The following is a 229,537-nucleotide window of genomic DNA, read 5'->3' as shown; positions in this document are numbered from 1 at the left end:
GGCGAGGGGCACGGCGAGGGGCACGGCGGTGCGGCGATGCATGCGCCGCTGGACTGGGCCGGCGTCACGGACCGCCGCGTCGCCTCGGGCATCGCCGTGCCGGGCGCCGGCCGTGGGTACGGCCGGGCCGGCCGTCGCCGCCTCACCGGGGCCGTACGCCCGCAGGTGATCGTTGGCACGCCGACGGCCCACGATGCGCACGTAGCGGCGCCCGGCCCCGTGAACCGGAGGAGCGTTTTCCTGGACGGGGCCCGGCCATGTGCGGCGGGTGGCGTGCCGTTGGCTGTGCCGTAAGGGATGAAGCTACGAAAGGGGGTCAGCCACCGATGGCGTGGGCGCCGCCGTCCACGTGGACGATGTCGCCGGTGGTGGCGGGGAACCAGTCGGACATCAGGGCCACGCAGGCGCGGGCCGCCGGCAACATGTCGGTCAGGTCCCACCCCAGCGGCGCCCGGTCCGGCCAGCTGTCCTCGAACTCCTTGAAGCCCGGGATGGACTTGGCCGCCATCGTGCGCAGCGGGCCCGCCGCCACGAGGTTGACGCGGATGTTGTGCTTGCCCAGGTCGCGTGCCAGGTAGCGGTTGCAGGACTCCAGGCCGGCCTTGGCGACGCCCATCCAGTCGTAGACCGGCCACGCCTTGGAGGCGTCGAAGTCGAGGCCGACCACCGCGCCGCCCTCCTTCATGAGCGGCAGGCAGGCCACGGCCAGGGACTTGTACGAGAACGTCGACACCTGCAGCGCCGTGGCGACGTCCTCCCAGGAGGTGTTGAGGAAGTTTCCGCCCAGGGCGCTCTGCGGGGCGAAGCCGATCGAGTGCACGACGCCGTCGAGGCCGTCGACGTGCTCGCCCACGCGGGCGGCGAGGGTGTCGAGGTGCTCGTTGTTCTGGACGTCGAGCTCCAGGACGGGCGCCGGGGAGGGCAGGCGCTTGGCGATGCGCTCCACGAGGCTGAGGCGGCCGAAGCCGGTCAGGACGACGGTGGCGCCCTCCTGCTGGGCCAGCTTGGCCACCGAGAACGCGATGGAGGCGTCGGTCAGGACACCGGTCACCAGGATGCGCTTGCCTTCGAGAATGCCCATGTCAGTGCCCCATTCCGAGTCCGCCGTCGACGGGGATCACGGCCCCGGTGATGTAGGAGGCGTCGTCGCTCGACAGGAAGCGGACGACGCGCGCGATCTCCTCGGGGGCAGCCTGCCGCCCGAGGGGGATGTTGGCCAGGATCGCCTCCTGGTCGAGCTCGGCCGTCATGTCGGTGGCGACGAAGCCGGGCGAGACGACGTTGACCGTGATGTTGCGCGAGCCGTACTCGCGGGCCAGGGAGCGGGCGAAGCCGACGAGGCCGGCCTTGGAGGCGGCGTAGTTGGCCTGGCCCGCCTGACCGGACAGGCCGACGACGGAGGAGATGAGGATGATCCGGCCGCGCTTGAGCCGCATCATGGGCCTGATGGCCCGCTTGGCGACGCGGTAGGCGCCGGTGAGGTTGGCGTCGATGACGTCGGTGAAGGTCTCCTCCTTCATCATCGCCAGCAGGGTGTCCTTGGTGATGCCGGCGTTGGAGACCAGGACCTCGACCGGGCCGTGCTCGGCCTCGGCCTTGTCGAAGGCGGCCTCGACGTCGGCGGTGCTGGTGACGTCGCAGCGCACGCCGAACAGGCCCTCGGGCGGCTCCCCCGATCGGTAGGTGACCGCGACGGCGTCGCCTGCCGCGGCGAGTTCACGGGCGATCGCGAGGCCTATGCCGCGATTGCCCCCGGTGACGAGTACAGAGCGTGCCATGAGACCTGACGCTATCTCGTACCGGCGAGTTTCGGCTTGTCCGGGTGGTACAAGATCACAGGGTTAGGATCGTGGACATGCGCCAGATCGACCCCGATTTCCTGGAGCTGCCTCTGCGGCAGCTGGCGGACGCCGCCCTGCAACGTGCTCGCGAGCTCGGCGCGCAGCACGCCGACTTCCGGCTCGAACGCGTCAGAGCGGAGACGCTGAGCCTCTACGACACCCGGCTCGAAGGCGCCATGGACGCCGACGATCTGGGCTACGCCGTCCGGGTCGTCAAGGACGGCACCTGGGGGTTCGCCGCCGGCATCCACCTGACGCCCGAGGCCGCCGCCGTGGTGGCCGAGCAGGCGGTGCGGGTGGCGGAGGTGAGCGCCCCGATCAACCGGGAGCCCATCGAGCTGGCCGCGGAGCCGGTGCACGCCGACGCCGTGTGGGTGTCGGCCTACGACGTGGACCCGTTCGAGGTGCCCGCGGCCGACAAGGTGAGCCTGCTGGCAGAGTGGTCGGCCGGGCTGCTGAAGGGCGCCGACCACGTGTCGGCGCGGCTGCTGCAGGTCAAGGAGCAGAAGTTCTACGCCGACACGGCCGGCTCGGTGACCACGCAGCAGCGGGTGCGCGTGTATCCGAAGCTCAACGCCATGAAGGCGACCGGGAGCGGCTTCGACGACATGTCGACGATCGCGCCGCCGGTCGGCCGCGGCTACGAGTACCTGACCGGCACGGGCTGGGACTGGCAGGGCGAGCTGGCCAGGCTGCCGGAGCTGCTGGCGGAGAAGCTGGCCGCGCCGTCGGTCGAGGCGGGCGACTACGACCTGGTGATCGACCCGTCCAATCTGTGGCTGACGATCCACGAGTCGATCGGCCACGCCACGGAGCTGGACCGGGCGCTCGGCTACGAGGCGGCCTACGCGGGCACCAGCTTCGCCACGTTCGACCAGCTCGGAGAGCTGGTCTACGGCTCGCCGGCGATGAACGTGACGGGCGACCGCACCGTCACCCACGGCCTGGCCACGATCGGGTACGACGACGAGGGCGTGCAGGGCCAGAGCTTCGACATCGTCAGGGACGGCATCCTGGTCGGCTACCAGCTCGACCGGCGGATGGCGCTGATGAAGGACCTCGGCCGCTCCAACGGGTGCGCCTTCGCCGACTCGCCCGGCCACATGCCGATCCAGCGCATGGCGAACGTGTCGCTGGCGGCGGCGCCCGGCGGGCCCTCGACGGAGGAGCTGATCGCGGGCGTGGAACGCGGCATCTACATCGTCGGCGACAAGAGCTGGTCGATCGACATGCAGCGCTACAACTTCCAGTTCACCGGGCAGCGGGCGTACCGGATCTCGCACGGGAAGCTGGACGGGCAGGTCAGGGACTTCGCCTACCAGGCGACCACGACGGACTTCTGGCAGTCGATGGAGGCGGTCGGCGGGCCCGGGACGTACGTGCTGGGCGGGGCGTTCAACTGCGGCAAGGGGCAGCCGGGGCAGGTCGCGCCGGTCAGCCACGGGTGCCCGTCGGCGCTGTTCAGGGGCGTGCGGATCCTCAACACCGTGCAGGAGGGCGGGAAGTGACAACTCCTCAGGAGATGGTGGAGAGGACTCTGGAGCTCTCCGGCAACGACGGCTGCGTGGTGCTCGTGGACGAGGGCTCCACGGCGAACCTGCGGTTCGCGGGCAACACGCTGACCACGAACGGCGTCGCCCGCTCCGCCCGGCTGACCGTGATCTCGATCGCGGGGCAGGGCGTGGGCGTGGTGTCGCGGGCGGCCGTACGCGACGACCAGCTCGCCGACGTGGTGGCGGCGGCCGACGCGGCGGCCCGCGACGCGCAGCCGGCCGAGGACGCCCGCGCGCTCGTCGAGGCCGGCCCCGCCTCGCCGCACTGGGAGGAGGAGGTGCGGCCGACCGACATCGGGGTGTTCGAGGGGTTCGCGCCGGCGCTGGGCGAGGCGTTCGCGGCGGCCGAGGCGGGCGGCAGGAGGCTGTACGGGTTCGCGGAGCACTCGCTGACCTCGACGTTCCTCGGCACCTCCACGGGCGTGCGGCTGCGGCACGACCAGCCGACCGGACGGCTGGAGCTGAACGCCAAGTCGGGCGACCTGAAGCGGTCGGCGTGGACGGGCGTGTCCACGGAGAACTTCGCGGACGTCGACGTGGCGGCGCTCGGCTCCTCGCTGGCGCAGCGGCTGGAGTGGGCCAAGACGCGGGTCGACCTGCCGGCCGGCCGGTACGAGACGCTGCTGCCGCCGAGCGCGGTGGCCGACCTGATGATCTACCTGTTCTGGTCGTCGGGGGCGCGGGACGCGCTGGACGGGCGCTCGGTGTTCGCCAAGCCCGGCGGGGGCACGCGCGTGGGCGAGCAGCTCGCCACGCTGCCCGTCTCGCTGTCGAGCGATCCGGGGGCGGCGGGCATCGCCTGCGCGCCGTTCGTGACGGCGCACGCCTCCAGCAGGGAGAGCTCGGTGTTCGACAACGGGCTGCCGCTGGAGCGCACCGACTGGATCAGGGACGGGCGGCTGGAGGCGCTGATGCAGACCCGCTACTCGGCCGAGCTGAGCGGGCTGCCGGTGACGCCCGGCGTCGACAACCTCATCATGTCCGGGCCGGCGGGCGGGCCGGCGCCGTCGCTGGAGGAGATGATCGCCTCCACGCGGCGAGGGCTGCTGGTGACCTGCCTGTGGTACATCCGCGAGGTGGACCCGCAGACGCTGCTGCTGACCGGGCTGACCCGCGACGGGGTGTACCTGGTGGAGCACGGTGAGGTCGTGGGCGAGGTGAACAACTTCCGGTTCAACGAGAGCCCGGTCGACCTGCTGGGGCGGCTGGCGGAGGTGGGCGGGAGCACGCAGACGCTGCCGCGCGAGTGGAACGACTACTTCCAGCGGACCATCATGCCGGCGGTCCGGGTGCCGGACTTCAACATGTCCACGGTGAGCCAGGCGAGCTGATTCCGCCTCGTGCCCGGTCGCCAGGCGGCCGGGCACGCCGGCTGTGCGGCGCGCTCCGGGCTTTTCAGCGCTTGGAGGGCTTCCGTGGCCTCCGGGCCCTCGGGCGGCCTTCCATGGGTCAGCGGGGGCCCAGCAGGGCGGCCAGGGCGTGGCTGAGGGACTCTCCGAGCGTCTTGGCGCACACCTCGTAGCCCTCCGGCGGGCCGCCGTACGGGTCGTACACCTCCAGGGGCCGCCGCTCGGCGCGGCGCTCGGCGGCCGACCGCACGATCGCCCTGGCCCGGTCCACCGTGTCGGAGCGGTAGCGGCGCTGGCCCGCGCCCGCCGCGAGGTGGGCGAACTCGGGCAGCGTGAACGTCTTGGCCGCCGCCCGCGGGTCCAGGCGGACGGCGATCGCGCGGTGCGCGTCCTCCATGGTGAGCAGCAGGTCGGACGAGCTGATCAGGTCGTGGTCCAGCAGCCTGGCCCGGTGGGCCCTGCCGTTCAGGCCCAGGCGGTCGAGGGCGGTGACCGCGTGCGGGGCCATGGGGTGGCCGACCATCGCCCGTACGCCCGCGCTGCCCGTGGTCACGGGCAGGGCCGCGGAGTGGAGCATCGCCTGGGCGATCACCTCGGCCATGGCGGAGCGGCAGATGTTGGCCGTGCAGACGAGCAGGATGCGGAACTCGCCTCGTCCGGGTGCCGCGTCGCTCGCGGCGGGAGGAATGGCCGTCATGTGCGCTCCCCGTGGGTCAAGGCCAATCTAACCGCTCAGGGCCCGCCGGGCGCGGCGGTTCTCACAGCGGCCCCCAGGGCGCCCGGGGCCGGCCGTCGGGGGGCCCGCACGGGGAACTGCTGGGCCGCCGCATGGGAAGGTGCTGGGCGGCGCGTGGAGGAGGCGCTGGGCGTGCGGCGGGCGCGGCCCCCGCCAAGGCCGCCGCACGCCGTGCCCGGCGGCTTCAGGAGTCCTCTAGGCGGAAGCCCACCTTCATGCCGACCTGGTAGTGCGCGATCTCCCCCGCGTCGATGTGCCCCCGGATCTCCGTCACCTCGAACCAGTCGAGGTGACGCAGCGTCTGCGAGGCCCTCATGATGCCGTTGCGGATGGCCTGGTCGAGGCTCTCCCCCGAGGTGCCGACGATCTCCGTGACCCGGTACGTGCGATCCGTCATCTCCACATCCTCCTTACTCGAAGGCCATGATCGCATGACCCCCGCGCCCGCGCCGGGCTGCCGTCGCCACCGGGTCCTCCTGGGGCTACCGTGGAAGGTATGAAGGGGTGGCGCAGGAAACCAGCCGTCCACCAGGTCACCGACGCCCAGCCGTCGCTGACCGCGGACATCCGTAAGCGTGAGATCAGCTACCTCATCAAGATGGGGATCCGCACGATCTGCCTGATCCTGGCGGTCGTGGTGCCGGTGCCGTGGCCGTACCGGCTGCTGTTCATCGCCGCTGCGGTCTTTTTGCCATACATAGCGGTAATCGGGGCCAATGAGAGGTCCAACGGTGCCCCACCGCCTACCTTTCAGTCCCCTGAAGCTAACCAAAGCGAGATACCGCTGCATCGACGCGAGATCGGGTCGTGACTAAGTCTTGACGCATCCCACGGGTTGTAGGTGTACGCTTTAGCCAAGCGCTCCGGTCCCCCGTCGGAGTGCTGGTGCCGGCGTTCCGGGCCCCCGTCGGAACGCCGATGAAGCGACGCCGGGTGGTTTGCCCCCGTAACCACCCGGCGTCGCCCTTTTCCCGGCCAGTTCTGGATCAGTGCGCGCCGGCGCCGCAGTCGGATAGGGCGGCTTTCCCGAAATCGTTTACACGCGCCCTCGCCTCGTTATTCACAGGAAATCTTCAGGCGGGGCGCGCTTGACTTCAAGAGTTCGTTCGAGTGTCAGCCGTCTGTAAGCGTCTCAGTGGTCGCTTGGCCCCAGTTCTTCGCCAATGTGGTCAGGCGGGCCACGGCGTCCTCGGGCGCGGTGCCCGCGCCCTGAGCGAGGCCGAGCAGGTACGCCGTCAGCGGCGCGGCGGGCCTGGCGACGCCGTGGGCGACCTCCTTGGTCAGGTCGAGTATCTGGTCGCGGTCCACGGTGGCCGGGTCGATCCCCAGCTCCTTGCAGGCCAGCGCGGTCCATTCGTTGAGCACGTGCATGCGAGCCTCCTCCAGGTCGTCCATTGTGTCGCAGCCGCGCCACGGATGGCCGGGCTGTGCTGGGAGCGGGCGTGTCCGGGCGCGCCGGATCCGTCCGAAGCGGTCAGCCGCCGATGGCGGACATGGGGCGGGACGGCTGCAGGAACGACGGGTCGTCGATGCCGTGGCCGGCCCGCTTGCGCAACACCGCCGCCATCCACCGCTCGGCCAGCTCCTCGTCGGAGGCGCCGCCGCGCATCGCCGTCTTCAGGTCGGACTCCTCGGTGGCGAACAGGCAGTTGCGGACCTGGCCGTCGGCGGTCAGCCTGACCCGGTCGCACGCTCCGCAGAACGGCCGCGTCACCGAGCCGATCACCCCGACCCTGGCGGGGCCGCCGTCCACGAGGAACCGCTCGGCGGGGGCGCTGCCGCGCTCCTCCAGGTCGTCGGGGGTCAGGTCGAAGGAGGCCGACAGGAGCTTGAGGATCTCGTCGGCGGTGACCATGTCCTCGCGGCTCCAGCCGTGCTGGGCGTCGAGCGGCATCTGCTCGATGAAGCGCAGCTCGTACCCCTGGTCGAGGCACCAGCGCAGCAGCGGGACGGCCTCGTGGTCGTTGATGCCGCGCATCAGCACGGCGTTCACCTTGACGGGGCGCAGGCCCGCGGCGTCGGCGGCGGCCAGCCCGGCGATCACGTCGGCGTGCCTGTCGCGGTGCGCGAGCCGCTTGAACGTGGCGGCGTCGAGGGTGTCGAGGGAGACGTTCACCCGGTCCAGCCCCGCGGCGGCCAGCGGCCCGGCGAGGCGGGCCAGGCCGATGCCGTTCGTGGTCAGGGAGACCTGGGGCCTGGGGGTCAGCGTGGTGGTGCGGCCGACGATGTCCACCAGCTCACGCCGGAGCAGGGGCTCGCCGCCGGTGTAGCGCACCTCGGTGATGCCGAGGCGTTCGACGCCGATCGTCACCAGGCGGACGATCTCGTCGGCCGTCAGGAGCTTGGCGCTCGGAAGCCAGTCGAGACCCTCGGGTGGCATGCAGTACGTGCAGCGCAGGTTGCACTTGTCCGTGAGGGACACCCGCAGATCCGTCGCCACCCGTCCGAACGAGTCTCGCAACATGGGGCGTCACCTCCTGTTCGCTCACCCAGGGGGCCAGACTACGACGGGTGTCGGCCCACCCCCAAAATCCGCCGCTTCACCGCACGACAACACATTCTTCCCTAGATCGATTCCGGCCTCACGCCCGGAGGGGGCGGGGCGGTCCCGGGCGTGCCGCCGGGTCACGAGGCGGCGAACCAGGCGTCGCGGGCGCGCATCAGCTCGGACAGGTGCTTGCGGGACCACTCGCAGCCGGCGTTCATCGGCTCGATGAGGCTGCGGCCGAGCTCCGTGAGCTCGTACTCGACGCGCGGCGGGATCTCGTCGTACGCGGTGCGGGTGAGCAGGCCGTCGCGTTCCATGGCGCGCAGCGACTCGGTGAGCACCTTCGGGGTGATGCCGCGCAGCGGGGCCTGGAGCTCGGTGAAACGGCGCGGCCCCCGCTCCAGGCAGCGGATGATCTTGGCGGTCCATTTGTCGCCGACGCGGATCGGCGCGGCGACCGGCGGGCAGCCGGTGAACATGTCCGGATCGAGTGGCTCTGCCATGGCGCCATCGTAGGTAACTATCGTTGCGGTAAGCGACGTCCCGCCCTCTACCGTCTGCGCATGGGCGGCCGGACGGACCGGCCGCCGGTCAGTGGCGTGGTGGAGGCAGCGGTGAGCAGGATCGTGGTGTTCGGGGCCGGCGGGCGGGCCGGGACGCGGGTGGTCGCGGAGGCGGCCGGGCGCGGGCACGAGGTGACGGCCGTGGTGCGCGATCCCGGCAGGCACCCGGAGCTGGGCGGCGCGGGGGTGAAGGTGGTCACGGGGGACGTCACCGACGGCGGCAGCGTGGCGGCGGTGGCCGCGGGCCACGACGTGGCGCTGCAGGTGGCGGCGCGGCTGGACCTGCCGTCGGAGGAGTTCTACGCCGCCGCCACGCGGGCGCTGGTGGACGGGCTGGGGCGGGCCGGGGTGCCGCGCCTGGTGGCGCTGGGCATCGGGAGCCTGCTGGAGGTCTCCCCCGGCGTGCGGCTCATCGACACTCCCGGTTTCCCGGCCGAGGCGCGGGCGTTCTCGCTGGGGCACGCGGCCGAGCTGGAGCTGCTGGAGGCGTCGGCGCTCGACTGGGTGGTGATCGCGCCGCCGCCCGTCTTCCTGGACGCGGAGGCGGCCAGGACGGGACGGTACCGGTTCGGGGACGGGCGGGTGCCGGAGGCCGGGGAGGGGGATCCGGCGTTCTCGTACGCGGATCTGGCGGTGGCCCTGGTGGACGAGGCGGAGGCCGCCGGGCACCGGAGGGTCCAGGTGGCCGTCTCCTACTGAGGTGCCCTGGCATGGCGAACGCCCGGCCGGTGCGGCCGGGCGTTCGAGGTGGCGGCTCGTCAGTGACGGCCGATGACCTTCACCCAGTCCGTGCCCTCCGAGGGGGCCAGGTGCCCGCTGCCCTCGAAGACCGCGCGCCACGTGCCCGACTCGCGGGCGGGCACCCGCAGGCCGAAGTAGCCCCTGCCGCTGGTGCGGACGGTGTCCACGTGCTCCCAGCGGCCGCCGCGGTCCGCCCGGAAGAGGATCACGACGCGCTTGTGCGCCAGGCGGTGCCAGCGCTCCTGCTTCTTGCAGTGGTCGGCGTGGTGCACCGAGACGAAGCCGCTGATGTAGTCCTCGTCGCACTGCACGGAGAGCTTGCCCTCGATGGAGAGGGGCTTGCCGCGCCAGGCGGGCTCGGGGTTCACGTCGAGCTTGAGGCTGGTGTGGCCGCCGGCGACATCCGGGTCGAGGCCCGGGTCGTCCGCGAGCGCGGGCGAGGCGGCGGTGGCCACCACGGTCGCGCCCAGGGCCGCAGCCGCCAGGCCGGCGGCTAGACGTCGCATCTTCAAAACAGAAATCCTTCCCCGTCCGAATGGACGCACCCGGACGGGCACGTCAAATGCCAATGACGCGTATGGGTAAGGAAAAGTTGCGACAAAGTTGATCACATTTCCGCAACGGCGGACGGCCCGCCCATCCAGAGCGATGACCTTATGTGACCTGTTGCGTTATTTGTCGGGATTTTGAGAGATCGGGCGCGTAGTGCCCGGTTCCGGAGTAGCGCACGCGCCAGTATCCCTCCGTACGGCCGGGCACCGAGCCGACGAACGCGCCCGCCGCGTCCGTCATCACCTGGCCCACCGGCTGCCAGGCCGAGGACTCGTCAGGACGCCACAGGACCTCCAGGCGCTGCTTGGCGAACGGGCCGTAGTCCGTGAGGCCGCGCGGGTCGACGCGGGTCAGCGAGCCGCGCAGCCGGACGCCGTCCGTGCGGGCCGACCTCTCCGCCCGCACGGCGGTCAGCCTGGTCTCGCGCTTGAGCTCGAACGAGGCGTACTGGGTGATCGTCCGCCCGTTCGCACCCCTGGCGGTGGCGGTGATCGTCCAGGTGCCCGCCGGGTAGAAGCGGTTGAGCTTCTTGTCCGGCAGGAAGCGCCAGGTCTGCCAGTCGTCCGTCATGCGCGCCGCTCCCCCGGCGAGGCCGCCCGGAGGGGTTCCCTGCGCCAGGCGCCACACCAGGCGAGGAAGCGGCATCGGGCGGTTCCCGGTGACGCCCTCCTTGGGGGCGGCGGCCGAGCCTGAGTAGTGGTCGATCAGGGGTCGCGTGCCGGGCGGCAGTGCCTGCTCCGCGTCGTCCTGCGGCGCCGCGCCGCCGGCGGGGCCGGGGCTCGCGACGATCGCGGGTGCCGCCGCCGACGCCTTCACGGGGGTGAGCGCCCCGTTCTGGGCCGCGGGGGCCTGGTCGGGCAGCACGGCCGGTCCCAGCACGGGCAGCGCGGCGGTCGCCTTGCCCGGCTGCTGGGCGGGCGCCAGAGCGGACCCACCGCCCTGGACGGATCCGCCGCCCTGGACGGATCCGCCGCCCTGCATGGACCCGCCGCCCTGGGCGGGCGCCTGGACCGGAGCCTGGGCGGGCGTTTCCACCGGCCCCTGAGCAGGCCCCTGAGCAGGCCCCTGAACGGGGGCCTGGGCAGGCGGCTTGGCGGGCGCGTGCGCGGGCGGCCGGGCAGGTGACTGCGCCGGCGGCTGCTCGGGCTGGTAAGGGGGCTGGTGGGCGGGCGGCTGTGCGGGTTGCGGTCCGGGTTGCTGTGCGGGTTGCTGGACAGGCGCGTGGCCGGGGTGCTGGGCGGGCGGGCGGACAGGCGGCCGGACGGGCGAGCCCCCGGGCGGGGCCACCACGACGGGCCGGGGCTCGGGAGCCTGGGCGGGCGGCGCGCCGGGCTCGACCTTGACGGTGACACCGTCCTTGCCGCGCACCACCCCCTTGGCGATCACGTCGATCACCAGGCGGACGGACCCCTGCGCCCCGACCACGGGAGCCGCTGGGCGTACGGTGATGGCACGGATGGCGGGCTCGATCGCGGCGGAGGCAGCCGGTGCGGGCACCGTGAGCGACCCCGCCGCGAGCGAGACGAGAAGAACACTTCTGGTCATGATCGAGACGGTAGGAACCGTCCGGTAATGGACCCGACCACAACACACGCCCCGAATGGCAAAAACCTCACCCGGGCTGGCCGTAGAGCCCTTCGATGATGTCGGCGTACTTGGTGTGGATGATCCGCCGCTTCAGCTTCAGGCTGGGGGTCAGCTCCTCGGTCTCGGCCGTCCACTCCACGCCGAGCAGCGCCCACTTCTTCACCTGCTGCACCCTGGCCAGCCTGGCGTTGGCGGCCCGCACGGCGGAGTCCACCTCCGCCAGCACGTCAGGGTGCTCGGCCAGCTCCGCCAGCGAGCCGAACGTGATGCCGCGCGCCTGTGCCCAGCCCGGCGCCACCTCGGCGTCCAGCGTCAGCACAGCCACCGGGTGCGGCCGGTTGTCGCCGTAGGCGAGAGCCTGGCCGATGAGGCTGTGCTGCTTGAGGTGGTTCTCGATCTCGGCGGGTGAGATGTTCTCGCCGCCCGCGGTGATGATCAGCTCCTTCTTGCGGTCCACGACCCGGTAGAAGCCGTCGTCGTCGACTGTGCCGATGTCGCCGGTGTGCAGCCAGCCGTCGGCGTCGACGAGCTCGGCGGTGGCCTCGGGACGGTTGAGGTAGCCGGCGGTGTTGAGGGGGCTGCGGGTGAGGATCTCACCGTCGCCGGCGATGCGGATCTCGACGCCGGGCTCGGCCCTGCCGACGGTGCCCAGGCGGTAGCAGGCGGGGCTGTTGCCGGTGAAGGCGCCGGTCGTCTCCGTCATGCCGTACACGTCGATGACCTTGAGGCCGAGGCCGGCGTAGAAGTGCTGCACCTCGTCGGGCAGCGGCGCGGCGCCGGTGGCGGTCCATTCCGCGCGGTCGAAGCCGATCATGCCGCGGATGATCGACAGCAGCGAGGCGTCGGCCTTGTCGTAGGCGGCCTGGATCTCGGGGGTGATCGTGTGGCCGTACTGGCCGGCCTCGACGTACGCGGCGCCGGCCGCCATGGCCTCGCGTACGGCGGCCTGCTGCTCCTCGGGCTGGGTGGCGAGGACGGCGAGCAGGCGGGCCATCATCTTCTCCCACACGCGCGGCACGCCGAAGAACATCATCGGCCTGACCTGCCCGAGCGTGGTGCCCAGGTTGGCCAGGTCGGTGCAGAAGTGCACGTGGGAGACCTTGACCAGGGGCAGGTAGAGGCTGAGGATGCGCTCGGCGATGTGCGCGTAGGTGAGGTAGGAGATCTGGGTGCCGCGCGTGGGCAGCGAGGTGAGGCGGTCGGTGGCGGCGACCTCGTAGAAGATGTTCGCGTGGGTGAGGGGCACGCCCTTGGGGGTGCCGGTGGTGCCCGAGGTGTACAGGACGGTGGCGACGTCGCCGGGGGTGACGGCGCGCCAGCGGGCCTCGACCTGGCCGGGGTCGGCGGCCAGGCGCTCGCGGCCGAGGGCGAGGAAGTCGGCCCAGCTCATGAACCGGTCGCCGGCCGGCGCCTCCTCCAGCATGATGATCCTTCGCAGGCCGTCCAGCCGGTCGAGCACCGGCTCCCAGCGGGCCAGGTCGGCGGGGCCGCCGAGCACCGCGTACCTGGCTCCCACGTTGTCGGCCACGAAGGCGATCTGGTCGGGCGCGAACGTCGAGTAGACCGTGCAGCCGACACCGCCCGCGTGCACCGCGCCGAGATCGGCCAGGACGTGCTCACTGCGGTTGATCATCATGAGGGCCACGGCCTCGCCGGGCTCGAGCCCGAGCGCGACGAACGCGGCGGCGATCTCCAGGACCCGCTCGCGCGCCTGCCCGTAACTCAGCGTGCTCCAGCCCTCCCCTTCGGGGTCGGAGTAGGCGGGTGCGTCGTGGTGTTGTTCGGCCGCCAGCCGGAGCTGTTCACACACGGTACGGCCGGAGATCTGCCGCTCGATCTCGGCCCGGACTTCGAGGACTTCGCCCATGGCACCCGCCTCCAGTCAGTAATCACTTGCATGATTGGCATGCATCGCACCACACCCCCGGGACAGCGGCAAGAGCTTGCGCGGAAACACCCTCGTCCGTCACGTAAAGTGATCGTGACAGTGCGCGGAGTATGGGGGCGTGGATGAGCGACAGGACATTCTTCGGGCATCCGTGGGGCCTCGCGACGCTGTTCGGCACCGAGATGTGGGAGCGGTTCTCCTGGTACGGCCTGCGGGCGATCCTGGCCACGTTCATGGCCGCCTCGCCGGCGCACGCGGGTCTCGGGCTGTCGCAGGAGACGTCCCAGGCGGTGGTGGGCGTCTACGGTGCGCTCATCTACCTGGTGGCGCTGCCGGGCGGGTGGATCGCGGACCGCATCCTGGGGGCTCGCAGGTCGGTGTTCTGGGGCGGGTTCGTCATCATGCTCGGGCACATCAGCATGGCGATCCCCGTGACGTCGGCGTTCTTCGTCTGGCTGGGGCTGCTGCTGATCATCGTCGGCACCGGCCTGCTCAAGCCGAACATCTCGGTCATGGTCGGCCGGCTCTACCCCGAGGAGGACGACGGGCGCAGGGACGCCGGGTTCTCGCTGTTCTACCTGGGCATCAACCTCGGCGCCTTCTTCGCGCCCCTGGTGGTGGGCTGGCTGGCCGGGGGCGACCGGTGGCACCTGGGGTTCGGCGCGGCGGCGGTGGGCATGGCGCTGGGCCTCGTCCAGTACGTCCTGGGCGGCCGGAGCCTGCGCGGCGTCGGCGAGCGCCCCGGCATGCGGCTGACCCCGCGCGAGCGCCGCCACTTCGGCCGCCTCGTGGCGCTCGGCGTGGTGCTGACGGCGGTCGCGCTGGGCGCGTGGGCGGCGACCGGCACGCTCACGATCGACCGGTTCACGGTCGCGCTCACGCTGGTCATCCTGATCGTGCCGGTCGCGTACTTCGGTTACATCATGTTCGGCAGCCACGACCTGACCGAGGACGAGCGGATCCGGATGAAGGCCTACATCTGGCTGTTCGTGGCGGCGGCCATCTTCTGGATGATCTACGACCTGGCGCCGAGCAAGCTGCTGTTCTTCGCCCAGGACCACACCGACCTGTCGCTGTTCGGCGTCAGGATCAACCAGGCCACGACGCAGTCGTTCAACCCGCTGTTCATCATGATCTTCGTGCCGGTGTTCGCGGCGCTGTGGGTGAAGCTCGGCACGCGGGTGAGCACGCCGCAGAAGTTCGGGTTCGCGCTGGTCATGGTGGGGCTGAGCTTCGTGGTGATGGCCGTGGCCGCCGGGCTGGCCGGCGCGGGGCGGGTCTCGGTGTGGTGGCTGGTGCTGGTCTACCTGATCCAGGTGTTCGGCGAGCTGTCGCTGAGCCCGGTCGGGCTGTCGGTGACGACGAAGCTGGCGCCGGAGGCGTTCAAGGGGCAGATGCTGGGGATCTGGTTCATCGCGGTGTCGGTGGGCGACGCGGTCGGCGGGCAGACGGGGCGGCTCGGCCGGGTGATGTCCGAGCCGATGTACTACCTGGTGCTGGCGGCGATGGCGATCGTGGCCGGGCTGGCGCTGTTCCTGTTCACACGGAGCCTGCGCGTGATGATGGCGGAGCACCATGAGCCCGCCATGCGGTAGACATTCCGAACGTGTCTGAACTTCTCGATCTCGTCGGCATCTTCGTCTTCGCACTGTCGGGCGCGCTCATGGGGGTGCGCAAGCGGCTCGACGTGGTCGGGATGGCGGTGCTGGCCGAGATCACCGCGCTCGGCGGCGGCGTGGTGCGCGACCTCATCCTGAACGTGCGGCCGATCGCCTTCCAGAGCCTCGGGTACGTGCTGGTGCCGGTGGCGGCCACGGTGATCGTCTTCTTCTGGCATCCGCACGTGGCCCGGGTGATGCCGGCGATCCTGGTGCTGGACGCGGCCGGGCTCGGGCTGTTCTGCGCGGTCGGCACGGAGAAGGCCATGGAGTACGGGCTCAGCCCGCTGCACGCGGCGCTCCTGGGGGTCACGACGGCCGTCGGCGGGGGCATGCTGCGCGACGTGCTGGCCGGGGAGATCCCCACGCTGCTGTACGACCGGCAGCTCTACGCGCTGCCCGCGCTGCTGGGGTCGGCGGTGATGGCGGGGCTGTCGTACCACGGGATGCACGGCTGGCCGGCCACGCTGGCGGCGGCGCTGCTGGCGTTCGGGCTGCGGATCGCGGCGATGCGCTACAAGTGGCGCGCACCCCTGGCCAAGGGCATCGGCGAGTGAGCCTCACACCATCGCGATGAGCTGGTCCGAGGGGCGCGGGGCGCCGGTGGGGCCGTGGTCGCGGGCGGCGCGCAGGCGGGTGACGGCGTCCGCGAGCAGGCAGGGCGGCTGGGTGTAGGGCAGGCGGAGGTAGCCCTCCAGGGTGCCTTCGAGGCCGAACCAGGGGCCGGGCGCCAGGCGTACGCCGTGGGAGAGCGCGGCCTCGGCGAGCGGGGTGGAGCCGGCGCCGTCCAGGCGGACCCAGAGGGCGCCGCCGCCGCGCGGCGGCTCGAAGGACCATTCGGGCAGGTGGGTGCGCAGCTCCGCGGCCAGGGTGTCGCGTGAGGCGCGCAGCGTGCGGCGGCGCTCGGCGCGGGTCTCCTCCAGCCGGTCGAACAGCCGCGCCACGACGAGCTGCTCCAGCACCGGGCTGGCGATGTCCACCGACGAGCGGAACGTGGTGAGCCGCCTGGCCAGGGCGGCCGTGGCGCGGATCCAGCCGATGCGCAGCCCGCCCCACCACAGCTTGGAGGCCGAGCCGATGCTGATGACGCGCTCGTCGGTGTCGAAGGCCGCCATCGGCGAGGTGCGCGGCACCTCGTCCAGGGCCAGCTCCGACCAGGTCTCGTCCACCAGCAGCAGCGTGCCTGCGCGGCGGGCGGCGCCGGCGACGGCCGCGCGGACGGGGTCCTCCATGAGGGCGCCCGTCGGGTTCTGGAAGTCGGGCATGAGGTAGGCCAGGCGCGCGCCCGACTGGAGCATGGCGCCGGCGACGACGTCGGGCTGCCAGCCGTCGTGGGCGACGCCGACCGGCACGATGCGGGCGCCGCGCCGGCGGGCGGCGTCGATGGCGTGCGGGTACGTCGGCGACTCCACGATCACCGGGTCGCCGGGGCCGGTCAGCAGGCCCATGACCAGGTGGATGGCGTTCTGGGCGCCGGTGGTGACGACGATCTGCTCCGGCCTGGTGGCCACGCCCCTGGCGGTGTAGCGGGCGGCGATGCGCTCCCTGAGCGAGGGCAGGCCCATGGGGTCGTAACCGTTGCCCATGCCGTACCTGGGCAGGTCCTCCACGGCCGCCGTCATGGCGGTGAGCAGGGCCCCGGGGGCGGCCGGGGCGGCGGTGTGGAGCTGGATGAGGCCGTCGCGGTCGGTGCCGAGCCACGGGTTGTCGGGCCAGACGGCCGGGTCGGGCAGGGCGGTCCAGCTTCCCGAGCCCTGCCGGCTCTCCAGGTAGCCGCCCTCGCGCAGCAGGTCGTAGGCGGCGGTGACGGTGGTGCGGCTGACCTTGAGGGTCTCGGCGAGGTGGCGCTCGGCGGGCATGCGCACGCGTACCGGGATCTGGCCGTCCATGACCAGCGTGCGGACGCCGTCGGCGAGGGCGCGGTAGTACGGGCGCGCCGCAGGATCGACGTCGAGGAGCCGGGCCACCTGCATGGCTGACATATGCCGCATAAGGCCACTTTTCGTGATTGGCCCTGTTTTGGCAAATCGGAAGATGCCAATCTGGAGGCCATCATGAGCGAATCGACCATCCCGCTGCCGAGTTCACTGCCCGCCCGCCTCGTCCGCCTCTACGGCGGCCTGGCCCTGTACGGGCTCGGCATCGCCCTGCAGGTGAAGTCCGGGCTCGGCAACGGCCCGTGGAACGTCTTCCACGAGGGCGCGGCCCTGCGCACCGGCCTGTCCATCGGCACCGTCATCCTCGCGGTGGGCGCGCTGGTGATGCTGCTGTGGATCCCGATGAAGCAGCGGCCCGGGCTCGGCACGATCAGCAACGTGCTGCTCGTCGGCCCGTTCGCGGACGCGGCGATCTTCCTGCTGCCCAGCACCGAGCACCTGGCGCTCCAGACCTTCTACCTCGTCATGGGCGTCGTCGTCATCGCCCTGTCCACCCTGCTCTACATCGGCGCCGGCCTCGGCCCCGGCCCCCGCGACGGCATCATGACGGGGCTGGTGCGGCTGGGCATGTCGGTCCGGCTGGCCCGCCTGTCCATCGAGGTCGCCGTGCTGATCGCGGGCTGGCTGCTGGGCGGCACCGTGGGTCTGGGGACCGTGGTGTTCGCGCTGGCGATCGGGCCGTTGACGCAGGCGTTCACCCGCTGGTTCCCTCTGACTGATCCCGTGGCCCGGGGCGGGCATGACGCGACATGATCGACCCGGCCACGGGATCACTCTTCTCCGAGTAGCGTCTAGGCATGCGGATCGAGGATTACGCGCTGATCGGAGACATGCAGTCCGCCGCGCTCGTGGGGCGTGACGGCTCGATCGACTGGCTCTGCCTGCCCAGGTTCGACTCGCCGTCGTGTTTCGCGGCCCTGCTCGGCAGCGAGCGCAACGGGCACTGGTGGCTCGGGCCCACCGGCAGGAAACCCGCCACCCGGCGGCGCTACCGCCCCGACACGCTGATCCTGGAGAGCGAGTGGGACACCCCCACGGGCACCGTCCGCGTGACCGACTTCATGCCGCCGCGTGACCGCAACCCCGACGTCGTGCGCATCGTCGAGGGCGTGTCCGGCTCCGTCCAGGTCTCCACGCAGCTGCGCGTGCGCTTCGACTACGGCCGCATCGTGCCGTGGGTGCGCCGCACCAACGGCCACCTGCAGGCCATCGGCGGGCCCGACTCGGTCTGGCTGCACTCCCCCGTGCCGCTCAAGGGCGGCGACTACGCCCACCGGGCCACGTTCACCGTGAACGAGGGCGACCGGCTGCCGTTCGTGTTCACCTGGCATCCCTCGCACGAGCCGATGCCGCCGCAGATCGACTGCCACAGCCAGCTCGACGAGACCGAGGCGTTCTGGGCGGAGTGGGTGGGCAAGTGCACCTACTCGGGCCCGTACCGCGAGGCCGTGGTCCGGTCGCTGATCACGCTGAAGGGCCTGACGTACGCGCCGACGGGCGGCATCGTCGCCGCGCCCACCACGTCCCTGCCGGAGGACCTGGGCGGCGTGCGCAACTGGGACTACCGCTTCTGCTGGCTGCGCGACGCCACGCTGACGCTCGACGCGCTGATCAGCTCCGGCTACCTGGAGGAGGCGGCCGACTGGCGGGCCTGGCTGCTGCGCGCGATCGCCGGCCGCCCGCAGGACCTCCAGATCATGTACGGCGTCGCGGGCGAGCGCCGCCTGCCCGAGCTGCGCCTCGACTGGCTCGACGGCTACGAGGACTCCCGCCCGGTGCGCATCGGCAACGAGGCGGTCAAGCAGCTCCAGCTCGACGTCTACGGCGAGGTGATGAACTGCCTGTACGTCTCGCGCACCCGCGGCCTGTCGGCCGACGACCGGGCGTGGACCATCCAGCGGCAGCTCCTCGACTACGTGGAGGACCACTGGGACGAGCCGGACGAGGGCCTGTGGGAGGTACGCGGCCCGCGCCGGCACTTCGTGCACTCCAAGGTGATGTGCTGGGCGGCACTCGACCGGGCCGTCAAGTACGTCGAGGGCTTCGGCCGCACCGGGCCGGTGGACAAGTGGCGGGCGCTGCGCGACGTCATCCACGCCGAGATCTGCGACAAGGGATTCGACGCCCAGCGCAACACCTTCACCCAGTCGTACGGCTCGTCGGAGCTGGACGCGGCGCTGCTGATGATCCCCATGGTCGGTTTCCTGCCGGTCGACGACCCGCGCGTGGCGGGCACGGTGGCGGCGATCGAGAAGGAGCTCATGGCCGACGGGTTCGTGCTGCGTTACCCGATCGCCGAGGACAACGACGTCGACGGGCTGCAGGGCGGGGAGGGCGCGTTCCTGGCGTGCAGCTTCTGGCTGGTGGAGGTCATGGCGATGCAGGGACGCAAGGACGAGGCCAAGGACCTGTTCGAGCGGCTGCTGACGCTGCGCAACGACGTGGGGCTGCTGGCGGAGGAGTACGACCCCCGCTACGGGCGGCTGGTGGGCAACTTCCCGCAGGCCTTCAGCCACGTTCCCCTGGTGCACGCGGCCCGCGCCCTCTCGTAGCGCGGGGTCGTGATCGAGTCGGCATTTACCGCTCTCTTGGCGTTCATGTCCGATTCATCCGGTTCCGCAACGCTCCCGCCGTAGCCGGCGCACCCTTTCCGGCGGGACGGAGAAACACCCCCATGGGCCACGGGCACCATCACCATGATCACGATCACGACCACGCGCACGAGCGGCCCGGAGACACCGAGGCCGCCGCGGCGCGGGACCTCGCGGTACCCGACGGCGAGCTGTCGCCGGGGCAGCTCTCGCGCCGGCGCATGTTCCGGCGGGCCGGGCTGCTCGGCGCCGGCCTGACCGCCGCCGGCGTGCTGGGCGGCGAGGGGCAGGCCGCCGCCACCGCCACCGCCGCCACCAGGGACGAGGGGCGCGGGCGGGAGCCCAGGGACGGCTACCAGTGGCTGGCCGGCGACCACCACATCCACACCCAGTACAGCTCCGACGGCATCTACCGGGTCATCGACCACGTGCGCCACGCCAACGCCTTCGGGCTGGGCTGGATGGTCATCACCGACCACGGCGGCGCCGCGCACGCCAAGATCGGCGTCGAGAAGGTCAACCCGGACATCGTGGCGGCCCGCGAGGCGGTCAAGGACACGCTGGTCTTCCAGGGCCTGGAGTGGAACATCCCGGCCGCCGAGCACGGCACCGTGTTCGTCGCCCCCGGCCGGGGCGAGGTCGCGACGCTCAAGGAGTTCGAGAGCTCCTTCGACGGGTCGGTGAAGGGCGCGAGCTCCAACACGCCGCAGAACGAGGCGCTGGCCATCGCCGGCCTGAACTTCCTGGCCGACGCGGTCAGGAAGCGCCGCGTGCCGGACGCGCTGTTCCTGGCCAACCACCCCTCCAGGAAGGGCATCGACTCCCCGCACGAGATCCGCGGCTGGCGCGACGCGCAGCCGTCGATCGCGGTCGGCATGGAGGGCGCGCCCGGCCACCAGGCCGCGGGCATCCCCAAGCCGAACGGCCCCGGCGGCGGGCGCGGCTACTACGACGGCGGCCCCGGCGCCGACTCCTTCGCCGGTTACCCGGCCGAGAGCTACAAGACCTTCGGCGGGTTCGACTGGATGACCTCGACCGTGGGCGGCCTGTGGGACAGCCTGCTGGCCGAGGGCAAGCCGTGGTGGATCACCGCCAACTCCGACGCGCACTGGGTGCACGGCGACACCAGCGACCGCGGCCCGGGCAGCGACTTCAACGCCAACGGCCGCTACGAGGACCCCGTCTACAAGGGCGTGGCCAACTTCGGCTCCGGCGACTTCTGGCCCGGCTTCTACAGCAGGACGCACGTCGGCGCCCAGGACTTCTCCTACCGCGCGGTCATGGACGCCCTGCGCGCCGGCCGGATCTGGGTGGACCACGGCGGCCTGATCAGCGGCCTGGTGGTGCGGGCCCGCGCGGCCGGCACCGGCCAGCGTGGCGTGACGCTCGGCGACACCCTGCACGTACGGCAGGGTGCCCGCGTCGAGCTGGCCATCGAGCTCACCCTGGCCGGGCGGCCGAACTGGGCGCAGTTCGTGCCCACGCTGGCCCAGGTGGACGTCATCCAGGGCGACGTCACCGGCCCCGTCTCCGACAAGGACGCCTTCACCACGCCGAACACGAAGGTCGTGCAGTCGTACGAGGTGAACAGGAACAGCGGCACCGTCACCTTCACCTACCAGCTCGGCGCCGTCGACCGCCCCGTGTACGTGCGGCTGCGCGGCACCGACGGCAAGCGCAGCGCGCCCGGCCTGCTGGGCGCGGCCGTGGACCCGCACGGCCCGCAGATCGACGTGTACGGCGACGCCGACCCGTGGAACGACCTGTGGTTCTACAGCAACCCGATCTGGGTGCTGCCGCGCCGATGATCCTCGGATTCGACGCGGGCAGCCGCACGTTGCCCGAGGCCGAGCACCTGCTCCACACCGTGGTGCGGGCGCTCGGCCTGCCGGGCGAGCCGGTCGGGTGCACCCACTTCGTCCCGGCCGGGCAGGCGGGGGACGAGCCGCACGTCGCCTGCTCGCTGGCCGTCCCCGGCACCGTGACGGCCGCGGCCCTTCCTGCGGCCCTTCCTGCGGCCCTTCCTGCGGCGCTGGACGAGCCGCCGGTCGCCGTGTCGTGGGCGCTGGGCGGGGAGCGCGCCGGGCCGCTGGCGGCCGGGGCGGCGCTGGCGGCGGCCGAGCACGAGGCCGGGCGGAGCGGCCGGGTCGTCACCTTCCCCGGCCGTGACCTGCTCACCGGCACCCTCAGCGCGGGTGAGCTGCGCGCCGGCTCGGCGATCGACCTGGTGCTGCTGCTCGCCTCTCCCGGGCCGCCGCCCGACGACGTGGAGATCGTCACGAACGACCACGTCAGGCCCGTCTGGCGGGACGGCCTCATGACCCTGCTCACCATGCCGGCCGCCGGCGGCCGGATCACCCCGGCCGAGGTGCCGAACCCCACGCCCTGCTGCGCCGACCACACCTGACCGGCCGGGAGGGGCGGCGCCCGGCCCGCTCGTCCTACGGGCCGGTCAGGCGGCGCTCCCCCGCCGTGGTGATCACGTACACCTGCCAGTTGTAGTACGCGTAGTAGGCGCGCGGGTCGCGCTTGATCTGGCGGGAGTGCAGCAGGATGGCGTCCACGTACGCCTGGGACGGGTTGTAGGCGTGCAGGGCGCGCTGGTAGTCGCGGGGCGCGCCGCTGGCCTTGAGGTAGTTGGCCGCGCCCATGACCGCGTCGCGCGGGTCGCGCACGTCGCCGCCCATCCCGTACGCCTTCCACGTGGCGGGCATGAACTGCATGGGGCCCTGGGCCCCGACGTGGCTGTCGGCCCGCACCCGGCCGAACTTCGTCTCCGCGAACATCACCGCCGCCAGCACCTCCCACTCCACCCCGAACCTGCGCTCGGCCTTCTTGAAGTGGCCGAGCAGCTCGCCGGCGGGGCGGGGCTGCTGCGTCCTGAAGACGGCGTCCGGCTTGATGGGGTGGGCCAGGGCGAGCAGCTCGCCGATGGCGGCGGTGTTGTCCCTGGCCTGCGCGGCCAGGGCGGCGGGCAGGCGGGCGAAGGCCTTGGCGGCGAGCCGGGGGTGGCGGGCGGCGTGGCGGTAGATCCGCTGCTGGTGCAGGGCCAGCAGCTCGACGTCCTCGGGTGGCCGGCCGGGCGCCGGGGCGCCGCCCTCCGTCCAGGCGTCGATGGACTCGTTGAGCGCCGCCGTGGTCTCCTTCAGGGCCGCGGCCAGCTTCGCGGCGCTGCTGGGGAGCTTCTCGTCGGGGGCGGGGAGCTTCTTCTCGGGCGGCGGCGTCGTGGCCGCCGGTGCCGAGGGCGCGGCCGTGGACGGCGGGCCGGCAGGCTGGCCGTCCGGCGGGCTCGCCGGGGCCGCTCCGCACGCCGCCGCGCAGGCGAGCACGGCCGCGCCCCAGGCGAGCCGTCGTGGCCGGATGTGCTTCGGGCGTGCCTCCATGGAGGGCCAACCTACCCGCCCTCGAACGGCTCCGGCAGCTTGGCCGCCGCCGGCGGTCAGCCACGCTCCTTCGCCGCTCCGTCGAGACGGTCGCGGAGCGTGTCCACGTGGTTCATCGCCGGGGTGGCGGTGACGCCGTGCAGCACGACCGAGGCCAGGACGGTGAAGCCGGTGACCGCCCACAGCTCCCGCGCCGGCACGCCGAAGTCGGCCTCCCCCAGCGCGTACGCCAGGTAGAACAGCGACCCGATCCCCCTGATGCCGAAGAACGAGATCGCCAGCCGTTCCCTCGGCCCCGCCCGGCCGCGCCACTGGACCAGCCAGCCGGCCAGCGGCCGGATGACGAGCAGCAGCAGGAGGCCGACCGCGGCACCGCGCCAGGTGAGCGCCGCCAGGCCGCCGGTGGCGACGAAGCCGCCGAGCAGGAGCAGCAGCCAGGCCGTGAGCAGCCGCTCGATCTGCTCCACGAAGCCGTGCAGCACGTTGTTGTAGCCGTGGCCGTGCTCGGCGCTCCTGATGGCGCACGCGGTGACGAACACCGCGACGAACCCGTAGCCGTGGGCCAGCTCCGTCACCCCGTACGCGAGGAACGTGCAGGCCAGCGCGACGAACCCGTCACGGCGCTCCGACAGGCGCAGCCCGTCGGACCTGGCGCGGAAGAACAGCCGGCCGAGCAGGCGGCCGATCAGCAGCCCGAGTACGGCGCCGGCGGCGGTGCGGTAGAGCACGTCCACCAGGGCCCATTCCCCCCACGTGACGGAACCGGCGGCCACGGCGATGGCGGCGTACACGATGGGGAAGGCCAGCCCGTCGTTGAGGCCCGCCTCGGAGGTCAGCGCGAAGCGGACCTCGTCGTCGGCGTTCTGGGCGTCCACGGGCTCGCCCACGTGCACGTCCGAGGCGAGCACCGGATCGGTGGGCGCGAGCACGGCCCCGAGCAGCAGCGCGGCGGCGAGCGGCCAGCCAGGCAGGGCGAGGGCCGCGGCGGCGACGCCGGCCACGGTCAGCGGCATGCCCAGGGCGAGCAGCCGCCAGGTGGTGGACCAGCCGCGCGGCCCGGTGCGGCGGTTGATCGCCAGGCCCGCGCCCATGAGGGAGATGACCACGCACAGCTCGGTGATGTGCTCCAGGGCCGCGCGATGGGCGATCGGGTCGGGGTCGGGTAAGCCGATGGGCAGGGTGAACAGGAGCACGCCCGCCAGCAGGTAGACCAGGGGCAGGGACAGGGCGCGGCGGGCGAGGAACTCGGGGAGGATCGCGGCGAGCAGCGCGGCGGCGCCGCCGAGGGCCAGGACGAGGTCGAGGGTGGACATCGCCGGAGCACCTGCCCGGAAGATCGCGAAATATCCCTTTTTGGGCGGAGGAGGCGGCGATGCCTGGCGGTCTCACCGCAGGAGGGTGAGACCGCCAGGGCGGGTCAGGCTGAGCGGAGCCGTTCGATCAGCGCGTTCGCGTCGCGGACCAGGGCCGATCTGACCGCCGCGTCCCGCACGTTGCCGCGCTTCTCCGCGACCTTGACGAACCGTTCGAGCGCCGCGACCGCCAGCGCCCGCTTGCCCTTCTTCTCGTGCCGCTCCGCCGACGCCAGGTGCTCCTGCAGGTCCGCGGCGGCCCTCAAGGTGATCGCCCCCGTCTGCCGGAAGCGCGAGACGAGCGCCCGCACGTCGGCGTAGGAGGTGGTGGTCCGGAACGTCACGGAGGCGGTGGCGGTCCTGCCCGCCTGGTCCGTGACGGTGCCGGTGAGCAGGTGCTCGCCGAGCGGCAGCGCCCACAGCGGCACCGGTTCGCCGGACGCGACCGCCTCGCCGTCGAGCGAGGCCGTCACCCCGGCCACGCCGGACACCGCGTCGGCCCCGGTCAGGACGGGGGTGACGGTGGCCGAGTCGCCGTGGGCGCCGGGCTCGACACCGCTGATCGTCAGCGTCGGGTCCGACTTGTCGATCTTCACGGTGCGGGTGCCGACCGGGGAGACGTTGCCGCCGTTGTCGGTGGCCCGGAAGCGGACCTCCTTGGCTCCCTCGGCGCTGAGCGTGACGGGGTTGTTGGCGTTGGACCAGGTGGTGCCGTCCAGGGAGTACTGGCGCGAGGCCACGGTGCCGTTGTCGGTGGCGGTGACGGCGAGCGTGACGTTGCCGGTGTACCAGCCGTTCGTGCCGTCCGGCTGGGCGGGGGTGAGGGTGGCGGTGACGGCCGGCGGGGTGGTGTCGGCGACGCCGCCGCCCTGGAAGGTGAACGCGTCCAGGTCCACGCCGCCCGAGGAGGTGACGTATAGGCGGCCGGTGCCCTCCGGCAGGTCGCCGAGCGGCGTGGTGACCGTCTGCCAGCCGTCGCCCGCGGGGACGGTCACGGTGGCGAACGGCTCGGCCGCCGGCGAGTTCCAGCGCAGCGACAGCGTGCCCGCGCCGGACGCCCTGGTCCGGACCCCGGTGATGCCGGCGAAGTGCACCGGGTCGTAGGCGATCCAGTCACCCGGGTCGAACGAGGTGACCTTGGCCTTGGCCGAGGCCGCGTCGTCGGGGGTCTCCGTGACGCCGCTGCTCTCGTCGGCGTGCTCGGCCTGCGCCAGCTTGGGGTTGAGGGTGAGCGCGGCCTCGCCGAGCGCGCCGGGGATGGAGCCGGCGCCGTTGTCGCGGTAGCTGACGACGACCACGCCGTAGATGTTCTCGGTCTCCCCGTGCTCGGGCGCGCTGGCCGGGGTCGGCCAGGCCCCGGAGCAGCCCGTGCCGAGCGTCTCGGGATGCGCGTGCGTGTCGTGCCCGAGGCCGAACGTCCACTGCACCCGCGAGCACACCGGGTTGTCGCCGTCCTCGGCGTCGGACACCCCGATCTGGTACGGCAGCGCGTTCCCCCAGTCGAAGAACCCGCCGTTCGGCGGCGTCCTGACCGTCACCACGGGCGCGGTGTTGCCCACAGTGATCTCGACGGAGGTGAGCCCGGCCCTGCCGCCGGAGTCGGTGACGCGCAGCCGGGCCGCGTACTGGCCCAGCTCGGTGTAGGTGTGGGTGGCGGTGACGCCGGTGGCGTCGAAGTCTCCGTCGCCGTCGAAGTCCCATTCGTAGGTCAGCGTGCCCGCCTCGGTGTCGCTGGAGGCGCCGGCGTCGAAGGCGACGGTGAGCGGCGCGGCGCTGCTGGAGGTCCGGTCCGCCGCGATCCTGGCCTGCGGGGTCTTGTTGGCCGGGGTGTAGTCGATGCGGTAGAGGCCGGCGTCCGGGTTGGCGCGGAAGAAGCCGTCGCCGTAGTCCAGCACGTACAGGGAGCCGTCGGGGCCGAACTCGATGTCCATCGGGCTGTCGGTGACGGGCTGCGCGGCGGTGCGCAGCGCGCTGTTGGGCAGGAAGTGCTCGATCGCGGTGACCGGCCCGTCGGCGCCGGTGAAGGTGAAGGCCGCCAGGTAGTCCTGGGAGAACTCGGCGAAGAACGCCTTGCCGTCCCAGTGCTCGGGGAGCTTGCCGGGCGCGGGGTTGTCCGGGTCGTAGTGGTAGACCGGCCCGCCCATCGGGCCCTGGCCGCCCTGCGGGTCGAAGTCGGTGAGCCCGGCCCACGCGGCGGGCTGGTGGGTGTTGTTGTCGCCGTAGTACAGGTCGGCGGGCACGGCGGCCGGGAGCCGGGCCAGGCCGGTGTTCCAGCGTGAGGTGTTGGCGGGGCCGGCCGCGCAGTCGAACCACGGGCCGGGCCGGGCGGTCTCGAAGTCCCAGTCGTTGTAGTTGAAGTTGTCGCCCGTGCAGTACGGCCAGCCGCTGTTCATCGGCTTGGTGAGCGGGGTGATGTTCCACTCGACGTACCCCATGGGGCCCCTGGCGGGGTCGCCGGTGCCGGCGTCGGGGCCGTAGTCGGCCCAGGACAGGGTGCCGGTCTCGGCGTCCACGTCCATCCTGAACGGGTTGCGCACGCCGGTCACGAAGATCTCCGGCCTGGCGCCGGCCGTGCCGGGCGCGAACAGGTTGCCCGCGGGAACCGTGTACGTGCCGTCCGCGGCCACCTTGATCCGCAGGATCTTGCCGCGCAGGTCGTTGCTGTTGCCCGCGCCGCGCCGGGCGTCCAGGCCCGGGTTCATGCCGGGCGCGTCGTTGTTGGGCGCCATGCCGTTGGCGCCCGGCGTGCCGGCGGGGGTGTTGTCGCCGGTGGCGAGGTACAGGTTGCCGTCGGCGTCCCAGTCGACGTCGCCGGCGACGTGGCAGCACTGGCCGCGCTGCGCCTCGACCTTGATGATGACCTGCTCGGTGGACAGGTCGAGCGCGCTGCCCGTCCACTTGAAGCGGGAGAGCTGGTTGTAGCCCTTCCACTGGTTCCAGTACGTCTCGTCCGCCCCGGCGGGCAGCGTGTTCGGCGCGGATCCGGCCGGGGTGCCCGGCGGGTAGGGCGCCGTCATCGTCCTCGGCGCGTAGTAGAGGTAGACCCACTTGTTCTGGTCGAACTCCGGGTCGAGGGAGATCGTCTGCAGGCCGTCCTCGGAGTTGGCGTAGACCGGGACGGTGTTGATGACCCTGGTGACGCCGGTGGCGGGGTCGGTCAGCCGGATGTCGCCGTTGCGGGCCGTGTGCAGCACCCGCCGGTCGGGCAGGACGGCCAGGTCGATCGGCTCGCCGACGTTCTTGGTCAGGGTGATCTTCTCGTAGCTGGACCACGTGGTGGCCGGGTCGTGTGCCCGGGCGGGTAAGGACAGGCAGGCGCCGGCCAGCACGAGGCCGCCGAGCACCGCGAGGGTACGCTGCATGGTGATGCCGCTCCTAGGACGAGGAGTGTCAGATGCCGGACCGCCACGCCTGCCGGGCCAACGGCAGGGTGCTTCGTGGCGGTCCGGTTCCGTGTCAGGGCCGCTTCAGGACCGTTTCAGGGCCGCTTCTGGGCCGCTTCTGGGCCGCTTCAGCCGCGCAGGGCGGCCATGTTGCGGTAGCTGAGCTCGGCGAGCTGGAGTGACTGCGCCGGGTCGGCGCCGGGGGCGTTGTCCTGCTCGTACATCGGGTTGTGGTAGCCGGGGTGGCGCAGGCGGGAGAAGAACCGCCGGTAGTCGATGTCGCCGGTGCCGAACGGCACCATGTCGTAGCCGTTGGGGACGGCCGGGTTCGACGCGCCGTCCTTGGCGTGGAAGAGGGGGAAGCGCTTCTCCTGGGCCCTGACGGTGCGCAGCGGGTCGAAGACGTCGGTGCGCGCCGAGCCGTCGGGCGCGGTGTAGGTCCGGTGCTTGTACTGCGCGACGTGCGCCCAGTAGATGTCCATCTCGAAGTGCACGAGCCGGGGGTCGCTGATCCCGAAGAAGTACTCGAGCTTGCGGATGCCGGACGAGCGCGTCGGCCGGCCCTGCTCGTCGGGCGGGCCACTGTCGAGCAGGAACGCGTAGGCCGCGTCGTGGTTGTGCGTGTACAGCTTGATCCCGGCGTCGCGGGCGATCGCGCCGAGCGCGTTCCACTTGTCCGCCGCCACGTCCCAGTCCGCCTTGTACGCGCTGCCGGTCGGGTCGGAGCCGGTGCCCATGTGCTCCAGGCCCAGGATGTTCGCGATCTCCAGCGCCAGCTTGAACCGGTCGAGATCGGCGGTCGTCAGCGGCCAGGAGCCGGGGATGAACCCGTGGTTGCCCTGGGCGCGCAGCCCGTAGGCGTCCAGCCAGCCGCGCAGCAGCCGGGCGCCCTCGACGCTGTCCAGGCTCGCGCCGCCCTCGGCGTTCGCGTGCTGCCGGTAGCCGGCGAACTCGACCTGCCGGTACCCGATGGCCGACAGCGCCTCCAGGACGCGGCGGAAGCCCGTCGGCGAGGTGGTGGAGGCCGGGTCGCGGGTGATCGCGTCACGGACGGTGTAGAGGATGATGCCGCGCTTGCCCGGCGGGACGAGCACCCGGCGGGTGCCTGCCGCGGCGGGCTGGGCGAGGGGGATCGCGGCGGCGGCGGCCAGGCCGGTGGTGGCGGCGAAGAGGCGGCGGCGGCTCAGCCCCAGCCGGTGGCGGAGCGTCTCGGCGCGCTCCCGCTCCTCGTTCACGTGGTCGGGCAAGGCGTCGTCAGGTAAGGCATGGCGAGGGCTCACGCGAGGGTTCCCTTCCTTGAGGGACGCGTGCGCCGACCACGTCGCAGCGGATCCGTGCCCGTTCCCCGCGGGCATGCCACCGCCCCGGTTCCCGGACGATCACCATTGTTACGCCGCCGTCGTGAAAGGGTCAATGGCGCTCATCCCGGCGCCTGCCTCCCGGCGATCCGGTCGATGCTGCCGGGCGCGAGCACGTGCTCGACCGCCATGACGGCGGCGCCGACGACCCCAGCCCGGTCGCCGAGCTCGCCCGCCCTGATGCCGAGATGCTGCGTGGCCAGCGGCAACGACCGGCTGTAGATCGTCTCCCGCACGCCCGCCAGGACCTGCTCGCCCGCCGCGGCGACGTCGCCGCCGATCAGGATGACGGAGGGGTTGAAGAAGTTGACGATGGCGGCCATCACCGTGCCCACCTCGCGCCCGGCCTGCCTGACCAGGCGGGTGGCCCGCGGGTCGCCCGCGCGCATGAGCGCGACCACGTCCCTGCTGCCGCGCGCCTCGACCCCGGCGCCGCGCAGCGCGGCGGCCATCGAGGCGCCGCCCGCGATCGCCTCCAGGCAGCCGGTGTTGCCGCACCGGCACGGCGCGTCCGAGGCGGGCACCCGGATGTGGCCGACGTCGCCGGCGGCGCCCCGCGCGCCGCGGTGCAGCCTGCCGCCCGAGATGATGCCGCAGCCGATGCCAGTGCCGATCTTGATGTAGATCAGGTGGTCCACGGCGGGGCGGGCGGCCCAGTGCTCGCCCAGCGCCATGACGTTCACGTCGTTGTCGACCAGGACGGGCGCCGCCAGCCGCTCCCCCAGCCACTCGGGCACCGCGAAGCCGTCCCAGCCCGGCATGATCGGCGGGTTCACCGGCCGTCCCGTGCGGTGCTCGACCGGGCCCGGCAGCCCCACCCCGACGCCGCACACCTGCTCGGGGCCGCGACCGGTCGCGGCCAGCAGCTCGCCGAACGCCTCGGCCACCCCGCCCAGCACCGCCTCGGGGCCGAGCTCCACCGGCAGCGCCTCGACGCGCTCGGCCAGCACGTCCAGGCCGAGGTCGAGGACGGCCAGGCGGGCCCGGGTGGCGCCCACGTCGGCGGCGAGCACGACGCGCGCGCCGCCGTTGAACGCGAACACCGCCGCCGGCCGGCCCCCGGAGGAGATCGAGCCCTCGCCCTCGACGACCCAGCGGGAGCCGACCAGCCCGTCCAGCCGCTGCGAGACGGTGGATCTGGACAGGCCGGTGAGCCGGGCCAGCTCGCCCCGCGTCCTGGCCCGCCCGTCCCGGAGGATCGCCAACAGCGCCCCCGCCCCCGCCGCGTGCTGGCCGTAGGTTGGCATGGATCTACCTTACTTCGAAAATCGACTGACTTATGTTGACAAGAATTAAAAGTCAGATCTATCGTCCGGAAATATCACGGACATATGCGGTGCTCGGGCGAAATTTCCGAGGATGTCCGGCGTTTTACGAGCTCCTCGCGTTGCGAGGGTCCGGCCCGGTCCACACCCGCCGTCGCGCCGAGACGTGCGGGCCCAGGGAATGCCACCCGGGCCGGATTCGTCATGCGGGGTTCGCCGGGAAATCTGTCGGCCAAGTGCGCTGATGGCTATAGTTGGCGCGAATCCGGCGGCCCGTGAAACGGAGTGGTCCGTGGCTGGTCAGGCGTTCGAACCCCTGCACGGCGACGACCCGCGCACCCTGGGCGGCTACGCGCTGCGCGCCCGGATCGGCGCCGGCGGGATGGGGCGGGTCTTCCTGTCCTTCAGCCCGGGCGGCCGGCCGGTGGCCGTCAAGATGGTGCGGGCCGAGTTCGCCGACGACAGCGAGTTCCGCGCCCGCTTCGCGCAGGAGGTCAGGGCCGCCCAGCAGGTCAACGGCATCCACATCGCCCAGCTCCTCGACGCCGACGCCGGCGCGCCGACGCCCTGGCTGGCCACCGCCTACATCCCGGGCCCCTCGCTCAGCGAGGCCGTGCGCCTGGCGGGGCCGCTGCCGGTGCCGGTGGTCGCGGGCCTGACCGTCGCCGTGGCCAGGGCGCTGCAGGCCGTGCACGCGGCCGGGATCATCCACCGCGACCTCAAGCCGAGCAACGTGGTGCTGGGCGGCGACGGCCCGCGGGTCATCGACTTCGGCGTCGCGCGCGCCACCGACGCCACCAGCCTGACGCTCAGCGGCGTACGCGTGGGCTCCCCACAGTACTCCTCCCCCGAGCAGGTGCTCGGCCAGCCGGCGACCCCGGCGGGCGACGTGTTCGCGCTGGGCTCGCTCATCTACTTCGCGGCCACGAGCCGGCCGGCCTTCGGCGAGGGGCCGGAGTTCGGCATCGTGTTCCGCATCGCCAACGAGCAGCCGCCGCTGACGGGGTGCCCGCCGCCGCTGCGCGAGATCGTCACCGCCTGCCTGGCCAAGGAGCCGGCGGCCCGGCCGACCCTGGACGAGGTGGTCGCGGCCTGCACGATGCCCGGCGGGCCGTTGCCGCCGGCGATCGGCAGGGAGATCCAGATCCGGCAGGCCGCCGTGGCCGAGCTGGCCGCCGCACCCCCGGCCCTGCCCGCCGGCGGACCCAGCGGCGGGCCCTCCCATGGACCCGCCCATGGACCCACCGGCGAGCCCGCGGGCAGGCCTGCCGGGTTCGCGGCCGGGTTCGCGGCCGGGTTCGCGGACGGGGACGAGCCCGACACCCCGGCGTCGCGGACGGTCCGGCCGCGGCGCAGGTGGCGGCTGCCGGTGGCGGCGGCCGTGGTGCTGCTGGCCCTCGGAGGTGCGGGCGGATGGCGGCTGACCACCTGGCTCTCCGGCGATCCCGCCGGGCAGGCGCAGGGCGGGCAGTCCACGCCGCCGGTCGCGCGGCAGGGCTCTTCCACGGGCGCGCCCACCACCGCCGCCGAGCCCACCACTGAGCCCACCACTGAGCCCACCACTGAGCCCACCGATGAGCCCACCACTGACCTCACCACCGAGGCGCCGTCCACGGCCGAGTCCGGCACCGTGCCGAGCGAGAGCCCGGCGGAGAGCGAGACCCAGCCCGGCACCTCGACGGAGGTGCAGTGGAGCGGCAAGGTCCGCTTCGACGGCGAGGGCATCGACCTCGACGCCTCGCCGCCCGCGGTCGCCCCCGCCTCCTCCTCCGACGAGGACGTGCGACAGTACTCCGACCCGCCCAGCTTCGCGCTCGACGCCACCAGCGGCGGCGACGAGGCCCGGTTCTGGTTCTGGACGGAGGCGGGTGAGCCCACCCAGCAGCGGTGCTACGAGCTCGTCCGCACCCAGGGCAGCCAGAAGCTCGCCGTCAAGCAGGGCCAGCGCGTCTGCGCCATCACCAGCGACAGGCGCGTCGCGACGCTGACCCTCAGGAAGATCCACGCCAACGACGGCGTGTTCGCCGACGTCACGGTCTGGGCCGCCCCCGAGTGACCCCACCCGGCCTCACGCCGCGGCCTGCCCTCGTGGTCCCGCGCGACCTCACACCGCGGGCCCGCCCCGTGGCCCCGCGCGGTGTCACGTCGCGGGCCCGCCCCGTACGATCTCGGCGAACGTGACGACCTGCCGCGTCACCTCGTGCTCGGGGCCCAGCCCGGTGCGGGCCCGGACGATCAGCCTGACCAGGCGCATCCCCGCCTCGGCCCCGCGCCCGGTCTGCAGCTTGACCCGGATGCGATCGAGCTCCGCCTGCACCTCGGCCTCCACGTTCGCCCCGGTCTTCGCGGCGCCGGCCATCGCCGTGAGCGCCGCGTGCACCTGCCCGGCGTCCGGCCGGCTCTCCGGCCGCTTGGCCAGCGTGGCGTGCACCAGCTCGGCCAGCTCCGGCCACACGCCGGGGCGGCGCTCCCCGACCGGCGGCGGCGTCCGGCCCACCACCTGCATCGCGTACGCCTGCAGCCCGTTCTCCACCGAGAACGGCAGCCCGCCGGTGAGCAGCTCGTACAGCACCACGCCGAAGGAGTACACGTCGGTCGGCGGCCCCACCTCGAACGCGTTGCACTGCTCGGGCGACATGTAGACGACGGTGCCGAGGCGCGCGCCGGTGCCGGTGTAGCGGGTCAGGTCGAGGGTCGGCAGCCGGGCGATGCCGAAGTCGCACAGCTTGAGCACGCCGCCCAGGTCGAGCACGAGGTTCTGCGGTTTGACGTCGCGGTGCACGACCGGGGCCGCCTCCTGGTGCAGGCGGGCCAGGGCGGCGGCGATCTGCGCGCCGTACTCCACCACCCAGGAGACCGGCAGCGGCTGCTGCTGGCGGACGATCTCGCCCAGGTCGGGGCCGGGCAGCAGCTCCATGACGAGGAACGGGGTGCCGTCGTGCTCGCCCACGTCGTGGACCACCACGATGTTGGGGTGGCGGAGCATCGCCATCACGCGCGCCTCGCGCCTGAACCTGGCCGGCCACTCCTGGTCACCGCCGCCGGCGTCGAGCAGCTTGACCGCCACCTCGCGGCCCAGCTCCTCGTCGCGGCCCGCCCAGACGGTGCCCATGCCGCCCTTGCCGAGCCGGCGCAGCAGCGCGTAGCGGCCGCGCAGGACGTCACCCTCGCCGGGCATCCGGCCTCCTCATCGCCGACGCGTGGCACGAAGGTACCGCAGGCGGGTTGCGTGTGCCCGGTGATGTGTGATGTGGTGCCGCTCCTGGTCCCCTCTCCGGCTCTAGGAGGCTCTGTCATGCCGTTCATTGTGGATTTGACCAGCGGAAACGTGGAGAAGGAGTATCGATCTTCGGAGAAGGGGCACTACGGCGGGTCCCTTCTGGGGCTGCGGCTGATGCGGGAGCGGACGGCGGCGGGGCTGGATCCGTACGATCCGGCGGCGCTGCTGTACGTGGCGGCCGGGATGCTCGGCGGGACGGCGGCTCCCGGGCTGGCCAAGGCGGTGTTCCTGGCCAAGTCGCCGCTGACGGGGGTGGCCGGGGAGGCGCACGCGCTCGGGCCGTTCGCGGCGGGGATGCGCGGGGCGGGCGCCAAGGCGCTGGCCGTGCTGGGCAGGGCGCCGCGGCTGTCGTACCTGCTGGTGGAGGGCGGGCAGGTGAGCCTGCACGACGCCGGCGACCTGCGCGGGCTCGGCACCGCCGCCACGACCGACGCGTTGCGCGCCCGGCACGGCGCCGCGGCCTCGGTCGCGGCGATCGGGCCCGCCGGGGAGAACCTGGTGCGGTACGCGAGCGTGGTGACCGACCGCGCCTTCGCCGCCGGCCGGTACGGGCTCGGCGCGGTCTTCGGCGCCAAGAACCTCAAGGCCGTTGTCTGCGCGGGGGACGCGCCCGCCGAGGTGGCCGACGGGGAGGCGATCGCCGCGCTGGGCGCCTACTACCGCGAGTCCCTGGCCACGAACCCGCTCGCCGCCCTCCAGGCGGGCCTGCCCGGCTTCGCGGGCTGGGCGGACGACCCCATCGCCCCCGGCTACGCGTCGGTCCGCAACTTCTCGGTCCCCGGCGCGCCCGGCCTGCGGGTCCCCTCGGCCCGTGACTACGACGGCCGCGCGGTCTCGGTCACAGGCTCCTGCCCGGGCTGCCCGAACGACTGCCTCAAGGTGTACGGGGATCGGTCCGGCGGGCTCGGGCAGGAGGCGTTCCTGTCGCTGGGGTGGAATCTCGGCATCGACGATCTCGGCACGATCCTGGCCGCCAACGCCCGCTGCAACGACCTCGGCCTCGACGTGGTCTCGCTGGGCGGCACGATCGCGTTCGCCATGGAGTGCGCCGAACACGGCCTGCTTCCGGGCGGGCCGGCGTTCGGCGACGCGGCGGCGCTGCCGGGCCTGATCGAGGACGTGGCCACCCGGTCGGGCGCGCTGGGCGACCTGCTGGCGGAGGGCTCGGCCAGGGCCGCGCGGCGGATCGGGCGGGACGCGCGGGCGTACGCGATGACGGTGAAGGGCGCGGAGCTGCCCTGCTTCGACCCGCGCCCGCAGCCCGGCGTCGGGCTCGGCTACGCGCTGGCCCCCGGCGGCCCCCGGTACGACGCCCTGGAGCACGACCTCGACTTCGACCCGGTCGCCGGGCTGGCCTACTGCTTCCCCGAAGCCGCGCGCGCCGGCGCGCTCCCCGCTCCGGCGCACGAGCTGGACGAGGAGCGGGGCCGGCGCAGCGCGCGGCTGCTGCGGTTGTGGAGCGGCCTGGACGCGCTCAACCTGTGCGTCTTCGCCTCCACCCCGACCCGCCCGCTGACCGTCGACCATCTGACCGCCCTGGTCACGGCCGTCCTGGGCGAGCCGTTCACGCTGGATGACCTGCTGGCGGCCGGCCAGGCGCGCCTGGACGAGCTGCGCGCCTACGCGGTGCGCGAGACCGGCGGCCCGCTCGACGAGGAACTGCCCGCGCGCCTGCACGACGAGCCGATCACCGAGGGCCCGCACCGGGGCGCCGTCCTCGGCCGGGCGGCGTTCGGACGGGCCCGTGCGGCCTTCTACGCCGAGCTCGGCTGGACCCCCGTTAAAGGTGGGGAAATTTCCTAATAAAAACGATTGACCTCCCTCTTGTTCGGTTTGTGAGCCAGTTGCTAGGGTCAGGTCAATCGTTTGACCAGAGCAGAGGGAGGCCATCGAGGATGGCGGTCACGATCGACCTGACGGGCCGCACCGCGCTCGTCACGGGCGGTGCGGGAGGTCTCGGTCTCGCCTGCGCCCGCGCGCTGGCCGACGCCGGAGCGGATGTCGTGCTCTCCGACCTGGAGGGCCCGCGGCTCGACGAGGCGGCGGCCGGGCTGGGCGTGGCGAAGCGCGGAGCCGACCTCACCGACCGGGCCCAGGCCAGGGCCCTGGTGGACGGGCTGGACCGGATCGACGTGCTGGTGAACTGCGCCGGGATCATGCGCACCACTCCCCTGCTCGACATCGAGCCCGAGGAGTGGCTGCGGATCGTGGACGTCAACCTCAACGCCACGTTCTGGCTGACCCAGGCGGCCGGGCGGCGCATGGCCGGGCAGGGCGGGGGCTCGATCGTGACGCTGGCCTCGGTGGCCGCCCGCTCCGGCCGGCCCAACGCCGCCCACTACTCGGCCACCAAGACGGCGCTGCTGTCGCTGACCAAGTCCGCGGCCGAGGCGCTGGCGCCCGTGCGGGTGAACGCGGTCTGCCCCGGCGTCTTCCTCACCGCCATGTGGGACGACATCATCAGCGACCGCGACGCCCGCTTCGGCCCCGAGGCGGGCGCCGGCTACCTCAGGGAGGTCAGCGAGCGCTCGCCGCTCAAGCGCCCCGGGCGGCCCGAGGAGGTCGCCTCGGCGGTGTTGTTCCTGGCCAGCGACCTGGCGTCCTTCGTGACGGGCCAGGCGCTGAACGTCGACGGCGGACTGGAGATGAACTGACCTTGAACAGGCAGACGTTCAAGCTGCTGCCCGAGCTGTTCGGCGACGCCGTGATGGCCGAGATCTTCTCCGCCGAGCGCACGGTGCTGGCGTGGCTGCGTACCGAGGAGGCGCTGGCCAGGGCGCAGGCGCAGGCGGGCGTGATCGAGCCCGGCGACGCCGCGGCCATCGCGGCGGCGTGCGTGCCCGCCAACATCGACCTGCCGCGCCTGTGGTCGGAGGCGGTGAACGTGGGCTACCCGATCCTCCCCCTGGTACGGATGATCTCGGCGGCCCTGCCCGAGGGCCCGAACGGCCGCGTGCACTACGGCGCGACCACGCAGGACATCATGGACACCGGCCTGGCCCTGCAGCTCGGCGAGGCGCTCGACCGGCTGGCCGAGCTGCTCGGCGCGTTCGGCGACGCGGTGGCCGGGCTGGTGGCGGGGCACGCCGGCACGGTCGTCGCCGCCCGTACGCACGCGCAGCAGGCGGTGCCGACGACGTTCGGCGCGAAGATGGCGGTGCTGCTGGCGGAGGTGACGCGGCAGCGCGAGCGGGTGGCCGCCACCGCCCGGGAGGTGCGGGTGGTGTCGCTGTTCGGTGCGGGCGGCACCTCGGCCGCCATGGGCGAGCGCTCCTCGGACGTGCGGGCGGCGATGGCGGTGGCGCTGGGCCTGCGCACGACCCTGGTCCCGTGGCACGTGGCCAGGGACGGCGTGGCGGAGTTCGGCGTGACGTGCGCGTCGCTGGCGGCGACCGCGGCCCGCTTCGCCCGCGAGGTCGTGGACCTGTCCAGGACCGAGGTGGGCGAGGTGCGCGAGGCGGGCGGCCACCACCGCGGCGCCTCCTCGACCATGCCGCAGAAGGCCAACCCGATCGGCTGCGAGGCCGTGATCGGCATGTCCGGCACGGCGGGCGCGCTCAGCTCGGGCCTGTTCCGCGCGATGGAGGCCGGGCACGAGCGGGCGGCCGGCGAGTGGCAGGTGGAGTGGTACGTCGTGCCGCTGCTGGCCGAGCTGGCCGCGGGCGCGCTGGCCACGGCCGCCGACGTCGCGGCCGGCCTGCGGGTCTTCCCGGAGGCCATGCGCGCCAACCTGGACGCGGAGGGCGGCCTGATCATGGCGGAGGCGTACATGATGCGGCTGGCCCCGGCGCTGGGCCGGGAGCGGGCCCACGATCTGGTCTACAAGGCGGCGCACGAGGCCCGCGAGGGCGGGCGGGCGCTGGCCGACGCGCTGCTGGAGGTGGCGGGGCCGGGCGATCTGGAGAGCCTGGGGTCGCTGCCCATCCCGCCGGAGTCCTACGTCGGCGACGCCGAGGCCGTCTGCGCCGCGGCGCTGGAGGCGTGGCGGGCCGGAGCGGGGGCGGCACGAGAGGAAGCGGTACTGGAGGAGTCGGCATGAGTGAGAGACGGCTGGCGGACCTGCTGGCCATGTGGCGGATCCGCGCGTTCGAGGAGAAGGTGCGCGACCTGCGGGCGGAGGGCCCGATCGTCGGCTCGGTGCACCTGTGCGTCGGGCAGGAGGCGATCCCGGCCGGGGCGTGCGGCGAGCTGGAGCCGCAGGACGCGCTGTTCGCCACCTACCGGGGCCACGGGTGGGCGCTGGCCAGGGGCGTTCCGGCGGAGCCGCTGTTCGCCGAGCTGATGGGCCGGGCGAGCGGGGTCAACGGCGGGCGCGGCGGGTCGGCGTACTTCACCGCCGCCGAGTACGGCTTCCACGGCGAGAACTCGATCGTCGGCGCGGGCGCGCCCATCGCGTGCGGCGCGGCGCTGGCGGGCCGGCACGACGGCTCGAACCGGGTCGCGGTGAGCGTGTTCGGCGACGGCGCGATGAACCAGGGCGCGGTGCACGAGGCGATGAACTTCGCCGCCGCGTTCAGCCTGCCGGTGGTGTTCGTGTGCGAGAACAACCGCTACTCCGAGCTGACGCCGATCGCCGACATGGTGCGCAGCCCGCGCCTGGCCGACCGCGCCGCCGCGTACGGCATGCCGGGCCACCGGATCGACGGCAACGACGCCGAGGCGGTGCGCTTCCACGTGCGCGACGCGCTGGAGGTGGCCCGCGAGGGCGGCGGCCCGACGCTGCTGGAGTGCATGACCGAGCGGCTGGTCGGCCACTACATCGGCGACGCCGAGACCTACCGGCAGCCCGGCGAGCTGGAGCGGATCGGGCGCAGGGAGCCGATCGCCCGGCTGCGGGCGGGCCTGCTGGCCGACGGCGTGCCGGAGCAGGAGATCGACGCGGTGGAGCGCCGGGCGCGCACCGAGATGGACGCCGCCGCCGGGGCCGCGCGGCAGGCGCCCCCGGCCGACCCCGCCACAGCGATGGAGCACCTGTATGCGTGAGATGACCTGCCGTGATCTGTCCTACGGGGAGGCCGTGAACGCGGCCCTGCACCGCCTGATGGAGGAGCTGCCGGAGACCCTGGTCTACGGCGAGGACGTGGGCGTGCCCGGCGGCGTGTTCGGGGTGACGCGGGGGCTGCGCAAGCAGTACGGCGAGCGCGCCTTCGACACCCCGATCAGCGAGTCGGCCATCCTGGGCAGCGCGGTGGGCGCGGCGATGTTCGGCCGCCGCCCCATCGTGGAGATCATGTGGGCCGACTTCTCGCTGGTCGCGCTGGACCAGATCGTCAACCAGGCGGCCAACGTGCGTTACGTCTCGGGCGGACGGCTGAAGGCGCCGCTGACGATCCGCACGCAGCAGGGCAACGCGCCGGGAGCGTGCGCGCAGCACTCGCAGTGCCTGGAGGCGCTGTTCCTGCACGTCCCCGGCCTGCGGGTGTGCATGCCGAGCACGCCGCAGGACGCCTACGACCTGCTGGTGACGGCCGTGCACTGCGACGACCCGGTGCTGGTGATCGAGAACCGCACCCTGTACTTCGGCCGCAAGGAGCCCGTCGAGACGGGCGGCCCGGTGCGGCCGATGGGCGGGGCGCGGACCCGCAGGGAGGGCTCCGACGTCACGATCGTGACCTGGGGCGCGATGACGCAGCGCGTGCTGGAGGCGGCGCAGGCGCTGGCCGGCGACGGGATCGAGGCCGAGGTGCTGGAGACGCCGTGGCTCAACCCGTTCGACACCGGCGCGGTCGTCGCGAGCGCGGCCAGGACGGGCAGGCTGGCGGTCGTGCACGAGGCGAACGTCACGGGGGGATTCGGCGCGGAGGTCGTCGCCCGCGTCGCGGGGGCGGGGGTGCCCCTGCTCGCGCCGCCGATCCGGATCGGCACGCCGGACGTGCGGATGCCGGCCGCGCCGGCGCTGGCCCAGGCTCTGGTGCCGGACGCCGCGCGCATCACCGGGGACATACGGGGTTTGGTCAAGGGCTGAGTGCCCATTAGTCAAACGATTGACCTCGCAGGAGAGAGCAATGAAGAAGTCCATCCTCGTCGCCGCCGCCCTCATCGTCGGCGCGACGGCCTGCGGCTCCACGAGCGCGGCCGGCGACGGTAACAAGCAGTACACCATCGGCGTCTCCAACCTGGGCCTGAGCTTCCCCTTCCCCGCCGCCATCGGCAAGGGCATCAAGGAGGAGGCGGACAAGCTCGGCATCAAGATCGTCGAGCTGGACGCCCAGGGCAAGGCCGACAAGCAGAGCAACGACGTCCAGGACCTCATCGCCCAGCAGCCCGACGGCGTGCTCATCCTGCCCGTCGACTCGGGCGTGGCCCAGGGCCTGGCCGACCGGCTCAAGGCCTCGAACATCCCCACCGTGGCCGTCGCCTCGCAGGTCGGCGACCCGAAGCAGCGCCAGCTCAAGGACGTCTACCCCGGCCTGGTCGCCCTGGTCACGCAGGACGAGTACGCCGCCGGCGGCAAGGCCGGCGAGATCGCCGCGAGCGTCGTCCCCGGCGGCGGCAAGATGGCGATCGTCGAGGGTCAGGCCGGTTTCGCCGAGGTGGTCCAGCGCTACCAGGAGTTCCCGAAGTCGGCGGCGGCCAAGGGCGCCACGTACGAGGTCGTGGCCCGCCAGCCCGGCGACTGGGTGCAGGACAAGGCGCAGTCGGCCTGCCAGAACATGCTCTCGTCCAACCCCGACACCCAGCTCTTCTACGCCCAGTCCGACGACATGGCGGCGGGCTGCGCCAAGGCGGTCGCCGCGGCCGGCTCCAAGGCGAAGGTCGTCGGCATCGGCGGCAGCAAGCTCGGCATCGACGCCGTCAAGTCGGGCGCGATCGCCGGCACCGTCTGCTACAAGCCCGAGGACCTCGGCAAGCTCGCCCTCACCACGCTCCACCAGCACCTGACCGGGCAGAAGAAGCAGGACGCGGCGTTCGTCACCTACGACACCCCGGCCATCACCAAGGACAACCTCGCCGATTGCACGCCGCAATGGTGACGCCACTGCTGTCCCTGACGGGCATCGGCAAGGAGTTCCCCAACGGCACGGTCGCGCTCAGCGACGCCCGCCTGACCGTTCAGCCGGGCAGCGTGCACGGCCTGGTCGGCGCGAACGGCGCGGGCAAGTCCACGATGATCAAGGTGATCGCCGGCGCGCACGCGCCGACGTCGGGGGTCATGCGCTGGAAGGGCGAGCAGGTCGTCTGGCGCACGCCGGGTGCCGCCAACAGGGCGGGCGTGGCCACGATCATGCAGCACGTGCCGCTCGCGCCCACGCTCACCGTGCTGGAGAACGTCTTCCTCGGCACCCCCGGCCCCTGGCGGCTGCCGCGGGCCCGCCGCGCCGAGTTCGCCCGGCTGCTGGAGCGGGTCGGCTACGCCATCGACCCCGACGCCGAGGTGGCCGGCCTGGCCATCGGCGAGCGGCAGATGGTGGCGATCCTGCAGGCGCTGGCCACCGGCGCGGAGCTGGTCGTGATGGACGAGCCGACCGCCTCGCTCGCCGAGGGCGAGCGGCAGGTGGTCTTCGACGTCGTGCGCAGGCTCTCCGCCCAGGGCACGGCCTTCCTGTACGTCTCGCACTTCCTGGACGAGGTGCTGTCCCTGACCGACCGGGTCACCGTGCTGCGGGACGGCACGGTCGTGGAGGAGGGCGCCACCGGCGACTACGACGAGGACCGCCTCGTCCAGGTCATCGTGGGCCGCGACCTCCTGGAGGCCGAGCGGCGCCGCGCCGGGCCGGTCCCCGAGGACGCCCCGGTGCTGCTGTCGGTGCGCGGCCTCCGCTCGCCGTCGGGCGTGCGGGACGTGGCGTTCGAGGCCAGGGCGGGCGAGGTGATCGGGCTGGCCGGGCTGCTCGGCTCCGGCCGCTCCGAGATCCTGCACGCCGTCTACGGCGCCGACCCGCGCGCCACCGGCGAGGTGCTGGTCGAGGGCCGCCCGGTCCGCCGCAACCCGCGCGCCGCCGTGGCCGCGGGCATGGCGCTCGTGCCCGAGGACCGCGGCTCCCAGGGCCTGGTGGGCACGTTCCCGATCTGGAAGAACATCTCGCTGCCCGACGTGGCGTCCCTGTCGTCGGGCCGGTCGCTGCCGCGCGAGCCCGCCGAGCACGAGCGCGCCGAACGCGCGATCGCCGACCTCGGCATCGTCTGCCCGGGCCCGGACGCGCTGCCGACCGAGCTGTCCGGCGGCAACGCGCAGAAGGTCGTGTTCGGCAAGTGGCTGTACGGCGGCGCCCGCGTCTTCATGCTCGACGAGCCCACCGCCGGCGTGGACGTCGGCGCCAAGGCCGACATCCTGGAGCTGGTCCGCCGCTTCGCCGCGGGCGGCGGCTCGGGCGGCGGCTCGGGCAGCGGCTCGGGCGGCAACGTCGTGCTCGTGGTGAGCAGCGAGTTCGAGGAGATCCTCGCGGTGGCGACCCGGGTGCTGGTCGTGCGCGAGGGCCGCATCGTCGCCGAACGGGCGGCACACGAGACATCCGAGGAGGAGTTGCTGATGCTGGCGAACGGCTTCGGCGAGGGAGGTGCGAACCATGCCGCGTAAGGATCTGCGCTCACGGCTGGCCGCCGCGCTGCGGCCGGGCAACGCGGGCGTGGTCTACGCCCTGTTGCTGATCGTCGCCGTGCTGACGCTGCTGACGGCGCAGCTCGGCCGCCCGCCGTACCTGTCGGCGACGAACGTCATCAACATCCTGGACCAGTCGTCGCTGATCGCCATCCTCGCCGTGTTCACCACGGTCGTCCTGATCAGCGGGAACTTCGACCTGTCGGTGGCCTCGGTGGCGGCCTTCTCGGCGGCCACCGTGCTCAGCCTGGTGGCGCCGCTCGGGCTGCCGGTCGCGATGGCGATCGCGCTGGGCGCGGGGCTGGTGTGCGGGGCGGTGAACGGGCTGATCGTGCAGCTCGTCGGCATCAACGCGTTCATCGTCACGCTGGGCACGATGACGGCCGTGCGGGGGCTGGTGCTCATCCTCACCGACGGCCGCACGATCACCGCCTCCGACCCGGACGCGCAGAGCTCGCTGATCGCTCTGCAGGCCGGATACTGGACGGTCCCGCACATCCTGGCGATCCTCGGGGCGGCGGCCGCCGCGGCAGGCGTGTTCGTCCTGCTGCGCCGCTCCCGTCCCGCGGGGATCGCGCTGCTCGCCGCCGGGGCGGTGGCAATCGTGCTCAGCCCGGTGCTCGGGTTCGAGCTGCGGCTGAGCAAGCCGACGTACTACCTGATCGTGATCGCCGGGATCACCTGGGCGGTGCTGCGGTACACGGTGATCGGCCGCCGCCTGTACGCGGTGGGCGCGAACGCCGAGGCGGCGCGCCTGTCCGGCATCAACGTCAACCGCTACAGGATCGGCGCGTTCGTGCTGAACGGGCTCGGCTCCGGCTTCGTCGGCATCCTGTTCGCCGCCAAGCTCCTGGCGATCAACCCGACGGGCCTGCAGGGCACCGAGCTGACCGTGCTGGCCGCGGCCATCCTCGGCGGCACCTCGCTCTTCGGCGGCCTGGGCAGCGTGCTGAAGTCGGTGGTGGGGGCGCTCATCCTGTTCACCCTGGACAACGGCTTCAACGTGCTCAACCTCGGCGCGAACTACCAGGGCGTCATCGTCGGCACGGTCGTCGTCGTGGCCGCCGCCATCTACACCGTCGCCGGCCGCCAGCGGCAGGTCAAACGGGTAAGGGAATCGTCGAAACCACAGGTACAGGTCAGACAGGAGGCGCTGCGATGAGAGGCGTCTGGCACTTCTCGTTCACCGTCGCCGATCTCGACAGGTCCGTGGAGTTCTACCGCGACCTGCTCGGCTTCACGCTGGTGCACCGGCAGGAGCAGGACAACGACTACACCCGCAGGCTCGTCGGCTACCCCGACGCGGTGCTGCGCGTGGCGCAGCTCGCCGTGCCCGGCCAGCCGCGCGGCCTGTCCACCCACGACCTGGAGCTGGTCGAGTACGTGCAGCCGCGCGGCGAGGCCCGCGACCCCGCCCGCCACCTGCCGGGCGCCGCGCACCTGGCCCTCACGGTCGAGGACGCCCGCGCCGAGCACGCCCGGCTGGCGGCGGCCGGGGTACGGTTCGTCAACCCGCCAGGGGAGATCACGGCCGGGGTGAACAAGGGCGGTTACGCCTGCTACTTCCTGGACCCGGATGAGATCACGCTGGAACTCGTCCAGCCTCCTGCTATTTTGTTGCGCTCAAACGATTGATCATGGGAGGAGGGGCCGGATGCCCGTCGTCGACGCCCACCAGCACTTCTGGAACCTGGAGACGGGTTCGTACCCCTGGCTGACGCCCGAGGCCGGGCCGATCTTCCGCACGTTCGAGCCGGAGGAGCTCATCCCCCAGCTCGCCGCGGCGGGAGTGGACCGCACCGTCCTGGTGCAGTCGATGGACTCCTACGCCGACACCGACGCCATGCTGGCGCAGGCCGACGCGCACGACTTCGTCGGCGCGGTGGTGGGCTGGGTGCCGCTGCAGCGGCCCGAGGAGGCGGCGCAGGCGCTGGAGCGCTACCTGCGGCACCCGAAGTTCGCCGGGATCAGGCATCTGATCCACGACGAGCCCGACCCCGACTGGGTGCTCCAGGAGCCCGTCATCGAGGGGCTGAAGCTGCTGGCGGCGGCCGGGGTGCCGTTCGACGTGGTGGCGGTGCTGCCCCGGCATCTGGAGCACGTGCCGGTGCTGGCCGAGCGGGTGCCCGGGCTGCGGATGGTGATCGACCACATGGCCAAGCCGCCGATCAGGGACAAGGGCTGGGAGCCGTGGGCGTCGCTGCTGGCCCGCGCGGCCGGGTGCCCCGGCGTGTACGCCAAGGTGTCCGGGCTCAACACCGCCGCCGACGCCGCGACCTGGACCGGCGAGGACCTGCGTCCGTACGTCGAGCACGCGCTGGAGCTGTTCGGGCCCGGGCGGCTGATGTTCGGCAGCGACTGGCCGGTGGCCACGCTGGCCGGCGACTACGCCAGGGTGTGGCGGGAGACGCGGGTGGCGCTGTCGGGGCTGGACGAGGCCGGGCTGGGGATGGTGCTCGGCGGCACCGCCGCCCACTTCTACCGGATGGAGGAGCGTTGATCGACGTGTTCGCGCCCATCGCGGCCGCCGCCGACCTCACGATCCCGGCGGAGCACCGCCGGCCGGTCGCGATCGTCGGCGCCGGGGCGATCGTGGACGTGGCCCACCTGCCCGCCTACCGGCAGGCGGGGCTGGAGGTGACCGGGCTGTTCGACCTCGACGCGGGGCGCGCCGCCGAGGTGGCCGCCCGTCATGGGGTGCCCAGGACGTACGCGTCGCTGGAGGAGCTGCTGGCCGACGAGCGGGTCGCGGTCGTGGACATCGCGGTCGCGCCGCAGGCGCAGCCCGCCGTCGCGCGGCAGGCGCTGGCGGCGGGCAAGCACCTGCTGTGCCAGAAGCCGTTCGCGCCGGACGTGGCCACCGGCCAGGGGATCGTGGACCTGGCGGCGGCCACCGGGCGCAAGGTCGCGGTCAACCAGCAGCTCCGCTTCGACGAGGGCATCGCCGCCGCCCGCGCCATGGTCCGCGCCGGGTGGATCGGGCAGCCGACGGCGATGACGTTCACCGTGAACATCCACACCGACTGGAGCGCCTGGGACTGGCTGGTCGCCACCGACCGGCTGGAGATCATCTACCACTCCATCCACTACCTGGACGCGATCCGCTCGGTCCTCGGGGACCCCGAGCTGGTGTTCTGCACCGGCAGCCGGACGCCCGGCCAGCTCGCCAAGGGCGAGACGCGCACGATGAGCACGCTGGTCTACCCGGGCGACGTGCGGGCGCTGGTGCACGCCACGCACGAGAACCGCACCGGCGACGGGGAGGCGTCCTTCCGCGTCGACGGCACCGAGGGCGCGATCAAGGGCACGCTCGGCCTGCTGTACGACTACCCGCACGGCCGCCCCGACACCCTGGAGGTCAGCAGCCGGGTGCTGCCGACGGACGGCTGGCTGCCGTACCCGGTGACGCGGCGCTGGCTGCCCGACGCGGTGGCCGGGCCGATGGGATCGCTGCTGAGGGCGATCGCCGAGGGCGGCGAGCCGGAGACGTCGGGCCGCGACAACCTCGGCACGCTGCGGCTGCTCGACGCCCTCTACCGGTCGATGGACAGCGGGCAGAGCGTGCGTCCAGGATCGACCGCATGAAGCGTTCCCGCGTGACGCTCGCCGACGTCGCCGCGATGGCCCGGGTGGACCGGGCCGTCGTCTCGCGCGTGGTCAACAAGGACCCGACGCTCAACATCCGCCAGGAGACGCGCGAGCGGGTGCTGGCGGCCATCGACGAGCTGGGTTACCGGCCGAACGTGGCCGCGCGCAGCCTGCGGACGTCGCGGGCGCACATGTTCGGCCTGTTCATCCCCGACTTCGCCAACCCCGTCTACGCCGAGATCATCAAGGGCGCGGAGGCGGAGGCGGCGGCGCAGGGCTACGTGCTGGTCACCGGCAGCGCGACCGGGGCCGGGCTCGGCGAGTACATGGACCGCATCGGGCAGGGCCGCATCGACGGGCTGCTGCTGGCCGGCACCGGCGACGACACCTCGCTCACCCGGCAGCTCGACCAGGCCGCCATCCCCTGGCTGATGCTGAACAACCGCAGCAGGGGCGTCAAGCGGTACGTCATCCTGGACGACCAGCGGGCCGCCGCCCTGGCCGTGGAGCACCTGGTGCGCCTCGGCCACCGCCGCATCGCCCACCTCGCGGGCCCGTCGCGGGCCGACACCGCCGCGCGCCGGTCGGTCGGCTACTCGGCGGCGATGCGCGATGCGGGCCTGCCGGAGGGCCCGATCGTGGCGGCCGACTACACGCCCGCGGGCGGGGCGGCGGCCATGGCGCGGCTGCTGGCCGTGCCCGAGCCGCCGACCGCGGTCTTCGTGGCGAACGTGGCCTCGGCCATCGGGGCGATGGAGGGGGTGCGGGCGGCCGGGCTGGAGATCCCGCGGGACGTGTCGATCGTGGCCGTGCACGACCTCGACCTGGCCAGCTACCTCTTCCCGGCGCTGACCACGGTGCGGATGCCGCTGGCGGAGCTGGGCAGGCGCGGCGTGACGCTGCTGGGCAGCCTGAAGCCGGACGACACGGTGGCCGAGGTGCTGGCCGGGCCGATCGAGCTGATCCAGCGCCGCTCCACCGCTCCTCCTGGACGATGACTTCCGGCGTGCGCGATCGTCTACAGGTCATGAGCAAACTGCTGTACTCGGTGACCATGTCGGCGGACGGCTTCATCGCGGGGCCGGGCGGCGACATGTCGTGGCTGGTCCCGCACCTCGGGCCGAACCCGCTGGCGGACGACCTCGTCGGCCGGATCGGCGCGCTGCTGGTGGGCCACCGCACCTTCCGCGGTGACGACCCGAACGAGGGCACGGAGAAGGAGGGCGCGTTCGAAGGCGCCTGGCAGGGACCGCAGATCGTGCTGACCCACCACATCCCGGACACTCCGGTGCCCGGCGTCGAGTTCGCCGGCAACCTGCCCGACGCCGTCGCGGCGGCGAAGGCCGCGGCGGGCGGCAAGTACGTCAACGTCCTCGGCGCGGACGTCGCCCGGCAGTGCCTGGAAGCGGGCGTGCTGGACGAGGTGCTGACGATGGTGGCGCCGGTGTTCCTCGGCGACGGCGTGCGCCTGTTCGAGCACCCGGGCGGCACGAACGTCAGGCTCGACCGCCTCAGCGTCGGCCACGCGCCGCACGCCGTGAACATCTGGTATCGCGTGCCGGGCTGAACCTCCCGTGCCGGAGAACCGGCCGGGCCGAGCGGTCCGGCCGGGAAGGGTGACGCGGCGCAGCCTCCGGAAGCGATGATGTTAGCGTTAACACCACGAACGAAAGCGGCCTGAACCTACGAACGCTGACACCTCCTGTCAAGAGCGGATCGCCCGCTTCCGCAATCGCCGCAGCTCGGCAGGTCACGGGCATGTAAGTTTCACAGCCGGGTTGACGGCGGCGGAAATCCGCGCCTACATTGCGTGCGACGCACCGGCGCAGCGTCCGGCCCACCCGAGGAGGACTCTTGCGCCGCCTGTTCCGTCTCACCGCCACCGCCGCCTGCGCGCTGGCGCTCATGGGCGCCTCGTTCGCCTATCCCAATCCCGGCCGGGTCACCGGTGACGTCGTCGTGCACGACCCCACCATGATCCGCACCTCGTCGAACTACGTGCTCTACTCCACCCACGGCTACCTGGAGGCCCGCACCTCCACCGACCGGATCAACTTCACCCGGGCCGGCTCGGCCTTCCGCACGCCGCCGTCGTGGTGGCGGACGTACTCCTCCGGCAACGACCCGTGGGCGCCGGACATCTCCCAGCAGGGCGGGAGATACCTGATGTACTACGCGGTCTCCAGCTTCGGCTCCAACAACTCCGCGATCGGCCTGGCCACCAGCTCCACCGGCCAGCCGGGCACGTGGAGCGACCAGGGCGTCGTCTACGCCACCACGACGAGCAACGACCACAACGCCATCGACCCGAACCTCCTGGTGGACGCCTCGGGCCGGTGGTGGCTGAGCTTCGGCTCGTACTGGACGGGCATCCGCATGGTCCGGCTCGACCCCGCGACCGGCAAGCGGCACTCCTCCGACCGCACGCTCCACCACCTGGCCACCCGCCCCGACGCCCCGTACGCGGTCGAGGCCCCGGACATCATCCGGCACGGCAGCCACTACTACCTGTTCGCCTCCTACGACCGGTGCTGCGCGGGCCTCGACAGCACGTACAAGATCAAGGTCGGCCGCTCGACCAGCCCCACGGGGCCCTACACCGACCGCTCGGGCCGGTCGATGCTGAGCGGCGGCGGCACGATGGTGCTGGAGACCCACGGCAGCATCGTCGGGCCCGGCGGGCAGAGCGTCATGTCGGACGTGGACGGCGACCTGCTCGTCTACCACTACTACGACGGCAACGCGAACGGCACGCCCAAGCTGGGGGTCAACCTCATCGGCTGGGACTCGGCCGGCTGGCCGTACGTGTACTAGCGGACGTAGGTGCCGCAGGCCTGCCCGAGCACGAGTTGCTCGGGCGCCCACCGCTTCGCGGCCGGCTTCGCGGCGGGGTTCGTGTGGATGAACGGCGGGGCCGGATCCGGCCACCAGGTGGCGGCGCCATTGTCGGCGTCTGAAGATTTTCGTACATTCCGAGTGCCGCCGCGCCGTTCCGCTCCCCCACGGGAGGTAGCCGTGAGGCCACCGCTGCTCATGCGATTCCCCGCCCTCCGGGCCTCCGGCGGCTCCACGCCGGTGATCCCGCCGCACCGCAGACCGGCCTACCCCGAGCTGGCCGACGACTTCGCCTTCCTCGACCGCGAGCTCGCCCCGGCCTTCTCCGAGTACGACGGCCAGGCCAGGCGGGACCAGAACAGTTACCGCCGCCAGCAGGTCCTGATCCTGCTGGGCTCGGCCCTCATCACCGGCCTGGGCGGGCTCCAGGCGGTGCTGCCCAGCCATCAGTGGCCGGCCATCCTCCTCACGATCATCGGGGTCGCGCTGGCCGCCAGCACCAGGTACGCCAGGGAGAGCGAGACCCTGGACCGCTACATGGCGGCGCGGGCCAAGGCCGAGCGGCTGCGGGCCCTGTACTTCCACTACCTGTCCAGGACCGGCCCCTACGCGGGCCGGGACCGTGATCTCGCGCTGAGCCGCGCGGTCCTGGCGATCAGAGCCGACAAGGAGCCGGAATGAGCGACCGGGAGGCGCAGTTCCGCGCCCTCTACCGGGAGCTGCGCATCGGCGACCAGAGCACGTTCTACGAGGAGCGGCGCCGCGAGTACGACCGCGCGCACCACCAGGCGATCGTGGTGCGCAACGTGCTGCTCCTGCTCTCGGCGCTGCTCGGCGTGGCCGGGCAGCTCACCTCGGGCACGGCACGGGCGGGCTGCGGCGTCGCCGCCGCCGTCATCGCCGCGCTGGCGGGCGCCGTGACGGCGTTCGAGGCGCTGATCGGCTTCGCGCAGCTGCGCAAACTGTACGGCGACACGGCGTTCAACCTCCGCACGGCGGCCCTCGACTGGGACGCCGCCCCCGCCGATCAGAGCGTGGGCGGGCAGATCGAACGGATCGAGCAGATCTTCCGCACGGAGAACGGCCAATGGGGCCAGCTCATGGTCCAGCGGCAGGAGCTGCCGCTGGAGGCCCAGGCGGCCCGCGAGGAACGAGCCTGACCGATGTCCGTGGTCGCCTGGAGGTAGCGATGGACAAACCCGTGGCATTCATGGTGATGCCGTTCAGCAAGAAGCGCACGGGAAGGACCGAGGAGGGCGTGCCGGCGGAGGTGGACTTCGACGCCCTCTGGGAGCGGGTGTACGAGCCGCTGCTGACCGAGCTCGGCTACAACGCCGTCAGGGCCGACGCCGAACTCGGCGCGCTGGTGATCGTGCAGATGATCCAGCGGCTGACCCTGTCGGACGTCGTGGTGGCGGACGTCTCGCTGCCGAACTCGAACGTCTACTACGAGGTGGGCATCCGCCACGCCGCGCAACGGACCGGCTGCGCCCTCGTGGCGGCGAAGTGGGCGAAGCAGGTCTTCGACCTCGACCAGATCCGGCGGCTGGAATACCCGCTGTCGGACGGCGACTGCGGCGAGAGCGCCGCCGCGCAGGCGCGGGACGCCATGCGGCACCGGCTGGACGAGCTGCTGAAGGGGTCGTCACCGGTGTTCGACGCCGTGCCGGGCTATCCGGCCACGGACGGGGTGTCGATGACGCCGTACAGCAGCGCCATCACCACGCTCTCGCAGTTCCAGGAGGAGGTCCGCGCCATCCAGCTGTCCGCGCCCGGGCAGCGCGCGGCCAGGACGCGCGAGCTGGTCACCCGGTTCGGCGACAGGCCCGTCATCCGCGAGTCCGTGGTCCTCGAACTGCTCAAGCTGATCGAGGACCACCTCGAGTGGGAGGACGTGCTCGGCTACATCGACACGCTGCAGCCCAGCCTGCGGGGGCATCCGCTCGTGGTCGAGCGCAAGCAGCTCGCGCTGGCCAGGACCGGCAGGGCCGCCGAGTCCGCCGCCGCGCTGGAGCAGCTCATCGAGCGGGAGGGCGAGTCGTCGGAGCGGCTGGGCCTGCTGGGCGGCAGGTACAAGGACCTCATGCACGAGGCCAGGCAGGCGGGCGCTCCCTTCCAGGGGCACCTGGCCAGGGCGATCGCGGCCTACGAGCGCGGCATGGCGCTCGACCTCAACAACTACTACCCGTCCTCGAACCTGCCCCGGCTCTACCGGCTGCGCGCCCGCAAGGGCGACGAGGAGCGGGCGGTCAGGGTCACGACCGTGGTGGTGGCGGCGTGCGAGGCCAGCCTCGCCCGTAACGGCCTGGACGTCTGGATCCTGCCCACCAGGCTGGGCACAGCGTTCGACCTGGGCGAGGTGGAGCAGGCACGCGAGCTGGTTTCGGAGATGCACGCGGCGGACATCACCGGCAAGCAGCTCGACACCACGATCCGGGATCTGGAGATCAGCGTGGAGGTGCAGCGGGAGTGGGAGATCAAGGCGGGTCTTCGGGAGGTTCTCGACCTCGTCCGGGCGCTGAGGAGGGGCTGAGGCGCGCCCTGCTCGTCAGCGGGCACCTCGTCGACCGGCCCGGCCGGGAGCCGCCGCGCTTCCCGCAGCACCGGGTGGGCGCGGTGACGGCCGCGATCGGCGAGGTGCTCGGCGAGTGGGACGTCGGCCCGGAGACGACCGTGATCTGCGGCGGCGCCCGCGGCGCCGACCTCATCGGCGCCGAGCTGGCGCTGCGCCGCAAGGCCGCGGTGCGCCTGTGCCTGGCGCTGCCCGCCGAGGAGTTCGCCCGCCAGTCCGTCGACCTTCCCGGCACCGACTGGCACGACCGGTTCGAGGAGGTACGCCGCCAGGCGGACGTCCGCCTGCTCCAGAGCGCGGCGGAAGGGGACGAGGTGTTCGCGCGCGCGAACGCGTGGATGGTCGGGGAGGCACTCGCGCTGGACGCCTCCCCGAGGGCGATCGTGGTCTGGAACGGCGAGCGGGGCGACGGGCCGGGCGGGACGGACGATCTCGTCGCCCGCCTCGGCTATGCCCTGGACGACCCCCGGCTGCGCGTCATCCACCCTGCCATCGGGATGGCGGGGACCTGACACCTTCCTAGGGTGATTCCTAGGCCCGGCCCTAGTGGCCCCGCGGCCGGGCCCGCTCTAGTCTCTGAGGTATCGGGGAGGAACGGGGCTCGGTGGCAGGGCACTGCCACGGGCCGGCACATGCGCGCCGCGATCCGCTCGATTCTGAACGGCGAGGACCATGGACCCTCTGCTCGTCTTCATCTCCTTCACGCACGACGGCGAGGCGTTCGCCCACGACCTCAACGAGCGGCTCAACCAGGTGCCCTTCGTGACGTCATGGATCTACACCGAACGCAACCTCGGCTACCCCTTCTACCCCGAGTTGATGAAGCACCTCCAGCCGGCCGAGCTGATCCTCTTCCTCGTGACCAGGCAGAGCCCGCACAGCGACTGGTGCACCAGCGAGCTCCAGTACGCGAAGGACACCGGTAAGCGCATCATTCCGCTGATCGTGCATCCGGGCGTGGACTTCTCGCTCCTCCTGCAGGGGTATCAGCCGCTCCACTGCACGACGGGCGTCGAGGAGATCTGGGACGAGCTGCGCCGGGAGGTCGACAAGCTGATGAGCCCCCAGGCGAAGTTCGAGGTGCTCGACGAGAAGCTGCGCCTGGCGCGGCGCGCCCTGGAGCGGGCGCCGGAGCAGGACCGGCCGCGGCACGAGACCGAGGTGCGGGCGATCGAGGACCGGTGGCGTGAGGCGGAACGACGCGCGCGGGATCCTCAGGGCTCCCTGCTTCGTCAGGAGGCCGAGATCAAGCGCGGTCAGGAGCGGGAGCGCGCGGGCGTGGCCGAGCCCGACGACTCCTCCGGCCTGCGCTGCGTGAACCATCCGCCGCCGATGATGCGCAACCGCTTCAGGAACCGGTCCCCGCAGATCCGCTTCCTGCAGGACCGGCTGCGTGATCCGAAGGTGCGGCTCGTGGCCATCGCGGGCCGCAGCGGCAACGGCAAGACCGCCATGATCTCCCAGTGGCGGGAGAACCTGCGGGGCAGCGAGCTCGAACCGCGCATCGGCGCCTTCGTCTACCTGCCCGCGTACGGGACCCGCCCCATCACCGCGTCGGTCCTGCTGGAGGAGCTCGGCAGGGCGGTGGTGGACCCGGCGGCCCGCGCCCGGCTGGAGAGTCCGGAGACAGGGCTGAGCAACCCTTCACGTACCGTCTACGACAAGCTGGAAGAGGTCCTGGCGGCGCTGGCCGGGCTGACCGTCGTGGTGATCGACGATGCCGGGGCGCTGCTCGACGCCGCCGGCCGGATCCGCGATCCGGAGCTGGCCGAGATCGTCGACACGCTGCTGCGCCGGAGCAACCACCGCGTGAAGCTGATCCTGGTCGCCCAGGACCTGCCGGAGCTGCTGCTGGCCGCCAATCCGACCTCCGCGGTCGGGCTCCAGCTCGACAAGGGGCTCCCCCTGGAGGACAGCCGCAGCTTCCTGCGCGCGCTCGACGAGGACGGCGCCTGCGGGCTGAGCTCGGCGCCGGAAGAGCATCTGACGCGCGTCTGGCGGCTCACCGGCGGCAGCCCGCGCGCGCTGGAGGCCATCGCGACGATCCTGCGCGAGGGCCGGACGCCGTCCCTGCTGAAGCTGCTGGACGACCTGACGGGGGCCCAGGATGTCCTGGAGGTGCTGATCGGGCTCGTGTTCAACGGGCTCGAAGCCGCCGACCAGCGGATCCTGCAGGTGCTCGCCGCCTACGAGCACCCCGTCCTGCCCTCGGCGGTGGACTTCGTGCTGGAGGACTACCTCCCGGGCTTCGTCAGCGAGCCGGCGTTGCGGCGGCTGGCGGGCAGACAGCTCATCCGCCAGTACGGCGAGCGCTTCTACCTGCCGCCGTCGCCGGACGGCGAGTTCATCCTGGCCGGCATCCCGCCGGGCGGCCCCGGGGAGGGCGAGGAGAGCGGCACCCCGAAGGTGACCAGGCTGGCCCTGTGCCGGCGGGCGGCGCAGTACTTCGTCGGAACCCGCAAGCGCGTCGTGGGCTCCATCGACGACCTGCACGCCGAGTTCGCCGAGATCCGCCTGCTGATGCGGGCGGGCGACCTGCAGGCCGCCAACAAGCTGATCGACGCGGTGGACGAGGAGCGGCTGAGCCGCTGGGGCTACAGCAGCGTGCTGAGCAACTGGCGGCAGGAGCTGGAGGGCAGGCTCGGCGCGCCGCGCCTGGAGATGAACAACTATCTCGGGCTCGCGGACGCCCACACGCAGCAGGGCCGCGCGCGGCAGGCGCTCGCCGCGCTGGAGTCGGCGCAGGAACTGGCCGCGGCCTCGCCGCAGCCGGAGGCGCGGATCATCGTGGGCATCAACCTCGGCACCGTCCGTCAGGAGCTGGGGCTGACGGAGGCGGCCATCGGCGACTACACGCGCGCGCAGCAGGAGGCGCGCGAGCGGCGGCTCTTCCCCCAGGAGGTGATGGCCGCCCTCGGCCACGCTCGCTGCCTGTCCAGGAAGGGCCTGCTCGACGAGGCCGTCAAACAGTACGAAGAGCTCCTCGCCCGCATGCCGCAGGAGGGTCCGGACCGCCGGCTCGAAGCGCAGCTGCACCTGAACCTGGCCGTGCAGCTGACCGCGCTCGGCCGCGGCGTCGAGGCTCTGGAGCACGTGGCGCGAGGCCTGGCCGTCGTGCCGTCCGACGAGTACGTCCTGCGCGGGCACCTGTTCGGCGAGCAGGCCGAGGTGCACATCGCCGGCGACGGCTGGGAACGGGCCCTGAAACCGGCGGGCGAGGCCGCCGAGCTGGCGACCCAGACGCGTGACGTCCAGCTGACGTGCGAGGCCAACAGGACGCTGGCACTGGCCCACCTGTGCGGCGCGCAGCTCGAGAAGGCGTGGCACGCCGCCGACACAGCCGTCCACTACGGGCTGGGCCTGGGCTCGATGACCGCGTTCGCGGTGAAGGGCATCACCGCCTACCGGCTCGGTGAGAACCGTGACGCGCGTGAGGCGTTCCTGGAGGCCCATCTGCGGGCGCGCACGCTGCTGGAGCGGGAGAGCGAGGCCTTCCAGGTGCTGGAGACGGAGGGTCTCGTGCTGTACGGGCTCACCCGGTGCGGCGGGCCGGACCAGACCGACCTCGCCATCGCCGCCTACCAGGCGGCCCGGCGGATCACCCGCGCCCGCGGCGCCGTGCAGCGCAGTCTGCTCCTGCTGGACAAGCTGGCCATCGACGCGCGCGCCGACGGGTATGCGGAGATCCGCCGGGCGGCCGCCGGCCTTTGAAGGCCGTGGCGATCCTCTCCTCAGGCGGCTCCTACGTGGTGATGACGCGCAGGATCGGCGCCACGGCGGCCAGCGACATCAGGCCGGCCATGAGCAGGCAGCCGACGGGCGCCCCCTTCCTGCGTTCCTCCTCCTCCCGTTCCCGCTGCTGCTCCGGCGTCTCCTGCTGCGGCCGGTGCGGCTGCTCCTCCGGCACCCTGGAACGATCCCAAGGAGGCCTGTCGTGGCCATCGACCATGTCCGTTCCCCCTCCTGCGGAGCTTCGCCCGAAGCTCCCCGCCCTGCACGGTAAAAGCCCAGGTCGGGCAGGTCTATGACGGAGTTGGGCGGCGGGATCCCGTCACATGACGTCACGTTCAGCACGAACATGACCGCATTGTGCGGGCCGCGTCGTGATCGTCTGGCAGACTCGACGATCGCGGTATGGGACACGTCGGCACGGCAGGCCAGGAGGCGCTCACGGTCATGTCGATCCGGATCGCCGTCTCAGATCCGCTGCCCGTCTTCCGGCGCGGACTCAAGGCGACCCTGGACGGCGACGGGCGCCGCGTGGACGAGCCCGACGACCTGCTCACCTGGGCCCGGGGCAAGGAGCGGCCGGCCGCCGTCCTGCTGACGCTCGGCTCGGCCGCGGACTGGTCGCTGCTGTCCCAGCTCGTCGAGGCCGAGCCCGGCCTGCTCGTGATCGCGGTCCTCGACGAGGCCGGCGAGGAGACGTACGTGAACGCGCTCACCGCGGGCGCCGTGGGAGCGGTGCCGCGCGACGCGCGGCCGGAGGCGGTGCGCCAGGTGGTCGAGGCGGCCGTGCGGGGCACGAGCCTGCTGCCGGCCGGGGTCGTGCGGGCACTGGTGGCGCGGGCGGCCGGAGGGCGGGCCGGGGGTGTGCCGTCCGCGCGGGAGATCGAGTGGCTGCGCAGGCTCTCCCAGGGCACGACCGTGGGCCGGCTCGCGGACGAGGTCGGCTACTCGGAGCGGGCGATGTTCAGGCAGCTCAGCGACCTGTACGCGAAGCTGCATGTGAAGAACCGCATGGAAGCCCTCATGTACGGCCGCGAGCGCGGCTGGTTGTGACCGATCGGTAGTTTCCGGTCATCCGAATCCATCCCATTGACATCCCAATAAAACGGACTTTAGCGTGGTGCGAAACGTTTCGACTCGCCAAAACGGTCCCCGGAGCCTCATGACCTCTCTGCGTGACGTGGCCGAGCGTGCCGGGGTCGCCGTGAGCACCGCGTCCGCCGCGCTCAACGGCACCCGCCCCGTGGCCGCGGCCACCAGGCGTCGGGTCGAGCGGGCCGCCACCGAGCTCGGGTACCGGCCCAACGTGCTGGCCCGCGGCCTGCAGAGCAAGCGCACCCGCATCCTGGCCCTGCTGTTCCCCGCCCCGCGCAGCGGGTTCGGGCTGACCGAGATGCAGTTCGCCACCGGCGCCGCCGAGGCGGCCAGCGAGCTGGGGTATCACCTGCTGCTGTCCCCGGAGAGCGCCGACCCCATCGAGGAGCTGCGGCACCTCACCGGCCTGGGGCTGGTGGACGGGGTGCTGCTGATGGAGGTCGGGCTGGACGACGAGCGGCCGGCGTTCCTGGCGGGGTCGGGCGTGCCGTTCGCGATGATCGGGCGGACGCGCGAGCCGGGTGAGACCGACTACGCCGACATCGACTTCGCCGCGACGGCCAGGGACGCGGTGGCGCACGTGGCCGGGCTGGGGCATCGCAAGCTGGCCTTCTTCAACCTCTCCGAGGACACGCACGCCGCCCGGTACGGGCCCGCGATCCGCGCCGGCGCGGAGTTCGAGCGGGCCGCGCGGGAGGCCGGCCTCGCGTACGTGGGCGGATACCGCCCCGGCTCGGCCGAGGACGGCGGCAAGGCGTTCGAGGACCTGGTCGGCGCCCACCCGGACGTGACGGCGCTGGCCGTGATGGACGACCACGCGGCGGTCGGCGTGATCGCGGCCGTGGCGCGGCACGGCCGGCGCATCCCGGAGGATCTGACGCTGCTGCTGGTGCTGTCGTCGGCGCGGGTGGCCGGGATGTTCCATCCCCGCCTCACGACGCTGGAGCCGCCCAGCGCCGAGCTGGGGCGGCTGGGCGCCCGCATGCTCATCGACCGGTTGCAGGAGGAGTCGCAGGGCGGGCCGCAGCGGCGGTTGCTGCCCTGCCGTCTGGTGGTCGGGGACAGCTCCGCGCCACCGCGTGAAGGGGGCACATGGTGAGGCCGGGGATGCACACGCTGACCGAGGGCCGCGGGCTGCTGTTCGGCGGCGACTACAACCCGGAGCAGTGGCCGGAGGAGGTGTGGAAGCAGGACGCCGAGCTGATGCGGGCCGCCGGGGTCAACCTGGTCACGGTCGGCGTGTTCAGCTGGGCGCGGCTGGAGCCGGAGCCGGGCAGGCACGACTTCGGCTGGCTGGACCGGGTGCTCGACCTCATGGCCGAGCACGGGATCGCCGTGGACCTGGCCGTCCCGACGGCCTCGCCGCCGCCGTGGCTGGGCCACCGCTGGCCGCAGACGCTGCCCGTGGACGAGGGCGGGCACCGGCTCTGGTACGGCTCCCGCAACCAGTTCTGCCCTTCTTCGGGCCTGTATCGGGAGCGCTCCCAGTCGATCACGACGGCCCTGGCCGACCGGTACGCCGCCCATCCGGCGCTGGCGATGTGGCACGTGGGCAACGAGTACGGCGAGGTCTGCCACTGCGACGAGTCCGCCGGGGCGTTCCGCGCCTGGCTGCGCGAGCGCTACGGCGACCTGGCCACGCTCAACGAGGCGTGGGGCACCACGTTCTGGAGCCAGGGGTACGGCGACTGGGCCGAGGTGGTGCCGCCGCGCCGCGCCCCGTACATCATCAACCCCACCCAGCGCCTCGACTGGTGGCGCTTCTGCTCGGGCGAGTTGCTCGCCCACTTCCGCGAGCAGCGCGACATTTTGCGCGCCCGCACCCCGGACGTCCCCGTCACCACGAACTTCATGGGCTTCTTCAAGCGGGTGGACTACTGGTCGTTCGCCGGCGAGCAGGACGTGGTCTCCAACGACTGCTACCCGGAGCCGGGCCACCCGCTCACCCCCGCCAGGACGGCGCTCACCCACGACCTCATGCGCGGCCTGGCGGGCGGGCGGCCGTGGCTGCTGATGGAGCAGTCGACGAGCGCCGTCAACTGGCGTGAGCACAACCTGCCCAAGCCGCCCGGCCAGTTCCGGCTGGAGTCGCTGCAGGCGGTCGCGCGGGGCGCGGACGGGCTGTGCTACTTCCAGTGGCGGGCCTCCCGGTTCGGCGCCGAGCGCTTCCACGCCGCGATGGTGCCGCACGCGGGCGCGGACACGCAGCTGCACGCCGCGGTGCGGGAGCACGGGCAGGAGCTGCGCCGCCTCGCCGGGGTCGCGGGCGAGCCGGTGCCGGCGCGGGTGGCGATGGTGTTCGGCTGGGAGAGCTGGTGGGCGCTGGAGGACCGCGGGCGGCCGAGCGACCGGCTCAACGCCGTGGACCAGCTCCTGAGCTACTACGTGCCGTTCTTCGAGCGCGGGGTGAGCGTGGACGTGGTGCCGCCGGACGCGGACCTGTCGGCGTACGCGCTGGTCGTGGTGCCGAACCTGTTCCTCGTCGGCGACCGGGACGCCGCGGCGCTGACCGCGTACGTGAACGGCGGCGGCGTGCTGGTGGTCGGCCCGTTCTCCGGCGTCGTGGACCCGAACGCGCACATCAGGACCGGGCGGTTCCCGGCCCCGTTGCGTGAGGTGCTGGGCGCCTCCGGCGAGGAGTGGCTGCCCGCGTCCGGTCCGGTGGCCTGCCGGTGGGACGGCGGGGCCGCCTTCCAGGCGGAGAGCTGGACCGAGCTGCTGCGCTCCGACGGCGCCGAGGTGGTGGCCGAGTTCGCCGGCGGCGACCTGGCGGGCGAGCCGGCGATCCTGCGGCACCGCTCCGGGGAGGGCGTCGCCTGGTACGTGGGCACGATGCCCGGGCCGGACGCGCTGGCGAGCCTCGCCGGGCGGGTGCTGGCCGACGCGGGCGTGTCCGGCGTGCTGGACGAGCTGCCGCCGGGCGTCGAGGCGGTGCGCCGGGGAGAGGTGCTGTTCCTGCTCAACCACGGCGCCACCACCGTGCGGGTGCCGATCCCCGATCCGGGCGTGGACCTGCTGACCGGCTCCCCCGCCGAGGGCCACGTCACGCTGGCGCCCCGCGCGGTCGCCGCCCTGCGCCCGGAGGTCGCCCTCGCATGAAGTTCAAGGACGGCTACTGGCGCATGCGCCCCGGCGTGCGCGGCGAGCACGCCACCGCCGCCTACGACGTGACCGCGCGGGACGGCTCGCTGCGCGTCCTGGCGCCCACGCGGGAGATCACCCGCCGCGGCGGCACCATCGACGGGCCGGTCCTGCGGGTGGACCTGTCGTCTCCGATGCCGGACGTGATCCGCGTCCGCACGGTGCACTTCGCCGGGTCCGTGCCGGACTCCCCCGCCTTCGCCGTACGGGACGACCGGCCCGGGGTGAAGATCTCCGTGGACGCCGCGGAGGCCGCCCTGACCAGCGGCGACCTGACCGTCCGGGTCCGCAGGGACGCGCCCTGGGAGATGACGTTCAGCGCGGGCGGGCGGGAGCTGACCCGCAGCTCCGGCAAGAGCCTGGGCGTCATGCGCGACCCCGCCGACCGGCACTTCATGATCGAGCAGCTCCGCCTGAGCGCCGGCGAGCTCGTGTACGGCCTCGGCGAGCGCTTCGGCCCCCTCGTCCGCAACGGCCAGTCGGTCGACATCTGGAACGAGGACGGCGGCACGAGCAGCGAGATCGCCTACAAGAACGTGCCCTTCTACCTCACCAACCGGGGTTACGGCGTGTTCGTCAACCATCCCGGCCGGGTGTCGTTCGAGGTCGGCTCGGAGACCGTGTCGCGGGTGCAGTTCAGCGCCGAGGGGCACGACCTGGAGTACCTGATCGTCCACGGGCCGACGCCAGCCGACATCCTGCGCCGCTACACGGCGCTGACCGGCCGCCCGGCGCTGCCGCCCGCCTGGTCGTTCGGGCTGTGGTTGTCCACCTCGTTCACCACGGACTACGACGAGGCCACGGTGACGTCGTTCGTGGACGGCATGGCCGAGCGGGACCTGCCGCTGAGCGTGTTCCACTTCGACTGCTTCTGGATGCGGCAGTTCCGGTGGTGCGACTTCGAGTGGGACCCGGCGGTGTTCCCCGATCCGGAGGGCATGCTGCGGCGGCTCAAGGAGCGGGGGCTGCGGGTGTGCCTGTGGATCAACCCCTACATCGGGCAGGCGTCGGCCCTGTTCGAGGAGGGGGCGGCGGCCGGTCACCTGCTGCGCCGGCCGGACGGCACGATCTGGCAGGATGATCACTGGCAGGCCGGGCGGGCGCTGGTCGACTTCACCTCCCCCGCCGCCCGCGAGTGGTACGCGGGCAAGCTGCGCGGGCTGCTCGACATGGGGGTGGACGCGTTCAAGACCGACTTCGGCGAGCGCATCCCCACCGACGTGGTCTACGCCGACGGCTCCGACCCCGAGCGGATGCACAACTACTACAGCCTCGTCTACAACCAGACCGTCCACGACGTGCTGGCCGAGCGGCGCGGGCCGGGCGAGGCGGTGCTGTTCGCGCGCTCGGCCACGGTCGGCGGGCAGCGGCTGCCGGTGCACTGGGGCGGCGACTGCGAGTCGACGTTCGAGGCCATGGCCGAGTCGCTGCGCGGCGGGCTGTCGCTGGGGCTGGGCGGCTTCGGGTTCTGGAGCCACGACATCGGCGGCTTCGAGGGGCGGCCCGATCCGGCCGTGTTCAAGCGGTGGGTGGCGTTCGGGCTGCTGTCGTCGCACAGCCGCCTGCACGGGAGCGGCTCCTACCGGGTGCCGTGGCTGTTCGACGAGGAGTCCGTGGACGTGCTGCGCGCGTTCACGCGGCTCAAGGCGCGGCTGATGCCCTACCTGTACGGCGCCGCCGTACAGGCCGCGACCGAGGGCGTGCCGATGATGCGGGCCATGCACCTGGAGTTCCCCCGGGACCGGGCCTGCGACCACCTGGACGCCCAGTACATGCTGGGCCCCGACCTGCTGGTGGCCCCCGTGCTGTCAGCGGACGGGGAAATCTCGTACTACGTCCCGGAGGGGGTGTGGACCCGGCTGCTCGACGGGGAGAGCGTCACGGGGCCCGGCTGGCGTACCGAGCGGCACGGCTTCGACAGCCTGCCGCTGCTGGTGCGGCCGGGCGCGGTGATCCCGACCGGCGCCCGCGACGACCGGCCCGACTACGACTACGCCGACGGAGTCACCCTCGACGTCCGCCGGTTCGACGACGGCGCCACCCGCACCGTCACCGTCCCCGCGCCCGACGGCGGCCCGGCGGCCGTCTTCGAGGTGTCCCGCCGGGGCGACCGGCTGCGCGCCCGCCGGATCAGCGGCGCGCCGGCCCCCTGGAACCTCCGCCATGCCGGGGCGCACGCCGCCGCGGCCCCCGAGATCGACCACATCGAGATCACGCTCAGCGTCAAGGAGTGACATGTCTGCCTTCCCCGAGAACTTCCTGTGGGGCACCGCCACCGCCGCCTATCAGGTCGAGGGAGCCTGGAACGAGGACGGCCGCGGCCCGTCGATCTGGGACACCTTCTCCCACACCCCCGGCCTCGTCACGAACGGCGACACCGGCGACGTGGCCTGCGACCACTACCACCGCCTGGAGGAGGACCTCGACATCCTGGCCGGGCTGGGCGTCGGCGCGTACCGCTTCTCCATCTCCTGGCCGCGCGTGCAGCCGGGCGGGCGCGGCGCGCTCAACCGGCCGGGCGCCGACTTCTACGACCGGCTCGTGGACGGGCTGCTGGCCAGGGACATCGCCCCGGTGGCCACGCTCTACCACTGGGACCTGCCGCAGGAGCTGGAGGACGCGGGCGGCTGGCCGGAGCGCGAGACCGCGCTGCGCTTCGCCGACTACGCCGAGCTCATGGGCGAGACGCTCGGCGACCGCGTCCGCACCTGGATCACGCTGAACGAGCCGTGGTGCTCGGCCTACCTGGGCTACGCCTCCGGCGTGCACGCCCCGGCCCGCACCGACGCCGCCGCCGCGCTGGCCGCCGTGCACCACCTGAACCTGGGCCACGGCCTGGCCGTGCAGGCGCTGCGCTCGACCGCCGCCAAGGACGCGCAGATGTCGGTCACGCTCAACCTGCACCACGTGCGCGGCGTGTCCGAGCGCGACGCGGACGCGGTGCGGCGCGCGGACGGGCTGTCCAACCGGGCCTTCCTCGGCCCGATGCTGGAGGGCGCCTACCCGCGCGACCTGATCGCCGACACCGCCAAGGTGACCGACTGGTCGTTCGTGCGCGACGGCGACGAGGCCACCGCCTGCCAGCCGCTGGACGTGCTCGGGGTCAACTACTACAACCCGACCCTGGTGCGCCAGTGGGACGGGGCGAGCGCCAAGGAGACCGCCGACGGGCACCAGGACGGGGCCGCCTCGCCCTGGATCGCCTGCGAGGACATCGAGTTCGTCAAGCAGCCGGGCCCGTACACCGAGATGGGCTGGAACATCGACGAGAGCGGCCTGACCGAGCTGCTGCTGCGCCTGCACCGCGACTACCCGGACCTGCCGCTGATGATCACGGAGAACGGCGCCGCGTTCCCCGACCCGGTCTCCGCCGACGGGGTCGTGCACGACGCCGACCGGGTCGACTACCTGCACCGCCACCTGACGGCCGTCAGCGAGGCCATCGCGGGCGGCGCGGACGTGCGCGGCTACTTCGTGTGGTCGCTGATGGACAACTTCGAGTGGGCGCACGGCTACGCCAAGCGCTTCGGCATCGTCCGCGTGGACCGCGAGACGATGGAGCGCACCTGGAAGGACAGCGCCCACTGGTACCGCGAGGTGGTCGCCACCGGCAAGCTGCCGGTGGCCTGACCCGCCGGTCTACGGCTTGCGCGCCACGCCTCCGACGAAGGTGTGGTAGGTGATGCCGGGCGCGGCCTGGTGGTCCCCGGTCTCCGGACGCCACTCCGGGAGCGGCACCAGGCCGGGCTCCAGCAGCTCGAGCCCGTTGAAGAAGGCCAGGATCTCCTCGTGGGTGCGCCACCGGCCGGTGCCGAGGTGCTCGTTGAAGAGCTTCTCGGCCGTGAAGGCCTGCTGCGACACCTCGGGGTGGGCCTGCATCGGGTTGTGGAAGTGCGAGATCACCACGTGGCTGCCCGTGGGCAGCGGGCGCAGCAGCCTGGCCGCGAGGCCGGCCGGGTCCTCCTCGTCCTTCAGGTGGTGCAGGATGGCGAACAGCAGCAGCCCGACCGGCTCGCCGAAGTCGATGAGGGCGCGGGTGCGCGGGTCGTCGAGGATCTTCTCGGGCTCGCGGAGGTCGGCGTCGATGATCGCGGTGGTCTCGTCCACGGCCAGCAGGGCCCGGCCGTGGGCGAGCACGATGGGGTCGTGGTCGACGTACACGACGTGCGCGCCGGGGGTGACGTCCTGGGCGACCTCGTGCACGTTGCCCTGCGTGGGCAGGCCGGAACCGACGTCCAGGAACTGCCGGATGCCCGCCTCGGCGGCCAGGTACCGCACCGTGCGGCGCAGGAACTCCCGGTTGGCCTGGGCGGCCTCGGGAGCGTCCGGCGCGATCCGCAACGCGGCCTGCGCCACGTGGCGGTCGACCTCGTAGTTGTCCTTGCCGCCGAGCATGTAGTCGTAGACGCGGGCGACACTCGGCTTGGTGGTGTCTATCCCGCTGGGCGCGCTCTCCTGCTCGCTTCCTGGCACTCCGGGCTCCTATGGGATCAGGGGGTCAGCGCCATGATCCTAAAGCGGAGCACCTGGTCCAGGCGGGAAATTCATCAGGAATTATCGTGATCCGCCCAGTTCCTCCCTCAGCAGGCGGGCGGCGCCCGCCATGGCCCGCATCTTGCCCTCCGCCGACGGCCTGGGCAGGTACTTCATCCCGCAGTCCGTGGCGATGACGATCCGCTCGGGCGGCATCCGCTCGAACGCCCTGCGCACCCGCCCCGCCACCACCTCGACGGGCTCCACCTCCGGCGTGGACAGGTCGATCACGCCGAGGATGACCGTCTTGTCCTTCAGGTCGGACAGCACCCCGAGGTCCAGCCCCGACTGCGCGGTCTCGATCGACACCTGCCGCACCGGGCAGCCGGCCAGCTCCGGCAGGAACGAGTACGCCTCGGGCCGCTCGTGGATGATCGCCGCGTAGCCGAAGCAGATGTGCACGGCCGTCATGCCGGTGATCCCGTCGAGGGCGGCGTTCAGCGCGGCCAGCCCGTACGCGCGCGCCGCGTCCGGCCTGGCCTGCATGTACGGCTCGTCGACCTGCACGATGTCCGCCCCCGCGGCGAACAGGTCGCGGATCTCGGCGTTGACCGCGGCCGCGTAGTCCATGGCCGCGGCCTCGGCGTCGGGGTAGTGGTCGTTCTGCGCCTGCTGGCTCATCGTGAACGGCCCCGGCACCGTCATCTTCACCACGCGGCCGGTGTGCGCGCGCAGGAACAGCAGGTCGTCCACCTCGACCGGGCGGGTCCGCCGGATGGGGCCGGCGATGCGCGGCACCGGGTTGGGATGGCCGCTGCGGTCGAGGGCGGTGCCCGGATTGTCCAGGTCGATGCCCTCCAGGGCGGTCGCGAAGTGGTTGGAGTAACTCTCGCGGCGCATCTCGCCGTCGGTGACGATGTCCAGCCCGGCCCGCTCCTGCGCCCTGATCGCCAGCTCGGTGGCGTCGTCCTGGGCCTGGCCGAGCAGCTCCGGCGGGATCCGCCACAGCTCGCGGGCCCGTACGCGCGGCGGGAACCGCCCGGCCAGCCTGGCACGGTCGATCAGCCAGTCCGGCTGGGCGTAGCTCCCGACCAGCGACGTCGGCAGCAGCGGCAAGGAGATCACGGGGCCCTCCCTCACGTCGGTCGTGACCTCCACTGTGCGCGCGCCGCGCCGGTGTTACCAGTGATCGACGTGCAGCACCTCGTCCAGCGGCTGGCGCTTGGCCGGGCGGAAGGTCTCACCGGTGTAGTACGCGGTGGGCAGCAGCACGCCCTGCCGCACGTTCGCCGGCAATCCGAGCAGCTCGGCCACCTCGCTCTCGTAGGCCAGGTGCAGCGTCGTCCACGCCGTGCCGAGCCCCCTGGCGCGGGCGGCCAGCATGAAGCTCCACGCGGCCGGCAGCAGCGAGCCCCACAGCCCGGCCTGGTTGCCCTCGGGCAGCCCGCCGGGCACGGTCGTGCAGCCGATCACGTGCACCGGCACCTCGCCCAGGTGCTCGGCCAGGTACGCGGCGCTGTCGGAGACCCGCTCCTGGGCCGCCGCGCGCACCGGGTCGTCCCTGAACAGCGACCTGGCCGAGGAGCCGGAGCCGTAGTAGGCGTTCCACGAGCGCGCGTAGTAGTCGCCGATCGCCTTGCGCTTGCCGGGATCGGTGACCACGACCCAGTGCCAGAGCTGCGCGTTGCCGCCGGTGGGCGCCTGGAGGGCGATGTCCAGGCACTCCCTGACCAGCTCCATGGGGACGGGACGGGTGAGGTCGAGTCGCTTGCGTACGCTGCGGGTCGTGGTGAGCAGCTCGTCCGCTGAGATCGTCATGCGGCCATCATGCCCTCAGGCGGCGCCCAGCCAAAGGTCCGGCCCGAACACCTCGTAGTGGATGTCACGCGGCGCGACCCCGGCCGCGATGAGCCCGGCCCGCGCGGCCCGCATGAACTCCACCGGCCCGCACATGTAGGCGACCGCGCCCTCGGGGATCTCGACCCCGTCCAGGTCCATGCGCCCGGCGCGGGCGTCCTCGCCGTCGGCGGACTCGTACCAGAAGATGCGCTCCGCGCCGGGGAGGGCGTCGGTGTGACGCTCCATCTGCTCGCGCAGCGCGTGGTGGGACCTGGCGCGGTCGGCGTGCAGCACCAGCACCCGGCGCCCGGAGCCGGCCTCGGCCAGATGGCTCAGCATCGCGGCGATCGGGGTGCAGCCGATGCCCGCCGACACCAGCACGAGCGGCGCGTCGCCGTCGTCGAGCGCGACGTCGCCGAACGGCGCGGACAGGGTCAGCTCGTCGCCCTCGCGCACCGTGTCGTGCAGCAGCGTGGACACCTCGCCCTCGGGCCGCTCGCCGGCGCGCACCCGCTTGACCGTGATGCTGCGGCGGCCGTCCGCGCCGTGCCCGGACACCGAGTACTGGCGGAGCTGGCGCACGCCGTCGGGCATGGTCACGCGGACGCTGACGTACTGGCCGGGGCGGGCGGGCGGGACGGGGTCGTCGCCGAGCGGGTGGAGCACCAGCGACATCGCGTCCGCCGTCTCCTCGCGCCGCTCGACCACCCGCCAGGGCCGCCAGGTCGCGCCGTCACGCGCTCCCGCCTCGGCGTAGATGCGGGCCTCCATGGCGATCAGCGCGCCGGCCATCAGCCAGTAGACCTCGTCCCAGGCCGCCGCGACCTCGGGCGTGACGGCCTCGCCGAGCACCTCGGCGATGGCGCCGAACAGGTACTTGTGCACGATGACGTACTGGTCGTCGGTGACGCCCACGGCGGCGTGCTTGTGCGCGATGCGCGCCAGCAGCGCGTCGGGGCGCTCGCCGGGGTTGTCCAGCAGCGCGACCGCGAAGGCCGCGACGGCGCCCGCCAGCGCCTTGCGCTGCTCGCCGCTGCGCTGGTTGCCGCGGTTGAACAGCCCGTCCAGCAGCTCGGGGTGGTCGGCGAACATGGTGTCGTAGAACCGCGCGGTGATGGTCTCCAGCTCGGCTCCGACGGCGGGAAGGGTGGCGCGCACGAGCTCCGCGGCGTTGGCGGACAGCATGGGGGAACCTCCAGACAAGGGGGAAAGGCGTCTGGGATTCATACGGTGGGGAGAGCGTCGCGGACGTGCTCCGCGGGCGGCGAGCAGCATGAGTTCCAGACACTTAAATTAGCATCTGAGATTCATATTATGCGCCCGCTCGGCCGGTCCTGATTCCGGGGGGCCAGCGACAGCAGGACGGGCCCGGTCGGCGCGTCCACCAATGAGGCGACGGTGACCCCGTCGAGGGAGGCGAAGAAGGCCTCCTGCGCCTGGCGCAGCGCCGAGCGCAGCCGGCAGGCCGCCCGCAGCGGGCAGGGCGGGTCGTCCTCGCAGCCCACGACGTCGCCGGCGCCCTCCAGCTCGCGGACGAGGGCGCCGACGGTCGTGCCGCGCCCCGCCTCGGTGAGCTGCATCCCGCCGCCCCTGCCGCGCCTGGCCTCCACCACGCCCAGCTCGCTCAGCCGGGCCACGGCCTTGGCCGCGTGGGTGTAGGGGACGGCGAGCATGTCGGCCGCGGCGCGGGTGGTGAGCAGGTCGTCCGGCCGCGCCACGGCCAGGCGCATGACGATGCGCAGCGCGATGTCGGTGAAGGCGGTCAGCCGCATACCTTTACGGTAGGGGCCGCCCGGGGGTCGTCGGGTCAGAGGCGGCCGAGCACCGACATGGCCGGCAACGCGCGGTCGTTGTAGTCGAACAGGGCCTGGTTCTCCCAGCCGTTGCCCGAGGCCGGGTCGGCCGGGTCCCAGCCGTTGCCCCTGACGCCCGTCCAGGTGGCCTCCCAGGTGAACAGGCCGAGGCCCAGTCCGTTCGGCACGGCGCGGACGATGTCGGCCACCCGGGTGAGCATCGCCGACTGGCCCTGCGGGGTGGCCCGGTAGCCGGGGTACGGCTCGGCGGAGGTGATGATGTTCTCCCAGCCGTCGTCGTCGGCCGTGGTGAACGGGTAGGCGGTCTCCACCAGGACCACGGGCTTGCCGTACCGGGTGGCCACGTCGTTGAGGTTGGCCTGGAAGGCCTCCGGCGTGCCGTGCCAGTAGGAGTAGTACGACAGGCCGATCACGTCGTGGCGGATGCCATGGGCCCTGGCGTTGTCGAACCACCACCGGTACAGGCCGTTGTCGCCGCCGTTGGCCAGGTGCAGCACCACCTTGGTCGAGCCGGAGACCGCCTTGACGGCGTCGTGTCCCGCGTTCAGCAGCGCCGCCGTGTTCGCCCAGTTGGAGTTGGAGCCGTCCGGCCAGAGCAGTCCGCCGTTGATCTCGTTGCCGACCTGCGCCATGTCGGCCGTGGTGCCCTGGTCGCGCAACGCGTCGAGCACGTCGTAGGTGTGGTCGTACACGGCCTGCCGCAGTTGCTCGAACGGCAGCGCCTCCCACGCCGCGGGCTTGTACTGCTTGCCCGGGTCGGCCCAGGTGTCGGAGTAGTGGAAGTCGATGAGCAGGCCCATGCCGAGCGCCTTGACCCGCTTGGCCACCGCCAGCACCTGGGTCTTGGTGTTGTAGCCGTCGGCGGGGTTCACCCAGACCTTGAGCCTCATGTAGTTGAGCCCGGCCTGCGACAGGATGGCCAGCGCGTCGCCCCTGCGCCCGCGGGCGTCGCGGTAGACGCCGCCGAGCGCCTCCGACTTGGCGAGGCTGGACACGTCCGCGCCCCTGATCTGGAGGCGGCCGGGCCCGGCCTGCGCGTGCGCCGGAGCGGCGAGGGCCGTGAGTAACAGCAGCGCGGTGAGGATGATGCGTTTCATCGGGTCTCCCTAGGGTTGGGGGGGTTGCGCCACGACGGTCACCGCTCCGGCCGGGACGGTGACCGGCCCGTCGTGCCGTACGCCGTCGAACACGCTCACGCCGCTCACCCCCTCGACCGTCACCGGCTGGTCGCCGTGGTTGATCAGGAAGACGTGGCCGCCCCTGCGCACCAGCTCCAGGGTGTCGGGCAGGCCGTGCGGGCGGGAGACGCCCGCGTGGTCGAGCACCTGGACGAGCAGCTCACGCAGGCCGGTGACGGGGGCCGTGGCGAGGTACCAGGCGGTGCCGGCGCCGAGGTCGTGGCGGGTGACGGCGGGGTGCCCCGCGTCCGGGCCCTCGGCGAAGCTCCGGACCGCGACCGCGCCCGCCGGGCGGACCCGCTCCGACCAGACGCGCGCGACGATCGGGGCGCCGGCTTCGGGGGTGCCGGCCCCGGGGCCACCGGTCAGTGTGACCGTCTCGTGCTCGCGCAGGGGGTGGAACTCCTCGATCGACAGGCCGAGCAGCTCGCGCAGCGCGCCGGGGTGGGCGCCCGGGTGGATGGTGTCGTGCTCGTCCACGATGCCGGAGAAGTACGACACGAGCAGGTGGCCGCCCGCTTCGACGTACCGGTGCAGGTTCTTGGCGGACGCCTCGGTCAGCAGGTACGAGCTGGGCGCCACCACCACCCGATATCCCGAAATATCAGCGGAAGGGTGGACGAAGTCCACCGTGACGTGCTCCCGCCACAGCGCCTCGTAGAAGGCGTCCACCCGCTCCCTGAACCCCAGGTCCACCGACGGCCGCCAGTCCAGCTCCAGCGCCCAGTACGACTCCCAGTCCCACACGACCGCCACCTCGGCCCGCACCCTGCCACCCCTGACGCCGGCGAGTTCGCGCAGGTCGGCGCCCAGCCGCACCACCTCGCGCCACTGCTCGGAGTCGGTCCCGGCGTGCGGCACCATCCCGGAGTGGAACTTCTCGGCCCCGAACCGCGAGGCCCTGAACTGGAAGAACAGCACGCTGTCGGAGCCCCGGGCCACGTGCGCGAGGCTGTTGCGGCGCATCTCCCCCGGGCGCTTGGCGAGGTTGCGCGGCTGCCAGTTGACCGCGCCCGCCGAGTGCTCCATGAGCATCCACGGCGCGCCGCCCGCCACCGACCGCGCCAGGTCGGCGGACATGGCCAGGTCGATGTGGTTGTCGGGCCGCTCGGCCTGGAGGTAGTGGTCGTTGGCGATCACGTCGAGCTCGCGCGCCCACTGCCACAGGTCGGTGGACTTGCAGTTGACGGTGCCGGCGAAGTTCGTGGTCACGGGGAGGCCGGGGGTCAGCTCCCGCAGGATGTCGCGCTGCAGCGCGTAGTGCTCGCGGTGCTGGCCGTCGCTGAAGCGGGCGTAGTCGAGGCGCTGGGCCGGGTTGACGGCCGTGTGGTTGGCGCGCGGGGCGTCGATCTCGGACCAGTCGGAGTAGGTCTGGCCCCAGAACGTGGTGCCCCAGGCGTCGTTCAGCGTGGAGACGTCCCGATAGGTCTGGCGCAGCCAGGCGCGCCAGGCGGCCACGCTGTGCTCGCAGTAGCACTCGCCGAGCGGCGCGCCGTACTCGTTGTGCACGTGCCACATGACCACGGCCGGATGGCCGCGGTAGTGCTCGCCCAGCGCCCGCACCAGCCGCGCGGTCGCCTCGCGGAAGGCCGGGGCGCTGGAGCAGGCGCTCTGCCTGCCGCCGAACCCGATCCGCACGCCCTCCCTGTTCACCGGCAGCACGTCGGGGTGCCGGGCCACGAACCAGGCGGGCGGGGCGGCGGTCGGCGTGGCCAGGTCGACGGCGACGCCGCCCGCGTGCAGCCGGTCGATGATCTCGTCCAGCCAGCCGAACTCGAAACGCCCCTGCGCGGGCTCCAGCAGCGCCCACGAGAACAGGCCCAGGCTGACCAGGTTCACCCCGGCCTCGCGCATCAGGGCCACGTCCTCTTCCAGGACCTCGCGCGGCCACTGCTCCGGGTTGTAGTCGCCGCCATAGGCGATCCCGGCAGGACGCTCCGGATACATCCATCCCCCTCGAAAAGCTTCTGTGAACGTGCACAGTAGGACGCTCGACAGCCCGAAGGGAACAGTTATCTCCAAATTTCATGCTCTTGCAGGACGTTAACGAGAACGTAACGACCCCTTGACGGCCGTTTCGGCACTGCCTCAGTCTGTGCACGTTCACAGAACCCCCCTGGAGGTACGCAATGCGCGCCAACCGCCTTGGAGCAGCCCTGGCCGTCGCCCTCACGGCCACCCTCGCGAGCTGCGGCTCCAGCGAGCCCACCGAGAGCCCCGAGGCGGCGCAGAGCCGGCCCGCCTCCGCCCAGGGTCCGGTCAAGCTCACGTACTGGACCTGGGCCCCCAACATGGACAAGATCGTCGATGTCTGGAACAAGGCTCACCCCGACATCCAGGTGACGGTCAGCAAGCAGGCCGGCGGCGACGACGCGGCGGCCAAGTTCCTCACCGCGGCCAAGGCCGGCAACCCTCCGGACCTGGTGCAGGCCGAGTACCAGCACCTTCCCTCGTTCATCGCCGCCGACGCGGTCGCCGACATCAAGGCCGAGACGGCCGCCGTCAAGGGCGAGTTCTCCGAGGGCCTGTGGGGCCTGGTCACGCTCGGCACCGAGGCCGTCTACGGCGTCCCCCAGGACAGCGGCCCGATGATGCTCTTCTACCGCCAGGACCTGTTCGACAAGTACGGCATCGCCGTGCCCAAGACCTGGCAGGAGTACGGCGAGGCGGCCCGCACGGTCAGGAAGAAGGACCCGAAGGCGTATCTCGGCACGTTCTCCAGCAAGGACCCGGGAGCGTTCACAGGGCTGGCGCAGCAGGCGGGCGCGCAGTGGTGGTCGATCAGCGGCGAGTCGTGGAAGGTGAACATCGCCGACGAGCCCACCAGGAAGGTCGCCGACTTCTGGGGCGCGCTGGTCAAGGAGGGCGCCATCGACGACATGCCGTACTTCACCCCCGAGTGGAACAAGGCGCTCAACGACGGCAAGCTGCTGACCTGGCCGTCCGCGGTGTGGGCGCCGGGCGTGCTGTCGAGCAACGCGCCGAAGGCCAAGGGCAAGTGGGCCGTCGCGCCGCTGCCGCAGTGGAACGCCGGTGAGAGCTTCAGCGGCTTCTGGGGCGGCTCGTCCACCGCCGTGTCGGCCAAGACCGCGAACAAGGCCGCCGCAACGCAGTTCGCCACCTGGCTCAACACCGATCCGGCCGCCGTCGAGCTGCTGGTCAAGGAGGCTGCCATCTACCCGGCCGCCACCAAGGCGCAGTCGGCGCTCGGCCAGGCGCCCGAGTACTTCGCCAACCAGCCCGACTTCTGGCAGCAGGCAGCCGCCGTCTCCGCCGGCGCCCGCGGCTTCACCTTCGGCCCGAACGTCGGCGTGACCTACAACGCCTTCAAGGACGGCTTCGACAAGGCCCTGCAGGCCGGCACCCCGTTCACCGAGGCCGTGCAGGGCATGCAGGACGCCACGGTCGCCGACATGCGCAAGTCCGGCTTCACGATCGCCTCATGAAGCGGTCGGAGAGGGGGCCCTGGCCCTACCTGTTCCTGACCCCCGCGATCGTGCTGTTCACGCTGTTCCTCGCGGTGCCCATCGGCTACACCGTCCACCTGGCGATGCGCCGTACCAAGGTGTCGGGGCTGGGGCTGGGCAGGGGCGCGCGGCGGGAGGTGTTCGTCGGGTTCGACAACTTCGCCGCCGCCCTGGCTGACGCCGAGCTGTGGAACGGGTGGCTGCGCGTGCTCGGGTACGGCGCGCTGGTGCTGGTCGTCATGCTGGGGCTGGCGCTGCTGTTCGCGCTGCTGCTGGACTCGGCCCGGGTGCGGCTGGCGCGGTTCTCCCGGATCGCGATCTTCCTGCCGTACGCGGTGCCGGGCGTGGCCGCCACCCTGCTGTGGGGCTTCCTCTACCTGCCCTCGCTCAGCCCGATCAGAGACGTCCTGGACGTCGACTTCCTGAGCGCCACCACCGTCACGTACTCCATGGCGAACGTGGCGGTGTGGGGCGGGGTCGGCTTCAACATGCTGGTGCTCTACACTACGCTGCGGGCCATCCCCCGCGACCTGTACGAGGCCGCGCGGCTCGACGGCGCCTCCGAGTTCCAGATCGCCGTCCGGGTCAAGATCCCGATCCTGGCGCCGGCGATCGTCCTGACCACCGTGTTCTCCATCATCGCGACGATCCAGGTGTTCACGGAGCCGACCGCCCTGCGCCCGCTGACCAACACGATCAGCTCCACGTGGAGCCCGCTGATGAAGGTCTACCGCGACGCGTTCGTCACCGGCGACCTGTACTCGGCCGCCGCCACCTCGATCGTCATCGCGGCGATCTCGCTCGTCCTGTCGTTCGGCTTCCTGCGCGTGGTCCGCAACCACGCCTTCAGGGAGGGCTGATGATTTCCGCACCTCCGGGGACAACCGATGACCTCCGCACCTCCGGGGAGAACCGATGACCTCCGCCCGCACCTCCGGGGAGAATTGATGGCCACGGCCACCGCGACCACCTCGCATCGCCGCAGCCGCGCGGGCTCCGGCCGCACGACCGGCGTCGTGCCCACCGCGCTGCTGCTGATCGGCGCGATCTACTGCCTCTTCCCGGTCTTCTGGGTGCTGATCGCGGCCACCAAGTCGCCGGGCGAGCTGTTCAGCACCGCCACCCTCTCCTTCGGGACGGGCTTGTTCGACAATGTGGCCGAGCTGTTCGCCTACCGCGACGGCGTGTTCTGGCTGTGGGCCGCCAACACGCTGCTCTACGCGGGCGGCGGGGCGCTGCTGTCCACCGCCGTCTCCGCGGTCTCCGGGTACGCGCTGGCGAAGTACCGCTTCCCGGGCCGCGACGCCATCTTCAACCTGCTCATCGGCGGCATCCTGGTGCCGGCCGTGGTGCTGGCCGTCCCGCAGTACCTGCTGTTCTCCAAGATCGGCCTGGCCGACAGCCACTGGGCCGTGCTGCTGCCGCAGATCCTGCACCCGTACAGCATCTACCTGGCCCGCATCTACGCCGCCGCGGCGATCCCCGACTCGCTGCTGGAGGCCGGCCGCATCGACGGGGCCGGCGAGTGGCGGCTGATGTCGCGGGTGGCGATGCCGCTGATGGTGCCGGGCATGGTGACGATCTTCCTGTTCCAGTTCGTGGCGATCTGGAACAACTTCCTGCTGCCGTTCATCATGCTCGGCGACGACGGCAAGTTCCCGCTCACGGTCGGCCTCTACACGCTGCTGGCCGCGGGCGCGAACCAGCCCGCCCTGTACAACCTGATCCTGACCGGCGCCTTCCTGTCGATCGTGCCCTTGATCGCGCTCTTCCTCACCATGCAGCGATACTGGAAGACCGATCTGTCCTCGGGAGCCGTGAAGTGAAACGCCCTACGATCCACGACGTCGCCGCCGCCGCGGGGGTCTCCCGCGGCACGGTCTCCCGCCTGCTGAACGGGGACAAGTACGTGAGCCCGGCGGCGCGCGTGGCCATCGAGAGGGCCATCTCCGAAACCGGTTACGTGGTCAACCGCGCCGCCCGCAGCCTGGTCACGCAGCGTACGGGGTCGGTCGTGATGGTCCTGTCGGAGCCGCACGAGAAGCTGTTCGAGGACCCCAACTACAGCACGCTCATCCGGGTGGCCATCAGGATGCTGGCCGAGCGGGACCTGTCGCTGGTGATGATGCTGGCGGGCGACGAGGGCGACAGGGAGCGGGTGGTGCGCTACGTCCGCGGCGGCCACGCCGACGGGGTGCTGCTCGTCTCGACACACGCCGGTGACCCGCTGCTGGACGCGCTGGGCGGCGGCCCGCCCGCCGTCTCCTGCGGCGCGGTCATCGGGCGCGAGACCGTCATCCCGTACGCCGCCGCCGACGACCGGCTCGGGGCCCGCCAGATGACCGAGTACTTCGTCGGCCTCGGCCGCAGGCGCATCGCGATGATCACCGGCCCCATGGACACGCCGGGCGGCATCCAGCGCCTGGAGGGCTTCGCCGACGTGCTCGGCCGCAAGGCCACCCAGCGGCTGATCGCGCACGGCGACTGGACGCAGGCCAGCGGCGAGCGGGCCATGACGGAGCTGCTGGAGCGCGCTCCCGACCTCGACGCCGTCTTCGTCGCCTCCGACCTCATGGCGGCGGGCGCCCTCGCGGCGCTGCGCGCGGCGGGGCGGCGGGTGCCGGAGGACGTGGCGGTGGGCGGGTTCGACGACTCGTCGGTCGCGGTCTCGACGCATCCGCCGCTGACGACCATCCGGCAGCCGCTGGCCGAGATGGCCCAGCAGACGGTGCGCCTGCTGCTGGCGCTCATCGACGGGGCCGGGCACGTGGAGCCGGTGATACTGCCCACGGAGCTGGTGATCCGCGAGTCGGCCTGACCCGGCCCGGGCCGTCCTGGCCCGATCGAGGGCCGTCACGCCCGGGACACACCGCGCCGCCACCCGGCCCAGGCCGTCCTAGCCCGATCGAGGGCTGTCGCGCCCCGGACGCACTGTGCCGCGACGCGGCCCAGGCGGTCGCGATCCCAGACGCAGGCTCAGCGCGCCCCGGCCCCAGGCACCGACCGGCGGCCCGATTCGGGTGCCGCAGCGTGGGCCCGGCAGGCGGCCTGGACACCGCCAAGCGCGGCCCTTCGCCTCCCAGCGCAGCCCCACGTGCACAGCGCGCCCCCGCGTGGCTCAGCGCGGCTGGGCGCAGGCCCCGCCGCCCCGCCGCAAGCCGGACGCGCGCCCCCGCTGGCCGCGCAGCCGCGAGCCGGGCGCGAGCCCCCCGCTGGCCGCGCAGCCGCGGGCCGGGCGTGAGCCGGGCGCAGGCCGCCATCGCCCTGCCGCGAGCCGGGCGCGGGCCGCTGCCCGCCCTGGGAGGGCCGGGCTGGGCTTGCGATGGGGCTTGCGATGAGGCTTCCGCCGGGTGGGCAATTGCGTGGACTTTCCCGAAATATCGCCGTTTGGGAAGTACGATCGCCTGAGTTGACGCACCCGAAGGAGCCCACAGTGGCCGACGGCGAGCGGGAGCAGGCGCCGAAGGGCATCGACACCACCAAGCCCAACGTCTCCCGCGTCTACGACTTCATGCTCGGCGGCAAGGACAACTACGAGGCCGACCGGCAGATGGCGCACCGCGCACTGGAGATCGCCCCGGACGCCCCCGAGGCCGCCCGCGCCAACCGCGAGTTCCTGGGCCGGGTGGTCCGGTTCCTGGCCGCCGAGGCAGGCGTCCGCCAGTTCCTGGACATCGGCTCCGGCCTGCCCACCCAGGGCAACGTGCACGAGATCGCCCAGTCGGCCGCCCCCGGCACCCGGGTCGTCTACGTGGACAACGACCCGATCGTCCTGGTGCACGGCCGGGCCCTGCTCGCCGTGGACGAGGGCAGCACGACGGTCGTGGAGGCCGACCTGCGCGAACCTGACCGGATCATCGACCACCCCGAGGTGCGGCGGCTGATCGACTTCGACCGCCCGGTGGGGCTGCTGATGTTCGCCATCCTGCACCACCTGACCGACGACGAGGACCCGGCCGGCATCGCCGCCCGCATGGTGGACCGCCTGGCCCCGGGCAGCCACCTGGCCGTCTCCCACTTCCACAACCCGGGCCTGGCCTACCCGGAGGTCTCCAGGCAGGCGTTCGCGGCCGAGAAGATCTTCAACGAGACGCTGGGCACCGGACGCTGGCGTACGCGCGAGGAGATCCTGGCCTACTTCGACGGCCTGGACCTGCTGGAGCCCGGCCTGGTCCCGCTGCCCGAATGGCGCCCCGGCTCCGGCGACCGGGCCGTACCAGGCATCACGTACCACACGTTCGTCGGAGCCGTCGCCCGCAAACCCTAGCCCCGGCCGAAAACTAATCGGGGTTTTGGCGCCGTCCGTTTACGGCCCATTTCCCAGCTGAATGGCGATAACCGCGGCGGGTGTCCGACGAGGCATGGCACGATGGGCCCCGATTCTTGATCGGGGTATTCCGGTGCGTGTTGCCTGCCATGGAGGCTCGCTCGTGAACGGGTCACATCACGTCGATCGAAAAACACCGCGGCGCCGGCCCGGCCTGGCCGCGCTGGTGGCCGGCGTCCTGGCCGGAGGGCTCGTGATCATGAACCCCGCCGCGGCGATGCCGGGAACCCCGGGGACGGGCACGACGCAGGAGAGCTTCTTCTCCGCCTCCGGCCCGCTGTCACCGCGGCTGTCGAACGGGCGGCGCCCCGTGGAGCTGGGCATGCGTTTCACCACCTCCCGGGCGGGCGCCGTGACGGCGCTGCGCTTCTACAAGCACCCCAGGAGCTCGGACGGCCACACCGCCAGCCTCTGGGACGACCGGGGCAACCGCCTGGCGAAGGCCGCGTCCACGGTGGAGAGCGGCCAGGGCTGGCAGGAGGTGCGCCTGCCCAAGGCGGTGGCGCTCGCGCCCGGCAGGACCTACACGGTGTCGTATTTCAGCGCCGACGGCCGATACGCCGTCGTACCGCGTTACTTCACGCGCAATTCACCGCGCACCGATTCCCTGCGCGCGCAGTCGCGCAATGGCGTGTATCTCTACGGCTCCAGCGCCTTCCCGAGGAGAACGAGCGCCGGGCACAACTATCTGGTGGACGTGGCCTTCCAAGCGGCGACGACCTCACCGTCACCGACCCCTTCACCGACCGCTTCACCGACCGCTTCACCGACCGCTTCACCGACGCGGACGCCGACGCGCACCCCGACCGCCACTCCCACACCGACCGTCACGCCCACTGTCACCCCGACCGTCACCCCGACCGTCACCCCGACGCCGTCCGTGACACCCACCGTCACGCCGACGCCCTCGACCCCGGGCAGACCCGACTGCGACCTTCCCAGGCACCCCCGCCCGTCCTGCACCGGCGTGCCGCCCGGCACCCGGCTCACGACCGTCAAGGGCGACGTCACCGCCGCCAGGAACGGCCAGGTCATCGACGGCCAGCACATCACCGGCGACCTCATCATCACCGCGAACGACGTGGTGATCAGGAACAGCCAGATCGACGGCCTGATCACGAACTGGGAGACGGGCGGCTCGTTCACCATCACCGACTCCACGGTCGGCCCGCCCAGCGGCTGCGTCATCAACCAGGGCGTCGGCGAGAAGAACTTCAGGGCCGAGCGCATCAGCGTGCGCGGGTTCGACGACGGCTTCCGCATGTCGGGCAGGAACGTCGTCGTCCGCGACTCCTACGTGAAGCTGTGCGGGCCGCCGACCAGCCACTCCGACGGCATCCAGGCGTACTGCCCCGGCAAGATCGTCTGCAGCGGCCTGGTGTTCGACCACAACACGATCGACCAGCGGCAGGCCCCGGAGCATTCCGACCCCATCAACCTGGTGGACAAGAACCTCAGCGCCGTGACCGTCACCGACAACCTCGTGGCCGGCGGCAACTACAGCCTCCTGCTGAAATGGCACTCGGGGCCGAGGTGGAAGGTCTCCGGCAACAAGATCGTCCACGGGGCGTGGGACTTCGGCGCCGTCAGCTCCGAGGACACCTGCGAGAACATCGACTGGGGCCCCGGCAACGCCGTCGTCACCATCGACCACGACTACCGGATCACCAAGACGGTGCAGCCCCTGACGCACTGCGTCGAGTGACGGCCCGCTAGCCGCCGAGGGCTCCCGCGTAGACCCAGCGGCCGTCGAGGCGTACGAACCTGCTGTGCTCCTCCATCTCGCCCGGCTTCCCGCGCTCCACGTAGTGGGCGCGGAAGCGGACGGTGCCCTCGGTGTGCACGACGCTGCCGCCGGTGCTCTCCAGCACCTCCAGCCGCACCCATCTGACCCGCTTGTCCAGGTCGAGCCGGGGCGGGCGGGCGGCGGGATGCCAGGTGCGCAGCAGGTACGCTTCGTCCCCCACGCCGAACGCGCTGAACCGGGAGCGCATGAGCTGCTCGGCGGTGGCCGGCGCGGCCTCGCCCCGGTGGAAGCGGCCACAGCAGTCCTGGTAGGGGGCGGGCAGGCCGCACAGGCACGTACGAGGAGGCATGCGCTCCATTCTGCCGCGCCCGCGACAGTGCGACCGCCGCGCAGAAAACGCCCCGCCCGGCGGGCCCATGCGCGGCGGGCCCATGCGCGGCGGGCCACCGCCCGGCAGACCACCACCCGGCAGGGCGTCGCGTTCAGAGCTGGGCGGCGAGATCGGTCAGCGTGGGACCGAGCGGGGCGTCCAGGGTGAGCGTGGCGTCGGCGTCGCCGCCGGTCGGGCCCTGGTTGACGATGGCGATGGGGATGCCGAGCCCGGCGGCCTTCGTCACGAACCGCAGCCCCGACTTGATCGCCAGCGACGACCCGAGCACGAGCAGCGCCCGGGCCCCGCCCACGACGGCGAAGCACTCGTCCACGCGCGGCCTGGGCACGTTCTCGCCGAAGAACACCACGTCGGGTTTGAGCAGGCCGCCGCAGCCCGCGCAGCCGACCACACGGAACCCGGCCACCTGCTCGTCGGTGAGCACGGCGTCGCCGTCGGGGTTGATCCGGCCGCTGGCCTCCCAGCCCGGGTTGGCCTCGCGCAGCCGGCGCTCCAGCTCCGCACGCGGGGTGCGCTCCCTGCACGACAGGCAGACGACGCGGTCGAGCCCGCCGTGCAGCTCGATCACCCGCCGCGCGCCGGCCGCCTGGTGCAGGCCGTCCACGTTCTGGGTGACGATGCCGGCCAGCAGCCCGCGCCGCTCCAGCTCGGCCACGGCGCGGTGCCCGGCGTTGGGCCTGGCCGCGCCGATCTGCCGCCAGCCGACGTGGCTGCGCGCCCAGTATCGCCGGCGGGCCTCGGCACTGCCGACGAACCGCTGGTACGTCATCGGCTCGGCCCGCCTGGCCCGGCCGGTCGGGCCCCGGTAGTCGGGGATGCCCGACTCGGTCGACAGGCCGGCCCCGCTGAGCACGGCCACCCGTCCGGGGGCGACCAGCTCGGCCAGCTCCGCCACGCTCGTGGTGCTCGGTGTCACCCTTCCATGGTGCCTCAACCGCCGGTCTGCTCCTCCGCCTCCGCGATCAGCTCCGCGTGCCACAGCCGCCGCATCTCGGGGCAGCTCTCCAGCAGCTCCTCCAGCCGCCCGCGCCCGGCGACGCGGCCCCGGTCGAGGACGATCACCTGGTCGGCGCGTTCGAGCGCGGCCTGCCTGTGGGAGACGACCAGGACGGTGCCGGGGCCGCGCCCGGCGATCCGCTCCCACAGGAGCTGCTCGGTCTCGACGTCCAGCGCGGACGACAGGTCGTCCACCACCAGCAGGTCGGGCTCGCGGACGAGGGCGCGGGCGGCGGTGGCGCGCTGCACCTGTCCGCCGGACAGCCGCACCCCGCGCGGCCCGACGACCGTGCCGAGCCCGTCCGGCATCCCGGCCAGGTCCTGCTCGAACGCCGCCAGCTCCAGCGCCCGGCGGGCGTCGTCGTCGCCGGCGGGCAGGCCGAGCAGCAGGTTCTCCCGCAGCGTCGCCGAGAACAGGCGCGGCACCTGGCTCGCGTACGCCGTGCGGCCGGGGACGAGGAACGTGCCCGGATCCCCGACGGGGGCGCCGTTCCACGAGAGCGTGCCTTCGTCCAGCGGCAGGAGGCCGAGCAGGGCGCGGACCAGCGTGGTCTTGCCCGCCCCCACGGCCCCCGTGATCACCGTGAACGAGCCGCGTTCGACCCGCAGGTCGACGCCGTGCAGGACGCCGCGCACGCTGAGCCCGCGCGCTTCGAGCACCCGCAGCGGATCGGCGTGCCGGGGCGGCGGCGCGGCGGGCGGCGGGTCGCGGTGCAGCCAGACCTCGGCGCCGCCCGACAGGGTGCCGGCGTCCTCGTGCGGCGCCAGGAGCCCGGTGAGCCGTTCGGTGGCGACCGCCGCCTGGGGCAGCCGGTAGAGGATGGTGCCGATCGAGCGGGGCAGCGCGGTGAGCCAGCCGATGTAGCTGGTGAACAGCGCCAGGTCGCCGACGGTGAACTCGCCGCCGCGCATGGCGGGCGCGGCCAGGAGCAGCACCAGCCCGATGCTGAGCTCGATCGTGGTGGTGGTCGCGGCGCCCAGCAGGTCGGTCGCCATGCGGTCCCTGACGGCCGCGTCACGCCGCCGCCGGTTGTGCTCGCGCAGCCGTTCCAGGGCCGCCGCCTCGGCGCCGGCCGTCTTGAGCGCGAGCACGCCGCCGAACACCTCGCCCACATACGCCGTCACGGCCGCGCCGAGCCGCCTGGAGCGCCGGTGCAGCCGCGCCACCGTCCGGCGCATCGTCCTGCTCAGCACCCCGATCGCGATCATCGGCAGGGCCAGCACCAGCGTGATCACGGGGTCGACGGACGCCAAGACGGGCAGGGCCGCGGCGGCGAACAACGTCGTGCCGGCCAGGGTGACGCTCTCGTCGGTGAAGTCGACCGCGTCGGCCACGTCGTCCCGCAGCCGGGCGACGGCCTCGCCCGAGGAGTGCGGCACCCGCGTGGCGACCGGCCCGCGCGCGGTCAGCACGGAGCGCAGCACGTTGGCGCGCAGCAGGGTCGCCGCCGCGCTCCACCAGTACACGCCGTACGTCCACGCGACGACGATCACCAGCCCGCGGACGAGCTCGACGCCCACGAACGCCGCGCACCACCACAGCGTGCCCCGCAGGGCGGCCGGCTGGTGCCCGCTGATCTGGTCGAAGACCTGCTGCAGGACGAGCCCGCCGGCCAGCGGGATGACGTGGACGGGCAGCCACAGCAGCGCTCCGACGAGATACCGGCGCAGGTCGAACGTGGCCAGCCGGGTGGCCACCAGCATCACCGGCCTCATCGGCCCACCCCCGCCAGGTCGAGCAGCCGGCCGAACCTGCTGCCCGGGTCCGCGGCGAGCTCGTCGCGGCGGCCGTACTCGACGATCTTGCCGCGGTGCAGCACCGCGATCTTGTCCACCCGGGACAGGGACGACAGGCGGTGCGCGATGATCACGCCGGTCCTGCCTTCGAGCAGCCGCGCGACGCTGTCCTCGATGCGCCGCTCGGTGGCCGGGTCGAGGCGGCTGGACGCCTCGTCCAGGACGACGAGCCCGGGATCGGCGAGGAACGCCCGCGCGAACGCCAGGAGCTGCGCCTGCCCCGCCGACAGGCCGCGCAGCTCGGTGCCGAGCCCGTCGGGCAGCCCGGCCGCCCACTCGCCGAGCCCGACCCCGTGCAGCGCCTCCATCAGCCGTTCGTCGCCCGGCGACGGCCTGAACAGCGTCAGGTTGTCCCGCACGCTCGCCGCGAAGAGCTGCACGTCCTGGGTGACCACGCCGATCCTGGCGCGCAGCGAGCACGGGTCGGCCTCGCGCAGGTCCACGCCGCCCACGCGCACGACGCCCTCCACGGGGTCGTGCAGCCGCAGCACCAGCCTGGCCAGGGTGGTCTTCCCGCTGCCCGTGCGCCCCACCAGGCCCAGCGTCTCGCCGGGCGCCAGCGTGACGTCGATGCCGGACAGCACCTGCTCGTCGTCGTCCGGGTAGGAGAACGCGACGCCTTCGAGGCGCAGGCCGAGCGGCCTGCCGCCGGGCAGCGGACGGGTGCCGGGCGTCAGCGCGGGCCGCTCGGCCAGCAGGGCGGCGATGCGGGCCAGGCCGGCCAGGGCCGCCTGGTACTGCCTGATCTGGTCGATCAGCCGCTCGAACGGCGTCCGCACCATGAGCGTGTACTGGAAGATCAGCACGGCGGTGCCCACCGTGATCGCGCCCGCCTCGACGGTCCACGCGGCCAGCCCCAGCATGATGGCCGTGCCGGCGGCGAAGGCCACCGAGGTGCCGGCGAGCAGCGCGGTGCCGATGCGGGCGTCGCGGTTCTCGGCGCGGAAGAGGGCGGCGGCGACCTGGTGGAAGCGGCGCACGGTGTGCTCGCCCGCGCCGTTGGCCCTGACGTCCTCGGCGCCGGCGAAGCGCTCTTCGAGGGCGCCGAACAGCGTGGCGCTCGCGGCGCGGGAGCGGGCCGCCGACGGCACGGCCAGCCGCTGGGCGCGGGCCATGCCATATCCGATGAGCAGGCAGTACGCCAGCAGCGCGCCCCCGATGCGCCAGTCGGCGGCGAACACGACGACGACCACACCGGCCAGGAGCAGCACACTGGCCACGACGTCCAGCAGGAACGCCACGACGAAGTCGGCGACCGCCACGACGTCGCCGTCCACCCGCTCGATCAGCTCGCCGGGCGTGTGGCGGCCGTGGAAGGCCAGGTCGAGGCCGAGCGCGTGGCCGGTCAGGCGCTCGCGCAGGCGGTTGGTGCCGTCCCAGGCGAGCCTGCCGGCCAGCCACGCGGTCACCATCCTGGCCGCCTGGCCCGCCACGGCGAGCGCGAGGTAGCCGAGGGCGACCAGCGTCAGGTGCCGGATGCTCGCGCCGCCGATGGCGTCGTCGACGAAGCGCCGGGTCACCTGCGGCGCGGCCAGCGGCAACGCGGTCGCGGCGGCGACGGCGGCGGTCAGGGCCGCGGTGGCGCGCGGCCCGGGGCGCAGCAGCCGGAGGACGGCGGAGCTAGCTGATGATGAGGGGGTCTCCGGATCGAACGATCTCAAGAAGCGTCATGCCCTTTGCGTCGCGGGAGTCACTGAGCTGAGGGATCACGAACGCTTCAGCCATCGTGGGGCCTCCTCGCGGTGGTAGGGCCGGTCTTCCGTCCGGGAGTACACCAGGCCGGGGCGCGGCCGGGCAACCGAATTATCGGGCCGCGGGCCGTACGACGCAGCCCAGCCGCAGCTCCGCGCACTGCTCCCGGCCGTCCACCCGCCACCAGAGCTGCCCCGGGGCGGGCAGCATCTCGGTGATCAGCACCTCGGCCGGGTCGTGCCTGGCCAGCTCCTCGACCGCGAACGGGTCGCAGAAGTCGACGTAGCCGGGGCGGGGGCCGGCGGGGTGGTGGACGAAGACGTGGCGGGGCAGGGACCGTTCGCGGCGCAGGCGGTGGAGGGCGAGCCAGCGGTCGAAGGCGTCCGCGCCGCGTTCCCGCGGGAGGGGGACGCGCCAGCGGGCCCGCTGGTAAATCACGTCGCCGATCAGGACGCGGGGGGTGTGGGGGCCGAGGTCGATCTCGGGCAGCCGGCCGTGTCCCGGCTCCGGCTCGAACGCGGTCGCGGGCGCGGTCATGGGCGCGGTCATGGGGGCGGTCGCGGGGGCGGGCGCGGGGAAGCCGTCGTGGAGCGTGTGGGGTGCGGAGTGCAGCCTGGTGTGGAGGCCTTCGTACAGGGATCGGCAGTCGTCCCGGACTCCGCACAGCAGCCACGTCGCCTCGTCCAGGTGCGGGCCGACGGCCATCAGCTCCGGGCCGGGGAAGCGGAGTGCGGGGTGCTCCGGCGCGAGGTCCCACAGGCCGGCGGTGGCGCGGGCCACGTCCTGGATGGTCAGCCGGATGGTGTCCTGGCCGGGCTCCCGGCCGTGCGCCTCGGCCGCGAGCCCGGCCAGGGCGGCGGTGAGCGCGGACGTGCGGGCGGGGTCGCCGGCGAGCAGCGTGGCCAGGCGCCACAGCGGCAGCACCGCCGTGAGCGCTTCCCGCAGGCTCGCCAGCGCTCCGCCGCCGATCGTGACGCGCTCGCTGTACGGGCTGGACCGCTCCTCGCGGAAGACCTCGTGACGCTGCGGCCCTCGCCCTCCGCCCCTGCCCGGCCACCCGTGCGGATGAGGCCGCCCGTCCGCCGCGGCCCACCGGCCGGGCAGCCCGCCCGCTCCCGGATCGGCTGAGCCGGCCCGATCGCCGGAACGGGGCCGATCGCCGGAACGGGGCCGATCGGCGGGGTCGAGTGCGGCGAGACGGGCGGCTTCGTGGTGCTCGGCGCGCTGGGGCCAGGGCGTGCTCGCGTACCGGGCGCGGAGCTCCTCCGCCCGGCTCGCGTCCCCGAGGTGCCGGGTCAGCCAATCACCGGCCTCGACGATCACCCGCTCGGGGCCCGGCTCCCCCACGCGCAGCGCCTCCCCGCCGCTGCCGGGCTCGAACCGCGCGTACAGGACCGGCCCGCCACCCCAGCCACCCACCGTTAAGCGCCGCAGTTGCCGGTGAGCGGTCGCGGTGAGCAGGCGGGACCGCCTCGCCGTGCCGTCTCCCGGCCTGCGGGCCAGCGGACGCCGCACGATCGCCTGATAGAAGGCGGGGTCGGCGAGGAAGGCGGCGTGCCGTACGGACTCGTCGTCGTAGGCCTCGGCGACCTTGCGCCGGGTCGCGAGCCGGGCGGCCGCGTAGGCGCTCCTGGCCGCCGCCCTCGCCGCGCCGGTCACGACGACGGCGGACTGCCACCGCCGCGCCCACTCCCCCAGCCCGAGCGACTCCACCAGCCCCAGCTCGTCCCCGGTCAGCGGCATTCCGGCGCGTACGCTCCTGATGCAGCGCCTGGCCTGGGCCCGCCGCTCGGGGGTGAGCCGCAGGACGCTGCCGCGCAGGGGAGCGGCGAGCCGTTCGAAGCAGCGCCGCTCGGCGGCCAGCCGGCGTTCGGCGGCGAGCAGCCGTTCGCTGAGCCGCCGCAGGCCGGGATGACCGAACCCGTCGAGCAGCGTCACCGGCAACCCGGTGGTGCGCAGCAGGAACCACGGACGCAGCTCCACGACCAGCTCCCCCCGCCCGGCGGGAACCCTCCAGGACATCACCGGCGCCCCGCCACCGCGGCTCCGGTCCGAGGCCCGCTCCCCCGCCCGCGGGGGCCCGTCCGCGTCGTCCCTCGGTCGCGCGCCGACGTCGTCCCGCGAGCTCGCGCCCGCGTCGTCCCACGGGCACACGCCCGCGTCGTCCCTCGGATGCCGCCCGCGTTGTACCGCAGGTACGCGCCCGGCCGCCTCGGGCCGCTCACCCGCGCTCCATCGGCGCCCCGGCCCCGCACGGAGCCTCCGTGGCCGCCGGAGTCCGCGCGGTGACGGTGCAGGCGGCGAGCCGGCCGGGCGGGAGGCCGTGCAGCCGGTCGCGCCAGGTCCTGATCGTCCTGGCCACCTCCCACTCGCGCATGGTCTCGGGCGCGTCGAACTCGATCCAGCGGGTCAGGTCGTGCCCCGCGCGCGGCGGGAAACGCACGCTGTGCCCGGCCCAGACCGTACGGATGCCCATCCGGTACGGCCGCAGCCCGCCGAGCCGCACCCCGCCGGGCCCGTCGGCGAGCAGTTCCAGCGACTCCCCCACCATGCCGGCGTCGATCCCCGGCGCCCCCACCGCCAGCTCGCACGTCACCGGCGCCGCCACCGGGATCGCGGCCAGCAGGCGGCGCAGGTTGACGGTCATGCCGTTCAGCCCGGTCACGGCGGCCAGGAAGTCGATGCGCGTCACGATGATCGTCAGCCCGCGGCAGCGGGCCAGCGCGTCGAGCGGGAACGCCGCCACCCGCACCGCGTCCAGCCGTCCCGCCCACGGCCCGCTCACGGGCGGCACGTCCGCCCCGGTCAACCAGCGCACAGGGGCGCCGGACCCGTCCTCCCAGCGAGCGGCGGTGTCCGGCGCGGTCACCCCGCGAGCGGGACCCTGCCCGGTCGTCCCATGGGCGAGGGCGTCCGGATCGGCCGTCCGGCGGGCGCGGGAGCCGTCCGCGTACCAGCTCTGGCGGATCACGCGCCCGGGTGACCAGTCCAGCCACTCGGCCCCCGCCAGCTCCGGGACGCGCCGCAGCGCCGCCACCTGCTCGGTCACGAGCCGCCCGCACAGCGTCACCCGCTCCGCCCCCAGCGCCCGCACCAGCGCGAACGCGGCGGGAAGCTGCCGCTCGCCGTCCACCACGACGTGCACGCGCCGTTCCTTGGCCGCCTCCACGGCCTGGTCCACCTCGTGCCGGAACAGCTCGCACCTGGCGGCGGCGACGAGCACGTCGCGGCTGCTCTGCGTGCTGCCCTCGGCCAGTTCGAGGCCGTCGAGGCTGAGCCGGAGCGCGGGGTCGGCCGCCAGGCGCAGCGCCGTGCCGACGGCTCGCAGGTGCGCGTCGTCGTGGCCCGCCCGCTCGATGACGGCCGCCGCCCGCCCGGCCAGGACGGTGTGCGGGCCGTCCCGGCGGCGCTCGCCGGCGGCGCGCAGGCGGGCGGGGTCGGTGAGGCGCTCGACGATGCCGGCTCCCAGGTCGAGCACCTCGGCCCCGGGCGGCGGGACGATCTCGGTGGTGAAGTCGGTGAACGGGGGGATGACGAGGAGTTCCATCAACCGCTCTCTCCGGGCCAGGGGTAGGGGTGCGACTGCTGAACGGGCCCCAGGGGCTGCTGTACGACGAGCCCGTGCGGCTGCTGGATCCGCTGCGCGGACCCATGGGACTGCTGGACGGGGCCGTGCAGCTGCTGGACGGGGCCGTAGAACTGCTGGACGAAGCGGTTCGGCTGCCGGGCGGCCCGGCTCGCCTGCTGGCCGGGGCCGGTGCGGGACACCGCGCCCGGCCGCGAACCGGCCCGCGCCTGCCCGGCCCCTGACCGTGGGCCCCCCGCCTGCGCGGCTCCGGACTGCGTGACGTGGCCGCCCGGCGCCGACGAGCCCGCCGGCCGCAGGTAGACGCAGCGCAGCTCGGCCGCGTACCGCCGCTCACCCTCCCGCAGCCAGCAGCCCTCCGGCCCCGGCAGCACCTCCGTCACCGTGACGAGCTCGGCGCAGGCGGCCAGCCGGGCCAGCCCTTCGAGCAGCGCGGGCGAGCGCGTGTCCACGTAGAGCGACCGGCGCTCCCTGGGCGTCGAGGCGAAGAACGCGACCGGCAGCTCGTGGACCTCCCGCAGGCGCGCCATCGCCACCAGCAGCTCGCGGTCGCTCCCGGCCTGCCCGAGCGCATCGAAGGAGGACCGCCCCAGCCGCCACCGCCGTCGCGAGACGACCACGTTGTCCCAGGTCAGCCGGGGCACCCGGGCGAGTTCGCCGAGCCGCGGCAGCCGTACTCTGGGCAGCGCGAACGCCGTGTGCAGCGCCGTGTCGTGCTCGCCGTTGTGCAGCAGCAACGGCTCCTCCATCCCCTTGGCGTGCAGGACGGCGCGCTGCCCGTCGCTGTGCACGTACAGCTCGTCGAGCCCGATCCGCCGCCGGCGCGGGTCGGCCGCCACCCCGCCGAGCTCCAGCACGGGCCCGGGCAGCTCCAGCGGCGGCACGCCGTTGGAGCGGCGGGAGATGACGTTCAGCACGGTGAAGCCGGACAGCGCCCGCCTGATCCCGCTGTCACGCTCGGCCAGGCAGGCGGCGCCTTCCTCGTGGAACTGCAGCGCCCACGGCGTCAGCAGCACCGCGTCGTGGAGGCGGCTGAGGACCAGCGGGGTCACGCCCGTCTCGTACGCCTCCAGCGCGGGCGCGGCCACCATCACGTCGGCCGAGCAGAGAACGGGGGCGGCGGGCGGGGCGGGCTCGCCGAGCAGGCCGGCCAGGTTCAGCTCGGTGGCGTCGGCGGGGGCCTCGCAGACGAGGGCGGCGATGCGCGCGGCCAGCCGGTCGCCGTGCTCGATCTCCAGGTCGCCGGTCGAGCGCAGGACCTCGGCCAGCTCGTACGTGCCTGGCCCGAGCCGCCCGGCCAGCAGCCGGTTGGTGCGCTGCCTGGTCAGCTCGGCCTCCTCGGCGAGCAGGTCGAGCACCCTGGGCACGCGGCCCCGCAGGTCGGCGGCGAGCCTGTCGCCGACCGTGACGTGCAGCGTGCCTGCGGCGGCCTCGTGCACGATCGCCCGGTCGTCGCGGCTGCCGCCTCCGGCCAGCGCCTCGATCCGCCGCTGGACGGCCAGTTTCACGTCGGGCGAGGCGCCGGGGTACTGCGCGAGCAGCTCGCTGATCTCGCCGACGCGCCGGCCGAGCGGCAGGTCGGCGTCCTGGGCCGGGCGCGCGCCGATGATCGCCCGCACGCGCTGCGCCGGCACGCCGGCCCGGGCCGCGAACGCCCGCCCGGGCCCGCCCGGCGCCGGCATCCTGCGCGCCCGCGCGCCGTCGCTCTCATCACCTCCGGCCTCGCCACCTCCGGCTTCACCACCCCCGGCGCGGCCTCGCCGGGTACGTCCCTCCACCTCGGCACCCCCGCACTCGCAGCTCCCCGGAGCAGCGGCCCGCCCGCGCCCGGCAGCGCCGGGATCCACCGCGAGCTCACCACCACCCGCCGCCGCTCCGCCGTCCCGGGCACCCGACGCCACCCGCACCCCTCGGGCGATCAGCCGCTCGCGCAGCCAGCCCAGGGTGTCGCAGACGGTGGCGGGCGGGCACAGGTCGTGGGTGAGCAGGCCGCGCCGCACCGCCACGGCCAGCGCCGCCGCCGAACGCTCGACGCCCGTGCCGGTCGCGGCCGCGATCTCGGCCAGCGTGCGCCCTCCGTCGCAGTGCCCCACGAACGCGGCCCCGTCGAGCACCTCCCCCGTCCACGTCTTGCGCCGCGGCACCAGCCCGGCGACGAGCGCGGGCTCGGCCAGCACGCGCTGCTGCAGCGCCTCGCCCACCCGCGCGGCCGGGAACGCCACCCGCCGCGAGCACTCGCCGGCCCCGGCCCAGGTGTAGCCTCCGCGTTGCCCGGCGGCGACGGCCCCGTAGTTGACGGGCCCGTAGCAGCCCGCCGTCTCGCACGACGCCGAAAGCCGCTGCACCTGCTCGGCGAGCTCGCGGCGGGTCTTGCCGCCCTTGGCCCCGTGCCGCAGGTCGCGGTAGAGGGCGGGTGAGGAGCCCACGAGCGCGTCGAGGAACCGTTCGTCGGCCACGATCCCGGCCACGGCGGCCCTGCCGAGCGCGGCGTCGCCGGAGACCAGGCCGGCCAGCGTGAGCCTGGCCTCCTCCAGCCGCCCGGTCACGTCGTTCCACGCTGTCAGCCAGCCCGCGGGGCCGGGCGCGCCGTCCGGCAGGGGCCGCAGGTCGCGCAGGCGGCTGCGCAGGCCTCGGCGCAGCCGCCCGCTTCCCGCCCGTCCGGTGGGCGCTGCGGACGGGCGGGCGTCGGTGCCGCGGCCGGGCGCCTCGGCGAGCAGGTCGAGTGCCCGCCGCTCCAGCCGTACGACCGCCGCGGCCGCCTCCGCCGCCCTGGGGTGGACGAGGGACTGGACGAGCTCCCAGGGGAATCCGGCGCTCCGGACGACCACGGCCGGCAGCAGGGTCCAGTCGTGCTCGGTGTCCATATGGGCCTCTCCCATTCCAGGCATGAATTCGTCGTTCCGCGTCTTAACTCAGATATTTACAAGATCATTTTCTTGTGTCAATGAGTTCACGGATTAGAAGAAAATGAGAACCGGGCACCTCGGCCACAAAGCCCCGAGGATAATTACCGGCCAACGCCGGCAAACCGTTCCATACAGGGCAGCGCTGTTTACTTTCCGTAGCCACCCGTCCTATCCTTGCAGTACAGAGCGTCAACGCCACGCTTCCGGCGCCTCGTTGAAATGACAACGAGCACGAATTTCGGCGTGGCCGTCCGGGCGTTGATTTATCAGCCATTCAAAACGCGACGGCCCGCCTTCGGATAATCATGCCGACATGCCGGGGGCGTTCTCATTCGCATGCCAGGGCAAGGTGCGGTCAAGCGTGCGCGCCTGCGCACCGGAGAGGAGAAACGGACTGATAGAAGGTGACATGGGGGGTGAAGGGAACCGTGACGGACGACGGGAGACCGCGGCGCCGCGACGGGCCGCGACTGAGCACGCCGGTGCTGGTGCTGGCAGGCATCCTGGTCACGGTCCTGGTGGTCGCGCTGGACTTGTCCACGGGCACGGCGGTGCGGCTGTTCCCGCTGCTGATCTTCTTGCCGGCCATCGTCTCGGGGCTCGGCGAGGTGTGGCAGACGGTGCTGGCCTCGCTCTGGGTGATCCTGGTGGAGATCGTCCTCGGCCTGTACATCGGCGCCGAGACCGACGACATCCTGCTGGCGGCCGGGTTCATGGTGGTGTTCGGAACGCTGAGCGCGCTCGGCTGCGGCTACCGGGTGCGGCGCGAGGAGGAGGTGTCCCGGCTGCGCTCGGCCGCTGCGGCGCTGCAGCGGCTGATCGTGCGCCCGCTGCCCCTGCGCACGGCCGACGTGGTCGTCAACGGCCTCTACCAGCCGGTGGAGGAGGACGCGATGGTGGGCGGCGACATGTACGAGGTGGCCGCCTCCCGACACGGCACCCGCGTGCTGATCGCGGACGTCCAGGGCAAGGGCCTGCCCGCGATCGGCACGGCGCTGGCGGTGCTCGGCTCGTTCAGGGAGGCCGCCTACCGCGAGCCCACGCTGACCGGCGTCGTGGCCGCCCTGGAGAACTCCGTGGTCAGGCAGAACGCCTTCGCCGCGCAGACCGGCGAGCCCGAGCGGCTGGTCACCGCCCTCGTGCTCGACATCGGCAGGGAGCCCGTGGTCGAGGCCGTCAACTGCGGCCACATCGCCCCGTTCGTCATCCGCGACGGCGCCGTGACCCAGGTGGACCTGGGCGATCCCGCCGTGCCGCTCGGGCTGGCGGCGCTGTCGTCGACGCCCAGGAAGGGCGCGCGGTTCACGTTCCCGGCCGGCGCGACGATGCTGCTGTGCACCGACGGGGTCACCGAGGCCCGCGATCCGCGCGGCGCCTTCTACCCGCTGGAGGCGCGGCTGCGCGCCTACGCCCGCGCCCCGTCCGGCGGGCTGGCCGCCAGGCTCGAAACCGACCTTCGCGACTTCACCCGCGCCGCCCCGCGCGACGACGTCGCGATCCTCACGCTCCGCAGAACCGAGCCGTCACCATGAACCACTGAGCACACCCGCGCGTACCTACACACATCGGACACGTGGTCCATGGAGGTGTCGTGGAGCTCAGTCTCTTGCGGGCGCAAGCGCACAGCCCGTCGTACTTCTCACTCCTGCGCAGCTCGTCGGGAGAGCGCGCCCCGGTGGACTTCTGCATCCCTTGCAACCCCTATTTCCCCACACCGGAGATCTTCGAGCACCTCGGGAGAAATCTGGAGACGATACTCAAGTTCTATCCGAGCGACGCGGGCACGATCACCGAGGAGCTCTGCTCCACGCTCGGGCTCCACCCCAAGACGGTCGCGATGGGCAACGGCTCCACGGAGCTGATCACCTGGATCGACCACCTGCTGGTCCGCGAGAGCCTCGCGGTGCCGATCCCGACCTTCGGCCGCTGGACGGACCAGCCGCTGGAGACGGGCAAACGGGTGGACATGTATCCGTTGCAGGAGAGCCGCAACTTCACGCTCGACGTGAACGACTACGTCTCGTTCATCCGTACGCGCGGCTCGCGGGTGGCGGTGATCTGCAACCCCAACAACCCCGACGGGGGTTACCTGCCCAAGCACGAGGTGCTGCGCCTGCTCGACCAGCTCATCGACCTCGATCTGGTGATCGTGGACGAGTCGTTCGGCGACTTCGTGGACGCCGAGCCGTACCCGGGCATCGCGGCGGAGGCGGCCGTGCGGCCGAACGTGATCGTGCTGCGCAGCCTCGGCAAGAACTTCGGCCTGCACGGCATCCGCTTCGGCTACATGGTGGCCAACCCGGCGCTGGCCGGGCGGGTCAGGGACGCGCTGCCCAAGTGGAACCTCAACTCCTTCGCCGAGGTCGTGGTGTTCATGATGCGGCAGTTCATGCCCGAGTACCAGGACAGCCTCAGGCGGCTGGGCAACGACAGGAGGGCGATGTTCCAGCAGCTCAGCACGATGCCGGGGCTGTCGGTGTTCGCCTCGCAGGGCAACTTCCTGCTGGTGAAGCTGCCGCCGGGCCACGACGGGGTGCCGCTGCGCGACCACCTGCTGGCCGAGCACGGCGTGTACGTGCGCGAGTGCGGCAACAAGCTCGGCACGACGAGCCAGTTCCTGCGGCTCGTCGTACGCCCCCAGGAGGACGTACGACGGCTGCTGATCGGCATGACGCAGTTCCTGTATTCGGGCAGCCTGCACGAGATCCCGGTGATCGGCCTGCACCACAGGGCCGTCAACCCGATCTCCGCATGAGGCCGGCGCGTTACCGCCCGCCCTCCTGCCCGTGCCCGTCCTGCCCGTGCCCGTCCTGCCCGCGCAGGTGGTAGCGCTTGGGCAGCTTGAGCCCGCGCGTGTCCATGACCTGCCGCAGGCGGTCGGGGTAGTCGGTGATGAGGCCGTCGACGCCGTCGTCGACGAGCTTGTTCATGGTCGCCTCGTCGTCCACCGTCCACGGGATCACCTTGATCCCGAGGGCGTGGGCCCGGTCCACCATGTCCTTGGTGACGTACGGCTGGTAGTTCGCGTCGGTGATCCTGCCGCTCTGCGGGAACCCGTGGACCGGCGAGAACGCCTGCGCGCCGAACGACTTGACCGCCCTGAGCGGGTCGCCGCCGAAGTCGTCGATGTCGAGGCCGCCCAGCCAGGGCGAGGCGCCGGGCTGCCCGGTCTGCAGGAAGTCGCGGTTGGTGAGGGCGACGAGCGGCAGGCGCGGCTCCAGCTCGCGCGTCCGCATGAGCGCGCCCCAGTCGAAGCTCTGGATGGTCACCTGCCGCAGCAGCCCGGCCCGGCGGATCTCGTCCAGCGTCACCCGCACGAACTGCTCCCTCGGCGCCGTCTCGCTGGGCGCCCCGGCCTCCACCTTGGTCTCGACGTTCAGCTTGACGCCGCGCGCCCGGTAGCGGCGCACCAGGTCGAACACCTCCCGCAGCGTGGCCATCGGCGCGCCGGGCACGGCCCGCTGCCCGGGGAACTCCGCGAGCGTGGACGTGCCGCAGTCCATGGTCCTGACCTGCTGGAGGGTGAGCGTGTTGAGGTACTTGCCGACGTAGGGGAACTCGAGGTCGCCCGCGACGGCCGGCGCGGTGTCGCGGCACTTCCTGCCGCTGATCCTGCGGTCGTGCGTCACGACGGCCTGGCCGTCCTCGGTGATCTGCACGTCCAGCTCCAGCGTGCTCACGCCGAGCTCCAGCGCGTTCGCGAACGCGGGAGCGAGCTCTCCACCACCAGCCCGAGCCCGCCGCGGTGCGCCTGCAGGTCGAAGTACCGGTGCCGCCCGGCGTCGGCGGCGGCCGTACCGGGCAGGGCCGCGAGCGCCAGGGCCGCCGACGCCGCGAGCGCGTGCCATCTCTTCATGTCTTCGTCCGTCCCCGTAGAGGTGCTGGTCTCGCGACAAGATCGGGCATGCCGGGGACGGGCGGGCGTACGCGGGGTGAGCACCGGGCGAAGCCTGCGCGATCAGCCGAGTGAGGACGGACGCCGGGTGGGGAGGCCGTCCGCGGGCCGGGGCCGTCAGGCCGGGAGGTCGTCCGCCATGACGGCGTCGATGGCCTGCCGGCACGCCTGCCGCAGCACCGGTGGCGGCGCGGCGCCCGTCGCCAGCGTCTCGGCCAGCGCCGCCGCGATCAGGCCGTACTGCAGCAGCGTGACGCCCTTGCGGGCGAGCACGACGCCGGCGCGGGCCTTCAGCTCCAGCCCCGCGACCCGGGCGTCCGCGCCGGGCCGCTCGTCGTGGCCGTCGCCCAGCCGCACCAGGGCGTCCTCGTCGCCGTCGGGAAAGGGCCGGCCGAGGAACGCCTCCACGGCCGCCAGCGCGGCGGGCAGCTCCAGACTCATGACCTCACACCGCCTCCTGCACGTCGTCCCCGACCGCGTCGGCCGCCCTGACCTCGTCCATCATCGCCGCCATGTCCCGCGCGTACGCGCGCATCCGCAGCACGCCGAGCCGCCGTAGCTCCTCCACCCCCGCCATGATCCGCTCGGTGCCCGCCCCGGCCTCGGCACGCCGCCGCAGCAGCCCGTACCGCAGGTCGTCCAGGGCGGTGTTGACCCCGTCCACCACGCGCTCCCCCAGCACCCGCGAGCCGCCGAACAGGGCGCGCGGCGTCACGCTCAGCGCGACCAGGCGCGGCCCCGGAGCGCACACCGCGCTCACCGGGCCCTCCGACGTGCCGCGCACGTCCCCGTCGGGCACGCCGCCGATCGTCTCCAGCATCGCGATCAGCCGGTCGAACAGCTCGCCGAAGCCCATCAGCGGCACCCCGGCCCCGGCCCGCAGCGCCGCCGCGCTCACCTCGACCGACGCGGTCACCCGCGCCATCCGCGCTTCCAGGTCGGCCCGTACGGCGCGCAGCTCGCGCGCCAGGGCCAGCGGCTCGACGAACGGCACGGCGGCGTCGGCCGGCGGCTCCCCGGCGAAGGCGGCGTCCACCGCCTCGGCCACCAGGGCGGCCACGATCTCCGGAGGCTCGCGCGTCAGCCAGGAGTCGATCCCGACCGAGACGAGCCTTCCCCCCGCAAGGACGGCGCGCACGCCGGGCTCCCGATGATTCCTTCGCAAATCGACGTACTCCGACGGATTCTGGCTGGTGGCGCCTGCCACGCTAACCCGCTGCGGCACGCCCTGAGCAGGGCGTCGCTCCGAGTTCACGACATGTTCGCCCGCCCGCAGACGTGCTCCGCCCGCTCCCGGGCCGGGGTAAGCTGTCCCGGCATCTCTTTACACCATAAATAGTCAGCCGACGATGGAAGGGTTCCGTGCTCTCCAGTCACCAGGCAAGCACCGTCCAGACCCGTGACCACACCGCCGCGGACAGCCACGACAACATCCAGGTCCGCGGCGCCAGGGAGAACAACCTCAAGGGCGTCTCCCTCGACATCCCCAAGCGGCGCCTCACGGTCTTCACCGGCGTGTCCGGCTCCGGCAAGTCCTCGCTCGTGTTCGACACGATCGCCGCGGAGTCCCGGCGGCTGATCGACGAGACGTACACGGCGTTCATCCAGGCGTTCATGCCGAGCCTGTCCCGTCCCGACGTGGACGCCCTGCGCAACCTGAGCGCGGCGATCATCGTGGACCAGGAGCGGATGGGCGCCAACGCCCGCTCCACCGTGGGCACCGCCACCGACGCGCACACCATGCTGCGGATCATCTTCAGCCGCGTCGCCGAGCCGCACGTCGGCTCCGCCTCCGCCTTCAGCTTCAACATGGCCGAAGGCATGTGCCCCGATTGCGAGGGGCTGGGCAAGGCGACCGACATCGACGTGGACGAGGTGGTCGACAGGGAGCTGTCGCTGAACGAGGGCGCGATCAAGGCCCCCGGGTACGCGGTGGACAGCTGGCCCTGGCAGATCGTGGCCGGCTCCGGCCTGTTCGACCCCGACGCCAAGCTGAAGGACTACACCGAGCAGCAGTGGGCCGACCTGCTGCACAAGCCCGCCACGAAGCTCAAGTACGCCAGCAACAACTTCACCTACGAGGGCCTGCTCGTCCGGGTCAGGCGCAGCGTCCTGGGCAAGGACCGGGAGTCGATGCAGCCGGCGGCGCGGGCGTTCGCCGACCGGGCGATCAGGCTGGCCCCCTGCCCCGCCTGCGACGGCACCCGGCTGAACGAGGCCGCCCGCTCGGCGCGGATCGACGGCAGGAACATCGCCGACTGCTCGGCCATGCAGGTCAACGACCTGGCCGACTTCGTCCGCGGCATCGACGACCCGCGGATCGGGCCGGTGCTGGAGGGGCTGCGCTCGACGCTCGACTCGCTGGTCGAGATCGGCCTGGGCTACCTGAGCCTGAACCGGGAGTCGTCCACGCTGTCGGGCGGCGAGGCGCAGCGCGTGAAGATGGTGCGCCACCTCAACTCCAGCCTCACCGACGTCACCTACGTCTTCGACGAGCCCACCGCCGGGCTGCACCCGCACGACATCCAGCGCATGAACCGGCTGCTGCTGGCGCTGTGCGACAAGGGCAACACGGTGCTGGTGGTCGAGCACAAGCCGGAGACCATCGCCATCGCCGACCACGTCGTGGACCTCGGCCCCGGCGCGGGCACGGCGGGCGGCCAGGTCTGCTACTCCGGCCACCTGACGGGGCTGCGCGCCTCAGGCACGCTGACCGGCCGCTACCTCGACCACCGCGTACGGCTGCGCGAGAGCTTCCGCGAGCCCGCCGGGCGGCTCCCGATCAGGAACGCCACCCTGCACAACCTGCGTGACGTGAGCGTGGACATCCCGCTCGGCGTGCTGACCGTGGTCACCGGCGTGGCCGGCTCCGGCAAGAGCTCCCTCATCCACGGCCACGTGGCGGGCGGGGACGGCGTGGTGGTGGCCGACCAGTCGCCGATCCGCGGGTCGCGCAGGAGCAACCCGGCCACCTACACGGGGGTGCTCGATCCGATCCGCACCGCCTTCGCCAAGGCCAACGGGGTCAAGGCGGGGCTGTTCAGCGCCAACTCCGAGGGGGCGTGCCCGGCCTGCAAGGGCATCGGCCTCATCTACACCGACCTGGCGATGATGGCCGAGGTGGCGTCGGTGTGCGAGACGTGCGAGGGCAAGCGGTTCACGCCGGAGGTGCTGACGTACCGGCTGCGCGGCAAGAACATCAGCGAGGTGCTGGAGATGCCGATCTCCGAGGCCCGCGACTTCTTCCCCACCGGCCAGGCCGGCACCATCCTCGACCGCCTGGTCGCCGTCGGCCTCGGCTACCTGGGTCTCGGCCAGCCCCTCACCACCCTGTCGGGCGGCGAGCGCCAGCGGCTCAAGCTCGCGATCAACATGGCCAAGAACGGCACCACGTACGTGCTGGACGAGCCCACGACGGGCCTCCACCTCGCGGACGTGGACCAGCTCCTGGCCCTGCTCGACCGCCTCGTGGACGGCGGCAACTCGGTCATCGTCATCGAGCACCACCAGGCCGTCATGGCCCACGCCGACTGGATCATCGACCTCGGCCCGGGCGCCGGCCACGACGGCGGTCAGGTGGTCTTCTCCGGCACCCCGGCCGACCTGGTGGCGAACGGCACCTCCCTGACGGCCATCCACCTGCGCGACTACGTCAACCGCCCCTGACCTCCGGCCCCTCGCCTCCTGCCGAGCCCGGCCGGAGGCGAGGGCGGGCCGCGGAAAACGCTTCAGACGACCGGCCGGCCCCGGAGCGGCAGGCTCTCAGACAGCCAGCCGGGCCAGGACGCGGGCGAAGTCCGGCGGCGGCGCCACGACGAGCCTGGTCTGCCCGTCCCTGGTCACGATGTCGGCCCTGATCAACGTCAGCCGCCCCGCGTGCCACCAGTGCACCTGCGAGCTGAGCCCGTCGGTGCGAGCGGCATGCACCCGCAGCCGCTCGATGGCCCGCACCACCCCGATCCCGTCCACCGGATGCACCAGCAACGTGTACGGATCCGGCAGCACCACGAGCACCCCGTCGGCGGGCACCGCCAGGTAGTCGGCCAGCCACCGCAGATGCGTGGCGGCCGACGGGCTGGAGGCGGTCAGCCGGGTGACGGGCGTGCCCGACAGCTCGATGTACTCCACCCGCAGCCGCTCCTGCCCCCGCACGTTGGCCACGGCCAGGTCGAGGGCCTGCCCGGTGGGCACGGGCCAGCATCCGGACTCCTCCGGGCGCACCGGACGGGAGCCGACGGTCAGCAACTCGACGAGGTCGGCGCTGAGGTGGCGGCCGACGACGCGGGTCAGGTCGGGGACCTCGTCCACGGCCTCCACGCGGGTGCGCATCAGCGGGCGCACCTGGTCGAGGTCGCACACGTCCAGCCGCTCGCCGGCGGTGGCCACGGCGTGCGCGAGGTGCTCGGAGACCAGCACGGGCCAGTCTTCCCTGGCCCTGCGCCCTGCCTCGCGCCGCAGCCCGGTGAGCCTGACGACGAGCGCGCCCGGCGCTCCACCGAGCGTCACGGCGGAGCCGTCATGGGCGAACTCGAAGGTGTATCCGAGGGACTCCGCGACGAGCGCGAGCAACGAGTCGAGATCGACGTCCTCGACCGGCCGGCGAGAGGGCTCACGCCTGAACAAGTTCACGCGTCGTGTCCCTTTCTGTCGGATTCGTCCCTCCTACCTTGCCTGCTCCTCATTCCGCATCATGCCAGTTAGGGAGCACGATTCGGTATCGATACCACCAAGTGCGCCAAGCCAGACACTGTGCTGTGGCGACCCGTGCCCGACGGGCAGCCCGGCCACGATCGGCACCCCGAGCGGCGCCAGCCGATCCTCCAGAACGGGGTACGGATCCCCGCATCCCACCCACGACCCGAGCGCGATCCCGCGCACCCCGTCGAACACGCCCGCCTGCAGCAGCTGGGTGAGCATGCGGTCGATCCGGTACGGATCCTCGCCCACGTCCTCCAGGAACGCGATCGCCCCGTCGAAGGACGGCTGCCACCGCGTGCCGCACATCGAGGCGACCAGCGACAGGTTCCCGCCGCGCAGCACGCCCTCGGCCCGACCGGGCGCCAGCACCCGATCGCCCGCCACCGTGGTGGTGGCCGCGCCGAAGAGCGCCTCGCGCAGGCTCTCCCACGTCTCCGGCTCGGGCCCGCTCTCGTCGCCCGCGATCACGTCGCAGGCGGCCATCGGCCCGTGCAGCGTGGGCACCCCCAGCTCGATGGCGAACGCGTTGTGCAGCGCCGTGATGTCGCTCGACCCGAGCAGCACCTTGGGTCCGGCCTCGCGCATCAGGCCCCAGTCGAGCAGGCCGAGCAGCCGCCCGGCGCCGTACCCGCCCCGGCAGCAGAACACCCCGGAGACGGCCGGATCGCACCAGGCCGACTGCAGGTCGGCGGCCCTGGCGGCGTCCTCGCCCGCCAGGTAGTCGAGGCCCTGGCGGTCGAGCACGTGCTCGCCCACGACCACCTTCAGCCCCAGCGACTCCAGCCGCTGGACGCCGCGCTTGAGCAGCACGGCGCTGGGCGGTCCTGAGGGGGCAACAACGGCGACGGTGTCACCTGGCCGCATCGATCAGCTCCTTGACGAGCGCGGGTAGTGCCTGGCCGATCGGCTCGTTGACGACTCGGTCGGCGAACGGATCATACGGCGTGGGCTGGGCGTTCACGATCACGAGCCGGGCGCCGGCGTCGAGCGCCTCGCCGCACAGCCCGGCCGCGGGATGCACGGTCAGCGAGGTGCCGATCGCCACGAACAGGTCGCAGGAGCGGGCCGCGCCGAGCGCCGCGTCGATCACCTCGGCCTTGAGGTTCTGCCCGAACGAGATCGTGTTGGACTTCTGGATGCCGCCGCAGCGGGGGCAGGGCGGGTCCTCCTCGCCCGCGGCCACCCTGGCGAGCACCTCCTCCATGGGCGTGATCAGGTCGCAGGACAGGCACTCGGCGCGGCGCATGGTGCCGTGCAGCTCGATGACCTTCTCCGGCGAGGAGCCGGCGCGCTGGTGCAGCTCGTCGATGTTCTGCGTGATCAGGGCCCGCAGCAGGCCGGCGTGCTCCAGCTCGACCAGCGCGTGGTGGGCGGGGTTCGGCTGGGCCCGCCAGGCCGGGGACTCCAGCCTGGCCTGCCACGTGGCGCGCCTGACGTCGGGGTCCGCCAGGTAGCGGTCGATCGTGGCGTTGGCCTCGGCCTGCGGATTCTTCGTCCAGACCCCCTGCGGCCCCCGGAAGTCGGGGATCCCCGAGTCGGTGGAGATGCCCGCACCGGTCAGCACCGACACTGACGATGGCTCGTTCACGTGGCAAACGGTGTCACACTTGCTTTCCGTATGCGACTTCCGCCCCACATCCTCGTGGTCAACGGCATCAAGGTCCGCCGGCCGGTCTTCCTGCTCGGAGCTCCGCATTCCGGCGTGGATCTGCTGGCCCGCGCCCTGAAACGCTCGCCGGGCTTCCACGTGACGATGGGCCGCGCGAGCGTGGCGCACGTGGTGTACGCCTTCGCCCGCAAGCCGTCCATCGCCCGCACGTCCGGCGCGGTTCGCGTCATGCGCGACGCGCTCGCCGAGTCGTGGCAGGTGCTGCCCCGCTCCTGCGGCGAGTGCGCCGAGCCGTGCCGCGAGGCGGGCGGCGTCACGGGCCTGGGCCCCTGCGTCTCGGCCGGTGACGTCACCCGCTTCGGCGACGGCAGCCCCGACCTGCTCTACAGCGCGCCCGTGCTGCTGCAGGCCTTCCCCGACGCCCGGTTCGTGCAGCTCATCCGCGACGGCCGCGACGTCGTGGCCGGCATGCTGGGCGACCCGGCCTGCCTGGCCTGGTTCAAGCCGGCGATGCTGAGCGAGCAGACCGAGTTTCCCAACGCGTTCCTGGGCGTCAACAAGGACGAGCACCTGGAGCGCTGGAAGACCATGCCGGCCGCGGGCAAGAGCGCGCTGCGCTGGCGCGGCGCCGTGCGGATGAGCGCCGAGCTGCGCCGCACGCTGCCCGAGCCGCAGCTGCTCACCCTGCGCTACGAGGACCTGGTCGACAGGCCGCCCCAGTCGGTGGCCACACTGTCGGAGTTCCTGGAGACGCGGGTGTCCAAGGTCGTGCTGTACGACACCGCGGTGCCCAAGGTCGGCGCCTGGCGCACCCGGCTGCGCCGCGACGACCTGGAGCTGGTGAGCAAGGTCGCCAGGGAGGAGCTCAGGCGGCTGGGCTACCAGCAGGGCTGAGCCGTGCGCTCATGAGGCCGGGCTGCCCGAGGAGCTGAACTGGGTGCGGTAGAGCTCGGCGTACAGCCCGCCGCGCGCCAGCAGTTCCTCGTGCCCGCCGCGCTCGGCGACCCGGCCGTCGTGGATGACGAGGATCTCGTCGGCCTCCCTGATCGTCGAGAGCCGGTGCGCGATGACCAGCGACGTGCGGCCCTCCAGCGCGGTCTTCAGCGCCACCTGCACGGCGGCCTCCGACTCGGAGTCGAGGTGGGCGGTGGCCTCGTCGAGCACGACCACGCGCGGCGCCTTCAGCAGCAGCCTGGCCAGCGCCAGCCGCTGCTTCTCTCCTCCGGACAGCCGGTAGCCGCGGTCGCCCACCACGGTGTCCAGCCCGTCGGGCAGGCTCTCGACCAGCTCGCCGATCTGCGCGGCGCGCAGCGCCTCGCGGATCTCCTCGTCGGTCGCCTCCGGCCTGGCGTAGCGGAGGTTGGCGCCGATGGTGTCGTGGAACAGGTGGGCGTCCTGCATGACCACGCCCACCGTGTCGCGCAGCGAGTCGAGCGTGGCGTCGCGCACGTCGATCCCGTTGATCCGGACCGCGCCCTCGTTGACGTCGTACAGCCGGGACACCAGCGAGGTGATCGTGGTCTTGCCCGCGCCGCTGTGGCCGACGAGCGCGATGAGCCGGCCCGGCCCGGCCGTGAACGACACGCCCTTCAGCACCGGGTACGACGGGCCCGTGTCCTGCCTGGCCACCGACTCCAGCGAGGCCAGCGAGACCTCGTCGGCGGCCGGGTAGCGGAAGCTCACGTCGTCGAACTCGATCGTCACGGGCCCCCCGGGCACCGGCACGGCGTCCGGCTTCTGCGCCACCATGGGCTTGAGGTCGAGGATCTCGAAGACCCGGTCGAAGCTGACGAGCGCGGTCATCACGTCCACGTGCACGTTCGACAGGGACGTGAGGGGGCCGTACAGGCGCATGAGCAGGGCGGCCAGGGCCACCAGCGTGCCGAGCTCGAAGGCGCCGGAGACGGACAGCACGCCGCCGATGCCGTAGACGAGGGCGGTGGCCAGCGCCGCGATCAGGCCGAGCGCGACCCGGAAGACGGTGCCGTACATGCCGACGGTCACGCCGACGTCCCGCACCCTGGCCGCGCGCCTGCCGAACACCTCGGCGTCGTCCTCGGGCCTGCCGTACAGCTTGGCGACCATGGCGCCGGCCACGTTGAAGCGCTCGGTGGTGACGGAGCTCATCTCGGCGTCGAGCTGCATCTGCTCGCGGGTCAGCGCCGACATGCGGCGGCCGACGTACTTGGCGGGCACGATGAAGATCGGCAGCAGCACCAGCGCGACCAGCGTCACCTGCCACGACAGCGCCAGCATCGCGCCCAGCACCAGGACCAGGCTGACCACGTTGGACACGACGGAGGACAGGGTGCTGGTCAGGGCGCGCTGGGCGCCGATCACGTCGGTGTTCAGCCTGCTGACCAGCGCGCCGGTCTGGGCGCGCATGAAGAACGCGACCGGCATGCGCTGCACGTGGTCGAACACCTCGGTGCGCAGGTCGTAGATCAGGCCCTCGCCGATGCGCGCGGAGAACCACCGCTGCACCAGCGTCAGCCCGGCGTCCACCACCGCGAGCGCGGCGATCGCCACCGCCAGCCCGATCACCACGCCGGTCTGCTTCAGCAGGATGCCGTCGTCGATGATCGCCTTCATCAGCAGCGGGTTGGCGACCACGATCACCGCGCCCGCCACGACGAGCAGCAGGAACGCCGTGATCTGCCGGGTGTACGGCCGGGCGTAGCGCGCGATGCGCCGGACCGTGCCGGGACGCAGCCGCTGCTTGGTGACCGAGCCGTCGCGCCGCAGGGACGTCATCATGCCGGGGCCGAAGCCCCCACCCATCATCGCCATCCGGGGGATCCCTCCTCCTCCGCCGGAGACAGCGCCGCCGGAGCGGCCGGGGATTCCCGTCTCAGCTCAGCGCGAAACTCCGCACCCACACGCAGCCGCCCCCATATGCGGCCGCACCCACGCGCGACCGCCCCGCACACGCCGCCGTCCCCGCACGGCGGCCGGACGCCGCATACCTCTCAGCGTCCCCCGAAGCCCCCTCTGAGCGCCACCGGGGCCGCATCCCACATAGGTGCCCCAATCACCCGCATGCGGACGGCACAGCCCCCTCACGGCCCGGCGGCAGGCGAAAGGCGCTCACCGCCGACGCACGTCAACCGCGAATTTCTTGACCGTTCAATCAGCCGAACAGCGCCTTGATCCGCGCCGCCTGCTCGATCCCCTCGGCCACACTCTGCTCCTCCAGGGTGCGTGCCTGCGCCCCCTGGAGGAGCCGCTTGGTCGCCACGGCCGCGTCCCGGTTGGTGGACAGCAACTGCGCGACCTTCTCACGTACCGCTTGATCCAGGTCGCCCCCGGCGACCACTCTCTCCGCGAGGCCGATGCGCATGGCCTCATCGGCGTGCACGGTCCTGGCGGTCAGGCAGATGTCGATCGCCTTGGCCAGGCCCACCAGCTCGACCAGGGGCTTGGTCCCCGTCAGGTCGGGCACCAGGCCCAGTGCGGGCTCTTTCATGCAGAACGAGACGTCGTCGGCCACGATCCGCAGGTCACAGGAGAGCGCGAGCTGGAACCCCGCCCCGATCGCGTGCCCCTGCACCGCGGCGATGGAGACGATCTCCGGGCGGCGCAGCCACAGGAACCCCGCTTGGGCCTGTCTGATGCGCTGCTCGAAATCGGCGCCGTCGCTCTTGGCCGCCGAGCCGAACGAGCCCTGTCCGGGCACCCCCTCAGGTGTGAACATTCGCAGGTCGATGCCTGCCGAGAAGGACGGTCCCTCACCTTTCACGACGACGACGCGCACCTGCTCGGGCAGGCTCTCGCCGATGCGAGCCAGTGCCGACCATGTCGCGAACGTCTGTGCGTTGCGCTTTTCCGGCCGGGCCAGCGTGATCGTCGCTATCTCACCGTCCACCTCGAGGCGAACTCCGCCCTCTGCCGTGGCAGGGCCGTCGTCCGCATACCCCCCGCGCTGTTGCGCCTGCGCTTCCGCCATCGCCCGCTCCTTGTCGTCGGACTGCTGCTGACCGTCGCGCCCGAGCCTACAGAATATCGTTCTGGCTCGGGCGCGACGGCGGCTGACTAGGGACGGGCGGCTGCGGTCGCACGTTCCGAGGCGGCCGTCAGCGCTTGGACTTGCCTCGGGTCGCCCCGCCGCGTCCGCGCAGAGTCACACCGGACTCGCTGAGGATGCGGTGGATGAACCCGTAAGACCGACCGGTCGAAGCGGCCAGCGCACGGATGCTTTCGCCCGCGGCGTAGCGCTTCTTGAGATCGCCGGCCAGTTTTTCCCGGTCGGCCCCGGTGACCCGGGTGCCCTTCTTCAGTGTCTCGGCCACGAGTACCTCCTGTAGTGCCGGACTTCCGCAGCGTTACTCCGCCATGATCAGTCATTTCAGCGGGATCGGCTACCTACTCCACGGGAAAAGATCCGTACCCACTCAAATTAAGATCAGGCAAGTGCCACAAGATCGGAAAATTCGTCGCTCCACGCGTCTTCAGTTCCGTCAGGTAGCAAGATCACCCTATCCGGTGACAGGGCGTCAACGGCACCCTCGTCATGTGTGACTAGGACGATTGCTCCTGAATACGACCTCAGAGCGTTGAGAACCTGCTCGCGGCTGACCGGATCGAGGTTGTTCGTGGGCTCGTCGAGAAGGAGGACATTGGCACTGGAGAGCACCAAGATCGCTAGTGCGAGCCTGGTCTTCTCACCACCGGACAGAACGCCGGCGGGCTTGTCGACGTCGTCACCGGTGAACAGGAACGAGCCGAGCACCTTGCGCAACTCGGTGTCGGTGAATTCGCCGCCGGCCGAGCGCATGTTCTCCAGCAGCGTACGGTCGGCGTCGAGCGTCTCGTGCTCCTGGGCGTAGTAGCCGACCTTGAGGCCGTGGCCCGGCTTCAGCGCTCCGGTGTCGGGCTCCTCCATGCCGCCGAGTATGCGCAGCAGCGTCGTCTTGCCCGCGCCGTTCAGGCCGAGGATGACGACTCGGTGACCTCGGTCGATGGCCACGTCGACGTCGGTGAACACCTCCAGCGACCCGTACGACTTGGACAGCCCTTCGGCCGTCAGCGGCGTGCGCCCGCACGGCTGCGGCTCGGGGAAGCGCAGCCGCGCCACCTTGTCGCTCTGCCGCTCCTCCTCGGTGCCGGCCAGCAGGCGGTGCGCCCGGCGCATCATGTCCTGGGCGGCCTTGGCCTTGGTGGCCTTGGCGCGCATCTTGTCGGCCTGCGCCAGCAGCGCGCCGGCCTGTTTCTCGGCGTTGGCCCGCTCGCGCTTCCTGCGCTTCTCGTCGGTCTCGCGCTGGGCCAGGTAGGCCTTCCAGCCGACGTTGTAGTGATCGATCACCGACCGGTTGGCGTCCAGGTGCAGGACCTTGTTGACCGTCGCTTCAAGAAGGCCGACATCGTGGCTGATGATCACCAAGCCACCTTGATGACTGCGCAAAAAATCACGAAGCCACCCGATTGAGTCCGCATCTAGGTGGTTTGTGGGCTCGTCGAGAAGGAGAGTTTCCGCCCCGCTGAAAAGAATTCGCGCCAATTCCACGCGCCTGCGCTGGCCGCCGGAAAGCGTTTGCAGCGGCTGCCCGAGCACCCGGTCGGGCAGGCCCAGACTGGAGGCGATGGAGGCGGCCTCCGACTCGGCGGCGTATCCGCCCAGGACGTGCATCTGATCTTCGAGCCGCCCGTACCGCCTGACGGCCTTCTCCCTGGTGCGGTCGTCGGCGGAGGACATGCCGAGCTCGGCCTCGCGCAGCTTGCGGATGACCTCGTCGAGCCCGCGCGCCGACAGGATGCGGTCGCGGGCGAGCACCTGCAGGTCGCCGGTGCGCGGGTCCTGCGGCAGGTAGCCGACGCTGCCCGTGGTGGCGACGGTGCCGGCGGCGGGTATGCCCTCGCCCGCCAGCACCTTGGTCAGCGTCGTCTTGCCCGCGCCGTTGCGGCCGACGAGCCCGATCTTGTCACCGGGATTGACCCGGAACGAGGCTTTCTCGATGAGCAGGCGCGCGCCCGCGCGCAGCTCGATGTCATTGGCGATGATCATGGTGACCGGAACACTCCCGAGCTAGGAAACAAGGATTGGGCGTGCGCCGCCGGTCAATCGGGAGTATGCATACCGATCAGTGTAGGGCTCCTTGCGGGAGCCCTACCTCCTGTCAGCCCTTGGTCAGATGTTCGCCGATCAGCACCAGGTTGTGAATGGCGGCCAGGCCGTACTGCGCGGCGCTGTTGGTGCTGACGAACGGCGCCTCGTGCACCGGGTGCGGCACCTCGGGCCCGTCCACCAGGGTCAGCTCCCACTTCTCCTGATGTTGCAGCGGGTTGCGGTTGAGCTGGTCGCCCTCCCCCAGGCGGAACTTGCGCCAGGCCCACGCGGCCAGCTCGGCGTCCCCGGTACGGGCCGCCGCGTACGCCGTGAGCCGGCTGTGCGCCTGGATCAGCGAGATTCCGCTCAGCCGCTGCCCCACCTCGGCCTCCTGCTGCTCCGGCGGCGCGAGATAGAGCCGGCAGTACTCCAGCCACGCCTCCTCGAACCCGGGCACGCCCAGGTCGAGCGCGATCAGCTCCGCGCACATCTCCGGCAGCCCGAACAGCGACGACAGGTGCGAGATGGAGATCCGGTCACGGGAGGTGTCGAAGCGGCCGGTCTCCAGGTCGAGGCGGCCCTCCCCGGTCAGGAAGCGGCGCGGCATCGCGCCGATGTCGGCCATCGTGCCGAGCAGCCGGTCCCTGGCGCGCTCGTCGCCGTGCCGCTCCCACCTGGTCAGCCACGCCGCCGCCAGCGAGCCCCAGTCGGTGCCGAGCCCGACCGACAGCGCGGACGGGTCGGGCGTGTAGACGTCCTCGCGGACCTTGCGCAGCGGGTCGATCGCCAGGAACGTCTCCTCGGGCACGCTGAGCTCGTCCATGAGGTCGCCGGTGCGCTCGTCGGCCGTCAGGTAGTAGTAGAAGCGCCGGTAGGCGGCGTTGGAGATGCGCAACTGCTTGCAGCTGCAGCCCCAGTGCTGCACGTTGTGGCGGCTGCCCAGGCCCTTCCACCTGCCGAGGTGGTAGACGTCCACCTCGCCGGTGTGGCGGGTCATGGACTCGGCGAAGCGGAAGACGTCGGCGCGGCCGGTGCGCAGGTACTGCAGCCACAGCCACAGGTCGGGTGACAGCTCCGAGTTGTCCCAGGCGTAGCCGCCGACGTCGTAACGCCAGGTGTGCCGGTCCTCGTCGTAGGTGTGCATGACGTCGCCGTAGTCCCAGAACCCGTACCAGCGGCGCTGCTCGCGCTCGCGCACGTACAGGTCGAAGAGGAAGTCGAGGCGGTCCTCGATCTCGGCGTGCGCGGGGGTGGCGCGGTCGGGCAGGCCCCAGACGCCGAACACGCCCGCCTCGCGCACCCGCTCGGGGCTCGCGACCAGCAGCCCGGGCTCGTTCATGGCGGCGGCGTGCGCGGCCAGCTCGGCCGCGGCGGGCGTGGCGTCGTGGACGCGCAGGCTCAGCTCGTGCGTACGGGCGATGCCGCGCGGATCGCCGAACCCCGGCTCGTAGTCCTCGTAGGTGACCTCCAGGCCTTCGAGCTGCTCCTCGAAGGTGTCCTGGCCCATGCCGTCGTGGTAGAAGCGCAGGTCCATGGCGGGCGCGGACGGCGACCACAGCCAGATGGTGGCGGTGGCGACGTCGGTGGCCGCGTTCCTGACGTCGAGGCGGGTGGGGTGCAGGCGCCAGAAGTCGCGCAGCCCGAAGCCGAGCCCGCCGCTGACGCCGCCGACGTAGCCGTACCCGTTCGAGCGGCCGCCGGCCGGGACGGTCACCCAGGCGTGGCCGTCCTTGGTGCGTTTGCGCAGCGTGTAGCCGTCGGCCGAGGTCTGGTCGAGCGTGTGGTCGTTCCAGGCGGGGATGAGGTGCAGGCGGCTCGCCACCTCGGGGGCGAGCTCGCCGGCCGGGCGGCCCTCGACCTGGGCGCGGCGGGCGGCCTGGCCGGGATCGAGGCGCAGGCCGGTCAGCCCGCGCACGGCCTCGGTGAGGAAGCCCTCGCCGCCGGCCAGGCGCACGTGCCGGTCGTGCGGCTCGTCGCGCATGACGACGTCGGCGCGCAGGCCGAGCCCGGCCAGGAAGTCGCGCTCGGGGTCGCCGTCCCAGACGAAGGTGTGCAGGACGCGCACGTGCTCGGCGCCCGCGTAGAAGTACAGGCGCACGGTGAACGGCAGCCGGCCGCCGTGCCGGCCCTCCAGCCGGACTACCGCGCGCAGCGGCCCTTCCTGCTCGGCCGTGACGCTCTCGACGACGCCCTCGGCCTGCTCGCGCGAGACGTGGCCGCCCTCGTCGGGGGTGGGCCCGTCCTGGCGCAGGCTGATCAGGCGCACGTTCGTGGCGATCTCGCGGCTCCCGCGCGAGATCGACCGCGCCACCGAGCCGCCGCCGATCCGCCAGGTGATGACGCCCGTGCTCACCACCAGGTCATGCCCCTCGCGGGTGACGGTGACGGCGGTACCGGCGGCGGCGGGCTCCCTGCCGGGCTCCAGCCGGTACGTCCCGGACGGCTGCCCGGCGCCGATGGCGTGCGCCGTCCACTTGACCGAGCCGTCCGGCCAGGTGGCGGTCACCCAGCTCTGCACCGGCACCTCGTTCCCGCCGGCGTCGGCCAGCGCGAACGGCGTGCCCCGCCCGACCGTGCCGCGTGGCCACGGGACTCCCCAGGTCACCCCCTGCTCTCCCGGCCGGTCCAGCCAGCGCAGCTCCGTCATGCGATCTCCTTCAGTCGCTCGGCGACGATGGCGGCCACCTCGTCGGCGCCGCGGAAACAGAAGTGGGTGTCGTCGGCCACGCCGTCCGGGTGGAGCGGATGCGTGCCGGGCGGGAAGTGGGTGAACAGGGCCTTGGAGCCTTCGGGGCCGAGGCGTTCGTACAGCTCGGTGGTGGCCCGCGTCAGGTCGATGAGCGGTACGCGCTCGGCGGCGGCCAGGTCGCGCACGCGGTCGGGGTAGTCGCCGTGCGTGGGCACCAGCCGCGCGCCCTCGAACCTGCGCCGCTGCACCGGCGTGCACAACACCGCGAGCGCGCCCGCCCCGCGCGCCTCCTCGACGAAGGCGCGCAGGTTCTCCCGGTACGGCAGCTCCGGCTCCTTCTGGTCGTTGTGCCCGAACTGGATCACCACGACGTCGCCGGGCGAGGTCTCGCGCAGCAGCGCCGACCACAGGCCCTCGGCGCGATGGCTGGCCGTGGTGGCGCCGCCCTTGGCGAGGTTGCGCACCGGGCCGCCGGCGTAGGCTCCGAGCTGCGCTCCCCATCCGGACATCGGCGCCTCGAAGGCCGGGCAGGCGGCGACCGTGGAGTCCCCCGCCAGCAGCACGGTGCGCGTGCTCACTCCTTGACGCCCCCGATCAGCACGCCCTTGGCGAAGTGCTTCTGCAGGAACGGGTAGAAGAACAGGATCGGCAGCGTCGCGATCACGATGATCGCGAACTTCACCCCCTGCTCCGGCGGCACCCAGGTGCGGTCCATCTGCGACAGGGCGGCCGCGGGGTCGGTGGCCACGAGCTGGCGGACGAGGATCTGCAGCGTCCACTTGTCCGGATCGGTGATGTACAGCAGCGGCGACATGTAGTCGTTCCAGATCGCCACCGCGTAGAACAGCGCGAACGTCGCGATGATCGGCTTGGACAGCGGGAGGACGATCTTGAAGAAGACGCCCATCTCGTTGCAGCCGTCGATCCTGGCCGCCTCCTCCAGCGCCTGCGGCAGCTCCTGGAAGAAGCTCTTGACGATGATCAGGTAGAACGGGTTGATCGCCAGCGGCAGGATGAGCGCCCAGTAGCTGTCGAGCATCCCCAGGTCGCGCACCACCAGGTAGGTGGGGATCATGCCGCCGGTGAAGACCATCGTGAAGATGACCAGGTTCAGCACCAGGGTGCGGCCCGGCAGGTACCGCTTGGCCAGCGGGTAGGCCATGGTGAAGGTCAGCATGACCTGGATCACCATCCCGACCGCCGTCACGACGACGGTCGTGAGCAGGGACCGGATGAAGGTGGGGGTGGCGAAGATGTACTCGTACGCCTCGGTGACGATCTTCTCCGGCCACAGGAAGAACGGCCTGGCGGCGATCTCCGGCTCGGTGGCGAACGACGCGGCCAGCACGTAGATCAGCGGCAGCACCGTGATCAGCGCCAGGCCGGCGAGCGCGACGACGTTGAGGACGTCGAAGACGCGGCTGCCGACGGAGTTGTGGTTGTTGACCGCGAGCTTCTTGGGCTTGGTCTCAGTCATGGTGGTCATGCCGGGGCCCCCTAGAACAGTCCCCGCTGGCCCATGCGCTTGGCCAGCCAGTTGGAGCCGAAGATCAGGATGACGCCGGCCACGCCCTTGAACAGGCCGACGGCGGTGGAGTAGCTGAAGTTCCCGTTCTGGACGCCGGCGTAGTAGACGTAGGTGTCGAACACCTCGGCGACCCCGCGGTTCAGCGAGGTGGTCATCAGCCAGATCTGCTCGAAGCCGGAGTCCAGCAGGTTTCCGGAGGCGAGGATGGCCATGACGACGACCGTCGGGCGGATCGCGGGCAGCGTGACGTGCCAGAGCTGGCGGAAGCGGCCGGCGCCGTCCATGCGGGCGGCCTCGTACAGGTTGGGGTCCACCCCGGCCAGCGCGGCCAGGTAGATGATCGTGCCCCAGCCCGTCATCTTCCAGAGCTGCTGCAGGATGACGATCTCACGGAACCACTGTTCCTGCGCCATGTAGTCGATCTTGGTGGTGTCGCCCAGCAGGTCGCGCATCCAGGTGGCGATCACGCCGAAGTCGGCCGCGAACAGCACGTACGTCAGCGCCGCGACGATGGTCCACGACAGGAAGTGCGGGATGTAGATGAGCGACTGGATCGAGCGCTTGAGGATGTTGACCCGCAGCTCGTTCAGCATCAGCGCGACGATGACCGGCGCGGTGAAGACGAACAGGATGTGCAGCGCCGCCAGGATCAGCGTGTTGGCCAGCAGCCGGGCGAAGTCAGGCCCGGAGAAGAGCTGCTCGAAGTGCTTGAATCCGACCCAGGGGCTGCCCGAGTAGCCGAGGAACGGCAGGTAGTCCTGGAACGCGATCGTCACGCCGTACATCGGCAGGTACTTGAAGATCACGAAGTAGGCGACGCCCGGCAGGAGCATCAGGTAGAGCCAGCGATAACGCAGCACCGCGGTGCCCAGCGGCACCTTGTCGGCCCTCTTCGGCTTCTTCGCCTTGGGCGCCGCCTTCGGAGGCGTCGCCAGGTCGGTGGCCACAGCGGCCTCCTTTCGATGTGAGGGGCCCGGAGGGAGCCGGGCCCCTCACGCGGGGGGTCGTCCTACTTGGGGAGCTTGGCGAGCAGGTCGTTGACCTCGGTGATGATCTGGTCGCCGCCGCCGTCGTGCCACTTCTGGATCTCGGCCTTCAGGCCCGCCTCGTCGATCGCGCCCGAGAGGAACTTGACCCGCGCGTCGCCGATGATCTTGTCGATCTGCGGGCCCTTCTCGATCTGCGCGGGGGCCACGACGGGCAGCGCGGCGTTGTGCACCGCCGTCTTGAGGTCCTCCTCCACCAGTTCCTTCTGCTTGGCGATGATGTCCCGGTACGGCTGGCCCGGCGGGATGCGCTGGTAGGCGATGCCGCCGATGTCCATCGTGCCCTTGGTGCTGAGCTGGGTGAACGCGTCGTCCACGTTGTCCTGGACGGTCCGGACGGCGGGGTCGTCCACGTTGATCAGCGTGGCGGTGTCACCGTTCTCGACCTTGAAGTTGCGGCCCTCGATGCCGTTCTGCAGCAGGACCTGGCCTTCCTTGGTGGCCAGCTTGTCCAGCGTCTTCAGCACGTTGTCCAGCTCGGCCTCGGTGCGCACGCTCTGCTTGGAGATGGCCAGGGAGTCGGCGTAGCCGGTGAACGGGTAGGAGAACTTCTTGCCGTCGGAGCGCGCCAGGTTGCCGACCATGGTGACCTTGTCACCGTAGTTCTGGTCGCCGTCCTCCCTGAACAGGTCGAGGACCTGGCGGGAGCGGATGTTGACGTCGATGATCATGCCGCCCCTGCCGAAGAAGAACGGCTCGTTCCACTTGGCGGTGTCGAGGGTGGCGAAGTCGGGGTTGATCAGGCCCTCGTCGACCATCTTCTTGAGGAACTTGTTGGCCTCGATGAACTCGGGGGTGTCGAAGCCGGGCACGACCTTGCCGTCGCGCTCGCCCCAGCCGGTCGGGGCGCCGAACCAGGTCTCGACCACGTCGTACGGGCTGGCGCTGGCGTAGGAGCTGGACGGCCACTTCGGGATGATGAGGCCGTAGGTGTCCTTCTTGCCGTTGCCGTCCGGGTCCTTCTCGGTGAAGGCCTTGGCGACCTCGTAGAACTCGTCGATCGTCGTCGGCTCCTTGAGGCCGACCTTGTCCAGCCAGTCCTTGCGGATCACGACCGCCGAGCGCAGCAGGGGGCGCATGCGGTAGAGGCCGTAGATCTTGCCGTTGACGGAGGCGTTGAGCGCGGTCCGCTCGTCCGCCGGCTTGAGGTTCGGATACTTGTCCAGCTTGTCGGTCAGGTCCCAGAACGCTCCGGCCTGGGCGGACTTCACGAACGCCGGCATCTTCGGGTCCACGACCACGACCTGCGGAATGCTGTCCGAGGCCAGCGTGACGTTCATCTTCTCGGTGTACTCGGCGTTGGGGACCCAGGTGACCTTGATCTTCTTGCCGAGGAACTTCTCGATGGCCTGGTGCAGCTCGCCGGTGGGCTCGGGCGCGGTGCCGAACAGCTTCGCCATGAACGTGACCGTGTTCGGGTCGGACTGGGCCGCGTCGCCACCTCCAGAGCAGGCCGAGGCGGTGAGAGCAGCCGTTAGCGTTAACACACCGGCGAGAAGCCGCCGACGACGGGATGCGCTCATGAGTTCCCTTTCGAATGCAAGCGCGCCTCGTTCTCCTGGAAGAAGCGCTGGCAGAGCCACGTGTTGAGATAGATCCACGCGCCGAAGCTGATCAGCGCCGCCAGGATGGGCAGCGCCGAGGTCGCGTAGGCGATGGCTGAGAGCGCTAGCAGCAAGATCACGGACGACGCCGGACGCAGCAGCGCTAGCTGGACCGCCTTGGGCCAGTAGGCCCAGAGCGGCAGGTCGTAGTGCGCGTAGAGCGGCCCTACTTGTGCCCCCACACCCGCCAGCACGATGAGTGCCACGAGACTGGCGATCCGCGGCGCCCCATGGTCGGGCCCCAGGGCGGAGAAGTAGAGGTAGTTGCCGGCCAGCACGATGGCGACGAGCACCGCGGGCAGGACCAGCAACGAGGCCCGGACGAACTCCCGTCGGTAGACGGTCCAGAATTCGCTCCAAGCCTGAAACGTTTCATTCCGGGCATGCCTCCGAGCCAGGGTGTAGGCGGCTACGGTGGCGGGCCCGAGCCCGAGAATCACGCCTCCCGCGAGGGTGAACACGAGCCAGATCAGGTTCAGGCGGGCCGCCCAGATGACCTCTGAGCAGGCAGCTTGAATCCTGATCGACATGGCGGGATGGTTCATCCGGCACCACCTTCTCGTGGCATGTGCACGGATACGGGGGTGGAGTATTGCACCGTGGTTCCTGCCCAGTTACAAGCGAGTGAACGGCGGTTGGTGCGAAATTAGTGTTGAATCGACTCAAAGTCAATGACGAGATACGCGGAGATTTGCGTACTCCCCGATGAGCGGAGCCATCTGCCGGAACCCGATCTTGCCTCCTGCCAGGGCAGGACCGCCGATCGACCCGTCATCCTCCCAGCGGAACGAGACCAAATCGTTGATTGAGAAGGTCACCGCCGCCCCCTTGACGTCGATCCGGATCGCGTAGGGGCCGTCGGCGTCCAGCACGGCCGGCAACGGGTCAGGGCCCTGCGCGACCAGGTGGAAGCCGTGGCTCTTGCGCAGGTTGCAGGTGTGCAAGGCGCGCTCGGAGGGCCACATACGGCGGAAATAGGAGACGTGGTAGGCGTCGAGGTCGCCGTGGTGGTACTGGTCGTAGGGGCCGTTGCGCGCGGCCAGGGCCGGGTCGAACAGGTCCTCGCCGTTCCTTCCCCGCGCGTGGAAGAACGTGATCGCCAGCCCCGGCTCCCTGACGGGCCAGAAGTCCCACTCGAGGCGGATGTCCCGCGGGAAGTCCTCCGGACACCAGAGGACCAGGTTGGCCGCCTGCCCGTCGGAGGGCGGCCTGAGACTCTCCAGCCTGAGCCTGCCCTGGGGGAAGGACATGGCCCCCTCACCTTCCATCCTGAAGTCGGCGAGGTCGTGGGGGGTGGACAGGGGGTTGGTGTAGAGGGTTTCCATGGGAGTGCTCCTTGTGTTCTCCGGCTGGCGGACGGCTGAACGACCGCGCGCGGGCCTCGGGGGCGCCACGGGCGGCGTCCCACGCCGGCGCGCGAAGCCGCAGGTGAGCGCTGCGAACGGGTGCAGCGCAAGGAACGCGGACGCGAACGAGGCGAGCGCGAGCAACACGCGCACGCCCGCGCGCGGATCGAGCACGTCCAGGCGGGCGAACCGCAGGCACGCGCACGCACGCGGCCGCCGCAGGCGGGCGACGCGCGGGCCGACGACGCGCAGGCGGGCGACGCGGGTGCGAGCTCCGGCCTGCGGCTTCGCCCCTGGCGCGCCGCGGCGGCGAGCAGGTGTACGGCGGGGCCCGGCGCACTCGTACGGCGGCCGGCGCGCAACACCCGCACCCTGGCAGACCACCACCAGGAGCAGCCCCGCAGAGCGAGAACCCGGATGTCAGGCGTCGCGCCGCAACGCGCTGGACTCCCGGATCACCAGGTCAGGCTGGAAGATGACCTGCCGATGCCGATGCTGCTCAGGATCGGCCACCTCCTCCAGCAACAGATCGATCGCGGTCCGCCCCAGCAACTCCCGGGGCTGCCGGATCGACGACAGAGGCACGGCCGCCGCAGCCGCGAAGTCGATGTCGTCGTACCCGATGATCGCCAGATCCTCGGGCACGCGAAGCCCGTGCGACGCCATGGCCTGTAAGAACCCCAGCGCCATCATGTCGTTGGCGCAGAAGGCGGCGGTGGGCCGTTCGTCGGGAGGCAGCGCCGCCACCCGTTCGCCGATGGCCCGCCCTTCGGCCACCGTGAGCGTGTGCGCGCTGGAGGTGAGCAGCTCGACGGCGCCGTCGGCGGCGGCGACGGCGCTGGTCACGCCCGCGTGCCGGTCGGCCACCTGTTTGATGGACATCGGCCCGCCGACGAACATGATCCGCCGGTGCCCGCGTTCGATGAGGTGGGCGCCGGCGATCTGCCCGCCCAGCCGGTCGTCGACGGCGACCGAGCACTGCAGCCCGGTCGCCGGGCTGTCGACCAGCACGACGGGGGTGCCGCGGGCGATGAGCTCCTCCACCCAGGGGCTCTCCGTCTCGACAGGGGTGATCAGTATGCCCATCACCCGCTGCTGTTCGAGCTGGTCGAGGTGGCGGCGCTCGCGGCCCGTGTCGCCGGCGCTGTTGCAGAGCACCACCATCGAGTCGTGGTCGTCGGCCACGGCTTCCGCGCCCTGGGCCACGTCCACGAAGAACGGGTTGGACACGTCGAGCACGACGAGCCCGACCGTCCTGCTGCGGCCCACCCGCAGGTGGCGGGCCACCTCATTGCGGACGAAGCCAAGTTTCTTGATCGCTTCGAAGACGCGTTCGCGTGTGGCGGGGGACACGATCTCCGGGCGGTTGAGTACATTGCTCACCGTTCCCACTGAGACGCGCGCCAGCTGCGCGACCTCCTTGATGTTCCTGGTCGCCATCGATCCTCACGAGGCCGTGCTGCTGAAAGAACGGTATCCAGACTGGTAAGAGCGCAGGATCCGTCGCGTACGGAGAACCGCCGACCGCGGTTCACCGTGAACTTCGGCTCATCATAGCGGCATTCAAGATTCTTTTGAATCGTCTCAAAGACTCGGGGTGGTCACGCTCCGGAAGGCGTGGCGGCGCCAGACTTCATGCCGTCGAGCATCAGGCGCAGGTACCGCCCCGGATCGGCGGCCACCGGCGCGGGGAGCTGCTCGGGGTGACAGGTGAAGACGTTCAGCAGGTGGATGAGGTCCTCCACGCCGACGTCGGGCCGCATCGAGCCCTCGGCCTGCGCCTGCCGTACGAGGCCGGCGAACCGCTCCACCCAGCCCGCCCGCACCCGCGCGAACTCGGCCCGGTCGACGATCGCCTCCTCCGGCAGCACCGCCAGTGCGGTGGAGAGCGCGGCGCGGCCCGGCTCGGCGACCCAGCAGACGAAGTCCCAGATGGCGCTCCAGGCGTCGGCGGAGCTGCCGGCCGCGGCGTCCAGCGCCTCCGCCATCGTGTGGATGTAGTGATCGCCGACCGCCGCGATGAGCGCGGCGCGGTCGGGGAAGCGGCGGTAGAGCGTGCCGATGCCGACGCCGGCACGCTTGGCGATGGCCTCCATGGGGGCGTTGACGCCGCGCTCGGCGACGACCTCCGCGGCCGCCTCGACGATCTTGCCCAGGTTCCGCCTGGCATCCGCGCGCACGTACGACCTCCAAGTGGACGACTGCATTCCGCTTAGTGTACCGTCCGAGCAACCGGAACCCGAGATTCCGCTTAGCAGGAGGTCCCCATGATCGTGATCACCGGTGCCACCGGCAACATCGGCCGGGCTCTCGTCCGGCGGCTGCACGGCCACGACCGGCTCGCCGTCGTCCGCCGCCCCGCCGACGACCTCGGCAGCCCGTACGCGACGGCCGACTTCGACGAGCCGGAGACGATCGGCGGGCTGCTCTCCCCCGGCGACCGCCTGTTCCTCAACAGCGGGATCTGGCCCGGCTTCGTGGACGCCCACCGCGCCGTCATCGACCTGGCCTCCGCGGCGGGGGTCGCGCAGATCGTCGCGGTGTCGGTACGCGACGCCGCCGTCGGCGCCAGGCTCGGCATGGGCCTGCACGGCCAGGTCGACGCCCACCTCAGGAAGTCGGGCGTGCCGTACGCGATCCTCCAGCCCAGCGGCTTCATGCAGACCCTGCCGCGCGACGTCCGCGACGGCACCATGTACGGCTCGTACGGCTCCGCGGGGGTGAACTACATCGACACCCGCGACATCGCCGACGTGGCCGCCGCCCTGCTGACCGGCCCTGTGGGCCCCGACCGGGAGTACCTGCTGACGGGCCCGCCGTCCCTGTCGCACGAGGAGATCGCCGCGGAGATCGGCACGGCGCTGGGCCGGGAGGTCCGGTACGTGAACCTGTCCGTCGCCGAGATGACCGGCCACCTGGAGCGCCAGGGCGTTCCGCAGCCGTTCGCGGGCGAGCTGGCCGAGCTCCAGGCCGAGACCGGTAACGGGAGCTGGGAGCCGGCCACGACGGTGGTGGCCGAGCTCACCGGCCACGCGCCCCGCTCCTGGCAGGACTTCCTGGCCGACCACAAGGACGCGTTCGCCTGAACACCCGGACGGGGTGACGGGTGAGCGCTCCAGGACATTCCGCCCAGCGAGCCCGGGACCGGTCCCGCCCGAACGTCTTCGGCCGGTTCCGCGTGAGCGCCCGGGGCGGTTGGGGCGGTTCCGGGCGGTTCCGGGCGGTTCCGGGAGATGGTCTCAGGCGGGGTCGACGATGCGCACGCGGACCGCCCTGAACAGGGCGGGCGTGTCGCGCAGCACCGCCAGGCGCGGGTCCGGCACCACCAGGAAGGGCTCGGTCTCCAGCGCCAGCAGCGGCGCCAGCCGCCGGTCGGGCCGCAGCGCGTCCATCGCCCTGCGATCGCCGCCGAGCACGACCCCGTCCAACTCGCCCAGGTACGGCGTCAGCACCCGCACCGCCGTCTCCACCGCGTCGTCGAACGCCTGGGCCGCCTGGTTCCTGCGCCGCCTGGCGAAGCGCTGCTGCGACCACCCGCCGGCCGCCGTGCGCCCCTGCACCAGCCGCGACCCCACCTTGGACGCCACCAGCGAGCCACCGTGGAAGATCCCCGCCGCGTACCCGCCGAGCCGCACCAGGAACACCCCGACCCGCCGCTCCCTACCGGCGTGCGCGACGAGTCCGGTCACGTGCGGCGGCCCCGGCGGTGTCATGGGCGGGAACGGCACGTGCAGCTCGGCCACCGCCCCGTCATCGGCCAGCAGCCGCACGACCCGCTCGTCCCCGCTCGCCGAGAAGGGCCCGTGACGCTCGGCGAACCCGTCGATCCACGGATGCAGGCGCTCCGGCGGCACGGTGACCCACCGCCCGCCGCCCCTCGCCGGACGCGCGCTCATGACCCGCAGGCTAGCGGACCCCGCCCGAACTCCCCACGCGTCCCCGGCACGCAGGCCGCTCCGCACCCGGCACCCCGCACCTCGCGCCGGGCGCCACGCACGCGGGAACCAAAGCGGAAATGTCGGTAAATTTTGTTTCGCGGGGCTTCTGATGCCGCTGTGGCAGGAGCACCATCTGTACGTGTCCTCCCTGCTCACGAGTCCCATGGTGGATCTCGACACCGGGGCCGTCATCGCGCACCCCGCCATCGTGGACCCCAACGGCGCCCTCCGGGCCGCGCCGTTGCCCATGGTGCTCGAACTGCCCATTCGGGTGGTGCTGTCGGGCGCGGGTGCCCTGGCGCCCCTGCACGAGGCGCTGAGAAGGGCGGGCAGGCATCCGCGCGAGGCGATCCTGCTGCTCACTGGACCGTGCCACGAGCAGGACAGGCCGCTGCTCAAGGTGGGCCTCGACGGCCTGCGCACGATCGGTTACCTGCTCGGCTTCGGCGACGTGGGCAGCGGGGGCGCGGCCCTGGACCTGATCACCGACTCCTCCCCGTACCTGCTGGCCCTCGACCCGGAAGTGGTGGCGCGCATCCCGGGCGACCACCGGGCGATCGCGGTGGCGCGGGCGGTGGTGACGCTGGCCCGCGGCATCGGCGCCCACGTCATGGCGCCGGGCGTGGAGCGCGAGGCGCAGGTGGCCACGGTCCGCGGTCTGGGCGTGCGTCTGGCGCACGGCCCGCTGCTGGCGCCGGGCCCCGACGGCAAGGTACGGGTGCCGCTGCCGGTCGCCGACGAGTCCCCCGCCTCGGTCATGCTCGGCCCCCGCGTGCAGGAGCTGCTGTTGCCGGCCGTGACGCTGCCGGTGGAGGCGAAGGCGGAGGAGGCCGTGGCGGCGTTCGGGCACGAGCCGACGATCACCAGCGTGATCCTGGTGGACGAGTTCCAGCGGCCCAGGGGCAGCCTGGACCGCAGCCGGTTCCTGCTGTCGTTCGCGGCCCGCTACGGGCACGCGCTGCACGGGCAGAAGCCGGCGCAGCGGCTGGCCGACCCGCCGCGCACGGTGCCGCGCACCACTCCGGCCATCGCCGCCATGCAGGCGGCGGGCAGGGACGCGGCCCGCGTCTACGACGACCTGGTGGTCACCGACGAGCTGAACCGCTGCCTGGGCATCGTCCGCGTCTCCGACCTGATCAGGCAGGTCTCCGCGCTCAGAGGCTGACCCCGGCGAGCCGGGACCCCGCGTTCCGAGCAGGCGCGGGCAGGGAAAATCCGCATGCCGAACGGACGCCGGCGGGTAGGAAGCAGAGCATGCTGAACAGACGTGCCCTGCTCGGCGCCGGCCTGCTCGCCGGCGTGCCGGTCGGGGCGTCGGCGTGCACCGCCGCATCTCCGCCGCCCAGAGGCTTCGACCCGGCCGACTGGGCGTCGGTGCGCTCCCAGTTCGCGCTGGACCCGGCGTACGGGCAGTTCGCCGCGTTCGTCCTGGCCCCCGCGCCGGCGCAGGTACGGGAGGCGATCAGGACGCACCGCGACGCGCTGGACGCCGACCCCGACTACACGCCGCCCGGCGGCGCCTCCCCCGACCAGGCCGTACGCGAGGCCGCCGCCCGCTACCTGGGCGCGGAGCCGGGCGCGATCGCGCTGACCGACAGCACCACGATGGGCCTGGCGCTGCTCTACTCCGGCCTGGTCCTGCGCCCCGGCCAGGACGTGCTGACCACCGAGCACGACTTCCTGGCCACCCACGAGGGCCTGCGGCTGCTGGCGGGACGCACGGGCGCGAAGGTGCGCAGGGTCAAGCTGTACGACGACCCGGCCCGCGCCTCGGCCGACCGCATGGTCTCGGCGATCAAGGACGGCCTCGGCCCGCGCACCCGCGTGGTCGCGGTCACCTGGGTGCACTCCAGCACCGGCGTGCGTGTGCCGGTCCGGGCGATCGCCGACATGCTGGCCGAGGCGAACAGGGGCCGCGCCGCGCACGACAGGGCGCTGCTGTGCGTGGACGGGGTGCACGGGTTCGGCGCGATGGCCGACGGCGTGGCGGACCTGGGCTGCGACTTCCTGGCCAGCGGCACGCACAAATGGCTGTTCGGGCCGCGCGGCACCGGCATCGTGTGGGGCCGCGCCTGGGACGCGGTGGCCCCGATCGTGCCCAGCTTCAGTCAGGCCGCCTTCGCCGCCTGGCAGAACGGCGGATCCCCCGGCGCCACCACGGCGGAGCTGGTCACGCCGGGCGGGTACAAGGCGTTCGAGCACCGGTGGGCGATGCCGCAGGCGTTCGCGTTCATGACGGCGATCGGCAAGGACCGGGTGCGGGCGCGCACCCAGGAGCTGGCCACCCGGCTGAAGGCGGGCCTGGCCGAGATCCCGCACGTCAGGCTCGCCACGCCGCGGGCGCCCGAGCTGTCGGCGGGGCTGGTGTGCTGCTCGGTGGCCGGCATGGAGCCGTTCGAGGCGGTGGAGCGGCTGCGGGAGCGCAAGGTGATCACGAGCGTGACTCCGTACAACCCCTCGCTGCTGCGCTTCGGCACGAGTATCGTGACCAGCCCCGAGCAGGTGGATCAGGCGGTCAAGGCGGTGGAGGGGCTGGGATGACCTGGCAGGAGCCATACGGGCCGCTGATCGGGACCGGCGTGCGCGTGCTGACCTGGAACGTGTGGGGCGAGGAGGGCCCGTACGCCCAGCGGGCGGGGCGCATCGAGAAAGTGGTGCGCGGCCTGGCGCCCGACGTGGTGGCGTTACAGGAGTGGGCGGGCCAGCGGCTCGGCTACGAGCACGTCGCGGCCGGCCCGGCGCAGGCGCCGGTCGCCGTGCTGTCCCGCTGGCCGGTCGTCCGGCAGGAGGACCGGCCGCTGCCGGGCGGGCCGCCGCCGCGGGAGAAGGGCGGCGTGCTGCCGGGCCGCGCGCTGTTCTGCGAGCTGGACGGGCCGCGCGGGCCGTTACAGGTGCTCAGCGTGATGATCGGGGCCTACCGCGGATGCTGACCGGGCGCAGCGCCACCTCGGTGCCGGGGCTGGTCTTCTACGACGCGTGGGAGGTCGCCGGCGACGGCGGCCCCGGCCACACGTGGAGCAACGCCAACCCGTGGGCCCGGCCCGCCCTGTATCCCGACCGGCGCTTCGACTACGTGCTGAGCGCCTGGCCGAGGGCGGGCGGCGCCGGGCACCCGGTGCGCTGCGAGGTGGTCGGTGACGGCCCCGAGCCCGCCTCCGACCACTACGGTGTGCTGGCGGAGCTGCGCTACTGATTCTCGTGCCCGGGACGTGTCAGCTCACGCGGCTCACCAGCCCCGTGTCCAGGCTGTAGTAGGCGCCGATGACGGTGGCGCTGCCGTGCAGGAGGGGGTCGGCTCTCAGGTGCGAGACGGTCCGGCGGATGTGGGCGTGGACCATGGGCTCGACCCGGCCGTTGGAGGTGGCGTAGGCGGGTTCGAGCGCCGCGACGATGGCGGGCAGCTCACCGGGCAGGACGACCCGCCTGCGTAACGCCCGGGCGGCCGCCGTGACCGCGCCGCAGCGCTGGTGGCCCAGGACGACGACGAGGCTGGCCCGCAGGTCCTGCGGGCCGTACTGGACGGCGGCCGTGACGAGGGAGTCGAGGGTGTGGGCGGCGGTGCGGACGACCAGCAGGTCGCCGAGGCCGACGTCGAAGACCACCTCGGGCGGCACCCGGGAGTCGATGCACGACAGCACGACCGCCCGGGGCTGCTGCCCGGAGGCGACCTGCCTCCGGCGTCGCGGGTCCTGGTGCGGGTGGGCGGACTTGCCCGCCGCCCAGCGCCGGTTGCCCTGTTCGAGTAAGGACCACATCTGCCTGGCACAACCACGCCAGGCGACCGCTTCGTTACGCACGGCTGCGATATGCCCGCCGGCCCCGTGACCTAGCGGGCAGATCTCACAGGCGGCAGGCGTAGATGTCGGTGACCAGGATGGCCCTTGCGCCGATGTCCCACAGCTGATCCATCACCTGCTGGTGACCCTTGCGCCGGACCATGGCGCGCACGGCGACCCAGCCCTCGCGGTGCAGCGGAGAGACCGTGGGGCCCTCCATGCCGGGCGTCAGGGTGATGGCCTCCTCGATGCGCTCGGCGCGGATGTCGTAGTCCATCATGACGAAGTCGCGGGCCTGCACGACGCCCTGGAAGCGGCGGACGAGCTGGCCGACACCCGGTGTGTCGGGCCCGCTGTGCCGCTTGATCAGCACGGCCTCCGACTTCATGATCGGGTCGCCGAACACCTCCAGGCCGACGTTGCGCAGCGTGGTGCCGGTCTCGACGACGTCGGCCACGGCGTCGGCCACGCCGAGCCTGATGGCCGTCTCGACGGCCCCGTCGAGCTTGATCACGCGGGCGTCGACGCCCTGGTCGGAGAGGTACTTGTCGAGCAGGCCGGCGTAGGAGGTGGCGATGCGCCTGCCGTTGAGGTCGTGCACCGACCCCATCGTCCCGGCTGCGGCGGCCAGCCGGAAGGTGGAGGCGCCGAAGCCGAGCGACATGATCTCCTCGACCGGCGCGCCGGAGTCGATCAGCATGTCCCTGCCGGTGATGCCCACGTCGAGGGTGCCCTCGCCGACGTAGACCGCGATGTCGCGGGGCCGCAGGAAGAACAGCTCCCAGCCGTTGGCGTCGTCGACGACGACGAGCTCCTTGCTGTCCCTGCGTGACCGGTAGCCGGCCTCCTTGAGCATGGCCTGGGCGGCCTCGCTGAGCGAGCCCTTGTTCGGTACTGCCAGACGCAGCATGTCTTCAGGTCCTTACGTGTGTCTGCCTTCCGCTATCTCCTGGTGGCGGGCGCGCGCGGCGCCCTAGAGATGCTTGTAGACCTGGTCGAGGCCGATGCCTTTGGCGATCATCAGCACCTGCACGTGGTAGAGGAGCTGGGAGATCTCCTCCGCGGCCCTGTCGTCTGACTCGTACTCGGCGGCCATCCAGCTCTCGGCGGCCTCCTCGACGACCTTCTTGCCGATGGCATGGACGCCGGCGTCGAGCGCGGCCACGGTGCCCGAGCCCGCGGGCCGGGTGGTGGCCTTCTCTGACAGCTCGGCGAACAGCTCTTCGAAGGTCTTCATGGTCTCTCTCGTCGGTCGGATGACGTGCCTGTTAAGCCTAGTCTGCGTCATGGGGTGACGCCGCCCCGCGTCCGCCACGCGAGACGGCGCCATCCACTGTTCACCCCAGCGCCTTCTTCGCCCTGGTCACCCGCTCCATGACGTGCGCCGACTCGCCGCCCTCGTGCCCGTTGTACGGGTACACCCTGATGTCCTTGTCCCCCGCGTAGTGGTTGTAGGCGGCGAACACCGTGGACGGCGGCGTGATCCCGTCCTGCAGCCCCACGGAGAACAGCGCGGGCGTGCGGGCCCTGGCGGCGAAGTTCATCCCGTCGAAGTAGGCCAGCGTCTCGAAGACCCGCTCCACCTGGTCCTTGAACGCCCGGCAGTAGGCCGCGAGCTCCGCGTACGGGTGCTCGGGCGTGATCTGCGTGGCGTGCCTGATGTGGCACATGAACGGCACGTCCACCAGCGCGCAGGCCAGGCCGGGCGCCAGCGCCGACACGGCCAGCGCGATCGCCCCGCCCTGGCTGGCGCCGCCGACCGCGATCTCCCCGATCCCCGGATGCGCCCTGGCGGCCTCGACCGCGCGTACGGCGTCGGTGTAGAGCCGCCGGTAGTAGTAGGCGTGGGGGTCGTGGACGCCGCTGGTCATGACGCCGGGCGTCTGCGGCCCCGTGCCGGGGTAGGGGTCGGCGGTGTCGCCGCGCCGCCACCCGCCGGCTCCCTGGCCCCGGCTGTCCATGGCGAGCACGGCGTAGCCGAAGCTCGGCCACAGCAGCCAGTCGATCGGCAGCCCGCGCCCGCCGCCGTACCCCTGGTACTCGATCACGCACGGCACCGGCCCCGTGACGTGGCGGGGCAGCAGCAGCCAGCCCTTGATCGGGTGCCCGCCGAACCCCGCGAACGTCACGTCGAACACGTCGGCCACGGTCAGCTCGCTCGGGACAGGGGTGAACTCGGGGGCGAGGTCGTGGGCGCGGGCCTCGCCGAGCGTCCGCTGCCAGAACGCGTCGAAGTCGGCGGGCTCGGCCCGCTCGGGACGGTATTGGCGCAGTTGCGGCAGGGGCAGGTCGACGAACACGGAGGGCTCCTTCCGGGGGCAGGGTGCTCGTCACGGTACGCGGTAAGCTGCCCCCGGCACGAGCCCGTCAGGGGCCGGCGGCGAGCTTCGCGGCCATCGGTCTCAGCTTCTCCGCGATGGTGACCAGCTCACGCTGCGTCAGGTCCACGCCGATGATCTCGAAGGTGAAGCCGGCGTCGGCGAGCTCCTTCTCGATGAGCGCGGACCTGACGTCGCGGGGCAGCACGCCGAAGAACTTCGTCCGGGTCGGCGACAGCAGGACGGGCACCGTCTCCTCCCCGATCCTGATCGACACCGTGCGCGCGCCGCCGCCCGGCGACAGGCGCTCGATGTCCCGCCTGACCTGGCCGCCGGTCTCGCTGAGCGCGATCTCCTTCTGGACGTCGTCCAGCGACCTGGTGTACTTCTGGCCGGCTTTCACGGCGGCGGCGCGCTGCTCGCGCAGCACGTCCTTGGCGTAGGCACGCAGCTCGGCCCGTTCGGCGTCGTTCAGGGCCGACAGGCCGCCCCTGGCCGCGCTCAGCTCGCGGGCGGCCTGCCGGCCGGCCTTGGCCTCGAACACGGCCAGGATCTCCAGCACTCCCCCGTTGCGCACGCCGAGGATGCCGTCGGTGATCTGCCGCCCGGACAGGTCCCGCACGAGATGCCCGGGGACGAACTCCAGCGGCCTGCCTCCCGTCCGCAGCCCCAGGGCGAACGATCCGGCCCGCTGAGCGAGCCACGGCACGACCTGCGACTCCAGCACCTCCTCCAGCACCTGGCCCTTGAGGTGGTCCACGTTCGGCCCCTTCTCCAGGATGCGCAGCATGGCGGGCCCGTCCAGCGTGGCCAGCGCCCGGTGCGTGCCGGCCAGCTCGCGGAACAGATCCAGCACCGCCTGCTCCGGCATGGCCGCCACGCCCGGGCCGCGCACGACCCGCGGCAGGGCCCGCGCCGCCTCCCTGGCCACCGCCGTGCCGATCTTCTTGTCGACGCGCAGCGCCACCTCGGCCTGCTCGACCACGCGCACCGCGGGAGAGTTGGCCGACAGGCGGCCGCCGGCGGTCACGGCGCGCGACCACTGGGCCGCGTCCCGGCCGTACAGGGCGACCAGGCGCGCCTCGGTGTAGAGCACGCGCCCGCCCTTGACCAGCCGTCCGGCCAGCGGCAGCAGCACCGTGGCCGCCAGCACGCCCCGCTCCACGTCGCTGAGCCGGTAGCCGAACAGGTCCCGCCCGCTGTACGCCTCGTAGGCCGCCACCACGTTGCCCACGACCGGCACCAGGCCGATGGCCAGCTCGACCGCCTCGACGACCGCCGGCCGTTCGATGGGGATCTCGCTGATCTCCACGTCGGCCGGCAGCGTCTGCGCCAGGCGGAGCAACGCCACCATGTCGGGCCGCTCGGCCAGGAAGTCGGCCAGCCCCGACTCCGCCCGCCGCGTCAGGAACGCCTGATCGACGGGGCGGCGGCGGACCCAGCTCATGAGCTCGGAGGCGATCACCGACATGATCCGCGGGATCAGCGGGTTGTCCTGGATCAGGTAGCTCCTGCCGTTCTGCCGGTCGATCACGGCCTGCTGCCGCAGGCGGACCTGGGTCACCAGCCGCAGCCCCAGGTCCAGGTACTCCTGCTCCTTGCGGACGTACGCCTGCTGGGCCTGCTCGCTCGCCAGCTCCGGGTGGATCTCGTCGGAGGCCCTGCGCAGGCAGTCGATGGTCCACTGCTCGGGCCCCTTCAGGCCGGTCCTCGGGTCGGGCGGGCGCCGGTCGTAGCCCAGCACGTGGTCGGGGCTCGCGGCGAGCTGCGCCTTCATGATCTCCGCGGCGCGGCGGACGTTCGCGATCTCGTCCGCGCTCGCCCTCCCGGAGGCCAGGTGCCGGCGCAGCAGCCCTTCTGCCCGCCCGATCGCGGCCTGGTAGGGGGCCAGGTCACGGCCCATGTCAGGCTTCGACCCACTGGCCGGCGGCGTTCTTCTTCCAGGCTGGCAGCCTGCCGTCGACCCTGAGCTTGACCAGCGTCGTCGGGATGCGGACGAGCCACGGCTCGCCCTGCGGCACTTCGGGGCCCGGCCGGTCGAGCTGCTCGGCGATCTCGTCGGCGATCGGCACGTAGAGCGGGCTGGAGATGGGCGGCAGCGGCCCGCCGTTCCACACCTCGCCGAACGTCATGAAGTGGTCGATGGCGCCCTCGAACCCGGGCCTGGCCGGCACGGCGACCCGGCAGAAGCCGGCCCGCAGGAACTGGTTGAACACCGGGTCCGGGTCCTCGTAGCTCACCCGGTCGTCCCACATGCTCTTGCGGCCCCAGAAGTAGGGGTAGGCGATCCAGGTCAGGTGCTCCCACTCGAAGGCCTGCTCGAAGAAGCGCACGTACGCGCCCTCCGCGGCGGCCTCCGACACGTCGATCTCCGCCACGCCGAGCCCGCCGCCGTCGATCGCGTCGAACATGTCGAAGTGCTGGTCGGTCAGCACGCTGATGCAGTTCTTGCGCAGCTCGTCGGAGATGAGCTCCAGGTTGGCGACCGGGTTGCGCCCGTGGATGGTGACGCCGGCCTGCGCCTCCAGCGCCGCCAGCCGCTCCTCGTACTCCGCCACCCTGGCCTGGTAGGCGGTGGTCAGCTTGGCGTGGGTGTCCAGGCGCCACTTCTCCATGGCCCGGTCCGTCCGGCGGCACTTGACCTCGATGGCGACCGCCACCTGCGAGAGCCGGAAGGTGTCGAGCGCCACCGGGACGGAGTCGCGTTCCTCGTCCAGCGACGTGATCCACACCCAGTCTCCGGCGGCGAAGCGGTGGGTCCTGCGTCCCACGACCACGTCGAGCGTGTGGTTGGCCTCCCACATGTTCGCCACCATGCCGACGGACCCCTGCACGGCGCAGTAGCCGTCGTCGATGGTGATCTGGCCGGAGTGGTTGTAGTTGGTCCTGGTGTCGCCGCCGCCGGCCTTGAAGTCGAGCGACTTGGTCCGGTAGAGCTCCGGCGGCGGGGAGACGTCGGTGGCCTTGAAGGCCTGCACCCAGTAGGGGTAGTTCAGCTCCGTGAGGTCGCTGGGCTTGAGCGTGAAGTCCGGCGGCTTGACCAGGTGCACCGCGCTGGCGTGCGCCGACTGCAGCGCCCCGATGAGGTACGCCGCGGGCTCGGGGATCATGAACTCGAACATGGTGCGCAGGCCGTAGTTGAACATCTGCGCCTCGTACACCTTGTTGACCCACTGGTACACGCCGGCGATGTTGCCGTCGCCGCCCACGTTGTTCAGCTCGTGCAGGTTCTTGTCGATGACCTCGTTCGTGGTCCGCAGCGCGGTGCGTTCCAGCACCCGCTCGGCGATCTTGGAGGCGCTGCGCTGGGTGACGTCCTGGGAGAACGAGGCCGCCGACTTGGTGGCCGCCTCCTTCGAGCGCGAGACCGACCCCTCGGCGGAGACGGCGAACTCGACGGTCGGGCCGTACTTGCCGGAGATGCTCACCCCGGCCTTCAGCGACGCGTCCTCCTTGATCGTCTCGCTGCTCTCCCTGGTCATCTCGAACCGGTCGGTGGACTCCAGCTCGCGCTCCTCCGCCGTGACGACCTCCGTCTCGGTGAAGGTGATCTGCTCGGTCTCCTCGCGGCGGGTGTGCTCGCGCTGCTTGCGCTCGCCCTTGAGGACGTTCTCGATGTGCGCCACGTCGGCGGCCTCGTAGCCGACGAGCTGCTGGCGCACCAGCAGCAGGTCCGCGACGCCGGACGGGCTGACCTTGCCGCGCGTGGCGGGCACGCTCTGCGGCGCCATCGGGGTGAGCGCGCCGGGCTGGTGCAGGCCGACCGCCAGCTCCGTCCACGGCGAGGGCAGCGGCGTGGTGATGCTGACCAGCGCGTTCCCGACCCGCTTGACGCTCTGCCGGACCGGCGTGCCGAACAGCTCGTCGAGCCTGAGCGCGGTCCTGTCGAGCTCCACCTGAAGGCCCTCGACGATCCGGTCGAGGGGCTGCTGGGCGGGCTGCACGCCCCGGTCGGCCAGCAGGGTCCTGGTGCTCTCCGTCAGGTTCTCCACCGCGGCGCCCGTGAGCCTGAACGAGACCGCGCCGAGCGCGGCCGGCTGGAACGGGGGCGTGCCGGCGAGCAGCGACGGGCTCGTGCCCAGCAGCTTCTCCGCCAGTGTCGTGGTGCCCGTGCCGACCGCCGGCTCGGGCTCGGCCGCCTTGACGTGGCCGTTGCCTCCCGGCGGGGCCAGCAGGAGCAGGTTGGCCTCGGCGACCTTGCGCTGGAAGGCGACCGCGCGGGCCAGCTCCGCCGTCGGCACGAACTCGGAGTCGGGCACGACGGCCTCCGACGCCGACTGCGGCGTGGCCTGCAACTGCTCGCCCCGGCCCACGGTCGCCAGCTCGTGCACCGCTCCGCGCAGCCGCCGGTGGGCCTGCAGCAGTTCCTCGGCCTGCCGGCGCCGTTCGGCCGCCGCCCTGGCGTCCTTCTCCCTGCGCTCGCGCTCCTTGCGTGACATGGACAGCACCGATCCCAGGTTCGTCGCCACCGGCAGGCGCAGCGAGCGCCTGCGGGCTCGGCGTACGGCGGACGCCCCGGAGGGGAAGTTCCTGTCCTCGGCCAGCCGCGCGACGATCGTCAGGTGGCGGAGCTGGTTGGTCAGCTCCTCGATCGGCCTGGCGTGCTCCTCCGGCACGTACTTGATCGCGATGATGCTGTCGGCCAGCCGGGTCACGGACGTCCTGTACGCCTCGCCGCCCACGACCACGCCGGGATCGGCGCCGAACGCCTTCTTGACCGCCTGGATCATGTTCTCCCGGTTGACCCGGTTGCCGTCGAGGAGCTGGTCGACCTGGGCGCTGAAGGCCGTCGCCTCGTCGCCGAGCGGAGCGGCACGGGTGTCGCCGGCGAACTGGTCACCGCCGATGTACTCGCGGGCGACCCTGAGCTGGTTCTCCCGGGGTTCGCCGGAGCCGGCCGCGGCGGCCAGCGCGTTCTGGAACTCGGTGGGCTGGCTGAGGTCGATGCTGGGGGTGGCCGGGTCCTGGCTCACGGGCGGCCGGACGAGGACGAGGCGGAACAGCGGTTCCATGCGTCACGCTCCTGGACGACGACAGGTGCCCCGCACGCTAGGTGGCCGCGGCGGGCAGGCGCGTCCGAGAGTGACCTGGGGAAATCCCTAACCGGCGACGCCCCTGAACCGGGAAAGCACCTCGCCCACAGAGTCTGTATCGTGCCAAAACCGCATCTCCACATGCCAGAGCCGTGCCCTCCGACAGGCCGTGAAACTTACATGACTCGGAGTTGTCACTTACCCGCTTAAGTGATGTGATCCGCTCAACAGGCGGCGAGAGATCGGATGGCTCCTCATGCGACGTACGACGGCGGCATGCAGCACGGTCCTGCTCGCGCTCGTGAGCGCGGCCTGCGCCACGAGCGGCCAGGCCCCGGCCGAGCAGGCGGATCGCGGCGCGCCCGCGACCCTGTCCTTCTGGTCCACGGGCGGCGACGACGAGACCGCGATCTTCCAGAAGGCGGCCGACCTCTACCACCAGCGGAACCCGGACGTGACGGTCAAGGTGCAGACCCTGTCGTGGGACGACGCGTACGCCAAGCTCCTGGCGGCGGCCACCAGCCGCAGCGGCCCCGACGTCATCTCCGGCGGCATGACGTGGACCATCCAGTTCGGCGCCCGCGGCGCCATGGTGGACCTGCGCGAGCACGGCCTGGATTCGCTCAAGGCGCAGGCCCAGCCCGCGCAGTGGGAGTCGGCGATCTCGCCCGACGGCTCGGTGTACGGCGTGCCGCTGGACATGTCCACGCTCGCCCTCTACTACCGCACCGACCTGCTGGCCGAGGCCGGTCTCGACGCCCCGCCGAAGACGTGGGACGAGCTCACCGCGGCCATCGGAGAGCTGAAGGCGGCAGGGGTGAGCAAGCCGTACAGCCAGGACTGGGGCAACCTCGACTGGATCGGCTACTTCAACTACCTCTACCAGGCCGGCGGCACGTTCTACACGCCTGACTGCAAGCCCTCGCTGAACACCCCGCAGGCCGAGCAGGCGCTGGCGTTCTGGGTGGACCTCTACCGCGAGCACGGCGCGCCCACCGCCGGCGTGGAGGCCTCCGACGCGCTCGACACCGGCACCGCGCTCGTGGTGGGCGGCAACTGGATCGCCAAGGGCATCGACGTCAACAAGCCGGAGCTGAAGGGCAAGTGGGCGATGACCACGCTGCCCGCCGGCCCCGCCGGGCCGACCACGTTCATCGGCGGGCGCGCGATCGGCGTGACCTCCTTCAGCAGGCACGCCCGCACAGGGGCGGACTTCGTGAGGTTCATGTACAGCGACGAGGCCATCGCCGCCATCGTGGAGGAGGCCAGGAAGCGGAACCTGCCCTGCATCCCGCCGCGCCCCGACAAGGTGGTGGACTCCTCGTCGTTCGCGCCGGAGCAGGCCCGGGTGTTCGAGCAGGCGTTCAGCACGGGCAGGGCCGCGCCCGGCTGCCCCGGCTGGGACGAGAGCGCGCCGGACGTCTCCAAGCACCTGCAGTCGGCCATCCTCGGCAGGACGGACGTCAGGACGGCGCTGGCCGAGGCCGCCAAGGTGATGGAGCGCAATGCCGGCTGACAGGAGTCCCGACATGGCGAGCGCCGCTCCGCTGCGCAGCAGGCTGCGCCGCTACGGCACCTCGTACGCGATGCTGCTGCCCTTCCTGGGGCTGTTCGCGGCGTTCCTGATCTGGCCGCTGGCCAACTCGCTCTACCTGAGCTTCACCACGTTCGACGGGATCAACCCGGCCGCCTTCACCGGCCTTGACAACTTCCGCGACCTGACGCAGGACGCCAGGTTCCTGCACGCGCTGCGCAACACGACCCTGTACGTGGTGGCGTCCGTCCTCCTCGGCACCCTGCTGTCACTGGGGCTGGCGCTGGCCTTCGGCGGCCCGGGATGGGGGCACCGCATCCTGCGCACCGTCTTCTTCCTGCCGTCCGTGACCTCCTCCATCGCGCTCATGCTCATGTGGAAGTGGGTGCTGTTCCCCAGCGACGTGGGCCTGGCCAACACGATCGCGCGCTGGTTCGGCGGCACGGCCGTCGCCTGGCTGGCCACGCCGGGGCTGACGATCCCGATCCTGGTGCTGATGTCGGTGTGGGGCGGCATGGGCTACGGCATGGTGCTGTACGTCGCCGGGCTCGGCTCGATCCCGCGGGAGTACTACGAGGCGGCCGAGATCGACGGCGCCTCGGCCTGGCAGCGCTTCCGGCGCATCACGCTGCCGCTGCTGCGCCCCGTCACCACGTACGTGGTCGTGACCGGGCTGATCGGCGCGTTCCAGGTGTTCGAGGCGGTCTACATCGTCTTCCGCGGCACCAACAACGTCGGCGGCGTGCTCGACTCCGGGCTGATGATCGTCCCCTACCTCTACGACCAGGGGTTCACCCACTTCAAGCTGGGCTACGCCTCGGCGATCGCCTGGGTGCTCTTCCTGATCATCTTCGTGCTCAGCCTCGTCAACCTGCGCCTGGGCCGCGCGCTGAAGGAGCTGTGATGGCCCGGCTCAACGGGCACCTGCTGCGCCTGCCGTTCTACCTGCTGTCGCTGACCATGGTGATCCCGTTCTACTGGCTGCTCATCACGGTCTTCAAGCCGCCGTCCGAGCTGGCCAGGACTCCCCCGTCGTTCGTGCCGCAGTCGCCCACCCTGGCCAACTTCTACGACGCCGCGTGGTCGCCCGAGCGGATCAACCCCGGCCATCTCCAGGGCATCTTCCAGCGGTTCCAGGTGGACTTCGGGTTCTGGCGGTTCCTGTTCAACAGCCTCTTCATCACCGGCGCCGTCACCGTGGGGTCGCTGCTGATCTGCTCGCTGGCCGCGTACGTGATCGCCAAGCACGACATCAAGGGCCGCAGGACCGTCTTCCTGCTCATCATCGCCTCGATGATGGTGCCCTGGCAGACCACGCTGATCCCGAACTACGTGATCATGCGGAACCTGGGCTGGCTGGACAGCTACACCGGCTACATCGTGCCGGCGCTGGCCAAGGCGTTCGTGCTGTTCTTCCTGGTGCAGTTCCTGCAGTCGCTGCCGGACGAGCTGATCCAGGCCGCCAGGGTGGACGGCGCCGGGGAGTGGCGCATCTGGTGGCGGATCGTGCTGCCGCTGCTGCGTCCGGCGCTCGCCGCGATGTCGATCTTCATCGTGCTCGCGGAGTGGAACAACTTCCTGTGGCCGCTCATCATCGTGCAGAGCGACGAGATGGCCAACCTGCCGGTCGCGCTGGCCCGGCTGAACTCGTACTACGCCGGGCCGGACCACCAGGGGGCGATCATGGCGGGCGGGCTGCTGGCGTCGGTGCCGACGATCGTCTTCTTCCTGATCTTCCAGCGCTACTTCGTCCGGGGCATCGCGCTCAGCGGGCTGAAGGGCTGATGAAACGGCGCTGCCCGCCGCACCTTCACAGGTGCGGCGGGCAGCGAGGAGATCAGCCGGTCAGCGCTCGTAGCGGCGGCCGCCCGAGTTGCGGCGGAAGCCGCCGTTGCCGCGCTCGTCGGAACGGCCGGCGCCGGAGCGGTAGCCGTCACGCGCCGGACGGTCGCCAGCACGGAAACCGTCACGCGCGGGGCGGTCGCCCGAGCGGAAGCCGTCGCGCGCCGGACGGTCGTCCGCGCGGTAACCGCGGTCGCGGTCGCCCGAGAACGGGCGGCCACGGTCGGAGTTGTAGCGCGGGCCGCGGTCGCCGCCGCGGTCGTCCTGCCGGAACGGGCGGTCGTCCTGGCGGAACGGGCGGTCGTCGGAGCGGTAGCCACCGCGTCCCTGGCCGCCGTCACGCCGGCGGTCGTCACCGAACGTGCGCGGCTCCTGCGAGCGCCCGAACGGCCGCTCGCCCTCGGTGTGCCTGCGCGGACGGCGGTCCTCACCGGCGCTGAAGGGACGCTCGCCGTCCTCGTGCCTGCGCGGCCGGCGGTCGTCGAACTGCCGCTGGCCGTCCTCGTGCCTGCGCGGGCGACGGTCGTCGAACTGGCGCTCGCCGTCCTCGTGGCGGCGCGGGCGGCGCTCGCCGTCGAAGTCGCGGCGGCCACGGCGGCCACGGCGCTCGGAGGCGCCGCCTTCGCGGCGCGGACGCAGCGGCTTGCGCACGTCCGGCTCCCACACGGGGATGGCCTCGCCGCTCGGCGTGCGGGCCCCGGTCACCTCGGCGACCCGGGGGTGGCCCGGCGTGGCCTTCAGGCGGAACGGGTGGATGCCGGCCCGGCGGGTCAGCGCGTCGGTCGAGCGGCGCTCGTTCGGCAGCACCAGCGTGACGACCGTGCCCTTCTCGCCGGCGCGGGCGGTGCGGCCGCCCCTGTGCAGGTAGCTCTTGTGGTCCTGCGGCGGGTCGACGTGCAGCACCAGGCTGATGTTGTCGACGTGGATGCCGCGCGCCGCGACGTCCGTGCAGACCAGCACGTTGATGGAGCCCTCGCGGAACTCCGACAGGATGCGGGTGCGCTGGTTCTGGCGCTTGCCGCCGTGCAGGCCGCCCGACTTGACGCCGACCCGGGCCAGCTGCTTGCACAGCCGGTCCACGCCGTGCTGGGTGCGCACGAAGATGATGGTGCGGCCCTCACGGTTGGCGATCTCGGCGATCACGTCGAACTTGTCGTCACGCGTGACCTGCATCACGTGGTGCTCCATGGTGTCGACCGGCGAGGTCGCCGGCGCCACGGAGTGCGTGATCGGGTCCTTGAGGAAGCGCTGCACCAGCTTGTCGACGTCGCCGTCGAGCGTGGCGGAGAACAGCAGCCGCTGCCCGTCGGCCGGGGTCTGCGCGAGCAGGTCGGTGACGACGGGGAAGAACCCGAGGTCGCACATGTGGTCGGCCTCGTCGAGCACGGAGACCTCGACGTCGCCGAGCGAGCACTCGCCCTGCCTGATCAGGTCGCCGAGGCGGCCCGGGGTGGCGATGACGACGTCGACCCCGCGCCGCAGCGCCTCGATCTGCTTGCCCATGGACATGCCGCCGACGACGACCTTCATGCGCAGCCCGAGGCCGCGGCCGAGGGGCTCGAGGGCGTCGTGCACCTGGAGGGCGAGCTCACGGGTGGGCACCAGGATCATCGCGCGCGGGCGGCCGGGAGCGGGCCTCACACCGGCGATGCGCGCCATGGTGGGCAGGCCGAACGCGAGCGTCTTGCCGGAGCCGGTCTGGCCGCGGCCGAGCACGTCGTTGCCGGCGAGCACGTCGGGGATCGTCGCGCTCTGAATGGGGAACGGGCTGTCGAAGCCCAGCTTGGCCAGCCCGTTCACGAGCGGCTTGGGCAGGCCGAGCAGCTCGAACTCGGACGGGCCCGGCTCGGCGGCGGGGATTTCCGCTGCGTCGTCCACAGCAGCGGAGGTGTCGCCGAGCGAGGGCATGACAGCGTCAAGCATGGTCACGAAAGTCGTGCCTTTCCGTCGAAGTGGCGCGTCACTTCTGCGAAAGGACGAGCCAGGATGTGCGGCCCCGGAGGCCGCACCAGGTTCAAGGGCACCCGCCGCTATGAGGGCGGGGTGAAGATGAGGGGGGACACACCCGGGCACCGGCCGCAGGCGATGCGAGACGCGTGATGAGACGTCAGGTGTTCCTGTAACTCAACGCCGGGGATGTTATCGGATATTCCCCGGCCGTGGCTCCGGACTTTCCGAAACCGCGATGCATGCCAAACCCCTGACGTTTACCGTCAGGGGTGACAGCAGAAAGATCAGACGTTGAAGCCTAGCATACGGAGCTGCTCGCGCCCCTCGTCGGTGATCTTGTCGGGGCCCCACGGCGGCAGCCAGACCCAGTTGATCTTCACGTCGGAGACCATGCCGTCCAGCGCCGAGTGCGCCTGGTCCTCGATCACGTCGGTCAGCGGGCAGGCCGCGCTGGTCAGCGTCATGTCGATGGTGCACACGGGCTGCCCGCCGTCGGCGGGGTCGAGGTTGAGCCCGTAGACCAGGCCCAGGTCCACGACGTTGATGCCGAGCTCGGGGTCCACGACGTCCTTGAGCGCCTCCATGACCTCATCGACGGTCGTGTCACCGTCGTAGCCGGTAGGCGTCTCCGTCGGCTTGCTCATTGCCCAGCACTCCTCACAACAGCGTCCTTGTAGGCCATCCACGAAAGCAGCGCGCATTTGACGCGCGCCGGGAACTTGGCCACGCCCGAGAACGCGACCGCGTCGCCGAGGACGTCCTCGTCGGCCTCCACCTGTCCCCTGCCCTGCATCAGCCGGGTGAACTCGTCGACGACCGAGAGCGTCTCGTCCACCGTGGAACCGGTGGCCAGCTCGTGCAGCACCGAGGCGGCGGCCTGGCTGATCGAACAGCCCTGCCCCTCGTAGGACACGTCCAGGATCTTGCCGGCGTCGCCCACCTTGACCCTGAGCGTGATCTCGTCGCCGCACGTCGGGTTCACGTGGTGAACCTCGGCGTCGTACGGCTCGCGCAGCCCCCGCCCCTGCGGGTGCTTGTAGTGCTCCAGGATCAGCTCCTGGTACATCGACTCGCCGATCATGGCTATGCGAACACCTTCTGAACGTGATGCAGGCCGCGAACCAGGGCATCGATCTCGCCCGTGGTGTTGTACAGGTAGAACGACGCCCGCGTGGTCGCGGGTATTCCGAACCGCAGGTGCAGCGGGCGCGCGCAGTGGTGCCCGACGCGTACGGCCACGCCGAACTGGTCGTCCAGGATCTGCCCGACGTCGTGCGGGTGGATGCCCTCCAGGGTGAAGGACACCGTGCCCCCGCGCTGCTCCAGCGTATCCGGCCCGATCACGCGCAGCGCAGGCACCCCCCGCAGGGCCTCCAGCGCGTACGCCGTCAGCTCCCGCTCATGCGCCTCGATGGCGTCGAGCCCGATCTCGGTGAGGTAGTCGACCGCCGCGCCGAGCCCGATGGCCTCGACGATCGGCGGCGTGCCCGCCTCGAACTTGTGCGGGATCGGCGCGTAGGTCGAGCGGTCCATCCAGACCGCCTCGATCATCTCGCCGCCGCCCAGGAACGGAGGCATGGCCTCCAGCAGCTCGGCCCGCCCCCACAGCACGCCGATGCCGGAGGGACCGACCATCTTGTGGCCGGTGAAGGCCACGAAGTCGGCGCCCAGCTCGGTCACGTTCACCGGGTGGTGCGGCACGGACTGGGAGGCGTCGAGCGCGATGAGCGCCCCGACCTCGTGCGCCCGTGCGGCGATCGCGGCCACCGGGTTGACCGTGCCCAGCACGTTCGACTGGTGGGCGATCGAGACGATCTTCGTCCGCTCGGTGATCACGGCGGGGTCGTAGTCGAGCCGTCCCTCGTCGGTGACGCCGAACCACTTCAGGCTCGCTCCGGTGCGCTGCGCGAGCAGCTGCCACGGCACGATGTTGGAGTGGTGCTCCATCTCGGAGATGACGATCTCGTCACCGGGGCCGAGGGTGAAGCGTGGGTCGGTGTTGGCGCGGTTGCCGAAGGAGTAGGCCAGCAGGTTGAGGGCCTCGGAGGCGTTCTTGGTGAAGATCACCTCGTCGCGCGACGGCGCCCCCACGAAGCCCGCGACCTTGTCGCGGGCGTTCTCGAAGGCGTCGGTCGACTCGGCGCCGAGCACGTGCATGGCGCGCCCGACGTTGCTGTAGTGCAGCGCCAGGTGCTCCCGCATGGTCTCGATGACCTGGGTGGGCTTCTGCGAGGAGTTGCCCGAGTCGAGATAGACGAGCGGTCGCCCGTCGGGCAGCTCGCGGGAGAAGACCGGGAAATCCTTCCTGATCTTCTCCACATCGAAGCTGGTGGAAGTCATGCAGATGCCTTCGTGTACTGCTCGTAGCCCTCGGCCTCGAGCTTCTCGGCCAGTTCGGGGCCGCCCTGCTCGACGATCCGGCCGGCGGCGAAGACGTGCACGAAGTCCGGCTTCACGTAACGCAGGATGCGGGTGTAGTGCGTGATCAGCAGCACGCCGGTCTCGCCGGTGGCACGGAAGCGGTTGATGCCCTCCGACACCACGCGCAGCGCGTCGACGTCGAGGCCGGAGTCGGTCTCGTCGAGCACCGCGATCTTCGGCTTGAGCAGCTCCATCTGGAGGATCTCGTGGCGCTTCTTCTCGCCGCCGGAGAAGCCCTCGTTCAGGTTGCGCTGGGCGAAGGCGGGGTCGATGGACAGGGCGTCCATGCCGCTCTTGAGGTCCTTGGCGAACTCGCGCAGCTTCGGCGCCTCGCCGCGGACGGCGGTGACGGCCGAGCGCAGGAAGTTGGACACCGAGACGCCGGGCACCTCGACGGGGTACTGCATGGCCAGGAACAGGCCGGCGCGGGCGCGCTCGTCGACGGACAGCTCAAGCAGGTCCACGCCGTCGAGCAGCACCTGGCCGCCGGTGATCGTGTATTTGGGATGACCGGCGATCGCGTAGGCGAGCGTCGACTTGCCCGAGCCGTTCGGGCCCATGATGGCGTGGGTCTGCCCGGCCTTCACGGTCAGGTTGACGCCGCGCAGGATTTCCTTGTCCTCGACGGCGACCTGGAGGTCACGGATCTCAAGGGTGGACATGTGCTTAGGACTCCTTCGAGAGCGAGACGAGGACGTCATCGCCGTCGATCTTCACTGTGTAGACGTTCACGGGTTGGGTGGCGGGCGGCCCGGTGGGCTTGCCGGTGTGGATGTCGAAGCACGAGCCGTGCAGCCAGCACTCCAGGGTGCCGTCGTACACCTCGCCCTCGCTGAGCTTGACCTCGGCGTGGGAGCAGACGTCGTGCAGGGCGAAGACCTCCTCGCCCTTGCGGACCAGCGCCACCGGGGTCTCGCCGGAGCCGACCTCGACGCCGATGACACCCCCGTCGGGGATGTCCGCGACCTTGCACACCTTCTCGAACGCGCTCACCGGGACAGCTCCGCCTCCAGCGCGTCCATGACGCGCTCGCGGATCTCCTCGATCTGGATCTTCTCGACGAGCTGGCCGAGGAAGCCCCGCACGACCAGGCGGCGCGCCTCGTCGTAGGGGATGCCGCGGGCCTGGAGGTAGAAGATGTGCTCGTCGTCGAGGCGGCCGGAGGCGGAGGCGTGCCCCGCTCCCGCGACCTCGCCGGTGAGGATCTCCAGGTTGGGCACCGAGTCGGCGCGGGCGCCGTCGGTGAGGATGAGGTTGCGGTTGAGCTCGTAGGTGTCGGTGCCCTCGGCCTCGACCCTGATGATCACGTCGCCGATCCAGACGGCGTGCGCGGCCTCGCCCTGCAGCGCGCCGCGGTAGTCGACGTTGCTCTTGCAGTTGGGCTGCGAGTGGTCGACCAGCAGGCGGTGCTCCAGGTGCTGCCCGGCGTCCACGAAGTAGACGCCCGACATGTCGGCGTCGCCGCCCGGCGCGGTGTAGGTGACGCTGGGCGCCAGGCGTACCAGGTCGCCGCCGAGCGTCACCACGAAGCTGCGGAAGGTGGCGTCCTTGGCGAGCTGCGCGTGGTGGTGGGAGACGTGGACCGCGTCGTCCTCCCAGTCCTGGAGGCTGACGACCCGCAGGCTGGCCCCGTCGCCGACGACGAACTCGATGTTGTCGGCGTAGACGGCGCTGCCCTTGTGATCGAGCACGATCACGGCCTCGGCCATCGGCTCCACCTTGACCACGATGTGGCCGTAGGTGGCGCCGTCGCCCTCGCCGGTCAGCGTGAGCACGGTCGGCTTGGAGGTGACGGCCTCGCGCGGCACCGTGATCACGGTGGCCTTCTCGAAGCTGTTCCAGGCCTGGGCGCTCACCCGGTCGGTCGGCATGAACGACTTGCCCACGCGGGCGTCGTCGCGGCCGACCGTCTCGACGGTGACCTCGGGGGCGGCGTCCACGTCCACGCGGACGTGCCCGACCGGGTCGGCCTTGCCGTTGTGCAGGCCCTTCAGGCGGGACAGCGGCGTGAAGCGCCACGCCTCCTCGCGCCCGGTCGGGACCTCGAAGTCGCCCAGCTCGTAGGACGCCTTCTCGTGCAGGGTCGACAGGGGCTTCTCGTTCAGGCCCATCAGCCGACGGCTCCTTCCATCTGCAGCTCGATCAGCCGGTTCAGCTCGAGCGCGTACTCCATGGGCAGCTCACGCGCGATCGGCTCCACGAAGCCGCGCACGATCATCGCCATCGCCTCGTCCTCGTCGAGCCCGCGGCTCATGAGGTAGAACAGCTGGTCCTCGCTGACCTTGGAGACCGTGGCCTCGTGGCCCATCGAGACGTCGTCCTCGCGGACGTCGACGTAGGGGTAGGTGTCGGAGCGGCTGATCTGGTCGACCAGCAGGGCGTCGCACTTGACGGTGCTGGCGCTGCCGTGGGCGCCCTCCTCGATCTGCACCAGACCGCGGTAGGAGGTGCGGCCGCCGCCGCGCGCCACCGACTTGGAGATGACGCTGGAGCTGGTGTTGGGCGCCAGGTGCACCATCTTGGAGCCGGCGTCCTGGTGCTGGCCCTCGCCGGCGAACGCGACGCTCAGCGTCTCGCCCTTGGCGTGCTCGCCCATGAGGTAGACGGCCGGGTACTTCATCGTGACCTTGGAGCCGATGTTGCCGTCGATCCACTCCATGGTCGCGCCCTCGTAGGCGACGGCGCGCTTGGTGACCAGGTTGTAGACGTTGTTCGACCAGTTCTGGATGGTCGTGTAACGGCAGCGGGCGTTCTTCTTCACGATAATCTCGACGACCGCGCTGTGCAGCGAGTCGGAGGAGTAGATCGGCGCGGTACAGCCCTCGACGTAGTGCACGTAGCTGTTCTCGTCGACGATGATCAGGGTCCGCTCGAACTGGCCCATGTTCTCGGTGTTGATCCGGAAGTAGGCCTGCAGCGGGATCTCGACCTCGACGTTCGGCGGCACGTAGATGAACGAGCCACCGGACCACACGGCGGTGTTGAGGGCGGCGAACTTGTTGTCGCCCACCGGGATCACCGAGCCGAAGTACTCCTTGAAGAGCTCCTCGTGCTCCTTCAGGCCCGTGTCGGTGTCGACGAAGATGACACCCTTCTCCTCGAGGTCCTCACGGATCTTGTGATAGACGACCTCGGACTCGTACTGGGCCGCGACGCCGGCGATGAGGCGCTGCTTCTCCGCCTCGGGGATGCCGAGCTTGTCGTAGGTGTTCTTGATGTCGGCGGGCAGCTCGTCCCAGGAAGCGGCCTGCTTCTCGGTCGAGCGCACGAAGTACTTGATGTTGTCGAAGTCGATGCCGGTGAGGTCGGAGCCCCAGGTGGGCAGCGGCTTCTTGTCGAACAGGCGGAGGCCCTTCAGGCGAAGGTCGAGCATCCACTCCGGCTCGTTCTTGAGCGCGGAGATGTTGCGGACGACCTCCTCGGACAGGCCGCGCTTGGCCGCCGCGCCCGCGGCATCCGGGTCGGCCCAGCCGAACTTGTAATTCCCGAGGCCTTCCAGCTCCGGGCGGTCGGTGACAGTCACCTTCCGGTCTCCTTGCTCTTGTCTCTATGTGCGGAATCGGCCAAGGACTGCGGGGACACGTGCGTCGTGCACACCCCGTCGCCGTGGGCGATCGTGGCCAGGCGCTGCACCGGGGTGCCGAGCAGCTGCGCGAACGCCTCCGTCTCGGCCTCACACAGCTGCGGGAACTCCGCGGCCGCGTGCGCCACCGGGCAGTGGTGCTGGCAGAGCTGGTCGCCGCCCGACTTGGCCTTGCTGGCCGAGGCGGCGTACCCCTCTGCCGACAGCGCCTGCGCCAGCACCTGTACGCGCTGGTCCGCGGGCACCGTCGCCATGACCGGCTCCAGCCGCTTGAGCAGGCTCGACACCTGCTCGCGGGCGAAGTCGGCCACGGCTTCTCGCCCCAAACGCTCGGCCAGGAAGCGCAGCGCGCTGCCGGCCAGGTCGTCATAGGCGTGCTCGAAAGCACTGCGCCCCGCGTCGGTGATCGCGAACAGCTTGGCCGGCCGTCCGCGCCCGCGCTGCTGTCCGCGCGGGCGGACCGTGCGAGGCTCGATCATCCCGTCGGCCAGCAGCGCGTCGAGGTGACGCCGTACGGCGGCGGGCGTGAGCCCGAGCCGCTCGCCGAGTGCCGCGGCCGCGACAGGACCATGCTCAAGAATCAGCCTGGCGACGCGGGCGCGGGTGCCGCGCTCACCACCGGGCTCCATCGTGGGCATGTTTTTCACAACATCAGTGTGCCGTAATTCCTTCCCGCATCACAAACGGATCTGAGCAGGGGCGGGAATGGAATTTGTCACGCAGTGTAGCCTTACCTAACTTTTGCCCGGCCCAGGATCGAGAACGTCAGGGCCGAGCAGATGAAGAGCCCGAGCATGACACATGCCATGGGCACCGCGGAGCCCGTTCCGGCAAGTCCGACCAGCGGGGCCGCGGCCGCGCCGAGCGCGAACTGCAGCACGCCCGTCAGCGCCGAGGCGCTGCCCGCGACCTGCGCGGGCTGGGAGCCGAGCGCCAGCGCGCCGGTACCGGGCAGGACGAGGCCCTGCCCCAGCATGATGACGACCAGCCCGCTCACGATGCCCCCCAGGCCGAGGTCGGCCAGCGCCGCGATCATCAGCAGGACGGCGCCGGCCAGGGCCACGCCGAGCCCGGCGCGCACGAGCAGGACGGGCCGCACCCGCCCCGACAGCCGGCCGCCGACCTGGGAGGTGGCGATCAGGGCCAGGGCGTTCACGGCGAAGATGAGGGAGTACTGCTGGGGCGTGGCGCCGTACACGTCCTGGAGCACGAACGGCGAGCCCGAGATGTAGCCGAACATGGCCGCGAACGACAGGCCGCCGGTCAGGGCGAAGCCCATGAACGAGCGGTCGCGCAGGAGGTGCCAGAACGTGCTCACGGTGTGCCTGAGCCCGCCGCTCTCTCGCTCCCCGGCGGGCAGCGTCTCGCGCACGCCCGCCACCACGGCCAGCAGCAGCACGATCCCCGCGATGCTGAGCGCCACAAACACGCCCCGCCACGAGGTGAACGTCAGCAGCTGCGCGCCCGCGATGGGCGCCAGGATCGGGGCCAGGCCGCTGACCAGCATCAGCGTGGCGAAGATGCGCGCGATGGCGGCGCCGTCGTACAGGTCGCGGACGACGGCCCGCACGATGACCAGCGCCGCGCCGCCCAGCATGCCCTGCAGCAGGCGGAAGGCGATGAGCATCGGCACCGAGGGCGCGAAGGCGCACAGCAGCGAGGCCACCATGAACCCGGCCACGCCGACCATCAGCGGCACCCGCCGGCCGCGCACGTCGCTGAGCGGGCCGGCGATCACCTGGCCGAGCGACACGCCGATGAGACAGGCCGTGAGGGTGAGCTGGACCTGCGCCTCACCGCTGAGCATCTCGGCGGTGATGGACGGCAGGGCGGGAAGGTACATGTCGATGGACAGCGGCCCGATCGCCGACAGCGCGCCGAGGATCAGCAGCAACAGTCCGCGGCGGCTCTTCTGACTCTGCTGGACGGCGGCGGGCGTGGCGATCTCTGCCACGGACATGCGTGAACCCCTCTCCCTCGTAGGTCTGCGGCGGTCTGAGGCCCACGAGGGCCGGAAGCTCAAACCAGGTTCCGGTCCTCCGAATTCCCGGTCATCAGATATTTCCTGAAACTTCCTAGGACAGGGTGTCGGACCTGGCCAGAACGCTCCGGCTCACCTGCGGCCCGGACCGCCTGCCGGAGTCCCTAAACTCGTGGCCATGGATTCCCCAGCCGTCGAGATCGTCGACCTGGTCAAACGTTACGGCGGCAGCACCGCCGTCGACGGCCTCACCTTCCGCGCCGAACGCGGCGCGGTCACCGCGGTCCTCGGTCCCAACGGCGCGGGCAAGACGTCCACGGTGGAGATCTGCGAGGGGTTCCGCAAGGCCGACGCCGGCACGGTCAGGGTCCTGGGGCTGGCGCCCGCGCTGCCCGAGCTGCGCGCGCGGGTGGGGGTCATGCTCCAGGCGGGCGGCGTGCCCCCGGCGATGCGCTGCGCCGAGTGGCTGCGGCTGGTCTCGCGCTTCTACGCGCACCCGCTCGACCCGGGCGTGCTGCTGGAGCGGCTGGGGCTGACCGATCACGTACGCACCCCGTACCGCAGGCTGTCGGGCGGGCAGCAGCAGCGGCTGTCACTGGCGGCGGCCGTCGTCGGCAGGCCCGAGCTGGTCTTCCTCGACGAGCCGACGGCCGGCCTCGACCCGCAGGCCAGGCACGCCTGCTGGGAGCTGGTGGGCGAGCTGCGCGCGGCCGGGGTGTCGGTGATGCTGACCACCCACCACATGGACGAGGCCGAGCGGCTGGCCGACCACGTCGTGATCATCGACAGGGGGCGCGTGGTGGCCGAGGGCAGCCCCGCCTCGCTGACCGGGGCCGAGCGGCAGCTCAGGTTCAGGGCGCGGCCGGGGCTGGCGCTGGAGGAGCTGCTCAACGCGCTCCCGGCCGGCAGCGCGGCCAAGGAGTCGCCGGCCGGGCACTACATCATCGAGGGCCTGGTGGGGCCTGAGCTGCTGGCCACGGTGACGGCCTGGTGCGCGGCCGAGGGCGTCACGGCCGACGACCTGCGCATCGAGCGCCGCACCCTCGAAGACGTCTTCCTCGAGCTGACCGGCAGGGAGCTGCGATGACCGCGCTCGACTTCAGCCCCGCTCCCGGTGCGGCGCCGTTCCCGCGCATGGTGCTGGCGCAGGCGGGCGCGGAGATCCGCGCGATGCTGCGCAACGGCGAGCAGCTCCTGCTCACCCTGATCATCCCGGTGCTGCTGCTGACCGGGTTCTCGCTGGCGCCGCTGATCGACGTCGGCGGCGGCCGGCGCGTCGACTTCCTGGCGCCTGGCGTGCTCGCGCTGGCCGTGATGTCCACGGCCTTCACCGGGCAGGCCATCGCCACGGGTTTCGAGCGCCGCTACGGGGTGCTCAAGCGGCTGGGCGCCACCCCGCTGTCCAGGAGCGGGCTCATGCTGGCCAAGACGGCCGCGGTCGCCGCCGTGGAGATCATCCAGGCCGTGGTCATCGTGGCCGTGGGGCTGGCCCTGGGGTGGCGGCCGCAGGGCTCGTTCCTGGCCGCGGCGCTGCTGGTCGTGCTGGGCACCGCGGCCTTCAGCGGGCTGGGCCTGCTCATGGCCGGCACGCTGCGCGCCGAGGCCACGCTGGCGGGGGCCAACCTGGTCTACCTGGTGCTGCTCGGGGCGGGCGGGGTGATGTTCCCGCTGAGCAAGTTCCCCGAAGGGGTGCGGCCCGTGCTGGAGGCGCTGCCCATCTCCGCGCTGACCGGCGGCCTGCGCGCGGTGCTCGCCGAGGGCGCGGCGCTCCCGCTGGTCCCGGTGGCCGTGCTCGCGGCCTGGGCGGTGGTGTCGCTGGCGCTGGTCTCGCGCACGTTCCGCTGGGAGTGAGGGCTCACTCCGGGCGTGGCGGCTCGGCCCGCAGGGCGCCGTAGCGGCTGCGGGTGAGGGCGGCCACCGCCGTCAGGGGGATGGCCGCGCCGGCCGCCAGGCCGAACAGCAGCCCGTACCGGCCGTCCTGCGCCAGCGGCCCGGCGGCCCACGAGGCGACCGCGCTGCCCACGAACAGCGCGCAGGCGAAGAAGGCGATCGTGGTCCCCCGGGCCTCGGGCACGACCGAGGTGGCCCAGGTCTGCAGCGAGGAGTGCAGGAACGACCAGCCACCGCCCAGCAGCAGCGCCGTGACGGCCACGGCCGGCACGCTGATGTGCACGGTGACGATCGCGAACCCGGCGCAGAGCTGCGCGCCGCCCACGACCATCAGCAGCGGCGCGGGCCAGCGGCCCGACAGGCGTTTGACGAGCTTGGCGAAGCCCCACAGCCCCAGCCCGTACGCGGTGATCGACAGCCCCGCCACGGCGGCGGCCAGCCCCGTGTGCTGCAGCGCCGGAGCCAGGAACGGCATGGCGCCCAGCATGATCGCCCCCTCGGTGAAGGCGAGCGCGAACACCAGCAGCGCCCACCGCTGCCCGAGCACCCTCCCCAGGTGGCCCAGCACCCCGTTCCCCGCGCTCTCGTGGCGGGGCGGCTCGGGCAGCGTGCGCAGCGACAGCGCGCAGGCCAGGGCGCAGGCGGCGGGCACGGTGAAGGCCACCCGCCAGTCGATCAGGCCGGCGACGACGCCGCCCAGGCCCGTGGCCAGCGCCGTGCCGAGGGCTGCGGCGGCCATGAGGTCGGTGAGGGCGCGCTGGCGTGCCGAGGGCTGGACGGTGTCGCCCACGTACGTCAGCCCCGTGGGGATCACCGCGCCGAAGCAGGCGCCCGTGACGACCCTGGCCACGACGAGCGCCCACAGCACCGGCATCAGGGCCGAGACCGCACCCGCCAGCGCCGCGCCGAACAGGGCCCAGCGCATCACGCGCACGCGGCCGAAGCGGTCGGACAGCAGGCCCCACAGCGGCTGGGTCAGCCCGTAGGCCAGGTAGTAACCGCTGGCGGCGGCGACCGCGGCCGACAGCGAGGCGTCCAGGTCGGCGGCGATGAGCACGAGCATGGGGCTCACCGCGAAGCGGTCGAAGCTGCTGACGAATCCGGACACGGACAGGGCCAGCGGGGGGCGGGCGAGGCTCACGGGAGGCGCGGGGGCTTTCATACGTCCATGGTGGTTATGTCCGGAAATATGATCCAGTCGGCAGTAGTACCACCTTAGTGCGGGTGATGTCGGTCGCGTTGAGTAGGCTCTGACGGTTGCTCTTCCTGTACCTGACGAGGAGTCCCGTGACCGCGTTCGCGCTCGACGACCCCATCGGCCGGGGTCCTGGCCTGCCCCGGCCGGGGAACCTGCTCCGCACCGCGGCCGACTCCATCCCGCCCTCGGGGCTCGTGCTGCTCGGGATCCTGTCGGTGCAGCTCGGCGCGGGGTTCGCCAAGGAGCTGTTCGCCCTGCTGCCGCCGAGCGCGGTGGTGTTCCTGCGCATCGCCGCCGGGGCGCTCATCATGGGGGCCATCGCCCGGCCCAGGCTGAGAGGGCTTGCCTGGCGCGACTGGGCGGTGGGCATCGGCTTCGGCCTGACGCTCGCCGTGATGAACCTGACCTTCTACGAGGCCCTGGCGCGGCTGCCGATGGGGATCGCGGTGGCCATCGAGTTCCTCGGGCCCCTCGGCGTGGCGGTGGCCGCCTCCCGGCGGCGGATCGACCTGCTGTGGATCGGGCTGGCCGGGATGGGCGTGGTGCTGCTGGCCCCGTGGGGCGACTCGTCGTCGGTGAGCTGGGTGGGCATCGGGTTCGCCATGGTGGCCGGGGCCTGCTGGGCGGCGTACATCCTGCTGTCGGCGGCGGCCGGGCGGCGCTTCCCCGGCACGAGCGGGCTGTCGTTCGCGATGATCGTCTCGGCGGTGGCGATCCTGCCGATCGGGGTCACGACCGGCGGCGCCGACCTGCTGCAGCCCGAGCTGCTGCTCATCGGGCTGGGGGTGGGGCTGCTGTCGTCGGTGATCCCGTACTCGCTGGAACTGCAGGCGCTGCGGCGCATGCCCAAGCACGTGTTCGGCATCCTGATGAGCATGGAGCCCGCCGCCGCGGCGCTGATCGGGGTGCTGCTGCTCGGCGAGATCCTGCACGCGCAGCAGTGGGCGGCGATCATCTGCATCGTGGCCGCCAGCCTGGGCTCGACCCGCAGGCGGAGATGAGGGCCGCCGCGCGCCCGTGGGATGGGGTCTCGGGCGCGCGGCGGAGGGCTCGGCTCGGTGGGCGGGATGTGCCGAGCCCGTGAAGGTCAGCGGAGTGCGGGAGTCCGCTTGACCAGGTATGTGCCGGAATCAGCCGGTCCGTCGCGGACCGGGAACGGCGGAACCGGCGGCGCTCGCGCGAGGCGTCGCCCGGCCGGCTCGCAACGAGATTACCGCCATCGGGGAGTGCCTGATCCCCGAATGTCAGAACTTAACGCTCAGTGCTCGGCCCAAATACCACGAACGTGGCCGATGTGCTCCGCCATGAGGTGGCCGACAGCGGCGCCGTCGCCGCTCTTGAGCCCGTCGAGCAGCTCCAGGTGCTCCCTGGCGGAGCCGCCCAGCGTGCCGCGCTCGGAGAGCTGGGACAGGCCGTAGAGCCGGGCCCTGTTGCGCAGGTCGCGCACCACCGAGACCAGATGGGCGTTGCCGCACAGCGACAGCAGCTCGACGTGGAAGCGCAGGTCGGCGTCCACGTACGCGAGCAGGTCGCCCCGCTCGCTGGCCGCGACGATCTCCTCGGCGATGGGCCGCAGCCGCTCGAACTCCTCGGCCCGCGAGCTGTCGGCCAGCCTGGCCACCGTGGGCACCTCGATGAGCTGGCGGATCTCGGTCAGCTCGTCGAGGTCGCGGTCGGACAGCTCGGTCACCCGGAAGCCCTTGTTGCGCACGGCCTCGACCAGGCCCTCCTTGGCCAGGTCGAGCATGGCCTCGCGCACGGGCGTGGCCGAGACGCCGAACTGGGCGGCGAGCACCGGCGCGGAGTAGACCACCCCCGGCCGCATCTCACCGGTGATCAGCGCGGCACGCAGCGCGTGCGCGACCTGCTCGCGCAGGCTCTGCCGCTCCCCCACCATCGGCAGGTCGAGCCGGTCCTCGGCAGCCATCGGCCCATCCCCTTCTCTGTCCGCACTCATGCCTACGCCCTCATTCGGGACTCGTAGGCGGCAGCCGCGACCACGAGGTCCTCCCACGCCATGCCCGTGCTCTTGAACACGCGCGGCCCCGGACCGGCGACCACCCTTCCGGCGATCAGGTCGGCGAGGTTACCGGCGAGATGATGAGAGGTGATCGTACCCTGGCGGATCGGGACGACGACGTCGCCCGCCTCCTCCAGGGCGGCCGCCCTGGCCTCGACGACCACGGTGGCGCGGGCGATCAGGTCGCCGTCGAGCTCGCGGGCGTCGGGCTCGTGCGAGCCGACCGCGACGACGGTGACGCCGTCGCGGGCGAGCTTACCGGGGAACAGGGGCTGCCTGGCCGTGGTGCAGCACGCGATCAGATCGGCCTCCGCCACCGCCTCCGACACCGCCTCCGACACCGCCTCTTTCACCCGCTCCGCCACCGCCTCTGTCACCCGCTCCGTCACCTCGCCGCTCTCCGGCCGGGCGGAAGGCGGCTGGTCGGAACGCGGCGGGGCGGCCGGTGGCGGGGCGGACGGCGGCGGGGCGGCCGGCAGGGCGCGGGCGGTCAGGCCGAGCGCGCGGCAGCGGGCGGCCAGTTCCCCGGCCCGGCCCGCGTCGCGGCCCACCACGGTGACCTCCCGCACCGGCCGCACCTCCCGCAGCGCCAGCACGTGCCCGTACGCCTGCGGCCCGCTCCCGAACACGACCAGCCGCCGCGCGCCGGGAGCGGCGAGATGGCGGACGGCGAGGGCGGAGACGGCGGGCGTGCGCAGCGAGGTGAGCGCGAGCCCGTCCAGCGCCGCCAGCGGGGCCAGGGTGTCGCCGTCGAACAGCAGGTACGTGCCCTGGATCCGGGGCAGCCCCCGCTCCGGGTTCCGCGGCGCGATGCTGACGGCCTTGACGCCCGCGTACCGCCGGGTGGAGGCGGGCATGAGCAGCAGTTGCCCGGCGGGCAGGTCCACGATCGGCCGCCGCGGGGTCGTCTCGGGGTCGAGCCCCGCCCGCAGCGCCTCCTCCAGGACGTCCACGGCCCGGCCCATCGGCACCAGCCGCTCCACGGCGGCGGCGTCGAGGTACGGCAGCCCGCTCATCGCAGCGTGAACCCGGCCGGGAACGGGTCGGCGGGGTCGAGCTCGAAGGTGTGCCGCCCGGTGCGGTACGCCATGCCGTCGATCTCCACGATCACGCCCTCGTCCGTCTCCTCCCGCACGCGGGCGGTGAACACGCTGCCCACGACGCTCTCGTGCACCAGCTCGCCCGTCTTGTCCGCGTCGTGCAGCAGCGCCATCCTGGCGGCGGTGCCGGAGCCGCACGGCGAGCGGTCCACCTCGCCGTCGGCGAACACGGTGACGTTGCGCTGCCGCCTGATCCCGTCCAGGTCCGGCAGCTCCTCGTAGAAGATCACCCCGTACACGCCGGACAGCCGCTCGTCTGACGGGTGGACGGCGGCCGGGTGCCCCGACAGTTCGGCCTTGATCCGCCGGGCGTGCTCGATGAGGGCGTTCAGGTGCCGGGGCTCCACCCGCAGCCCGACGTCGGAGGCACGAACCGAGGCGTAGATGGCGCCGCCGTAGGAGACGCCGGCGCGCAGGCCCGCGACGGGCACGTCGCGGGCGATCACGAACGAGGGCACGTTGACGAACGTGACGCCCTCGATCCGGCCTCCGGACAGCCGCACCCTGGCCCGGACGCGGCCCGAGGGCACGTCGATGACGACGTCCGTCACGCCGTCCGGGGCGGCCTCGACCAGGCCCTCGCGCACGGCGTGCACGCCCAGTGCGATGGTGCCGTGCCCGCAGGCGGTGGAGAAGCCGTCCTTGTGCCAGAACAGCGCTCCGAAACGCGCCCCCGGGTCGTCCGGGGGCACCAGGAAGCAGCCGTACATGTCGGCGTGCCCGCGCGGCTCGTTGCACAGCAGCCGCCGCACGCCGTCCAGCTCCGCCATCGCGGTGGTGCGGCGGTCGAGCACGCTGGAGCCGGGGATCGCGGGCACCCCGCCCGTCACGATCCTGAACGGCTCCCCCGCCGTGTGGTAGTCGACCGTCGTCAGCATCAGAGCTCGAACCCCGCCGGGAACGGGTCGCGCGGGTCGAGGAAGTACTGGGCGGTGCCGGTGATCCAGGCCCGCCCGGTGATCGACGGCAGGACCGCCGGCCGGCCGCCCACCGTGGTCTCCTCCAGCAGCCGCCCGATGAAGCGGGTGCCGATGAACGACTCGTTCGTGAAGTCCTGGCCGAGCGGCAGCTCGCCCCTGGCGTGCAGCTGGGCCATGCGGGCGCTGGTGCCGGTGCCGCAGGGCGAGCGGTCGAACCAGCCCGGGTGGATGGCCATGGCGTGCCGCGAGTGGTGGGCGTCGGAGCCGGGGGCGGCGAAGTAGACGTGGTGGCAGCCGCGGATGCGGGAGTCCTCCGCGTGCACGGGCTCGTCGGCGGCGTTGATGGCCTCCATGGTGGCCAGGCCGGCCGCGATGATCTCGTTCTTGGCCTTGCGGTCGAAGGGCAGGCCGTAGTGGTCGAGGTTCACGACGGCGTAGAAGTTGCCGCCGTACGCGAGGTCGTACGGGATCTCCCCGAACCCCGGGACGGTCACCGTGGCGTCCAGCCGGTCGCAGTAGGACGGCACGTTGCGCAGCGTCACCGACATGGCCATGCCGTCCTCGACGGCCACGTCCACCTCGACGAGCCCGGCGGGCACCTCCAGGCGCACGGTCGTGACGGGCTCGACCACCTCCACCATGCCGGTCTCGACCAGCACGGTGGCCACGCCGATCGTGCCGTGCCCGCACATCGGCAGCAGCCCGGACACCTCGATGAACAGCACGCCGTAGTCGGCGTCCGGCCTGGTCGGCGGCTGGAGGATGGCGCCGCTCATGGCCGAGTGGCCGCGCGGCTCCGTCATCAGCAGGGTGCGGATGTGGTCGAGATGGTCGCGGAAGTACACGCGCCGCTCCGCCATGCTCGCGCCGGGGATCACGCCGATGCCGCCGGTGATCACCCGGGTGGGCATGCCCTCGGTGTGGGAGTCGACGGCGTGGAATACGCGCTTGGTCCTCATCGCAGCCCCTCTGCCAGTGCCTTCTCGGTCGCCGCACGCACGATAGCGGCCTGCTCGTCCGTCAGCGGCTGCCTGGGGTGCCTGCACGGGCCGCCGTGACGGCCGGCCAGGTCCATGGACAGCTTGATGGCCTGCACGAACTCGGTCTTGGAATCCCAGCGCAGCAGCGGGTGCAGGGCCCGGTACAGCGGCAACGCCGTCTCCAGGTCGCCCGCCACCGCCGCGCGGTAGAGGGCGCTGCTGGAGACGGGCAGCGCGTTGGGGTAGCCGGCGATCCAGCCGACCGCGCCGGCCACGGCCAGCTCCAGCAGCACGTCGTCGGAGCCGACCAGCAGGTCCAGCTCGGGCGCCAGCTCGGCCAGCTCGTACGCCCTGCGCACGTCGCCGCTGAACTCCTTGACCGCCACGATCAGCCCCTCCTCGTGCAGCCTGGCCAGCAGCGCGGGGGTCAGGTCCACCTTGGTGTCGTAGGGGTTGTTGTAGGCCACGATCGGCACGCCGGCCTTGGCGACCTCCCGGTAGTGCGCCACGACGGCCCGCTCGTCGGCCCGGTAGGCGTTGGGCGGCAGCAGCAGGACCGAGCCGCAGCCCGCCTCGCCCGCCTGCTCGGCCCAGCGGCGGGACTCGGCGGCGCCGTACGCGCCCGCCCCGGCCATCACGTTGCCGCCGCCGACGGCCGCGACGGCGGTCTCGATCACCTTCGTGCGCTCCTGCGCGGTGAGCGTCTGGTACTCGCCGAGCGAGCCGTTGGGCACGACGCCGTCGCTGCCGTTGCCGACCAGCCAGCGGCAGTGCTCCGCGTAGCCGTCGTAGTCGACGGACAGGTCGTCGCGCAGGGGCAGCGCGGTGGCGACCATGACGCCCTGCCAGGGCTTGCCGCGGTGTTCCATGGGGAGGTCCTCCAGGTGTCGGGGGGTTTCAGTGAGCGAGGTCGTCGTCGGGCGTCGCGGCCGTGCCGGTGGCGCGACCGGAGCCGCCGCCGTCGGAGCCGCCGCCGGAGCCGCCGTCGGGCGCCGTGAGTGAGGCCAGCGCGCCGAGGGTGACGGGCTGGGCGACCGGGCGGCGGGGCGGCTGGGGCCGCTCTCCCGCCAGGCAGGAGACGGCGTAGCCGCAGATACGGCCCTGGCACCAGCCCATGCCGGGGCGGGCCAGCAGCTTGATCGCGCGCGCGTCGGTGGCGCCGAGCGCCTGCGCCTCACGTACGCGGGCCAGTGGCACCTCCTCGCACCGGCACACGAGCGTGTCGTCACGCAGCCACCCCTGCCAGCCGGGCTGGACCGGGTACGCGCGCTGCAGCGCCTCCCCGAACGCCCGCCACCGCTTCCGCCTGCGCGCGAACAACGGCGGCACGACCGCCCCCGCGCCACCGGCGACCGGCACGCTCTCCACCCCGGCACGGCCCTCTGTCGCCGCACCCGAGCGGGCGTCGTCCGGCGCACCCGCACGCACGCCCTCCACCACGCCCGAGCGGGCGGCGTCCGGCACACCCGCACGCACGCCCTCCACCGCGCCCGAGCGGGCGTCGGCCACGATGGCGCGGCCGGCGAGGCGGCCCTCCAGTTCGGCCAGCCGCCAGCCGCCCACCCCGACGGGCTCGCCCGCCGCCCACACCCTGGGCACGGTGGTGCGGAGGGCGGCGTCCACGCTCAGCACCGGGCTGCCGTCCACGTCGTGGCGGACCCCGCAGCCGAGCTGCGTCCCGAGCTCGATCTGCGGCACGAAGCCGTAGCCCACGGCCACGGTGTCGCACTGGACGACGTGGGTCGCCGTGACGTTCCAGTCGCGGTCGAGGCGGGCGATGGTGACGGCCTCCACCTCGCGCTCCCCGTGGGCGGCGACGACCGCCTGGCGCGTCCGGTACGGCACCCGATGCCTGGCCAGAGCGGCCGCGTACCCCGCCGCCTCCCCCGCCTTGCCCAGGGCCAGCACCGGGTTCCCGGCCAGCCCGAGCCCGCCGTTGGCCTCGTACACGCCGAGCACCCGCGCCCCGGCCCCGGCCAGCCCCGAGGCGACGGGCAGCAGGAACGGCCCGGTGCCGGACACCACGATCCGCCGCCCCGCCACGACCCCGCCGCCCTTGAGCAGCGCCTGCGCTCCACCGGCGGTGAGCACCCCGGGCAGGTCCCAGCCGGGGAACGGCAGCGGCCGGTCGTGCGCCCCGGTCGCGATCAGCAACCGCCCCGCCCGCAAGACCACGGCCCGCTCACCACGCCGGCCATCCGCTCCACCATCCGCGCCGCCACCCGCGCCACCATCCGCGCCGCCGCCCGCACCGCCGTCCGCGCCGCCGCCCTGTGCCGCCGCCGCGTCCCTGGTGGCGCAGTGCACCAGCAGGTCGCCGTCCGGCTCGCGGGAAACGGCCCACACCTGGTGCCGCAGCAGCACGTCGGCACGCGCGTCGAGCGCCCGCGCCTGCCGCAGGAACCGTTCGAGCCCGGGCGCCGGCCTGGGTTCGGCGGCGTGCCGGAAGTACTGGCCGCCGAGCCGCAGGCCCGAGTCCACGAGCGCCACCCGCAGCCCGGCCAGCGCCGCCGTGAGCGCGCCCGCCACGCCGGCGGGCCCGCCGCCGACCACCACGAGGTCGTACCTCACGCCGTCGCCACCTCGTCCCCCGGCTCGGCCTCCAGCAGGCAGGCCCGCTCGGGCGGCCGCCCGTTCACCGAGATCAGGCAGTCGAAGCAGACCCCGATCCCGCAGAACAGGCCGCGCGGCCGCCCGCCGAAGCGGGTGGAGCGCCACGAGCGCACCCCGGCCGCGTGCAGGGCCGCGCCGATGGTCTGCCCCGGCACGACCGGCACGGAGCGGCCGTCGACGGTGATGTGGAAGGTCACAGGGCCTCCTCAGGCGTGGGGAAGCGGTCGGGGCGGAAGGGCTGAAGGTCGAGGTCGGGCCGCTGTCCGGCGAGGAGCTGGGCGAGCAGGTGACCGGTGGCCGGGGCGAGCCCGATGCCGGCTCCTTCGTGCCCGCACGCGTGATACAGCCCGGACACGCGCGGATCGGCCCCGATGACGGGCAGGTGATCGGGGCAGTACGGCCGGAACCCGCAGTAGGACCGGATGGCGCGGACGTCCCGCAGCGCGGGGAAGAGCGCGACCGCCTGCTCGGCCAGCCGCGCGAGCACCGGCACGGACGTCGTCCTGTCGAACCCGACGCGCTCCCTGCTGGCGCCGATGAGCACGGTCCCGGCGGGGGTGCCCTCCACCACGGCCGAGGTCTCCAGGCCGGCGGAGTCGCTGGCCACGTTCGTCACGTAGGCGGCGGTGTAGACCTTGTGCCTGATCAGCGGCGCCGTCAGCGGCTCGGTGACGAGGATGAAGCCCCTCCGGGGCAGCACGGGCAGGTGCACGCCCGCCAGCGCGGCCACCTCGCCGCCCCAGGTGCCCGCCGCGTTGACGACGGCGTCGCCGAGCACGTCGCCCTGGGAGGTGCGCACGCCCGTGACGCGGTCGCCCGAGCGGATGATCCCGGTCACGGTGGCGCCCAGCCGCAGCCGCAGCGTGCCGTGGCCGAAGCTCTCCGCGCCGTGCCTGAGCAGGGTGGCGGCGGCGAGCATGGGCTGCACCTGGGCGTCCTGCGGATAGAACACGCCTCCCGCCAGGCCCTCGGCCAGGTGCGGCTCGTAGTCGCGCAGCTCCGGAGGCGGCACCAGGGTGTGCTCGACACCCTGCTTGCCTGCCAGCTCGGTGAGCTGCCGCTGGACCTCCTCGGTCTCGGCGACGACCAGCCCGCCCTTCGGCTCGAACTCGAACCCGCCGAGCTCGCCCAGCGAGCGCCACAGCCGGTTCGACAGCACGGCCAGCTCCAGCTCGGGGCCCGGCTCCTTGTCGGACACCAGCACGTTGCCCTCGCCCGAGCCCGTCGTGCCGCCGGCCACCGGGCCACGGTCGATCACGGTCACGTCGAGGCCCGCGCGCGCGGCATAGTAGGCGCAGGCCGCCCCCACCACACCCGCGCCGACGACGATCACGTCGGACATCACCACCTCCTCTCAGTAATATGTCACATACCTTGCGGCTTGAGAAGCCCGGCCCCCGCGAAGCCGGTTCCCGATGGCGGGACCGGCCAACGGGGCCCCTACCATCGATGACGTGAAGCTACCCACGGACAATCCCCACCTCTTCGCGCGTTTCATCCGGTCCTTCTGGGCACCGACAGCACGCTCGATGCGTGGCTGGGCGCTGGCGTCCGTGGTGGTCAACGCCGGCATCACGGTGACGGGCGCGGGGGTGCGCGTGACGGAGTCGGGGCTCGGCTGCCCGACCTGGCCGAGGTGCACGCCCACCAGCTTCATCCCGGTCGCGCATCCCGAGGTCTCGCCGCTGCACATGGCGGTCGAGTTCGGCAACCGGCTGCTCACGTTCCTGGTGCTGGCGGTGGGCATCGCCTGCTGGCTGGCCGCCGTGCGGATGCGGCCCCGCCGGGTCTCCCTGATCCGCCTGGCCTGGCTGCAGCCGATCGGGATCATCGCGCAGGCCCTGTGGGGCGGGCTGGTGGTCAGCACGATGCTCAACCCGCTCACCGTCGGCATGCACTACCTCCTGTCCAGCGGGCTGATCGCCGCCTGCTGGATGTTGTACGCGCGCGCGGGCGAGGGCGACGGCCCCGTGCGCAGGATCACCCACCGCGACGTCCGCAGGCTCGGCCACGCACTGCTGGCGGCCGTGTTCGTGCTGCTGGTGGCCGGGGTCGTGGTCAGCGGCACCGGGCCGCACTCGGGTGACGAGATGGCCTCGCGCTTCGACCTCGACATCGAGGCCGTCGCCAGGCTGCACGCCGACATCGCCTACGTGGTGGTCGGGCTCACGTTCGCGCTGCTGTTCGCCCTGCACGTGAGCAACGCCCCGCGCACCGCCCGCCGGGCCGCGCTGGCCCTGCTGGGCGTGGAGCTGCTGCAGGGCGTGATCGGCTACACGCAGTGGTTCCTGGCCGTCCCGGCCCTGCTGGTGCTGCTGCACGTCCTCGGCTCGACCCTGGTCTGGATCGCCGCGCTGCGGGTCGTCACGTCGCTGCGCTCCCGCGACCCCGAGCCTTCCTCCGTGCACCACTCCCCCACCGAAGCAGCCGCCGTCGTCTGAGCGGATATGCCAGGGTATGTGGTGTTAGATGCGCCACTCCCCCGGCCCGGAAGAGGTGTGCTTTGCGGGGAAAAGTCCGCCTCTCGCGGAAGGTGCTGCGCCGCTCGTACCAGGGGCTGGTGCTGGCCAGCGTGCTCGCGCTGGCGCCCATGACGTGGGCCTGGCTCGGCAGCTCCGGGCACCGGACGACGGCCGAGGACGAGGGCTGGGTCCGGCGGGTGCCCGAGACGCAGGCCGCGCTGGTGCTCGGCGCCGGCCTGTTCGCCGGGCGGCCCTCCCCGATGCTGGCCCGCAGGCTCGACATCGCCGCCGAGCTGTACCTGTCGGGCAAGGTGAAGGCGCTGCTGCTGTCAGGCGACAACAGCCGCAAGGAGTACGACGAGCCCACCGCCATGCGCGACTACCTGCGCGCCAAGGGCGTCCCCGACGCGGTGATGGTGCTGGACTACGCCGGGTTCGACACGTGGGACTCCTGCGTGCGGGCGCGCAAGGTGTTCGGGGCCGAGCGGGTGACGGTGGTGACCCAGGAGTTCCACCTCCCCAGGGCCGTGACGTTGTGCAGGACTGCGGGGCTGGAGGCGTTCGGGGCGGGTGACGACTCGGCCAGGCGCTGGGCCGTGACCACGTACGCCTCCGCCGCCCGTGAGCTGTTCGCCACCGCCAAGGCGTTCGCCGACGCCATGATCCTGCACTCCGACCCCGTCTACCCGGGCCCGCGCGAGGTCTCGCTCACCCGCATCCTCGCGGGGCCCTGAGCCCTTCGAGTACCAAGCCCCCGAGGGCCGGGCACGGGCCTCAGCCGGGTGCGCCGGGCGCGTAACCGGGCGGGGGCGACCCCCTGGCCACCGATCGGGCGTGCATCTCCGGCACCGGGAAGTCGGCGCGGGCGGTGCTCATGCACTCCAGCAGCGCCCGCTGCTCCTCGTGGAAGGTGTGCTCGTCGACCATGTGGCGGGCCGCCCGCTCGTGCAGCAGGCCCAGCTCCGTCGCGGCGAGCTGGTAGTCGCGCATCGCCCGCAGCCCCGGCTTGCCGCCGTGCGCGCGGGCCCACTGCCGGGCCTGGCGGCGGCGGGCGAAGGCCGAGAGCATGAAGATGTCGGCCTGGGTGACGAGCTTGGTCGGCTCGTACGCCGGCAGGTACCGCTGGATGAGCGCCACGATGCGCCGCCGGTCCCTGAACACCACGCCGATCAGCACCACCAGCACCACCAGCAGCGTCAGGTAGGCCACCACGAGCCCGGGGAACCCGCCGTAGGAGGCCAGGCCGTTCCACAGGCCGTGCAGGATCATCGCCGCCGTCCAGCCCACCAGCACGTACGTGCTGCGCTCGGAGCCCTGCCGCTGGGCCGCGTACGCCACGGCCACCCCGATCATGGAGCTGAACAGCGGATGCGCCAGCGGCGACAGGATGCCGCGCAGCACCACCGTGACGGCCAGCCCCTTGACGCCCGAGGTGGACAGCGCGCCGAGGTAGTAGCTGACGTTCTCGCTCATGGCGAAGCCGAGGCCGACCATGCTGGCGTAGATGATGCCGTCGGTGGGCCCGTCGAGCTCGGCCCTGCGGAACTTGAGCAGGCCCAGCAGCACCAGGCCCTTCATCGTCTCCTCCACCACCGGCGCGCCGAACGTGGCCGCGAGGTTGCGGGCGCTGGCCTCCGACAGCTTGGCGGTGTCGATGATGTAGTGCAGGTTGAGCGAGTTGATCACGCCGGCCACGAGCACGGCGACGCCGGCGCCCCAGGCGAAGGCGAAGATGAGGTTGCTGCGCGGCTCCGGCTCCATGCGGTCCAGCGCCAGCACGGCCGCCAGCAGCAGCGGTACCGGCGCCAGCGCCAGCGCCAGCGCGATGAAGAACTGCACCGGCGCGCCGTTGAACACGTCGAAGGAGAACGAGACGAGGGCGCAGATGCCGGTGAGGACCAGCCCGATGATCAACGCGAATGACGGGCGGTCCTTCAACACCCAGCGTGGATCACGGGTCGCCATAGGGTGACTTTAACGGATCAGAGTGCCGGGGTCCGTGCGGGACCGCGCGGCGCCGGTCGAGGCCGGGGGCGCGGCGGCCGGCCCGCGGGGAGGTGCGGCCCAGGTGGGGCCGTTCGTGCAGCAGGTCGGCGGGCCGCGTGCGCACCCGCCGGCGGCCGGCGCCCCGCGCCGGGACCGCGGGCGCCGCCAGGGGCCGGATAGCCACTCGTCACCGTCCAGACATGAAGGTCCCGCTCGTCCCGCGGAGCGCCGCGGCCGGGATCAGGCGAGCAGCGGGTCGATGGCCACGGCCAGGAACAGCAGCGCCAGGTAGGCGTTCGACCAGTGGAAGAAGCGCATGGGCCGCAGGTCGACCCCGCTCTTGCCGGCGTTGAGCCGGGCCAGCAGGCGGTGCGCCTCCACCAGGCACATGACGCCTAGCGCGGCGGCCACGACCGGGTAGAACAGCGTGGTGCCGGCCACCGGCCACAGCGCCAGCGAGCAGAGCACGGTGGCCCAGGTGTAGGCGATGGACTCCAGGATGACCCGCCGCTCGGTGGCCACCACGGGCAGCATCGGCACCTTGGCCGCCGCGTAGTCCTCCTTGTAGCGCATGGCCAGCGTCCAGGTGTGCGGCGGCGTCCAGAAGAACACCACGCCGAACAGCACCAGCGGCGCCCAGTCGAGCCGCTCGGTGATGCCGGCCCAGCCGATCATCACCGGCATGCAGCCCGCGATGCCGCCCCACACGATGTTCTGGGCCGTGCGCCGCTTGAGTATCAGCGAGTAGACCAGCACGTAGAACAGGATCGCGCCGAGCGACAACATCGCCGCCAGCCAGTTGGTGGCCACCCACAGACCGACCGTGGAGATGACCCCCAGCACGAGGCCGAAGACCAGCGCCGCACGCGGCGAGACCTGGTGCCTGGCCAGCGGCCTGCGCCGGGTGCGGCGCATCTTCTGGTCGATGTCGCGGTCGATGTAGCAGTTGAGCGCGTTGGCGCTGCCTGCCGATAGGGTGCCGAACACCATGACCCAGATCGACTCCCACAGGGGCGGCAGGCCGCCCGCTGCGAGGAACATCACCGGCAGTGTCGTGATCAGCAGCAGCTCGATGACCCGCGGCTTGGTGAGCGCGATGTAGGCCTTGACGATCATGCCGATCGAGCGCGGCGGCTCCACCTGCCGTGATGGGGCCGTCGCCTGCCTGTTGGTCAGCACCGTCAAGGCGCTTCCAGCCTGTCGGAAGTCAACGCGTAACCTCTGATAAGAGCGGATCCATGGGCGGGCGCCGGTGACGCCCCTGCGAACAAACAAACTGTAGTCGCAGGGGCGGCCGGTCCGGCCAATGGGGGGCTTGCGCCGTACCTGGACACGCGAGGGTGGAATGGGAATCGATCACCAGCCCCACTCGGTTAGGGTCCGGTGTAGGCGCGGGCGCGCAACCTGCGGCAGGCCGCCGCGACGCGGCCGGCCTCGGGCGGGACAGCCAAATCAATGACAACTAGATTCCGGAGATCGAGCACTTGAGCACCGAACTCGTGCCAGCCCTTGAATGGACCGACCTGGACAAGCAGGCGGTCGATGTCGTTCGAGCCCTGGCGATGGACGCAGTGGAGAAGGCGGGCTCGGGTCACCCCGGCACCGCCATGAGTCTGGCCCCCGCCGCATACCTGCTCTTCCAGCGAGTGATGCGCCACGACCCGACCGACCCCGGCTGGCTCGGGCGTGACCGGTTCGTGTTGTCGTGCGGCCACAGCAGCCTGACGCTCTACATCCAGCTCTACCTTTCCGGTTACGGCCTGACCCTGGACGACCTCAGGCGCCTGCGCCAGTGGGACAGCCTCACGCCGGGTCACCCCGAGCACGGGCACACCGCCGGCGTGGAGACCACGACGGGCCCGCTGGGCCAGGGCATCGCCAACGCGGTCGGCATGGCCATGGCGGCCCGCCGCGAGCGCGGCCTGTTCGACCCCGAGGCCGAGGACGGCACCTCCCCGTTCGACCACAACATCTGGTGCATCGTCAGCGACGGCGACATCGAGGAGGGCATCAGCCACGAGGCCAGCTCCCTGGCCGGCCACCAGAAGCTGGGCAACCTCGTCGTCGTCTACGACGACAACCACATCTCCATCGAGGACGACACGCAGATCGCCCTGTCCGAGGACGTGGTCAAGCGCTACGAGGCCTACGGCTGGCACACCCAGAGCGTCGACTGGACCGAGTCCGGCGAGTACGTCGAGGACGTCCAGGCCCTCTACGACGCCCTTCAGGCGGCCCGGGCGGAGACCGACCGGCCGTCGTTCATCCGGCTGCGCACGATCATCGGCTACCCCGCGCCGAACAAGCAGAACACCGGCAAGATCCACGGCTCGGCCCTGGGCGAGGCCGAGGTGGCCGCCACCAAGGAAGTGCTGGGCATGGACCCGGCCAAGACCTTCGACGTGCCGGCCGCGGTGCTGGAGCACGCCCGTAACGTCGCCCAGCGCGGCCGCGCCGACCACGCCGAGTGGGAGAAGTCCTACGCCGAGTGGCGCCTGGCCAACGGCGAGCGCGCCGCCGAGCTCGACCGCATCTCCCGGCGCGAGCTGCCGGCCGGCTGGGCCACCGCGCTGCCGTCGTTCGAGAAGGGCTCCTCCGTCGCCACGCGCAAGGCGTCCGGCGAGGTGCTCAACGCGCTGGCCCCGGTGCTGCCCGAGCTGTGGGGCGGCTCGGCCGACCTGGCCGAGTCCAACCTCACCACGATGAAGGGCGAGCCGTCCTTCATCCCCGAGGAGTTCCAGACCAAGGACTTCAAGGGCAACCGCTTCGGCCGCACACTGCACTTCGGCATCCGCGAGCACGCCATGGGCGCCATCCTGAACGGCATCGCGCTGCACGGCGGCACCCGCCCGTACGGCGGCACGTTCCTGGTCTTCTCCGACTACATGCGGCCCGCGGTGCGTCTGGCCGCGCTGATGAAGCTGCCGGTCACGTACGTGTGGACGCACGACTCGATCGGCCTCGGCGAGGACGGCCCCACCCACCAGCCGATCGAGCACCTGTGGGCGCTGCGCGCGATCCCCGGCCTCGACGTGGTGCGCCCGGCCGACGCCAACGAGACGGCCTACGCGTGGAAGGCCGTGCTGGAGCACACCGACCGCCCCGCCGCCCTGGCCCTGACCAGGCAGAACCTGCCGGTCGTCGAGGGCACCAGCGCCGAGGGCGTGGCCCGCGGCGGCTACGTGCTGCGCGAGGCGTCCGACGGCCAGCCGAGGGTCATCGTCATCGCCACGGGCAGCGAGGTCGAGATCGCGCTGAACGGCCGGGAGCTGCTGGAGTCGCAGGGCATCCCCACGCGGGTGGTCTCGATGCCGTGTGTCGAGTGGTTCAACGGGCAGGACACCGCATATAAGCAGACGGTTCTGCCCTCGTCGATCAGGGCTCGGGTGGCGGTCGAGGCGGGCATCGCGCTCGGCTGGCACGAGTACGTCGGCGAGTGCGGCGAGGTGGTCAGCCTCGAACACTTCGGTGCCTCTGCGCCGTACAAGACTCTGTACGAGCAGTTCGGGCTGACGGCTGAGCGCGTGGCGGCGGCGGCCAGGGCGAGCCTGGCCAAGCTGGGTCAGGACAAGGGCGAGACGACGGGAAACTGAAGAACAGATGAGCGAGATCCTCAACAAGCTGTCCGGCCAGGGCGTAGCCATCTGGCTCGACGACATCAGCCGTGAGCGCCTGCGCACCGGCAACCTCGAACAGCTGATCCGCGAGAAGAACGTGGTCGGGGTCACCTCCAACCCGACGATCTTCGCCAACGCGCTCAGCAAGGGCGACGCGTACAACACCCAGCTCCACGACCTGGCCGTGCGCGGCGTCGAGGTGGGCGAGGCCGTACGCGCCATCACCGCCTACGACATCCGCTGGGCCGCCGACGTGCTGCGCCCGGTCTACGACGCCAGCGGCGGCGTGGACGGCCGCGTGTCGCTGGAGGTCGACCCGCGCCTGGCCCGCGAGAGCGAGAAGACGATCGCCGAGGCCCGCGCGCTGTGGTGGCTGGTCGACCGGCCGAACCTCATGATCAAGATCCCGGCCACGGTCGAGGGCCTGCCCGCGATCACGCAGGCGCTGTCCGAGGGCATCAGCGTCAACGTCACGCTGATCTTCTCCCTCGAGCGCTACCGCGCGGTCATGGACGCCTGGCTCGCCGGCCTGGAGGCCGCGCAGGCCAAGGGCCTGAACCTGGCCTCGATCGAGTCGGTGGCCTCGTTCTTCGTCAGCCGCGTCGACACCGAGATCGACAAGCGCCTGGACAAGCTCGGCAAGCCGGAGCTGAAGGGCAAGGCGGGCATCGCCAACGCGCGCCTGGCGTACGCGGCGTTCGAGGAGGTCATGAACTCCGAGCGGTGGCAGAGCCTGCGCGCCGCCGGCGCCCGCCCGCAGCGCCCGCTGTGGGCCTCGACCGGCGTCAAGAACCCCGAGTACTCCGACACCATGTACGTCGACCAGCTCGTCGCCCCCGGCACCGTCAACACGATGCCGGAGAAGACGCTCGACGCCACGGCCGACCACGCCAACGTCACCGGCGACACCGTCCGCCCGTTCTACGAGCAGGCCTGGAACACCATGGCCGCGCTCAAGGACGCCGGCGTCGACTACGACGACGTGGTGAAGGTCCTGGAGGACGAGGGCGTGGAGAAGTTCGAGGCGTCCTGGAACGAGCTGCTCGAGAGCGTCACCAAGAACCTGGTTCCGTGATGAACGTCTCCTACCGCGAGGAGGGGGTGGCCTCGGCCGCCTCCTCCGTCGCGGGGCGCCTCGTCGCCGACGGCGTGCCCGCGCGGCTCGCCGGCGGCGACCCCACGCTGTGGGGTGAGGACGCCGAGGCGGTGGCAGCGGTCAGGCTCGGCTGGCTGACCCTGCCCCGCTCCTCCCGCGAGCTGCTGCCCGCCCTGGGCGAGCTCGCGGCGAGGGCCCGCGCCGAGGGCCTGACGAACGTGGTCCTGGCCGGGATGGGCGGCTCGTCGCTGGCGGCGGAGGTCATCTGCGCCACCTCCGACGTGCCGCTCACCGTGCTCGACACGACCGACCCCGGCCAGGTGCGCCGCGCGCTGGCCGACGGCCTGGAGTCCACGGTCGTGGTCGTGGCCGGCAAGAGCGGCTCGACCGTGGAGACCGACAGTCATCTGCGGATCTACGAGCGGCTCTTCGCGGACGCGGGCATCGACCCCGCGGGCCGCATCGTGGTCGTCACCGACCCCGGCACGCCCCTGGCGCGGCGGGCCGCCGACGACGGCTTCCACCTGGTGCTCGCGCCTGCCGACGTGGGCGGCCGCTACTCGGCGCTGTCGGCGTTCGGGCTGGTGCCGGCCGCGCTGGCGGGCGCCGACGTGACACGGCTGCTCGACGAGGCCGAGGAGGTGCTGCCGCTGCTGTCGCTCGACAGCGGCAACCCCGGGCTCGACCTGGGGGCGGCGCTCGGCGGGGCGGCGCTGGCCGGGCGCGACAAACTGGTCCTGGAGGACCAGCTCTCGGCCATCTTCGGGCTGCCCGACTGGATCGAGCAGCTCGTCGCCGAGTCCACCGGCAAGCAGGGCAGGGGCATCCTGCCGGTCGTCGGCGCCGACCCCAACCGCTCGGGCGACGAGCTCGTCGTGGCGATCGAGTCCGACATCGGCGACGTGCGCGTGGACGGGCCGCTGGGCGCGCAGTTCCTGGTCTGGGAGTACGCCACCGCCATCGCCGGGCTGCTGCTGGAGGTCGATCCGTTCGACCAGCCGAACGTGGCCGAGTCGAAGGAGAACACCGCCACCCTGCTGGCCCTGCCCGACCTGCCGACCGGCGCGCCCGCGTTCGTGGACGGCCCGGTCGAGGTGTACGGGGCGGCGACGGCCAAGGACCTGCCGGGGCTGTTCTCCGAGCTGCTGCACGCGATCCCCGGCGACGGCTACCTGGCGATCACGGCTTATCTGGACCGGCTGGCCGCCTTCGACGCGCCGGTGCCCGACGGGGCCGACTTCGAGCAGATGACCGACGCGTGGATGTGGGCCGATCCGCTGACGCTGCGGGCGCTGCTCGCGCTGCGCACCGACCGGCCCGTGACGTTCGGGTGGGGGCCGCGGTTCCTGCACTCCACCGGGCAGTATCACAAGGGCGGGCCGCAGAACGGCGTGTTCCTGCAGATCACGGGGGCGGTGACCGAGGACGTCGCCGTGCCCGGCAGGCCGTACAGCCTGGGCCGGCTGCAGCTCGCCCAGGCGCTGGGGGACCTGGGGGCGCTGGAGACCCGCGGGCGCCCGGCCGTACGCCTGCATTTGACCGACCGCGCGGCGGGTGTCGCGCGTTTGCTCGAGGCCGCACAGGAGGCTTGAGATGACAGACCCGGCAGCACCCGCGGAGGAGGCCGTCACCGTGGCGGCGGCCGTCGCGGGCACCGCCACGACCGAGGCAGTGGCAGCCGCCAACCCGCTGCGCGACCCGCGCGACAAGCGGCTGCCCCGGGTGGCGGGACCGTGCGTGATGGTGTTGTTCGGCGTGACGGGTGACCTGGCCAAGCGCAAGCTGCTACCGGCGATTTACGACCTGGGGAACCGGGGGCTGCTACCGCCCGGCTTCTCGCTGGTCGGGTTCGCCCGGCGCGATTGGAAGGACCAGGATTTCGCCCAGTTGACGCACGACGCCGTCAAGGCGCATGCCCGGACCCCCTTCCGCGAGGAGGTCTGGAAGCAGATCCGCGAGGGCATCCATTTCGTTCCCGGCGAGTTCTCGGACGACGGGGCGTTCGACGCGCTGGCCATGGCGTTGGCTGAGATCGACGAGACCCGCGGCACGGGCGGAAACTACGCTTTCTACCTGTCTGTGCCGCCGAAGTTCTTCCCCGTGGTGGTGGAGCAGCTCAAGCGCACCGGGCTGTCCGACGCGCCTGACGGCTCGTGGCGGCGCGTGGTCATCGAGAAGCCGTTCGGGCACGACCTGCAGTCGGCCCACGAGCTGAACGAGATCACCACCTCGGCCTTCCCGGAGAGCTCGATCTTCAGGATCGACCACTACCTGGGCAAGGAGACCGTCCAGAACATCATGGCGCTGAGGTTCGCCAACAACCTCTACGAGCCGATCTGGAACCGCAGCTTCGTCGACCACGTGCAGATCACGATGGCCGAGGACATCGGCATCGGCGGCCGCGCCGGCTACTACGACGGCATCGGCGCCGCCCGCGACGTCATCCAGAACCACCTGCTCCAGCTCCTCGCGCTCGTCGCCATGGAGGACCCGACCTCCTTCGAGGCCAACTCGCTGCGGCGCGAGAAGGAGAAGGTGCTCAAGGCCGTGCGGCTGCCCGCCAACCTGGGCCTCAACACCGCGCGCGGCCAGTACTCCGCAGGCTGGCAGGGCGGCGAGAAGGTCGTCGGCTACCTGCAGGAGGAGGGCATCTCGCAGGAGTCCATCACCGAGACCTACGCCGCCATCAAGCTGGAGATCGCCAACCGGCGCTGGGCCGGCGTGCCGTTCTACCTGCGCACCGGCAAGCGCCTGGGCCGCCGCGTCACCGAGGTGGCCGTGGTGTTCCAGCGGGCGCCGCACCTGCCGTTCAGCAAGGACGACACCGAGATCCTCGGCCAGAACGCGCTGGTGATCCGGGTTCAGCCGGACGAGGGCATCACGGTGCGGTTCGGCTCCAAGGTGCCGGGCACGGCGATGGAGGTGCGTGACGTCTCGATGGACTTCGCCTACGGCGAGTCGTTCCTGGAGTCGTCGCCGGAGGCGTACGAGCGGCTGCTGCTCGACGTGATGATCGGCGATCCGCCGCTCTTCCCGCACCAGCGGGAGGTGGAGCTGTCCTGGACGATCCTCGACCCGATCGAGGAGTTCTGGGCCACGCAGGGGCAGCCGGAGCCGTACGAGTCCGGCTCGTGGGGGCCCGAGTCGGCCGACGCGATGATGGCCCGCGACGGCCGCGTGTGGAGGAGGCTGTGAGAGAGCGCAGCGAACCAACGATGAGACACAGCATGACGGTCGCGAGGCCGACGAAGGAGGACTCGTGACGACGTTCATGCTGACGGACACCACGGCCGGGAAGATCGCCGCCCAGTTCACCCACCTGCGTCACCAGATGGGCGCGCCGGCCATCGGCATGGTGCTCACGCTCGTCGTGGTCTGCGAGGAGCGCCACCAGTACGACGCGCTGCGCGCCGCGACCGAGGCGGCCCGCGAGCACCCCTCGCGCATCATCGTGGTGATCAAGCGTGAGCCGGAGGAGACCATCAGGCTCGACGCCGAGCTGCGCATCGGCGAGAACACGCCCGGCGAGGTGGTGGTGCTGCGCCTGTACGGCGAGCTCACCGAACACGCCGACTCCGTGGTCAGCCCGCTGCTGCTGCCCGACACCCCCGTCGTGGCGTGGTGGCCGGGCGCGGCCCCCGACGCGCCGTCCAAGGACGCGATCGGGGCGCTGGCACAACGGCGCATCACCGACGCCAAGGGCTTCGACGACGGCGGCGTCGGGTCGCTGGTCACCCGGGCAAAGGGGTACGCGCGCGGCGACACCGACCTGTCCTGGGCCAGGCTGACGCCGTGGCGCAGCCTGCTGGCCGCCGCCTTCGACCAGCCGGTGGGCAAGGTGCGCAAGGGCACCGTGGAGGCCTCCCCCGGCCACCCGAGCGCGCCGCTGCTGGCCGCCTGGCTGTCGGAGCGGCTCGGCGCCCCGATCAAGGTCGTCGACTCCTCCGGGCCCGGCCTGACCTCCGTACGCCTGCAGCTCGGCGACGGCGAGCTCGCGGTCGTGCGGACCGACGCCCGCCTGGCCACGCTCCGCCGCCCCGGCCAGCCCGACAGGAACGTGGCCCTGGCCAGGCGGCAGACCTCCGAGCTGATGGCCGAGGAGCTGCGCAGGCTCGACACCGACGAGATCTATGAGGCCGCGGTCAAGCGGTTCGCGAGGACGTACAAGGGATGACGGCAGTTCAAAGGGAGACGACCATGAGCGTTCCCGGCATCGTCGTTCACCGCGACGCCGACGTCCTGGCCAAGGCCGTCGCCGCGCGGATCATCACCCGGCTGGTCGACGCGCAGTCGGCCAAGGGCTCGGCGTCGATCGTCCTGACGGGCGGCACCGTCGGCATCGCCACCCTGGCGGCCATCGCCGCCACCCCCGCCAGGGACGCCGTCGACTGGCGTCGCCTGGACATCTGGTGGGGCGACGAACGCTTCGTCCCCACCGGCGACGAGGAACGCAACGAGACCGGCGCCCGCGAGGCCCTGCTGGACCACGTGGACGTGGACCCCGCGCGGGTGCACGTCATGCGCGGCCCCGACTCCGGCATGACGGCCGAGGAGTCGGCCGACGCGTACGCCACCGAGCTGCGCGCCGCCGCCCGGCCCGAGGACCACGGGCCGGTGCCGAGCTTCGACGTGATGCTGCTCGGCATGGGCCCCGACTCCCACGTGGCCTCCCTCTTCCCGGGCATGCCCGCGCTCTACGACACCCGCCCGGTGGTGGCGGTCCACGGCTCCCCCAAGCCACCGCCCACCCGCATCTCCCTGACCCTGCCCGCCATCCAGGCCTCCCGCGAGGTGTGGGTGGTGGCGGCCGGCGAGGAGAAGTCGGGCGCGGTCCGGCTCGCCCTCTCGGAGTCCGGGCCCGTCCAGGTGCCGGCGGCGGGGGCACGGGGGCGCGGGCGGACGTTGTTCCTGCTGGACCGGGCCGCGGCGAGCAAGATCCCGCCGGGCCTGGGACGCCTGGCGTCGCCGTGACGCGTTAGCGGGGCGGCGGGGCGCCGAGGTCGCAACCGAACATCTCGGCGAACCGCCGCTGGGCGATGGTCATGAGCTGGACGAGGTCGTGGTCCTGGTCGCGGGCCGGGTTCCGCTTGACGGTGATGCCGATGAGGGAGTTGGCCGATCCACAGCGGAACCACGCCTCCACCGTCCGGTACGGACGCATGCGAAGATCGAAATCGCTGATCAGCCCGGTACCGAGCTCCTTGGGCAGGTCGGCCGGGTCGCGTTTCTCCCCGAAGGTCATGTAGCGTTCGATGGCTCCGCGCGAGGCCGATACGTCATAGCTCGTGATGAAGAGGCTTTGCTCGGCGTTCGCGATGACGCAGCTGTAACTGTCAGGATGTCGCTTGTCGTCTCCCGCCCGGTGAGGCCCTCTGTAGCCGGTCAGCTCCGCCACGGCGGCCTGCGGGATGAAGTAGCACAGGTAGGGCGGGCGATCGGCGACCGGCCCGCGCACCGGACTCGGTAGCGGTATGTGCGCCGCCTTGTCCGGCGTGCAACCGGTCATCAGCACGAACACTCCGGCCACCCACTGCCATCCCGCCCAGCGCCTACCCATCGTCGTCCATCCCGGCCTTGACGTTGTTCCGGAAAGTGACGGCTCCGGCGGCGGCGGATTGTTGTGCTTCCCCGTAGTCGGCCGGCACCGTGGTGTTGTCGGCCAGCCAGCGTGTGAAACCGTCGTACTCGTCCCTGCCCATGAGACTCGGCTCCTTGACCCGCGGTGGGTCGCCGATCATGAATCGTTCATTGAGGTCGTCGCGCCTGTATGCGCCGTGAGCGGCGGCGGACGACGCGAGCATCTGCTTCACCAGCTCTTGGGCGGCTATGTCGTTCGAGGCGGCGTCGCTGTAAGCCACCTCGGTCTTCCCTCCCGCATGCCCGCACTGCTTCACCAGCCAGTCCCCGGCCTTCGCGTAGCCGTCCTTGACGAAGCCGTCGTAGATCTCGTCCGCCGCCTTCAGCCCCAGCTTGCCGACCTGCTGGGCGAAGGGGATCGGGACGAGGCCGACGCCTCGTTCGACCAGCTTCCGCAGCGCCCCATCGGCCGCGTCCGCATCCTGGCCCCAACTGACCAGGGCCGTCCGGCGCGCCTCTGTCAGATGGCCGAGCGCCACGGAGTCGAGCGCGATCGTGTTGGCCGTCCTGTCTCTGTCGCGCATCGCCAGCGCATGATCGATCTTGCCTCGCCAATGCGCGACCTGCGCATGGAGCAATGCCTCATAGGCTCTGTCGTCGATCGCCACGTCGAGCAGGGCACGATCAAGATCGGTGGAGTTGAAGCGGGCGGTGGGCCTTCCGTCGAAGTCGCCCGTGAGCTGGTCGTCGGGCAATCGAGGATGGCGCTGGAAATGAGCGAACACCATGTCCTCGATGTGCTCGGCAAGGATGCGGCCCATGTTGTCGCGGACGCCGGAGAGCCGATCGAGCTCCGACGGGTTCTTGATCCCGACCTCCCCCGCATCGCTGACCGACAGGTGCGACGCGACGACGTCCGAGTAGATCTGCGTCGCCATGACGGCCAGCCGCTTGGACTCGGCGTCCGCCCCCTTCATCGCCGCCTCCATGGCCTCCCCCAGGGCTTCTCCGCGGTCGCCCATGCCCCACTGCGGACGCCGGTCGTCCATGAGGTATGCCAGGAGATCCCTGCTCCCGATGAGCGCCTGGGAACGTTCCTTCGACGTGCTCGCGACGGTCAGCAGCGCGGCGACCGGATCGGCGGCTCCTGTCTCGCCGGAGCCGGAGAAGGGCCTCGTGTCCAGAGGAGCGGGCAGGTCGTAGGCATCGGTGTCGCGCGCCAGCGGCCACTCGCCGTTCTTCTTGAGGAAGTCGCGATCCCACCGGATCATGTCCTGGCCGATCGTGGTCATGAACGCTTCGCTGAAGGCCTCCTCCGGCGCCGCCGCGAGGATCTGGCCGAGCGACCAGTATCCGTGGACCGTCATCTGCCCGCGCATCCCCGGAACCTGGATCTCCGCACGCCCCTGCCGCTTCAGCTCCTCGAGGAATCGCCGGTTGACGTGCGCGCTCTTGCTCGGGTCGGTCGCCGTGGCGAGGGCCTTGCCGAGCAGGGACAGCACGTCACGATTGCGCCGCCGGACCGCCTCCGCCGAGCCGTCGCCCGCGTTGAGCGCATGACGTACGCGCGTGCCCATGGCGGCGGGCAGCGTGGCCAGCCCCTGCGGGCCGAGCTGCTCGATCAGGGCGGTGGCGAACCGAGGGTCGCCCATCCATCCCGCGTACGCCGCGAGTCTCTCCGCCGCGCCCGCGTCGCCCCGCGCGGCGGCCTCTGCCCATGAGACCGCCTGGGCCGCCTGCGCGCGGATCTCGGCCGGGATCATCCTCGACTCGTCGATCCGCGTGAGCCCGGGCCGGACGGTCGCGCCGGGCACGGGATGGCCGCACACGTCCACGTCGACCTTCTCGGCCTCGTACGCCAGATCACGCCGCCGGTAGAGGTCGGGTGCCTGCTCGATCAGCCACTGCCCCACCCGGCCGATCGAGGCCACGCCCGGGTGGGTGATTTCGACCTGGTTCAGAATCGCCCGAAGCCGCGCCGCGCAATCCGCCAGCCCTTTTCCCGCATTTTGCACACCATGCCCGAGTTGGTGCATTTCTCGGGGATCGATAGAGGAAAAGGGCATCAGTCGGCCGGACCCATCACGGTCACTTGTGAGATCTCCTCATGGAGATGGTCGATGATGCCGCGCAGCCCCCGCCACAGTTCGGCGCGCTGGTGCAGGAGGTCACCGGCGAACCTGCCGGCGACCGGCCCTGTCCAGGTGCGCCCGCCCGACATCTGCAGCAGCGGCCGGTCGAGGCAGTGCCAGTGCTGGTCCGACAATTCCTGGGCGCGGCGCAGCGCGTCCATCAACTCGGCACGAGTAGCCATGAGAACCTCCCAGCCGAGTCATACATAAAACGTGACCGCCGCACCTCGTTTTCCGCTCGATTCACTTTGCCAGACCGCCATTTCGACGTCAGCCCGCTCGGCGAGAACGCTTTTCCCGGCGCGCCATGGCGCCCGCGTTCAACTCGACCGTGGCGCACCCGCGCCTGGAGCAGGCTTCACGGCCTCCCGCCCTCCACCGCCAGGCGGCAGGGCCTCAACCGGCGCTGACCAGCGCGTCGATCTCGGACAGCAGTTCCCGCTTGCGCCCCTCTCCCAGATACGACGCCCGCACCCCGTTCCGCGCGAACTGCGCCAGTTCCTCCTCCCCGAACCCGAACACCTGGTGCGCCACCCGGTACTCCTGCGCCAGCGTCGTGGCGAACATGGGCGGGTCGTCGCTGTTCAGCGTCACGTACAGGCCCTCCTCCAGCATCCGGGGCAGCGGGTGGTCCTCGATGCGGGTGATCTGGCCGGTGCAGACGTTCGAGGTGGGGCAGACGTCCAGGGGGAGCTGGGTGTCGCGGAGGTGGGACACCAGGCGGGGGTCGGTGAGGCAGTTGATGCCGTGGCCGATGCGCTCGGCGCCGTAGCCGTCGATGACCTCCCAGATCGTCTCGGGGCCGGTCATCTCGCCGCCGTGGGGGACGCTGTGGAGGCCGGCGGCGCGGGCGGCGGAGAAGGCGGAGCGGAAGGTGTCGCGGTATTTCGGACGTTCCTGTTCTATGCCGCCGATGCCGAAACCTACCAGGGCGGCGGGAGGTTCCTGGAGGGCGTGTTCCAGGGTCACCTTGGCGGCTTCCTCGCCGTACTCGCCCGGGATGTCGAAGATGTAGGCCATCTCCACGCCGTAGTCGGCCAGGGAGCGGCGGGCGGCCAGGTCGAGGGCCTCGGTGACCTCGCGCATGGGCATGCCGACCATGCGGTGGGCGTACGGGGTGACCTGGAGCTCCGCGTAGCGGGCGCCCTGGGGGGCGAGGTCGCGGGCCAGGCCGAGGACGAGGGTGGCGACGTCCTCCGGCTCGCGGACGAGCTCGTTGACGGCCCGGTAGACGCGGGCGAAGTGGGGGAAGTCGACGAAGCGGTAGAAGTCGCGCAGTTCCTCCTCCGTGGTGGGCACCGTGCTGTCCGGGTGGCGGCGCGACAGCTCCAGCACGGTCGCGACCGAGGCCGAGCCCACGAGGTGGACGTGCAGCTCGACCTTGGGGAGGGCGTCGATGAAGGCGTCGATGGTCATGCGGATGACCTTAGGGGTGATATTTCGCGAAAAAACAGGGTTTGGGGTGGAATCTCACCTGAGATTGTCAAGTTCCCCGGCTGGGCTAGGCTGGGCCGGTGACCAACGCCGAAGCGTACGATCGCGGCTTCGCCCACCTCAGCTCCCACACCGTCGGCCCGCTCCTGGCCTCGGCCCGTGAGAGCCGCGCCCGGCGCCTGCTCGACGTGGGCTGCGGCACCGGCGTGGTGACCGCGGCGGCGCTCGCCCTGGGGGCCGAGGTCACGGCCGTCGACTGCGATCCCGTCATGCTGCGGCTGATCGGCCGGCGGCATCCGTACGCGACCATCCGCCAGGCCGCGCTGCCCGAGCTGCCGTTCGGCGACGAGGCGTTCGACTGCGTCGCCGGAAACTTCGTCATCAACCACGTGCCCGACCCCGCCGCGTCGCTCCGGGAGCTGCGCCGCGTGCTGCGCCCGTCCGGCACGCTCGCCCTGACCTGGTGGAAGGCCGACGAGATGACGGCCACGAGCGTCTTCACCGAGGCCATCGCCGCCGCCCGGATGCCCTACGACCCGCCGGTCCGCCCGTTCGCCGCCCATGCCACGCCGCCGTCGTTCACCGCGTTGCTGGAGGGGGCGGGGTTCAGGGAGGCGGCCGTGGAGGCGGTCCGGTGGCGCCACCAGGTGGATCTCGATGCGTGGTGGACGGATGTGGTGGGGGCGGGCGGGCCCAGGTTCGGGATGATCGGCCACCAGCCGCCGGAGATCGTGGAGCGCATCCGGGCCGAATATCTACGGCTCGCGGCCCCGTACGCCGGGGAGGGGTTTCCCGTCTGCGCCTACCTGGCCCGGGCTGTCAAATAGGCGGTCCGGCTGCCGGCCTCGGCCGAGGGCGGCCCTGTCACCGGTCAGGGTCGGCTGGAGCCTCGTGCGCGAGCTGCTCGAACCGCACGCCCGTCAACTCCGCCGACACCTCCCACAGCCGCGCCGCGAGCTCCTCCGAGTGGGCCGCCCGCGAGGGCCGCAGCAGCTTGGCCCCGGGCCCGAAGTACTCGCCTCCGCGCACGTCCGGCGAGACCGCGGCGTACAGCGACGGCACGGCGCCGGCCGCGGCGGACTTCAGCAGCAGCCGCACGAGCGGCTGGAGCGGCCCCACCTTCACGATGTTCGTGGCGGTCGTGCCGGGGTGGACCGCGACGCTCTTCAGGTCCACGCCGGCGCGGCCGGCCCGCCGCTGCAGCTCCAGCGTGAACAGCAGGTTGGCGAGCTTGGAGCGCGCGTACGCGGACATGCGCCCGTAGCCGCGCTCCAGGCCCAGGTCGTCGAAGTCGAACCGCCCGGCGGCGTGCGCGTCGCTGGACACGGTCACCACCCGCGCGCCGGGCCTGGCGGCCAGCAAGGGCAGCAGCAGCCCGGTGAGCGCGAAGTGCCCCAGGTGGTTGGTGCCGAGCTGCAGCTCGAAGCCGTCCCTGGTGAGCTGCCTGGCGACCATGGCGATGCCCGCGTTGTTGACCAGCAGGTCCACCTCGGTCACGCCGGCGGCGAACCGCCTGACCGAGGCGAGGTCGGCCAGGTCGAGCAGGCCGGGCTCGACCCACGCGTCCGGCACCTCGCGCAGGATCCGCCGGACGGTCTCGGCGCCCTTGTCCGGGGTGCGCGCCGTCGCGATGACGCGGGCGCCGTGCCGGGCCAGCTCCAGCGCGGTGGGCAGGCCGATGCCGCTGTTGGCGCCGGTCACGACGGCCGTCCTGCCGGTGAGGTCGGGCATGGCGGCGGGGGTCCACCTCGTCATCGACACTCCTGGTGTACGCGACCGTTTCGTGCACCCTAGCTCACCGGAGCGCGGGCTGAAGATCCTCGTCGTCGTCCCCGACAGGACCGCCGCCCACCAGGCCGTGCTCGGTCAGCTCCCAGAAGTGGCGCCGGTCCGGGCTGGCGAGCTGCCACAGCGCCTTGTAGGCGGCCACGCTCATCAGCGCCCAGTAGAGCGGGATGGACACCATCGCCCGGACCGCGCGGAAGAGCCCGCGCTCCAGGCACCCGGCCATCATGCAGTAGACCATCAGGAAGTTGCCGATCACCATGGCGGCGGCGCCGCAGTAGAGCGAGACGGGCGGGAAGAACGCCTGCACGTAGCGGGTGCCGGTGCACAGGTAGAGCACCATCAGCCCCCAGAAGAACGGGTTCACCAGCGTGGTCAGCGTGGACAGGCCCATCGTGAGATGGAAGGCGATGGTCTGCCTGGTCCCCAGTTGCCGCCACAGGCGCACCGGGTGCCGGGAGTGCACGAGCCACGTCTGCAGGTAGCCCTTGATCCAGCGGCTGCGCTGGCGGATCCAGTTGCCCAGGCGGCTGTTGGCCTCCTCCTCGGTGACCGAGACCATCATGCGCACGTCCCAGCCGCGGCGGGCGATGCGGATGCCCAGGTCGGCGTCCTCGGTGACGTTGTACGGGTCCCAGCCGCCCAGCGCGAGCAGCGCGTCGGTGCGGAAGTGGTTGGAGGTGCCGCCCAGCGGGATCGGCAGCCGGTAGCGGTCGAGCCCGCGCAGCATGAGGCTGAAGTGGGTGGCGTACTCGGCGGAGAAGCAGCGGGTCAGCCAGTTGGTCCAGGGGTTCCAGTACTGGAGCTCGGCCTGGACGCAGACGACCCTGCCCGGCAGGGCGCGGAAGGCGAGCACGGCCTTGCGGAGCTGGTCGGGCTCGGGCCGGTCCTCGGCGTCGTAGACGACCACGAACTCGCCGCGCGCCCGGGCGAGCCCGACGTTGCACGCCTTCGGCTTGGTGCGCGGCGTGGACGGCGGCACGAGCACCACCTCGAACGGCGCGCCCAGCTCCGGCAGCGCCGCGCGGGTCTCGTCGTCGTCCTCCTCGATCAGCAGCAGGATCTGCAGGGACTCGGCCGGGTAGTCGAGGCTCGCCAGCCGCTGCAGCAGGAACGGCAGCAGCGCGGCCTCGCGGTACAGCGGCACCAGCACGGTGTAGGACGGCAGCGCGGCGCCGGACAGCCGGTGCAGGTCGCCCTCGTCCAGATCGATGACCGAGGCCCCCCACGCTCCCAGCACGACGGCCGTCTTGAAGACGAGCAGGACGAGATAGGCCGCGGTGGCCAGCGCGACGGCGGCCTGGCACCACCACAGCGGCGCGGGCCCCCACCCGAACGCCAGGTGCGCGAGCAGCGCGACGGCGATCACGGCCGGCGCCAGGACGGCGCAGACGGCCTGCCCGCGGCTGAGCAGGCGCCGGGCGCTGAGCTCCGCGTCGAGGACACCGATGCCCGCGTGGCCGGTGCGCTCGCGATGGGGCGTGGTCATCACACTCGCCTCCGATAGATGTGCTGGACGGCGTCCCGGTAGACCAGCGTGAAGTCGTGCGTCAGCGAGGGCCGGTCGCGAAGGGTGCGCCAGGTGCGGTCCTCCCTGCCGGGCGCCGTACGCGCGTAGATCCACCCGATCCCCTTGCCGGCCGGGTCCCGCAGCGCCCGCTCCCACAGGCGGAAGCTGCCCTCGTAGACGATCCGCCCCAGCGGGATGCGGGACTCGAAGGCGACGATCTCGTTGCCGTGGTTCTCCATGAGCACGGGCGTGCCGTCGTAGTGCTGCCGCCACCAGGCCACCGCCCGCGCGACCGCGCGCTCGTCGCGGCCGGCGTGCCAGCTCATCGGCTCGGCGAGCGTCGCGGTGCCGGGCACCGCCACGACGGTGGCGACCATGCCGCAGGCCAGCGCGGCGCGTGCCCAGCGGGCCCGCAGCGGGGCGAGCGACACCAGGTAGCCGGCGAAGACCGCGGCGCCCAGCACCATCACCAGGGCGAAGCGCACGTTGTAGAAGCTGCCGTGCACCTCGGGCACGTGGAGCGGGCGCTGTCCCAGGTACAGGGCGAGGACGAAGAACGGCACGAAGATCAGCAGCGTGTACGGCGCGACGGCCTCCGCCCGGAGCCGGCGCCGCCAGGCGTACACCAGCGCTCCGGCCGCGCCCGCGAGCGGTGTGAGCAGGCCGAGCGCGTGCGCCATGGCGTGGGCGTAGGTGCTCCAGGCGACGACGGGCGCGCCGATGTTCGGGTCGTCGGGCGAGACCCACAGCGCCGGGTTGGCGTACTCGCCGGAGTGCCAGTACAGCCAGTCGTCGAAGATCAGCCAGCTCCAGGCCACCCAGCCCGCGATGCCGGCGAACGCCGCCGCCCCGAAGAAGATCAGGTGCGCCTCCAGCCGGGCGAGGTCGCGCCAGCGGCGGAAGGAGACGTACCCCACCACGGCGGTCATGGCGACCGCCAGCACCCAGCCCTCGTAGCGGGTCAGCGTGGCCAGCAGCGTAGCCGCCGAGGCGATCGCGAGCTGCGTGTGCCGTCCGGAGCGGCACCATCGCGCCAGGTGGTGCACCGCCGCGGCGATGCAGGCGAACAGCAGCAGCTCGGTCATCGGGGTGCTCTGCAGGTAGAGCACGTTGGGGTTGAGCGCGAGCAGCCCGGCCGCCGTGACCCCGGCCGTCCTGCGGCGCGCCCGCTCGGCGCCCGCCGTCCCGGCGGCGATCAGGTACGCGTACCGGACGGTCACCACGTACGAGACCATCGAGACCAGCGAGCCCGCCAGCCCCGAGTAGAAGAGCGCGTCGTGCCAGACGACGGGCAGGGCCAGCAGGTGCGGCAGCGGCGGCCAGACGCCGCCGAGCTGGGCCAGCCCGGGGGTCGGGCTGTCGATGACCCGGCGGGCGATGAGCAGGTGCGAGCCGCTGTCGTTGTAGGCCAGCACCGAGCCCAGGTCCAGGTGGTACAGGCAGGCCAGGACCGATAGCACCGCGCTCGCCGCCGTCACCAGGGCGAGCACCGGGTCACGCGGCGCCCGCCAGGCCGGGCGGCGCGCGCCGAGGCCGAGGCCGGCCCTGGAGCGCGAGACGGCGCGGGGCGCCGGAGGACGGCCCCGCCTGGACAGCGGGAGCTCGACGATCCGCACGTCGCCCCGCGCCGACGCCAGGGACGTCGGCCGCGCCGGCCCGCCGTGGCCCCACTCCTCCAGCAGCCACCGGTCGAGCAGCCGGTAGGAGCAGGCGCCGCCGCGCGCCTGGCCGCGCGGCAGCAGGCGGTCCCACGCGGCCCAGGTCAGCACGGTGGCGCGGCGGGTGCGTGACCGCGCCCGCTCCGGCGTGCCGACCACGGCGTCGGCCCGTTCCTCGCGCTGCACGCGCAGAAGCACGGGCAGGTCGGCGGCGTTGATCCGGTCGCCGGGACCGACCAGCACGAGCCTGCGCATGTCGGTGCGCTCCAGCGCGGCCAGCACGCCGGCCCGCTCGGCCCGCGCCGCATCGGGCTCGCCCTCGTGCGGCACGGTGAGGACGCGGTCGGGATAGCGCGAGGCCAGCACGTCCAGGGCGCCGGGGACGCCACCGGGCTGGCCGACGATGACGATGCGGTGCTCGAGGCCCGCCTCGGCCAGCGTCGCCAGCAACGATTCGACCTCGTCCTCGACGCACTGTGGCCGGGAGTGCGCGGGGAAGACCACGGCGACACCGTCGTCCTTCCCCACCGGGTTCAGGCCCGGCGGATGCTCCTGGGACGGCATGCGACGCTCACCGCCCCCGTGCCGCGCCGGCGGGAAATACCGCACGGAAATATCCGACATCGACGCACACGCCAGCCATCACTCCACATCGCAGAACGCGCACACCCGCACAAGTCATGTCTCTCCAACGATGCGATTCGATAAGGCCACTGGTCGCCAGAATTCACGCGGTCAGGAGATTTGCCCGTACCGTCCAGCCGACACCGATTATCACCGTTGCCGCAGGTCAGAGCCCTGTTGTTACCCCTCAAAGCCTGGCAAAAACTCGTATTGTCCACACACGTCGACAGATGTCCGCTTTATGCAGAATGCCGTGGCGATCGCGGACACACCCCAGAAACAGGGCGTGTGCATCCGGAGAATTCACCTCAGCGCAGTTAGCATGACTCCGCGATATTCGCGATGTTCACGTCGCCGGGCGTCAACCGGCTATTCATGACAAAAAAGGAACCCATCATGAGGTTGTCCACCACCGCTCGCGCCGCCGCGAGCTGCGCCGTCACGGCGATCGCCCTCACCACGCTCTCCGCCCCGTCCGCCGTGGCGGACACCGGCCCGTCGCACGGCGGCAGCGTCGTGGAGATCCAGACCCACGCCGACAAGTGTTTCGACGTCGCCGGCATCAGCGCCGAGGACGGCGCCCCGATCATCCAGTTCGGCTGCGACGAGGAGGTCCACCAGCGCTTCAACATCCGCCGCCTGGCCGACGGCTCGGTGACCATCCAGACCTTCAACGGCAAGTGCCTCGACGTCCGGCACGGCAGCGCCGACGACGGCGCGCCGATCGTCCAGTTCCGCTGCCACCTCGGCGCCAACCAGCGCTTCCGGTTCGCGCCCGCCAGCCGTGGCCGGGTGGAGATCCGCACCTTCGCCGGCAAGTGCCTGGACGTGCGCGAAGGCAGCCTGAACGACGGCGCGCCGATCGTCCAGTTCCAGTGCCACCGCGGCGCGAACCAGCGCTTCCTCCTCGTGTCCGAGCCGTGGTTCGGCATGTGAGCAACGCGCCGGCCCGCCGGCGGCCGCAGGCGCGCACTCCAGCGCCTGCGGCCGCCCCGGCCAGCGTGGACATCGTCATCCCCGTGCTCAACGAGGAGCGCGCGCTGCCGGGCTGCGTCCGGACGCTGGCCGCCTACCTCGACGCCTTCCCGCTGCCGTGGCGCATCACGATCGTCGACAACGGCAGCACCGACGGCACCTGGCGGGTCGCCGCCGCGCTGGCCGGTGAGCTGGAGCGGGTGCACGCCCGCCGGCTGGACATCCGCGGCCGGGGCGCGGCGCTGCGGGCCGCCTGGCAGGACAGCCCGGCCGACATCGTCGCCTACATGGACGTGGACCTGTCCACCGACCTCGACGCCCTGTTCCCGCTGGTGGCCTCGGTGGCCAGCGGCCATTCCGAGATCGCCATCGGCACCCGCCTGGCGCCAGGCGCGCGCACGCGCCGCTCGCTGCGCCGCGAGGTGGTCTCGCGTAGCTACAACGCCCTGCTCAGGCACGGGTTCGGGGTCCGGTTCAGCGACGCGCAGTGCGGGTTCAAGGCGGCCAGGACGGACGTGGTGCGGCCGCTGCTGGGCAAGGTCGCCGACGACTCGTGGTTCTTCGACACCGAGCTGCTCCTGCTGGCCGAGCACAACGGGCTGCGCGTGCACGAGGTCCCGGTCGACTGGATCGAGGACACCGACTCGCGGGTGCGCGTCGTCAAAACCGCCATCGACGACCTGAAAGGGCTGGCCAGGGTCGCCTGGGCGATCTCCAGGGGGCGGGCCAGGGTGGAGGTGGCGCGGCCGGAGCCGACGCCCACGCACCCCGACGCGGTGGTCGCCCGGGCCCGGGAGGCCACGTTCCTGTCGTTCGCCGTGGTCAACGCGGTCTCCTGCGCGCTGTACGCGCTGGTCTACCTCAGCCTGCGCCAGTTCTGGTCCCCCGCCGCCACGAACCTCGGCGCGGTCGCCCTGACCTTCCTGGTGAGCGGCGCGGTCCCGCGCCGGTGGACGGTCACCCGGCTCAGGCGCGCCGCCGTGCGCGTGCGCTCCGCGGCGCGCTTCTCCATCGTGTACGTCCTCACCACCGCCGCCGTGCTGGCCGTGCCGGCGTCCGCGGGACGGGCGGCCGAGGTGGGCGCGGTGCTCGCCGCGTACGGCCCGCTCGCCCTGTCCCGCTGGATCGCCGGGAGCAGGAGGACCGGGCGGCGCTCATGGACGCGCCGCCGCCGCAAGGCGCACCGCCGGATGGCCCGCCGCATGGCCCGCCACCACCGCTTCGGTTCCATCGTCTAACAGGCGGGCGTGCCGCGCCCGCCTGTTAGCGTTCCAGGCGCTGCCGGGCGTGCCGCTCCTCCCGCTGGGTCACCTCCAGCCGCTGGCGGGCCTCCTCCAGCCTCTTGCGGGCCTTGGCCAGCTTCTTCTCCAGCCGCGCGACCTTCTCCGCCCGCTCGTCGTGCTCCTGGCGGGCGGTCCGCAGCTCCTGCAGCCACTCCCGGTGCGCCGCCTCGGCCTCCTGGCGCTCGCGGGCCTTCCTGGCCTCGGCCTCCTCCTGGGCGCGCGCCCGCGCCGCCTCGTCCCCGGCCTTCTCCTGCGTGCTCCGCTTGCGCCGGGAGACCGGCTCGCGCGGGATGGGCGCGGGCGCGAACCCGCTGTACTGCAGCGGCTTGACCAGGCGCCCCTGGCGCACCTCCGCGGCCGCTGCGGCGTCCACCAGCGCGGCGTCCAGCGTCTGGTCCACCTCGGTGCCGGCCGCCGCCGACAGCTCGCCCTCCTGCCTGGCGAGCCGGCCCGCCCTGGCGGCGACCTCGCCCCTTCGCCGGGTCAGCTCCGCCAGCGCGTCGGCGTCCTGCTCCTGCCAGGCCGCCCGCAGCCGCTCCCCCACGTCGAGGAGCTCGGCCAGCTCCCCCGGATGCTCGCGGGCGAGCCGGTTCACCGCCCAGGCGGACACCGTCGGCTTGCGCAGCCGCGCGATCTCGCGCGAGAGCCGTGCGTCGCCCGCGTCCTTGGCCGCACGGGCCTGCGCCGTGCGTGCGGCGGTGAACTCGGACGGCGGCAGCGCGTAGAGCCGGTCCGCCACCTCGTCAAGATCCACACAGGACAAATACCCCACATGCGCGATTTCCTAGCGCATAGTGGAGGCAGCGCCAGCCGAACGGAGGCCTCCGGTGTTCGAACGCTTCACCGACCGTGCGCGCAGGGTCGTCGTCCTCGCCCAGGAGGAGGCGCGGATGATGAGCCACAACTACATCGGCACGGAGCACATATTGCTCGGCCTCATCCACGAGGGTGAGGGGCTCGCCGCGCTGGTGCTCGACAGCTGCGGCGTGGAGCTCGACCACGTACGGGCCTTCGTCGAGCGCGAGGTGGGCCGCGACGCGCCCGCGCCCGGCGGCACGCGCCAGTCCGCCGCCAAGGCGTCGGCCGGGCACATCCCGTTCACGCCGCGCGCCAAGAAGGTGCTGGAGCTGTCGCTGCGCGAGGCGTTGCAGCTGCGGCACAACTACATCGGCACCGAGCACATCCTGCTGGGGCTGATCAGGGAGGGCGAGGGCCTGGCCGCCCAGGCGCTGGTGGACGCGGGGACCGACCTGCCCGACGTACGCCAGCGCGTGCTCGACCGCGTGGGCCGCGGCTCCAGGGAGCGCCCGGCCGAGATGTTCTTCGCGGGCGGCTCCATGCTGAGCGAGCGGCTCACCCAGATCCAGGACAGCCTCGACCGCATCGAGCGCCACCTGGGCATCAAGCGGGAGCAGCCGCCCGGCGGCCGGGCCGGCGCGGGCCACGACACTGGCGACGACACTGGCGACGACACGGGCGACGACACGGGCGGGGGCGAGGGCCGGGCCCTAGGCTGAGACCATCGCGCCGACCGGCAGCCGCGCCTCGATCACGCCGGGGTCCTCGGTGTAGCCGAGCGTGGCGCCCAACGCGAGCAGCAGCCGGCGCATGCGCGCGTTGTCGGCCAGCATGGTGGCTCTGACCTCGGCGTACCCGAGGTCGCGGGCCGCCCGCACGAGCATCCTGGCCATCTCCGTGCCCAGGCCGCGCCCCTGCCAGCGGTCCTCGACCAGGAAGGCCATCTCGGCGGTGCCGGGGTCGTTGGTGAACATGAGGCTGGCCATGCCCACGACCTGCCCGTCGTGCCCGGCGACCAGCGAGTATCCCCTGTTCCTGTCGCAGAGCTTGTCGAACATGCGCGGCGGCAGCGCGGGCATCGAGGTGAAGTAGCGGAACCTGCGCGACTCCGGCGAGCACCTGTCGTGCAGGTCGCGTACGGCCTCGCGGTAGATCGAGGTGAGCGGGCGGACGGTGACCTCGGCGCCGTCGGCCAGCTTGATCGCCCGCTCGGCGGTGCCGCTCTGCTCGGTCGCGGGCTGGGCGAGCCGGGCGAAGGAGGCCGCCCTGGCCGCCTCGGTAAGGGTGAACGGCAGCTCGGCGCGGCGCAGCCGGACCGAGCGGCGCGGCGCGACCGGCACGACGAGCTGCGTCGGGTCGGGGAGATCACTCACGGCCTCACCATAGACCCAGCGCGCGTCGTCCGCGCGCAGCAGCTCGGCGAGCAGCTCGGGCAGCCGCCACGGCATCGTGCGCAGCCTGGAGGCCAGCAGCAGCGCCCGGGTGGGCTCGTCGGTCAGCTCGTGGGCGGTGGCGGGCACCACCTTGACGTCGCGGCCCCCCGCCGCTTCGAGCGCCTCGCGCACGGTGTCGGGGTGGGCGGGGATGTCGGCGACGAACTCGTCAACGGTTCCGTCGGTGTCGGACTGTACGCTCAGGCCGAGGATGTTGCCGCCCCTGTGGGCCAGGGCCGCCGCGAGGGAGGCCAGCCGGCCGGGTCGCTCGTCCACCGTGGTGCGGATGCGCAAGAATCCCATGCATCTGAGCATGCAGGGCGGCTGTTACACGGCCGCTAACGACGTGTTTCATTGCGTATTTCGTCGCAAGATGCGCCGACTTATCCCGATATAGGAGGATATGTCGCCATGAGCGTGCGTGTTCCTTTGTCGTCCGAGTACGTGAACGGCGACGTCTCCTTCTGGTACCGGTCCGCCGGCCTGCCCGCCCCCGGCCCCCGGCTCGACGGCGATCTCCAGGCCGACGTGGCCATCGTCGGCGCCGGCTACACCGGCCTGTGGACCGCGTACTACCTCAAGCGCGCCCGCCCGTCCCTGAACGTGGTGCTGCTGGAGCAGGAGTTCGCCGGGTTCGGCGCGTCGGGGCGCAACGGCGGCTGGCTGACCGGCGACCTGGCGGGCTCGCACGAGCGCTACGGCTCGGGGGCCCGGCGGCTGCAGCGCGAGATGTACGCCACGATCGACGAGGTGATCGCGGTCTGCGAGACCGAGTCCATCGACTGCGACCTGGTCAAGGGCGGCGTGCTGAACGTGGCCCGCACCCCGGCCCAGGCCGCCCGGCTGCGCGAGAGCGTGGCCTCCGCCCGCCCGTGGGGCATCGAGGAGGCCGATCTGCGCCTGGTCGACCCGGCGGACCACGTACGCGTCGCCGGAGCCCTGGAGGCCTCCTGGAGCCCCCACTGCGCGCGCATCCAGCCGGCCAAGCTGGCCCAGGGGCTGGCCAGGGCCGTACGCGACCTCGGCGTGCCCATCTACGAGCGCACCCCGGTGACCGAGATCGCCCCGCACCGGGCCGTCACCCCGTACGGCACGGTGTCGGCGGGCCACGTGATCCGCGCGACCGAGGGCTTCACGGCCCGCCTGCCCCACCTGCGCCGGCAGTGGCTCCCGATGAACAGCTCCATGATCGTCACCGAGCCGCTGCCCGCGTCGTTCTGGGACGAGGTCGGCTGGCAGGGCGCCGAGCTGCTCGGCGACCTGGCCCACTACTACATGTACGCCCAGCGCACCGCGGACGACCGCATCGCCTTCGGCGGGCGTGGCCGCCCCTACCTGTACGGCTCGCGCGTGGACGCCCGCGGCCACACCCACGAGTGGACGGTCGAGGCGCTGTGGCGGCTGCTGACCGACTTCTTCCCCGCCGCCCGTTCCTCCTCGATCGCGCACGCCTGGTCCGGCGTGCTCGGCGTGCCGCGCGACTGGTGCTCGACCGTGCACGTGGACCCGGCGACCGGCCTCGGCTGGGCGGGCGGCTACACCGGGCACGGCGTGACCACCACCAATCTGGCCGGTCGCACGCTGCGTGACCTGATACTGGGCGAGGAGACGGAGCTGACGTCGCTGCCGTGGGTGGGCCGCCGGGTGCGCTCCTGGGAGCCGGAGCCGCTGCGGTGGCTGGGCGTGCACACGATGTACCGCCTGTACCGGGTGGCCGACCACCGGGAGCGGACGATGCCGCGCACCTCGGTGCTGGCCCGCTTCGCCGACCTCATCACGGGACACTAGAAGGGACACCCCCCATGGACATCCTCTTCCGAGGCGGCCGCGTCTTCACCCCGCGGGGCGTGGCGGCACAGGCCGTGCTGGTGCGCGACGGCGTGATCGCCGCCGTGGGCGCGGAGAGCGACCTGGCGCGGCGGCCGCACGAGACGGTTGACCTGAACGGCGGTCTGCTGACGCCGGGTTTCATCGACGCGCACATGCATCCGGTTCAGGCCGGGCTCGAACGGGCGAAGTGCGATTTGTCAGAGGTATTCGGCCTTGACGCCTACATTGAAAAGATCGCCGACTACGCCGCGAAAAATCTTGATAAAGAGTGGATTGATGGCGGCGGCTGGGACATGTCGGCATTCCCCGGCGGCCTTCCCCATCGCGAGCAACTCGACTTCCTCGACCGTCCCGTCTACCTGATCCAGCGCGACCACCACGCCGCCTGGGTCAACACCGCCGCCCTCGCCAGGGCCGGCATCACCCGCGACACCCCCGACCCGGCCGACGGCCGCATCGAGCGCGACGCCGCCGGCGAGCCCACCGGCGTCCTGCACGAGGGCGCCATGGACCTCGTCGGCCTGCTCACCCCCCGCCCGACCGCCCAGGACCTCCTGGACGCGCTGGCGGACGCGGAGCGGCACCTGTTCTCGCTGGGCATCACGGGCTGGCAGGACGCCATCGTGGGCTCGTACGCGGGCTCCGACGACCAGCTCCCCACCTACCTGGCGGCGGCCCGCTCCGGGAAGCTGCGGGCCCGCGTGGTGGGCGCGCTGTGGTGGGACCGCACGCGGGGCGCCGAGCAGATCGAGGACCTGGTGGCGCGCCGGGCCTCCGCCGAGGGGCTCGACCGGTTCAGCGCCACCTCGGTCAAGATCATGCAGGACGGCATCACGGAGAACTTCACGGCGGCGACGCTGGAGCCGTACTGCCTGTGCGGGGGCACGGGCCTGTCGTACGTGGACCCGGGCAAGCTGCGGGAGTACGTCGCCGAGCTGGACCGGCACGGCTTCCAGGTGCACTTCCACGCCATCGGCGAGCGCGCGGTGCGCGAGGCGCTCAACAGCCTGGAGCACGCGGACCCGGCCAACCGGCACCACATCGCCCACCTGCAGATCATCGAGCCGTCCGACGTGCCGCGCTTCGCCGCGCTCGGCGTCACGGCCAACCTGCAGCCGCTGTGGGCCACCCACCACGCCCAGATGGACGAGCTGACGCTGCCGTACCTGGGCGAGCCGCGCTCGTCGTGGCAGTACCCGTTCGCGGACCTGCTGGCGCACGGCACCCGGTTCTGCGCGGGCAGCGACTGGCCGGTCTCGAACGCCGACCCGCTGCAGGGCATGCACGTGGCCGTCAACCGCACCGAGCCGGGCAGCTCGGTGCACGCCGGTTACCCGACCGCGCAGACGCCGTTCCTGCCCGGCCAGCGCATCGACCTGGCCACGGCGATGACCGCGTACACGGCGGGGTCGGCCTGGATCAACCGCTCGCCCGCCGGCGCCATCGAGCCGGGCCGCCCGGCCGACCTGGTGGTGCTCGACCGCGACCCGTTCGAGCTCCCGCCGGGCGACATCTGGACCACGCGGGTCCGGATGACGTTCGTGAACGGCGAGCCGGTCCACGAACGCCCCTGAGAACGGCGAAGGGGCCCCGGGAGTCACTCCCGGGGCCCCTTTCGTCTACGCCTGTCTACCAGGGGGACTTGTTGTTGCGCAGGCGCTCCAGTGCCTCCTCGAGGATCGCCTTGCCGTCCTTGTCGCTCCTGCGCTCCTTCACGTAGGCCAGGTGCGTCTTGTACGGCTCGTTCTTCGGCGGGGCAGGCGGCGCCGCTTCGTCCTGTCCGGCAGGGAGGCCGCAACGGGGACAGTCCCACGTCTCGGGGACCGCCGCGTCGCTGGCGAAACTGGGGCGCGTCTCGTGCATGTTGGCGCACCAGAACGAGACCCGCACTCTCGGAGCCGCCTCGCCGCGCTCGGCCTCCCCCATCGGGCCGGCGCCGACTCGGCTGCCACGGATCGCGTTGCCACTACCCACGGATGAACTCCTCGCTCGATCGCCCCGCGTACAGACACGGGGGGAGAATCACTGTCACGCGTTTTGACTAGGTGCTCAGGGCCTCATGAGCAGGCCGAGAGCGATGATGCAGACGAACCAGATCGTGCCCGTGATCACGGTCAGCCGGTCGAGGTTGCGCTCCACCACCGAGGAACCACCGAAGTTCGACGAGAAACCGCCGCCGAACATGTCAGACAGGCCACCACCCTTGCCCTTGTGGAGCAGGACGAGCAGGATCATGAGAAGGCTCGCCAGGATGAGGGCGATGGAGATTCCGATTTCCACGGTATGCCTGTTCCTTCAATGCTCTGTTACGCGTGACGATTCAGACTTGCCTCTTGAGGGTACGACCTGATGTCAAGTCGCACCCCCGGAACGGCTCAGTTAGCCGGGCATATCGGAGAATCGGCAGATCTTCGCGAACTCGTCGGCGTCGATGCTGGCACCGCCCACGAGGGCGCCGTCGACATCCGCCTGAGCCATGATCCCCTTGATATTGCCTGACTTGACCGAGCCACCGTAAAGGATACGGATCCCAGAGGCCACTTCGGCGTCGTAGAGCTCAGCGAGTCTCACCCGCAACGCTCCGCACGCCTCCTGGGCGTCCTCCGGGGTGGCCACCTCGCCGGTGCCGATCGCCCACACCGGCTCGTAGGCCACCACTATCGATTTTGCCTGCTCGGCGGTGATTTTGCGCAGCGCACCGTCGAGTTGAGCGAGACAGTACGCGATGTGGCCGCCTTCTTGACGCACCGACAGCGGCTCCCCCACGCACAGGATGGGGGTCACCGAGTGCCGGTAGGCGGCCTGCACCTTGGCGTTGACGAGGTCCTCGTCCTCGCCGTGGTACTGGCGGCGCTCGGAGTGCCCGATGGTCACGTACGTGCAGCCGAGCTTGGCCAGCATGGCGCCCGACACCTCACCGGTGTAGGCGCCGGCGTCGTACTGCGACAGGTCCTGGGCGCCGTAGACGATCCTGAGCTTGTCGCCGTCGACCAGGGTCTGGACGCTGCGCAGGTCGGTGAACGGCGGCAGGACGGCGACCTCGACCTTGTCGAAGTCCTTGTCGTTGAGCGCGAAGGCCAGCTTCTGGACCAGCTTGATGGCCTCGAAGTGGTTGAGGTTCATCTTCCAGTTGCCGGCGATGAGCGGCTTGCGCTGAGCCAACTAGTCCTCCAGAGCCGCGAGTCCGGGAAGGGTCTTGCCCTCAAGGTATTCGAGACTGGCCCCGCCACCGGTGGAGATGTGCGAGAAACCGTCCTCCGGCAGGCCCAGCTTGCGCACGGCCGCCGCGGAGTCGCCGCCGCCCACCACGGTGAAGGCGCCGGAGTCGATGAGCGCCTGGGCCACCGCCCTGGTGCCGCCGGAGAACGCGTCGAACTCGAACACGCCCATCGGCCCGTTCCAGAACACCGTCCTGGCGTCGGCCAGCTTCGAGGCGAACAGCTCGCGCGTCTTCGGCCCGATGTCCAGGCCCTCCCGGTCGGCCGGGATGTCTGTGGCCTTCACCACGTCGTGCTCGGCGTCGGCGGCGAAGGCGACCGCCGCCAGCACGTCGACCGGCAGCACGAGCTCGACCCCGCGCTCCTCGGCCTCGCTGAGGAAGCCGCGCACCTGGTCGAGCTGGTCCTCCTGGAGCAGGGAGTGGCCGACCTCGTGGCCCTGGGCCTTGAGGAAGGTGTAGGCCATGCCGCCGCCGATCAGCAGCCGGTCGACCTTGGTCAGCAGGTTGGCGATGACGCCGAGCTTGTCGGAGACCTTGGCGCCGCCCAGCACGACCACGTAGGGCCGCTCGGTGTCCTCGGTCAGCTTCCGCAGCACCTCGACCTCGGCCACGACGAGCCCGCCCGCCGCGTGCGGCAGCAGCCTGGGCACGTCGTAGACGCTGGCGTGCTTGCGGTGCACCGCGCCGAAGCCGTCGCCGACGTACAGCTCGGCCAGCCCGGCCAGCTTCGCGGCGAACTCGCCCCGCACGGCGTCGTCCTTGGACTCCTCGCCCGGCTCGTAGCGGAGGTTCTCCAGCAGGGCCACCTGGCCGTCCTGGAGGGCCTCGACCGTGCTCCTGGCGCTGTCGCCGACCACGTCGGTGGCGAAGGCGACGTCCTGGCCGAGCAACTCGCCCAGGCGCGCCGCCACGGGCCTGAGGGAGTACTTCGGCTCGGCCTTGCCCTTGGGCCTGCCCAGGTGGGCGCAGACGACGACCTGGGCGCCGCGCTCCACCAGGGTCCTGATGGTCGGCACCGACGCGCGGATGCGGCCGTCGTCGGTGATCGTCTCCCCGTCGAGGGGGACGTTGAGGTCGGCGCGCACGAGCACGCGCCGCCCCTTCACGTCGAGATCGTCGAGCGTGCGCATGCTCATGCTCCCGTTCAGCCGTGCGCTCAGAGGCCGCGGCCCACGAGCTCGATCAGGTCGGCGAGACGGTTGGAGTAGCCCCACTCGTTGTCGTACCAGCCGACGACCTTGACCTGGTTGCCGATGACCTTGGTGAGCCCGGCGTCGAAGATGCAGGACGCGGGGTCGGTCACGATGTCGGAGGAGACGATCTCGTCCTCGGTGTAGGTCAGGATGCCCTTGAGCGGGCCCTCGGCGGCCGCCTTGAACGCGGCGTTGACCTCTTCGACGGTGACGTCGCGGCCGACCTCGACGGTGAGGTCGGTGGCCGAGCCGGTGGGGATCGGCACGCGCATGGCGAAGCCGTCGAGCTTGCCCTTGAGCTCGGGCAGGACCAGGCCGATGGCCTTGGCGGCGCCGGTGGAGGTGGGCACCACGTTGAGCGCGGCGGCGCGGGCGCGGCGCAGGTCCTTGTGCGGGCCGTCCTGAAGGTTCTGGTCCTGCGTGTAGGCGTGGATCGTGGTCATCAGACCCTTCTCGATGGTGAAGGTGTCGTGAAGGACCTTGGCCAGCGGCGCCAGGCAGTTGGTGGTGCAGGACGCGTTGGAGACGATGGTGTGCTGAGCCGCGTCGTAGGTGCCCTCGTTGACGCCCATGACGACCGTGACGTCCTCGTTCTTCGCCGGGGCGGAGATGATGACCTTCTTGGCGCCATTGTCGGCGTGCACCTTGGCCTTGGTGGCGTCGGTGAACAGGCCGGTGGACTCCAGCACGACGTCCACGCCGAGCTCGCCCCAGGGCAGCTTGCCCGGGTCGCGCTCCGCGAAGACCTTGATCGCCTTGCCGTCGACGGTGATCTCGTCGCTCGAAGCCTTCACCTCGTACGGCAGGCGGCCCAGGATGCTGTCGTACTTCAGCAGGTGCGCGAGCGTCGCGGTGTCGGTCAGGTCGTTGACCGCGACGATCTCGATGTCCTTGCCGCTGGCGGCGACAGCGCGCCAGAAGTTGCGACCGATGCGGCCGAAGCCGTTGACGCCTACGCGGATGCTCACGGGAACCGAACTCCTCGAACAGATGGCGGGCTGAAACCTCAATCACGAACCTTATCGGACCCAAATTGGTTTAGACCACTGCAGGTCCTGCGGCGCGAATCACCGTTCTGGCGGCACGTTTTGCGAGGTTCGAGTAAAGTGCCCGACTCGTCGGAGTAAATTCGTGCATTCTCTGGGGGCTGAGATGTCACATAAGCGGTCCGGCCTGCTCTGGGGGCTCTTCACGGGCCTGCTCGCCGCACTCGTCTGCGCGGCCGGCCTGGGGGCGGCCATCCTGTTCCAGCAGCGGCTGCCGAGCGCCGTCATGACGTTCGGCGGCGGGCTGCCCGTCTCGCTCGGGCTGTCCCTGCTGATCGCCGTCATGGTCGCGCTCGCCATCGGCGCCGTCCGCCCACGCAGCCTCGTCCTGCCGCCCCTCGCCGCCCTGTACGCGGGCGGCGCGGTGGCGGCCGGCCAGATCACGGGCAAGGCCGTCATGGACGGCGCCGCCCTGCGCGCCCCGGATCGCTCCGGTGCCGGCCTGAGGGCCGAACTGGGGGACGTCACCCTGGACAACCTCAACGCGGGCCTGGGGGACGCGCTGTCGCTGTACCGGGGCACGCTGACGGAGACCTGGGCGGCCTGGCTGTGCATCGCCGTGGCCGCCCTGGCCGCCTTCGCCCTGGTCACCCTCAGGGTCGCCCGCGTCCGCCGCGCCCAGCGCGCCGAGGAGGCCGCGGCACAGGCGGAAGAGGACCAGGAGCCGGAGTACCGCGCCCCCTTCGAGCCCGCCCAGCAGCCCGCCCCCAAGCCCGCCACCGACCTCTTCACCCCCCGCGACCCGGCCAGAGACTGACAGCCGGGCCCGGCGACCCGGCCGGCCGCTGACACCGGGCGGCCGGCGACCCCAACGGCTGCCGACCTCGCGGCCCGCGTTCTGACCGGAAACCGGCCTTCGGTGGCCGACCCGGCGGTGTGCTGACGTCCGGCGGCCTGCCACGAGCGCGGCACGTGGGCCGGATCACCACGCCCACGGCCCGCTGTGCGCGCGTGACGGCGGCCCGCCACCTCCGCCGGAGGAGCGTCTGCCTGGACAGAGCCCGGCCACGTGCGGCGGCTGGGCCCTGCCAGGCTTGCCGTAACAGAAGAACCGGGCCCGCTCTACGGGGCGAGCATGTCCACGGTGAGATTCGCCTCGGTGTTGGGGATGCCCAGGTCGGACGCCCGCTTGTCGGCCATCGCCAGCAGCCGCCGGATGCGGCCGGCGATGGCGTCCTTGGTCAGCGGCGGGTCGGCGATCTGCCCCAGCTCCTCCAGCGACGCCTGCTTGTGCTCCACCCGCAGCCGCCCCGCCACCACCAGGTGGTCGGGCGCCTCGTCACCCAGGATCTCCAGCGCCCGCTGCACCCGCGCGCCCGCCGCCACCGCGGCCCGCGCCGAGCGCCGCAGGTTGGCGTCGTCGAAGTTGGCCAGCCGGTTCGCCGTGGCGCGCACCTCGCGGCGCATCCGCCGCTCCTCCCAGGCCAGCACGCTGTCGTGGGCGCCGAGCCGGGTGAGCAGCGCGCTGATGGCGTCGCCGTCGCGCACCACGACCCGGTCCACGCCGCGCACCTCGCGCGCCTTGGCGTGGATCTTCAGCCGCCGCGCCGAGCCCACCAGCGCCAGCGCCGCCTCCGGCCCCGGGCAGGTGACCTCCAGCGACATGGATCTGCCCGGCTCCGTCAGCGAGCCGTGCGCCAGGAAGGCGCCGCGCCAGGCCGCCTCCGCGTCGCAGGCGGCCCCCGCCACCACCTGGCGGGGCAGGCCGCGCACCGGGCGGCCGTGGTTGTCGATCAGGCCCGTCTGGCGGGCCAGCGCCTCACCGTCGCGGTAGACGCGCACCACGTAGCGGGAGCCCTTGCGCAGCCCGGCGGGCGCGAGCACGAGCACCTCCGCCTTGTGGCCGAACACCTCGCCGATGTCCTTGATCAGCCGCCGTGCGGTGGCGTTGGTGTCGAGCTCCGCCTCGATCACGATGCGCCCGCCCACGAGATGCAGGCCGCTGGCGAACCGCAGCAACGTCGAGACCTCCGCCTTCCGGCAGCACGGCTTGAGCACCGGCAGGCGGCTCAGCTCGTCTTTCACCACACCTGTCATCGCCATGCGTTAGTCCTCTCCCCCATTCAGACCGGCTCCTCCGAGTCTCTCGCACCTTCGCGCCACGCCGACCAGGATCAACGCTTCGAGAGGAAAATCTCGTCCAGGACGGAGGCAAGACGTCGTGGGTCATGCCTCGGCGAGCCGTCCGCGGCCGCGACGTCGGCCATGACGAGCCGGGCGCCGAGCGCGGCGGCGGCCTTCTCCAGCGCGTCGGGGTCGTCCACCACTCCGGTGTCGGCGAGCACGACGTCGATCGCCAGATCGGGGGCGTGCTGTCTGAGCACCTCCAGATGCTGCTGGGGGGAGAAGTCGTCGGTCTCGCCCGGCTGCGGGGCGAGGTTGAGCGTGACGAGCCGCCTGGCCCTGGTCGCGTGCAGCGCCCTGGCCAGCTCGGGGACCTTCAGATGCGGCAGCACGCTGGTGAACCACGACCCGGGCCCGAACACGACCCAGTCGGCCTCCAGCACCGCCGCGACCGCCTCGGGGCGCGCCGGCGGGTCTACGGGCACCAGGGAGATGGCCTGCACCCGGCCGGGGGTCAGGGCGCACGCCACCTGCCCGCGTACGGTCGAGATGACGCCGTCGAGCTCCACCTCGGCCACGATGTCGAGCGGCACCGAGGCCATCGGCAGCACGCGGCCGTGCGCGCCCAGCAGCCGCCCGACCCAGTCGAGCCCCGCCACGGGGTCGCCGAGCAGCTCCCACAGCGCCACGATGAGGAGGTTGCCGACGGCGTGCCCGTGCAGGTCGCCCTCGCTGCGGAAGCGGTGCTGGACGACCTCGCTCCAGGTGCTGCCCCACTCGTCGTCGCCGCAGAGCGCGGCCAGCGCCATGCGCAGGTCGCCGGGCGGCAGCACGCCGAGCTCCCGGCGCAGGCGCCCGCTGGAACCGCCGTCGTCGGCCACGGTGACCACGGCGGTCAACCGGTCGGTCACCATCCGTAATGCCGACAGGGACGCGTACAGCCCGTGCCCGCCACCGAGCGCCACGACGGACGGCCCGAACCCGGCGTACCTGGGCTCCGCGTCCGCCCGCCCCTCCGGCGCGTGACCTTGCTCGCCGCGCCCCGCGGGACCCGGCGCATCTTCCGAACGGCCCTCTACCGGACGCGGCAGAGCAGCTTCGAAGCCTTCATCGGTCACTCCCGCCCCACATCCCGGTGGCTCACCTGGACCTCCATCCCGCGGTCGCGCAGCCGGGCGGCCACCTGCTCGGCCATGGCCACGCTGCGGTGCTTGCCGCCCGTGCAGCCGACCGCCAGCGTCGCGTAGCTCTTGCCCTCGCGCGTGTAACCGGCCGCGACCACCTGCAGGACCTCTTCGTAGGCGTCGAGGAACTCCTTGGCCCCCGGCTGCCCGAGCACGTAGTCGCTGACCGCGGGGTCGAGCCCGTTCATCGGCCGCAGCTCGGGCACCCAGTGCGGGTTGGGCAGGAAGCGGCAGTCGACCACGAGATCGGCGTCGACCGGCAGGCCGTACTTGAACCCGAACGACACGACGTTGACCCGCAGCCCCGGCCGGTCCTCCCCGCCGAAGTAGGCGACGATCTTGTTGCGGAGGTCGTGCACGTTGTGCGCGGAGGTGTCGATGACCAGGTCGGCGTTGGCGCGCACCTCGCGCAGGATCCCCCGCTCGCGGGTGATGCCGTCGACCAGCCGCCCCTCGCCCTGCAGAGGGTGGGGCCTGCGCACGTTCTCGAACCTGCGCACCAGCTCCTCGTCGCTGGCCTCCAGGAACACCACGCGGACGCGGACGCCGCGCCCTTCGAGCTCCTCGATGGCCGCGTTAAGGTCGGTGGTGAACGCGAGGCTGCGCACGTCGACCACGGCCGCGACCTTGTCGGCGGCCAGCTTGACCTTGCCGGCCTCCTCGGCCATCGCGAACAGCAGCCCGGGCGGCAGGTTGTCGATGACGAACCAGCCCAGGTCTTCCAGAGCCTTGGCCGCGGTGCTGCGCCCGGCCCCGGACATGCCGGTGACGATGACGAACGCGGGCTCGGTGCTCATCGCCCCACCTCATGCTCGGTGCGGACGACACCCTGGCATCCTGGCGAGATCAAGGTGACTCTCCCTTCAGCGTCGACACGATGACCTCGGCGATGGACGGGCCGATGCCGGGAACCTCGCAGATTTCGGCGGCAGTGGCCTCGCGTAGCTTCTTCACGGAGCCGAAGTGCTTGAGCAGCGCCTGCCTGCGCGCCGGCCCGAGGCCGGGCACGCCGTCGAGCGCGCTCTCCTTCACCGTCTTGGACCTCTTGGAACGATGGTAGGTGATGGCGAACCTATGTGCTTCGTCTCTCACCCGTTGCAGGAGGTAGAGACCCTCACTTGAACGAGGCATGATCACCGGCTGGTCGTCGCCGGGCAGCCACACCTCCTCCAGCCGCTTGGCCAGCCCGCACACCGCGACGTCGTCGATGCCGAGCTCGTCGAGCGCCCGCTGCGCGGCGGCCGCCTGCGGGCCGGCGCCGTCGACCACGACGAGGTTGGGCGGGTAGGCGAACTTGCGCGGCCTGCCCGTCTCGGGGTCGATGGGCCCGTGCCCGTCGTCGTCATCGGCGGCCAGCTCACCCGTGGCGGAGCGTTCCTCCAGGTAGCGGCGGAACCGGCGCATGATCACCTCGTGGATCGAGGCGACGTCGCCCTCCTTGGTCTTGACGGCGAAGCGGCGGTACTCGCTCTTGCGCGCCAGCCCGTCCTCGAAGACCACCATGGACGCCACGACATTCTCGCCCTGCAGGTGGGAGACGTCGTAGCACTCGATGCGCAGCGGCGCCTGGTCGAGGCCGAGCGCGTCGGAGATCTCCTGCAGCGCCTTGCTGCGGGTGGTCAGGTCGCCGGCCCGGCGGATCTTGTGCTGGGCGAGCGACTCCTTGGCGTTGCGCTCGACGGTCTCCATCAGCGAGCGCTTGTCGCCGCGCTGCGGCACGCGCACCTCGACGCGGGCGCGGCGCTGCTCGCTCAGCAGCTCGGCGACCGCCTCGTTGTCGGGCGGCAGCGCGGGCACCAGCACCTCGCGCGGCATGGAGTCGGAGCTGGCCTCGGCGTACATCTGCAGCAGGAACTGCTCGACGAGCTCGCCGGGCGAGGTCTCCTCGACCTTGTCGACCACCCAGCCGCGCTGGCCGCGGATGCGGCCGCCGCGCACGTAGAAGACCTGGACGGCGGCTTCGAGCGGATCCTCCGCCAGCGCGATCACGTCGGCGTCGGTGCCCTCGCCGAGCACCACGGCCTGCTTCTCCAGCGCCCGCTGCAGCGCCTGGACGTCGTCGCGCAGCCGGGCCGCCCGCTCGTACTCCTGCTCGGCGGCCGCCTCGCGCATCTCCTTCTCCAGCCGCTTGATGAAGCGGCCGGTGTTGCCCGCCATGAAGTCGCAGAAGTCCTCGGCCAGCGCGCGGTGCTCGTCGGGGGTGACCCGGCCGACGCAGGGCGCCGAGCACTTGTCGATGTAGCCGAGCAGGCAGGGCCGGCCGATCTGCCCGGCCCGCTTGAACACCCCGCTGCTGCACGTGCGCACCGGGAAGACCCGCAGCAGCAGGTCGACGGTCTCGCGGATGGCCCAGGCGTGGGAGTAGGGCCCGAAGTAGCGGGTGCCCTTGCGCTTGGCGCCGCGCATGACCTGCACGCGCGGGAAGTCCTCGCCCATGGTGACCGCGAGGTAGGGGTAGGACTTGTCGTCGCGGTACTTGACGTTGAAGCGGGGGTCGAACTCCTTGATCCAGGAGTATTCGAGCTGCAGTGCCTCCACCTCGGTGCCCACGACCGTCCAGTCGACGTCGGCGGCCGTGGTCAGCATGGTCTGGGTGCGCGGGTGCAGCGCGGAGAAGTCGGCGAAGTAGGAGTTGAGCCGCTGGCGCAGGCTCTTGGCCTTGCCGACGTAGATCACCCGGCCGTGCGCGTCCCTGAACCGATAGACCCCGGGGGATTCGGGGATGGAGCCCGGCCTGGGCCGGAAACTCAAGGTGCTACCCGCTGATCTCGCCACGCATTCAGCCTAGTAGCCCCCACCGACAAGGTGGCCCGCCGTACTCTTCGCGAACGTACGGCGGGCGCACCCGAGGCTAGGCCAGCATGATCTGGTCGTTCTCCACCTTGATCTGCTGGGCGGCCAGCGGCTGCTCGGCCGGTCCGGCCGTGACGGAGCCGTCGGTGATGGCGAACTTGCTGTTGTGGCACGGGCACACGATCGCGTCGCCCTCGACGCTGCCGACGGGGCAGCCCTTGTGCGTGCAGAGCGCGCTGAACGCCTTGAACTCACCGGCCGTCGGCTGGGTCACCACGACCTTCTGCTCCTTGAAGATCGTGCCTCCGCCGACGGGGATGTCGGCGGTCTTGGCCAGCGCGCCGCCTGCCTGCGGTGCGCTGGACGCTGAGGTGCTCGCGCCTGCCTGCGGGGCGCTCGATTCCGCGGGGGTCGCCGCGGTCGTGGCGGTGTCGGTGCCGCCGCTGCACGCGCTGATCGCAAGCGCCAGGCCACCCGCGCCGACGCTTGCGAACACCGCCCTGCGGCTCTGAAGGTCATCTGCCATGCAGCTCACCCAAGCGAACCAAGGTGAGAAATTCATGAGACCTTTCTCAGGCGAGTCTGATCTTCTCGCTCAGGCGAGTCTGATCTTCTCGCCGTCCACCTTGATCTGCTTCTCCTCCAGCGGCTCGGTCGCGGGGCCGTTCGCCACGGAGCCGTCCGTGATGCTGAACGCGCTGCCGTGGCAGGGGCAGTTGATGGTGTCGGCGACCTCGTCGACCGTGCAGCCCTGATGGGTGCAGACCGCGCTGAACGCCTTGAACTCCCCCGCCGTGGGCTGCGTCACCACGATCTTCTGGTTCTTGAAGACCTTGCCGCCGCCCTCGGGGATGTCACCGGTGCTGGCCAGCGCCTTGGCTTTGGTCTCGCTCTTCTTCTTCGGCGCCTCGGACGACGGCTCATCCGCAGGTGGCTCGACCTCGGCTTCCGTGGTCGGCGAGCCGTAGCTCGCACAGGCCGTCAGAACCGCCGTGAGCCCAGCGCTCCCGGCACCGAGCATCACCGTCCGGCGCGTCGTTTCCGTCATGGTGCGTCCTCCCAGATTGGCTCTCACTTCAGGTACGGCCAGCGCCCTGGCGCCGGTTCAGCGTGCCCGAGGCCAATCCGGTTGGACTACGCACATTTACCTGTTCAGGCCACCACGATCCCGTCGCCTTCGACCTTCACCTGGAACGAGACGAGCGGCGCGGTGGCGGGGCCCTTGGTGGCCTGCCCGGTGTCGGCGGCGAACTCGCTGCCGTGGCAGGCGCACCTGATCACGTTGTCCTTGGGGGTGGAGACCTTGCAGCCCTTGTGCGTGCACGACGAGCTGAACGCCTTGTAGACGCCCTGCGTGGGCTGCGTCACCACGACCCTCAGGTCGTCGATCAGCTTGCCGCCGCCCACGGGCACCTCGGCCGTCTTCGCCAGCACCTTGCCCTTGAGGTTCGGCTTGGCCTGCGCGCCCCCGCTCCCGCACGCCGTCAGCGCCAGCCCGCATGCGGCGACCCCGGTCGCGCCCAGCACTTCCCGACGTCCCAGCCCGGTTTCCGACATGGCTCCGCCCCCGATCGTGTGATTCGTACGACCCGCACCTCGTGTCGCCTTTGCCCCCCGTAGGTGCGGCCGTTACCAGGGTATTGACGCAACCCCTTGGTCCGGTCAGCGGGTGGCCGGCGGCGGGCGCACCGCCGGGAACGCCCGCCCATCGCTGCGGATGGGCGGGCGCCGGCGTCTCAGTGGGCGAGGATCTTGCGCAGGAAGCGCCCCGTGTGGCTGTCGTCCACCAGCGCGACCTCCTCCGGCGTGCCGCTGGCCACCAGGGTGCCGCCACGGGAGCCGCCCTCGGGCCCCATGTCGATGATCCAGTCGGCGGTCTTGATCACATCGAGGTTGTGCTCGATGACGATCACCGTGTTGCCGCCGTCCACCAGCCGCCCGAGCACCCCGAGCAGCCGCCGGATGTCCTCGAAGTGCAGACCGGTGGTCGGCTCGTCGAGCACGTAGATGGTCCGCCCGGTCTGCCGCCGCTGCAGCTCGGAGGCGAGCTTGACCCGCTGCGCCTCACCGCCGGACAACGTGGTCGCCGGCTGCCCCAGCCGTACGTAACCCAGGCCCACGTCGTTGAGCGTCTGCAGGTGGCGCTTGATCGCGGGGATCGCCTCGAAGAAGCCCAGGGCCTCCTCGATCGGCATGTCGAGCACCTCGGCGATCGTCTTGCCCTTGTAGTGGACCTCCAGCGTCTCCCGGTTGTAGCGGGCACCGTGGCAGACCTCACAGGGGACGTAGACGTCGGGCAGGAAGTTCATCTCGATCTTGATGGTGCCGTCGCCCGCGCACGCCTCGCAGCGCCCGCCCTTGACGTTGAAGCTGAAGCGCCCGGGCTGGTAGCCGCGCACCTTCGCCTCCGCCGTGGCCGCGAACAGCTTGCGCACGTGGTCGAAGACCCCGGTGTAGGTGGCCGGGTTGGAGCGCGGCGTGCGCCCGATCGGCGACTGGTCCACGTGGACGACCTTGTCCACCTGGTCCATGCCGTTGATCCGGGAGTGCCGCCCCGGCACCGTGCGCGCGCCGTTGAGCTCCTTGGCCAGCGCGTTGTACAGGATGTCGTTGACCAGCGTCGACTTCCCCGACCCCGACACGCCCGTGACGGCGGTGAACACGCCCAGCGGGAACTCGATGTCCACGCCCTTGAGGTTGTGCTCGCGCGCGCCCTTGACGGTGATCTGCCGCTTCTTGTCGCGCTTGCGGCGCTTGGCGGGGATCGGGATGCTCCTGCGCCCCGACAGGTACGCCCCGGTCAGCGACTCCTCGCTGCTGAGGAGGTCCTGGACGGTACCGGAGACCACGACCTGGCCGCCGTGCTCGCCCGCCCCTGGACCGATGTCGACGACCCAGTCGGCCGCCGCGATCGTGTCCTCGTCGTGCTCGACGACGATCAGCGTGTTGCCCATGTCTCGCAGCCTGATCAGCGTGTCGAGCAGCCGCATGTTGTCGCGCTGGTGCAGGCCGATGGACGGCTCGTCCAGCACGTACAGCACGCCGACCAGGCCGGAGCCGATCTGCGTGGCCAGCCTGATGCGCTGCGCCTCGCCGCCCGCCAGGGTGGCGGCGGCGCGGTCCATGGTCAGGTAGTCGAGGCCGACGTCGAGCAGGAAGCCCATGCGGGCGTTGATCTCCTTGACCACCCGCTCGGCGATCTGCATGTCGCGGTCGGAGAGCTTGAGTGCGGCCAGGAACTTGGCGCACTCGCCGATCGACATGCCCGACACCTCGGCGATCGACTTGCCCGACACGGTGACCGCGAGGCTGACCGGCTTGAGCCTGGCCCCCTTGCAGGCGGGGCAGGGGATCTCGCGCATGTAGCCTTCGAAGCGCTCACGCGCGGCGTCGCTCTCGGCCTCGGCGTGCCGGCGCTGCACCCACGGGATGACGCCGTCGTAGGTCGTGTAGTAGGAGCGCTGGCGGCCGTAGCGGTTGCTGTAGCGGACGTGCACCTGCTCGTCGTGGCCGTACAGCAGCGACTTCTGCGCCTTCTTCGGCAGCCGCTCCCACGGCGTCTCGAGCGTGAACCCCATCGCGTGACCGAGGGCCTCGATCAGCCTGGAGAAGTACTCGCTGGTGTGGCCGCCGGACCACGGGTGCAGCGCGCCCTCGCCGAGCTCGCGCTCGGGGTCGGGCACCACCAGGTCGGGGTCCACCTCCATCTTGGTGCCCAGGCCCGTGCACTCGGGGCAGGCGCCGAAGGGGGAGTTGAAGGAGAACGAGCGCGGCTCCATCTCCTCGAACGACAGGTCGTCGTAGGGGCAGTAGAGGTGCTCGGAGTAGAAGCGCTCGCGGCCCGGGTCGCCCTCCGGCAGGTCGACGAACTCGAGCGTGATCGTGCCGCCGGAGAGCTGCAACGCGGTCTCGACCGAGTCGGTGAGCCGGCGCTGCGCCGACTCCTTGACCGACAGGCGGTCGACGATGACCTCGATGTCGTGCTTCTCGTACTTCTTCAGCGTCGGCGGCTCCTCAAGCCGCACCACGGTGCCGTCGACCCTGGCCCTGGCGAAGCCCTTGGTCTGCAGCTCGCGGAACAGCTCGGCGTACTCGCCCTTGCGCTGCCTGACGACCGGCGCGAGCACCTGGAAGCGGGTGCCCTCCTCCAGCTCCATCACCCTGTCGACGATCTGCTGCGGCGACTGGCGGGCGATCGGCCGCGCGCACACCGGGCAGTGCGGCTTTCCGATGCGCGCCCACAGCAGCCGCAGGTAGTCGTAGACCTCGGTGATGGTGCCGACGGTCGAGCGGGGGTTCTTGCTGGTGGCCTTCTGGTCGATGGAGACCGCGGGCGACAGGCCCTCGATGAAGTCGACGTCGGGCTTGTCCATCTGGCCGAGGAATTGGCGGGCGTACGCCGACAGGGACTCGACGTAGCGCCGCTGGCCCTCAGCGAAGATCGTGTCGAAGGCCAGGCTCGACTTGCCCGAGCCGGACAGGCCGGTGAAGACGATCAGCGAGTCTCGCGGCAGGTCCAGCGAGACGTCCTTGAGGTTGTGTTCTCGTGCACCACGCACGATGAGGCGGTCTGCCACGGCGATCCCGGAAGTCGAAAGGCGGATAGGTCCACGGGGGATGGTAGACGGCGGCTCCGACAATTTCGGCGGCCCGCTTCACGGCCTCCGAAAATCCGTCCCTCACAGGTTACGGCCAACTCCCCCACAGGAAGGAGCCCTTCAACATTCAACCTCCTGACCTGCGGTTTTATGCCCGTCCTGCCAGCACACCCTAGATGACACAATCCGTGGACATGACCGTCCTACCTGCGCTGCAGGCCGAGCTCGCCTCGGCCACGAACCAGCTGCTGGCCACGGCCGCGTCCCTCTCCGACGCCGACGCCGCCGCCCCCTCACTCCTGCCCGGCTGGACCAGGGGACACGTCCTCGCCCATCTCGCCAGGAACGCCGACTCCTACGTCAACCTGCTGACCTGGGCGAAGACCGGCGTCCGCACCCCTCAGTACACCTCCCACGAGGCCAGGCGGGCCGGGATCGACGCCTCGGCGACCCGCCCGGCGGCCCGGCTCCTGGCCGACGTCGAGGACGGAGCGGCCCGTTTCGCCGCCGCCGTCCGCGACGTGCCCGCGCACGCCTGGGCGGCGCCGGTGGAGGGGATGCGCCCGCCGCCCCATCCTGCCTGGTACGTGCTCGTACGCCGCCTGCGCGAGGTCGGCATCCACCACGTGGACCTGGCGGCCGGATACGGCCCGGCGGACTGGCCCGAGCCGTTCGTGCGCCGCGAGCTGCACGACCTGCGTCTCTGCTGGTCACGCGAGCACAGCACGGTCAGCGAGATCGTGCTCAGGGAGGGCGCCCCGGACGGCGGCGAGAGGGCTGCGACCTGGCCCGGGCTCGGTCACGGCCCGGCCGTCACGGGCACGCCACGCGACATGCTTGCCTGGCTCACCGGCAGGTCCGGGGGGCAGGGCGTTAGTCTGTTGCCCGCGGGGCAGTCGCATGCGCCAGGTCCCGGGGGCGTCGATCTTCCAGAGCCGCCACCGTGGCTGTCGATGACCGCCCCCGCTGTTCTACCCGCGACGCCCCCGAAGGACTACCCATGACCTACACAGGTGACGTCCAGGTCGGCGGCCCCGCCGACGTGCGCGAGCTGCCCGCGCTGACGATCTGCAAGCTCGCCGTCGGCCCGTACGACAACAACGCCTATCTGCTGCGCTGCGCCGAGACCGGTGAGGGCCTGCTCATCGACGCGGCGGCCGACTCCGACCGGTTGCTCGCCCTCATGGCCGACCAGCCGGTCTCCACGATCGTCACCACCCACCAGCACGGCGACCACTGGCAGGCGCTGGAGCAGGTGACCAAGGTGACCGGCGCGCAGGTCATCGCCCACCCGCTCGACGCGTCCGCCCTGCCCGTGCCCGTGGACCGCACGGTCGAGCACGGCGACACGATCACCGTCGGCGCGCTCACCCTGGAGGTCATCCATCTGCGGGGGCACACGCCCGGCTCGATCGCGCTGCTGTACGACGGCGGCGGCGAGGCCGGCCACCACCTGTTCACCGGCGACTCGCTGTTCCCCGGCGGCGTCGGCAACACGTGGAACGACGCCGAGCGGTTCACCCAGCTCTACGCCGACGTGGTGGAGCGGATCTTCGATCGCCTGCCCGACGAGACGTGGGTCTACCCGGGCCACGGCAAGGACACCACGCTCGGCGTGGAGCGTCCCGCGCTGCCGGAGTGGAAGGCCAGGGGCTGGTAGGAGGCGGGCCGGCGGCTCACGAGCGGGCCGCCAGTACGTGGACGATCCGCTCGGCGGCCAGGGCGGGATCGTCGGTCAGCCCGACGAGCTCGCCCCACGACCATCGGTAGAACCACCCCTCGGAGAGCGGCACGCAGTCGACGGTCTCGGCCAGCATGACCGTGTCGGGGTGGCTGATGCGCAACGCGGGCGGGTACGACCGCAGCAGGGCGGTCAGCCCGCGTTGCTCCAGCTCCATGGCCAGCTTGCCGAGATGGTACGTGCGCGTGTGCTCGCGCGGCGTGGCCGACATGGATCCATCAAAGCCGAAGTATGACGAAAAATCCCGTCACTTACGGATCGGTTAGCCTTTGTAGTGCCCGACGCGCTGGGCTTCCTTGCGCTGCTCGCGCTTGTAGAACAGGACCCGCAGCGGGATCGCCGCCACGAGCGCGATCTGCATGGTCGCCCCGATCTTGATGGGCAGGTCGCCGCCCGAGGGCCAGGCCACCCAGAACGTGAGGAACGCCACGTTCACCATGATCCATCCGAGGACGACAGCCGCGAGCTGCCCCTTCGGCTTGGGGTACTCGATGCGGCTGACCATCAGCCAGGCCACCCCGAGCACGGCCATCAGCGACCAGATGCTCGGCTGGAACAGCAGCACGATGGAGATCACGGTCATGGCGCCCATCGGGATGGGCAGCCCCATGAAGTCGCCGCTCTTGGTCTTGACGCAGGCGAACCTGGCCAGGCGCACGACGCCGGCGACGAGCACGGCCGCCGCCGCGGCCAGCACCGCCATGAACGGGACCTGCTGCGTGAACCCGCCCCAGATCACGACCATGAACGCGGGCGCGAACCCGAAGCTGATGACGTCAGCGAGGTTGTCGAGCTCGGCGCCCATGGCCGAGGCGCGGAAGCGCCGGGCCACGAGGCCGTCGAACAGGTCGCAGGTCGCGCCGATGAGCAGCAGCACGATGGCGGTCGCGAAGTAGCTGGGCGCGGGCGTGAACCGCCCGCCGTCGACCTGGAGCTGCTGGATGGCGGAGTAGGCCAGCACGCACACCGCGAGGAACCCGCAGACGGCGTTGCCGAGCGAGAGCGAGTCGGCGGCGGACAGGCGGAACGCCTTGCCGACCGGACCGCGAGGCTCTTCCTCTTCCGCCTGCCAGCTACCGGCGTCAGCCGCGGTCAATTCTGGTCACCCCCGCAACCGTCTTCTGGCCCACGGACACCGCGGGAGCGATCCCTTCGGGCAGGTAGATGTCGACCCGCGAGCCGAACCGGATGAGCCCGATCCGCTCGGCCTGCTCCACCTTGGCCCCGGCGGTCAGGTACGGCACGATCCGGCGCGCCACCGCGCCCGCGATCTGCACCATCTCGATGTCGCCCAGCGCGGTCTCGAAATGCCACACCACGCGCTCGTTCTGGTCGCTGTCCTTGTTGAACGCCGGCAGGAACCCACCTGCCACATGCTGCACGGAGGTGACATTTCCCGCAAGGGGGGCACGGTTGACGTGCACGTTCAGCGGGCTCATGAAGATCGCGACCCGGGTGCGGCCGTCGGGCCACGGGTCGATGCTCTGCACCACGCCGTCGGCGGGCGACAGCACGCGGCCCTCACCCGGCGTGCGGTCGGGGTCGCGGAAGAACCAGAGCATGCCCCCGGTGAGCGCGCTCAGCGGCACCGCCGCGAGCGCCCATCGCCGGTCTCGGCGCGTCAGCAGAGCGGTGGCGGCCGCCGCGGCCGCCGTCGGGAGGAGCCACGGGGAGACCCCGCGCGCGAGCCTCATGCGGCTCGGCTTAGCAGAATCGTCTGACACGTACAACCTTTGGTGGTTTCTGGACTGGGCGCTTTGCCGTGATGTTACAGAACCCGCAACCATGACACGGCACAACTACACAAGCAAAGCGCCTCGAAGCCCATTTCGCTAGACCTGCTCCGGATGCGGCTCCTCGCCCTTGCGCGCGTCGATGCGGGCCTTGACCAGGCTCGCCACGGTGGTGATGACCATGGTGGCGCCGATGACCGAGAGCGACACCCAGATGGGAATTTCGGGCGCCCAGGAGACATGGCTGGAGTGCAACGCCTCCAATACGAGCTTAACCCCGATGAACCCCAGGATGAACGCCAAACCGTAGCTGATGTAGACGAGCCGCTGCAGCAGCCCGCCCAGCAGGAAGTAGAGCTGACGCAGCCCCATCAGGGCGAACGCGTTGGCCGTGAAGACGATGAACGGGTCCTTCGTGAGCCCGAAGATCGCCGGAATCGAGTCGAGCGCGAACAGCAGGTCGGTGCTGCCGATGGCGACCATCACGATGAGCATCGGGGTCACCATGCGCTTGCCGTCGATCTTGACGGTGACCTTGGAGCCGACGTAGGTCTCGGTGGTCGGGAAGGCCCGGCGCACCCACCGCAGCACGACGTTCTCGTTGAACTCCTCCTCGTCGCCCTTGAGGTGCTGGCGGACGATGTTGATCGCCGTGTAGACGAGGAAGGCGCCGAAGACGTAGAACAGCCAGCCGAACCGCTCGAGCGCCGCCGCGCCGAGCGCGATGAAGATGCCACGCATCACGAGCGCGAGCAGGATGCCGACGAGCAGCACCTTGTGCTGGTACGCCTTGGGGACGGCGAACCGGCTCATGATGATGAAGAAGACGAACAGGTTGTCGACGCTGAGGCTGTATTCGGTGATGTAGCCCGCGAAGAACTCTCCGGCTCTGTCGCCTCCGGAGGTGAACCACAGCAGAACCCCGAACGCCACGGCGAGAGCGACGTAGAAGGTGACCCAGTATCCGGCCTGCCGCATGGAGAACTCGCGTGCTTCCCCGCGGTCGACGATCCACAAGTCAACGGCTAGAACAACAAGAAGACCGCCGATCACGGCGATCCAGGCCCACAACGGTTCAGTCACTCAGACCCTCCGGCAAGCATGCTTCAGCGCCGGAGGTCTCTCCCGCCCGCGGAAATCTGCGGACCGGCAGCCCCGGGGGCCCCGTGGAGCGGGGCTGCACCGTGATGACGAGGCTGTCGCGAAGGGATACTCCCCTCCCTAACCCAGGCAGTATATGAGAACGCATGAAGGGCGCCTAATCATCCTCAGGGCCTCACGCCCGGTACACCCCGAGCACGTCCGCCACGACATCTTCGCTGTCGGGCATCTCCCGGCCGCGCCGCTCGGCCGCCGCCGCCAGCCTTTCCGCCGTCCCCGGCGTCTCCAGCAACTCCCGTACGGCTTCGCGGAACCTCCCCGCCTCCCCGTAGGGCACCAGGATCCCGGCGTCGCCCAGGATCTCGGGAATCCCGCCCACCTCGGAGGCGATGGCCGGCGTCCCGGTCATCAGCGCCTCCCTGAGCGTGAGCGGCTGGCCCTCCCACCGGCTCGGCATCAGCAGCGCGACGGCCGCGCCAAGCAGGTCGGGCACGTCGTCCCGGTTGCCCAGCAGCACGACGGGCAGCCCCTCGGCGTCGATCCTGCGCTGCAGCTCACCCCGCAGCGGCCCCTCCCCCGCCACGACGAACAGCGGCTCCCCGCCCGTCCCATGAACACCCCCGCGCGCCGCTCCCACCGGACCGTCGCCACCCCCACCCGGCACCCCCGCCGGCCCGCCGGCACCCTCACCCGCGGCTGTCGCAGTGGTGTCGCCGCCTGCCCGCCACGGTCCGGCCGCGATGTCGAGCAGCGTCTCCAGCCCCTTCTGCTGAGCCAGCCTGGCGACGGTGAGCAGAATCGGCCGGTTTCCCGCCTTCAGCTCGTCCCTGACCTCCTGAGGCGTCCGCTTCGCCGGCCGCGGCACGGGCGCCGCCACCACCGCCGCCCGCACGTCACGAGCCCCGAGCCGCCACATCCGCTCGCCCAGGTCCGGCGAGACGGTCAGCACGTAGCCCGCCCGCCGTGCCACGATCCGCTCCAGCGCCCCGTACACGAGCCCCACGAACCCGCCCGCGGTCAGCGCGTTGTGCAGGGTCACCACCGGCCCCCGCCGCCCCAGCGCCGCCAGCGCCCCGGCCCGCAGCCCGTGGGCGTGCACGACGTCAGCGCCCCTGGTCAGCCGCCGGACCGCCAGCACCGCCCGCAGGTCGTTCACGGGATGCGGCCGGTCGGAGACGGGCACCTCCACGAACCTGGCCCCCGCGCCGCCGAACGAGAACTGCTCCTCGACGCTCCCCGGCCCGATCACGAGCACCTGGTGCCCGCGTCGTACGAGCCCCTCCACGATCATCAGCACATGCCGCCCGGTGCCGCCCGACGTGGTGCCCAGCACGAAAGCCACCCGCACGCCCCGCTCCCTCCTCATCCCTTCACCACGATCCTGCCGCCACCGGCCACCCGCCGCGCCCCGCCACAGGGCACTCAGCCGTCCTGCCCCATCACCGGGCACCTCAGCCGTTCCCGCCCCGCCGCACGAGCCGGGTCACCGCCTCCGCGTCGGCCCGGTCCACCAGGGCCACGACGGCCCCGCCCGCGACCAGCGCGACGACCGCACCCAGCACCGCAGCCCCCGCGTTCGCCCACACACCGCTCGGCCCGAGCAGCGCCACCGCCCCGGCCCCGGCCAGATATCCCAGCACCCCACCGGCGACCGCCGCCGCCCCGGCCCTGACGAGCCCCGCCACGGCCGCACGCCCGCGCGCCCGCGCCACCGACCACAGCAGCATCCCCCCGCCCACGCTCATGCCCACGCTCATCCCGAGCGCCATCCCGCCGATCTCCCACTCGTCGGGCAGCACCAGCACGAAGACGGTCTGGGCGACCATCACGACGCCCCACCCGGCCACGGTCCCGACGGCGACCGCGCGCCCCCGGCCGGCCGCGTACAGCACCCGGCTGAGATGCGCGATGAGCCCGTAACCGACCAGGCCGGGCGTGAACAGCGCGATCGCCGCCGCCAGCTCCCCCGGCGGCACCTCGCTCTTGTCGGCCAGGAACACCACCGCACCGGGCCCGGACGCGGCGGCCAGCACCCCGGCGGCCAGCCCCGACACCAGCACCACGGCCCGAGTGGTGCGCGCGGCCAGCGCCGCGAACGCCTCCGGCTCGCCCGCCTGCGCCGACAGCCGAGGGAAGGCGCTGGTGGCGATGGGCACGGCCAGCACCGCGTACGGCACCAGGTAGATCGCCCACGCGTAGTTGTAGACGGCGATGGCTCCGTTGCCGATCGCGTGGTTCGACAGCACCAGCACCACGATCATGGCCGCCTGCTGGGCGAGGAGCGCCGCGATGCCCGCCAGCGCGAGCCTGCGCACCTGGCCCGCCACCCCGTCGGGGAACCGTAAGGTGAACCGCCACCGCAGCCCCAGCCGCGCCACGGGCCCGATCACGGCCAGCACCAGCGACAGCACGCCCAGGCTCGTGCCCACCGACAGCGCCAGCTCGGCGGGCGCCGGCACCGCGCCCGGATCGCGCTCACCTCCGCTGAAGGGCACGAACAGCAGGTACGCGACGATGACCACGATGCTGGACACCAGGGGCGCGACCGCCGGCCCGGTGAACCGCTTGTGCGACTGCAGCACGCCGTAGAGCACCACGGCGACCCCGTACAGAGGGATCTGGGGGGCGAAGACGACCAGCATGCGGGTGGCGATCGCGCTCACGTCGCCGACCTCGCACCCGTCGAGGGCGCCGCCGAAGAACAACCCCACGATCGGCCCGGCGAAGACCGCCAGCAGCACGCCCACCGGGACGAGCACGACCAGCACCCAGGTGAGCAGCGCCGAGCCGATCCACCCCGCCCGCTCCCGCGAGCCCCGATCGGCGGCGCCGGCCAGCATCGGCACGACCATGCCCGCCAGCGCGCCGCCGGCCACGACCTCGAAGATGATGTTGGGGAGCTGGTTGGCCGTCATGTAGGCCGTGGACAGGCAGTTGGTGCCGACGGTGGTGGCGAACGCGTACTGCTTGGCGAAGCCGATGACGCGCGCCAGCACGGTGATCGCCCCGATGAGCATCGCGCCGCCCGCGACACCCCGCGCCGTCACCACACCCACCCGGCCTCCCTCAGCCATCTACCGCAACGCGGCCGTCTACCGCTACGCAGACATCCTGGCAGGCCGGGCCGACAGTCGAGGAACGCGGATCACACCGGGTCGACCGGGCGGCGGCCGAGCATGTCGATGCCGTTGAGCACCGGGTTGCCCGCGATGACCTTGGTGAAGCTGACCTTCTCCGCCGCCGCCGTCAGCGCCACGACGGTGCCCAGCAGCGCGTACCGGCCGGGCCTGCCCAGCTCGGTGACGGCGGCCAGGCCGAGCAGCGCGCCCAGGGCGTTGGCGCCGGCGTCGCCGAGCATCGCGCGCTCGCCGAGGTCCTCGGGCAGCAGCGCGGCGGCGGCGCCGAGCGGGGCGGCGGCCAGCGCGGCGGTGGCGGGCGAGTGCCGGAACAGCGCGGCGGCCAGCAGCGGCCCGCCGGTCAGCAGGCCGACCTTGATGGCCCGGCCGGGGCGCAGGTCGAAGAGGTTGGCGAGGTTCGCGGTGGCGGCGATGGTGGCGCCGTTGACCAGGGTGTCGGCGGGGCCCCTGGAGACGAGGGCGGCGGCGGCCAGGCCGCTGGCGCCGATGCCGAGGATCTTGACGGCGCCGCTGGTGACCTCGCCGCGGGCCAGCGCGCTGAGGTGGCCCTTGAAGCCCTTGGACGAGGTGGTGCCGTAGAGGTCGTCGTAGGCGCCCACCGCGCCGCTGCCGACGCCCGCGAGCAGCGCGGCGGCGCGCACCCGCGGGGTCAGGCCGGGCGTGAGCGCGGCGGCGGCGCCGGCGCCGGCGGCGAACGCGGGGCCTTCGAGCAGCGTGATGGGCTCGCCGCGGTGGTTCTTCCTGGTCCAGCGGCCGCTCAGGTCGGCGGGCCGGTCGCGGGTGAACGCCGTGTAGGCGGCGCGGGCGGCCACGGCGCCGATCGCGGCGCCGGCGATGGCGTACAGCAGGCCACGGGCCCGGCTGGCAGGCATGTCAGCTCCCTGACGTGGTGGTGGGGGACGGGGTCGCGGACGTCACCGCGGGGACGGGGGCCGAGGCTCCCTTGCCCACGCCGTACTGGCCGGCACGCCCGGACATCTGCTCCCGCAGAGAGTAGACGATCGCGACGCGCCCCACGGGCATGTCGGCGGTATCCACCGTGGACACGCGCTTGGAGACCTCGCCCTCGTCGCGTACGGCGCTGATCGCGTCGCCGGGCGAGGCCGCCGCGTCGGCCATCCCGGCCAGCACCGCGCCCTGGCCGCCGACGTCGAGCCCGTCGGCTACGGAGACGATCGCGCCCGCCTGCGTCTCGGCGTTCTCCCCCTCGTACGCCCGCTCCGGCGCGAACATCACCGCGAGCGTGGCCCGCTTGACCGGATCGCCCTCGGTGGTGAGCAGCCCGCCCGCCTCGAACGTGCTGAGGACGTCGGCGGTGGCGGGGTTCGGCGTGCCGCCCTGGGCCTGGTCGGTCGTGACCAGGGCGGCGGCGAGCAGCGCGGCGGCCCTGTCCCAGCTCGTCGCGGTGGCCGGGAAGACCATGTTGACCGGCTTGAGCTGGTTGACCAGGCCGTCGAGCACACCCTTGGTCTTGGGGTCGAAGAACTTCTCGCTCAGCGCGACCCGGCCGGAGATCTCCGCGCCCGCCTGGTCGAGCACCTGCTCGGAGGCCTCGCGCACGGCGTTGCTGGAGCCCGGCGTCTCGACGAGCAGCACCCGCTGGCCGGCCAGGTCGCCGGCCACCAGGTCGGCCGTGGCCGAGATGATGAACTGGTCGTTGCCGGCCTCGCGCCCGCGCAGGGTGTCGATCTGCGCGCGCAGCTCGTCGTTGGACGCGGTGAGCCCCGCGGTCACCTCCTCGATGGACTTGACCGCCGGCCCCTGCAGCAGGGTGGTGCCCAGGACGATCCCCACCGCGAGGGCGAGGAAGATCGCGACGATGGAGACGAGGTGGTAGCGAAAATCGATCACGAGAAGAGTCCGACCAGCCAGAAGATGAATGCGTTCCAGAGGTCTTGCAGGCCGTTCAGCCAGGTGCGGCCGAGGGGCGACAGGCCCAGCGCGACCCCCATGGTGATCAGCGCTGTGATCACGAGCAGGAGCAGTTGGGAGGTGGTGATGCGGCTGCGGTAGAGCCTGCTGACGCCCTTGGCGTCGATGAGCTTGCTGCCGATGATCAGCCGGGTGAGGAAGGTGCTGGCCATGCCGGAGCGGCCCTTGTCGAGGAACTCCTCCAGCGTGCCGTGCGTGCCGACCGCGACGATGAGCTCGGCGCCCTTGTCGTCGGCCAGCAGCATCGCGATGTCCTCGCTGGTGCCGGTGGCGGGGAAGATCACCGCTTCGCGGCCGAGCTGGTGCACGCGCTCCAGGCCGGGGGCCCTGCCGTCGCGGTAGGCGTGCACGACGAGCTCGGCGCCGCAGGTCAGGGCCTTGGTGGAGACCGAGTCGAAGTCGCCGACGATCACGTCGGGCAGATAACCGGCCTCCAGCAGCGCGTCGGCGCCGCCGTCCACGCCGACGAGGACAGGACGGTATTCGCGGATGTACGGGCGCAGCGTGGCGATGTCTTCCTTGTAGTGATAGCCGCGCACCACGATGAGGACATGTCTGCCCTCCATGGGGGTGCGGATCTCAGGCACGCCGACTCCGTCGATGAGAAGCTTGCCCTCACCCCGAACGTACTCCATCGTGTTGACGGCGAAAGCCTCGATCTGCACGGCCAGGCCGGCGCGCGCCTCCGCCATCGCGGACTCGACGGTCTCCAGGGTCTGCGGCTCACCCTTGCCGATGACGTCGTCGTCGAGGTAGACGACACCCTCGCAGACGCGTACGACGTCGCCGTCCTTGACCCTCTCGAACAGCTCCTGGTTGGCGTTGTCGACGAACGGCACGCCGTTGTCGAGCAGGATCTGCGGCCCCAGGTTGGGGTAACGGCCGCTGATGCCGCTGGCGACGTTGACCACGGCCGCGGCGCCGCATGCGACGAGCGCCTCCGCGCTGACCCGGTCAACGTCGACGTGGTCGATAATCGCGATTTCCCCGGGCTGGAGGCGTTTGGTGAGCCTCTTGGTACGCCGGTCGATCCTCGCCACTGCCGTTACACCGGGAAGGCCCTCGACCTTCCTGCCGCGGAGGCCCGGCATTCTGCTTCCCGGAACCTTCATCAAGACCATCCTGCCAGAGCGAAACAGCGCGGAGGCCACGCATGGCGCGGCGTGTCCGCTATGTCACCCAGGATCACCTGTCGGCCGCCGCGAGGCCCAGCAGCTCTTCCGCGTGCGCCCGGCCCAGCTCGGAGTCCTCCAGACCGGCCAGCATGCGGGACAGCTCGCGTACGCGGCCCTCGTGGTTGAGCGTGACGACACCGCTGCGCACGACGCTGCCGTCGCTCGCCTTCTCGACCACGAGATGCTGGTCGGCGAACGCCGCCACCTGCGGCAGATGTGTGACGACAATCACCTGCGCGGTGCGGGCCAGCCTGGCCAGCCTGCGCCCGATCTCGACCGCGGCCTTGCCGCCGACCCCCGCGTCGACCTCGTCGAACACGAACGTCGGCACCGGGTCGGCGCCGGCGAAGACGACCTCGATGGCGAGCATCACGCGGCTCAGCTCACCGCCGGAGGCGCCCTTGTTGAGCGGCAGCGGCGGCGCGGCGGGATGCGCCGCCATCCGCAGCTCCACCTCGTCGCGCCCCTCGGGGCCGAACTCCTCGGCCTGGGTGAGCTGGACCACGACCCTGGCGTGCGGCATGGCCAGCGCCGTCAGCTCCTCGGTCACGGCCTGGCCGAACCGCTCGGCGGCGGCCTCGCGCACACCGGTGAGCTGGTCGGCCAGCTCGGTGAGGCGGGCGGTCAGCTCGTCGTACTCGCGCGTCAGATCGTCGATGCGCTCGTCGTCGCCCTCCAGCTCGGCCAGGCGGGCGGCGGCCTGCTGGGCCCAGGCCAGCACGCCCGCGCTGTCCTCGGCGTACTTCCTGATCAGGCTGTTGAGCACGGACCGGCGCTCCTGCACGGCGGCCAGCCGCGCGGGGTCCGCCTCGATCGACTCCGCGTACGCCGCCAGGTCGGTGGCCACGTCGGAGATGAGGTATCCGGCCTCGGCCAGCCGGTCGGCCACGCCGGCGAGCTGGGTGTCGAAGTCGCGCACCGCCTCGACCGCCGCCCGCGCCTCACCCAGGAGCGAGATCACGTCGTGCGGGCCGCCCGCGGCCTCCATGGGGTCGCCGAGCAGCGCCGTGTGCGCCGTCGTCGCGGCGCTGCGCAGGGCGTCGGCGTGCGAGAGCCGCTCCTCCTCGCTGCGCAGGTCGGTGTCCTCGCCGGGCTTGGGGTCGACCTTCTCGACCTCCTCCAGCCCGAACCGCAGCAGGTCGGCCTCCTGCGCCCGCTCCCTGGCCCTGGTGGTCAGCTCCTCTAGCTGCGCGGCCACCTGCTTGTGCCGCTTGTACGCCTGCGAGTACGCCCGCAGCGGCTTGACCAGGTCGTTGCCGGCGTACCTGTCGAGCGCGGCCCGCTGCCTGGCCGGCTGCAGCAGCCGCTGCTGGTCCATCTGCCCGTGGACGGCCACCAGGTCGTCGGCGAGGTAGGTCAGCGTGCCCACGGGCACCGTGCGCCCGCCCAGCCACGCCCTGGACCTGCCCTCGGCCGAGACCGTGCGCGAGATGATCAGCTCGCCGTCCTCGGCCTCACCGCCGATGTCCTCGACCTGCTGGGCGACGCGCCCGCCGGGCTCGATGACCAGCGTGCCCTCCACGCTCGCCCGCTCGGCCCCCGGCCGCACGCGCGAGGGGTCGGCCCGGCCGCCGAACAGCAGCCCGAGCCCCGTCACGACCATCGTCTTGCCCGCACCCGTCTCGCCGGTGACCACGTTGAAGCCAGGCGAAAGCTCGAGCACGGCCTCGTCGATGACGCCGAGCCCCTGGATGCGGACCTCCTCGACCCTAGGTCGCACTGCCCACTCCCGTTCACTGCCGTGTCTGACGCCGCTGCCCGCCCCCAGGTGGCCCCTGGGAACGGCCGGTCATTGCCCACGCGATCCTACGCGCTCTCCCCGCCATTCACTCAGGGTCGCGCCCTTCCGCGCCACCCCTGGACAGGAAGCTCGAACTTGGCCACCAGCCGGTCGGTGAAGGGCGCTCCGGTGCTCTCCACGCCGTGCAGCCGCGCCAGGCGGACGGGCTCGGCGCCTCTGCGAACCTCCACCCGGGTCCCGGACGGGAGTTCGAATCTGCGCCTCCCATCACACCACAGAACCCCGCCGGGCGTGTCAGGCAGGATCTCGACGGCCAGCGTGGAGCGGGGCGAGACGACCAGCGGCTTGGCGAACAGCGCGTGCGCGCTGATGGGCACCATGAGCAGCGCCTCGACCTCGGGCCAGACGACGGGGCCGCCGGCGGAGAACGCGTACGCGGTGGAGCCGGTGGGAGTGGCGCAGATCACCCCGTCGCACCCCCACCTGGACAGCGGCCGGCCGTCGATCTCGGCGACCACCTCCAGCATGCGCTCCTGCTTCTCGACGGTGGCCTCGTTCAGCGCCCAGGTGTCGGCCAGGACCCGGCCGTTCTGCCTGGCGAGAACATCGACCGTCATCCGCTCCTCGACGTCGTAGCGGCCGGCCACGACGCTGTCGACCGCCGCCGACAGGTCGGCGACCTCGGCCTCGGCCAGGAACCCGACGTGCCCGAGGTTGACCCCCAGCAGCGGCGTGCCCGCGGGCCTGGCCAGCTCGGCGGCGCGCAGCAGCGACCCGTCGCCGCCGAGCACGATCATGACCTCGGCGTCCTTGGCGGCGCCCGGGTCGGCCGGCACCGCGTCGGCCTTGTCACAGCCGATCTCGGCGCACTCCGTGTCGAGCACTCTGACGGTGATGCCGGCGTCGACCAGCCGGTTGATGACCAGCCGGGCGCTCTCGACGGCGGCGCCGCGCCCGGTGTGCACGGCGACGAGCACGGTCCGATTCATTGCGGCCCTTCCGCGACGGCACGCTGGATCTCGGCGTCGAGGTCGGCGACCTGCGGCGCGCCCTCCCCCTTGCCCAGCCACAGCAGATACTCCACATTTCCCGACGGCCCCGGCAGCGGGCTGGCGGTCACGCCGCGCACGCTCAGCCCCAGCTCCAGCGCCTTGGCGGCGGCGTCGCGCACGGAGCGGGCGCGCAGCTCGGGATCGCGTACGACGCCGCCCGCCCCGACGAGGTCCTTGCCCACCTCGAACTGCGGTTTGACCAGCATCACGAGGTCGGCGGCGGGCGCGGCGACGCCGGCCAGCGCGGGCAGCACGAGCCGCAGCGAGATGAAGGACAGGTCGCCCACGATCAGCGTGGGCGGCTCGCCGACCATCTCGGGAGTGAGGTCGCGCACGTTGACGCGCTCCATGACCGTCACCCGCTCGTCGTTGCGCAGCGACCAGGCGAGCTGCCCGTAACCGACGTCCACGGCGAGCACGTGGCCGGCCCCGCGGCGCAGCAGCACGTCGGTGAACCCGCCCGTGGACGCGCCCGCGTCGAGGCAGCGGCGGCCCGCCACCTCCAGGGTCTGGAACGTGTCGAGCGCGCCGAGCAGCTTGTGCGCTCCGCGCGAAACGTAGTCGGGCCCGTCCTCGGAAGCGGCCACGACGATGGCGGAGGCGGTGTCGACCTGGGTGGCGGGCTTCTGGGCCCGCTGACCGCCGACGCTCACCCGGCCGGCCTCGATGAGCTGCGCGGCCTGCTCGCGCGAGCGGGCCATCCCGCGGCGTACGAGCTCGCTGTCGAGACGGATCCTGCGGCTCACCGGCCCGGCTCTTCGCGCGTCGAATCGTCCACGGCGGCCAGCGTGCTCTCCAGCTCGGAGAACGCCTCGTCGAAGACCGGGACGTGCTCGCCCACCGGCAGCTCGCCCAGCCGGCCGAGGCGGGACACGATGGCGTCGACCCGCTCGTCACCGGTCTCCTGCGGCACCTCACTCATGACTCGACCGTAACGCCTCCCGCGAGCGCCCGGGACCTTGGCAGGCGTGTCACGCGTTGAAGCACATACGGGGGTGCTACTGATGTGGAACGCTACCGTCCGCAAAGGGAAGAAAGGATGCTCATCATGGCAAGCGCCGAGGAGTGCCGGGCGGCACTGGCCAAGCTCGTCGCGCAGTTCGACGAGATCGACGAGCAGGACCGCGCCAAACACGTGGTCGAGCGCACGGTCAGCTGCCGGGTGTCCGACCTCGACGTGACCTTCTACGGCCGGCTGCACCACGGGGGGCTGGACCCGTTCACGCAGGAGCCGCCGGCGGACGGCAAACCGGCCGACGTGAAGCTCACGATCGTGAGCGACGACCTGGTCGCGCTGGTCGACGGCGAGCTGGATCTGGCGCGGGCGCTGCTAGGGGGGCGGGTGAAGATCGACGCGAGCTTCGGCGACCTGCTGCGGCTGCGCAGACTCATCTGAACGACCGGCCGGGGCCTTGACGCCCTCCGTCGCCCAAATATTTAATGATGTCATTAACTATTACGCGATGGATGAAGCAATATGGGCTGGATCATCGACACCGACCACCTGAGCCGCACCTTCGGCGAGCAGACCGTCGCCGTGGACGGCCTCACCCTGGAGATCCCGCCCGGGGAGATCTTCGGCCTCCTCGGGCCGAACGGCGCGGGCAAGACGACCACGATCAGGATGTTGTCCACGCTGCTGCCGCCCAGTGGGGGCAGGGCGCGTGTGTGCGGGTTCGACGTGGTGGAGGCGGCTGCCGAGGTACGCGGCCGTATCGGCTACGTGATGCAGCAGGTCTCTTCGATGGGTCACTACATGCTGACCGGCAGGGAGAAGGCCGAGATCGAGGCGTCCCTGTACCACGTGCCCAGGCGGCGGCTGAAGGCCAGGGTCGCCGAGGTCCTCGACCTCGTGGGCCTGACGCGGCACGCCGACCGGCTCGTCCAGGAGTACTCAGGCGGCATGCAGAAACGCCTGGACCTGGCCTGCGGCCTGCTGCACCGGCCGGAGCTGCTGATCCTCGACGAGCCCACCCTCGGCCTGGACGTGCAGTCACGCCACCACATGTGGGAGCACATCCGCGCCCTCTGCGACGCCGGCATGACCGTGCTCCTGGCCACCAACTACCTGGACGAGGCCGATCGCCTCTGCGACCGGCTCACGATCATCGACCACGGCCGCCAGGTCGTCACGGGCACGCCCGCCGAGCTGAAGGCCGCGATGGGGGCGCGGTCCCTCGACGAGGTCTTCCTCCGTCACACCGGGCACGCACTGCGGGAGGAGCCGCGCTGATGTGGTCACAGGAGGTGCTGGCGCTGTCGCGGCGCTGGCTGCTCATGACGCTGCGGGAACGCCTGAACCTGCTGTTCAGCGTCCTCCAGCCGGCCGTGTGGCTGGTGTTCTTCGCCGGCGGCATGGGCGGCGCGATGGACGCGCGGGTGGTGGGGACGGCCGACTACATCGCCTTCGCGGTGCCGGGCGTCATCGCGTTCACCGTGGTGGGCAACGGCGTGACGGCGGCCATGCCCCTGCTGTTCGACAAGGAGACCGGATATCTGGACAAGCTGCTCAGCATGCCGATCAGGCGCAGCTCGCTGATCGTGTCGCGGTTCGTGTTCCAGGTGGGCATGAACTCGGCCCAGGTGCTGGTGATCCTGCTCGTGGCGCTCGCCCTGGGCGTGCGTCCCGCCTCGGGGCCCGCAGGGGTGCTGGCGATCCTGGCGGCCACGGCGCTGCTCACGCTGGCGCTCACGGCCGCGGCGATGGCGCTGGCCTGCGCGGTGCCCTCACACGGGACGTTCTTCGCCGTCACCGGGTTCGCCTCGCTGCCGCTGCTGTTCATGAGCAACGCCTTCGTGCCTCTCACGGCCATGCCCGGGTGGATGGAGGCCGTGGCGCGGGTGAACCCGCTCACGTACGCGATCGAGGCCATGCGGCTTCTGGTGCTGCGGGGGTGGGGCGGTGGGGTGCCGTTGTCGCTGGGGGCGCTGGTGGTGGCGTCGGCGCTGCTGCTGGCGGTCGGAGCCTGGCAGTTCGCCCGCCAGACCAGCCACCGCATCACCTGAACGGGAACCGTTCGCTCACCCACCGACCCTTCGCTCACCCACCGACCCTTCGTGCGCCCGCCGACCACCTACCGGCCGAGCCGCGTCACCGGTCACCCACCCCACCGTCCCCACAGCCCGTCACCACCCACCGTCCCCACAGCCCGTCACCACAGCCCGTCACCACAGCCCGTCACCGCAGCCCGTGACCCGTTTGTCGAGCCCCATCAACCCGCCCATGGAGCCCCGTCAACCCGCTCATGGGGTCTCATCACCCAGGCGATCGAGCACCGGCTTGACCGCGTCCTCCTCGACCCTTCCCTCGCCGGCCGCCGCCCAGGCGGCATCGCAGGCGGCCCTCAGCCCATCGATCCGGCTGCCCTCCCCTTCGAGACGCAGCGCCCCGTCCCGCCACTCGCCCGCCACCCCCCGCAAGCACCATCACGCACCTCGGGATAGGGCAGGAGCAACGCCCCCAGATCCTCCCCCACGTAGGCGGGCCGATGCCGAGGCTCCGCCGTCAGCACATCGGCCGCCGTCGCCACCCCGGTCAGCACCAGCAGGCTCTCGACCCCCGCGTTGGAGGCCCCCTCGATATCGGTGTCCAGCCGATCACCGACGACCAGCGGCCGCCGCGCCCCCGTACGGATCATCGACTCCCGGTGCAACGGCGGATCAGGCTTACCCGCGTAGATCGGCTCGACCCCGGTGGCGTGCGCGATCACCCGCACCATGGCCCCGTTCCCCGGCAGCTCCCCCCTCCCGGTCGGCATCGTGCTGTCCGCGTTGGACGCGACGAACAACGCCCCCTGCCGCACCGCCAGCGCCCCCTCCGACAGCAGCCCGTACGACAGCCCGGGCGCGATCCCCTGCACCACCGCGACGGGCGACTCGGCGGCGGTGGAGACGGGTAGAAGCCCTCGATCCCGTACGGCCAGCCGCAACCCGGACCCGCCGACCACGAGCACCTTCGCGCCGGGCGGCACCCGCTCCGCGATCAGCCGGGCGGCGGCCTGCGCCGAGGTCACCACGTCCTCGGCCGAGGCAGGCGCACCCAGCTCCCTCAGATGGGCCGAGATGGCCGCCGGCGTGCGTGAGGCGTTGTTGGTCACGTACGCCAACCGCACGCCACGCCGCTGCGCCTGCTCCAGCGCCGCCGGAGCCCCCGGCACCGCATGGCTGCCCAGATAGACCACGCCGTCGAGGTCGAGCAGCAGGGTGTCATAGCCGTCGATCAGCACAACGCCTCTTCCCGTTTGACTCTCACGTTGCGTGAGACTTTAGCGTCGCCCTCGTACCCACCTGGAGAAGGGATGACCATGTCCGCGAACCTCAACCTCACCGCCGAGGACCGCGCCGAACTGTTCGGCGACTTCGACCCCGACGAACACGCGGCGGAGGCCGAGCAACGCTGGGGCGGCACGGAGGCCTGGGCGGACGCTACGCGCCGCTCGTCCTCCTACACCAAGGAGGACTGGAAGCGCATCAAGGCGGAGGCGGGCGAGATCTCCACCCGCCTGGCGGACGCGCTCCGCTCCGGCGCACCCGCGGACGGCGACCTGGCCATGGACCTGGCGGAGGAGCACCGGGCCCACATCTCCCGCTGGTTCTACGCGTGCACGTACGAGATCCACCGCGGCCTCGGCGAGATGTACGTCTCAGACCCCCGCTTCACCGCCTCCCTCGACGCCACGGCCCCGGGCCTGGCGGCCTACCTCCAGACGGCCATCACTGCCAACGCCCAACGCCACACCGCCTGATCCCCCGACCCGGAACCCCTCCCGTTCCGGGTCGTACGGGTCGGGACCCGACGGGCTCCGGGTCGGGACGGGAAGGGCATCCGGGCTGTACGGGTCGGAAATGGACCGTTCTCCTGCCCACCGTCACCACTCCGGCAGGCATGCGCCCGCAACCACACAGTGCGCACTCAAGGCGCCCACCCCACAGGACACACAACCAGCGGCCTCACCCACACCATGCGCAACCCACGGCGCCCACCCCAGACCCCAGCCAACCTGCAGCCACATCCCCGCGATACGCAATCGAAGCGCCCCGCCACACCTCGCCCACCATGCGCAACTCAAGACGCCCGCACACCACAGGCAGCCTGCAGCCACATCGCCGCGATGGGCAGCTGAAGGCCCTCGCCTTCGACCTCACCCACCCCAGGCGGGACCCGCGGCCTCATCGCCCCACGAACACAACGCGAGCCGAAACGGCAGCGGCGCCCGCCTACATCTCCCGACGAGCCCGCAAGGTGGCACGCACGCTCTTCAGGGCCGACACATAATTCCGCTCGTCCGGTCGCATGGCAACGGCGATGGCCAGCGGTTCCTGCGCCCCTTCCACGTCACCGGTCCGCCACAACGCCAGCCCCAGCCCGAAGTAGGCATAGTCCTCAGCCGGATTGGCATCCACGATCTGCCGGAAGCTGGCCGCCGCCTCCGCGTACTGCCGGGAGTTGAACTGCGCCCGCGCCAGAGCCTCCAAGATGCTGCGCGACTCAGGCTCGGCCGCCGCGGCCCGTTCGAGCAAGGCCGCCGCAGCAGCCGGACTGCCCTCCTGCAGCAACTTCACCCCACGCTGGTACCAGTCGTACACCCCACCCCGAGGAGAGCCCGCGCTCTCATCATGAACATTCCCATCGTGACCCATGCGTGAGAACTCCTTCATCGCTGTACGGCGACCTGGCTCCGACCTGCCGGGGAACGGACACGACCGCAACCATGGGGCGACTTCTGGAAGGCGCAAGCATTTGTGGGAGCATGCCCGGTATGGGGACTCCTGAACTGCCAATACCGGCTGGACTGGTGCTACGGCCCTTCCGAGGCGTGCGTTTCGCTGTCGAAGATCCCGCCAAGGTGACCTCCCCACCATACGACCTGATCTCCGACGCCGACGTCGAGGTCCTCCTGGACTCTCACCCGAACAACGTCGTCCGCCTCATCCTTCCCTGCTCCTCCCGAAGCAACTCCTCCCCCGGCACACCCGCCGACGACGACCACTCCTCATCCCCGGCGGCCACCCCGGGAACACACCCCGGCCCGCCCCTTCAGCCGCCTGCCCAGGACGCGGCCAGGCCACAACCCCCCGTCACCCGCACGAGGACCACCTCCCCCACAGCGGAAACACCCCTCGAACCCCGGTACGCCGTCGCCAGGGACACGCTCAGGAACTGGCTGGACGCAGGGATCCTGGTGCCGGACGACGTACCGGCGCTGTACGTCTACGAGCAGAGCGGCCCGGACGTCCTGCAGCGCGGCCTGATAGGCGACGTGGGCCTGGCAGACCCGGCCCAGCGCATCATCCTCCCCCACGAGGACGTCTTCCCCGGCCCCATCGCCGACCGCCTCGCTCTCATGAGCACCACCCAGGCCAACCTCGAGCCCATCTTCCTCCTGTACGACGGCGGCAACGGCACGGCCACGCGCCTGGTGAACGAGGTCGCCGCGGAGCGACGCCCCCTCGTATCGGCGCACACCGAAGACGGCCTGACCCACCGCCTCTGGGCGATCACCGCCCCGGACGAGATCGCCGCGATCAACGCCGACCTCCACCACCGCCAAGCCCTGATCGCCGACGGCCACCACCGGTACGCCACCTACCGCGTCCTCCAACGCCAGGAACGTGCCACCCGCCACCTCCCGACCACCGCCGGCGACACCCACGCAGCTCAACCACCCACCGGCGACGCCCACGTAGGTCAACCGCCCATCGGCGACACCCACGCCGGCCATCCACTGGCTACCGGCGACTCAGCAGCACCGCCCTCCGCCCCGGGCGAAACCGATGTGAGCCAACACGCCCGCGCGGGCACCGCGGCTCCCGCGTACGACGAAGCGGCCCTGGGCCCATGGGACTTCGGCCTGGCCCTGCTCGTCGACTCCCGCGCATACCCACCCGACCTCAAGGCCATCCACCGGGTCATCGAAGGCCTGCCCCTGGACGAGGCCGTGTCCAGGGCGAAGAGCTCGTGGCAGGTGCACGACTACAAGGACCTGGCAGCCGGCCTGGCCGCGCTCGAAGGGGCACCGGAGCCCGCCTTCCTGCTCGCCGGCGAGGACGGCTCGCATCTGCTCACCGACCCCGACCCGGTCCAGCTCGCCCGCGCCATGCCACCGGACCAATCCGACCACTGGAACTCCCTCAACACCTCCGTACTCGCCGAGTTCGTCCTGCCCGTGGTGTGGGGCATGCGGGACAACGACCAGACCGTGCACATCGTCCACCACGACACGGATGCCGCCGTGAGCATGGCCGTCCGCACGGGCGGCACGGCTGTCATCCTCAAGCCGCTCGTGGTCGACGACGTGCTGGCGATCGCAGCCGGCGGCGAACGAGTGCCCCGCAAGTCCACCTCCTTCGGCCCGAAGCCGAGAACTGGTCTGGTGCTGCGCACCTTCGCCACCGACTGAGGTGACCGCTCCCCAAGGCAGACAGAGAAGTACAAGCACATCAACGTTCCTCATGCACCGGTCCGTGCGCATTGACCCCTGTCACGCCTGCACTCGTGCACACCGACCCCTGCCACGCCTGAACTCGCGCACGCCGACCCTTGCCACGCCCTGCACCTGCGCATACCCGGCCCCACCCCTCCGGTGTATGCCGCTCTCCCACCAGCCCTCAGCCGGCGGCCTCCAGCCGGGCGCCGGTGTCACCCGCTCCGCACCCGGCCCGCCCCAGCCCCGCCCCTCCGGTGCCCCCTCAGATCGCCCGGCCGGCACACCCGGCGCCGGCCGTACGCGTCGCAGCCACCAGCCCGATCAGCCGGTAGGCGCCAGGTAGAGCACCTGTCGCGGTACCAGGGCAGCGAGCGGTGCCGGGTCGGTGCCGGTCGCCGGGAGGGCGGGCTCGGGAAGCCTGGGAGGCTCCGAGAGCTCGGAGAGCTCGCCTTCGCACGGCTTGGCGGTGCTCACCTCGACCTCGTAGCGCCAGGTCTTGCCGGCCGACGGGCCGTAGACGCGGCAGCGGAACGAGCCCGTCACCGCAACGTAGTCGCGAGGCTTGAGGCCGCGGACGACGGCGGCCGTCTCCGGGTCGAACGTGATGCAAGGAACGCTGTCGGTGAGCGTCGCCCCACGCCTGTGGCGACGACGCCGCACGATGATGCGCCATTTCGTCAGCGTGTCGCCGCTCGGCAAGGAGCGCTCTTCGGCCGGCGCTGACAGCCTGCCCACCAGCAAGACTTCGTTTCGATCCACGGTCGTCCTCCTGTCGATGCTCTGGTGGAGATCACTCTCTACGATGAGGAGGAGCCGGATCGGCTGGAACGCCGTTCTGGGGATAACGGCTGGAGGCTCGGGAGTGCCTGTGGACAACATCACCGCGCTCGGCGGCGACGTCTATGAGATCGACACCAAGATGGCCGGGTTCTCCGGCATCACGGCTGGTTACCTGATCCTCAGCGACCGGCCCTGCCTCGTGGAGACCGGTACCTCGACCTCGGCGCCCGTGGTGCGGGACGCGATCGCCTCGCTCGGCGTCGGCCCGGACGACCTCGCCACGGTCGTCGTGACCCACATCCATCTCGATCACGCCGGCGGCGTCGGCGACATCGCCCGGTTCTTCCCGTCCGCGCAGGTCGTCGTACACGAGAAGGGCGCCCGTCACCTCGCCGAGCCGTCACGGCTCATGGCCAGCGCACGCATGGTGTGGGGCGACCGGCTCGACACGCTCTTCGGCGAGCTGTCCCCCACCGAGGCCGAACGCATCGTCGCCCTCGGCGACACCGGCGCCGTCGACCTGGGCAACGGGCGCACCCTGGCCAGCCACTACTCGCCCGGTCACGCGAAACACCACGTGGGGCTGGTCGACTCGGCGACGGGCGACCTGTACGTCGGTGACGCGGCCGGCGTCTATCTGCCCGAGACGGGCGATCTGCGCCCTGCGACCCCTCCGCCGGACTTCGACCTGAAGACCGCGCTCGACTCGATCGCCCTGTTCGAGGCGCTTGAGCCACAGCGGTTGTTGTTCAGCCACTATGGGCCGGTCCAGGCGGTCAAGGAGACGCTTGAGCGGTCGGCGGAGGAGCTCCGGGTCTGGGTCGATCTCACCCGGCAGGCCCGGTCCGAGGGCATGGATCTGGATCACGCTGTCGCCATGGTGAGGGAACGCACCAAGGAGCGCTACAGCGCGATGACCGCCGACGAGGCCACGGCCGAGCAGTTCGAGCTGTTGAGCGGCGCTCCGTCGAACGTCGCGGGGATCCTGCACTGGCTGGACCGCGTCTCGCCATGAGCCTGCCCACCAGGTGCCGATGCACGCTCCTGCCGGTGGTCGTGCGTAAGGGCAGGTCGGAGGGCTTGAGGTAGGGCTCATACAGACACGATGTACGGTTCGCCGCCCCGCGCGGTGAGGGCGTGCGTCCGTAGTGCGAGGCTGGGCCACGATGCCGGCGGGGGCCGGGTCGTGCCCTGCGGCGGCGGGTCTCGATGGCGCCTTGCCAGGCCCACCCCGGCGACGGCTCTCCATGCCGTGTGCCCAGGCGACATGGCGGGACTCTCCATGCCACGCACCCAGGCCACGTGGCGGCGGCCCTCCACGCCGCGCCTCAAGCCACGTGGCGACGGCCCTGCCCCACAGGGGCCAGACCACGCCGCGCCAACGGTCCGGCGGCGCAGCCCACACCACACTCGCCACACGGCCCCTGAGCCCCCACAGGCAAGCAAAGCACTGCGCGCGGCACGCCTTTCCAGGCGTACCGCGCGCGATGTGCAACATGCGTGAGGACAACTCGCCCCCGCACAACAGTCCTCTCCTCACTCACATGCAAGGCGAGGCCCGTACGGCGGGCAAGGCGACCCGAGCGTCGGTCAGTCCTCGCTCTTCGGCTTGTCCGCAGGCGATTCGGCACCATCATCGAGCACATCACCGAAGTTCGGCTCGATGAACGCCGGCGCGATCCCCGGCCCCCCAGCCGCCTGCTCCTCCGCCTCCGCGGCCTCAACAGTCTCGGCCGAGTCCGCGGTGTCCCCGGCGGCCGACGCGGCCTCCGCCACGTCCGCGGTCTCCGCGGCCTCCTCCGGCGAGGCAACGACGTCAGCGTCATCGCCCTCAGCAGCGGCTTCCTCCGCAGCCCCGGACGCAGAGGCGCCCTCGTCCTCGTCCGGCTCGTCACCGGACGGGACCTCTTCGGACGATCCCGCCACGTCATCCGAGGTGACGTCGTCGTCCAGCAGGTCCCCGGCCTCGGCGAGGGCGGCGGCGTCCGCCTCCTCGTCCACGGTGGCCACGTCCCCGGCCACGGCCACGGCGGCGTCGTCGAAGTCGTCCTCGGAGTCGTCCTCGGAGTCGAAGTCCTCCTCGACGTCCTCGATGACGGCTCCCGTGAGCTCCGCGTACCGTTCGGCCGCGTCCGTCTCCCCGTCCTCGTCGAAGGCCATCGCCCTGCCGAACCAGTCGGTGGCCGCGTCCTGGTGCCCCGCCTCGGCCAGCGCGTCGGCGTACGCGAACGCCAGCCTCGCCGACCACGGCTTCGGCTGCGGGTCGCGCAGCTCGGGCAGGCGCTGCAGGGTGATCACTGCGGCGTCGTGCTGCCCCAGGTCACGGCGAGCGCCGGACTCGACGATGGTCAGCTCGATGCGACCGGCCCGGTCGAGACGTTCGGCCTCCGGCGAACGCACCAGGTCGATGGCCCGCTCCGGACGGCCCATGCCGCGCTCGCAGTCGGCCATGACCGGCAGGTACGCGTCCGAACCCGTCATCCGCCTGGCCGCCCGCAGGTCGCTCAGCGCCTCGGAGAAGTGGCCCGCGCGGTAGGCGACGATCCCCGCGGCCTCGCGTACGACACCGATGCGGGCCGCGAACCTGCGCGCCACCTTCGTGTGCTCGTGCGCCCGGTCGGGGTCGTCCTCCTCGAGCGCCCGCTCTGCGGCCACCAGATGCCGGCCGACCAGGTCGGCGAGGTCACCGGGAAGCGAGCGCAGCTCCTCGATGACTTCCTTGTCGAGCTCGTCCACGGTGATGTCGGGCGCCACCTCGGGCAGCCTCTCCCGCTGCGGGGCCTCGGCAGCGCCCTCGCGGTCGCTTCTGCCGTACCTCGCGCGGCTCCCCGCACCGGGACGCTCCTCGCGGCCTTCACGCGAGAACGGACGGGAGTCGCGCTCGCCCCGCTCACGGAACCCGCCCTCACGCCTGTCACCGTAACCGCCGCGGTCACCGTAGCCACCCTCACGGCGCGGCCCGCGGTTGTCGCGGAACCCGCCACCCTCACGCCGGGGGCCACCACCGTAACCACCCTCGCGCCGGTCGCCGTAGCCACCCTCGCGACGAGGGCCACGGTCGCCGCTGTCACGCCTCTCGCCGTGACCGCCTTCCCTGCGACGGTCGTCACGGAACCCGCCCTCACGACGGGGACCTCGATCGTCGCGGAAACCGCCCTCACGACGTGGGCCACGCTCCTCACGGAACCCGCCGCCCTCACGGCGCGGACCCCGATCGTCGCGGAACCCGCCACCCTCACGGCGCGGACCCCGATCATCACGGAACCCGCCCTCACGGCGCGGACCCCGGTCCTCACGGAACCCGCCACCCTCACGGCGCGGACCCCGATCATCACGGAACCCGCCACCCTCACGGCGCGGGCCACGGTCCTCGCGGAACCCGCCGCCCTCGCCGCGGGAGCCACCGTCCCGGAATCCGCCCTCACGGCGCTGCCCGTAGCCGCCTTCGCGGCGCGGTCGCCAATCGTCACGATCCCGATAGGTACGGCGCTCATCGCCCTCACGACGAGGACCCCGGTCCTCGGCGCCGCCCTCACGACGCCCGGCGTATCCGCCTTCCCGCCTGGGACCACGGTCCTCACGGAACCCGCCGCCCTCGCGGCGCGGACCCCGGTCGTCACGGAAGCCACCTTCACGACGGGGACCGCGATCGTCGCGGAACCCGCCCTCACGGCGCGGACCCCGGTCCTCACGGAACCCGCCACCCTCACGGCGCGGACCCCGATCATCGCGGAACCCGCCCTCACGACGAGGGCCACGGTCGTCACGGAAGCCGCCCTCACGGCGGCCACCGCCGAACCCGCCCTCGCGCCGGTCGCCGTAGCCACCCTCACGACGCGGCCCGCGATCGTCTCTGTCCCTGTAGGTACGACGGTCGTCACCGCGTGGCCCGCGATCGTCGCCTTCGCGCCTGGGGCCGCGGTAACCGCCCTCGCGGCGCGGGCCGGAGTCGTCCCTGTCGCGGAACGGCCGGCGCTCGTCGCCCTCGCGACGCCCTCCTCGGCCGTCTCGATCGTCGTCGCGCCGGGGCCCGCGGTCACCGCGGTCGTAGGGGCGCGACCTGTCGTCGGAACGGAACGGACGGTCGCCGCCGGAGTCTCGCCCGCGAGAGCCGTAGCCGCCGCTCCTGCCTCCTCCGCCAGAGCGCCTGTCACCGTAGTCGCCGCGCCCGCGCTGTCCGCCGTCCGATCCGTTATCTCTGTTCACTTCTGGTCCATTTCGTTGGCTCACCCAGCGGACTCACAACGACGGTCCACCGTGGCTGGTCGCCGCCCGCCCTCGGGCCTTACGCGACGAAGGCCACCCGTGGGGGGTGGCCCGGTCCTCCCAGCCTAGCAAGTCACAGAACGTCCACGAGCCCGTCGCAACCCCGATATTGAGGGGACCGCAAACACACGGCCAGTCAAACCGCTCGGCATGCCACGGCGCTTCCACGGAATCGCCGAGTCCGGCCACCGAATTCTGACCCGTGAACGGACGACAAGCTCAACCTGCCCGCACGAGATCTGCGACTTCGCCCTGGCACCCGCGCCCTGGAGTTGGCGTGCCGGGAAGGAGAGTCCCATTCCCACCGGGCGCTCGATCACGGCATCCAGGGCGAGGTCGTCGACCTCAGCAAGCATTCCTGTACGCCGCCAAAAATCCGCGCGGACAAGCTCGGGTGGCCGACCGCGTCGAATTCGTAGAGGCAGACGCCGCAGCCACGAGAACACTCCTGAGTCGTACGACGCCGTGTCCCGCATGGGCGGCACCTGGATCGGCGGCGGCCTTGCGGGCACCTTGCCCCTCATGCGCCGTTGGCTGCGTCCGAACGGCATCGTGCTGGTCGGTGAGCGCTCTTGGACGTCACCGCCACCGCCCGAGGCCGTCACCGCACTGCCGCCCGACCAGGAATCGGTCACCGCGTTGTCCGGCACAGCCGGCCGTGCCGATGCGACGGGCTTCGAACTGCTCGAGATGGTGCTGGCGAGCGGTAGGGCAATGGGCGGGGTACACGCTTGCCGAGCAGCGATGACGAAGCGAGCAGGCACGGACGCGGACGCGGGCGGCTGGCCGCTCCGCTGAGGCCGCCGGAACGCTGGCCTCGTCTAGATCGTTTCTCCTTGATATCGGGGACTTCTGCCAGGGGGCATACATGGGGGTCACGCCACGGAGTCATTCATGGCAATGGGGCAAGGCGCGCGCCGATCTGCAGGTCACTGCGATCGCAGCGGCGGCCCCACTCCTCGTTCTCGGCATCGTGGCCGCGATCCTGCTGGGATTCTCCTGGCGCGGGCTGTTATGGGGCTTGGGGTTGGCCACCCTGGCCGCGGTGGCGCCGGTCCTGGTGGTCCTCCTGTCGAGGAGGCTGTCAACGGGCCTGGCAGATCCTACTGTGGCAGGCCCCGCGACCACGATTATGAACCTGAGGGCGGGCGTGCTCGTTGAGCTCGCCCGGCTGGGCGTTGTGACGCTCCAGGATGTCCCGCTTCGCGATGCCGTCTGGCTGGGGCTCGGCGTCCAACTCTTCAACGTGCTGAGCGGCCTCGTGTTGTACGCCGGCAGAGCGATCATTCGCCCGTCTCCGCTCGACCTGGAGCAGGCTGCGGCGGGCCGCTCGGTTTCGCACTCCTACGGGCGGCGCGTACTCGGATTCGGCCGCAGCACGCTGGTGGAGGTGGGACTCTCGCTGCTGCTCGCCTTGAGCCCGTGGCTGGCCTTCATCACCATTCCCGTGGGCTCCGTCTGGGAGGCCCTGATAGGCCGGACTCGCACAACCACGCCTGCACGCTGAGTTTATGGGTTCGTGACGGTCGCCGTTGCAGGTGTACGACCGATGCATGCGGTACGGGCAGCGAGGCGGGTTGCACCCCCGCGGAGCAAGAACGACGGGGACAGCGGCGTTTACACGCGGCCGGACGGTCCGAGGACGCGCGCGGCACCAGGGACATCGCTCGTAAACCCGCGGGTCCAACGAGCTGATGATGACCAGATGGCGTACGTCCTGGTGGGAGGGCGGCATCCGAGGCGCTACGGTCTCAAGGTCCGGTCTCACGCGAGCCAGCGATCGCCGGCACAGCGGGAACGTCTGCAGTTCGAGCTACGCCACGGGCCGCTGCCACGGCTTCGGCGATGACCAGCGCTGGACCCAGGGCCGCATCAAGACGCTGATCGGACGGATGTTCCACATCGGCTACACCATCGAGGGCCTCGACAAGCTACTGCGACGCCATGGCCGTCGGTGCAGGTTCCCTCCCTGCGTGCGATGGAACATCGTCACTGCCTGGCGACAGGAGGCATGCCCGGCCCGTGAAGCCACCACGACGGCCCTTGGCGGTCTCCGTCCTGCGACGGGCGTAACCCTCCTAGCCGCGGTCGCCGGCCGAGTGGCCGGGCACGACTCAGCAGTTCTGGCCGGAAACGCAGAAAGGGCCCCGACGCTCGGCGTCGGGGCCCTTCCCATAAAGATTGTCCGGCGGTGACCTACTCTCCCACACCCTCCCGAGTGCAGTACCATCGGCGCAGAGAAGCTTAACTTCCGGGTTCGGAATGTAACCGGGTGTTTCCTTCCCGCCATAACCGCCGTAACCCTGCGAAACAGCCTGTTTGCTGTCTCAGAATTGCTTAGTGGACGCGAGCAAGATGCTTTGTGGTCAAGTCCTCGGCCTATTAGTACCGGTCAGCTCCACACGTTACCGTGCTTCCACCTCCGGCCTATCAACCCGGTCGTCTACCGGGAGCCTTACCCACTCTCGTGGTGGGAGACCTCATCTCAAGGCGAGCTTCCCGCTTAGATGCTTTCAGCGGTTATCCCTTCCGAACGTAGCCAACCAGCCGTGCACCTGGCGGTACAACTGGCACACCAGAGGTTCGTCCGTCCCGGTCCTCTCGTACTAGGGACAGCCCCTTTCAAGTCTCCTGCGCGCGCAGCGGATAGGGACCGAACTGTCTCGCGACGTTCTAAACCCAGCTCGCGTACCGCTTTAATGGGCGAACAGCCCAACCCTTGGGACCTACTCCAGCCCCAGGATGCGACGAGCCGACATCGAGGTGCCAAACCATCCCGTCGATATGGACTCTTGGGGAAGATCAGCCTGTTATCCCCGGGGTACCTTTTAGCCGTTGAGCGACACCGCTTCCACACGCCGATGCCGGATCACTAGTCCCAGCTTTCGCTCCTGCTCGACCCGTCAGTCTCACAGTCAAGCTCCCTTGTGCACTTACACTCAACACCTGATTGCCAACCAGGCTGAGGGAACCTTTGGGCGCCTCCGTTACTCTTTGGGAGGCAACCGCCCCAGTTAAACTACCCACCAGACACTGTCCCCGATCCGGATCACGGACCAGAGTTAGACGTTCAAAACGACCAGAGTGGTATTTCACCAATGACTCCACCCGAACTAGCGTCCGAGCTTCCCAGTCTCCCACCTATCCTACACAAGACGCTCCAAACGCCAATGTCAAGCTGTAGTGAAGGTCCCGGGGTCTTTCCGTCCTGCTGCGCGTAACGAGCATCTTTACTCGTAGTGCAATTTCGCCGGGTCTGCGGTTGAGACAGCGGGGAAGTCGTTACGCCATTCGTGCAGGTCGGAACTTACCCGACAAGGAATTTCGCTACCTTAGGATGGTTATAGTTACCACCGCCGTTTACCGGCGCTTAAGTTCTCACCTTCGCTGCGTTACCACAGCTAAGCGGTCCCCTTAACGTTCCGGCACCGGGCAGGCGTCAGTCCGTATACATCGTCTTACGACTTCGCACGGACCTGTGTTTTTAGTAAACAGTCGCTTCCCCCTGGCCACTGCGACCCCCACCAGCTCCGAGTGCAAGACTCATCACCAGCAGAGGTCCCCCTTCTCCCGAAGTTACGGGGGCAATTTGCCGAGTTCCTTAACCACAGTTCACCCGATCGCCTTAGTATTCTCTACCTGACCACCTGAGTCGGTTTAGGGTACGGGCCGCCACAACACTCACTAGAGGCTTTTCTCGGCAGCATAGGATCATCCACTTCACCACAATCGGCTCGGCATCACATCTCAGGCTGAAGGAACGCGGATTTGCCTACGTCCCGCCCTACATGCTTACCCCAGGACAACCATCGCCTGGGCTGGACTACCTTCCTGCGTCACCCCATCGCTTACCTACTACCCGATCGGACCGAGCGTTCACTCTGACGGTCGTCCCGAAGGACAACCCGAGTTAAGGACTCTTAGCATCACGAGGTTCAGTATGGGCGCATTGAAGCGGGTACGGGAATATCAACCCGTTGTCCATCGACTACGCCTGTCGGCCTCGCCTTAGGTCCCGACTTACCCTGGGCGGATTAGCCTGGCCCAGGAACCCTTGGTCATCCGGCGCGAGGGTTTCTCACCCTCGATTCGCTACTCATGCCTGCATTCTCACTCGCACAGCCTCCACAACTAGATCACTCTGCTGCTTCACCGGCTGCACGACGCTCCCCTACCCATCAACCCCACATGGGGATCAATGCCACGACTTCGGCGGTGTACTTGAGCCCCGCTACATTGTCGGCGCAGAATCACTTGACCAGTGAGCTATTACGCACTCTTTCAAGGGTGGCTGCTTCTAAGCCAACCTCCTGGTTGTCTCTGCGACTCCACATCCTTTCCCACTTAGCACACGCTTAGGGGCCTTAGTCGGTGATCTGGGC

General features: G+C 71.8%; 199 protein-coding genes, 2 rRNA genes and 2 pseudogenes (1 of these 203 cut by a window edge). 82 read left to right on the top strand and 121 right to left on the bottom strand.

The genetic code is table 11. The annotated features are described in order from the left end of the window. Positions 1-316 precede the first annotated feature (316 nt). Positions 317-1,081, bottom strand: coding sequence for an enoyl-ACP reductase FabI (gene fabI / locus HD597_RS11755; protein ID WP_253742045.1), 765 nt, complete (start codon positions 1,079-1,081; stop codon positions 317-319). 1 nt (position 1,082) lies between these two features. Further along, a complete protein-coding gene (locus tag HD597_RS11750; RefSeq protein ID WP_253742044.1) occupies positions 1,083-1,778 on the bottom strand; it encodes a beta-ketoacyl-ACP reductase in 696 nt (231 codons plus the stop codon). Between the two features lie 77 nt (positions 1,779-1,855). Between HD597_RS11750 and HD597_RS11745 the strand changes: the two genes are divergently transcribed. Then, entirely contained in the window at positions 1,856-3,349 is a 1,494-nt protein-coding gene (locus HD597_RS11745) for a TldD/PmbA family protein (RefSeq protein ID WP_253742043.1), read from the top strand. 14 nt (positions 3,350-3,363) lie between these two features. Further along, a complete protein-coding gene (locus tag HD597_RS11740) occupies positions 3,364-4,725 on the top strand; it encodes a metallopeptidase TldD-related protein (protein ID WP_253759316.1) in 1,362 nt (453 codons plus the stop codon). Positions 4,726-4,843: 118 nt separating this feature from the next. Here HD597_RS11740 and HD597_RS11735 read toward each other — a convergent pair whose 3' ends face one another. Continuing rightward, positions 4,844-5,440 (bottom strand): arsenate reductase/protein-tyrosine-phosphatase family protein, encoded by a 597-nt coding sequence (locus HD597_RS11735; RefSeq protein WP_253742042.1) that lies wholly within the window; start codon positions 5,438-5,440, stop codon positions 4,844-4,846. A gap of 223 nt (positions 5,441-5,663) precedes the next feature. Next, on the bottom strand, positions 5,664-5,876 hold the full coding sequence (locus tag HD597_RS11730) for a dodecin (protein WP_253742041.1): 213 nt from the start codon (positions 5,874-5,876) through the stop codon (positions 5,664-5,666). Positions 5,877-5,975: 99 nt separating this feature from the next. On the opposite strand from HD597_RS11730, the gene HD597_RS11725 reads away from it, so the two are divergent. Further along, entirely contained in the window at positions 5,976-6,290 is a 315-nt protein-coding gene (locus HD597_RS11725) for a DUF3099 domain-containing protein (protein ID WP_253742040.1), read from the top strand. Between the two features lie 302 nt (positions 6,291-6,592). Here the strand turns inward: HD597_RS11725 and HD597_RS11720 are convergent, their stop codons facing one another. The 3 genes from HD597_RS11720 to HD597_RS11710 all read right to left on the bottom strand — a co-directional run bounded on the left by HD597_RS11720 (position 6,593) and on the right by HD597_RS11710 (position 8,470). Then, complete coding sequence (locus HD597_RS11720) at positions 6,593-6,850, bottom strand: DUF6457 domain-containing protein (protein ID WP_253742039.1); 258 nt, start codon at positions 6,848-6,850, stop codon at positions 6,593-6,595. Between the two features lie 103 nt (positions 6,851-6,953). After that, the gene (gene moaA, locus HD597_RS11715; RefSeq protein ID WP_253742038.1) at positions 6,954-7,943 is read right to left on the bottom strand and encodes a GTP 3',8-cyclase MoaA; all 990 of its coding nucleotides are present in this window, start codon (positions 7,941-7,943) and stop codon (positions 6,954-6,956) included. A 161-nt stretch (positions 7,944-8,104) separates the two neighbouring features. Continuing rightward, positions 8,105-8,470 (bottom strand): winged helix-turn-helix transcriptional regulator, encoded by a 366-nt coding sequence (locus HD597_RS11710; protein ID WP_253742037.1) that lies wholly within the window; start codon positions 8,468-8,470, stop codon positions 8,105-8,107. A 60-nt stretch (positions 8,471-8,530) separates the two neighbouring features. Between HD597_RS11710 and HD597_RS11705 the strand changes: the two genes are divergently transcribed. After that, the gene (locus HD597_RS11705; RefSeq protein ID WP_253742036.1) at positions 8,531-9,229 is read left to right on the top strand and encodes an NAD(P)-dependent oxidoreductase; all 699 of its coding nucleotides are present in this window, start codon (positions 8,531-8,533) and stop codon (positions 9,227-9,229) included. A gap of 59 nt (positions 9,230-9,288) precedes the next feature. On the opposite strand, the gene HD597_RS11700 is transcribed toward HD597_RS11705, so the two are convergent. From HD597_RS11700 to HD597_RS11690, 3 genes are all read right to left on the bottom strand, one after another. Beyond that, a complete protein-coding gene (locus tag HD597_RS11700; protein ID WP_253742035.1) occupies positions 9,289-9,777 on the bottom strand; it encodes a hypothetical protein in 489 nt (162 codons plus the stop codon). A gap of 148 nt (positions 9,778-9,925) precedes the next feature. After that, on the bottom strand, positions 9,926-11,368 hold the full coding sequence (locus HD597_RS11695) for a hypothetical protein (RefSeq protein ID WP_253742034.1): 1,443 nt from the start codon (positions 11,366-11,368) through the stop codon (positions 9,926-9,928). Positions 11,369-11,435: 67 nt separating this feature from the next. Further along, entirely contained in the window at positions 11,436-13,277 is a 1,842-nt protein-coding gene (locus HD597_RS11690) for an AMP-dependent synthetase/ligase (protein ID WP_253742033.1), read from the bottom strand. Between the two features lie 143 nt (positions 13,278-13,420). Between HD597_RS11690 and HD597_RS11685 the strand changes: the two genes are divergently transcribed. Together HD597_RS11685 and HD597_RS65760 are read left to right on the top strand one after the other, a co-directional pair. Beyond that, positions 13,421-14,893, top strand: a complete 1,473-nt coding sequence (locus HD597_RS11685) for a peptide MFS transporter (RefSeq protein ID WP_253742032.1) — start codon at positions 13,421-13,423, stop codon at positions 14,891-14,893. An 11-nt stretch (positions 14,894-14,904) separates the two neighbouring features. Continuing rightward, the gene (locus HD597_RS65760) at positions 14,905-15,513 is read left to right on the top strand and encodes a trimeric intracellular cation channel family protein (RefSeq protein ID WP_253742031.1); all 609 of its coding nucleotides are present in this window, start codon (positions 14,905-14,907) and stop codon (positions 15,511-15,513) included. A 3-nt stretch (positions 15,514-15,516) separates the two neighbouring features. Here the strand turns inward: HD597_RS65760 and yczR are convergent, their stop codons facing one another. Then, entirely contained in the window at positions 15,517-16,947 is a 1,431-nt protein-coding gene (yczR, locus tag HD597_RS11675; protein ID WP_253742030.1) for a MocR-like transcription factor YczR, read from the bottom strand. A 63-nt stretch (positions 16,948-17,010) separates the two neighbouring features. Here yczR and yczE point away from each other — a divergent pair, with 63 nt between their 5' ends. From yczE to HD597_RS11655, 4 genes are all read left to right on the top strand, one after another. After that, positions 17,011-17,646 (top strand): membrane protein YczE, encoded by a 636-nt coding sequence (gene yczE, locus HD597_RS11670; protein WP_253742029.1) that lies wholly within the window; start codon positions 17,011-17,013, stop codon positions 17,644-17,646. A 44-nt stretch (positions 17,647-17,690) separates the two neighbouring features. Next, positions 17,691-19,445 (top strand): glycoside hydrolase family 15 protein, encoded by a 1,755-nt coding sequence (locus HD597_RS11665; protein ID WP_253742028.1) that lies wholly within the window; start codon positions 17,691-17,693, stop codon positions 19,443-19,445. Between the two features lie 122 nt (positions 19,446-19,567). After that, positions 19,568-21,292: a PHP domain-containing protein gene (locus HD597_RS11660; protein WP_253742027.1), complete on the top strand. Its 1,725-nt coding sequence runs from the start codon at positions 19,568-19,570 to the stop codon at positions 21,290-21,292. Beyond that, positions 21,289-21,891: a hypothetical protein gene (locus HD597_RS11655; protein WP_253742026.1), complete on the top strand. Its 603-nt coding sequence runs from the start codon at positions 21,289-21,291 to the stop codon at positions 21,889-21,891. The genes HD597_RS11660 and HD597_RS11655 overlap by 4 nt, the downstream gene beginning before the upstream one ends. A gap of 34 nt (positions 21,892-21,925) precedes the next feature. Here the strand turns inward: HD597_RS11655 and HD597_RS11650 are convergent, their stop codons facing one another. From HD597_RS11650 to HD597_RS11630, 5 genes are all read right to left on the bottom strand, one after another. After that, positions 21,926-22,867 (bottom strand): lytic transglycosylase domain-containing protein, encoded by a 942-nt coding sequence (locus HD597_RS11650; RefSeq protein ID WP_253742025.1) that lies wholly within the window; start codon positions 22,865-22,867, stop codon positions 21,926-21,928. A 56-nt stretch (positions 22,868-22,923) separates the two neighbouring features. Then, positions 22,924-24,180, bottom strand: a complete 1,257-nt coding sequence (locus tag HD597_RS11645; RefSeq protein WP_253742024.1) for a cation:proton antiporter — start codon at positions 24,178-24,180, stop codon at positions 22,924-22,926. A 104-nt stretch (positions 24,181-24,284) separates the two neighbouring features. Further along, positions 24,285-27,581: a PQQ-dependent sugar dehydrogenase gene (locus tag HD597_RS11640; protein ID WP_253742023.1), complete on the bottom strand. Its 3,297-nt coding sequence runs from the start codon at positions 27,579-27,581 to the stop codon at positions 24,285-24,287. A 149-nt stretch (positions 27,582-27,730) separates the two neighbouring features. Beyond that, on the bottom strand, positions 27,731-28,882 hold the full coding sequence (locus HD597_RS11635; RefSeq protein ID WP_253742022.1) for a sugar phosphate isomerase/epimerase family protein: 1,152 nt from the start codon (positions 28,880-28,882) through the stop codon (positions 27,731-27,733). Positions 28,883-29,022: 140 nt separating this feature from the next. Continuing rightward, positions 29,023-30,207, bottom strand: coding sequence for an ROK family protein (locus HD597_RS11630; protein ID WP_253742021.1), 1,185 nt, complete (start codon positions 30,205-30,207; stop codon positions 29,023-29,025). A gap of 310 nt (positions 30,208-30,517) precedes the next feature. Between HD597_RS11630 and HD597_RS64370 the strand changes: the two genes are divergently transcribed. Beyond that, positions 30,518-32,281, top strand: coding sequence for a serine/threonine-protein kinase (locus HD597_RS64370; protein ID WP_308210594.1), 1,764 nt, complete (start codon positions 30,518-30,520; stop codon positions 32,279-32,281). An 84-nt stretch (positions 32,282-32,365) separates the two neighbouring features. Here HD597_RS64370 and HD597_RS11620 read toward each other — a convergent pair whose 3' ends face one another. Next, positions 32,366-33,403 (bottom strand): serine/threonine-protein kinase, encoded by a 1,038-nt coding sequence (locus tag HD597_RS11620; protein WP_253742020.1) that lies wholly within the window; start codon positions 33,401-33,403, stop codon positions 32,366-32,368. Between the two features lie 117 nt (positions 33,404-33,520). Between HD597_RS11620 and HD597_RS11615 the strand changes: the two genes are divergently transcribed. The 19 genes from HD597_RS11615 (at position 33,521) to HD597_RS11525 (ending at position 54,750) form a co-directional block, all read left to right on the top strand. Further along, positions 33,521-35,308: an aldehyde ferredoxin oxidoreductase C-terminal domain-containing protein gene (locus HD597_RS11615; RefSeq protein WP_253742019.1), complete on the top strand. Its 1,788-nt coding sequence runs from the start codon at positions 33,521-33,523 to the stop codon at positions 35,306-35,308. Positions 35,309-35,400: 92 nt separating this feature from the next. Further along, complete coding sequence (locus HD597_RS11610) at positions 35,401-36,159, top strand: SDR family NAD(P)-dependent oxidoreductase (RefSeq protein WP_253742018.1); 759 nt, start codon at positions 35,401-35,403, stop codon at positions 36,157-36,159. A 2-nt stretch (positions 36,160-36,161) separates the two neighbouring features. Continuing rightward, the gene (locus HD597_RS11605) at positions 36,162-37,544 is read left to right on the top strand and encodes a class-II fumarase/aspartase family protein (RefSeq protein WP_253742017.1); all 1,383 of its coding nucleotides are present in this window, start codon (positions 36,162-36,164) and stop codon (positions 37,542-37,544) included. Beyond that, the gene (locus HD597_RS11600; protein WP_253742016.1) at positions 37,541-38,488 is read left to right on the top strand and encodes a thiamine pyrophosphate-dependent dehydrogenase E1 component subunit alpha; all 948 of its coding nucleotides are present in this window, start codon (positions 37,541-37,543) and stop codon (positions 38,486-38,488) included. Before HD597_RS11605 ends, HD597_RS11600 begins: the two co-directional genes overlap by 4 nt. Further along, complete coding sequence (locus HD597_RS11595; RefSeq protein WP_253742015.1) at positions 38,481-39,470, top strand: alpha-ketoacid dehydrogenase subunit beta; 990 nt, start codon at positions 38,481-38,483, stop codon at positions 39,468-39,470. Before HD597_RS11600 ends, HD597_RS11595 begins: the two co-directional genes overlap by 8 nt. 40 nt (positions 39,471-39,510) lie before the next feature. Further along, the gene (locus HD597_RS11590; RefSeq protein ID WP_253742014.1) at positions 39,511-40,479 is read left to right on the top strand and encodes a sugar ABC transporter substrate-binding protein; all 969 of its coding nucleotides are present in this window, start codon (positions 39,511-39,513) and stop codon (positions 40,477-40,479) included. Beyond that, complete coding sequence (locus HD597_RS11585; protein ID WP_253742013.1) at positions 40,473-42,023, top strand: sugar ABC transporter ATP-binding protein; 1,551 nt, start codon at positions 40,473-40,475, stop codon at positions 42,021-42,023. Before HD597_RS11590 ends, HD597_RS11585 begins: the two co-directional genes overlap by 7 nt. Beyond that, a complete protein-coding gene (locus HD597_RS11580) occupies positions 42,013-43,206 on the top strand; it encodes an ABC transporter permease (protein WP_253742012.1) in 1,194 nt (397 codons plus the stop codon). The genes HD597_RS11585 and HD597_RS11580 overlap by 11 nt, the downstream gene beginning before the upstream one ends. Then, positions 43,203-43,679 carry a VOC family protein gene (locus HD597_RS11575; protein ID WP_253742011.1) on the top strand — a complete coding sequence of 159 codons (477 nt, stop codon included), beginning with the start codon at positions 43,203-43,205 and terminating at the stop codon, positions 43,677-43,679. The genes HD597_RS11580 and HD597_RS11575 overlap by 4 nt, the downstream gene beginning before the upstream one ends. A gap of 19 nt (positions 43,680-43,698) precedes the next feature. Continuing rightward, a complete protein-coding gene (locus tag HD597_RS11570; RefSeq protein WP_253742010.1) occupies positions 43,699-44,544 on the top strand; it encodes an amidohydrolase family protein in 846 nt (281 codons plus the stop codon). Positions 44,545-44,549: 5 nt separating this feature from the next. Then, positions 44,550-45,629, top strand: coding sequence for a Gfo/Idh/MocA family protein (locus tag HD597_RS11565; protein ID WP_253759314.1), 1,080 nt, complete (start codon positions 44,550-44,552; stop codon positions 45,627-45,629). Beyond that, positions 45,626-46,630 carry a LacI family DNA-binding transcriptional regulator gene (locus tag HD597_RS11560; RefSeq protein ID WP_253742009.1) on the top strand — a complete coding sequence of 335 codons (1,005 nt, stop codon included), beginning with the start codon at positions 45,626-45,628 and terminating at the stop codon, positions 46,628-46,630. The genes HD597_RS11565 and HD597_RS11560 overlap by 4 nt, the downstream gene beginning before the upstream one ends. 29 nt (positions 46,631-46,659) lie before the next feature. Next, positions 46,660-47,199 carry a dihydrofolate reductase family protein gene (locus HD597_RS11555; protein ID WP_253742008.1) on the top strand — a complete coding sequence of 180 codons (540 nt, stop codon included), beginning with the start codon at positions 46,660-46,662 and terminating at the stop codon, positions 47,197-47,199. 287 nt (positions 47,200-47,486) lie between these two features. Then, entirely contained in the window at positions 47,487-48,446 is a 960-nt protein-coding gene (locus tag HD597_RS11550) for an arabinan endo-1,5-alpha-L-arabinosidase (RefSeq protein WP_253742007.1), read from the top strand. A gap of 201 nt (positions 48,447-48,647) precedes the next feature. After that, on the top strand, positions 48,648-49,148 hold the full coding sequence (locus HD597_RS11545; protein ID WP_253742006.1) for a DUF4231 domain-containing protein: 501 nt from the start codon (positions 48,648-48,650) through the stop codon (positions 49,146-49,148). Next, the gene (locus HD597_RS11540; RefSeq protein WP_253742005.1) at positions 49,145-49,627 is read left to right on the top strand and encodes an SLATT domain-containing protein; all 483 of its coding nucleotides are present in this window, start codon (positions 49,145-49,147) and stop codon (positions 49,625-49,627) included. Before HD597_RS11545 ends, HD597_RS11540 begins: the two co-directional genes overlap by 4 nt. A 50-nt stretch (positions 49,628-49,677) precedes the next feature. Beyond that, on the top strand, positions 49,678-51,000 hold the full coding sequence (locus HD597_RS11535; RefSeq protein ID WP_253759312.1) for a TRAFs-binding domain-containing protein: 1,323 nt from the start codon (positions 49,678-49,680) through the stop codon (positions 50,998-51,000). An 83-nt stretch (positions 51,001-51,083) separates the two neighbouring features. Further along, on the top strand, positions 51,084-51,551 hold the full coding sequence (locus tag HD597_RS11530; protein WP_253742004.1) for a hypothetical protein: 468 nt from the start codon (positions 51,084-51,086) through the stop codon (positions 51,549-51,551). A gap of 160 nt (positions 51,552-51,711) precedes the next feature. Next, positions 51,712-54,750: a TIR domain-containing protein gene (locus HD597_RS11525; RefSeq protein WP_253742003.1), complete on the top strand. Its 3,039-nt coding sequence runs from the start codon at positions 51,712-51,714 to the stop codon at positions 54,748-54,750. Between the two features lie 31 nt (positions 54,751-54,781). On the opposite strand, the gene HD597_RS11520 is transcribed toward HD597_RS11525, so the two are convergent. Continuing rightward, positions 54,782-54,946 carry a hypothetical protein gene (locus HD597_RS11520; RefSeq protein ID WP_253742002.1) on the bottom strand — a complete coding sequence of 55 codons (165 nt, stop codon included), beginning with the start codon at positions 54,944-54,946 and terminating at the stop codon, positions 54,782-54,784. A gap of 227 nt (positions 54,947-55,173) precedes the next feature. Here HD597_RS11520 and HD597_RS11515 point away from each other — a divergent pair, with 227 nt between their 5' ends. The 5 genes from HD597_RS11515 (at position 55,174) to HD597_RS11495 (ending at position 62,634) form a co-directional block, all read left to right on the top strand. Beyond that, complete coding sequence (locus HD597_RS11515; RefSeq protein ID WP_253742001.1) at positions 55,174-55,821, top strand: response regulator transcription factor; 648 nt, start codon at positions 55,174-55,176, stop codon at positions 55,819-55,821. A 109-nt stretch (positions 55,822-55,930) separates the two neighbouring features. Further along, on the top strand, positions 55,931-56,962 hold the full coding sequence (locus HD597_RS11510; protein ID WP_253742000.1) for a LacI family DNA-binding transcriptional regulator: 1,032 nt from the start codon (positions 55,931-55,933) through the stop codon (positions 56,960-56,962). A gap of 8 nt (positions 56,963-56,970) precedes the next feature. After that, complete coding sequence (locus HD597_RS11505; RefSeq protein ID WP_253741999.1) at positions 56,971-58,962, top strand: beta-galactosidase; 1,992 nt, start codon at positions 56,971-56,973, stop codon at positions 58,960-58,962. Next, positions 58,959-61,238 (top strand): alpha-xylosidase, encoded by a 2,280-nt coding sequence (gene yicI, locus HD597_RS11500; RefSeq protein ID WP_253741998.1) that lies wholly within the window; start codon positions 58,959-58,961, stop codon positions 61,236-61,238. Before HD597_RS11505 ends, yicI begins: the two co-directional genes overlap by 4 nt. 1 nt (position 61,239) lies before the next feature. Next, entirely contained in the window at positions 61,240-62,634 is a 1,395-nt protein-coding gene (locus HD597_RS11495; protein ID WP_253741997.1) for a GH1 family beta-glucosidase, read from the top strand. A gap of 9 nt (positions 62,635-62,643) precedes the next feature. Here the strand turns inward: HD597_RS11495 and HD597_RS11490 are convergent, their stop codons facing one another. From HD597_RS11490 to HD597_RS11460, 7 genes are all read right to left on the bottom strand, one after another. Continuing rightward, a complete protein-coding gene (locus tag HD597_RS11490) occupies positions 62,644-63,477 on the bottom strand; it encodes an SAM-dependent methyltransferase (protein WP_253741996.1) in 834 nt (277 codons plus the stop codon). 81 nt (positions 63,478-63,558) lie between these two features. Then, entirely contained in the window at positions 63,559-64,602 is a 1,044-nt protein-coding gene (locus HD597_RS11485) for a uroporphyrinogen decarboxylase family protein (protein ID WP_253741995.1), read from the bottom strand. A gap of 54 nt (positions 64,603-64,656) precedes the next feature. Continuing rightward, on the bottom strand, positions 64,657-65,295 hold the full coding sequence (locus HD597_RS11480) for a nitroreductase family protein (protein ID WP_253741994.1): 639 nt from the start codon (positions 65,293-65,295) through the stop codon (positions 64,657-64,659). Positions 65,296-65,310: 15 nt separating this feature from the next. Beyond that, entirely contained in the window at positions 65,311-66,501 is a 1,191-nt protein-coding gene (locus tag HD597_RS11475; RefSeq protein WP_253741993.1) for a globin domain-containing protein, read from the bottom strand. A 122-nt stretch (positions 66,502-66,623) separates the two neighbouring features. Then, positions 66,624-67,088 carry an RrF2 family transcriptional regulator gene (locus tag HD597_RS11470; protein WP_253741992.1) on the bottom strand — a complete coding sequence of 155 codons (465 nt, stop codon included), beginning with the start codon at positions 67,086-67,088 and terminating at the stop codon, positions 66,624-66,626. 35 nt (positions 67,089-67,123) lie between these two features. Then, the gene (locus tag HD597_RS11465) at positions 67,124-68,227 is read right to left on the bottom strand and encodes a glycoside hydrolase family 53 protein (RefSeq protein ID WP_253741991.1); all 1,104 of its coding nucleotides are present in this window, start codon (positions 68,225-68,227) and stop codon (positions 67,124-67,126) included. A 9-nt stretch (positions 68,228-68,236) separates the two neighbouring features. Continuing rightward, complete coding sequence (locus HD597_RS11460) at positions 68,237-70,255, bottom strand: beta-galactosidase (RefSeq protein ID WP_253741990.1); 2,019 nt, start codon at positions 70,253-70,255, stop codon at positions 68,237-68,239. Between the two features lie 182 nt (positions 70,256-70,437). Here HD597_RS11460 and HD597_RS11455 point away from each other — a divergent pair, with 182 nt between their 5' ends. From HD597_RS11455 to HD597_RS11430, 6 genes are all read left to right on the top strand, one after another. Then, positions 70,438-71,754, top strand: coding sequence for an ABC transporter substrate-binding protein (locus tag HD597_RS11455; RefSeq protein WP_253741989.1), 1,317 nt, complete (start codon positions 70,438-70,440; stop codon positions 71,752-71,754). Further along, positions 71,751-72,635, top strand: coding sequence for a carbohydrate ABC transporter permease (locus tag HD597_RS11450; protein WP_253741988.1), 885 nt, complete (start codon positions 71,751-71,753; stop codon positions 72,633-72,635). Before HD597_RS11455 ends, HD597_RS11450 begins: the two co-directional genes overlap by 4 nt. A gap of 87 nt (positions 72,636-72,722) precedes the next feature. Continuing rightward, positions 72,723-73,601, top strand: coding sequence for a carbohydrate ABC transporter permease (locus HD597_RS11445; protein WP_253741987.1), 879 nt, complete (start codon positions 72,723-72,725; stop codon positions 73,599-73,601). Next, positions 73,598-74,593 carry a LacI family DNA-binding transcriptional regulator gene (locus tag HD597_RS11440; RefSeq protein ID WP_253741986.1) on the top strand — a complete coding sequence of 332 codons (996 nt, stop codon included), beginning with the start codon at positions 73,598-73,600 and terminating at the stop codon, positions 74,591-74,593. Before HD597_RS11445 ends, HD597_RS11440 begins: the two co-directional genes overlap by 4 nt. Before the next feature lie 591 nt (positions 74,594-75,184). Then, positions 75,185-76,042: an SAM-dependent methyltransferase gene (locus HD597_RS11435; RefSeq protein ID WP_253741985.1), complete on the top strand. Its 858-nt coding sequence runs from the start codon at positions 75,185-75,187 to the stop codon at positions 76,040-76,042. A gap of 163 nt (positions 76,043-76,205) precedes the next feature. After that, positions 76,206-77,807, top strand: a complete 1,602-nt coding sequence (locus tag HD597_RS11430) for a DUF4082 domain-containing protein (protein WP_253741984.1) — start codon at positions 76,206-76,208, stop codon at positions 77,805-77,807. A gap of 7 nt (positions 77,808-77,814) precedes the next feature. Here the strand turns inward: HD597_RS11430 and HD597_RS11425 are convergent, their stop codons facing one another. The 7 genes from HD597_RS11425 to HD597_RS11395 form a co-directional block, all read right to left on the bottom strand. Then, positions 77,815-78,198, bottom strand: coding sequence for a YchJ family protein (locus tag HD597_RS11425; protein WP_253741983.1), 384 nt, complete (start codon positions 78,196-78,198; stop codon positions 77,815-77,817). 133 nt (positions 78,199-78,331) lie between these two features. Further along, complete coding sequence (locus HD597_RS11420) at positions 78,332-79,156, bottom strand: NAD-dependent protein deacetylase (protein ID WP_253741982.1); 825 nt, start codon at positions 79,154-79,156, stop codon at positions 78,332-78,334. A gap of 14 nt (positions 79,157-79,170) precedes the next feature. Then, positions 79,171-80,952 carry an ABC transporter ATP-binding protein gene (locus HD597_RS11415; RefSeq protein ID WP_253741981.1) on the bottom strand — a complete coding sequence of 594 codons (1,782 nt, stop codon included), beginning with the start codon at positions 80,950-80,952 and terminating at the stop codon, positions 79,171-79,173. Further along, the gene (locus HD597_RS11410; protein WP_253741980.1) at positions 80,949-82,694 is read right to left on the bottom strand and encodes an ABC transporter ATP-binding protein; all 1,746 of its coding nucleotides are present in this window, start codon (positions 82,692-82,694) and stop codon (positions 80,949-80,951) included. Before HD597_RS11410 ends, HD597_RS11415 begins: the two co-directional genes overlap by 4 nt. 142 nt (positions 82,695-82,836) lie before the next feature. Beyond that, positions 82,837-84,747, bottom strand: coding sequence for a lantibiotic dehydratase (locus HD597_RS11405; protein ID WP_253741979.1), 1,911 nt, complete (start codon positions 84,745-84,747; stop codon positions 82,837-82,839). A 199-nt stretch (positions 84,748-84,946) separates the two neighbouring features. Then, entirely contained in the window at positions 84,947-86,272 is a 1,326-nt protein-coding gene (locus tag HD597_RS11400; protein WP_253741978.1) for a hypothetical protein, read from the bottom strand. Next, complete coding sequence (locus HD597_RS11395) at positions 86,272-89,175, bottom strand: lantibiotic dehydratase family protein (RefSeq protein WP_253741977.1); 2,904 nt, start codon at positions 89,173-89,175, stop codon at positions 86,272-86,274. Before HD597_RS11395 ends, HD597_RS11400 begins: the two co-directional genes overlap by 1 nt. A 458-nt stretch (positions 89,176-89,633) precedes the next feature. Between HD597_RS11395 and HD597_RS11390 the strand changes: the two genes are divergently transcribed. Together HD597_RS11390 and HD597_RS11385 are read left to right on the top strand one after the other, a co-directional pair. Beyond that, a complete protein-coding gene (locus tag HD597_RS11390) occupies positions 89,634-90,749 on the top strand; it encodes a PP2C family protein-serine/threonine phosphatase (protein ID WP_253741976.1) in 1,116 nt (371 codons plus the stop codon). A 59-nt stretch (positions 90,750-90,808) separates the two neighbouring features. Further along, positions 90,809-91,972 carry a pyridoxal phosphate-dependent aminotransferase gene (locus tag HD597_RS11385; RefSeq protein ID WP_253741975.1) on the top strand — a complete coding sequence of 388 codons (1,164 nt, stop codon included), beginning with the start codon at positions 90,809-90,811 and terminating at the stop codon, positions 91,970-91,972. Positions 91,973-91,982: 10 nt separating this feature from the next. Here HD597_RS11385 and HD597_RS11380 read toward each other — a convergent pair whose 3' ends face one another. The 4 genes from HD597_RS11380 to HD597_RS11365 all read right to left on the bottom strand — a co-directional run bounded on the left by HD597_RS11380 (position 91,983) and on the right by HD597_RS11365 (position 94,250). Continuing rightward, positions 91,983-92,897 carry a glycerophosphodiester phosphodiesterase family protein gene (locus tag HD597_RS11380; protein ID WP_253741974.1) on the bottom strand — a complete coding sequence of 305 codons (915 nt, stop codon included), beginning with the start codon at positions 92,895-92,897 and terminating at the stop codon, positions 91,983-91,985. Next, positions 92,894-93,073, bottom strand: coding sequence for a hypothetical protein (locus tag HD597_RS11375; protein WP_253741973.1), 180 nt, complete (start codon positions 93,071-93,073; stop codon positions 92,894-92,896). Before HD597_RS11375 ends, HD597_RS11380 begins: the two co-directional genes overlap by 4 nt. A gap of 156 nt (positions 93,074-93,229) precedes the next feature. After that, complete coding sequence (locus tag HD597_RS11370) at positions 93,230-93,553, bottom strand: hypothetical protein (protein ID WP_253741972.1); 324 nt, start codon at positions 93,551-93,553, stop codon at positions 93,230-93,232. A gap of 4 nt (positions 93,554-93,557) precedes the next feature. After that, positions 93,558-94,250: a hypothetical protein gene (locus HD597_RS11365; RefSeq protein ID WP_253741971.1), complete on the bottom strand. Its 693-nt coding sequence runs from the start codon at positions 94,248-94,250 to the stop codon at positions 93,558-93,560. 602 nt (positions 94,251-94,852) lie between these two features. On the opposite strand from HD597_RS11365, the gene HD597_RS11360 reads away from it, so the two are divergent. After that, positions 94,853-96,778, top strand: coding sequence for an ATP-binding cassette domain-containing protein (locus tag HD597_RS11360; protein ID WP_372513616.1), 1,926 nt, complete (start codon positions 94,853-94,855; stop codon positions 96,776-96,778). A gap of 96 nt (positions 96,779-96,874) precedes the next feature. Here the strand turns inward: HD597_RS11360 and HD597_RS11355 are convergent, their stop codons facing one another. The 3 genes from HD597_RS11355 to HD597_RS11345 are packed head-to-tail and all read right to left on the bottom strand — an operon-like array spanning position 96,875 to position 99,398. After that, a complete protein-coding gene (locus tag HD597_RS11355; RefSeq protein ID WP_253741969.1) occupies positions 96,875-97,741 on the bottom strand; it encodes a hypothetical protein in 867 nt (288 codons plus the stop codon). A gap of 33 nt (positions 97,742-97,774) precedes the next feature. Further along, complete coding sequence (locus HD597_RS11350) at positions 97,775-98,674, bottom strand: S66 peptidase family protein (RefSeq protein WP_253741968.1); 900 nt, start codon at positions 98,672-98,674, stop codon at positions 97,775-97,777. Continuing rightward, complete coding sequence (locus HD597_RS11345) at positions 98,661-99,398, bottom strand: SIR2 family NAD-dependent protein deacylase (protein WP_253741967.1); 738 nt, start codon at positions 99,396-99,398, stop codon at positions 98,661-98,663. The genes HD597_RS11350 and HD597_RS11345 overlap by 14 nt, the downstream gene beginning before the upstream one ends. Before the next feature lie 30 nt (positions 99,399-99,428). Here HD597_RS11345 and HD597_RS11340 point away from each other — a divergent pair, with 30 nt between their 5' ends. Continuing rightward, entirely contained in the window at positions 99,429-100,313 is an 885-nt protein-coding gene (locus tag HD597_RS11340) for a sulfotransferase family protein (protein WP_253741966.1), read from the top strand. A 9-nt stretch (positions 100,314-100,322) separates the two neighbouring features. Here HD597_RS11340 and HD597_RS11335 read toward each other — a convergent pair whose 3' ends face one another. From HD597_RS11335 to HD597_RS11275, 13 genes are all read right to left on the bottom strand, one after another. After that, a complete protein-coding gene (locus tag HD597_RS11335) occupies positions 100,323-102,209 on the bottom strand; it encodes an ABC transporter ATP-binding protein (protein WP_253741965.1) in 1,887 nt (628 codons plus the stop codon). A 340-nt stretch (positions 102,210-102,549) separates the two neighbouring features. Further along, complete coding sequence (locus HD597_RS11330) at positions 102,550-103,365, bottom strand: enoyl-CoA hydratase/isomerase family protein (RefSeq protein ID WP_253741964.1); 816 nt, start codon at positions 103,363-103,365, stop codon at positions 102,550-102,552. A 127-nt stretch (positions 103,366-103,492) separates the two neighbouring features. After that, on the bottom strand, positions 103,493-103,708 hold the full coding sequence (locus HD597_RS11325; protein WP_020547488.1) for a helix-turn-helix domain-containing protein: 216 nt from the start codon (positions 103,706-103,708) through the stop codon (positions 103,493-103,495). A gap of 113 nt (positions 103,709-103,821) precedes the next feature. Continuing rightward, positions 103,822-105,420 (bottom strand): ABC-F family ATP-binding cassette domain-containing protein, encoded by a 1,599-nt coding sequence (locus tag HD597_RS11320; protein ID WP_253741963.1) that lies wholly within the window; start codon positions 105,418-105,420, stop codon positions 103,822-103,824. Between the two features lie 112 nt (positions 105,421-105,532). Further along, positions 105,533-108,109 (bottom strand): exo-rhamnogalacturonan lyase family protein, encoded by a 2,577-nt coding sequence (locus HD597_RS11315; protein WP_253741962.1) that lies wholly within the window; start codon positions 108,107-108,109, stop codon positions 105,533-105,535. Next, positions 108,106-108,729: a rhamnogalacturonan acetylesterase gene (locus HD597_RS11310; protein WP_253741961.1), complete on the bottom strand. Its 624-nt coding sequence runs from the start codon at positions 108,727-108,729 to the stop codon at positions 108,106-108,108. The genes HD597_RS11315 and HD597_RS11310 overlap by 4 nt, the downstream gene beginning before the upstream one ends. Further along, a complete protein-coding gene (locus tag HD597_RS11305) occupies positions 108,726-109,637 on the bottom strand; it encodes a carbohydrate ABC transporter permease (RefSeq protein WP_253741960.1) in 912 nt (303 codons plus the stop codon). Before HD597_RS11305 ends, HD597_RS11310 begins: the two co-directional genes overlap by 4 nt. 11 nt (positions 109,638-109,648) lie before the next feature. Then, positions 109,649-110,626, bottom strand: a complete 978-nt coding sequence (locus tag HD597_RS11300; RefSeq protein ID WP_253741959.1) for an ABC transporter permease — start codon at positions 110,624-110,626, stop codon at positions 109,649-109,651. A 62-nt stretch (positions 110,627-110,688) separates the two neighbouring features. Beyond that, complete coding sequence (locus tag HD597_RS11295) at positions 110,689-112,125, bottom strand: extracellular solute-binding protein (RefSeq protein WP_253741958.1); 1,437 nt, start codon at positions 112,123-112,125, stop codon at positions 110,689-110,691. Positions 112,126-112,244: 119 nt separating this feature from the next. Then, entirely contained in the window at positions 112,245-112,874 is a 630-nt protein-coding gene (locus HD597_RS11290; protein WP_253741957.1) for a YesL family protein, read from the bottom strand. Positions 112,875-112,997: 123 nt separating this feature from the next. Beyond that, on the bottom strand, positions 112,998-113,654 hold the full coding sequence (locus HD597_RS11285; RefSeq protein ID WP_253741956.1) for a DUF1961 family protein: 657 nt from the start codon (positions 113,652-113,654) through the stop codon (positions 112,998-113,000). A gap of 441 nt (positions 113,655-114,095) precedes the next feature. Then, entirely contained in the window at positions 114,096-115,115 is a 1,020-nt protein-coding gene (locus tag HD597_RS11280) for a LacI family DNA-binding transcriptional regulator (RefSeq protein WP_253741955.1), read from the bottom strand. Positions 115,116-115,276: 161 nt separating this feature from the next. After that, positions 115,277-115,882 (bottom strand): TetR/AcrR family transcriptional regulator, encoded by a 606-nt coding sequence (locus HD597_RS11275; RefSeq protein WP_253741954.1) that lies wholly within the window; start codon positions 115,880-115,882, stop codon positions 115,277-115,279. Positions 115,883-115,942: 60 nt separating this feature from the next. Between HD597_RS11275 and HD597_RS11270 the strand changes: the two genes are divergently transcribed. Next, positions 115,943-116,761, top strand: a complete 819-nt coding sequence (locus tag HD597_RS11270; RefSeq protein WP_253741953.1) for an NAD(P)H-binding protein — start codon at positions 115,943-115,945, stop codon at positions 116,759-116,761. A 153-nt stretch (positions 116,762-116,914) separates the two neighbouring features. On the opposite strand, the gene HD597_RS11265 is transcribed toward HD597_RS11270, so the two are convergent. Continuing rightward, the gene (locus HD597_RS11265; RefSeq protein WP_253741952.1) at positions 116,915-117,571 is read right to left on the bottom strand and encodes an acVLRF1 family peptidyl-tRNA hydrolase; all 657 of its coding nucleotides are present in this window, start codon (positions 117,569-117,571) and stop codon (positions 116,915-116,917) included. A gap of 181 nt (positions 117,572-117,752) precedes the next feature. Here HD597_RS11265 and HD597_RS11260 point away from each other — a divergent pair, with 181 nt between their 5' ends. From HD597_RS11260 to HD597_RS11245, 4 genes are all read left to right on the top strand, one after another. Next, on the top strand, positions 117,753-118,778 hold the full coding sequence (locus tag HD597_RS11260; RefSeq protein WP_253741951.1) for an EAL domain-containing protein: 1,026 nt from the start codon (positions 117,753-117,755) through the stop codon (positions 118,776-118,778). Positions 118,779-118,867: 89 nt separating this feature from the next. Beyond that, positions 118,868-120,154, top strand: coding sequence for an aminotransferase class V-fold PLP-dependent enzyme (locus HD597_RS11255; protein ID WP_253741950.1), 1,287 nt, complete (start codon positions 118,868-118,870; stop codon positions 120,152-120,154). Further along, positions 120,151-120,543, top strand: coding sequence for an endonuclease/exonuclease/phosphatase family protein (locus HD597_RS11250; protein ID WP_253741949.1), 393 nt, complete (start codon positions 120,151-120,153; stop codon positions 120,541-120,543). Before HD597_RS11255 ends, HD597_RS11250 begins: the two co-directional genes overlap by 4 nt. Beyond that, positions 120,537-120,806 carry an exonuclease/endonuclease/phosphatase family protein gene (locus HD597_RS11245; protein ID WP_253741948.1) on the top strand — a complete coding sequence of 90 codons (270 nt, stop codon included), beginning with the start codon at positions 120,537-120,539 and terminating at the stop codon, positions 120,804-120,806. Before HD597_RS11250 ends, HD597_RS11245 begins: the two co-directional genes overlap by 7 nt. Positions 120,807-120,825: 19 nt before the next feature. Here HD597_RS11245 and HD597_RS11240 read toward each other — a convergent pair whose 3' ends face one another. The 6 genes from HD597_RS11240 to HD597_RS11215 all read right to left on the bottom strand — a co-directional run bounded on the left by HD597_RS11240 (position 120,826) and on the right by HD597_RS11215 (position 128,719). After that, complete coding sequence (locus HD597_RS11240) at positions 120,826-121,410, bottom strand: carbonic anhydrase (RefSeq protein WP_253741947.1); 585 nt, start codon at positions 121,408-121,410, stop codon at positions 120,826-120,828. A 43-nt stretch (positions 121,411-121,453) separates the two neighbouring features. Then, entirely contained in the window at positions 121,454-122,299 is an 846-nt protein-coding gene (gene hisG / locus HD597_RS11235) for an ATP phosphoribosyltransferase (protein ID WP_253741946.1), read from the bottom strand. A 63-nt stretch (positions 122,300-122,362) separates the two neighbouring features. Further along, positions 122,363-122,626 (bottom strand): phosphoribosyl-ATP diphosphatase, encoded by a 264-nt coding sequence (locus tag HD597_RS11230; RefSeq protein ID WP_080037115.1) that lies wholly within the window; start codon positions 122,624-122,626, stop codon positions 122,363-122,365. A 100-nt stretch (positions 122,627-122,726) separates the two neighbouring features. Next, the gene (locus HD597_RS11225; RefSeq protein ID WP_253741945.1) at positions 122,727-123,689 is read right to left on the bottom strand and encodes an acetylxylan esterase; all 963 of its coding nucleotides are present in this window, start codon (positions 123,687-123,689) and stop codon (positions 122,727-122,729) included. Positions 123,690-123,756: 67 nt separating this feature from the next. Next, positions 123,757-125,610 (bottom strand): pre-toxin TG domain-containing protein, encoded by a 1,854-nt coding sequence (locus tag HD597_RS11220; protein ID WP_253741944.1) that lies wholly within the window; start codon positions 125,608-125,610, stop codon positions 123,757-123,759. 1 nt (position 125,611) lies between these two features. Further along, positions 125,612-128,719 (bottom strand): hypothetical protein, encoded by a 3,108-nt coding sequence (locus HD597_RS11215; RefSeq protein ID WP_253741943.1) that lies wholly within the window; start codon positions 128,717-128,719, stop codon positions 125,612-125,614. 277 nt (positions 128,720-128,996) lie between these two features. Here HD597_RS11215 and HD597_RS11210 point away from each other — a divergent pair, with 277 nt between their 5' ends. Genes HD597_RS11210 through HD597_RS11200 form a run of 3 tightly spaced genes read left to right on the top strand, consistent with a single transcriptional unit; the run spans position 128,997 to position 132,059 of the window. Beyond that, positions 128,997-130,256, top strand: coding sequence for an extracellular solute-binding protein (locus HD597_RS11210; RefSeq protein ID WP_253741942.1), 1,260 nt, complete (start codon positions 128,997-128,999; stop codon positions 130,254-130,256). Positions 130,257-130,269: 13 nt separating this feature from the next. Further along, a complete protein-coding gene (locus tag HD597_RS11205) occupies positions 130,270-131,178 on the top strand; it encodes a carbohydrate ABC transporter permease (protein ID WP_253741941.1) in 909 nt (302 codons plus the stop codon). After that, positions 131,178-132,059 (top strand): carbohydrate ABC transporter permease, encoded by an 882-nt coding sequence (locus HD597_RS11200; protein ID WP_253741940.1) that lies wholly within the window; start codon positions 131,178-131,180, stop codon positions 132,057-132,059. Before HD597_RS11205 ends, HD597_RS11200 begins: the two co-directional genes overlap by 1 nt. 60 nt (positions 132,060-132,119) lie before the next feature. On the opposite strand, the gene HD597_RS11195 is transcribed toward HD597_RS11200, so the two are convergent. The 10 genes from HD597_RS11195 to HD597_RS11150 all read right to left on the bottom strand — a co-directional run bounded on the left by HD597_RS11195 (position 132,120) and on the right by HD597_RS11150 (position 142,030). Further along, the gene (locus HD597_RS11195; protein ID WP_253741939.1) at positions 132,120-134,039 is read right to left on the bottom strand and encodes a DEAD/DEAH box helicase; all 1,920 of its coding nucleotides are present in this window, start codon (positions 134,037-134,039) and stop codon (positions 132,120-132,122) included. A gap of 311 nt (positions 134,040-134,350) precedes the next feature. Continuing rightward, the gene (locus tag HD597_RS11190) at positions 134,351-134,710 is read right to left on the bottom strand and encodes a metal-sulfur cluster assembly factor (protein ID WP_185103398.1); all 360 of its coding nucleotides are present in this window, start codon (positions 134,708-134,710) and stop codon (positions 134,351-134,353) included. Continuing rightward, entirely contained in the window at positions 134,707-135,147 is a 441-nt protein-coding gene (gene sufU, locus HD597_RS11185; RefSeq protein WP_253741938.1) for a Fe-S cluster assembly sulfur transfer protein SufU, read from the bottom strand. The genes HD597_RS11190 and sufU overlap by 4 nt, the downstream gene beginning before the upstream one ends. Positions 135,148-135,149: 2 nt before the next feature. After that, positions 135,150-136,406, bottom strand: coding sequence for a cysteine desulfurase (locus HD597_RS11180; protein ID WP_253741937.1), 1,257 nt, complete (start codon positions 136,404-136,406; stop codon positions 135,150-135,152). Then, positions 136,403-137,149, bottom strand: a complete 747-nt coding sequence (gene sufC, locus HD597_RS11175) for a Fe-S cluster assembly ATPase SufC (protein WP_253741936.1) — start codon at positions 137,147-137,149, stop codon at positions 136,403-136,405. The genes HD597_RS11180 and sufC overlap by 4 nt, the downstream gene beginning before the upstream one ends. 4 nt (positions 137,150-137,153) lie before the next feature. Then, on the bottom strand, positions 137,154-137,480 hold the full coding sequence (locus HD597_RS11170; protein WP_253741935.1) for a non-heme iron oxygenase ferredoxin subunit: 327 nt from the start codon (positions 137,478-137,480) through the stop codon (positions 137,154-137,156). Then, positions 137,477-138,598 carry a Fe-S cluster assembly protein SufD gene (gene sufD / locus HD597_RS11165; protein ID WP_253741934.1) on the bottom strand — a complete coding sequence of 374 codons (1,122 nt, stop codon included), beginning with the start codon at positions 138,596-138,598 and terminating at the stop codon, positions 137,477-137,479. The genes HD597_RS11170 and sufD overlap by 4 nt, the downstream gene beginning before the upstream one ends. Beyond that, positions 138,598-140,010: a Fe-S cluster assembly protein SufB gene (sufB, locus tag HD597_RS11160; protein WP_080037103.1), complete on the bottom strand. Its 1,413-nt coding sequence runs from the start codon at positions 140,008-140,010 to the stop codon at positions 138,598-138,600. The genes sufD and sufB overlap by 1 nt, the downstream gene beginning before the upstream one ends. Further along, the gene (locus HD597_RS11155; protein ID WP_253741933.1) at positions 140,007-140,708 is read right to left on the bottom strand and encodes a helix-turn-helix transcriptional regulator; all 702 of its coding nucleotides are present in this window, start codon (positions 140,706-140,708) and stop codon (positions 140,007-140,009) included. The genes sufB and HD597_RS11155 overlap by 4 nt, the downstream gene beginning before the upstream one ends. A 92-nt stretch (positions 140,709-140,800) precedes the next feature. Then, the gene (locus HD597_RS11150) at positions 140,801-142,030 is read right to left on the bottom strand and encodes a multidrug effflux MFS transporter (protein ID WP_253741932.1); all 1,230 of its coding nucleotides are present in this window, start codon (positions 142,028-142,030) and stop codon (positions 140,801-140,803) included. Between the two features lie 199 nt (positions 142,031-142,229). On the opposite strand from HD597_RS11150, the gene HD597_RS11145 reads away from it, so the two are divergent. Then, entirely contained in the window at positions 142,230-143,138 is a 909-nt protein-coding gene (locus HD597_RS11145) for an ABC transporter ATP-binding protein (RefSeq protein ID WP_253741931.1), read from the top strand. Then, positions 143,135-143,902, top strand: a complete 768-nt coding sequence (locus HD597_RS11140; RefSeq protein WP_253741930.1) for an ABC transporter permease — start codon at positions 143,135-143,137, stop codon at positions 143,900-143,902. Before HD597_RS11145 ends, HD597_RS11140 begins: the two co-directional genes overlap by 4 nt. 4 nt (positions 143,903-143,906) lie before the next feature. Here the strand turns inward: HD597_RS11140 and HD597_RS11135 are convergent, their stop codons facing one another. After that, positions 143,907-145,103, bottom strand: a complete 1,197-nt coding sequence (locus HD597_RS11135) for an MFS transporter (RefSeq protein WP_253741929.1) — start codon at positions 145,101-145,103, stop codon at positions 143,907-143,909. Between the two features lie 125 nt (positions 145,104-145,228). On the opposite strand from HD597_RS11135, the gene HD597_RS11130 reads away from it, so the two are divergent. Continuing rightward, a complete protein-coding gene (locus HD597_RS11130) occupies positions 145,229-146,140 on the top strand; it encodes an EamA family transporter (RefSeq protein WP_253741928.1) in 912 nt (303 codons plus the stop codon). A 257-nt stretch (positions 146,141-146,397) separates the two neighbouring features. On the opposite strand, the gene HD597_RS11125 is transcribed toward HD597_RS11130, so the two are convergent. The 8 genes from HD597_RS11125 to HD597_RS11090 are packed head-to-tail and all read right to left on the bottom strand — an operon-like array spanning position 146,398 to position 154,114. Continuing rightward, positions 146,398-147,066 (bottom strand): GntR family transcriptional regulator, encoded by a 669-nt coding sequence (locus HD597_RS11125; RefSeq protein WP_253741927.1) that lies wholly within the window; start codon positions 147,064-147,066, stop codon positions 146,398-146,400. A 32-nt stretch (positions 147,067-147,098) separates the two neighbouring features. Next, entirely contained in the window at positions 147,099-148,175 is a 1,077-nt protein-coding gene (locus HD597_RS11120; protein WP_253741926.1) for an ornithine cyclodeaminase family protein, read from the bottom strand. Next, a complete protein-coding gene (locus HD597_RS11115; RefSeq protein ID WP_253741925.1) occupies positions 148,172-149,137 on the bottom strand; it encodes a proline racemase family protein in 966 nt (321 codons plus the stop codon). Before HD597_RS11115 ends, HD597_RS11120 begins: the two co-directional genes overlap by 4 nt. Beyond that, positions 149,137-150,138 carry a proline racemase family protein gene (locus HD597_RS11110; protein ID WP_253741924.1) on the bottom strand — a complete coding sequence of 334 codons (1,002 nt, stop codon included), beginning with the start codon at positions 150,136-150,138 and terminating at the stop codon, positions 149,137-149,139. The genes HD597_RS11115 and HD597_RS11110 overlap by 1 nt, the downstream gene beginning before the upstream one ends. Next, complete coding sequence (locus HD597_RS11105) at positions 150,135-151,028, bottom strand: dihydrodipicolinate synthase family protein (protein WP_253741923.1); 894 nt, start codon at positions 151,026-151,028, stop codon at positions 150,135-150,137. The genes HD597_RS11110 and HD597_RS11105 overlap by 4 nt, the downstream gene beginning before the upstream one ends. A 28-nt stretch (positions 151,029-151,056) precedes the next feature. Beyond that, positions 151,057-152,730 (bottom strand): FAD/NAD(P)-dependent oxidoreductase, encoded by a 1,674-nt coding sequence (locus HD597_RS11100; RefSeq protein WP_253741922.1) that lies wholly within the window; start codon positions 152,728-152,730, stop codon positions 151,057-151,059. Further along, positions 152,727-152,969 (bottom strand): (2Fe-2S)-binding protein, encoded by a 243-nt coding sequence (locus HD597_RS11095; protein ID WP_253741921.1) that lies wholly within the window; start codon positions 152,967-152,969, stop codon positions 152,727-152,729. Before HD597_RS11095 ends, HD597_RS11100 begins: the two co-directional genes overlap by 4 nt. Continuing rightward, entirely contained in the window at positions 152,966-154,114 is a 1,149-nt protein-coding gene (locus tag HD597_RS11090) for an NAD(P)/FAD-dependent oxidoreductase (protein WP_253741920.1), read from the bottom strand. The genes HD597_RS11095 and HD597_RS11090 overlap by 4 nt, the downstream gene beginning before the upstream one ends. Before the next feature lie 112 nt (positions 154,115-154,226). On the opposite strand from HD597_RS11090, the gene HD597_RS11085 reads away from it, so the two are divergent. After that, positions 154,227-155,213 carry a COX15/CtaA family protein gene (locus HD597_RS11085; protein WP_253741919.1) on the top strand — a complete coding sequence of 329 codons (987 nt, stop codon included), beginning with the start codon at positions 154,227-154,229 and terminating at the stop codon, positions 155,211-155,213. A gap of 62 nt (positions 155,214-155,275) precedes the next feature. Next, positions 155,276-155,968 carry a SanA/YdcF family protein gene (locus tag HD597_RS11080; protein ID WP_253741918.1) on the top strand — a complete coding sequence of 231 codons (693 nt, stop codon included), beginning with the start codon at positions 155,276-155,278 and terminating at the stop codon, positions 155,966-155,968. Positions 155,969-156,008: 40 nt separating this feature from the next. Here HD597_RS11080 and HD597_RS11075 read toward each other — a convergent pair whose 3' ends face one another. Together HD597_RS11075 and HD597_RS11070 are read right to left on the bottom strand one after the other, a co-directional pair. Continuing rightward, entirely contained in the window at positions 156,009-157,199 is a 1,191-nt protein-coding gene (locus HD597_RS11075; RefSeq protein WP_253741917.1) for a PrsW family intramembrane metalloprotease, read from the bottom strand. A gap of 261 nt (positions 157,200-157,460) precedes the next feature. Further along, positions 157,461-158,405, bottom strand: coding sequence for a heme o synthase (locus HD597_RS11070; protein WP_253741916.1), 945 nt, complete (start codon positions 158,403-158,405; stop codon positions 157,461-157,463). A 377-nt stretch (positions 158,406-158,782) separates the two neighbouring features. Here HD597_RS11070 and tkt point away from each other — a divergent pair, with 377 nt between their 5' ends. From tkt to pgl, 6 genes are all read left to right on the top strand, one after another. Further along, positions 158,783-160,813, top strand: coding sequence for a transketolase (gene tkt, locus HD597_RS11065; RefSeq protein WP_253759310.1), 2,031 nt, complete (start codon positions 158,783-158,785; stop codon positions 160,811-160,813). A gap of 7 nt (positions 160,814-160,820) precedes the next feature. Then, positions 160,821-161,912: a transaldolase gene (tal, locus tag HD597_RS11060; protein ID WP_253741915.1), complete on the top strand. Its 1,092-nt coding sequence runs from the start codon at positions 160,821-160,823 to the stop codon at positions 161,910-161,912. Next, positions 161,912-163,525, top strand: coding sequence for a phosphoglucose isomerase-related protein (locus HD597_RS11055; RefSeq protein ID WP_253759308.1), 1,614 nt, complete (start codon positions 161,912-161,914; stop codon positions 163,523-163,525). The genes tal and HD597_RS11055 overlap by 1 nt, the downstream gene beginning before the upstream one ends. A gap of 1 nt (position 163,526) precedes the next feature. After that, positions 163,527-165,128 carry a glucose-6-phosphate dehydrogenase gene (gene zwf, locus HD597_RS11050; RefSeq protein ID WP_253741914.1) on the top strand — a complete coding sequence of 534 codons (1,602 nt, stop codon included), beginning with the start codon at positions 163,527-163,529 and terminating at the stop codon, positions 165,126-165,128. 64 nt (positions 165,129-165,192) lie between these two features. Beyond that, the gene (locus HD597_RS11045) at positions 165,193-166,107 is read left to right on the top strand and encodes a glucose-6-phosphate dehydrogenase assembly protein OpcA (protein WP_253741913.1); all 915 of its coding nucleotides are present in this window, start codon (positions 165,193-165,195) and stop codon (positions 166,105-166,107) included. Between the two features lie 23 nt (positions 166,108-166,130). Further along, a complete protein-coding gene (gene pgl / locus HD597_RS11040; RefSeq protein WP_253741912.1) occupies positions 166,131-166,904 on the top strand; it encodes a 6-phosphogluconolactonase in 774 nt (257 codons plus the stop codon). A gap of 4 nt (positions 166,905-166,908) precedes the next feature. Here pgl and HD597_RS11035 read toward each other — a convergent pair whose 3' ends face one another. The 4 genes from HD597_RS11035 to add all read right to left on the bottom strand — a co-directional run bounded on the left by HD597_RS11035 (position 166,909) and on the right by add (position 171,058). Beyond that, positions 166,909-167,451: a hypothetical protein gene (locus tag HD597_RS11035; RefSeq protein ID WP_253741911.1), complete on the bottom strand. Its 543-nt coding sequence runs from the start codon at positions 167,449-167,451 to the stop codon at positions 166,909-166,911. Between the two features lie 31 nt (positions 167,452-167,482). Then, complete coding sequence (locus HD597_RS11030) at positions 167,483-169,546, bottom strand: DUF6571 family protein (RefSeq protein ID WP_253741910.1); 2,064 nt, start codon at positions 169,544-169,546, stop codon at positions 167,483-167,485. A gap of 29 nt (positions 169,547-169,575) precedes the next feature. Further along, positions 169,576-169,824, bottom strand: a complete 249-nt coding sequence (locus HD597_RS11025) for a hypothetical protein (RefSeq protein ID WP_253741909.1) — start codon at positions 169,822-169,824, stop codon at positions 169,576-169,578. A gap of 214 nt (positions 169,825-170,038) precedes the next feature. Further along, on the bottom strand, positions 170,039-171,058 hold the full coding sequence (add, locus tag HD597_RS11020) for an adenosine deaminase (RefSeq protein WP_253741908.1): 1,020 nt from the start codon (positions 171,056-171,058) through the stop codon (positions 170,039-170,041). Positions 171,059-171,156: 98 nt separating this feature from the next. On the opposite strand from add, the gene HD597_RS11015 reads away from it, so the two are divergent. Further along, positions 171,157-171,903 carry a class I SAM-dependent methyltransferase gene (locus HD597_RS11015; RefSeq protein ID WP_253741907.1) on the top strand — a complete coding sequence of 249 codons (747 nt, stop codon included), beginning with the start codon at positions 171,157-171,159 and terminating at the stop codon, positions 171,901-171,903. 37 nt (positions 171,904-171,940) lie between these two features. Here the strand turns inward: HD597_RS11015 and HD597_RS11010 are convergent, their stop codons facing one another. From HD597_RS11010 to HD597_RS11000, 3 genes are read right to left on the bottom strand one after another with little or no spacing between them, the layout of a single operon-like run. Continuing rightward, positions 171,941-172,831: an oxidoreductase gene (locus HD597_RS11010; RefSeq protein ID WP_253741906.1), complete on the bottom strand. Its 891-nt coding sequence runs from the start codon at positions 172,829-172,831 to the stop codon at positions 171,941-171,943. A 40-nt stretch (positions 172,832-172,871) separates the two neighbouring features. Further along, the gene (locus tag HD597_RS11005; protein ID WP_253741905.1) at positions 172,872-174,350 is read right to left on the bottom strand and encodes a glycosyltransferase; all 1,479 of its coding nucleotides are present in this window, start codon (positions 174,348-174,350) and stop codon (positions 172,872-172,874) included. Continuing rightward, positions 174,350-176,593: a glycosyltransferase family 39 protein gene (locus HD597_RS11000; RefSeq protein ID WP_253741904.1), complete on the bottom strand. Its 2,244-nt coding sequence runs from the start codon at positions 176,591-176,593 to the stop codon at positions 174,350-174,352. Before HD597_RS11000 ends, HD597_RS11005 begins: the two co-directional genes overlap by 1 nt. A gap of 456 nt (positions 176,594-177,049) precedes the next feature. On the opposite strand from HD597_RS11000, the gene HD597_RS10995 reads away from it, so the two are divergent. Both HD597_RS10995 and HD597_RS10990 read left to right on the top strand, forming a co-directional pair. Further along, positions 177,050-177,589: an RICIN domain-containing protein gene (locus HD597_RS10995; protein ID WP_253741903.1), complete on the top strand. Its 540-nt coding sequence runs from the start codon at positions 177,050-177,052 to the stop codon at positions 177,587-177,589. Next, on the top strand, positions 177,586-178,866 hold the full coding sequence (locus tag HD597_RS10990; RefSeq protein WP_253741902.1) for a glycosyltransferase: 1,281 nt from the start codon (positions 177,586-177,588) through the stop codon (positions 178,864-178,866). The genes HD597_RS10995 and HD597_RS10990 overlap by 4 nt, the downstream gene beginning before the upstream one ends. A gap of 25 nt (positions 178,867-178,891) precedes the next feature. Here the strand turns inward: HD597_RS10990 and HD597_RS10985 are convergent, their stop codons facing one another. After that, the gene (locus HD597_RS10985) at positions 178,892-179,665 is read right to left on the bottom strand and encodes a hypothetical protein (RefSeq protein WP_253741901.1); all 774 of its coding nucleotides are present in this window, start codon (positions 179,663-179,665) and stop codon (positions 178,892-178,894) included. A gap of 73 nt (positions 179,666-179,738) precedes the next feature. On the opposite strand from HD597_RS10985, the pseudogene HD597_RS10980 reads away from it, so the two are divergent. Continuing rightward, positions 179,739-180,308, top strand: a pseudogene (locus HD597_RS10980) (Clp protease N-terminal domain-containing protein); the annotation flags it as partial. Positions 180,309-180,419: 111 nt separating this feature from the next. On the opposite strand, the gene HD597_RS10975 reads toward HD597_RS10980, so the two are convergent. Continuing rightward, positions 180,420-181,445, bottom strand: a complete 1,026-nt coding sequence (locus tag HD597_RS10975) for a GNAT family N-acetyltransferase (RefSeq protein WP_253741900.1) — start codon at positions 181,443-181,445, stop codon at positions 180,420-180,422. 108 nt (positions 181,446-181,553) lie between these two features. Here HD597_RS10975 and HD597_RS10970 point away from each other — a divergent pair, with 108 nt between their 5' ends. After that, positions 181,554-182,930, top strand: a complete 1,377-nt coding sequence (locus HD597_RS10970; RefSeq protein WP_253741899.1) for an NAD(P)/FAD-dependent oxidoreductase — start codon at positions 181,554-181,556, stop codon at positions 182,928-182,930. 14 nt (positions 182,931-182,944) lie between these two features. After that, the gene (locus HD597_RS10965) at positions 182,945-184,546 is read left to right on the top strand and encodes an amidohydrolase (protein ID WP_253741898.1); all 1,602 of its coding nucleotides are present in this window, start codon (positions 182,945-182,947) and stop codon (positions 184,544-184,546) included. A gap of 55 nt (positions 184,547-184,601) precedes the next feature. Here HD597_RS10965 and HD597_RS10960 read toward each other — a convergent pair whose 3' ends face one another. The 5 genes from HD597_RS10960 to gap form a co-directional block, all read right to left on the bottom strand. After that, positions 184,602-184,946 (bottom strand): RNA polymerase-binding protein RbpA, encoded by a 345-nt coding sequence (locus tag HD597_RS10960; protein WP_148433012.1) that lies wholly within the window; start codon positions 184,944-184,946, stop codon positions 184,602-184,604. A gap of 75 nt (positions 184,947-185,021) precedes the next feature. Further along, positions 185,022-185,252 (bottom strand): preprotein translocase subunit SecG, encoded by a 231-nt coding sequence (secG, locus tag HD597_RS10955; RefSeq protein WP_080037067.1) that lies wholly within the window; start codon positions 185,250-185,252, stop codon positions 185,022-185,024. Positions 185,253-185,351: 99 nt separating this feature from the next. After that, positions 185,352-186,134: a triose-phosphate isomerase gene (gene tpiA / locus HD597_RS10950; RefSeq protein ID WP_253741897.1), complete on the bottom strand. Its 783-nt coding sequence runs from the start codon at positions 186,132-186,134 to the stop codon at positions 185,352-185,354. Continuing rightward, entirely contained in the window at positions 186,135-187,322 is a 1,188-nt protein-coding gene (locus tag HD597_RS10945) for a phosphoglycerate kinase (protein ID WP_276082885.1), read from the bottom strand. 26 nt (positions 187,323-187,348) lie between these two features. Continuing rightward, positions 187,349-188,353 (bottom strand): type I glyceraldehyde-3-phosphate dehydrogenase, encoded by a 1,005-nt coding sequence (gene gap / locus HD597_RS10940; RefSeq protein ID WP_253741895.1) that lies wholly within the window; start codon positions 188,351-188,353, stop codon positions 187,349-187,351. Between the two features lie 184 nt (positions 188,354-188,537). Here gap and HD597_RS10935 point away from each other — a divergent pair, with 184 nt between their 5' ends. Beyond that, positions 188,538-189,188 (top strand): hypothetical protein, encoded by a 651-nt coding sequence (locus HD597_RS10935; protein WP_253741894.1) that lies wholly within the window; start codon positions 188,538-188,540, stop codon positions 189,186-189,188. 305 nt (positions 189,189-189,493) lie between these two features. Here the strand turns inward: HD597_RS10935 and whiA are convergent, their stop codons facing one another. The 8 genes from whiA to uvrA form a co-directional block, all read right to left on the bottom strand. Further along, the gene (gene whiA / locus HD597_RS10930) at positions 189,494-190,474 is read right to left on the bottom strand and encodes a DNA-binding protein WhiA (RefSeq protein ID WP_138670245.1); all 981 of its coding nucleotides are present in this window, start codon (positions 190,472-190,474) and stop codon (positions 189,494-189,496) included. A 71-nt stretch (positions 190,475-190,545) separates the two neighbouring features. Continuing rightward, entirely contained in the window at positions 190,546-191,460 is a 915-nt protein-coding gene (locus HD597_RS10925; RefSeq protein WP_308210959.1) for a gluconeogenesis factor YvcK family protein, read from the bottom strand. 149 nt (positions 191,461-191,609) lie between these two features. After that, on the bottom strand, positions 191,610-192,476 hold the full coding sequence (gene rapZ / locus HD597_RS10920; protein WP_253741893.1) for an RNase adapter RapZ: 867 nt from the start codon (positions 192,474-192,476) through the stop codon (positions 191,610-191,612). A gap of 49 nt (positions 192,477-192,525) precedes the next feature. Further along, positions 192,526-194,430: an excinuclease ABC subunit UvrC gene (gene uvrC, locus HD597_RS10915; RefSeq protein ID WP_276083594.1), complete on the bottom strand. Its 1,905-nt coding sequence runs from the start codon at positions 194,428-194,430 to the stop codon at positions 192,526-192,528. 100 nt (positions 194,431-194,530) lie between these two features. Next, positions 194,531-194,998, bottom strand: a complete 468-nt coding sequence (locus HD597_RS10910; RefSeq protein WP_253741891.1) for a Rieske (2Fe-2S) protein — start codon at positions 194,996-194,998, stop codon at positions 194,531-194,533. 69 nt (positions 194,999-195,067) lie between these two features. Beyond that, positions 195,068-195,520 carry a Rieske (2Fe-2S) protein gene (locus tag HD597_RS10905; RefSeq protein ID WP_253741890.1) on the bottom strand — a complete coding sequence of 151 codons (453 nt, stop codon included), beginning with the start codon at positions 195,518-195,520 and terminating at the stop codon, positions 195,068-195,070. A 104-nt stretch (positions 195,521-195,624) separates the two neighbouring features. Beyond that, positions 195,625-196,029, bottom strand: coding sequence for a Rieske (2Fe-2S) protein (locus HD597_RS10900; protein ID WP_253741889.1), 405 nt, complete (start codon positions 196,027-196,029; stop codon positions 195,625-195,627). A 179-nt stretch (positions 196,030-196,208) separates the two neighbouring features. Next, positions 196,209-199,049 (bottom strand): excinuclease ABC subunit UvrA, encoded by a 2,841-nt coding sequence (gene uvrA, locus HD597_RS10895; protein WP_253741888.1) that lies wholly within the window; start codon positions 199,047-199,049, stop codon positions 196,209-196,211. Between the two features lie 215 nt (positions 199,050-199,264). Here uvrA and HD597_RS10890 point away from each other — a divergent pair, with 215 nt between their 5' ends. Beyond that, a complete protein-coding gene (locus HD597_RS10890; RefSeq protein ID WP_253741887.1) occupies positions 199,265-200,074 on the top strand; it encodes a maleylpyruvate isomerase family mycothiol-dependent enzyme in 810 nt (269 codons plus the stop codon). Beyond that, the gene (locus tag HD597_RS10885; protein WP_253741886.1) at positions 200,071-200,730 is read left to right on the top strand and encodes an MBL fold metallo-hydrolase; all 660 of its coding nucleotides are present in this window, start codon (positions 200,071-200,073) and stop codon (positions 200,728-200,730) included. The genes HD597_RS10890 and HD597_RS10885 overlap by 4 nt, the downstream gene beginning before the upstream one ends. Positions 200,731-200,746: 16 nt before the next feature. Here HD597_RS10885 and HD597_RS10880 read toward each other — a convergent pair whose 3' ends face one another. From HD597_RS10880 to HD597_RS10820, 13 genes are all read right to left on the bottom strand, one after another. After that, positions 200,747-201,022, bottom strand: coding sequence for a hypothetical protein (locus HD597_RS10880; protein ID WP_253741885.1), 276 nt, complete (start codon positions 201,020-201,022; stop codon positions 200,747-200,749). A gap of 51 nt (positions 201,023-201,073) precedes the next feature. Then, a complete protein-coding gene (gene pssA / locus HD597_RS10875) occupies positions 201,074-201,907 on the bottom strand; it encodes a CDP-diacylglycerol--serine O-phosphatidyltransferase (protein ID WP_253741884.1) in 834 nt (277 codons plus the stop codon). Continuing rightward, complete coding sequence (locus HD597_RS10870) at positions 201,894-202,505, bottom strand: phosphatidylserine decarboxylase (RefSeq protein WP_253741883.1); 612 nt, start codon at positions 202,503-202,505, stop codon at positions 201,894-201,896. Before HD597_RS10870 ends, pssA begins: the two co-directional genes overlap by 14 nt. Before the next feature lie 138 nt (positions 202,506-202,643). Then, positions 202,644-203,627 (bottom strand): TerC family protein, encoded by a 984-nt coding sequence (locus HD597_RS10865; protein ID WP_253741882.1) that lies wholly within the window; start codon positions 203,625-203,627, stop codon positions 202,644-202,646. 193 nt (positions 203,628-203,820) lie between these two features. Beyond that, positions 203,821-204,993: a glycosyltransferase family 4 protein gene (locus HD597_RS10860; protein ID WP_253741881.1), complete on the bottom strand. Its 1,173-nt coding sequence runs from the start codon at positions 204,991-204,993 to the stop codon at positions 203,821-203,823. Positions 204,994-205,096: 103 nt separating this feature from the next. Then, entirely contained in the window at positions 205,097-206,701 is a 1,605-nt protein-coding gene (gene murJ / locus HD597_RS10855) for a murein biosynthesis integral membrane protein MurJ (RefSeq protein WP_253741880.1), read from the bottom strand. A gap of 89 nt (positions 206,702-206,790) precedes the next feature. After that, on the bottom strand, positions 206,791-207,654 hold the full coding sequence (locus HD597_RS10850; RefSeq protein WP_253741879.1) for a hypothetical protein: 864 nt from the start codon (positions 207,652-207,654) through the stop codon (positions 206,791-206,793). Between the two features lies 1 nt (position 207,655). Then, a complete protein-coding gene (locus HD597_RS10845; RefSeq protein ID WP_253741878.1) occupies positions 207,656-208,633 on the bottom strand; it encodes a copper transporter in 978 nt (325 codons plus the stop codon). Beyond that, positions 208,630-209,826 (bottom strand): putative cytokinetic ring protein SteA, encoded by a 1,197-nt coding sequence (gene steA / locus HD597_RS10840; RefSeq protein WP_253741877.1) that lies wholly within the window; start codon positions 209,824-209,826, stop codon positions 208,630-208,632. Before steA ends, HD597_RS10845 begins: the two co-directional genes overlap by 4 nt. A 73-nt stretch (positions 209,827-209,899) precedes the next feature. After that, positions 209,900-211,609, bottom strand: coding sequence for a DNA repair protein RecN (gene recN, locus HD597_RS10835; protein WP_253741876.1), 1,710 nt, complete (start codon positions 211,607-211,609; stop codon positions 209,900-209,902). 110 nt (positions 211,610-211,719) lie between these two features. After that, positions 211,720-212,619 (bottom strand): NAD kinase, encoded by a 900-nt coding sequence (locus tag HD597_RS10830; RefSeq protein ID WP_253741875.1) that lies wholly within the window; start codon positions 212,617-212,619, stop codon positions 211,720-211,722. Continuing rightward, positions 212,616-213,428: a TlyA family RNA methyltransferase gene (locus HD597_RS10825; RefSeq protein WP_253741874.1), complete on the bottom strand. Its 813-nt coding sequence runs from the start codon at positions 213,426-213,428 to the stop codon at positions 212,616-212,618. The genes HD597_RS10830 and HD597_RS10825 overlap by 4 nt, the downstream gene beginning before the upstream one ends. Further along, entirely contained in the window at positions 213,425-213,604 is a 180-nt protein-coding gene (locus HD597_RS10820) for a hypothetical protein (RefSeq protein ID WP_253741873.1), read from the bottom strand. The genes HD597_RS10825 and HD597_RS10820 overlap by 4 nt, the downstream gene beginning before the upstream one ends. 126 nt (positions 213,605-213,730) lie before the next feature. Here HD597_RS10820 and HD597_RS10815 point away from each other — a divergent pair, with 126 nt between their 5' ends. The 3 genes from HD597_RS10815 to HD597_RS10805 all read left to right on the top strand — a co-directional run bounded on the left by HD597_RS10815 (position 213,731) and on the right by HD597_RS10805 (position 215,688). Continuing rightward, entirely contained in the window at positions 213,731-214,078 is a 348-nt protein-coding gene (locus HD597_RS10815; RefSeq protein ID WP_253741872.1) for an SCP2 sterol-binding domain-containing protein, read from the top strand. A gap of 81 nt (positions 214,079-214,159) precedes the next feature. Further along, positions 214,160-214,915 (top strand): ABC transporter ATP-binding protein, encoded by a 756-nt coding sequence (locus HD597_RS10810; RefSeq protein WP_253741871.1) that lies wholly within the window; start codon positions 214,160-214,162, stop codon positions 214,913-214,915. Then, positions 214,915-215,688 carry an ABC transporter permease gene (locus HD597_RS10805; RefSeq protein WP_253741870.1) on the top strand — a complete coding sequence of 258 codons (774 nt, stop codon included), beginning with the start codon at positions 214,915-214,917 and terminating at the stop codon, positions 215,686-215,688. Before HD597_RS10810 ends, HD597_RS10805 begins: the two co-directional genes overlap by 1 nt. Before the next feature lie 237 nt (positions 215,689-215,925). Here the strand turns inward: HD597_RS10805 and HD597_RS10800 are convergent. After that, positions 215,926-216,908, bottom strand: a pseudogene (locus tag HD597_RS10800) (HAD-IIA family hydrolase). Between the two features lie 78 nt (positions 216,909-216,986). Between HD597_RS10800 and HD597_RS10795 the strand changes: the two are divergent. Continuing rightward, positions 216,987-217,427, top strand: coding sequence for a TipAS antibiotic-recognition domain-containing protein (locus tag HD597_RS10795; RefSeq protein WP_253741869.1), 441 nt, complete (start codon positions 216,987-216,989; stop codon positions 217,425-217,427). Between the two features lie 472 nt (positions 217,428-217,899). On the opposite strand, the gene HD597_RS10790 is transcribed toward HD597_RS10795, so the two are convergent. Continuing rightward, positions 217,900-218,322, bottom strand: a complete 423-nt coding sequence (locus HD597_RS10790; RefSeq protein ID WP_253759304.1) for a tetratricopeptide repeat protein — start codon at positions 218,320-218,322, stop codon at positions 217,900-217,902. A gap of 71 nt (positions 218,323-218,393) precedes the next feature. On the opposite strand from HD597_RS10790, the gene HD597_RS10785 reads away from it, so the two are divergent. Further along, positions 218,394-220,082: a DUF1015 family protein gene (locus tag HD597_RS10785; RefSeq protein ID WP_308210588.1), complete on the top strand. Its 1,689-nt coding sequence runs from the start codon at positions 218,394-218,396 to the stop codon at positions 220,080-220,082. A gap of 348 nt (positions 220,083-220,430) precedes the next feature. On the opposite strand, the gene HD597_RS10780 is transcribed toward HD597_RS10785, so the two are convergent. Next, positions 220,431-220,868, bottom strand: coding sequence for a single-stranded DNA-binding protein (locus tag HD597_RS10780; protein WP_253741867.1), 438 nt, complete (start codon positions 220,866-220,868; stop codon positions 220,431-220,433). A gap of 109 nt (positions 220,869-220,977) precedes the next feature. Here HD597_RS10780 and HD597_RS10775 point away from each other — a divergent pair, with 109 nt between their 5' ends. Next, entirely contained in the window at positions 220,978-221,904 is a 927-nt protein-coding gene (locus HD597_RS10775) for an MBL fold metallo-hydrolase (RefSeq protein WP_253741866.1), read from the top strand. A 575-nt stretch (positions 221,905-222,479) separates the two neighbouring features. On the opposite strand, the gene HD597_RS10770 is transcribed toward HD597_RS10775, so the two are convergent. Further along, positions 222,480-223,643, bottom strand: a complete 1,164-nt coding sequence (locus HD597_RS10770) for a hypothetical protein (protein WP_253741865.1) — start codon at positions 223,641-223,643, stop codon at positions 222,480-222,482. Positions 223,644-225,629: 1,986 nt separating this feature from the next. Here HD597_RS10770 and HD597_RS10765 point away from each other — a divergent pair. From HD597_RS10765 to HD597_RS66710, 3 genes are all read left to right on the top strand, one after another. Then, on the top strand, positions 225,630-225,953 hold the full coding sequence (locus tag HD597_RS10765; protein WP_253741864.1) for a hypothetical protein: 324 nt from the start codon (positions 225,630-225,632) through the stop codon (positions 225,951-225,953). A 70-nt stretch (positions 225,954-226,023) separates the two neighbouring features. Next, on the top strand, positions 226,024-226,662 hold the full coding sequence (locus HD597_RS10760) for a hypothetical protein (RefSeq protein WP_253741863.1): 639 nt from the start codon (positions 226,024-226,026) through the stop codon (positions 226,660-226,662). Positions 226,663-226,849: 187 nt separating this feature from the next. Next, positions 226,850-227,350 (top strand): winged helix-turn-helix domain-containing protein, encoded by a 501-nt coding sequence (locus HD597_RS66710; RefSeq protein WP_372513365.1) that lies wholly within the window; start codon positions 226,850-226,852, stop codon positions 227,348-227,350. Here the strand turns inward: HD597_RS66710 and rrf are convergent. Continuing rightward, positions 227,339-227,455: ribosomal RNA gene (rrf, locus tag HD597_RS10755) — 5S ribosomal RNA — on the bottom strand. The genes HD597_RS66710 and rrf overlap by 12 nt on opposite strands. Positions 227,456-227,517: 62 nt before the next feature. Continuing rightward, positions 227,518-229,537 (bottom strand): 23S ribosomal RNA (locus HD597_RS10750); it runs 1,085 nt beyond the window's last position.

Origin of the sequence: Nonomuraea thailandensis (assembly GCF_024172165.1) — a bacterium.
GTDB classification, from domain to species: Bacteria; Actinomycetota; Actinomycetes; order Streptosporangiales; family Streptosporangiaceae; genus Nonomuraea; species Nonomuraea thailandensis.
The sequence above is the reverse complement of the archived record's forward strand: the minus strand, read 5'-3'. Positions and strand labels throughout refer to the sequence as shown.

Excerpts from the sequence above, each read along its gene's own strand:
- HD597_RS11265 (WP_253741952.1), bottom strand. The coding sequence starts at position 117,571 with ATGAGCGCGCGTCCGGCGAGGGGCGGCGGGCGGTGGGTCACCGTGCCG.
- HD597_RS11285 (WP_253741956.1), bottom strand. The coding sequence starts at position 113,654 with ATGGAAACCCTCTACACCAACCCCCTGTCCACCCCCCACGACCTCGCC.
- HD597_RS11030 (WP_253741910.1), bottom strand. The coding sequence starts at position 169,546 with ATGCACCAACTCGGGCATGGTGTGCAAAATGCGGGAAAAGGGCTGGCG.
- HD597_RS11000 (WP_253741904.1), bottom strand. The coding sequence starts at position 176,593 with ATGCCGTCCCAGGAGCATCCGCCGGGCCTGAACCCGGTGGGGAAGGAC.
- HD597_RS11725 (WP_253742040.1), top strand. The coding sequence starts at position 5,976 with ATGAAGGGGTGGCGCAGGAAACCAGCCGTCCACCAGGTCACCGACGCC.
- HD597_RS11425 (WP_253741983.1), bottom strand. The coding sequence starts at position 78,198 with ATGCCTCCTCGTACGTGCCTGTGCGGCCTGCCCGCCCCCTACCAGGAC.
- HD597_RS11400 (WP_253741978.1), bottom strand. The coding sequence starts at position 86,272 with ATGGAACTCCTCGTCATCCCCCCGTTCACCGACTTCACCACCGAGATC.
- HD597_RS11665 (WP_253742028.1), top strand. The coding sequence starts at position 17,691 with ATGCGGATCGAGGATTACGCGCTGATCGGAGACATGCAGTCCGCCGCG.
- sufU (WP_253741938.1), bottom strand. The coding sequence starts at position 135,147 with ATGATCGGCGAGTCGATGTACCAGGAGCTGATCCTGGAGCACTACAAG.
- HD597_RS11630 (WP_253742021.1), bottom strand. The coding sequence starts at position 30,207 with ATGCCAACCTACGGCCAGCACGCGGCGGGGGCGGGGGCGCTGTTGGCG.
- yicI (WP_253741998.1), top strand. The coding sequence starts at position 58,959 with ATGAAGTTCAAGGACGGCTACTGGCGCATGCGCCCCGGCGTGCGCGGC.
- HD597_RS11415 (WP_253741981.1), bottom strand. The coding sequence starts at position 80,952 with ATGAGGCCGGTGATGCTGGTGGCCACCCGGCTGGCCACGTTCGACCTG.
- HD597_RS11320 (WP_253741963.1), bottom strand. The coding sequence starts at position 105,420 with ATGATCATCGCCAATGACATCGAGCTGCGCGCGGGCGCGCGCCTGCTC.
- HD597_RS11270 (WP_253741953.1), top strand. The coding sequence starts at position 115,943 with ATGATCGTGATCACCGGTGCCACCGGCAACATCGGCCGGGCTCTCGTC.
- HD597_RS11295 (WP_253741958.1), bottom strand. The coding sequence starts at position 112,125 with ATGGCGAAGCTGTTCGGCACCGCGCCCGAGCCCACCGGCGAGCTGCAC.
- HD597_RS11360 (WP_372513616.1), top strand. The coding sequence starts at position 94,853 with ATGCTGCGGATCATCTTCAGCCGCGTCGCCGAGCCGCACGTCGGCTCC.
- HD597_RS11620 (WP_253742020.1), bottom strand. The coding sequence starts at position 33,403 with ATGCCCGGCGAGGGTGACGTCCTGCGCGGCCGCTACGCGCTGCTGCGC.
- fabI (WP_253742045.1), bottom strand. The coding sequence starts at position 1,081 with ATGGGCATTCTCGAAGGCAAGCGCATCCTGGTGACCGGTGTCCTGACC.
- HD597_RS11745 (WP_253742043.1), top strand. The coding sequence starts at position 1,856 with ATGCGCCAGATCGACCCCGATTTCCTGGAGCTGCCTCTGCGGCAGCTG.
- HD597_RS11370 (WP_253741972.1), bottom strand. The coding sequence starts at position 93,553 with ATGAGTCTGGAGCTGCCCGCCGCGCTGGCGGCCGTGGAGGCGTTCCTC.
- HD597_RS11375 (WP_253741973.1), bottom strand. The coding sequence starts at position 93,073 with ATGAAGAGATGGCACGCGCTCGCGGCGTCGGCGGCCCTGGCGCTCGCG.
- sufC (WP_253741936.1), bottom strand. The coding sequence starts at position 137,149 with ATGTCCACCCTTGAGATCCGTGACCTCCAGGTCGCCGTCGAGGACAAG.
- HD597_RS11730 (WP_253742041.1), bottom strand. The coding sequence starts at position 5,876 with ATGACGGATCGCACGTACCGGGTCACGGAGATCGTCGGCACCTCGGGG.
- HD597_RS11025 (WP_253741909.1), bottom strand. The coding sequence starts at position 169,824 with ATGGCTACTCGTGCCGAGTTGATGGACGCGCTGCGCCGCGCCCAGGAA.
- HD597_RS11685 (WP_253742032.1), top strand. The coding sequence starts at position 13,421 with ATGAGCGACAGGACATTCTTCGGGCATCCGTGGGGCCTCGCGACGCTG.
- HD597_RS11570 (WP_253742010.1), top strand. The coding sequence starts at position 43,699 with ATGCCCGTCGTCGACGCCCACCAGCACTTCTGGAACCTGGAGACGGGT.
- HD597_RS10890 (WP_253741887.1), top strand. The coding sequence starts at position 199,265 with ATGACCGTCCTACCTGCGCTGCAGGCCGAGCTCGCCTCGGCCACGAAC.
- HD597_RS11660 (WP_253742027.1), top strand. The coding sequence starts at position 19,568 with ATGGGCCACGGGCACCATCACCATGATCACGATCACGACCACGCGCAC.
- HD597_RS66710 (WP_372513365.1), top strand. The coding sequence starts at position 226,850 with ATGATGACCAGATGGCGTACGTCCTGGTGGGAGGGCGGCATCCGAGGC.
- HD597_RS11105 (WP_253741923.1), bottom strand. The coding sequence starts at position 151,028 with ATGGAACACCGCGGCAAGCCCTGGCAGGGCGTCATGGTCGCCACCGCG.
- tal (WP_253741915.1), top strand. The coding sequence starts at position 160,821 with ATGAGCGAGATCCTCAACAAGCTGTCCGGCCAGGGCGTAGCCATCTGG.
- HD597_RS10850 (WP_253741879.1), bottom strand. The coding sequence starts at position 207,654 with ATGCCTGCCAGCCGGGCCCGTGGCCTGCTGTACGCCATCGCCGGCGCC.
- HD597_RS10880 (WP_253741885.1), bottom strand. The coding sequence starts at position 201,022 with ATGTCGGCCACGCCGCGCGAGCACACGCGCACGTACCATCTCGGCAAG.
- HD597_RS10815 (WP_253741872.1), top strand. The coding sequence starts at position 213,731 with ATGGCAAGCGCCGAGGAGTGCCGGGCGGCACTGGCCAAGCTCGTCGCG.
- HD597_RS10945 (WP_276082885.1), bottom strand. The coding sequence starts at position 187,322 with ATGCGCACGCTCGACGATCTCGACGTGAAGGGGCGGCGCGTGCTCGTG.
- HD597_RS11575 (WP_253742011.1), top strand. The coding sequence starts at position 43,203 with ATGAGAGGCGTCTGGCACTTCTCGTTCACCGTCGCCGATCTCGACAGG.
- HD597_RS11515 (WP_253742001.1), top strand. The coding sequence starts at position 55,174 with ATGGGACACGTCGGCACGGCAGGCCAGGAGGCGCTCACGGTCATGTCG.
- HD597_RS11200 (WP_253741940.1), top strand. The coding sequence starts at position 131,178 with ATGGCCCGGCTCAACGGGCACCTGCTGCGCCTGCCGTTCTACCTGCTG.
- HD597_RS10910 (WP_253741891.1), bottom strand. The coding sequence starts at position 194,998 with ATGGCAGATGACCTTCAGAGCCGCAGGGCGGTGTTCGCAAGCGTCGGC.
- HD597_RS11510 (WP_253742000.1), top strand. The coding sequence starts at position 55,931 with ATGACCTCTCTGCGTGACGTGGCCGAGCGTGCCGGGGTCGCCGTGAGC.
- HD597_RS11010 (WP_253741906.1), bottom strand. The coding sequence starts at position 172,831 with ATGACGAGGTGGACCCCCGCCGCCATGCCCGACCTCACCGGCAGGACG.
- zwf (WP_253741914.1), top strand. The coding sequence starts at position 163,527 with ATGACAGACCCGGCAGCACCCGCGGAGGAGGCCGTCACCGTGGCGGCG.
- HD597_RS11535 (WP_253759312.1), top strand. The coding sequence starts at position 49,678 with ATGGTGATGCCGTTCAGCAAGAAGCGCACGGGAAGGACCGAGGAGGGC.
- HD597_RS10975 (WP_253741900.1), bottom strand. The coding sequence starts at position 181,445 with ATGGGATTCTTGCGCATCCGCACCACGGTGGACGAGCGACCCGGCCGG.
- yczE (WP_253742029.1), top strand. The coding sequence starts at position 17,011 with ATGAGCGAATCGACCATCCCGCTGCCGAGTTCACTGCCCGCCCGCCTC.
- HD597_RS10790 (WP_253759304.1), bottom strand. The coding sequence starts at position 218,322 with ATGGGTCACGATGGGAATGTTCATGATGAGAGCGCGGGCTCTCCTCGG.
- HD597_RS11135 (WP_253741929.1), bottom strand. The coding sequence starts at position 145,103 with ATGAAAGCCCCCGCGCCTCCCGTGAGCCTCGCCCGCCCCCCGCTGGCC.
- HD597_RS11690 (WP_253742033.1), bottom strand. The coding sequence starts at position 13,277 with ATGGGCGAAGTCCTCGAAGTCCGGGCCGAGATCGAGCGGCAGATCTCC.
- HD597_RS11505 (WP_253741999.1), top strand. The coding sequence starts at position 56,971 with ATGCACACGCTGACCGAGGGCCGCGGGCTGCTGTTCGGCGGCGACTAC.
- HD597_RS11180 (WP_253741937.1), bottom strand. The coding sequence starts at position 136,406 with ATGACTTCCACCAGCTTCGATGTGGAGAAGATCAGGAAGGATTTCCCG.
- HD597_RS11275 (WP_253741954.1), bottom strand. The coding sequence starts at position 115,882 with ATGCAGTCGTCCACTTGGAGGTCGTACGTGCGCGCGGATGCCAGGCGG.
- sufD (WP_253741934.1), bottom strand. The coding sequence starts at position 138,598 with ATGGGCCTGAACGAGAAGCCCCTGTCGACCCTGCACGAGAAGGCGTCC.
- HD597_RS11580 (WP_253742012.1), top strand. The coding sequence starts at position 42,013 with ATGCCGCGTAAGGATCTGCGCTCACGGCTGGCCGCCGCGCTGCGGCCG.
- HD597_RS11245 (WP_253741948.1), top strand. The coding sequence starts at position 120,537 with ATGCTGACCGGGCGCAGCGCCACCTCGGTGCCGGGGCTGGTCTTCTAC.
- HD597_RS11395 (WP_253741977.1), bottom strand. The coding sequence starts at position 89,175 with ATGGACACCGAGCACGACTGGACCCTGCTGCCGGCCGTGGTCGTCCGG.
- HD597_RS11750 (WP_253742044.1), bottom strand. The coding sequence starts at position 1,778 with ATGGCACGCTCTGTACTCGTCACCGGGGGCAATCGCGGCATAGGCCTC.
- HD597_RS10935 (WP_253741894.1), top strand. The coding sequence starts at position 188,538 with ATGTCACATAAGCGGTCCGGCCTGCTCTGGGGGCTCTTCACGGGCCTG.
- HD597_RS10820 (WP_253741873.1), bottom strand. The coding sequence starts at position 213,604 with ATGAGTGAGGTGCCGCAGGAGACCGGTGACGAGCGGGTCGACGCCATC.
- HD597_RS11645 (WP_253742024.1), bottom strand. The coding sequence starts at position 24,180 with ATGTCCACCCTCGACCTCGTCCTGGCCCTCGGCGGCGCCGCCGCGCTG.
- HD597_RS11125 (WP_253741927.1), bottom strand. The coding sequence starts at position 147,066 with ATGGCTGCCGAGGACCGGCTCGACCTGCCGATGGTGGGGGAGCGGCAG.
- HD597_RS11230 (WP_080037115.1), bottom strand. The coding sequence starts at position 122,626 with ATGAAGACCTTCGAAGAGCTGTTCGCCGAGCTGTCAGAGAAGGCCACC.
- HD597_RS11650 (WP_253742025.1), bottom strand. The coding sequence starts at position 22,867 with ATGGAGGCACGCCCGAAGCACATCCGGCCACGACGGCTCGCCTGGGGC.
- HD597_RS10905 (WP_253741890.1), bottom strand. The coding sequence starts at position 195,520 with ATGACGGAAACGACGCGCCGGACGGTGATGCTCGGTGCCGGGAGCGCT.
- HD597_RS10805 (WP_253741870.1), top strand. The coding sequence starts at position 214,915 with ATGTGGTCACAGGAGGTGCTGGCGCTGTCGCGGCGCTGGCTGCTCATG.
- hisG (WP_253741946.1), bottom strand. The coding sequence starts at position 122,299 with ATGCTGCGTCTGGCAGTACCGAACAAGGGCTCGCTCAGCGAGGCCGCC.
- HD597_RS11405 (WP_253741979.1), bottom strand. The coding sequence starts at position 84,747 with ATGTCCTGGAGGGTTCCCGCCGGGCGGGGGGAGCTGGTCGTGGAGCTG.
- HD597_RS11710 (WP_253742037.1), bottom strand. The coding sequence starts at position 8,470 with ATGGCAGAGCCACTCGATCCGGACATGTTCACCGGCTGCCCGCCGGTC.
- HD597_RS10830 (WP_253741875.1), bottom strand. The coding sequence starts at position 212,619 with ATGAATCGGACCGTGCTCGTCGCCGTGCACACCGGGCGCGGCGCCGCC.
- HD597_RS10795 (WP_253741869.1), top strand. The coding sequence starts at position 216,987 with ATGTCCGCGAACCTCAACCTCACCGCCGAGGACCGCGCCGAACTGTTC.
- HD597_RS10885 (WP_253741886.1), top strand. The coding sequence starts at position 200,071 with ATGACCTACACAGGTGACGTCCAGGTCGGCGGCCCCGCCGACGTGCGC.
- HD597_RS11210 (WP_253741942.1), top strand. The coding sequence starts at position 128,997 with ATGCGACGTACGACGGCGGCATGCAGCACGGTCCTGCTCGCGCTCGTG.
- rapZ (WP_253741893.1), bottom strand. The coding sequence starts at position 192,476 with ATGAGCACCGAGCCCGCGTTCGTCATCGTCACCGGCATGTCCGGGGCC.
- HD597_RS10965 (WP_253741898.1), top strand. The coding sequence starts at position 182,945 with ATGGACATCCTCTTCCGAGGCGGCCGCGTCTTCACCCCGCGGGGCGTG.
- HD597_RS11215 (WP_253741943.1), bottom strand. The coding sequence starts at position 128,719 with ATGGAACCGCTGTTCCGCCTCGTCCTCGTCCGGCCGCCCGTGAGCCAG.
- HD597_RS11465 (WP_253741991.1), bottom strand. The coding sequence starts at position 68,227 with ATGAAACGCATCATCCTCACCGCGCTGCTGTTACTCACGGCCCTCGCC.
- pgl (WP_253741912.1), top strand. The coding sequence starts at position 166,131 with ATGAGCGTTCCCGGCATCGTCGTTCACCGCGACGCCGACGTCCTGGCC.
- yczR (WP_253742030.1), bottom strand. The coding sequence starts at position 16,947 with ATGCGGCATATGTCAGCCATGCAGGTGGCCCGGCTCCTCGACGTCGAT.
- HD597_RS11305 (WP_253741960.1), bottom strand. The coding sequence starts at position 109,637 with ATGACCACCATGACTGAGACCAAGCCCAAGAAGCTCGCGGTCAACAAC.
- HD597_RS11150 (WP_253741932.1), bottom strand. The coding sequence starts at position 142,030 with ATGTCCGTGGCAGAGATCGCCACGCCCGCCGCCGTCCAGCAGAGTCAG.
- HD597_RS11195 (WP_253741939.1), bottom strand. The coding sequence starts at position 134,039 with ATGCTTGACGCTGTCATGCCCTCGCTCGGCGACACCTCCGCTGCTGTG.
- HD597_RS10970 (WP_253741899.1), top strand. The coding sequence starts at position 181,554 with ATGAGCGTGCGTGTTCCTTTGTCGTCCGAGTACGTGAACGGCGACGTC.
- HD597_RS10870 (WP_253741883.1), bottom strand. The coding sequence starts at position 202,505 with ATGAGGCTCGCGCGCGGGGTCTCCCCGTGGCTCCTCCCGACGGCGGCC.
- HD597_RS11540 (WP_253742005.1), top strand. The coding sequence starts at position 49,145 with ATGAGCGACCGGGAGGCGCAGTTCCGCGCCCTCTACCGGGAGCTGCGC.
- HD597_RS11220 (WP_253741944.1), bottom strand. The coding sequence starts at position 125,610 with ATGGGCCGTGACCTGGCCCCCTACCAGGCCGCGATCGGGCGGGCAGAA.
- HD597_RS10810 (WP_253741871.1), top strand. The coding sequence starts at position 214,160 with ATGGGCTGGATCATCGACACCGACCACCTGAGCCGCACCTTCGGCGAG.
- HD597_RS11475 (WP_253741993.1), bottom strand. The coding sequence starts at position 66,501 with ATGCTGTCCGCCAACGCCGCGGAGCTCGTGCGCGCCACCCTTCCCGCC.
- HD597_RS11655 (WP_253742026.1), top strand. The coding sequence starts at position 21,289 with ATGATCCTCGGATTCGACGCGGGCAGCCGCACGTTGCCCGAGGCCGAG.
- HD597_RS11495 (WP_253741997.1), top strand. The coding sequence starts at position 61,240 with ATGTCTGCCTTCCCCGAGAACTTCCTGTGGGGCACCGCCACCGCCGCC.
- HD597_RS11595 (WP_253742015.1), top strand. The coding sequence starts at position 38,481 with ATGCGTGAGATGACCTGCCGTGATCTGTCCTACGGGGAGGCCGTGAAC.
- HD597_RS10765 (WP_253741864.1), top strand. The coding sequence starts at position 225,630 with ATGGGCGGCACCTGGATCGGCGGCGGCCTTGCGGGCACCTTGCCCCTC.
- HD597_RS10760 (WP_253741863.1), top strand. The coding sequence starts at position 226,024 with ATGGGGGTCACGCCACGGAGTCATTCATGGCAATGGGGCAAGGCGCGC.
- HD597_RS11615 (WP_253742019.1), top strand. The coding sequence starts at position 33,521 with ATGCCGTTCATTGTGGATTTGACCAGCGGAAACGTGGAGAAGGAGTAT.
- HD597_RS11115 (WP_253741925.1), bottom strand. The coding sequence starts at position 149,137 with ATGCTGACGACGGTCGACTACCACACGGCGGGGGAGCCGTTCAGGATC.
- HD597_RS11705 (WP_253742036.1), top strand. The coding sequence starts at position 8,531 with ATGGGCGGCCGGACGGACCGGCCGCCGGTCAGTGGCGTGGTGGAGGCA.
- HD597_RS11140 (WP_253741930.1), top strand. The coding sequence starts at position 143,135 with ATGACCGCGCTCGACTTCAGCCCCGCTCCCGGTGCGGCGCCGTTCCCG.
- HD597_RS11610 (WP_253742018.1), top strand. The coding sequence starts at position 35,401 with ATGGCGGTCACGATCGACCTGACGGGCCGCACCGCGCTCGTCACGGGC.
- HD597_RS11470 (WP_253741992.1), bottom strand. The coding sequence starts at position 67,088 with ATGCGGCTGACCGCCTTCACCGACATCGCGCTGCGCATCGTCATGCGC.
- HD597_RS11255 (WP_253741950.1), top strand. The coding sequence starts at position 118,868 with ATGCTGAACAGACGTGCCCTGCTCGGCGCCGGCCTGCTCGCCGGCGTG.
- moaA (WP_253742038.1), bottom strand. The coding sequence starts at position 7,943 with ATGTTGCGAGACTCGTTCGGACGGGTGGCGACGGATCTGCGGGTGTCC.
- add (WP_253741908.1), bottom strand. The coding sequence starts at position 171,058 with ATGACCATCGACGCCTTCATCGACGCCCTCCCCAAGGTCGAGCTGCAC.
- HD597_RS11460 (WP_253741990.1), bottom strand. The coding sequence starts at position 70,255 with ATGTATCCGGAGCGTCCTGCCGGGATCGCCTATGGCGGCGACTACAAC.
- HD597_RS11340 (WP_253741966.1), top strand. The coding sequence starts at position 99,429 with ATGCGACTTCCGCCCCACATCCTCGTGGTCAACGGCATCAAGGTCCGC.
- HD597_RS11315 (WP_253741962.1), bottom strand. The coding sequence starts at position 108,109 with ATGACGGAGCTGCGCTGGCTGGACCGGCCGGGAGAGCAGGGGGTGACC.
- steA (WP_253741877.1), bottom strand. The coding sequence starts at position 209,826 with ATGAAGGTTCCGGGAAGCAGAATGCCGGGCCTCCGCGGCAGGAAGGTC.
- HD597_RS11740 (WP_253759316.1), top strand. The coding sequence starts at position 3,364 with ATGGTGGAGAGGACTCTGGAGCTCTCCGGCAACGACGGCTGCGTGGTG.
- HD597_RS11005 (WP_253741905.1), bottom strand. The coding sequence starts at position 174,350 with ATGACCACGCCCCATCGCGAGCGCACCGGCCACGCGGGCATCGGTGTC.
- HD597_RS11450 (WP_253741988.1), top strand. The coding sequence starts at position 71,751 with ATGAAGCGGTCGGAGAGGGGGCCCTGGCCCTACCTGTTCCTGACCCCC.
- HD597_RS11445 (WP_253741987.1), top strand. The coding sequence starts at position 72,723 with ATGGCCACGGCCACCGCGACCACCTCGCATCGCCGCAGCCGCGCGGGC.
- HD597_RS11455 (WP_253741989.1), top strand. The coding sequence starts at position 70,438 with ATGCGCGCCAACCGCCTTGGAGCAGCCCTGGCCGTCGCCCTCACGGCC.
- HD597_RS11055 (WP_253759308.1), top strand. The coding sequence starts at position 161,912 with ATGAACGTCTCCTACCGCGAGGAGGGGGTGGCCTCGGCCGCCTCCTCC.
- HD597_RS11250 (WP_253741949.1), top strand. The coding sequence starts at position 120,151 with ATGACCTGGCAGGAGCCATACGGGCCGCTGATCGGGACCGGCGTGCGC.
- whiA (WP_138670245.1), bottom strand. The coding sequence starts at position 190,474 with ATGGCGATGACAGGTGTGGTGAAAGACGAGCTGAGCCGCCTGCCGGTG.
- HD597_RS11145 (WP_253741931.1), top strand. The coding sequence starts at position 142,230 with ATGGATTCCCCAGCCGTCGAGATCGTCGACCTGGTCAAACGTTACGGC.
- HD597_RS11695 (WP_253742034.1), bottom strand. The coding sequence starts at position 11,368 with ATGACCAGAAGTGTTCTTCTCGTCTCGCTCGCGGCGGGGTCGCTCACG.
- HD597_RS11335 (WP_253741965.1), bottom strand. The coding sequence starts at position 102,209 with ATGGCGATGATGGGTGGGGGCTTCGGCCCCGGCATGATGACGTCCCTG.
- HD597_RS11155 (WP_253741933.1), bottom strand. The coding sequence starts at position 140,708 with ATGCCCACGATGGAGCCCGGTGGTGAGCGCGGCACCCGCGCCCGCGTC.
- HD597_RS11330 (WP_253741964.1), bottom strand. The coding sequence starts at position 103,365 with ATGGCGGAAGCGCAGGCGCAACAGCGCGGGGGGTATGCGGACGACGGC.
- HD597_RS11560 (WP_253742009.1), top strand. The coding sequence starts at position 45,626 with ATGAAGCGTTCCCGCGTGACGCTCGCCGACGTCGCCGCGATGGCCCGG.
- HD597_RS11280 (WP_253741955.1), bottom strand. The coding sequence starts at position 115,115 with ATGGCGACCAGGAACATCAAGGAGGTCGCGCAGCTGGCGCGCGTCTCA.
- HD597_RS10785 (WP_308210588.1), top strand. The coding sequence starts at position 218,394 with ATGGGGCGACTTCTGGAAGGCGCAAGCATTTGTGGGAGCATGCCCGGT.
- HD597_RS10900 (WP_253741889.1), bottom strand. The coding sequence starts at position 196,029 with ATGTCGGAAACCGGGCTGGGACGTCGGGAAGTGCTGGGCGCGACCGGG.
- HD597_RS11585 (WP_253742013.1), top strand. The coding sequence starts at position 40,473 with ATGGTGACGCCACTGCTGTCCCTGACGGGCATCGGCAAGGAGTTCCCC.
- tkt (WP_253759310.1), top strand. The coding sequence starts at position 158,783 with ATGGACGCAGTGGAGAAGGCGGGCTCGGGTCACCCCGGCACCGCCATG.
- HD597_RS11110 (WP_253741924.1), bottom strand. The coding sequence starts at position 150,138 with ATGAGGACCAAGCGCGTATTCCACGCCGTCGACTCCCACACCGAGGGC.
- HD597_RS11735 (WP_253742042.1), bottom strand. The coding sequence starts at position 5,440 with ATGACGGCCATTCCTCCCGCCGCGAGCGACGCGGCACCCGGACGAGGC.
- HD597_RS11720 (WP_253742039.1), bottom strand. The coding sequence starts at position 6,850 with ATGCACGTGCTCAACGAATGGACCGCGCTGGCCTGCAAGGAGCTGGGG.
- HD597_RS11600 (WP_253742016.1), top strand. The coding sequence starts at position 37,541 with ATGAGTGAGAGACGGCTGGCGGACCTGCTGGCCATGTGGCGGATCCGC.
- HD597_RS11480 (WP_253741994.1), bottom strand. The coding sequence starts at position 65,295 with ATGACGATCTCAGCGGACGAGCTGCTCACCACGACCCGCAGCGTACGC.
- HD597_RS11190 (WP_185103398.1), bottom strand. The coding sequence starts at position 134,710 with ATGAGCAAGCCGACGGAGACGCCTACCGGCTACGACGGTGACACGACC.
- HD597_RS11640 (WP_253742023.1), bottom strand. The coding sequence starts at position 27,581 with ATGCAGCGTACCCTCGCGGTGCTCGGCGGCCTCGTGCTGGCCGGCGCC.
- HD597_RS11205 (WP_253741941.1), top strand. The coding sequence starts at position 130,270 with ATGGCGAGCGCCGCTCCGCTGCGCAGCAGGCTGCGCCGCTACGGCACC.
- HD597_RS11120 (WP_253741926.1), bottom strand. The coding sequence starts at position 148,175 with ATGAGCGGGCTGCCGTACCTCGACGCCGCCGCCGTGGAGCGGCTGGTG.
- HD597_RS11350 (WP_253741968.1), bottom strand. The coding sequence starts at position 98,674 with ATGCGGCCAGGTGACACCGTCGCCGTTGTTGCCCCCTCAGGACCGCCC.
- HD597_RS11590 (WP_253742014.1), top strand. The coding sequence starts at position 39,511 with ATGAAGAAGTCCATCCTCGTCGCCGCCGCCCTCATCGTCGGCGCGACG.
- HD597_RS11075 (WP_253741917.1), bottom strand. The coding sequence starts at position 157,199 with ATGGCGACCCGTGATCCACGCTGGGTGTTGAAGGACCGCCCGTCATTC.
- HD597_RS11525 (WP_253742003.1), top strand. The coding sequence starts at position 51,712 with ATGGACCCTCTGCTCGTCTTCATCTCCTTCACGCACGACGGCGAGGCG.
- HD597_RS11700 (WP_253742035.1), bottom strand. The coding sequence starts at position 9,777 with ATGCGACGTCTAGCCGCCGGCCTGGCGGCTGCGGCCCTGGGCGCGACC.
- HD597_RS11090 (WP_253741920.1), bottom strand. The coding sequence starts at position 154,114 with ATGTCCGACGTGATCGTCGTCGGCGCGGGTGTGGTGGGGGCGGCCTGC.
- HD597_RS11555 (WP_253742008.1), top strand. The coding sequence starts at position 46,660 with ATGAGCAAACTGCTGTACTCGGTGACCATGTCGGCGGACGGCTTCATC.
- HD597_RS10995 (WP_253741903.1), top strand. The coding sequence starts at position 177,050 with ATGAGGTTGTCCACCACCGCTCGCGCCGCCGCGAGCTGCGCCGTCACG.
- HD597_RS11290 (WP_253741957.1), bottom strand. The coding sequence starts at position 112,874 with ATGAACCATCCCGCCATGTCGATCAGGATTCAAGCTGCCTGCTCAGAG.